Raw genomic sequence first — 190,876 nt, 5'->3', positions numbered from 1 at the left:
GCGCTGGGCGAAGCCGGACCTAGTCGCCGGTCGCGACCGGCCTGGCAGGGTCGCGAATCCACTCGCTCCAGGAACCCACGTAGAGCCGCGGCAGCGGCAATCCCGCAACGGCGTAGGCCAGGATGTTGTGGCAGGCGGTCACACCGGAGCCGCAGTAGGCCGTCAGCGCTTCGGCCCGGGGCAGCTCCTCCGCCAACCGCTGTGGCGATTTGAAGTGACCGTTTCCATCGAGGTTGTCGCTGCAGGGCCGACATGTCGCCCCCGGAATATGGCCCGCGACGGGATCGAGCGGTTCTTCGACCCCACGAAAGCGGGACAAGGCTCTGGCATCCACCAGTTGCCCGCCTCGTTCCAAAAGCGCGCCCACCGGGATCAGCGCCTGGTCATCGAACGCTGGGCACCACTGGCTCCGCCCGCCCGGTTCGGCGGCGGTCTCCACGAGTTCGCCCGCTGCCAGCGTCCATGCGGTCATGCCCCCGTCAAGGACACGAACGGCGGGATGGCCCGCCCAGCGAGCGATCATCCACCACGCCCGTGCTGCCGCCAGTTGCCCCCCGTTGTCGTCGTAAACCACGATGGATCGTTCGGGAGTGACGCCCATGGCTTGAAGGGTGGTGGTGAACGCGTCGTGTGAGGGCAGCGGATGGCGGCCACCCTCGCCCGGCGGTGCCGAAAGATCTCGTTCGAGATCCAGTACGAGGCTGTCGGGAAGATAGCGACGGGCAGGCAGCGATTCGTCGCCCCGGGACGCGCGACAATCGAATATCAGCGGCGGTTGATCGCCGCCAAGAGTGCGCTGCAACTCTTCCACCGTCACCAGCACGGATGCGTTCATCACTTCCTCCCCAAGCGTCGTCGATCGAAAGACAGTCTGGCCCATCACGAGCGTTTCGTCAGCGGCGCGCGTGCGGCGATCAGGCGGCGGCGACCGGCCGAGGCGAAGCGCACGTCGATCACCGGGTTGGCGGCATTGCCCTCGACCACCAGCACCTCGCCATCACCGAAGCTGGCATGTCGCACCCGATCTCCGACCTGCCACGGCGCCACGCTGACCTCGGCAGCCGGCGCTGATGGCACCGGCTGGCGGGCGTGCAGCGTGAGCGACCGTCCCAGGTGTTCCAGATCCGCGCTCGCCTGGCCAATGCGCGCCAGATAGGTGCCGATCATTTCCGGCTCGCGAACCGCGACGCCGGTCTCGCTGCCGCTGCGGATCGCCCGGTCGATTCGACCGCAGTCCTCCACCGCGGTCTCCTCGAGGAACCGGCTCGGCCGGTGATCACCGCCGTCCTGAACCAGCAGCAGACGCTCCCTGGCTCGGGTGATGGCCACGTAGTAGAGCCGTCGCTCCTCCTCCAGCCGCTCCGGCGAGAGTGGGTTGTCGCGGCTGAAATGGGGGAAATCCTCCTCGTTGAGCCCCCACACCGCAACCAACGGCCACTCCAGTCCTTTGGCGCCGTGCACCGTGCTGATCAACACGCCGTCCGGGCGATTCTCGACCGGATTGCGCAGCAGTTCGATGAACGCCGCGGGATCGCTGGCCAGCTCCCCCGCCTGCTCGATCAGTACGTCGAGCAGGCGCACGTCGTCATCGCCCTTCTCGCGACGCGCCGCTGAACGACGCAGAATTTTTTCGGCATCGATGGCGTCGACCACGTGCTCGAGCAGCTTGGCCGGCGGCCACGATGCCAGCTTGGGAAGCTCGCACAGCAGTTGCCACCGCTTCTTGAGGTGCCGGCGCTGACCGGGTTTGAGGCCCGCCAGAACCGAAGATTCGCGAGCCGGCCACTGCTGGGTGCGGACGAGTTCGTCGACCAGCCGGCGTACGCGCTCCTGGGCCACGAAGGTCGTCGGCTGCGAGAACAGCAGCGCCAGATGGGCGGGATCCTGCAGCCGCTGCGGCTGGCGGGCCAGCTGAAGATAGCCCGCCAAGGCCTGAACCAGCGGCAACCGGAACACGAAGCGCTCTTCCTGCGCCAGCCGAAACGACACGCCGGCCCGCAGCAGCTGCAATTGTACCGAGACCGACAACGACCAACTGCGCACCAGCACGCAGGCTTCGTCGCTGTGTCGACCCGCCGCGTGCCAGCGCTGCAGCGTCTCCAGCAGCGCGCTGGCACCGACGCCGGTCTGGACCTCGGTCAGGGGGTTGCCGGGGGCCGCCAGACAGAGCTGGTCCCAGCGCTGACGGTTGTGTCGGATCGCGTGATTGGCGGCCAGGGCCAGAGCATGGCCGTGCCGGAAGGTGTAGGAGAGCGGGTACTCGCTGGCATGGCCGAACAACCCGTCGAAGCGTGACAGCATCGCGTCGGGCCGCGCACCGCGCCACTCGTAGATGCACTGATTGGCATCGCCCACCGCCATGACCTGGGCCTGTTGGCCGGCGAGGATCTTGAGCAGCCGTAGCTGGGCCTCATTGATGTCCTGATACTCGTCGACGATCACATGCCCCAGAAAACCTTCGACCCGTCGGCGCGCGTCCGTGTGCTCTTCGAGACACCGCAACGGACGATGGAGGAGGTCCGCGTAGGTCATCTGCCCGGCGGCTTCGAGCAGCGACTCCACCACCTCGAAGGCATCGATGAAGTGCCGCTCGCCGGCGGCATAGTCGAGCTTCTCGAACAGTTCGGCCGGCGTGACGACCTCCGCCTTGACCAGATCGCAGAACTGGCCGAACGCCTCCAGCCGATCCGCGTCCAGGGCCGCCTCGCGAGTCTCGCCATCGGCCGATGCCAGGCTCTGCATCACCGCCTGCCGCAGCAGCCGTTCCCGCTGCCAGTCGGCCTGCAGCAACTGGCGCGGCGGCAGGTATCCCCAGCGCGTCAGGCTCTGGGTCAGGCGATGACCGATCGAGTGGAAGGTTCGTACCTCCGGCAGCGCCACGTTCGGCGGCGCCTCCCGGGTCAGCTTGGCGCGGAAGTCGTCCCTCGCCGCGCGATTGAACATCAGCACCAGAATGCGCCGCGGATTCTCGCCGTTGGCGAGCAGGTGCAGTACCCGCTTCACCAGCGTGGTGGTCTTGCCGGCGCCGGCTACCGCCGCAACTCGCGCGTGGCCGTGACGATGGCCGACCACGGCGCGCTGTTCGGCGGTCAACCCATCGGCGGGCGCCTGATCCGACAGCATCGAGGGATCCCGATCGCTCATGGCGCCCCGTCGTCGAACCGGCCCAGCACATGCCATACGCCGCCACTCCACAACCCCATCTCGTCGTCACGCCGCTCGGCCAGTTCGACCCAGCGGTAGAACAGGTTGCGGTGCAGCCGCGCCCGCAGACCGTGGCGAACGGGCAGTGCCGGCAGGAGATCGCCCCCCGGGCCGCTGAGCAGTGTCAGACGATGGGTCGCATCCAGCGGCACCCGGTCGCCACCGGCGGTGACCGCGATCCAATCGGCATCGACCCGATCGGCGTCGGTGATCAGCAGCGGCAGATCCTCGACGACGATACGGAGTTTCTCCGCGGGGGTGACCAGATAGTAGTCGCCATCGGCTTCCCGACGGAGCACCCGGCTCAATAGCTCGACCAGCGCGGGCCGCCGTATCGGCGAACCCTCGTGGATCCAATCGCCATTGGCCGAGATGGTCAGGTCCATGTCGCCGCAAAAAGGCGGATCCCACTGCGCCAACGGGGGGATCGACTGCGGATCGAACTGCTGGAACAGCGTGTCGAGTTTCATCGTGCCCTCCTCGACGGCGCGCCGGCGCCGTTGCCTGCATTGTCGCCGGTGAACGCGCTCACACGAACGGGTTGTCGGCCTTCCCCTCGGGGGCGCAGCCGGGGAACAGCCGATAGAAGTTGGCTCGGGTCTGCATCGCTACCTCATCGACGGTGATACCTCGTTCGTGGGCAATGCACTCGGCAACCTCGACCACCCACCGTGGCTCATTGGGGTGGCCGCGATGGGGGACCGGCGCGAGGAACGGACTATCCGTCTCGATCAGCAGACGATCCAGCGGCACCTGTCGAGCCACGCCGCGCAACGCCTCGGCGCTGGCGAACGTGACGATACCCGACAGTGAAATATAGAAACCCAGCCTCAAGGCCTCCCGGGCCATCTCCAGGTCCTCGGTAAAGCAGTGAAGCACCCCGCCCACCTTCGGATCGACATGCTCGCGGATCAGGGCCAGCGTCTCGTCACGCGCCTCACGGGTATGGATCACCACCGGCAGCTCGAGCTCCCGGGACGCGCGGAGATGGGCGACGAAGCGCTGGCGCTGGGTCTCTCGCGGTACGCTGTCGTAGTGAAAATCGAGGCCCGTTTCGCCGATGGCCACCGCCCCGTAGCGGTCGGCACAGGCCTGGATCGCCTCGCTGTCGGGCTCTTGGGCCACCTCGTGGAGCGGATGCAGGCCGACGCTGATGTCGACATCGTCATGGCGCCGCGCAATCCCGGCCAGGTTGGGCGCCCCTTCCAGCGACGTCGAGATCGCCAGGAAACGCCGGACACCCCGGTCCCTGGCGGCTTCCAGGGCCGCGTCGAGATCGCCGCCGTAGGGCGTCAGATCGAGGCGATCGAGATGACAGTGAGAGTCGACGAACATGAAGATTTCCAGGGTAGAGAGTAGATAGACACGAACACTCCGCGTCGACGCCACCATCGGCAACGTCGACGCGCTCAGGATCGCAGCAGCGCCGACCAGCGAACCAGCCAGGCCTCGAGCACCAGCTGCGGATTCGGGTTGCCACCCGCCGCCAGCAGTCGACGCTGCTCGCGGGCATAATCCAGCAGCCGGAACCAGTCGCGCACACGGGCGTTCTTGACCGCCTGGCGATACAGCGGCAGCAGATCGCCGTTGCGCACCCTGCCGGGGTCTCCCGACAGGCCGAGCCGGATCAGATCCTCCAGCCAGGCGATGCCATACCATAGTATGCGGTCGAGCGACTGCGCATCGAGCCTGGCCGCTTCCCCCACCGGCTCGCCGCCGCGCACCAGCGCATCGAACAGTTCGCGTAGATCCTGGCGCAACTGTCGCGCCTCCGCGCCGGCCAGCTCCTCGGCCAGCAGCGGCAGCCCGCCGGCCACGCTCAACCAGAAACGCGCCTCGTCGCCATTGCCCAGGCGTTCGCGCAGCCAGGGTTCGGCCACCTCAAGCGGGGGCACGGCAAGGCTCCAGTGCTGGCAACGGGAGCGAATGGTCGCCAGCAGCCGCGACGGCGTATCGGATACCAGGATGAACAGCGTCCGATCGCCCGGCTCCTCGAGACTCTTCAGCAAGGCGTTCGAGGCAGCGACGTTCATCGCCTCGCCCGGCTCGATGCGGATGACCCGGTAGCCGCCCTGCTGGGCAGTCTGGGCGACGAAACCATTGACCTGGCGGATCGCGTCCACGCGGATCTGGCGGGATTTCTCGGCTGGCATCACCGTCAGCAGGTCGGGGTGGTAACCGGCCGCCAGCATGCGACAGCTATGGCAATCGCCACAGGCCAGCTCGCCGGGGTTACGGCACAGCGTCCGCGCGATCAGCGCCTCGGCCAGCGGCTGCTTGCCGATGCCGCTGGGTCCGGAGAGCAGCAAGGCATGAGGCAGGCGACCGCCATCCTGCAGTTCGACCAGTTGCCGCCATCGGTCGGTCTGCCACGGCAGCGGGCTTACACCCATGCCGACACCCGCTGGTCGAGGCAGCGTTCGATTTCGCTCTGGACCGCATCCAGCGCGGGACTCGCATCGATGATGGCGAACCGCTCGTTGTCACGGGCCCGTTCGAGATAGGCTGATCTGACCGACTCGAAGAACGCTTCCCGCTCGCGCTCGAACCGGTCGAGCTGGGCGCCGCGGCTGACGACCCGCTGCGCCGCGACACCAACAGGCATGTCCAGAAGCAGCGTGAGATCGGGCTGCAACCCGTCCTGGACCAGGGTTTCCAGGGTTCGAATGCGCTGGCGATCCAGCCCGCGCCCCCCGCCCTGATAGGCGAAGGTGGCATCGGTGAACCGATCGCAGACGACCCACGCGCCCCGGGCCAACGCAGGACGGATACGCTGGGCGAGGTGCTGGGCCCTGGCGGCGAAGACCAGCAGCAATTCGGCGTCGTCGCTCCAGGCCTCTTCCCGCGTGGGATCCAGCAGGAGTTCCCTGATCGCCTCGGCACCCGGGGTGCCGCCGGGCTCACGGGTGCGCACGACTTCGATGCCCTTCGCCGCCAGCCAGTCGCAGACGAAGGTGACATTGGTCGTCTTGCCCACCCCCTCGCCACCTTCCAGCGTGATGAATCGGCCGCGCCGCTGTTCGGTATCACCTGCGTTCATGCGGTGTCGTCTCGTCGGTGAGTGGACCGCGAACTCAATCGCGATTCAGGATGTAGCGTCGGACGGCGGCGTTATGCTCCTGCAGCGTCCGCGAAAACTGATGCGACCCATCCCCCTTGGCCACGAAATAGAGGGTGTCGCCTGCGGCGGGATGGACGGCGGCCTCGAGCGACCCGAGTCCGGGCATCGCGATCGGCGTCGGCGGCAGCCCTTCGATGACATAGGTATTGTAGGCAGTCTGCCGCTGGAGATCGGCCCGAGTGATATTGCCGACATAGCTGTCGCCCATGCCGTAGATCACGGTCGGGTCGGTCTGCAGGCGCATGCCTTTCTGCAAGCGACGGACGAAGACGCCCGCGATCTCGCCACGTTCCGCCGGCACCCCGGTCTCCCGCTCGATCAGCGATGCCAGGATCAACGCCTGATACGGCGTATCGATCGGCAGGTCGTCGTCGCGCTCGTCCCAGACGCTCGCCAGCGTCTGCTGCATCCGGTCGAAGGCGCGGCGCAGGATCTCGAGGTCCGTCACGCCCTTGTGATAGCGGTAGGTATCGGGAAAGAACTGCCCCTCGGGGAAGGTGTCCTCGTGTCCCAGCGCGGCCATGATTTCCTCGTCGCTCATCGCCGCCGTTCGATGGTCGAGCTTGGCGGCCTTGTCCAACTGGGCGCGCATCTGCCGAAATGTCCACCCCTCGGGAATGGTAAGCCGATAGGTGACGACCTGATCGCTGGAAAGGTGCGCGATCAGTTGACGGCCACTCATGCCCGGATCGAGCTCGAACTCCCCCGCACGCAGGCCTTGGGTCGCCTCGGGTGCAACGCGGGCCAGCAGCCGATAGGGCCAGGCCGCGTCGATGACGCCGCGCTTCTCGAGATCGTCGATGACGCGGGTGAACGCGGCCCCCCGCGGCACTTCGTAGATCGTCTGCTCATCGAGCGCTATCGGCCCGTCGAGCTGTTTTTGCCAATAGTGGAATCCGCCGAAGACCACGATCGTGGCAAGCAGCAGTATCCCGATCAGAATTTTGAGGAGACGCATGTCCATCCTTAATCGCCGGGAGCCGTGCATCGGCTCCCGGGCATGATACGAAGGGTCAGTCGCCGCGGTTCAGCGGATACCCCAACTGTTCATGGGCGGCCTGCCGGAAAGCATCGCTCGTCGCGAGCGGCCACTGCCTGAGACAGTTGCCGGTGCTGTCATCCAGCCGCCGAATGGGCCACGCGCCCTGAACGCTGTTGATCAGCCAGGCGGCATCCGCGGCCAGCAAGGTGTCGAGCCCGACGCGGACCCGATCGATGTCGACGACGGCCTCCAGCGCGTTCAGCAGCGTCCCGTCGACGCCGCAACGATCGAGCAAGGGTGTTTCGAGGCGCCCCTCTCGACGCCAGACCAGATTCATCGCCGTCGCCTCCACCAGACACTCTTCCGAATCGAGCAGCACTCCCTCGGCAATGGCGTCGTCCTGCCACTCCTGCCGGGCAAGGACGTTCTCGAGTCGTGCCAGATGCTTGATCCCGGCCAGGCGGGGTTGCCGACCCAGCCGAAGCTCGCAGCAACGAACGTTCACGCCTTCGAACCAGCGTTCGGCAATGGGCTGGAAGGCGGAGACCGTCCACCGCCACCGCGGCTCGGCCAACGCCGGCGGACGATATCCCCGTCCACCGCTGCCCCGGGTGACGATCAGCTTCAGCACCTTGAGGCCAGGCCCGCACTGCGCAGGCAGGGCCTCGAAAGCTGCGAGGTCCGGCCGGGGAAGCGCCAGCCGCTCGATCCCCGCCTGCAGGCGCGCCATGTGCTGCTTCCAGAGCTGCGGGCGACCATCGCGAACCAGGATGGTCTCGAACACGCCGTCACCGTAGGCGAGCCCGCGATCGTCCATCGGAAGCGCTGTATCGCGCATGCGCTAGACCTGGGTGAAGATCAGGGACCCGTTGGTGCCACCGAATCCGAACGAATTCGACAGCGTCGTCCGGATCGGCATTTCCCGAGCGTTGTTGGGCACGTAATCGAGCGTGCAACCCTCGTCGGGATTGTCGAGGTTGATCGTCGGCGGCGCGACCTGATCGCGAATGGCCAGCACGCAGAAAATCGCCTCGACCGCCCCGGCCGCGCCCAGCAGATGGCCCACCATGGACTTGGTCGAACTGACCGCGACCTGACGCGCGGCGTCGCCCATCACCCGCTCCACCGCTCGACTTTCCGCCACGTCACCGGCCGATGTGGAGGTGCCGTGAGCGTTGATGTAATGGATGTCGGCGGGGTCGATCCCGGCATCCCGGATGGCGTTGGCCATCGAGGCCGCCGCACCGCTGCCATCTTCGGGAGGCGACGTCATGTGGAACGCATCGTCGCTCATCCCGAAACCGGTCAGTTCCGCATAGATGGTAGCCCCCCGGCGCTTGGCGTGTTCGTACTCCTCCAGCACCATGACGCCGGCACCGTCCGAGAGCACGAAGCCATCGCGGTCGCGATCCCAGGGCCGGCTGGCCGCCTGTGGGTCGTCATTGCGGGTGGACAGCGCTCTCGCCGCGGAAAATCCGCCCAGGCCCAGGGGCGTGGTCGCCATCTCGGCGCCGCCGCAAAACATCACGTCGGCATCACCGTACGCGATGGTTCGCGCGCTGTAGCCGATATTGTGCGTACCGGTCGTGCAGGCAGTGGTGATCGCGATGTTGGGACCCTTGAAGCCGTGCTGGATCGCCAGGCTGCCGGAGATCATGTTGATGATCGACCCCGGAACGAAGAACGGCGATATGCGACGCGGTCCACCCTTGTGAAGCGAGTCGTGGTTGCGCTCGATCATGGGCAGGCCGCCGATGCCCGAACCGATGGCGACACCGATACGGTGTGCGTTTTCCTCGGTGCATTCGATACCGGAGTTGCGCATCGCCTGTGTCGCCGCCGCAACCCCATACTGGATGAACAGATCCATCTTGCGAGCATCCTTGGGATTGAGATACTCGCCGATATCGAAGTCCTTGACCGCACCACCGAACCGGGTGTTGAAGCCGGTCGTATCGAAATGCTCGATCGGCGCGATGCCACTCTTCCCTGACAGGAGGCTCTTCCAGCTCTCCTCGACCGTGTTACCGACTGGCGTTACCAGCCCCATCCCGGTCACCACCACTCTTCTGCGCGGCATCGAATCTCCTCCGAACTTCCTGATGGCCCTGAAGGCACGATCCGTGAAGCCATCATCGCCTCACGAGACCGAGGACTTCGCCTGGGCCCGACTGGCGCGAATTATACCTGAACAACCCTGGAGATGGGCGTTGCGAACGGTGACTTTGCCCCACCAGTCGCCTCCATGTCCACGCCACCTCGCTCGCCGTGCCCGGGCGCCGTGGCGCAAGCGCTTGTCCCGCCCTCTCGAGAAAAGGCTTTCAAAACGCAGAAAGCCGCTCTCGTGGAGAGCGGCTTTCTGAACATCGGCACGTCCTGCCCGGTGGCATTCTCCGTATCAACGGAGAATACCGGGCTTACTGATGAGCGACGATGTAGTCGATCGCTTCCTGAACGGTCGTGATCTTTTCAGCTTCTTCGTCGGGAATTTCGGTGTCGAATTCCTCTTCGAGCGCCATCACCAGTTCGACGGTATCCAGCGAATCCGCGCCGAGGTCTTCGGTGAAGGATGAGGTGTTCTGGATATCCTCTTCCTTGACGTTCAGGCGTTCGGCAACAACCTTCTTCACGCGCTCTTCGATGGTGCTCATTATGTCGTTACTCCTAGTGGTACGAATCCGCCAGCTAAAAAGCTGCGGGTAGTTTATAGACCGCCCCCAGACGACGCAACCCGCGTCGCGGGAGGATTACCGCATGTTCATGCCGCCATTAACCTGCAGCGTTTCGCCGGTAATATAACCGGCTGCATCGCTTGCGAGAAACCCGATAGCGGCGGCGATTTCCTCCGGCTGCCCCAGACGGGCCAGCGGAATCTGCCCCAGAAGCGCATCCCGCTGAGCTTCCGGCAAAGATTGGGTCATGTCAGTGTTGATGAAACCCGGCGCCACGGCGTTGACCGTAATCGCACGCGAGGCAACCTCTCTCGCCAATGCCCGGGTAAAGCCTTCCATGCCGGCCTTGGCCGCAGCATAGTTGGCCTGCCCCAGGTTGCCCATCATCGCCACGACGGAACTGACGTTGATGATGCGACCGAAGCGCGCCCGCGTCATCCCCCGGAGACTGGCCTTGGAGACACGATAGACCGACTTGAGATTGGTATCGAGGACCGCATCCCACTCGTCCTCCTTCATTCGCATCAACAGATTGTCACGCGTGATACCGGCGTTGTTGACCAGGATGGTCGGCGCCTCGAAGGTCTCGGTGATGCGCTTGAAAAGCGCATCGACACTGGCCTGGTCGGTGACGTCCAGCGCCAGCCCCAGGCCTTCGATGCCCTGAGCCTTGAGATCGTCGTCGATCCTGGTGGCGCCGGCTTCGCTGGTGGCGGTGGCAATCACGATGCGCCCCTGCCGACCCAGCTCATGCGCGACGGCGCGCCCAATCCCACGACTCGCGCCGGTGACCAGCGCAACTCTACGTTCGGTCATGTCATTCATCCTTAAGGCTCTTGTACGTCCAGCGTTTCACGCGCCAGCTCGAGCGCAGCCGTCAGCGTGTCGGGATCATTGACCGCCAGCCCCTTGGCCTGTCGCTGGATACGCTTGCTCAAGCCAGTCAAGACCTTGCCCGGGCCACACTCGATGAACACGGCAGCACCATCGTCGAACATGGCGTTCACGCACGCTGTCCAGCGCACCGGACGATAGAGCTGTTCGACCAGCCGATGGCGAAGCGCCTCCGTCGTCTCGGGCACCCGAGCATCGACGTTCTGATAGACAGCATAACGCGGCAGCTTGAACTCCATCGCCCCCATCGCCTGCTCGACCTTCTCGGCGGCGGGCTGCATCAATGCGCAGTGGGAGGGCACCGACACGGGCAGCGGCAGCGCGCGCTTTGCCCCGGCTTCCTGACACAGCGCGATGGCCCGGTCGACGGCGCCGCGGTGGCCCGCAATGACGACCTGGCCCGGAGAATTGTAGTTGACGGCAGCGACCACCTCCGACTGGGCGGCTTCGCGGCAGGCCGTCTCGACCGCCGCGTCCTCCAGCCCCAGAATCGCGGCCATTGCACCTTCGCCCGCGGGCACCGCCTGCTGCATCGCCTCGCCACGCAGGCGCACCAGCCGGATCCCCTCCGCGAAGCCGAGGGCACCGGAACAGACCATGGCACTGTACTCGCCCAGGCTGTGGCCGGCCATCATGCAGGGTCTCGGCCCCTCCAGCTCCTGCCACACACGCCAGATCGCCACGCTCGACGCCAGCAGCGCGGGCTGGGTACAAGCCGTCGCGTTGAGTTTCTCTTCGGGACCTTCCTGGACGACATGCCAGAGATCGTAGCCAAGCGCTTCCGATGCCTCGTCGAATGTCGTGCGAACTACGCTGTAACGTTCGGCCAGTTCACGCAGCATGCCGACCTGCTGCGAGCCCTGCCCGGGAAAGACCAAAGCCAGTGATTGCGTCATCGCGCTCACCCTTGAAATGGTGGACCGTCGGATCTCGTCGTGTCGCAAGACCCGCTATCCTCTCGATCGTCGGTGACGATCGACGAGATAACAGGCGTCGCCGAGTCGTGAGACCATGCCGCGCGAAGATGGTCCGGCAATCCGACCTCGACTTCACGTACAGCCCGGTCGATGGCGAAGGCGAAGGCCTGGGCACTGGCATTGCCATGACTCTTCACCACGATACGGTTGAGCCCGAGCAGACTGGCACCGTTGTGCCGCACCGGGTCCAACTGCGCCTTGAACCGCATCAGCGCGGGTCGCGCCAGCAGGGTCACCAAGCGTGTCGACCAGTGGGATTCGAAGGTTTCCTGTAGCCGCTTCAGCAGCATCTGGGCCACGCCCTCGCTCGCCTTGAGCACGGCGTTGCCCACGAAACCATCGCAGACCACGACGTCGACCGAACCGGAAAAGATCGCATCGCCCTCGATATACCCGACGTAGTCGAAGTCGCTGCCGCCGCGGGCCTTCAGGAGCGCATCGGCCTCGCGCACGCGGGCCACGCCCTTGCTCGCCTCGATACCGACATTCAACAACGCCACCCTGGGTAGCGCCACGCCATCGACGACCCGCGCCATCAAGGCTCCCATGTGGGCGAAGTCAACGAGATGTCGGGCATGTACATCGACGCTGGCCCCCAGATCGAGCAGATAACACCGCCCTCCCTTGCGGGTCGGGACCGCGGTACTGATTGCCGGCCGCGAGATACCGGGAACGCTTCCCAACTCCCGCCGCGCCAACGCCACCAGCGCGCCCGTATTGCCACAAGTGATGCCGGCATCGGCCTCGCCGTCCCGCACCGCCGCCAGCATACCGAACATGCTGGTCGAAGACGGATCCTCAAGAGCCTCCATCGGCGGAGTGGACTGGAGCACGACTCGCGGCGCATCCACCAGCTCCAGGCGCTCGGCCTGCGGTGCCTCTATCGCGTCGCCGGCCAACTCCGCCACCAGCGCACGAAGCTCGACCTTCGGACCGAATACGGCGGGCTCGAGTTCCGGATGGCGTTTCAACGCCAGCAGCAGGCCACCAATAGTCGCGCGGGGACCGAAGTCCCCGCCCATGGCATCGATGGCGATGCGCACTGCTCTTCTACCAAACGCCCGACGTCTGTTTAAACGTCGACGACCTTGCGACCACGATAGTAGCCATCGGGGGCCACGTGGTGACGGCGATGCGTGGTACCGGTTTCCTGATCCTGGGACAGGGCCGGGGAGGTCAGTGCATCGTGTGCGCGACGCATGCCGCGCTTGGAACGGGTCTTACGGTTTTGTTGAACGGCCATGATATGACTCCAACGTCAATGTCTTCGGGTTCAGAGTTTTCCCTTCAACGACTTCAACACGTCGAAGGGGTTGTCAGGGCGGGCGGCCTCTTCTACCGAGGCCTCACCGCTGCTCAATTGCTCACGGGAGACGGCACACTCTGCCTCGTCGTGATAGACCACCTGGGGCAGACTGAGGATCAGCTCGTCCTCGATCGCCTCCAGCAGGTCCAGCTGTTCATTGTCGACCAGCACCGGTTCATAGTCGCTGGGCACCGTCGCCGCCAGCGCATCATCGCTGACGACAGCCAACTTGAAGTGACTGGCGACCGATACCGCCATGGGCTGCAGGCAACGCCGGCACGGAATCATGAGATCCGCTTCCAGCTCCCCATCGATCAGATGGCGACGCTGCGTATCGATGTCGAATTGCAGCTTGACGACGGCATCACCCTGCTGCGGCCCGATCTCGATCTTGAGGCGTGCCAGTTTCTCGAGGTCGACAAGCCCCTCGATCGTTTCTTGGTTAGCCGCTGCCCGATAGGGCTCGACGGTCGGGGGAAGTCGTCTGGTCAACATAGGCGCGATATAATAGGGATTTGCCGGGGCCCTGTCAAAGCAGTCGGAACGCGCTATCCTGTTGCCCGACAAGGCATCCCCGCACGGGCCAACGACCCTGCCGCTACCGCGATGCCGCCTACCCGATTATCAAGGAGCAGCCCGATGTCTCGCCTGGTACTCGCCTCCAGCTCCCGTTATCGCCGTCAACTGCTGGACCGGCTGGGACTCCCTTACGTCTGGTCCTCACCCGACATCGATGAAACCCGGCGACCAGGGGAAGACGCCGAGAGCCTGGCCCATCGACTGGCGCTCTCCAAGGCCCAGGCGGTTTCCGTCGACTACCCCGGCCACTTGATCATCGGCTCCGACCAATTGGCACTGTTCGACGGAGACATACTGGGGAAGCCCGGCGATTTCGACACGGCCTGCGCCAATCTCCGCCGCTTCTCGGGGCACAAGGTCAGCTTCATGACCGGCCTTGCCCTGATCGACACCCGCAGCGGGCGCCACCGAGTCGTTCACGACACCTACCACGTCTGGTTCCGAGCGCTGAGTGACGAGGAGATAGAGGACTATGTCTCCCGCGACCAACCCTACGACAGCTCGGGGAGCTTCCGGATGGAGGGGCTTGGCATCGCGCTATTCGAACGCTTCGAAGGTAACGATCCCAATACCTTGATCGGGCTCCCCCTCATCAGGCTGTGCGAACTGCTGAGAGAGGCTGGCGTCAACCCACTCGGTCAGGGTAGCTGATAGCGCACTGGCGATGCGGCGCTGTCCAGACCCAGCCAGTGGGCCGCCGCGCTGGTGAGCTTGTTGGAGACCAGCGACCAAGGATCGAGGGATGGGGTGTAATCCTCGAGACTCACCTCCCCAAGACGCGCCCGCGACAGTTGTTCGAGGTTGGCGATCTCATCGACCAGCCCCAGCGACTTGGCCTGCTCGCCGGTCCAGACCAAGCCGGAAAACAGCTCCGGATCGTCGCTCAGGCGGTCACCACGCCCGGCCTTGACGGCCTCGATGAACTGCCGGTGCGTGGTATCCAGCACCGACTGCCAGAACTCGCGCTGCCCCGGTGATATCTGCGAGAACGGATCCATGAAGGCCTTGTTCTCTCCTGCCGTGAAGACACGACGTTCGACACCGATCTTGTCGATCGCGCGCTCGAGGCCGAACCCCGCGCTGATGACGCCGATAGAGCCGACCAGGCTTGCCGGCGAGGCGTAGATACGATCCGCCGCCGAGGCCATGTAGTAGGCGCCACTGGCACCAATGTCCTCGATGACGGCCAGAATCGGCTTGCCGCCCTGGGCCTGGAGATAGCGAATTTCGTCATAGACGCGCTGCGACTGGACCGGGCTCCCGCCGGGACTGTTGACATGCAGCACCACGGCATCGGCATTGGGATCCCGCCATGCCCGCTGCAGCCCCTTGATGATGCGCTCGGCGTTGGCCTGGCCATTGGCGTCGATGGGTCCGCTGACCTCGACGACGCCAAGATGCCGGCGACTGGAGGACCCGCCGTCGCCTTGGGCCAGGAACATGGCATAGGCACTCAGGCACAGGCCCGCGATCAGGATCAGCGCGAACAGCAGCCGAAAGAAGATCTTCCAGCGCCGCGACCGCCGCTGCTCGGCGAGCACGCCGCCGACCCACCGATCCATCATCTGCACTTCGGCCAGCCGCACCGTATCGGCGTTGGCCGGTTCGCCATCGCGAGGCGCGCCCGCCGCCTTGCGCCGCTCGGCCTCCGAGCGGCTCAACTCCGGCCCTTGTGTCCAGTCATCCCGTCGATCGTCGCTCATCTTCGTCTCCTTGCTGAATTTCCGCGCCCAGAGCATCTAAAAGGTCGGCAGACGACGACGTCAGACCAGCAACCACTCGATGACCGACGGAAAGTCATCGGCGACGAATCTGGGATCGCTGCGCTGCAGACGCTGGCGTTCGTGCACGCCGTAGGTCACCGCGATGCGATCCATGCCGATGGCCCTGGCCATCTCCAGGTCATATTCGGTGTCGCCGATCATGACGGCCTCGGCGATGGGTACATCGCACTCGGCCAGCAGCTCCTCGAGCATCTGAGGGTGCGGTTTCGAACGAGTGAGATCGGCGGTACGACTCGCCGCGAACCAGTCGCCGCAGGCTTCGTGACCGAAGACACGATCCAGCCCGCGCCGACTCTTGCCGGTCGCGACCGCCAGCCGACACCGGGCATCGCGGCGCAGGCAGCCGATGCCTTCCACTACGCCGGGGAAGAACGGGGTCGGTATCCGGTCGGCGACCCGGAACTGATGGCCGTAGGCTTCCCGCAACCGATCCTGGTCGAGGGCCGTCACCCCCGGAAAAAGCATGGCGACGGCTTCCGGCAAGCCCAGCCCGATGATATTGCGCACATCGGCATCGCTCGGCACCGGCCACTGCAACTCGCGCGCGGCGGCCTGCATGCAAGCCACGATACGCGCCGCCGAATCCATCAGCGTGCCGTCCCAGTCGAAGATCACCAGCGAGTAGCGACAACGCCGCGACACGCGCTCGCCGGCGAGCGCCTCAACCACCATGACGGGCACGCTCCAGCACCTTCTCCAAACCCGGTTCCAGCGGGGCTCTCGCCTGCACCGGCCGTCCGGTCTTGGGATCGGGGAAGGTCAGGGTCAAGGCGTGCAGGAACAGGCGATCCAGGCGCAGGGATCGCGCGAGGCGCGCACCCTCGGCGCTACCGTACTTGTCGTCCCCCAGCAGCGCGTATCCGGCATGCGCGGCATGGACACGGATCTGATGGGTGCGCCCAGTCACCGGCTCCGCTTCGATCAACGTCACCTTGGGGAAGGTTTCACGCACCGCGAAGCGGGTTCGCGACACCTTGCCATTGTCGTCCACCCGCACCCGACGCTCGCCGTTGCCGGCGTCGTAACGCTCCAGCCGGGCGCTGACGTAGTCGCGCCGCGCCGGCCAGCGCCCCTGCACCAGCGCCAGGTAACCCTTCTCCATCCGGCGCTCGCGCAGCGCAGTATTGAGCGACAGCAACGATTCCCGATTCTTGGCCAGCAGCAGGCAACCCGAAGTGTCGCGATCGAGACGGTGAACGAGCTCGAGGAAATCCAGGTCCTCGCGCACCTGGCGCAGCGCCTCGATCAAGCCGATCTTGACGCCACTGCCGCCGTGCACGGCCAGCCCCGACGGCTTGTTGATGACCAGCCAGTCCGGGCCTTCGATGACGACGCTACCGGCCAGCAGGTTACGCAGGCCCTCGCTGGCCTCCTTCACCGCACTCTCCGGCGCCAGCCTCAGCGGCGGCACGCGAACCACGTCGCCGGTCTGAACGCGGTAATCCGCCTTGATACGCTTCTTGTTGACACGCACCTCGCCCTTGCGAACGATGCGGTAGATCAACGACTTCGGCGCGCCCTTCAGGCGCGTCCGCAAGAAATTGTCGATCCGCTGTCCCTGCTGGGACTCGCTGACCTCGATAAACTGCACTTCCTGGCCTTCGGCCATGCTCGACTCCCTCGACGGCGCTGCGCGGCGACACCAGCGCGCCGCCGGCCGCCATTCTAACGCACGCAGCCGGTAGCGCGAGCTCAATTGCCGCTACCTCGGCATTACTGTTATATTGCGAACTCACTCGGTGGGTTTATCACCCATTCAGGCGTCAGCAACTGCATAGCTGACCGAAGTGAAAAAATGTCTCGATCCTCCAGAGAGTTAACGAAGCCAACCGCTCACGGCTGCTGGAGTGATCAAAACACGTTTGGAACGCCAGGCCCCGACTCGACCGTGCGACTGACCTCAGCTCGCCATGCTCGCGGGAAATCCACAGGTACCAGTGGAAGGCGTCGCCGAACCGAACAATGCCAAGTGATATAGACGGCAGTCTGCAGGACCGGATGCGTCGACGAAAAACGCACCGTGACATGTCCTGCCACCGTTTCGTACTCAACCCATGTTCGTGTAGCGCCCCTAGCAAGCAGGTAATGAAAGCAAAGATGTAATGGTAATGAGCAAGCACGCCACTGGGCTCGACGAGCGTCGACCCGAATTCGCACCGATGGCCGCATCGCGCCGTTCGACCTGCGTTTTTCGGACATTCCCCTCGAGTTCCTGACGCGGGTCTTCAGCGTATTGCACGCTGAGCTCGTTCTGGCACACCCTCTGCGCCTGCTTGCCCTGCCGGGTCGCTTCACCAATGTGCGCGAGCACAGCACGACCGCTTGCGGTTCGTCGTCGCCGATTGCAGCACGCCTTCCACCGGCACGCTCAATTAGCGAGACCGTATGAAAAGAATGCTCATCAATGCGACACAGCCGGAAGAGCTGCGCGTCGCACTCGTGGATGGACAACGCCTTTACGACCTGGACATCGAATCCGGTGCCCGGGAACAGAAGAAAGCCAACATCTACCGGGGCAAGATCACCCGCCTCGAACCCAGCCTCGAAGCGGCCTTCGTCGACTTCGGCGCCGATCGCCACGGCTTTCTGCCGCTCAAGGAAATTTCCCGCGAGTACTTCTCCAAGGACCCCTCGGGCCGACCCAACATCAAGGAAGTCCTGAAAGAGGGTCAGGAAGTCATCGTCCAGGTCGACAAGGAAGAGCGCGGCAACAAGGGCGCGGCACTGACGACCTTCATCAGCCTGGCGGGACGCTTTCTGGTCCTGATGCCCAACAACCCTCGCGCCGGTGGCATCTCTCGCCGGATCGAGGGCGAGGAGCGCAGCCAGCTCAAGGATGCCATGGGTCAACTGACCCTGCCGGACAAGATGGGCGTGATCGTGCGCACGGCGGGTATCGGCCGCTCCCCCGAGGAGCTGCAGTGGGATCTCGACTACCTGGTTCAGGTGTGGGATGCGATCACCACCGAAGCGGTCAAGCGCCCTGCCCCGTTCCTGATCTACCGCGAATCGAACGTGATCATCCGCGCCATGCGCGACTACCTGCGCCAGGACATCGGCGAGGTGCTGATCGACAGCGCGGACGTGCACGAGGAGGCGCTCAGCTTCATCCGTCAGGTGATGCCGTCCTACCAGCAGAAGATCAAGCTCTACACCGATGACGTACCGCTGTTCTCGCGCTTCCAGATCGAGTCCCAGATCGAGACCGCCTATCAGCGTGAGGTCAAGCTGCCCTCAGGTGGTTCGGTCGTCATCGACCATACCGAGGCGCTGGTCTCGATCGATATCAACTCGGCACGCGCCACCCGTGGCGCCGACATCGAGGAGACCGCGCTCCAGACCAACCTGGAAGCCTCCGACGAGATCGCCCGCCAGCTGCGGCTTCGCGATATCGGCGGCCTCGTGGTCATCGACTTCATCGACATGTCGCCGGCGCGCAACCAGCGCGAGGTCGAGAATCGGGTTCGCGACGCCCTCAAGCTCGACCGCGCCCGCGTCCAGATCGGCCGTATCTCGCGCTTCGGACTGATGGAGATGTCGCGCCAGCGGCTTCGCCCTTCGCTGGGCGAGACCAGCGGCGTCGTCTGCCCCCGCTGCGATGGCCAGGGCACCATTCGCGACGTCCGCTCCATGGCACTGTCGATCCTTCGCCTGATCGAAGAAGAGGCGATGAAAGAGCGCAGCGCCCAGATTCGCGCCATTCTGCCGGTGCCGGTGGCGACCTACCTGCTCAACGAGAAGCGTAACGTTCTCTCCGACGTCGAGCGTCGCCAGAACGTCAAGGTTCTGCTGCTGCCGAATCCGGAGATGGACACGCCACACTACGACGTCCAGCGCCTGCGTGACGACCATGTCTCCGAAGATGGCGACGAGACCAAGTCCAGCTTCGAGCTCTCCGTCGACAGCGACCTGCTCAAGGAGCCGGAAACGACGCTCTCCAAGCCGATCCAGCGCACCCAGGCCGCCGTGCAGACGGTCCAGCACACGGCCCCGGCTCCGGACTCGCTGCACCAGGAACCCGAGAAGAAGGTCGCCCCCCAACCCGCCGCCGAGAGCACGGCCACGCCAACAGCGACGCCGACTCCGCAGGCCCAGGCGGCCAACGGCGGCCTGATGCAGCTCTTCAGGGGCCTGTTCGGCCGCCGCCGTGCCGACGAGGAAGCAGCGGGCTCCAGCGATGCCTCCGGCCAGCGTGACCAGGGCAGCCAGGGTGGCAACCGCTCGGCGGGCGCTTCCCGCAGCAGTAATGCAGACAACGGCTCGGCCAACTCCCGCCCTTCCCGGCCGACGGGCCAGAAGAGCGATCAGCGCAGCGATCGCGATAACAGCGGAAAGCGCAGCGATAGCGCCTCCCGCAGCAACGACGGCAACGCGCGTGGCGACAACAACGCCCGTGGTGGCGACTCCAATCGCCAGGGCAACAACCGTCGCCGTCGCGGCCAGGATGATCGTCAGGGCGGCAGCGACAGCCGTAATGACAATCGCCAGAGCCAGGGTCGTCAGCCGCGTCAGGACAACCGGCAGGACGGTCGCGGCAAGACGGACAAGATCGGCAACGAGGCAAAGGGCGACACCGCAAAGGCCGATACCACCAGCCCTTCCGGCAACGTCAAAACCCCGCGCACCGACAACCGCGACGCCTCGCCCGCGCCCAGCGCTCCCAAGGAGACTGGCGAGAGCAAGCCGAAGCGGACACGCAACAATCCGCGCAACCGCTCGCGCAAGCACGCCCTGAACCCGGCAGCCGCCGAGGAGCAACAGAAGCTGCAGGCGGCAGCGGCGGCCGATACCGGTGACGACGCCAAGCCAGCCGAGTCGGTCGAAGCCGAATCGCTCCAGGATCAGACGGCCTCTTCCGAGCGCCATGCCCCGGTGGCCGAGACCAAGAGCGTGAAAAGCGAACACTCGCGCGCCGAACAGGACGAACCAACCGCGACCACGAGCGAGCCGAAAGAGCCCCGTTCCAGGGCCAAGCCCGCCGAGTCTGGAAAGGCCGCTAATCCGCGGAAGCCGGAACGGACCAAGCCGGCATCCGAGTCGGTCTCGGCGGACGGCGCCCCTGAGACCTCCGTCTCGGAAGAGGATCAGGTAGTCAAGGCGCAATCCGAGGCATCGACCGAAGCGGACCAGAAGGTCACGCCGACGGAGACCGTTTCGGAAACCAGCCAGCGGGCGGACGATACCAACGTCGCCGCCGATGCCACGGCCGAGTCTTCCAAGCGGCCTGTCGAAGTGCCGGCGACCCCGGCGTCTGCCGAGGCCAGTGCGACCGACGCCGCCACACCGTCGGCGACCTCTTCGGCAAGCGATGATGCCGCCAGCCAATCGGCGCCTGGCGAAGAGACGTCGCATGCGGAACGTGTCGAGACCTCACCGGCTCACGAGGCGATCGCCCACTCGACGGCATCGACCGAGGAGAACCCGGGGTCGGCTGCTCCCGCCGGACCGATCGCGGACGAGACGGCAGACCAGCCTGTCCAGGACGTGACCAAGGCCGACGACGTCGAGCCCGAGGAAAACGCACCGCGTGACACCACACCGGTAGCGCCGGTATCCGAAGCGTCGGCAACGCCCGCCTCAACGGAGGATGACACCAAGGCAGCGGCTCCGACCCAGGATCAGGCGCGTCAAGCCGAGGCCAGTGCAACCCCGGCCAATGAGCGTCCGCTCAAGGCCGCGGAAAGCCAGTCTGGTGACGAGAGCGAACCCCGACGACCACGTCGCCGGCGGGCGCATAACGATCCGCGTGAAAAGCGGCGTCGCGAGACCGGCCAGGGCGACAACTGAGTCGCCCCCAGCCACGAAAAAGCCCAGACAGCGATGTCTGGGCTTTTTTGATGCCCGGGGTCCGCACCCCGATCCATTCCAACGCCCAAACCGGCCCAGGGGCCGTACGAAAAGCCGGCGAGCGAAGGTCAGACCAGGATGCGGAACCAAGGCAAAATCGGCCAAGACGGACCAGGCTGGCGCATCAGTTTACGGGGTGGAAATGCGTATCTTGACGGGGCGCCGAGCTCGGGCTGGCGTTCCGGCCGATTTCTAACGCCGCATTGTCGAGCGCAAGCAGTTTTCGAGGGAGCCCAGCACTCGGTGGCGCGCCTACCCGCTCAGAGGGCCGCGGTCTGGATGCCACGAGGCTCGCGTTCGAGCACCACCCCGAACGCCGCCCGCACGGCGCCGACGATTCTCTCGGAGAACGAGAGCAGCTCTTCCAGCGACCCTCCGCCAAAATGGACCAGCACCAGGGCCTGGCGATCGTGGATGCCGAACGCCCCTTCGCGAAAGCCCCGCAGCCCGCACTGGTCGATCAGCCAGCCGGCAGCCAGCTTGACCCGGCCATCCGGCTGCGGGTAATGCGGCATCGAAGGCGCCGCCGACAGCAACCGATCGGCCAGAGACCGCGAGACCAGTGGATTCTTGAAAAAACTGCCGGCGTTGGGCGTGACGAGCGGGTCGGGCAGTTTCTCCCGGCGAATGGCGCAGATCGCCTCGAAGATCGCCTGCGCGCTCGATGGGTCGGCAACGCGATCACCCAGTGCGCCGTACCCCAGCTTGGGCGACGGCCGTGTGGAGAGCGTCAGCCCCAACCGGGTGATCACGACCTGGTTGGCCAGTTCGCGCTTGAACACGCTGTCACGATAGCCCAGCTCACACGCCTCCCGGCGCAATCGGCGACGCTGACCGTCTCTTCGATCGACCAGTTCGACCCAATCCAGCACGTCGCCAATCTCGACACCATAGGCACCAATATTCTGTATCGGTGCCGCGCCGGCCAGTCCCGGTATCAAGGCGAGGTTCTCGATTCCCCACAGTTCGCGCGCCACGCAGCGTTGGACCAGCGCATGCCAATTGACGCCAGCGCCTACCTCGACATGCACGGCGCCGCCTTCACCCGCCATGAACGACACGTCATCGAGTTCCGCGCGCAACGTGAGCCCCCCCACCACCGGCGGCAGCAACACATTGCTCCCTCCACCGAGCACCGTGAGGTCCCAGTCGTGGCGATTGGCCAGTTCCACGCCTCGCACGACGTCGCACTCGCGACGGGCGAGCCAGAAACGCTCGGCCCGGCTCGGTAGCGCCAGGGTGTTGGCGTGACCTAGATCGTGATCGACCTGCAGCTCGGGGATCGAATCCGGCATCAGGCGCCGCCCACACGCTGGCGAAGCGACGCCGTCAGCCCCTCGACGGCAAGCTCGAGTTGATCCAGCACCCGGAGGAACCCCGCCTCGCCGCCGAAATACGGGTCCGGCACATCCGTGTCCGGCTGGTTGGCGTATTGGAGCAGGCGGGAAACCCGTGCGCGACTACCTTCAGGTCGCCGCGCCAGCACCTGATCGAGATTGTCGGTATCCATCACCAGAATCTCGTCGAACTGCGCGAAGTCCTGCTGCGCCAACTGGCGCCCACGCAAGCCACTCAGGTCGACGCCGCGCTCCGACGCCGCCTGGACGGCGCGAGGATCCGGGGCCTGGCCGACATGCCAGGCCCCGGTGCCGCAGGAGTCGATCTCGATTCTAGCGTCGAGGCCCTCGTCCTGAAGGCGCTTTCTGAGCATGCCCTCCGCCGTCGGCGAGCGACAGATGTTGCCCATGCAGACGAACAGGACCCGCCATACGGGACGCGACTCGCTCATGCCTTCTCCCGCTGAGAAAAATGCTGACGCACCCGCTCCAGGTCCTCCAGGGTGTCGACGCCGCCGGGAAGGGACGAAGAGACCGTCGCCACCTGAATGAGATGACCGTGCTGCAGCGCCCGCAACTGTTCGAGCTGCTCGAGCTGCTCCAACGGTGCCGGCTGCCAGTTGACGTAATCGCCCAGAAATCCGGCACGATAGGCGTAGAGGCCGACGTGACGCAGCCAGGAATCCGTCTCGAGCCGTGTCGGCGGCTGGGTCTTCCAGGCATTGCGATCCCAGGGGATCGGCGCCCTGGAGAAATAGAGCGCCCGCCCGCTCAAGTCGGTCACGACCTTGACCACGTTGGGATTGAACAGCGTATCGACATCGTGAATCGGCTCGGCCAGCGTCGATACCGACGCCCGCGCGTCGGACGCGAGACGCGTCGCGACGAGATCGATCGCCGAGGCCGGCAGCAGCGGCTCATCGCCCTGAACGTTGACCACGATGGTCTCGTCCGGCAACGCCAGCTTGGCGCTGACCTCGGCCAGACGGTCGGTGCCGGAGTGGTGATCGTCTCGCGTCATGACGACCTCGGCACCGAACCCCCGGGCCGCCTGTTCGATACGCGCATCATCGGTGGCAATCACGATCCGCGACGCGCTGCTCTCCCTGGCCCGCAACCACACGTGCTGGACCATGGGCAGCCCGTCGATATCCATCAGGGGCTTGCCCGGGAGGCGGCTGGAGCCGAAGCGGGCCGGAATCACGACAACAAAATCGCTCATGACGTCGGGGCCGCCTTGCCGAGCTTTTCCTCGGTCGACATGACACGCGCCTCGCTCTCCAGCATCACTGGGATCCCGTCTCGGACCGGATAGGCCAGCCCGCTGACCGAGCTCTTGAGCTCCTGACGTTCGCGATCGAAGGTCAGCTCGCTATGGCTGACCGGACAGATCAACATCGTCATCAATTCCTTATCCATGATCATTCCTTATCGGAGATTCCGAGTACGTCGGCGTGTTCGCCAAACCAGCGCCGAGACATGTCACCATGATCGCGCCATCGTCGCTGATACGCCAGAGAGGAGCGAGCGGAATCCAGGCTCCATAAGACAAGCAAGACGGCGTTAAACTCCGTCTGGAGCGCAGGCCCGGTCCGTTCTTCGCCAATGTTTGCCTAGCGACGCGCTACGGCCTGGTCCTCGCTCACAGACTTTTCGCGCTAACCCCGGTCACGCTTCCAACCCTCGACCCGCTCGGCCCACCAGGTGACGAAAGCCGGCTCCGGTTTCGCCTCCACATCCAGCGCCCAGCAGCGCTCGTCGACGAAATCCGTACATTTCACGGCATCCTTGGCCGTCATGACCACCACCGAGGCCTCCTTGGGCAGGTCCGCCGCCGAGAATCGATGATGGTCGCCGAAAGCGTGCTTCTCATGGGCGATCCCCAGGGCTTCCAGCGTGTCGAAAAACCGCTGCGGATGGCCGATACCCGCCAGTGCCGCCACCGATTCGCCCGGACCGAATGGCGGATGCTCGACGGGATGGCACTCGCCGCTCGTCAGATGTCGCCATGCCACGGGAGAGAGCGTCAGCGAAAAACGGGGCGCTGCGCCCTCTTCATCGTCGGCTAGCGGAACCTTCCCGCCGTTGCCGATCAGTGCATCGACGTCGCGCAAGCGCTCGAGAGGCTCCCGGAGCGGCCCTCGCGGCAGGCAGCGCCGGTTGCCAAAGCCGCGCCGGGCATCGACGACGACCAGTTCCAGCGTACGGCCCAGGGCGTAATGCTGGAGACCGTCGTCGGCGACCACGATGTCGCACTGGGCATGTTCGATTAGCCAGCGCGCCGCTTGGGGACGATCGGGGTCGACGACCAGCGGGACCCCGGTCTGTCGAGCGAGCATCAGCGGCTCGTCGCCGCTCTGCGCCACCGACGTCTCCGCGGTCACCGCCAGTGGGTAGCGTTCGGCCTTGCCGCCGTACCCCCTGGAGACGATCCCCGGCCGCCAGCCGTTGTCGCCCAGCCAGCGCACCAGCCAGGCGACCAGCGGCGACTTGCCGGTCCCGCCCACGGAGAGATTGCCCACCACGACCACCGGTACCGGCGGCTGCCATACCGCCCGGCGCCCCGTCCGATAGGCCTCTCGCCGGCGCGCGACGATGGCGCGATAGAGCCACTCCAGCGGCGCCAGCAGGCCGAGCCAGGCTGAACCGCGATACCAGGCGCGCTCGAGCGGGGTCACGCCTCCTCCTGAAACTGGAGCTGATATAACGAGGCGTAGGCACCGCCCTTCTCCAGCAGTTCGGCGTGAGTCCCGCTCTCGATCAGGCAGCCCTGATCCATGACGGCGATTCGATCGGCGCGCTCGATGGTCGACAGTCGGTGGGCGATGACGAATGTCGTTCGACCCTGGCAGACCACCTCCAACGCACGCTGGATATAGCGTTCGGACTCGGTATCCAGCGCCGACGTCGCCTCGTCGAGTATCAACACCGGGGCGTCCTTGAAGATGGCCCGGGCGATTGCCAGGCGCTGGCGCTGGCCGCCGGAGAGCATGACGCCGTTGTCACCGACCAGGGTGTCGTAGCCTTTCGGCAACTGTTCGATGAACTCGTGGGCATAGGCCGCCTTGGCTGCCGCCTCGATCTGCTCGCGGCCGGCATCGGGCACGCCGTAGGCGATGTTGTCGGCGATCGTGGTGTTGAACAGCGTCACCTGCTGGGAGACCAGGGCGATCTGCTGGCGAAGCGGCGACAGCCGATACTCCTGGATATCGACGTCGTCGATCAGGATGCGACCGTCGGTGGGCCGATAGAATCTCGGCAACAGCGACATCAGCGTCGACTTGCCGCTCCCGGAGCGCCCGACGATGGCGACCATCTGGCCAGCGGGCACGTCGAGATCGATGCCCTTGAGCACCTCCGGCTGGTCTTCGTCATAGGCGAATCGCACCCCTTCGAAGCGGACGTCGCCCTTCAGTCGCTGCGGCATCCGGCTGCCCTCGTCGTGTTCCGTCGGGCGGCTCAACAGGCCGAACAGCTCCTGGGACGCCGACAGGCCCTTCTGGATGATGCTGTTGACGTCGGTCAGCGAGCGGATCGGCTTGGCCATCAGCGAGGCTGCCGTGATGAAGGCGACGAATTCGCCCGGCGTCATGGCGTTCATCAACTCCGGCGCCATCGCCAGCCACACCAGCCCCGCCAGTGCCAGCGCCACCAGTAGCTGGATGACCGGCGTACTGGTCGCCTTGGTCATCGCCTCCTTGATGCTCTGCTCGCGGTTGTAGTTGCTGGCGGCCTCGAAGCGGCGCTTTTCATACTCCTCCGCGCCGTGGGTGCGCACGACCCGATAACCGGTCAGCGCCTCGGAGGCGACGTGGGTCACGTCCCCCATCGAGTTCTGGATACGCCGGGAGATCTTGCGGAAGCGCTTGCTGGTGTAGCGCACCACTAGCCCGATCAACGGCGTCACGCACATGAAAATCAGCGTCAGCATCCAGTTGGTCCAGAACAGATAGCCGATCAGGCCGATCACGAACAGGCCCTCCCGCAGGATGATCGTGATCGCATTGGTGGCGGCGCCCGTCACCTGCTCGACGTGATAGGTGACCCGGGAGATGAGATGGCCACTGGAGTGCATGTCGAAGAAGCGGCCCGGCAGGTGCAGCATGTGGTTGAAGACGTTGCAGCGCAGCCGATGCACTACGTTGCGCGCCACGTTGCTCATGAAGTAGGTGCCGAGAAAGGTTCCGACCCCCCGGGCGGCAAACATGCCGATCACGAATAGCGGCAGGAAGTAGCGAAACGCGGCGTCGGGATGCTGTATCCCGTCGATCAGCCGTTTCATCATTTCCGCCAGAGCCGTGCTCGAGGCGGCGTAGATGGCATAGCCGACCACCGCCAGGGCGAACGAACGCCACTCTACGCGGACGTATTCTAGAAGGCGTCGATAGAGTGCCAAACTGGAAGCTTGCGACACGGTAACTCCGTTCGACTGGAAAAAGGTCTGGCCTGCGGCGCTGCGCACACCGTTCAGCCAGGACACCGAGGGGACGAGCGGCGGCGAAGCCCCGCTCCGCCGTTGTGCGCCCCCGGGCGCCCATCAGGGGCTGGATTCTACCCCAACATCCCCCACGTCGACAGCCGAGCGCCTAGACCATCCCGGATGGCGCTGGGTGGAGACCTCGAGCTCGGATGGCGTCAACACGATACGTACCGCGCCATCGTAGGCTGTGTTCCAGACCCGGCTCCCGGCATCGACGAAGCGCTGCACGACCGCCGGCGCCGGGTGGCCGAACGGATTGCCGCGTCCGCTGCTGAAGATCACCTCGCGCGGGCGCGTCGCCGCGACCAGAGTCGGTGACGAGCTGGTGGCGCTGCCATGATGGCCTGCCACCAGCACATCCAGGCGGCGGCGCCCCAGCGGGCCGCGTTCGAGCGCATCGACGAACTCACGCTCCCGACCCGCCCCGGCGTCGCCGGTGATCAGCACCCTGCGCGTGCCCAGCGTCACCAGCAGGACACAGGAGCGGTCGTTGGCGTTGGCGGCGATATCGCCAGCCGGCGGCGAGAGAAAACGCCACGAGGCCTCCCCATCCCGCCAGCCGCCGCCAGCCTCGCAGGGCCGCGACGGCAAGCCCAGTTCGTTGCCGCGAGGCGCCCACCAGTGCTCCACCCGATGCTCCCGGCGCAGCGCTGCGACCCCTCCCGAGTGATCGGTATCGCTGTGGGTGACGACGACATCGTCGAATCGCTGGCCCGGCGGCCACAGCAGGGAAGCCGGCATGAAACCCGAGCCGAAGCGGGGACCGGTATCGACCAGCACGCGTCGCTCCCGCGTTTTCAGCTCGACCATCTGCCCCTGGCCGACGTCGTAGACGGTGACGACCAACTGGTTCCGTTCCGGGCCAGGCGCTCGCAGCAGCGCGACGAGTATCAGCAACGATGGACAAGCCCACGCCCGCGTCGCCCGTTCTACACCGGGCAGCAGCCATAGCAGCCCCCACAGCATCAAGGCCGAGGCGATCGGCCAGCGCCACCAGGGCGCGGGGCTCCACAACGGCCAGCTGCCGGCGGCGCTGGCGAGAACGGCGGCCAGCGCCACCGCCAACTGATCGAAGGGCCACCAAACCCAGCTCGCCACCGTCGGCCAGCCGCTGAAAAGCCAGCCCACGAACCCGAGCGGCACCATCACACTACCGACCAGCGGTACGGCAAACAGATTGACCAGCGGCGCCACTGGCGACAGGCGTCCAAAGGCGAGAAGTACCGCTGCCGCCATGAACGGCGCCAGCAACCACTGACTGCGCAGCAACGCGATTACCCACCCTCTCCAACCGGTGGGACGAGGTCGCCCCGACCACGCCATGATCAACACGGCAACGGCCAGAAAAGAGAGCCATAGACCCGGCCGCCAGGGCGCGAGAGGATCACTGATCACGGTCAGCGCCAGGGCCAGCCACCAGGCCTGCCACCAGCCGGGAGCGTGACGCCCGCTGGCCGCCCAGAGCCCGACCGCGGTCATGATCGCGGCCCGGGTGGCGGGGGGCTCGAAGCCGGCCAGGCCGGCATAGGCGAACGCCGCTGCCCCCGCCCCGATCCACGGCCAGACCGTCATCCGCCAGGAGAGTGGCTGAAACCAGCGCGACAGTCGCCGGAGAAGCCACAGCACGAGCGTCGCGACGAGGCCGACGTGCAAACCCGAGATCACCATCAGATGCGTCGTGCCCGTGGCATTGAGCAGCCGCCAGTCGTCATCGTCGAGCCGGTCTCCCGCGCCGAGCGTCAATGCCGCCAGCCAGCGCTTGCCTCTGGGTGACAACGCCATCTCCTCCAACTGGCCGAGCGCCAGCCGGCGCAGGGAGAAAGCGGCCCCGGCGAGGCGTCGTGGCGACTCGTCGCGAACGTAACCGAGCGCCTGAATCCCCTCCCGCCAGAGCCAGGCGCCGTAATCGAAGGTATCCGGGTTGGCGAACCCCAGCGGCTCGCGCAGGCGGGTATTGAACGACCAGCGCTCCCCGGTCTGCAGCTCGGGGCCGCCGTACCAGGACAACCTGACCCGCGTGGCCACGGGGCAGGCGTCATCCGGCTCGGCGGGACTGCAGCCATCGATATCGAAAAGGAAGCGGGAACGGCGCTGATCGGCATCCAGGGACAGAATGCGCCCGGTCAGCACGAACTCGTGTCCCGCCAAGGACGGAGGCAGCACGCCCTGGCGCTGCTGACCGACATCATGGGCACAGGCCAGGAATGCCAGCATCGCCAGGCCTCCCCACAGCGACCGTCTCCAGAGCGCCAACGCCAGACCGACACCGGCGATGACCCACGGCACGCCCCAGAGCGGGCCTTCCACGCCGCCGATGCGCTGGCCGACGAGCGCGCCGGTGATCGCGGCCAGCGCCAATGGCATGGCCCAGCCGGCACGACGGACCCATGCCCAGGTCCGTCTTTTCGCTTCAACGGCCGGCAAGGCCAAGGCTTCTCGATGAAGGACTTAACATGGCGAGCCCTTGGGGTTGTATGGATAATGGGCCTTCTTCGTCCAGCGAGCGGCCTCATGTCTCGTCGATGGTTACAACGCTACATCCCCAGCCAGGAGAGGCTGCAGCGCACTCGTTCGCTGCGATTCATGCACCACATGCTGGGCGATCCGGCGATGTGGGTACTCTCTCGCCGTAGTGTCGCCAACGCCTGCATGGTCGGCCTGTTCGCGGCGATGCTGCCCATTCCCGGCCAGATGCTGCTGGCGGCATTCGGTGCCTACTGCCTGCGCGCCAACCTGCCGCTTTCCGTCAGTCTGGTCTGGCTGACCAACCCCCTGACCATGCCGGTGGTGTTCTACTTCAACTATCGGGTCGGCGCCTGGGTCATGAACTATCCCGCGCGTCAGGTACCGGATCACATCACCACCATGTGGATCGCCGAGCAGATGGCTCACATCATCCTGCCGCTGGCGGTCGGCTCGGTCATCGTCGGACTGGTGCTGGCCACCGCCGGCAACGTGCTGGTGCGATTGATCTGGCGGTTCCAGATCTACCGTAGCTGGCGCAAACGCGCCAGACGGCGACAGCGCCGGCAGCGGCAGTGAGCGCCGACGCGACGAAGCCATCGATACCGTGCCCGGCGAGCGCGCGGGCGCACAAAAAAAGCCGCCCTGGACTATTGATCGTCCAGGACGGCTTCGGCTTTAGCCAACGATGTCAGACGGCGCTCAATTGGCCTCGGTCCAGGCGCATCGTGCGGTCCTGATGCGCCGCCAGCGACATGTCATGGGTAACCACCACGAACGCACAATCGGTGGTCGCCGCCAGTTCGTCCATCATGGCGAGGATATTGCCCGCCGTATCCTGATCCAGATTGCCGGTGGGCTCGTCCATCAGCACCAGGCTGGGATCGGTGACCAGCGCCCGGGCAATGGCCACGCGCTGGCGTTCACCGCCCGACAGCTCGCCCGGCTTGTGCGCGCCTCGCGGCGCCATCCCGACCCGATCCAGCAGCTTCTGCGCCTTGTCGACCGCGACCTTGCGCGTCTGGCCGCGAATGATCAACGGCAGCGCGACATTTTCGGCCGCGGTGAACTCCGCCAGCAGGTGGTGGAACTGGTAGACGAAGCCGATATAGCGATTGCGGAAACTGCCCAGCGCCGCCTCACCCAGCCCCGCCAACGACTGGCCACCGATGATGACCTCGCCGCCGCTCGGCCGATCCAGGCCGCCAAGGAGATTGAGCAGCGTGGTCTTGCCAGAGCCCGAACTGCCGACGACGGCCACCCGCTCGCCGGCTCGCACCTGCAGGTCCAGGTGGTCCAGAACGGTGATATCCTGCGGCCCCTCGCTGTAAACCCGCGTGAGCTGGCGGCAGTCGAGCATGATGTTGTCTCCGCTGGCGGATGATCGAGAGTCGAGTTCACTCATAGCGCAGCACCTCCGCTGGCTGAATTCGCGCCGCTCGCCAGGCCGGATAGAGCGTCGACAGGAAGGTCAGGCCGAAGGCGCTGGAGACGATCACGACGAGATCGCTCATTTCGAGCCGCGACGGCAGATAGCTGATGAAATAGACATTGGGATCGAGGAACTGAATACCGGTGGCAGCCTGGAACCAGGCGATGATATCGGACACCGTCAACGCCAGAATGACGCCCGCGATGACGCCGATCACGATACCGATGATCCCGATCGCCAGGCCCTGCACCACAAAGATGCCCATGATCGATTTCGGCTTGGCGCCGATGGTGCGCAGAATCGCGATGTCCGCGTGCTTGTCGGTAACCACCATGACCAGCGTCGAGACGATGTTGAACGCCGCCACCGCGACAATCACCATCAGCAGCAAGCCGATCATGTGCTTTTCCATCTGGATCGCCTGGAACAGGTTGCCGTGGGTGTAGGTCCAGTCGAGGCCGCGATAGCCGGCGCCCAGATTCGAGACGATGTCCCGCGTCACCGGACCCGCCTTGAACAGGTCGTCAAGCTCGAGACGCAGCCCATCGACCTTGTCGCCAAGCCGAGCCAGTGTCTGCATGTCCTCGATATTGGCATAGGCCAGATTGGCGTCCAGGTCGGCTCCCACCTTGAAGATGCCGCTGACCGTGAAGCGCTTGAGCCGCGGAAAGACACCACCTGGCGTGATCGACGCCTCGGGCACCAGCAGCGTGACCCGGTCTCCCACGCCGACGCCGAGATTGCGCGCCAACAGCGAGCCGAGCACCACGTGCCAACTGCCGGGTGAAAGATCGTCCAGCGAACCGGCCTGCATGTGCTGGCCGATGATCGAGACCTTGCGCTCATATTCCGGCTGCACCCCGGTGACCATCGCCCCCTGGGTGCGGCCACTGGCCGAGAACATGCCCTGCTGCTGCACGTAGGGCGCGGAGGCGATCACATCCTTGTGCTGGTCGACCTTCTCGGCCAATGCCTTCCAGTCCTGCATGCCGCCCTGCTGCTCGATGCGAGTATGCGGCACCATGCCCAGCACGCGAGTGCGGAGCTCATGATCGAAGCCGTTCATGACCGACAGCACCAGGATCAGAACCGCGACCCCGAGCGCCAGCCCGAGCATGGAGGTGAGTGAAATGAAGGAGATGAAGTGGTTACGTCGTTTGGCCCGAACATATCTCAGGCCCACCAGAAAGGGTAAGCGGTCAAGCATCAGGTAGGGTTCCTTGTCAGCAGCGGCTCATGTTACGGGTTTTGACGGTTGCGGCAAACGCTCGTCTGCCAAGCGATTTGTCGCTTGCCAGCCATGTCCCCCACGCTAGACTGTCATTCCGTCGGCGATTGGGCGGCGGATACCGTGGAACGGCGGCGATATTCTCGGTCGAATGCCCTTCGGCAAGTGTCGGTCGACCTCTTGCAGCGCCACGCTCAAACTCTACAATGCCGCGTCCTCGACATCGGCTCTGACGCACACTGGCCCTTATGCGCAATGGAGACACCATGACCCTGCGTCTGTTCCCCGAATGGTACCCGCAAGATGCGATCCAATTGACCTGGCCGACGCCGACCAGCGACTGGGCGCCGCTGCTCGAGCATATCGAGGCGACGCTGGAGGCGATGGTGGTCGCGATCACGCGTTACCAGCCGGTACTGATCGTCGTCCACGACGATCGCCAGCGGGCCCGCCTGGGCGGCCGATTCGCGGCGCTAGGGGTCGATGCCGCCCGTTACCATCTCGCAGTGGCGCCCAGCGACGATACCTGGGCACGAGATCACGGCCCGATCGCCATCGAACGCGACGGCACTCTCGAGCTGCTCGACTACGTCTTCACCGGCTGGGGCGGCAAGTTTGCGGCCGAACGCGACGATGCGCTGACCCGGACGCTGGCCGACCAGCAGCTGTTCGCGGCCGCCGTGGTATCGCAAGCGCTGATCCTCGAGGGCGGCGCCATCGATACCGATGGCGAAGGCACCCTGCTGACGACTTGCGCCTGCCTGCTCAACCCCAATCGCAATCCGGGGCTGGATCGCGACGCGGTCGAAAACCAGCTTGCGGAACAGCTTGGCGCTTCTCGCGTGCTGTGGCTCGAGCACGGCCATCTCGAGGGCGACGATACCGACAGCCATGTCGATACGCTGGCGCGTTTCTGCGATCCCGCAACGATCGCCTACGTACGCTGCGATGACCCCGACGATGTGCACCATGAAGCGCTGATGGCCATGGAAGAGGAACTCAAGGCCCTGCGGCGCGAAGATGGCTCGCCCTATCGCCTGCTGCCGCTGCCGTGGCCCAAGCCATGTCTCGACCCGGAAGACGGGCATCGCCTGCCGGCGACTTATGCCAATTTCCTGATCATCAACGGCGCGGTGCTGGTGCCGACCTACGGTGACGCTGCCGATTACCGCGCGCTCAAGGTGCTCGACGAGGCCTTTCCCGGTCGCGACGTGATACCGATCGACTGCCGTGCCGTCATTCGCCAGCATGGCAGTCTCCACTGTCTAACCATGCAGCTGCCGCGAGGTTCGCTGAACCCCGCACTCTTCCCAGGTTAAGGAGAGACAATGTCCAAGACACTCAAGATCGGTCTGGTGCAGCAGCAGGCCTGGCCGGAAAAACAGCGCAGCCTCGATGCGAGCGAAGCCGGCATCCGCGAGCTCGCCGCCCAGGGCGCCGAACTGATCCTGCTGCAGGAACTGCACGCGACCCACTACTTCTGCCAGTCCGAGGACACCGCGCTCTTCGATCTCGCCGAGCCGCTGGACGGACCGACCGGGCAGAAATTGGCCGAGCTGGCTAGAGAGCTGGACATCGTCATCGTCGGCTCGATCTTCGAGCGCCGCGCCGCCGGCCTCTATCACAACACGGCGATCGTGCTGGATCGCGCCCGAGGCCGCGTCGGACACTATCGCAAGATGCACATTCCCGACGATCCCGGCTTCTACGAGAAGTTCTACTTCACCCCGGGCGACGAAGACGAGAGCCAGGGGTTCGAGCCGATCGACACCTCCGTCGGCCGCCTCGGCGTACTGGTTTGCTGGGATCAGTGGTATCCGGAAGCCGCCCGTCTCATGGCCCTGGCGGGCGCCGACCTGCTGCTCTACCCCACGGCGATCGGCTGGACGCCCTCGGACGACGCCGCGGAGAAGCAGCGCCAGAAAGAGGCGTGGACCTTGATCCAGCGCTCTCATGGCGTCGCCAACGGCCTGCCGGTCCTCGTCGCCAACCGCGTCGGCCATGAAGCCGATCTATCGCAGGTTGGCGAAGGCATCGATTTCTGGGGTGGCAGTTTCGTCTGTGGTCCTCAGGGCGAATTGCTGGCCCATGCCGGCGAAGCGAGCGAGAACCTGCTGGTCGATGTCGATCTGTCACGCAGCGAGGACGTTCGCCGGATCTGGCCCTACCTGCGCGACCGCCGCGTCGATGCCTACGCCGACCTGACCCGTCGCTATCGCGACCGCTGACCCGCTCTCGTCGTGTCGCTGCCGCCGGACACGGCGGCAGCGCTGTCGGCCAAGTTCCGGTGTGGGCACCGATCCACCGCTTCCCGCTACTTGTAACGACAGTTAAGATAACGGTATAAACCGAAAGCCACCTCTCGGGACCCGTCAATGGAACTGCAGTATCGCTTGCTGGCCGAGCTCGAATCCGACTTCGATCACCTGATCGATGCAGTCGAGCACCTGGCAACGGCCTACGCCGACAACCCGACACCCGCCTGGGCACTGGGCGATTCGGACGTCGACGCCAGCTGGCTCCGCCGCGCCTTGACCGACTTCTGGTATCAGGATGGGCAGGATGGTCGTGAAACGCGCAACTACATCGGTGTGATCGTCGCCGGACCGGCGATCATGGAAGCGGTCGAAGCGGTCAACCACGCCAAGGCACGATTTGCCGCGACACTGAAACGCATCCGTCACTCCGCGCCGAGATTGATCCCCGAGATCAAGGCCGTCCTGCCCTTCCGACATCCGGTGCTGCACGACCACCTGCGGGGCCAGGGGCTGGCCCGCCTGCATCTCAAGCAGTGCTGGCGCCAGTTGCCGGTCGCCGACGCGCCGCTCTCGCGCATCAGGCTTGCCTGGTACACCAGCGGCCGCTCGATCAAGCGCCTCAGCGTCGCGGATGCAGAAGCCCGATTGAAGCAGATGGACCTGGCGGCGCCGCACATTCAAATTCAACTGCGCAAGCTCGCCGACATCCCCAGCGACGAACCCCTGGCACAGATCCAGCAGCAGGCGCCGGTGATGCGAGCCAACCTGTTCTTCCGCGAGGCTTTGGAGGATGGACGCATGCGTCGGGCCATGAACCTGCCGCTGCCGCTGTTCATCCCGGACCCCGTACTGAAGCTACCGCATCTCAATGACCCACCGGCACATCCACCGAAGACGCGAACCCGCGCCCGTCGATCCGATCAGCGGCTGGAAGACGATGTGTTTCTGAAGAGTCTGCGTGTCTATCGCTATCGTAACCCGGCGCTGCAGATCGCTATCGAACGTCAGCAAACGACAGAGAAGCCGTGATTCGACTCGCCTGACCTTAGTCAGCGTGGGCGCGCCCGACTGACCGGGCGCGCTGGCTGGCCGGATTCAGAACAGCCGGTTCAGGCCGTTCTGGGCCGCGATGCGATAGGCCTCGGCCATGGTGGGGTAGTTGAAAGTGGTATTGATGAAGTAGCGCAGCGTGTTCGCCTCGCCCTTCTGCTGCATGATCGCCTGACCGATATGGACGATCTCCGAGGCCTGGTCGCCAAAACAGTGGATCCCCAGAATCTCCAGCGTCTCGCGGTGGAACAGGATCTTGAGCATGCCGGCGGTATCGCCGGTGATCTGCGCACGGGCCGTATCCTTGAAGAATGCCTGAGCCACTTCGTAGGGCACCTTGGCTTCGGTCAGTTCCCGCTCGGTCTTGCCCACCGAACTGATCTCGGGAATCGTGTAGATCCCGGTGGGTATATCGTCGACGAAACGAAAATCCTCGCCGAGGAACTCGTCGCTGGCACTGCGGCCCTGGTCGTAGGCCGCACTCGCCAGGCTCGGCCAGCCGATCACGTCCCCCACCGCATAGATGTGCGGGATCGCCGTACGATAGTGGTCGTCCACCTGCAACTGGCCGCGACCGTTGGCTTCCAGCCCAATGTTCTCCAGCCCCAGCTCGTCGGTATTGCCGGTGCGTCCGTTGGCCCACAGGAAGGCATCGGCGCGCAGGCGCTTGCCGGACTCCAGATTGACCACCACGCCGGCCTCATCCCCTTCGACACTGCGATACTCTTCGTTGTGCCGAATCAACACGCCGTAGTTGCGCAGCTCATAGGAGAGCGCGTCACTGATCTCGTCGTCGAGGAACGACAACAGCCGCTCACGAGTGTCGATCAGGTCGACCTTGACGCCCAGGCCGGAGAAGATGGAGGCGTACTCGGACCCGATCACACCGGCACCGTAGATGATCAGGGTGCGCGGCGTATGCGACAAGCCGAGAATGGTGTCCGAACAGTAGATCCGCGGGTGACGGAAGTTGACGTCCGCGGGCCGGTAAGGGCGCGACCCGGTGGCGATCACGAACTGCGGCGCACTGAGCTCTTCCGCGCCTTCGTGATTGTCGCGAACCACGACGGTGTGTTCGTCGCGGAAACGGGCCACGCCGAAGAACAGATCGATACGGTTGCGGGAGTAGAACTTGGTGCGGAGTTCGACCTGCTGATCGATCGTCACCCGGGAGCGTTCCAGAACCTTCGGAAACGAGAACCAGCGGGGCTCGCCAATATCGCGAAACATGCGGTTGGTGTTGAACTGCATGATCTGCTTGACCTGGTGCCGTAGCGCCTTGGAGGGGATGGTCCCCCAGTGCGTGCAGTTGCCACCGACCGAGGACTGCCGCTCGACAATGGCGACACGCTTGCCATGCTTCGCCGCATTGATTGCCGCGCTCTCTCCCGCGGGCCCCGAGCCGATGACCACGAGGTCGTAATTGTGAACTGCCATGTGCTTCGCCTACTCCTTACCCGATGGCTTCCGATTCGATTGGCTCGTGGCGACGCCGTTGCCCCGCATGTCGCTCAACGCTTGACGGCGTTGTAACCCAGGTCCGCGCCGCGATTCTCGTCGCTGCGCCGACGCGCTCCGGCCAGGTTCTTGCGACTCTCCTCCTCGCAGACCTCATCGTTGCCGCCACAGATTTCGCACCCGTTCTTCAGGCCCAGCGTGTTGAGACCGCCGCAGGAGCCGGCGAGGGGCTTGCGCCCGAGGATGACGCCGATCGCCATGCCGCCGACCAGCAGCAGCATGATGGCAAAGGCCAGAATCCAGATCGTCATGACTGATCCTCCTAATCCGAGTCTTTCAGGTAGCGCTGAAACGCGGTCGAGGCCCGAGTTTCAAAGCCATCCGGGGTTTTGACAACGAGATAGACCGCCAGGTTTTCCCGCTCGGCCATGGCATAGCCCGCGTCCGGCCCCATGACCTCCACCGCCGTGGCCAGCGCATCGGCCGTCATGCAGTCGGACGTGATCACCGTCACCGAGACCAGGTGATGCTGTATGGGCCGGCCGGTGCGGGGATCGATGGTGTGCGAGTATCGCTTGCCGTCGCTTTCGAAATAGTTACGGTAGTCGCCCGATGTCGCCACGGCCGAATCGTCCAGCTCTATGATACGCTGCACGCTGCGCTCGTTCGAGATCGGTTTTTCCACCGCGATCCGCCACGGCTCGTCGCCGGGCTTGCTGCCTCGCGTGCAGATCTCGCCACCCACCTCGACCAGGTAGCGCTGGACGCCCAGGGCATCCAGGGCCCGCGCCACGGCGTCAACGCCATACCCCTTGGCAATGCCCGACAGATCGACATAGACCGGCTTGGTCTTGGTCAGGGTATTGCCATCGAGCTTCAGCGCCTGGTAATCGACCTCTTGCAGCGCCTTGGCGATGGCGTCGTCGCCGGGTACGCGATCCGGATGCTTGTCCGGCCCGAACCCCCACAAGTTCACCGCCGCACCGACCGTGACATCGAAGGCACCGTCGGAGATGTCACCGATCCGAATGGCCTCGCGGACCACTTCCGCGGTCTGCGGCGAGAGCTGGAACGGCTCCCCGACCGGCGCCTGATTGAACCTGGAGAGCTCGGAGTCCGGCTTGTAGGTCGACATCAGGTGATCGACCCGGTCCAGCGCCGCCTTGACCGAGCGCTCGATGTCGGCGAGCTGGTCGTCGTCATAGTCGCCGTAGAAGGTGATATGGAACCCGGTACCGAAGATCGGCCCTTCCAGCCGGTAGGACTGAGGGTCACGCTCGCACCCGGCCAGCAGTGCGAATAGCAACAGGGCCAACCCCAGAAGGATCGGCCCTGTCGCTCGGCGCCGTTGCGATCCGATCATCCGCCGAAGTCATCCAGCATGATGTTCTCCGGCTCGACGCCGAGATCGGTCAGCATCTTGATCACCGAGGCATTCATCATCGGCGGCCCGCACATGTAGTACTCGCAATCCTCCGGTGCCGGGTGATCCTTGAGGTAGTTCTCGTAGAGCACGTTGTGAATGAACCCGGTGGGCCCTTCCCAGTTGTCTTCCGGCTGGGGATCGGAGAGCGCCAGGTGCCACTCGAAGTTGTCGAACTCTTCGGCCAGCTGGTCGTACTCTTCGTTGTAGAACGTCTCCCGCCAGGAACGCGCACCGTACCAGAACGACATCTTGCGCGACGACTTCAGCCGCTTGAGCTGATCGAAGATATGGCTGCGCATCGGTGCCATCCCCGCGCCGCCGCCGATGAAGACCATCTCGGCGTCGGTATCCTTGGCGAAGAATTCGCCGAACGGTCCCATCACGGTCACCTTGTCGCCCGGCTTCATCGCGAAGACGTAGGTCGACATCAGGCCCGGCGGATGGTTCGATTTGGGCGGCGGCGTCGCGATACGGATGTTGAACTTGAGAAGCCCCTTCTCTTCCGGGTAGTTCGCCATCGAGTAGGCGCGAATCACCTCCTCGTCGCTCTTGTGCGAGATGTCGAACAGGCCGAATTTCTCCCAGTCTCCGCGGTACTCCTCCTCGATATCGAAGTCCGAGAACTTGATGTCGTAGGGCGGCGCCACCAGCTGCACGTAGCCGCCGGCCCGGAATGCGACTTCCTCGCCTTCCGGCAACTTGAGGTTGAGCTCCTTGATGAAGGTCGCGACGTTGGGGTTCTGCGTCACCTCGCATTCCCACTTCTTGACCCCGAACACCTCGTCGGGGACACGGATCTTCATGTCCTGCTTGACCGGCACCTGACAGGAGAGGCGCCAGCCCTCTTTCTTCTCGCGCAACGTGAAGTGAGACTCTTCGGTCGGCAGGATCGAACCGCCGCCGTCACTCACCTGGCACTTGCACTGGGCGCAGGAGCCGCCGCCGCCACACGCCGAGGAGAGAAAGATACCGTTGGCGGCGAGCGTCTGCAGCAGCTTCCCCCCGGCCTGTGTGGTCACGGTGTTGTCAGGGTCGCCATTGATCTCGATCGCCACGTCGCCGCTGCTCACCAACCGGCTGCGCGCCGCCAGAATGATGGCCACCAATCCCAGCACGATCACGGTGAACATGACGACGCCGAGCACGATGATGGATGTATCAACCATGTCGGATTCCTATATTCCTGTTTGCGGCGGCGCCGCTGTCACGACGCCACCCGGTCATGTTGGTGTCAGAGCTGAATGCCGGAGAAGGACATGAAGCCCAGCGACATCAACCCTGCCGTGATGAAGGTGATGCCGAGACCCTGCAGGCTGCCCGGTACATCGCTGTACTTGAGCTTCTCGCGGATACCCGCCAGCGCCATGATGGCCAGGGCCCAGCCAGCGCCGGCGCCAGCGCCGTAAATCACTGACTCGCCGAAGGTATAGTCGCGCTGCACCATGAACAGCGATGCCCCCATGATGGCGCAGTTGACCGTGATCAACGGCAGGAACACACCCAGGGCGTTGTAGAGCGCCGGCACGAACTTGTCGAGGAACATCTCCAGAATCTGGACGATGGCGGCGATGACGCCGATGTAGCTCAACAGTCCCAGGAAGCTGAGGTCGATGTTCTCGGCGCCTTCCAGACCGGTCCAGCTCAGCGCGCCCGCCTTGAGCAGGTAGTTCAGGATCAGGTTGTTGACCGGCACGGTGATCGTCAGGACCACGATCACGGCGATGCCCAGGCCGATGGCCGAGGAGATCTTCTTGGACACGGCCAGGAAGGTACACATGCCGAGGAAGAAGGCCAGCGCCATGTTCTCGACGAAGACCGCCTTCACGAACAGGCTGAGATAGTGCTCAAACATTGGCGGTCTCCTTGATCTTGGCCTTGCTGTTGGCAACGATGCGATATTCGGTCTTCTCGATCTGCTCCGGGTTGAACCAGCGCAGTACCCAGATCATCAGCCCGATGACGAAGAACGCGGACGGCGGCAGCAGCATCAGGCCGTTCGGGACGTACCAGCCGCCGCTCTGGACGGTCGGCAGGATCGTCAGGCCGAACACGCTGCCGGAGCCCAGCAGTTCACGCACGAAACCGACGATCAGCAGGATCACCGCATACCCCAGGCCGTTGCCGACGCCGTCGAGAAAGCTCATCACCGGCCCGTTCTGCATGGCATAGGCTTCGGCACGCCCCATGACGATACAGTTGGTGATGATCAGGCCGACGAACACCGACAACTGCTTGGACATGTCGTAGGCATAGGCGCGCAGCACCTGGTCGACCACGATCACCAGCGACGCGATGATCGTCATCTGCACGATGATGCGGATCGACGATGGAATGTGATTGCGGATCAACGATACGAACATGCTGGAGAAGGCCGTGACGACAATCACCGCCAGACCCATGACCAGCGAGACGCTCATGGAGTTGGTCACCGCCAGCGCCGAACAGATCCCGAGTACCTGCAAGGCAATCGGGTTGTTCTTGAACACCGGCGACAGGACGACGTCTTTCACGGAGTCGGTAGCCATCTTCACGCACCTCCTTGGGAATCGTCGTGGAATCGGGCCAGGTACGGGGCGTAGCCCTCGTCACTCAGCCAGAACCGCAACATGTTGGTGACGCCCCGACTGGTGAGCGAGGCCCCCGACAGCGCATCGACTTCGTATTCGCCGCTGGCACCGCCTTTCACGAGTTGAATCTGAGGATCCTGGAAATCATCGCCCTCGTAGATCTTCTTGCCGTCCCACTTGGCCTTCCAGCGCGGGTTGTCGACCTCGCCACCAAGGCCCGGCGTCTCCGACTGGTCATAGTAGGATAGCCCCACGATGGTATTGCCGTCGCCACGCACGGACAAGAAACCTTCCATCAGGCCCCACAACCCCTGGCCCCGGATCGGCATGACGATCTGCTCCGGATCGTCGGGATCGCCGACCAGATAGACCGTGGAGTAGTTCTCCTGACGCCCGATGCCGGCGATATCGTCCTCACCCGACAGCGTGCGAGAGGTGGCCGGGTCCCTGGCGGCATCGAACTGGTCGTAGCTGTCCGGATCCAGGTCGTCGGAATATTCGCCGGTCTTGAGATCGACCACCCGCGGGGTGATCAGCTCGGCGTACTTCTCCTCGACATCGTCGCCCGGCTTGTAGAGCTGGGTCACCTGGAGGATGTTGCTCTTACGATCCAGCTCCTGGTTCTGAACCTGCTTCGGCTTGAGAACCACGGCTGCGGAAGAGACGACCACCGAGCAGACGACGCAAAGTGAGAATGCGACGATCAGCGTCTTCTTGATCGAGTTGTTGCTCGCCATCAGACAGCCTCCTTCTCGGTGGGCGTGGGCGCCGGCGCCAGGCTCGCGAGCCGCTTCTGGCGTCGCCGGATGTTAGCCTGCACGAAATAGTGGTCGATGAGGGGCGCGAACAGGTTGGCGAACAGGATCGCCAGCATGATGCCCTCGGGGAATGCAGGGTTGACCACGCGGATCAGCACCGTCATGACCCCGATCAGCGCACCGAAGATCAGCTTGCCGCGATCGGTCATGGACGCCGACACCGGATCGGTGGCCATGAACACCATGCCGAAGGCGAACCCGCCCAGCACCAGATGCCAGTACCACGGCATCGCGAACATCGGATTGGTGTCGGAGCCGACGAAGTTGAACAGCGTGGAGGTCAGGATCATGCCGAGCATGACACCGGCCATGATGCGCCAGGAGGCGATACGCGTCAGCAGCAGCACCGCCGCGCCGATCAGAATCGCCAGGGTCGAGGTCTCTCCCACCGACCCCTGGATGAAGCCGAAGAAGGCATCCCACCAGCTGTACTGCTGATGCAGGCCTTCCATGCCGTTGAGCGACGCATTGGAGAGCGCCGTGGCGCCGGTATAGCCGTCAGCCGGCACCCAGACGCTGTCACCGGAGATCTGGGCCGGATAGGCGAAGTAGAGAAAGGCACGCCCGGTCAGGGCCGGGTTGAGGAAGTTCTTGCCGGTACCGCCGAAGATCTCCTTGCCGATCACCACGCCGAAGGTGATGCCGAGTGCCACCTGCCACAGCGGAATGGTCGCCGGCAGCGTCAGCGCGAACAGCACGGAGGTCACGAAGAAGCCTTCGTTGACCTCGTGGCCACGCTTGACCGCGAACAGCACTTCCCAGAAACCGCCCACCACGAACGTGACCAGGTAGATGGGAAGGAAGTAGGTGGCGCCAAGGACGAAGTTGGCCCAGATACTCGCCGGATCGTGGCTACCCGCCAGCGCCATGGTCAGCGTCTCGCGCCAGCCACCGATCGCGCTGAAGCCATCGGCAATCGCCATGTTGGCCTGATAGCCGGCGTTGTACATGCCAAAGAACATGGCCGGGAAAGTACAGGCCCAGACCGTGATCATGATGCGTTTCAGGTCGATCCCGTCGCGCACGTGCGTCATGCTCTTGGTGACGCTGGGCGGCGAATAGAAAATGGTGTCGACCGCCTCGTAGAGGGCGTAGAACTTCTCGTACTTGCCGCCCTTCTCGAAATGAGGCTCCAGCTTGTCGAGCGTGTTGCGAATCCCCATCGTCAGGCCTCTTTCTCGATCATGGTCAGGTTGTCGCGCAGGATGGGACCATACTCGTACTTGCCGGGGCACACGTAGGTGCACAGCGAGAGGTCTTCCTCGTCCAGTTCCAGGCAGCCGAGCTGCATCGCCGATTCGATGTCGCCGACGATCAGCGAGCGCAGCAACTGGGTCGGCATGATGTCCAACGGCATCACTTTCTCGTAAGCGCCGATCGGCACCATGGCGCGCTCGGAGCCGTTGGTCGAGGTATTGGGCGCGTAGTTGGGCAGCCCCAGGAACTGGGAGACGTAGATCCCCATCACCGAATGGCGATTGCGACCGGGCGACAGCCAGCCCATGAAGGCGCGCTTGTTGCCCTCTTCCAGCAGCGAGAACTGACGATGGAAGCGTCCCAGGAACTGGCGGCTCCCCTCGCACTGCGTGCCACCGAAGATCGATCCCGAGATGACCCGCGTCCCCTCCGGCTGCTCGATTTCGCCCTCGAGCAACTCGTCGCTGCTCGCGCCCAGCCGCGTCCGGACCAGGCGGGGGTTCTTGGCCCGCGGACCGCCGATGGCGACGACGCGGGTCGGATCGAGATGGCCATCGACGAACAGCTTGCCGATGGCGATCACGTCCTGGTAGTCGAGATGCCACACCTGGCGCTGCAGTCCCACCGGCGAAAGGTAATGAATATGCGTCCCCACCAAGCCGGCGGGATGTAGGCCGTCGAAGCCCTGGGCATCGACGCCTTCGAGGTCATCTCCCGGCAAGGGACTGTCGCCACGGCGACACACGAACAGCTTTCCGGGGGTCAGATGCCGGATCACCTCCAGCCCCTGACGGAAGGCATCGCTGTCCGCATCGATGACCACCCTGGGATCTGCCGCCAGCGGATGGGTGTCGATGGCCGTCACGAAAATGTCCGCCGGCACTGCATCGAGCGCCGGAACCCGGGAGAACGGCCGCGTGCGCAACGCCGTCCACAAGCCGGACGCGACCAGTTGATCGACCACCTGCTGGCGTGAGAGCGACGCCAACCCGTCCACCCCATACGCCGTGAACGTTTCGCTCTGTTCTTCTTCATCAAGCTTGATGACGACCGACAACAGGCGACGCTTCTCACCCCGATTGATGGCAACCACTTCGCCGGCCCCGGGCGCGGTATAGCGCACCCCCGGCACCTTCTTGTCGGTGAACAACACCTGGCCCCGCTTCACGCGATCGCCTTCACGGACCTCCATGGTCGGCTTCATGCCGACATAGTCGGACCCGAGCAGCGCGACGTGACGCACGGCGCGCCCCTCGTCGAGACGCTGCTCCGGCGCCCCCGCGACGGGGAGATCCAGGCCTCGTTTGACTTCGATCATAGTCTCGCCCAGTTGTCGAATCTGATATTCGTAAGGAAAGAGCCGACGGACGTCAGGCAGCTTGATTATCCACCGGCAGCGTCGCAGGCGGGAAAGATGACGTCACGGAATTCGATGCTTTGCTTACCAGAAATGAAAGTGGCTTCCGCGGACCGTTGCCTAGGGACCGCACCTAAAAAACGGGCACCAGTATAATGATGCGGGCCTCGGAAGACTACTCGCCGGCATGCCGACCCGGCCGTCGCAACACGAAAAAGTCCCGGCAGGACCGGGACTTTGGACAGCGAAAGCCAATATCTTAGACCAAAGTCGAACCAACGACTCAGGGGGTGGCAGGTAGATAGCGGTGACAGACTCGCGACATGTACTGAAGAATTCGCACCACCTGACAGCTGTAACCGAATTCATTGTCGTACCAGACGTAGAGCACCGCCTGTCGATCGTTGGCGATGGTGGCCTTGGCATCCAGCACGCCGGCGTGACGGTTGCCGACGAAGTCCGATGACACCACTTCCGGCGAGTCGACATAGTCGATCTGCTTGTGCATCGGCGAGTGCAGCGCCATCTGGCGCAGATACTCGTTGAGCGCCTCGCGGTCGGTCGCCTTGCCGAGGGAGAGGTTCAGGATCGCCATCGAGACATTGGGCGTCGGCACCCGAATCGCGTTGCCGGTCAACTTGCCCGATAGCGCCGGCAGCGCCTTGGCCACCGCCTTGGCTGCACCCGTTTCCGTCAGCACCATATTGAGTGGTGCACTACGACCCCGGCGATCCCCCTTGTGGTAGTTGTCGATCAGGTTCTGGTCGTTGGTATAGGAGTGAACGGTCTCGACATGGCCGTGGACGATGCCGAACTCGTCGTCGATCGCCTTCAACACTGGAACGATGGCGTTGGTGGTACAGGAAGCCGCCGAGACGATGCGATCGTCGTCGCCAATGGTCTGGTGATTGATGCCATGGACGATGTTCTTGAGATCGCCCTTGCCCGGCGCCGTCAGCAGAACCTTGGAGACGCCTCGAGATTCCAGATGCTGGGCCAGCCCCTCACGGTCACGCCACTTGCCGGTATTGTCGACCACGATGGCGTTGTCGATGCCGTAGGCGGTGTAGTCGATCTCGGCCGGAGAGTCGGCGTAGATGATTCGGATGTAATGGCCGTTGGCGATCAGCGCGTGATTGTCGTAGTCGACGTCGATCGACCCGGAGAAGGGGCCGTGCACGGAGTCGCGACGCAGCAGGCTGGCCCGTTTCTCGAGATCGTCGCCACTGCCGCGCACGACGATGGCGCGCAGGCGCAGCAGATTGCCGCCCCCCGCCTTCTCGATCATGATCCGGGCGAGAATGCGCCCGATCCGCCCGAAACCGTAGAGCACCACGTCCTGGGGCTCGCCACCCATGCCGCTGCTGTCGTGACAGCCCACGATGTCGGCCAGTTCACGCTTGAGAAACGCCACGACGTCGGTCTCGCCTGCGTTCTTGAACGCCACGCCAAGGCGGCCGATATCGATGTGCGCGGGCCCCAGCCCGAGCTCGGTCATCGCCCGCACCATCGGCAGCGTATCGGCGATCGACAGTTCGGTGCCCTCGACCTTGCGGACGTAGCGGTGGTTCTTGAGAATTCGCGTGACGGAGCGATTGATCAGCGAGCGGCCGAACAGCGACGGAATCACGTTGTACTGGCGATAGAGCTTGCCCAGCAGGGGAATCATCTCCTCGGCGCGAGCTTCGTTGTCCTGCCACTGCTGGAAGACGGTATCGAGCTGATCCTGACTCACAAGCTTGTCTCTCTCTGGTCGAATTGGCGGTCGAACGGGCTCGTCGAGCCGGTCGTTCCATCGGATGGTGGGGGGTGTCGCTCGAGCAAGGATCCAGCCGCGCTGGGCGATATCGAGTCGACTCAAAAACCCCATTATTATCCTCACCCTACGAAACGGGCCGCAATCATTGCGTGGTCGCAACTGTTGTAGTTTCACTACAAAGGTCGTAGCCGGCAGCTCCCCCACCGAAGACAAGAAATACGACTCGGCGCCCCCGGCCTCGCCACGGCCTGCTATCATCCCTCAACGCAAATTCGTCGCTCGAAAGGCCCATGTCGCACTTCACACCGCTCGCCCCGCCGCTGCCGACCGGCAAGCGCGAAACCACCTATTGCCAACTGCCCCAGGGAAGCGCGGCCGCGCTGGCCCTGGCGCGGATCGCCGATGATGCGCCGCTGCTGGTCGTCACCCCCGACACCGCCAGCGCGCAGCGTCTCGAGAGTGACCTGCGCTTCTATGCCTCGGTCCCGGTCATGCCGTTCCCCGACTGGGAAACGCTGCCCTACGACAGCTTCTCGCCGCACCAGGACATCGTCTCCGCACGACTTCGCACGCTGCGCGAGCTCCAGGAGGGCACGCAAGGGATCGTGCTGGTCTCGGTCAATACCCTGATGCAGAGGCTGCCGCCACGCGACTACGTGGCAGGCCGAGTGTTGACGCTGGCGACCGGAGAGCGGCTCGACCGGGAAAGCTTCCGCGAGCGCCTCTCCCGGGCCGGCTACCGGGCCGTGGAGACGGTCTACGAACCCGGCGAATACGCCATGCGCGGCTCGCTGATCGACCTGTTCCCAATGGGCGTCGACGCGCCGCTGCGCATCGATCTGTTCGACGATGAAATCGACACCCTTCGTCGCTTCGATCCCGATACCCAGCGCACCCGGGACAGGATCGAGCGTATCGATCTGCTGCCAGCGCACGAATACTCGCTTTCGCGCTCGGCCATCGCCTGTTTCCGCGAGGGCTTCGAGACGCTGTTCGATGTCGACCCGCGCCAGTGCCCGCTCTACGTCGATGCGATCAAGGGCATTCCCTCGCCGGGACTCGAACAGTACCTGCCACTGTTCTTCGAGGAGACGGCCACCCTTTTCGAGCATCTCGCGGACCAGACTCGGGTCGCGCTGCTACCCGACGTCTTCGATGCCGCCGAGCACCACTGGCGCTCGATCGAGGGTCGTTTCGACAACCTCGGCGTCGATCCCACCCGCCCGCTGCTGCCGCCGGCAAAAGCCTTCGTGCCCGCCGCCGAAGTATTCGCGGCGATCAAGCAGCACCCGCGGCTCGAGTTCGTGACCGACCCGGAAGCGCCTCATGTCGCCGCCAGCGCGACGCAATCACCGCCGGCGGTCGCGATCAACGCCCGGGCCCAGCGCCCGCTGGCAACACTGGAAGCGTTCCTCGACTCGCATCGCGATCTGCGCGTCCTGTTCGTCGCCGAGTCCCGCGGCCGACGCGAGGCGCTGGACGAAGCCCTGGCCCCGTTGCATCGCGATATTCCGCATATCGAGAACTGGCAAGATTTTCTCGAAGCCGGCCAGCCCCTGGCGATCACCGAAGGCGCACTGGGAGAAGGGCTGTGGCTGGGCGATCCCGCCATCGCGATCATCACCGAGACCGAGCTCTACGGTGAAGTCGTGCGCCAGACCCGGCGCCGCGCCAAGGCCACCGACGACAACGAACTGGCCGTTCGCCATCTCTCCGAATTGCGCCCAGGGTCGCCGGTGGTCCATCAGCACCATGGCGTGGGCCGCTACCAGGGGCTGGAGATGCTCATCGCGGGTGGCCAGGCAGCAGAATTCCTGGCCCTGGAGTACGCCGGCGGCGCCAAGCTCTACGTGCCGGTCGACAACCTGCAGTTGATCTCCCGCTACGCCGGTGCCAGCGACGAACTTGCCCCGCTGCACAAGCTGGGGTCGGATAGCTGGGACAAGGCCAAGCGCAAGGCGGCCGAGAAAGTTCGCGACACCGCCGCCGAGCTGCTCGACATCTACGCCCGGCGGGAAGCCAGGGAGGGGTTTGCCAGCGACGCGCCCGGCGACGAGTACCTCCGGTTCGCGGCCAGCTTCCCGTTCGAGGAAACGCCCGACCAGCACGCGGCCATCGAGGCCGTGATCGGGGACATGACCGCCCCTCGCCCGATGGATCGCGTCGTCTGCGGCGACGTCGGCTTCGGCAAGACCGAAGTCGCCATGCGCGCCGCCTTCCTGGCCGTCAATTCGGGTCGCCAGGTGGTGGTGCTGGTACCGACCACCCTGCTCGCCCAGCAGCACTACGACAACTTCCGCGATCGCTTCGCCGACACCGCGGTACAGATCGAGATGCTCTCGCGCTTCACCGGCGGCAAAGGGGAAAGCGACGCTTTGGAGCGCATCGGAGAGGGACGTGCCGATATCGTCATCGGCACCCACAAACTGCTCTCCCGGTCGGTCAAGTTCTCCAACCTGGGGCTGATGATCATCGACGAGGAGCACCGTTTCGGAGTCGCGCAGAAGGAGCGCCTCAAGCAGATGCGCGCCGAAGTGGACATCCTCACCCTGACGGCCACGCCCATCCCACGCACGCTCAACATGGCCATGAACGGGATACGGGACCTGTCGATCATCGCCACGCCGCCGGCGCGACGCCTTTCGGTCAAGACCTTCGTGCAGCAGCGCAACGAGCCGGTGGTCAAGGAAGCGATCCTCCGGGAAGTGCTGCGCGGCGGCCAGGTCTACTTCCTGCACAACGAAGTCAAGACGATCGAATCCAGCGCCGAGAAGATCCGTGAACTGGTACCGGAGGCACGGGTCGGCGTGGCCCACGGCCAACTCCCGGAGCGGGCGCTGGAGCGGGTCATGTCGGATTTCTACCACAAGCGCTTCAACGTGCTGGTCTGCTCGACCATCATCGAGACCGGCATCGACGTGCCCAGCGCCAACACCATCATCATCGAACGGGCCGACAAGTTCGGACTGGCCCAGCTGCACCAGTTGCGCGGCCGCGTCGGTCGAAGCCACCACCAGGCCTACGCCTACCTGCTGACGCCGCCACCCAAGGCGATGACCAAGGACGCGATCAAGCGACTCGAGGCCATCACCCAGAGCGACGACCTCGGGGCCGGCTTCACCCTCGCCAGCCACGACATGGAGATCCGTGGCGCCGGCGAGCTGCTCGGCGACGAACAGAGCGGTCAGATGGAAACCGTCGGCTACAGCCTCTACATGCAGATGCTGGATCGCGCGGTCAAGGCCATCCGAGCCGGCAAGACGCCCAACATCGAAGCGCCGCTAGACGACGGCACCGAAATCAGCCTCAACCTGCCGGCCCTGATTCCCGACGACTATCTGCCGGACATTCAGCAGCGCCTGATCATGTACAAGCGGATCAGCAGCGCGGCCGACGAGGCGGCACTCAAGGAACTCCAGGTAGAGATGATCGACCGCTTCGGGCTGCTGCCGGCGCCGCTCAAGACCTTGTTCCGCCAGACCGGGCTGCGTCAGCGGGCGGAACGACTCGGGATCGCCAAGCTGGAAGCCGGCGCCGAGCGCGGACGCGTGACCTTCGGCCCGGACCCGCGGGTCGACCCGATGACACTGGTCGAGCTGATTCAGCGCCACCCCGCCGAGTACAAGCTCGACGGTGCCGATACCCTGCGCTTCTACGGTGACATGGAGAAGGAGGAGGATCGCTTTCAGCGTATCGACCAGCTGCTGGAGACGTTCAACCGCAAGGCAAAGGCGGCATGAACCGTCGGGGGCCGGCGCTCAGACGGCCCCGCCGATCGCCGTGCCGACGATGCTCGGGACCACCGGGAACAGCGCGGCGGAGCGGCCGGTCAGGTTATCGTCCGCACAGGGCTTCGTCGGTCGATAGCAGTGCGCCGCGTAGCTGATCAGCAACAGCAAGCAGACCGCGACGACGACACCGAGAGTCCAGCGCTGCGTGAATCGAACACGGCCCCGTCCCTTGTCGTTGTGGTCGGATTCAGCCTAGCCGCCCCTCACCGGAAGACGAGGCGGTTCAGCCCGCTTCCGGCCCGCGGGTCAATCGGATTCGGGTAATCTCCGACGGCGCGCCAAACCGCATCGGCGGCCCCCAGTAGCCAGTACCCCGACTGGTGTAGACCCACATCCGCCCCTGCTTCCCCAGCCCAGCCAGGAACCGGTTGGCTCGGCGTGCCAGCAAGTTCCAGGGCCACATCTGGCCACCGTGGGTGTGCCCGGAGAGCTGGAGATCGAATCCGGCCTCCGCTGCCTCGGGCGCGGAGTTGGGCTGGTGGGCGAGCAGCAGCCTGGTGGCACCCTCCGGAATCCCTTTCGCAGCGGCCAGAGGGTCGCTGCGATGCGCCGCAACGTAGTAGCCCCCCGTCAGATCGGTGATGCCGGCCACCGCCAGCACGCTGCCGTCGTGTTCGAGGCACTCGAACTCATTGACCAGCACTCGCAGGCCCAGGCGGCGAAGCGCAGCCACCCATGCTTCGGCTTCACTGTAATATTCATGGTTACCGGTGACGCAGAAGGTGCCGTACCGGGAGCTCAGATCGGCCAGCGGCGCGACCTCCCCTTCCAGCTCGGCGACACGGCCATCGGTCAGATCCCCGGTGATCGCGACCATGTCCGGCGTCAGGGCATTGCAACGCTCGACGATACGCCGGAGGTGGCCTCGCTTGATCGTCGGACCGACGTGGAGATCGCTCAGTTGCAGGATGACGAACCCCGCCAGCCCCGGGGGGAGCTCGGACACGGCAACGGACACCTCGACGACGCGAGGCACCCGCCGCGCCTGCCAGACGGCGTAAGCCGACAGCAGCACGGTCGCCGCCAGCACGCCCCAGGCAGTGAGGAAGATCGCGGTGTTCGACGGCGCGGCGACAAGCCACCATCCCGCCAGCAGCAAGTCACGGGCGAGCGTGAGCTGGAGCAGGAACGAAAAGATGCCGGTCATCAAGGCGATAGGCCATGCCACCCAGCGCCCGTTGAGCCAGGTCACCCGGATCACCTGGGGGATCGCCAGCGCGCTGCAGAGCAGGTAACCGGCCACGATGATGCTGACCCAGGTGCCCGCCGACAGTCCCGGCAGTAGACGCCAGCCGACGTAACCGTGGAGGATCAGCAGGATCAGTCGCAGACGCAGGAACGATCGATGATGTCGCAAGTGCGGCATTCCTTGCATTGAGTGCGAAAAGGTCCGACGTATCGGAATTCGAAAGGTCGATGGGGTACCGCAGCGGCCATCGAATCAGGGTCGCGAAGCGTCCGGAACGGTGTCTCAAAATAGCGTCGAGTGGCGTTGGCCGCAACGCCGGGGGTTGCGCTATTCTTGACCGCGGCGACGCCCGGTGTCGCCGTTATTTCACCTGCCCGGAGCCGATGTCCGCATGAGCCAAGCCACTGGCCTCTCGCGTCTGCCACTACGCAACGCCGCCTTCATTGCCAGCCTATGCCTGCTGGCCGTTTCCCTGCTCGGCCTCACCTCATCCTCCCACTGGTGGTGGGGCGTTGCGATCTTCGGCGGGCTGTCATGGCTCGGGTTTCACGATACTCGCCAGAAGCGTCGTACCATCAGCCGCAACTATCCGATCCTGGCCCACTGCCGCTATATCCTCGAGTCGATCGGCCCCGAGATCCGGCAGTACTTCATCCAGTCCGATCTCGATGAGCGCCCGTTCTCCCGCGAACAGCGCGCCGTGGTCTATCAGCGGGCCAAGAACGAAAGCGACAAGAAGCCTTTCGGCTCCCTGATCGACATGTATGCGCCAGGACACGAATGGATCAACCACTCGCTTCGACCGACCCACATCGAGGACAGCGACTTCCGGGTCCAGGTCGGCGGCAGCCTCTGCAGCCGGCCCTATGCCGCCAGTGTGTTCAACGTCTCGGCGATGAGTTTCGGCTCCCTCTCCGGCAATGCCATCGAAGCGCTCAACGCCGGTGCCCGCAAGGGCGGGTTCTATCATGATACCGGCGAGGGCTCCATCTCCCGCTACCACCGGATTCACGGCGGGGATCTGGTCTGGGAGATCGGTTCCGGCTACTTCGGTTGCCGCCACGACGACGGAAGCTTCAACGAGGAGCGGTTCGCCGCCAACGCGCGCGACGAGCAGGTCAAGATGATCGAGATCAAGCTGTCTCAAGGCGCCAAGCCGGGCCACGGCGGCATCCTGCCGGCGGCCAAGGTCACCGCCGAGATCGCCGAGGCTCGCGAGGTACCCGTGGGCGAGGACGTGGTTTCGCCGGCCGGCCACAGCGCCTTCTCCACGCCGCTGGAGCTGATGGCGTTCATCGGCCGGTTGCGTGAACTCTCCGGTGGCAAACCGGTCGGTTTCAAGCTCGCCATCGGTCATCCCTGGGAGTGGTTCGCGATGGTCAAGGCGATGCGGGAGACCGGTCAGCGCCCCGACTTCATCGTCGTCGACGGTGGCGAGGGCGGCACCGGTGCCGCGCCGCTGGAGTTCATCAACCGTCTCGGCGTGCCGCTGACCGAAGCCCTGATGCTGGTCCACAACAGCCTAGTCGGCGCCGGACTGCGCGAGGAGATAAAGATCGGTGCCGCCGGCAAGATCACCTCGGGATTCGATATCGCCCGGACCCTGGCGCTGGGTGCCGACTGGTGCAACGCGGCGCGCGGCTTCATGTTCTCGCTGGGCTGTATCCAGGCGCTCAACTGCCACTCCGACAAGTGCCCCAGCGGCGTGGCGACCCAGGACCCGAAACGCAGCCGCCATCTGGACGTCGCCGACAAATCCGAGCGGGTCTACAACTTCCACCGCAACACGCTCGAGGGCCTGGCCGAAATGCTGGCCGCGGCCGGGCTGCAGCACCCCGCGGAACTGGGACCGGAGCACATCATCCGGCGCGTCTCCGCCGACGAGATCCAGTCTTACGACAAGCTGTTCACTTTCCTGAGGCCGGACGAGCTGCTAGACGGCAACAGCCGGCACGTCGTCTTCCAGAACTACTGGGAGGAAGCGCGCTCGGACTCCTTCCTGCCCCCCGCCCAGATCGCCGAACTGCGACTGACCAAACTGCGCTGACACCTCGGACCCGACGGACGGCAGGCTACCGGCCGTCGTCCCGTTCGGCACCGCCTTCAGGCCCTGTCGCTTCCGCGTCCACAGGATCGACCCCCGCGCTGGGAGCGGCCCAGCGCCGGGCGCCGGTGAACAGCGTCTCGACCAGCACCGGTGTCGATATCTGGCGCACACAGGTATCGAGCGTCGCTCGCCAGCGATCCGCCTCGGCGATCGAGAGCGGATGTCCTTGCTCGAGCACGACATGCACGGTGACGTACAGCAGCCGGCCCGGCCGGACCATCCGGATGTAGATAGCCTCGGTGGGAAGCGATGCCAGTGCCGACGTCAGCGCAGCGCGGACAGGTTCGGCGATGGCGGGCTGCGGCGAACGGTTCAGCAGTTCCAGGATCGCACGCCTGGCAACGCGGATGGGAACCCCCAGACAGAGCAGCACGACGGCGATCACCAGCCACGAGTCGACATAGGGCACGATGGCGTACCAGCCGAGGGCCTGGGCCAAGGGAATCAGGCAGAACGCCAGCAGCACCGCAGCCGAGATCAGCGCATTGACCCGCCAGTTTTCGATATCGGCCTCGAGCAAGGGGCTGCTGACATGCCGGCTGATTCGTTTCAGCGCGAATGCCGTCGCCACGCAGGACGCGGTGGCCACGCCCGCGTAGACGATCGAGATGCCGGCCGCGATCGCGTTGCCGCCGGTCAGCAACGCCGTGACGGCATTGAACAGGGCCAGTGCCGAGACGCCCAGCATCAGCAGGCCCTTGCAGGCGTTGACCATCGACTCGAAGTAGCCGTAACCGAACGGATAGGTATCGTCGTCGGGGGAGAGGGCCAGACGCCCTACCCGTAGCGTGAAAAGACCGACCACGGCGTAGATCGCGTTGAATAGCCCATCGAGCAGAATCGCCTGGGAACCGGACAGCACCGAGACCGTCAGCGCCAGGACGCCGATGAACGCGGCCACGGCCGTCGAGAGGCGAAGCGCACCGCTTTCGGTGACTGACCGGCCTGTCGCCATTGCACACCCTCCCCCGAATACGCTCTGGATATCATTGGGTCACCACGCCGCCGGACGACGCAGCAGCCTTCACGATCTGTATAATGCGCCGTCAATGAAACGCCACACTATCGACTCAGGAGCCGCCAGCTCGATGGCCAACTACGCTTGGGTAATCTCCATGATCGCGATGACCGTCGCGTTCCCCACCTTCTTCCTCTTCAGCGCCACACGACGGCGCAGCCTGCTGGTGATCGCGCTGGTCTCCGTGGTGACCGCCGTCGTCACGGCGCTGATTGCAGGGCTGACCCAGTAGTATCGGGCGCGTCATTCGGCATAATCGGGTGCCGAACGCGCGAGCCGCCGGCGTACGCTCAACAGATGCAGCCTGGCGCTCTCCGAATCCTCCGCACGCATCTGAGCTGCGGTCCGGGCGGCGATCTCCGGCGGCACCGGCAGCACTTCCCTGCCGGATGCCATCGCCTTGAGCTGCACCTGTGCGGCGCGCTCCAGGAAGTAGAGATCGTCCCAGGCCTCGGCAATCGTCGGCGCGGTCACGATCACGCCGTGATGACGCAGAAAGGCCACATCGGCGTCCCCCATGGCGGCCGCGATCCGATCCCCTTCCGTATCGTCCAGTGCCAGGCCGTTGTAACACTCGTCGACACAGGTCCGGCCATAGAACTTCAGTGCGGTCTGCCCCGCCCACAACAGCGGTTCGCCCGCGATCATGGTCAGCGCGGTGGCGTTGGGCATGTGCGTGTGAAAAGCGGCCCGAGCGCCGGGCTTGTGTCGGTGCAGACGCGCGTGGATGTAGAACGCGGTCGCCTCAGGCACGCCATCACCGGCCAAGACCCGGCCGTGGAAGTCGCAGATGAGCAGACTCGAGGCGGTAATCTCCTCGAAAGCCCAGCCATAGGGATTGACCAGAAACAGATCGTCTCGCCCGGGCACCAGCGCCGAGAAGTGATTGCAGATGCCTTCCCCCATCCCCAGCGCCGCCGCCATCCGGAAACAGGCCGCGAGATCTCTCCGCGCTTCCCGAATCGCCTCGCTGTCGAGCGTCTCGGTCACGCCGCCGACCGAAGCGGCAGCCGTTAACTGCTGAGCCATTGCCTAGACTCCTGTGGTGGTTTGCCGAGAAGCAGCAGGAAATAGCGTGAACATCGAGGGAACCCAGGGAGTGGCACTAGTGCACGGTGGCGGGTGCTTCCTCGGCAGCGTCTTCTTCATCGCCTTCCCAGAGATGGGTGCGGGTGATCGCATGGTCGAGCATTTCGCGCGCCACATCGAAGCGGCTGCGGCGCAGCAGTTCGACCGCTTCCTCGGAAAAACGGATCGAGACCAGCGGCTCGCCCGTCGCCTCCGCTGGACGCAGCACCACCTCGCCATCGGCGAGTTCGACGATTTCCAGAATCGCGGTATCGGACACGGCTAACCTCTCTTGTCGTGGCGGTGACGACACAAGTCAAAGATGAGACCAATAAAAAACGACCAGAGCCTGGGCCCCGGTCGTTGATGTCTCTTTCCAGCCTAACATGGCCAACCAGCGCCAGTCACCATTCAAGGCTGCCTTCACGCAGGTCCGGCAGCAGCGTCTTGAACTCGACCACGCACCAGCGCAGGGCATCCCCCAGCGCGGGTTCGCCGCCACTGGCGATCAATCCGACGCGAGTATCGCGACGGGCTGCGCCATCGTCGCCATGGAGCGCCGCCAGGCGTGACAGCAACAGCGAAAGCCAGCTCTCGGGGTCGCCGGCCAGCGCCCGCAGGCGCTCCAGTTCGGCGACGCTGAACGAAGTTGCCCCCAGCCAGGCGCGCCAGTCATCATGAGCCAGGTCGGTATGCTCGGTGACCTCACGCAGCAGCGCATTCAGCGCCAGCTCCAGTTGCCCCAGCGCGGCCTCCTCCAGCGCCATGCGACGTGCCATCGCCTGTTCGTCGTCGCCCGGCTCGATCGCCAGCAGCAGCTCGGCCTGATAGAGCAGCTGGTTGGTACGGGCCGGCGACGTCATTTGCGCTTGTCCTCCACCTGCCAGCGCCCGTCCTCATAGACCGCTCGCCAGCCGGTTGCCTTGCCGTCTTCGTCGGTCATCACGAACTGGCTCTTGGCCTTGCGCGAGAAGCGGATCTGCGCGGGCCGGCCATCCGGATCCTCGCTCGGCGCCTCGAGCAGGAAGTGATACTTCTCCGGCAGAGCATCGGCATGCGCCTTGAGCTCCTTGACCAGCGGCGGGCGTGTCTCCCGGTTCTTGGGAAACTGGCTGGCTGCAAGGAACAGGCCGCTGGCACCGTCACGCAGCACGTAGTGGTCGTCGACCTTCTGGCAGGCCAGTTCCGGCATCGGGATCGGGTCCATCTTGGGGGGCGCGACCTCGCCGCTTTTCAACAGCTTGCGAGTGTTGCCGCAAGCCTCGTTGGTGCAGGCGAAGTACTTGCCGAAACGCCCGCTCTTGAGCTGCATCTCGGAACCGCACTTGTCGCACTCGATCACCGGGCCGTCGTAACCCTTGATCCGGAAGCGACCCTGCTCGATCTCGTAGTAACCGTCATCGTCGTTGCTGATGTAGAGCTTGCGCCCCTCGTCGATGAGATAGCTGTCCATCGCCGTACCGGTGTTCGGATTACGCCGCTTGGCACGCAAGGCCTCCGTTTCGGCGGCCTCGTCCGCCTCGGCTGGCACCGCCTCCTCTCCCGGGATCAGGTCGATGGTGGTCTTGCAGCGCTCCTTGGGAGGCAGGTTGTAGCCGGAACACCCCAGGAACACGCCGGTCGACGCGATCCGAATCTGCATCGGTCGACCGCAGGTCGGGCAGGTGATATCGGTCTCGATCGGCTCGTTGGGCCGCATGCCCTCCTCGCCCTCGGCACGCTCCAGCTTGCGCTTGAAATCGGCGTAGAAAGCGTCGAGAAGCTGCTGCCACTGCTCGTGCCCCTCGGCAACCTCGTCAAGACGGTCTTCCATCCTCGCCGTGAATCCGTAGTCCAGCAGGTCGTTGAACGACTCCACCAGGCGATCGGTCACGATCTCGCCCAGCTTCTCGGCGTAGAAGCGTCGGTTGTCGAGCTTGGCGTAGCCCCTGTCCTGTATGGTCGAGATGATCGCGGCGTAGGTCGAAGGCCGCCCGATCCCACGTTTCTCGAGCTCCTTGACCAGGCTGGCCTCGGTATAGCGCGCGGGGGGCTTGGTGAAGTGCTGCTGCGGGTCGATCCGGTCGACCGTAAGGCTCGCGCCCTCGCCGATATCCGGCAACTGGGTCTGCTCGTCCTTCTTGGCGACCGGCTTCATCACCCGGGTATAGCCGTCGAACTTGAGCACGCGGCCACGGGCCTTGAGCTCGAAGCCCGAGGTCTCGATCGTGAGGGTGGTGGCGAGATACTCCGCCGGCACCATCTGACAAGCCACGAACTGGCGCCAGATCAGCTCGTAGAGCCGCTGGGCGTCGCGTTCGACGGGCAGGTCGTCGGCCCGCTGGCTGACATTGGAGGGACGAATCGCCTCGTGGGCCTCCTGGGCATTCTGCTTGCTCGAGTAGCGATTCGGCGCATCCGGCAGGTAACGCACGCCGAACGACGACTGGATGTAATCGCGCACACCGGCGACCGCATCCTGGGACAGGTTGGTCGAATCGGTACGCATGTAAGTGATGTAGCCGCCCTCGTAGAGCCGCTGGGCCAGCGTCATGGTCTTCTTGACCGAGAATCCGAGACGGCCACTCGCGGCCTGCTGCAGGGTCGAGGTGATGAACGGCGCGTTGGGCTTGGAACTGGTCGGCCGCGTTTCACGACTGGTGATTTCCAGGCTGTCCTGGCGCAGCGGGGCGATCCGCTCCAGAGTCTCCTGCTCGGAAGTCGGCCGGAACGCCTCACCGTTCTGACGCACGACCTCGAACCTTACGGGCTCGCCATCGGCGGTCACGGTATCCGCATGCACGTCCCAGAACTCTTCCGGCACGAACGCCCGGATATCGCGCTCCCGATCGACGATCAGACGCACCGCCACCGACTGGACACGCCCCGCCGAAAGCCCTCGAGCGACCTTGCTCCAGAGCAGCGGAGAGATCATGAAGCCGACCACGCGATCCAGGAAGCGCCGGCTCTGCTGGGCCTCGACCCGGGCGATATTGAGGGTGCCGGGCTGCTTGAAAGCCTCCTGGATGGCGTTCTTGGTGATCTCGTTGAAGACCACCCGCTTGTAGCGGGAGTCGTCGCCACCAATGGTCTCCTTCAGGTGCCAGGCGATCGCTTCCCCCTCGCGGTCCAGATCGGTCGCGAGATAGATGGTGTCGCTCTTGTCGGCGAGCTTCTTGAGCTCGTCGACCACCTTCTCCTTGCCCGGCAGGATCTCGTAGTTGGCCCGCCAGCCATGTTCGGGATCGATACCCATACGGCGGATCAACTGGTCCCACTGCTTCTGCTTCTTGTAGCTCGCCTTCTCGTCCGGCGACATCTTGCGTGTGATCGCCGCCTGCTTGGCGCGCTCCTTGGGATCGCTGGCCTGCTTGGAGGAACCACTGGTCGGCAGATCACGAATATGCCCGACGCTGGATTTCACCACGAAATCGTTGCCGAGATACTTGTTGATGGTCTTGGCCTTGGCCGGTGACTCGACGATAACCAGTGACTTGCCCATAGCGCTCCTGCTTCTTTATATATCGTGCGGCGATTTGATATCGTGCGGCGACCGATGACGTGCTCGACGGCCGCCTGGCTACCAGGGCCGGCCGGAAAATCCGCCTACCCTACCCTAGCCTTTCTCGAGGCGCCAGCCGTAGCTCGACTTTGGGCAGCAACGCCAGCACCATGTCAATGGCCTTTCATCATGGGGCTGACAGGATGAATTCCAAGCGGCGGATGAAGATTGCCCATGCGTTCTCTCAACCTTCCGTTGCTCTCCTGCCCTCTTCGGCACGGCACACTCGGGCAGAGGTCGTCATCACCCTGTCGCACAGCCGTGATGCGATGCCAGCGGCTGTCGTCGGAACGCGCGCCCTCTCGCGGCGGCACGACGTTCGTCGATGGTGCAGCACTGTCGACGATGGACCTGTCTATGATGAAATAGCGTATCGATGGGCGCCGGACAGGATGGCCCGCTTGTTGTAAAATAACCACATGCCATCGCCGCGTTTCGATTCCCGATTTCCCAGCGCGGCGAGACGATTTCACCCAGTTGCCAGGAGAATTTCCATGCTGCACGCGTTTCACGGCCCGATTCGCCGCACCAAGATCGTCGCCACCCTGGGACCCGCCACGGATCGCGAGGGAGTATTGGATGCGATCATCGAAGCCGGGGTCGACGTCGTTCGCTTGAACTTCTCCCACGGCAATCCCGAGGATCACCGGCGCCGTCTCAAGGCCGTGCGCGAAGCGGCGGATCGTCACGGCCGCGCCGTGGCGGCACTCGGCGACCTGCAGGGCCCCAAGATCCGGATCGCCCGTTTTGCCGCTGAGGGCGGCGTGAAACTGGAGAAGGGACAGTCCTTCATACTCGACGTCTCGCTGGATCGCAACGCCGGCGACAGCGAGCGCGTCGGCTGCGACTACGAGGAGCTGGCGGACGACGTCGAGACTGGCGACAAGCTGCTGCTCGATGACGGCCGACTGGTACTCGAGGTCGATCGCATCGACGGTCCCCGGATCCACACCAAGGTCATCGTTGGTGGCAAGCTGACCAACAACAAGGGCATCAACAAGCAAGGTGGCGGCTTGTCCGCGGCGGCCCTGACCGACAAGGACAAGGAAGACCTCAAGACCGCGATCGACATCGGTGTCGATTATCTCGCGGTCTCGTTCCCGCGCAGTGGCGCCGACATGCAGTACGCCCGCGAGCTGCTCGGCGAGGCCGGCCAGGAGATCGGCCTGGTCGCGAAAATCGAACGCGCCGAGGCGGTCGCCGACCCGGAAACCCTGGACGATATCATCCGCGCCTCAGAGGCCGTCATGGTTGCCCGCGGCGATCTTGGCGTCGAGATTGGCGACGCCCAGTTGATCGGGGTCCAGAAACGGATCATCGCGCGTGCCCGGACCCTCAACAAGGTGGTGATCACCGCCACCCAGATGATGGAGTCGATGATCGAGTCGCCCCTGCCGACCCGGGCTGAGGTCTTCGATGTCGCCAACGCGGTTCTCGACGGCACGGACGCGGTCATGCTGTCGGCGGAGACCGCCGCCGGCGACTATCCGGTGGAAACCATTCGCGCCATGAACCGGCTCTGCCTGGGGGCGGAGCGGGAACGCGCTGCACAGCAGTCTCAGCACCGCATCCACGAGGGTTTCACCCGCATCGACGAAACCCTGGCCCTGTCCGCCATGTACGCCGCCAACCACCTCTCCGGCGTGGTGGCGATCGCCTGCTTGACCGCCTCCGGCTACACGCCGCTGATCGCTTCGCGCATCCGCTCCGGACTGCCGATCGTGGCGCTGGCCGAGACGCCCATGGTTCAGCGTCGCATGGCCCTATACCGGGGTGTGGTGTCGCTGGTCTTCGACAGCTCGCGCTTCCCGTTGACCGAGATCAATGCCGGCGCGATCAAGGAGCTGGTGGATCGCGGGCTCGCCGACAAGGGCGATCACGTCATTCTGACCCGGGGCGATCACATGAACGCCCATGGCGGCACCAACACCATGAAGATCATCCAGGTCGAGGAGTAGGCCGCACGTCAACCGGCGCGCTGCCGATCCACGTAACCCGAAAACGCGGAGCCTGGGCTCCGCGTTTTTCGTCTTACCGTCAGTGACGCCGCAGCGCCCCCGGGGCCCCTACTCGATCTCGACCAGGACCTCACCAGGCGTCACCCGATCCCCCTTGGCCACGTGAACGGCCTTGACCGTGCCGCCGACTCTCGCCTGGACCTCGGTCTCCATCTTCATCGCCTCGGTGATCAGCACGGCCTGCCCCTCCTTGACGCTATCCCCCTCGGCAACCAGCACGTCGACGATATTCCCCGGCATCGACGTGGTGACGTGCCCCGGAGAGCTGGCCTTGGCCCGCCCACCGCTCTTGCCTTCCTGGACGAACTCGTCCTTGGCCTCGAACACGACCTCTTCAGGCATGCCATCCAGCGTCAGATAGACCCGGCGCTTGCGACCACTGTCGCTACCGACGCCGGTGATCTGCACCTCGTAGGACTCGCCATGGACGTCGATGACGAACTCGGTCGGCACGCCCTCGGACACCGGCCGGCCGCCCCCGGAAGCCTCGGCCGCCGGAATCGGTTCGGGCACCAGGGTGCCGTCGCGCCGCCCCTGCAGGTACTCCCGGCCGAGATCGGGGAACATGGCGAAGGTCAGCACGTCCTCCTCGCTGTTGGCGAGATCGCCGATCTCCTGCTCGAGCCTGGCCATCTCGGGCTTGATGTGGTCGGCGGGCCGGCCCTCGTCGACCGACTCGTTGCCGATCGCCTTGCGACGAACATCTGCATTCACTTCCGCGGGCGGCTGACCGTAGCCGCCCAGCAGGTACCGCTTCACTTCATTGGTGATCGACTTGTAACGCTCGCCGGTCAGCACGTTCATGGCGGCCTGGGTACCGACGATCTGCGAGGTCGGCGTCACCAGCGGCGGATAACCCAGATCGGCACGGACCTTGGGGATCTCGTCGAATACGTCCTGGATCCGCCCCAGGGCGTTCTGCTCCTTCATCTGATTGGCGAGATTCGACATCATCCCGCCCGGCACCTGCCAGATCTGGACACTGACGTCCTCGCGGGTGTACTCGCTCTCGAAAGCCGCGTATTTTTTGCGAACCTCACGGAAGTAGTCGCCGATCTCCTTCAACGCCACCAGGTCCAGGCCGGTGTCGTAGGGCGTGTCCTGGAACGCCGCCACCATCGCCTCGGTCGACGGATGGCTGGTGCCACCGGCAAAGGCGGAGATGCAGGTATCGATATGCCGACACCCCGCCTCGATCGCCTTCATCTGGCTCAGGGACGCCAGCCCGGACGTAGCGTGGGCGTGGAGATGGACCGGAATGTCTACCGCTTCGACCAGCGCCTCCACCAGCTCGCCGGTCGCGTACGGCGTCAGCAGGCCCGCCATGTCCTTGATCGCGATGGAGTCGGCTCCCATGTCGACGAGTCGCTTGGCCTGCTCGACGTACATGTCACGGGTATGCACCGGGCTGACCGTATAGCAGATCGTCCCTTGGGCATGCTTGCCGCTGGCCTTGACGGCCTTCATGGCGGTCTCGAGATTGCGCAGGTCGTTCAACGCATCGAAGACCCGGAAGATGTCGATTCCGTTGTCGGCCGAGCGCGCAACGAACCGTTCGACGACATCGTCCGCGTAGTGACGATAGCCAAGCAGGTTCTGGCCACGCAGCAGCATCTGCAGCGGCGTGTCGGGCAGCGCCTCGCGGAGCGACTGCAGGCGTTCCCACGGATCCTCCTTGAGGAATCGTACGCAGGCGTCGAAGGTGGCACCGCCCCACACCTCCAGGGAGTGGAACCCGATCGCGTCGAGCTTGGCGCAGATCGGCAGCATGTCCTCGGTGCGCATGCGCGTGGCAAGCAGCGATTGATGCCCGTCCCGCAGAACGACATCGCTGATCTTGACGGATGACGGCTCGGCTTCGTTCATTCTTGTCTCCTGATTCTGGTCCCGATCGGTTCGTCGTGTTACGAGTTGGCCCCGCTCAGAGCCCGGCATAGGCTGCAATGGCCGCCGATATCGCCAGGGCGATCTCCTCCGGATTGCGCTTGACGGAGTAGTTGAGCAATTCCGGGTGCGCGGGAACGAACCCGGTATCGAACTGGGCAGCGCGGAACGCAGGGTGGCGAAGGATTTCCTGGTAGTACGGCGCAGTGGTCTTTACCCCCTGGAGGCGCATGTCGTTCAGCGCCCTGATGCCCCGGTTGAGCGTCTCCTCCCAGGTCATTCCCCAGACGATCAGCTTGAGGCACATCGAGTCGAAGTACGGCGGGATGGTGTAACCGGTATAGATCGCGGTATCGGTGCGGACGCCGGGGCCGCCGGGTGCGTAGTAGCGCGTGATGCGGCCGAAGCTGGGCAGGAAGTCGTTCTTGGGGTCCTCGGCGTTGATACGGAACTGGATCGCGTAGCCTTGGTGACGAATGTCCTCCTGGCGGTAAGCCAGCCTCTCCCCCGCAGCGATGCGCAACTGCTCGCGAACGATGTCGACCCCAGTGATCGCCTCGGTGATGGTGTGCTCGACCTGGACCCGGGTATTCATCTCCATGAAGTAGACTTCGTTGTCCTTGACCAGGAACTCCACGGTACCGGCGTTCTCGTAGTTCACCGCACTGGCGGCGCGGACCGCCATCTTGCCGACGTAGCTGCGTTGCTCCGGAGTCAACTGGGGACTGGGAGCGATCTCGATCAGCTTCTGGTTGCGGCGCTGGATCGAGCAGTCGCGCTCGAACAGATGGATGACGCCGCCATGGCCGTCCGCCAGCACCTGAACTTCGATGTGCAGCGGATCGACGACGCACTTCTCCATGAACACCTCGGCGCTGCCGAACGCCTTGGTCGCCTCGGAGATCACCCGGTCCCAGGCCTGGGTCAGCTGGTCGGGCGTATCGCAGCGACGAATACCCCGCCCACCGCCACCGGAGGTCGCCTTGAGCATGATCGGATACCCGATCTCCTCCGCCACCGTCAGCGCTTCCTCGCGGTTGGCGAGATTGCCTTCGGATCCCGGGGTAATGGGGACACCGGCTTCCCGCATGGCCGCTCGCGCCGCCGTCTTGTCGCCCATCTTGGCGATGACCTCGGCACTCGGGCCGACGAAAGCGATGCCGGCCTCGCTGCAGATCCGGGCGAACTCGGCACTCTCGGACAGAAACCCGTAGCCGGGGTGGATGGCGTCGCAGCCAGTTTCCCGAGCCAGATTGACGACGCGCCTCGGGTCCAGATAACCCGCCAGCGGCTCTTCTCCGACGAAATGCGCCTCGTCGGCCCCTTTGACGTGCAGCGAGAAACGGTCAGGCTCGGTATAGATCGCGACCGAACGGATGCCCATCTCGGCACAGGCCCGTACAATACGCACGGCGATCTCGCCACGGTTGGCAATCAGCAGCTTCTTGAACACCGTAAGCTCTCCCGGTAGGCGGATGAACGTTGGTTACCGTTTCCTCTACGCTAGCCACCCGGGACCCAATAGAAAAATTGATATTTTTTTGCCAACCTATAAGCTCTACCTTATACCTGACCGCGAGAGCGTAACGAATGTCGAGACCCAATCTGCTCAATCGCCTGACATTCCGTCAGCTCCAGGTCTTTCAGGCAGTCCACCGGCAGCAGTCCTATTCACGCGCGGCGGAGCAACTGGGTCTGACGCAGCCCGCCGTCAGCGCCCAGATCCGGCAGCTCGAGCAGGCCCTCACCCAGCCGCTGTTCAAGTATGCCGGCAAGACGCTTCACATCCTGCCGGCCGCCGATGCCCTGGCCGCCTCGGTGCAGTCGATCTTCGGTCAGGTCTCCAGCCTTCAGATGGAGCTGTCCGAACTGGCCGGCACCATTCGCGGCGAACTCAACCTGGCTGCTGTCTCGACCGCGCAATACGTGGTCCCGCACATTCTGGCCCGCTTTCGCGCCCGCTACCCCGAGGTTCAGATTCGATTGCGCGTCTGCAACAGGGGACAGGCACTCGAGCGGCTGGCGGAAAGGCGGGATGATCTCGTGATCATGGGCATGGTGCCGGACGACCCCAATCTCGTTTTCATGCCCATTCTGGACAACGAACTGATTCCCGTGGTGTGGCCGGGCCACCCGTTGGTGACCGCCGAGAAGGCCACCCTCGAGGATTTCGCGAGGCACTACCTGCTGATGAGAGAGCCGGGCTCGGGCGCCAGAACGGCTTTCGAGGATTTCGCGGCGCGGGAACGCATCTCACTCCCCCATGCCATCGAACTCGGCACCAACGAGGCCATCAAGCAGGGGGTCATGGCGCATCTCGGAGTCGCCGTACTACCGAGACTGGCGGTGCAACTGGAGCTCGCGTCGGGCCTACTGGCGAGTCCGGCGATACCGGGCTTCCCGCTGCGGCGCTCCTGGTGCACGGTCTACCCCAAGGATCGCTACCCGACACCGGTGACGGAGCTCTTCCTGCGTTTCGTGCGCGAGCTGCTGCCGGAGCTGAACGCCCATTTCCGGGCGCCCATGACGCCGATCGAGACGCCGACGCTACTGTGTCTCCCTGCCAACGATGGCTAGGATCGATCAGGCCTGAACCTGCACCTCGCGCAGATTGGCACGAACGCGCAGCACGTGCAGGTGAATCAGCTCCTCGGCCTGGGCGGCGAGCAACTTCATGCGCTGCATGCTGGTCTCTTCGAACGTACGCGGGAGCGTGTCGATCAGACAGAGGGTACCGATGCAGATGTCCGGCGCCACGAACAACGGATAGCCCGCATAGAAGCGTATGAAGGGCGCCCCAGTCACCAGCGGGTTGTCCGAAAACCTGGGATCTCGCAACGCATTGTTGATCACCATCGGCTGACCATCGGCCACGACGTGGCCACAGAAGGAGATCCGCCTCGGTGTCTCGCAAACACTCAACCCCTGACGTGACTTGAACCACTGCCGGTCTTCATCGATCAGCGTGATCAACGACATCGGCACGTCGAAAATCTGCGTCGCCAACTCCGTCAACCGGTCGAAGCCTTCATCCGCCTTGGAATCGAGCAGTTGCAGGTCTTGCAGGGCGCTCAAGCGCTCCTTCTCCCGCCCAGGCATGCTAGGTGCGATCATAGTTTAACTCTTCAGTACGGACACATCGTCGGGGCTTATGTGGATATCATCGTAGTCGCGTTCGATGAGATGGCCACGGCACGGCCGCGCTCATCGAGCCGATTGATTAGAAATCTTGGCTCGCGCGGGACGAACCACTACCGCAATACGCCTCTAATTCGAAGTCAGATGCATCGACACCCAAAAAAACGATCGCCGCCAACGCCAGCGCTGCGGAAACCGGGCACCAGACACGGCACGGGCCCACCGATGGAAGCGGTGGGCCCGGTCGATAATCGCTTAAGCGGAGACGTTATTTCACTTCGACCCCATGGGCCTGCTTGTCGGCATGATACGAGGAACGCACCAGCGGCCCGGACGCGACATGGGTGAATCCCATGCTTCTGCCCTGCTCGGCAAACCAGTCGAACGTCGTGGGATGCACCCAGCGATCGACGGGCAGATGGTTGCGGGACGGCTGCATGTACTGCCCGAGAGTCAACATGTCGACATCGTGGGCACGCAGGTCACGCATGACCTCTATGACCTGTTCGTCGGTCTCGCCCACCCCGAGCATCAGCCCTGACTTGGTCATGACTTCCGGGCGGCGCGCCTTGTAACCCTTCAACAGGTCCAGCGACCACTGGTAGTCCGCACCGGGCCTCACCTTGCGATACAGCGACGGCACCGTCTCCAGGTTGTGGTTGAAAACGTCGGGCGCCTCGCCTTCCAGAATGTCTAGCGCCACCTGCATCCGACCGCGAAAATCGGGTACCAGAACCTCGATCTCGATCTCCGGGCTGTCACGCCGGATTTCGCGAATGCAGTTGGCGAAGTGCTGCGCACCGCCGTCGCGCAGATCGTCCCGATCCACCGAGGTGACGACGACATAATTGAGCCGCATTTCGGCAATGGCTTCGGCCAGCTCGCGCGGCTCCTTCTCGTTGAGCGCATTGGGTCGGCCGTGCGCGACATCGCAGAACGGGCAACGCCGGGTGCAGATGTCACCCATGATCATGAACGTCGCCGTACCGCCGCTGAAGCACTCGCCCAGATTGGGACAGGATGCCTCTTCGCAGACGGTGTGCAGTCCATGCTTTCGCAGCGTCTGCTTGATATGCGTCACCTGCGGGGACACCGGCATTCTGACCCTCAGCCAATCCGGCTTCTTCGGCAGCGTTTCGGTCGGGATGACCTTGACGGGAATCCGCGACACCTTGTCGGCACCACGCAGTTTGACACCCCGCTCGGCGCGAGCAGGTTTCTTGGCCGCGGGCGTTTGTATCACTGTCGTCTCGGTCATAGGTCCCTTCCTGATAGGTCTTGGAACGCCGATAGCTACACGGTCGCTACCGGTTCAAAAGCTTGTGGCCACCGTGGTTTCGCTTCGAGCTCCGCTGCCAGCCGCTGCGCAAGGCAGTCGGCCAACCTGGTGGCTTCACGGTCAAACGAGATTGGCCCGGGTAGATGATCACGCAGTTGAGTCATCCTCAGGTCCGAATAGCCGCACGGATTGATGCGCGAAAATGGAGAAAGATCCATATCGACATTGAGAGCGACCCCATGAAAGCTGCACCCCCGCCGAATCCGTAGACCCAGCGAGGCAATCTTGTCGTCACCGACATAGACTCCCGGAGCATCCGGGCGCGCCCGCGCCGAAATGCCATGGCAGGCCAGCAGATCGACGACAGCGCCCTCGAGCAACGTCACCAGCTCGCGCACACCCAGTCCACGGCGACGGACGTCCAGCAGCGGATACAGCACGATCTGGCCCGGCCCATGATAGGTCACCTGCCCGCCTCGATCACTGGCCACCACCGGGATATCACCCGGCATCAGCAGATGCTCCGGCTTGCCCGCCCGTCCCTGCGTGAACACGGGTTCGTGTTCGACCAGCCATAGCTGATCCGGCTCCTGGCTATCGCGGCCATCGGTAAAGCGCGACATCGCCTGCCAGACCGGCAGGTAGGGTTGGCGCCCGAGGCGGTAGAGTGACAGCGCGGACATCGGCGTCATAGCACCATGTGAACCCGACCGGTCGCTTTCAGATCCTGGAACAGCGCATTCAACTGCTCCTCTCCGGTGGCATGAATCACCACGCGGAGTGACTGGAATCGGCCATTGCGGCTGTCCGACAGTTTGATCGACGCCGTATCGAATCCCGGCGCATGACGCTCGATCACGCTGCTGACGACCGCCACGAAGTCATCGGAGGCGTCGCCAACCACCCGTATCGGGTAATCGCAGGGGAACTCGACCTTGGGTCGGGGAAGATCAACATCGCTGGGAGTCTGGGTCATGGCATCTGAGCATGGAAGACATTTCCGAGCATTCTACTCAACATTACCCGACTCACCAACCGAAGCCGACCCAGCACGCCGGGGGAATTCTCCCGGAGCGCTGGGTGAGGCACCGCCCGAGCGGCGCCTCGGCAGGGCTCAGTTGAACAGCCCGGTCACGAACAGCACGATGGAGTCCCAGACGCGCTTGAAGATGCTGCCCTCTTCGACGCTTTCCAGCGCGACCAGCGGCTCCTGACCCAGCACCTCGTCACCGGACTTGATCTCCAGCGTGCCGACCTGCTGCCCGGCCTGGATCGGCGCATGCAGCGTCTCCGGCAGATTGAGGCGTGCGGTCAGGTTGTCGGCACTACCCCGGGGCACGGTCATGCTGACCGCATCCTTGACGCCGAGGCGCACGGTGTCGCTGTCGCCGCCCCAGACCCGTGCCTCATTGAGCACGGAACCGGCGTCGTAGAGCTTGCGGGTCTGGAAGAAACGGAAACCGTAGTTGAGCAGGCGTTGGGTTTCCGCCGCCCGCGCCTCATCGGAATTGGTACCCATGACCACGGCGATCAGGCGCGTGTCCTGCTTCTTGGCGGAAGCGACCAGACAGTAGCCGGCGGCTTCCGTGTGTCCGGTCTTCAGGCCGTCGACGTCCGGATCACGCCATAGCAGGCGGTTACGGTTGGGCTGGCGAATATCGTTATAGGTGAAATATTTCTCGGAGTAGACCTGATAGTGATCGGGAAAGTCCTTGATGATATGGCGCGCGAGAATCGCCAGATCGTGGGCGGACGAATAGTGCTCTTCGTGCGGCAGCCCCGTGGGGTTCATGAAGTGGCTGTTCTTCATGCCCATGCGCTGGGCCTGCTGGTTCATCAGGTCGGCGAAGGCCGACTCGCTTCCGGCGACGTACTCCGACAGCGCCACGCTGGCGTCGTTGCCAGACTGCACGACCACGCCGCGCAGCAGGTTCTCCACGCTGACCTGAGTCCCCTCCTGGATGAACATGCGCGAACCGCCAGTGCGCCAGGCGTTCTCGCTCACGCTGACCATGTCGGTGTCGGAGATGCTGCCACCGTCGATCTCTTGCTCGACGATGTATGCCGTCATCATCTTGGTCAGACTGGCTGGCGGTAGCCGCTGATCGCCGTTGTGATTCACCAGCAACTGGCCCGTGGAAGCATCCATCAACACCCAGGAAGAAGCTGCCAGATCCGGCGGCGACGGAATCAACTGACCGGGCTCAGGATTGGTCGCGGACATCTGGCTATCGGGGGTCGGCTGCTGGGCGCTGACCGGCGATGAAAGCAGTCCCAGACACAATGACGCCGAGATGACCAGACGTGAAACAGACGAAGTGAACAACGCTTTCATGACAATCGGGTTCTCACTGAAAGAGGTTACTGAGTGGGCGCCACCAGCAACACCTGGCCGTAGCCGGCGTCTCGCAAGGTAGCTCTGATGGAGTCGAGCGACGCCAGGTCTTCGATGGGGCCGACCTGGACACGATAGAGAGGGGACGCATTGTCAATGCGAACCGGCCGCGACAGCAAGCCCTGGAGGCGGCTTTTCAGCGCCTCTGCCCCGGCCAGCGAGCCCAGCGCGGCAACTTGAACGTAGCGCTGCCCGGCGGACGAACTCGCAGCACCGCCGGAGGAGGACGTGGCACGGCCGGGCCGCGCAGAGACCGCGCTTGCGGTTCCACCGTCGCCGGCCGCCGCGAGAAGAGGGTCGATCGCCGCCTCGTAATCCGTCGCCGTGCCGACGCCCGACTTCGAATCGGCTGACCGGTTCGGTGCGGTCGGCTTCGAAACCGGAGCCCCCGACACAGGCCGGGGCGATCCCGACCGCGATGCCAACTCGGCCTGCTCGGCACGCCCCCCCGCCGGGCTGGACCGACCATGAGTGCGCGCCCAGGCCACGGGGTCGATCGCCTCCACCTTCACCCGCCCCGTTCCGCCCTTCAGGATTCCCAGCCGGGCTGCGGCCGCGTAGGAGAGGTCGATCAGGCGATCGCTGTGAAACGGGCCACGATCGTTGACGCGCACGATGACCTTGCGACCGTTGTCGAGGTTGGTGACGCGGGCGTAGGTCGGCAGCGGAAGCGAGCGATGCGCCGCCGACATCTTGTACATGTCGTAGGTTTCGCCATTGGCGGTGTCGTAGCCCTGGAACTTGACCCCGTACCACGACGCGCGACCTTCCGCCGAGTAGCCGGTCGGGTCGTCGAGCACATGATAGGTCTTTCCCCATACGCTATACGTCGAGCGGTTGCCACTTCTGGATCGGGGCTCGACCCTGGGCACCGCGTCCGGCACGTTGGCGACATCCTCGGGAGAGTCGGGATAGGCGTCCTGGTCCATCGCGTAACGACCGCCACCCTGCTGGGAGCCGCCACCGCCGGCACACCCCGCCAGTATCGATACCAGCAGGATCGCCGGCAATCCGCGCCGAGCCAGGCCACGCCCCCTCATATCCCCTCATCCATGGCCGTCTGAATGCGCTGGGCCAGCGTCGCCACCGCCATGGCGTAGAGATGGCTGTGGTTGTAACGTGTGATGACGTAGAAATTGTCGAGCCCCATGACGTAGCGGACGTGGCCGTCGGCGAAATCCAGCGCCAGCGGCACGACCTTGTCCTGCGGCTGCAGGTTGCCCGCCGTCGGCTGGATACCCGCGCGCGCAAGCGCCTCGACCGTAGTATCCGGCGGCTCGGTACGGTTGAACCTCACATCCGGAGGCATCGCCTCGGGGCCACTGGCCTCGACCAGCACCGCCTGGTGGCGCTGCCAGCCATGCTCGCTGAAGTAATTGGCGATACTGCCGATGGCGTCGACCGGATTGTTCCACAGGTCCTTCAGACCATCGCCGTCGAAATCGACTGCATAGGCCTGGTAGCTCGTTGGAATGAACTGGGGATATCCCATGGCGCCAGCGTAGGAGCCGTAGAGCGTCCCGGGGTCGACACCCTGCCCCAGCGTGATCTCGAGAAAGGCCTCGAGCTCGCCACGGAAGAATTCGCCCCTCGCGGGATGGTGAAACGCCAGCGTCGACAGGGAATCGAGCACACGGTGGGTTCCCTTGTGCCGGCCGTACTGAGTCTCGACGCCCAGAATCGCCACGACGACTTCCGGCGGTACGCCGTAGCGCCGTTCGGCGCGTTCCAGGGCTTCCCGGTTGGCCTCGAGAAAAGCGACCCCCTGCCTTATCCGCTCGGGCTGAATGAAGATGTCGCGATACTCGTCCCAGCGAAGCCGGCGCTCGGCCGCATGGCTCATCGCCTCCAGCACCTGGGGCCGATACTTCGCCGCCCGCATGGCGGCATCGAGCTCATCCTGCGACATCCCCTGGCGAGCCAGCGAATCGAGCATCGCCTTCACTTCGGGATGAGTAGCGGGATCGAAGTTCTCGTCGCCCTGCGCGACTGCATTCGCCATGCTCAGCAGCCCCGCCAGCAGCAGAGTGAGGCTGAATCGAAATTCTCGTCTCCAACGCAGCGGCATGCGTGACTTGCTCCCTGATTGCGGCTTGCCCAGCGTCAGTGTGTCAACAGCCGCCGGTGCGTATGAATCGACATGAGAATACCGAACCCGGCCATCAAGGTCACGCTGGAGGTCCCGCCGTAGCTGACCAGCGGCAGCGGCACCCCGACCACCGGCAGGATGCCGCTGACCATGCCGATATTGACGAACACATAGATGAAGAACGTCAGCACGATGCTGCCGGCCAGCAAGCGTCCATAGGTATCCTGGGCATTGTTGGCCATCACCAGGCCTCGCGAGACCAGCAGAAGGTAGAGGATCAGGATGGTGCACATGCCGATCAGCCCGAACTCCTCCCCGAGTACGGCGACGATGAAGTCGGTATGGCGCTCGGGCAGAAACTCGAGCTGAGACTGCGTCCCCAGCCCCCAGCCTTTCCCTTCCAGTCCCCCGCTGCCGATCGCCGTCTTGGACTGGATGATGTTCCAGCCGGCGCCCAGTGGATCGCTCTCCGGGTTGAGAAAGGTCAACACCCGCTGCCGCTGGTAGTCATGCATGTTGATCCACAGTAGCGGCATCGCGCCCCCGGCCATGGCCACCAGCGTCAGGATGAACTTCCAGGAAAGCCCCGCCAGCAGGATCACGAAGACGGCAGCACAGGTGACCAGCAACGAGGTCCCCAGATCGGGCTGGCGCGCGATCAGCAGCACCGGGACACCGACGATCACCCCGCAGACCAGAAGATCGCGCCATGTCGGCGGCAGAGGTCGCCGATGGAGGTAGGCGGCCAGCATCATCGGCATGGCGATCTTCATCAATTCCGAGGGCTGGAAGCGCAAGGGGCCGACCTCCAGCCAGCGCTGGGCTCCCATGCCGATATCCCCCATGATCTCGACGGCGACCAGCATCAACAGCCCCGCGCCATAGGCGACCGGCGTCCACCGAAACAGCGTGACGGGCGAAAACTGGGCGATGGCGATCGCCCCGAGCAGCGCGACTCCCATGCGCGAAGCCTGGGCCATCGTCGTCGAAAACGACATGCCGCTGGCGCTGTAGAGTACTACCAGACCAAAAGAGATCAGCAGCACCAGAATCGACAGCAGCCAGGGATCGAGATGAATGCGCAACCATATCGAGCGCTTGCGCCCGACTCGGGCGCGTTGCGTTCGCGGTGCCACGCGCTGGAAATCAATCGCCATCGATACTCTCGACTTCTTCGTTGACCGTGGTGTCGGGCCAGTCTTTCAGCTGTCCATCCGGCAACAGCCAGGCGTCGGTCAATTCACGGCCCAGGCCGGAGACACCGCCACCGGCGTTCTCGACGATGACCGCGATCGCGATCTGCGGGTCCTCCACCGGCGCAAAGCCGATGAACAGCGCGTGATCGCGGAGTCGCTCCGTCAATTCATCGGCGTCGTACTTCTGATTCTGCCCCAACGAGAATACCTGAGCGGTGCCGGTCTTGGCCGCCATCTGGTACTTCAGGCCGGCTCCCGCCTTGCGAGCCGTGCCCTCGGACCCGTGGAGTACCGCTTCCATGCCCTTGTAGACGTCCTGCCACCAGCGGGCCTGGTCGACCTGGACATCCGGCTTGGTGCCGGCGAAAGGCGGCTGGATGGCTTGGTCACCGATCTCCTTGGCCAGATGCGGCCGGACCCAGTGGCCATGGTTGGCCAGCGTCGCAGTGGCCGCGGCCAGTTGAAGCGGCGTGGCCATGAAATACCCCTGGCCGATGCCCGCGGAGAGCGTCTCGCCGGGATACCAGACCTGGTTGTATTTCTCGCGTTTCCATTCGCGGGATGGCATCAGCCCTGCTGACGCGCCCTGCACATCCAGCGATGTTATCTCGCCGAAGCCGAACTGGTGCATGAACGCGGAGAGGCGATCGATGCCCAGCCGGTAAGCCATGGTGTAGAAGTAGGTGTTGTTGGAGACCTCCAGCGCCCGCTCGAGATCGACACGCCCATGACCCCAGCGCAGCCAGTTATGATAGCGCCGCGTATCGTTGGGCAACTGGAAATAGCCCGGGTCGTAGATGACGTCATTGGGCTTGACCACTCCATCCTGCAACGCCGCCAGGGCCTCGAAAGGCTTGACCGTGGAGCCGGGGGGATACTGGCCCCGAACCGCCCGGTTATACAGGGGCAGATCGAGATTCTCCTGCAGCGCCCGGTAGTCGTCGTAGGAGATGCCGGTGACGAACTTGTTGATATCGAAACCCGGTGCGGAAACCATCGCCAGGATGTCGCCGGTCTTGGGCTGAATCGCAACGATGGCGCCACGTCGACCATCCAGCAGGTCGTACGCCATATGCTGAAGACGGCTGTCGATGGTCAGCGTGATGTCCTTCCCGGGTACCGGCGGGTCCCGATCCAGCTCCCGCAGAACTCTTCCCCGGGCGTTGGTCTCGACCTTGCGAAGACCCGCCTTGCCGTGAAGCTGATCCTCGTAGGTGTACTCGACACCGGTCTTGCCGATGAAGTGGGTGCCGGCGTAATTTCCCGAGTCCAGGTCGGCCAGCTCCTCCTCGTTGATTCTCCCGACATAGCCCAGCACATGCGACATCACGATGGGATCGGGGTAGTAGCGCATCAGCTGAGCCTCGACCTCGACGCCGGTAAGCAGGTACCGGTTTACCGCCAGGCGCGCGATCTGGTCCTCGGTGAGGTCGCTCATCAGGAGCGCCGGCTGGTAAGGCCGCTGACGCTGCCGGGAGCGTTCGCGAAAGGTTGCCACCTCGTCCTCGGGCAGATCGAGAATATCGATCAGCCGCTGCAGCGTGGTATCGAGATCATCGACACGTTCGCGCACGATGGTGAGGTTGTAGGTTGGCCGGTTTTCCGCCAGCAACTTGCCGTTCCGGTCGTAGATCAGACCGCGTCGGGGAGGCAGCGGCTCGACCCGCATGCGGTTGTTGTCGGAGCGGGTGATGAAGACGTCGTGCTCGATGACCTGCAGGTAGAACAGGCGGGAAACCAGTGCCCCGGCCATCAGCACGATGACCAGCGCGGCGACCAGCGAGCGGTTGCGGAAGACACGAACTTCCTGCTCGTGATTCTTGACGTTCGCGCGGCGCTTACGCATGACGAGAATGGCGGCTCAGGGCAAGGTAAGCCCCGGCGCGGGCAAGGCGTCCAACGGCGTCGCTGTCGGCGGTATCGAATGGAAACAAGCGACTGACTCTCTGACTCAACGGTGGTACGGGTGCCCTGTGAGCAATGTCCAGGCGCGATAGAGCTGCTCTGCCAGCACGACCCGCACCAGCGGATGCGGTAACGTCAGTGCGGACAGCGACCAGGAGTGTCGAGCGCGGGTCACGACCCTTGGATCGAGACCATCCGGGCCGCCGACCACCAGGGCGATGTCCTGCCCTTCCAGGCGCCAGGCATCCAACTGTCGGGAAAGCTGCTCTGTGGTCCAGGCCGCTCCTTTGACCTCGAGCGCCACGATACGTTCCTGATCTCTCAGCTTTTCCAGCATCCGGTCGCCTTCGGTCTGGATGGCCCGCGCCACGTCGGCGTTCTTGCCACGGGAACCGGCTGGAATCTCGACGATCTCGAACGGCATCTCCCGCGGCATTCGCTTGCGGTACTCATCGACACCGGCCTCGACCCATGCCGGCATGCGCGAGCCGACCGCCAACAGCCGGATTTTCATCCCCGCAACTCTTGTCGGTCCGAATCACCGGTGGCTCGCCGGGAGTCGGCGGGCAGGTCGGCCCAGAGACGCTCGAGATCGTAGAGCTGCCGGGTCTCGGGCATCATCACATGTGCGATCACATCACCCAGGTCCACCAGCACCCACTCTCCGCTCTGTTGTCCCTCCACGCCCAACGGGCGAAGGCCGGCCTCCTTGGCTTTCTCGATCACGTTGTCCGCCAGCGCGGAAACGTGCCGCGAGGACGTGCCGCTGGCGACGACCATGACATCGGTGACGCTGGTCAATTCAGCCACGTCCAGCTCGACGACATCGCGCGCCTTCAGCTCCTCGAGCGCGTCCACCACCAATGATTTAAGCGTATCTGTCTGCATAGCTCCTCGTCATATAACCCCTTCCGGAGAAAGGAATCGCGACCCCCGGGATCCGGGAGTCGCGCATTTTACGCGGATAGGCCATTAACGCCAGTCCCCTCCTCTCGATATCGCTCATGAATGGCGATAGAGGGCATGACTGGCGATATAGCGCTCCACCGCTTCGGGAATCAGATAGCGCACGCTGAGCCCCTGCTGCAGACGCCACCGTACCTCGGTGGCGGCAATGGCCATGCGGCTCGGCAGCCGCAGCCGCAGCAGGTGCCCGCCGGGGGCGGCCATCATCGACTCCACCGTCGAGACCTCTCGACCCTCGATCAGCGACGCCAATGCCGGTTCCAGCGGAGCTTCGTAGTCGGGCCGGTCGATCACCACGATGTGCGCCAGTGACAACAACCGATCCCGTTGGTGCCATTCCGGGAGCCCTAGAAACGCATCGTGACCCACAGCCATGATCAGTCGCGCCTGCTCGCCCCACTCCTCGCGCAGCGACATCAGCGTATCGATGGAGTAGGAGTGCCCCGGACGCCGCACTTCCCGATCGTCGGCCACCAGTCCCGGCGTGTCGCCGATACCGGCTTTCAGCATCGCCAGGCGGTGCTCGGCGGAAATACCCGGTGCCTTGCGATGCGGGGGGACATGGGCCGGAATCATGTGCACCGCATCCAGCGCCAGCGCCTCTCCCAGCTCGACGGCACTACGTAGATGCCCTACGTGAACCGGGTCGAACGTCCCGCCCAGCATCGCGATTCGCGGAATCGAGGAGCCCGGCATGTCAGCTCCGCACATGGCCGTCACCGAAGACGACGTATTTTCGCGTGGTCAGGCCTTCGAGACCGACAGGACCTCGGGCATGAAGCTTGTTGGTGGAAATGCCGATCTCCGCTCCCAGCCCGTATTCGAAGCCGTCGGCGAAGCGCGTCGAGGCATTGACGATCACCGAACTCGAGTCCACCTCGCCGAGGAACCGCCTGGCGAGGGTCAGGTTCTCGGTCACGATGGCGTCGGTATGCTGGGATCCATGGGTGTTGATGTGATCGACGGCCTGATCGAAATCGTCCACCACCCGGATGGAGATGATCGGTGCCAGATACTCCGTCGCCCAGTCCTCGGGGGTTGCCGCCAAGGCATCGCCGACCCACTCCTGGGTGCGCGGGCAACCACGCATTTCCACGTTCTTGTCGCGATAGATGGCCGCCACCCGCGGTAGCACCTGACCCGCGATATCGGCGTGGACGAGCAGCGTCTCCATGGTGTTGCAGGGAGAGTAGCGCTGGGTCTTGGCGTTGTCCGCGATCGCCACCGCCTTGTCCAGGTCCGCGCTGGCATCGATATAGACGTGGCAGACGCCATCGAGGTGCTTGATGACCGGCACCGTCGCCTCGCCGGCAACGCGAGCGATCAACGACTTGCCTCCACGCGGCACGATGACGTCCACGAACTGGGGCATGGTGATCAGCTCTCCCACTGCCGCGCGATCCGTCGTCGCGACGACCTGCACGGTGGCGGCGGGCAGGCCGGCATCCGCCAGGCCATCGCTTATGCACTCGGCGATGGTCGCATTGCTGGACGCCGCTTCGGAGCCGCCGCGGAGAATGCAGGCATTCCCCGACTTCAGGCACAGGCTCGCCGCCTCTACGGTCACATTGGGACGGGACTCGTAGATGATGCCGACCACGCCCAGCGGGACTCGCATCTGCCCGACTTGGATTCCGCTCGGCCGATAGCTCAAGCCATCTATCTGACCCACCGGGTCGGCAAGCGCAGCGACCTGACGGACGCCGAGGATCATGGCATCGATCCGGTCGGGGGTCAGTGCCAGACGATCGAGCAGCGCATCGCTCAAACCGTTCTCGCGACCACGGGCCAAGTCATCCCGGTTGGCCGCCGCCAACGCCGGCCTGGCGCCATCCAGGCGCGCCGCAATGGCCTCGAGCGCGGCGTTTTTCCGACCGCTGTCGACACGCCTCAATGCGGCACTCGCAATGCGAGCCTGCCGCCCCAGGTCCTGCATATATTGGGCGATATCCTCGACCCGATGGGTCGTAGTCTGCTGCATGGTGTACTATCTCTTGTCAGTGGTAGCCCGCAACGAACGACGCTCGGCGTCGCATCGAGAGCGTCTCGACCGGCCGCGAAGCTTGGCATCGAACGGACGATAAGGCTTTGTCCTTGATCGCAATTGACGCTATACGGCTGTTCTCGGCACGTGCGATAGTGAGAGACGAATCGAGCAAGCCATTCGCAATCGGTCCAATATAAGCCACCATGCAAAGCAAGTACAAAAGCCTCGGCTCACGAATCCTACTGTCGCTTCTGTTGCTGCTCGCTCTGCTCACGGGCTGGCTGGCGGAAGGCGCCATAACGGTGGCGGCCTGGGGCAGCAGCATCGCGTTTGCGGTGCTGATGATTGGCCCCTCTCGCCTCTCTCGCTGGGTTCCCGTTGCAATCGTCGTGTCGAGCGTCGCCATGCTTGCCACCCTCCAGCCCAGCAGTCACATCTGGTTGTGGATACTGCCGCTGTGCCTGCTGGGGATGTCAGGCAAGCCTGGGCCCGCGCTCAGCGGGCTGATCTATGGCTTGAGCCTCGTCTACATCGGATGGACCCTGCCGCTACCCACCGCCATCGTTGCCGGCCTGTCGCTGGCCATCGCCTGGCTGCACTGCCTGGAGCGTCGGACGAGCCCCACGGCGACACCGGCGCACGCCACGTCGAGCTGGCTGCTCCCGGTTGCCCAGCTGGATGGCGACATTCAGCGAGAACTGAAGCGAGCCGAGCGCGAGGCGTTACAAGCGGAAGTGGTGGTTTTCGGCTGTGCTCGCTCGACGGCGGCTGACATGGCGACCCTGTCCCGCCGCCTTCAGGAAACACTGGCGCTCTACGAACGCGCCTACCGACTCAATGACTACGGTATTGCCGTCATTCTGGTAGCCTCCGATCCGGAATCGGCTCGCCAGCGACGTCAGCAGTTGCGATATGCGATTGCACCGCACAAAGAGGTGTGGTCGACGCCCTTGACGGAGATCGGGGATCGCTTCGCGAGTTACCATGGCAAACGATCCGCTGCGGTTCCGGAGGTGCAGCCTTGGCATTGAGCCGATACAAGTTGATCGCCCATCTTCTCACGCTGGCGCTATTGCTGGGTCTTGCCGTGTGGGAACATTTGATGCGCCACTACGATCTGATACTCCCGCCCACATTGATGGCCATCGCGCTGCTGATCTCTGTGCCGCTGCAATACCTGGGCCGTCTGCGTCCTGCTGTCACCGACCATATCCTGCTGGTCGGCGGCTTGATTCTTTGCGCTCTGGAGGCCCCGGGCAGCCATAACCCCATGTTGTGGCTGGGACTATCGATCACGCTCGGCTATCTGCTGCTGCCCCCCTTGCCGGCCCTGCTCCTGACGCTGCTTCTGGTACCACTATGGCTGTTGCTGCTCGGCGATGCGCACATGACGGCCATCAATCTGATGTTCGGCTGGTGGTTCTCTCTTGCGGCGGCGGCCCTGACGCTGCTGCCTGGCGGTACGCGCGCCCTGCGGTTCACGCTGAGGCCATGGCGAGATGACACGCAGCCCGCTGGAGAGTTCATCTCCAGGAGTCTCGATATGGAGGTGGCAAGGGCGTCCGCGCTCGACCGACCACTGAGCGTGCTGGTGCTCTACATTCCACAACTGGACCAGGCCGGCGACCAGTTCGGTGGCCACATGCGCGAGATACTGTCGGCGAGTTTCAGCGAAGTGATTTCCGACAACAGCCGCCAGAGCGATCTGCTCGGTGAACATCATGCCAATGTCTTCTGGCTCATTTTGCCCAACGCTGGCGAGGCGGGGGCCGTGGCAGCCGCCAAGCGGCTCTCGAATGCCGTGACGTCGGTCGCACATCCGGAGATCGGATCCCTGGAAAGTTTCAGCCGTGTCTGCACACTGCGCGCTCAGGAGAGCGCCGACCGCTTTTCGCAACGCCTGGAAACTGCCGCCAACAAACTGCTGGAGCCGCAAGCTTGAACTTTACTCACTGGCTCTACTCTCTCGCCCCCCCACCGGAACTGCTGCTGCTCATCATCTTCGTAGTGGCCTTGGTCGAGTCACTCGCGGTCGTCGGTATCGTCGTCCCTGGCGTGGTACTGCTGGGTGCGGCAGCCTCGATCGCCGGGCATGACGACGTTCCGCTGTGGTCGGTTCTGATCGTCGGTATCCTGGGCGCGTTCGCCGGCGACAACCTGAGTTTCTGGCTGGGCCGTACGCAGCGCGACCGTATTCCGTACTGGTGGCCGCTATCGAGCCATCCCCAGTGGCTGGCACGAGGCCACGAATTCTTTCAGCGCTACGGCATCCTGTCAGTCATCGTTGGCCGTTTTCTCGGGCCGGTCCGCCCTTTCATTCCCATGATCGCCGGCATGCTGGCGATGCCGACGAAACGCTTCACCCTCGTCAACCTGGTCTCCGCGATAGCGTGGGCGCCGGTCTACCTGCTACCCGGCTACCTGCTCGGCCGCTCGTGGGAGGAGTTGATGCAGTTGCCTCCCGGTGCCGAACGGTGGCTGCTGACGCTGTCCGTTTCGCTGCTGGTGCTGGCGCTGCTGTTCTCGTGGATTCGATATCAGCTCAGTGGGGAGGGCCGTCTGCACGGCTGGCTGGAGAAACGCATGGCGCGCAGCCCACGACTCTCCAGAGGCTGGCATGCGCTGTGCTCGCCATCCCCAGCCAACGAGTTTCCGCTGGCCTCGTTGTCGTTACTCGCGACCAGCCTGATCGCCTTGATCGTCTGGACCACCTGGGTCCTGATGCACAGTGGCCCGCTGCCGATGGACCAGCAGATTCATTCCCTGGCCAGCCTGCTGCAGCGCAACTGGCTCGTCGGAACCAGCGAGGTCCTGGCCAAGGTGGGCGATGCACTGGGCATCGGGGTCCTGATGGCGCCCTGGCTCTTGTGGCTACTGCTGGCAAGGCGCTTCGCCGCGTTGCTGCATATCGCCGGTGCCCTGATTCTCGTCGCCACCGTCAACACGGTGTTCAAATCCCTGGCGGGGCGAGCCCGCCCGGATACACCGGATTACCTGACGGGATCGATGTCCTACCCCAGCGCCCACACCTCGACGATCGTGGTCGTGGTGGGACTGACGGCCGCTTTTGCGGCCCAGGTGATACCGCAGCGCTATCGCGGGTATGCCTATTGGCTGGGTATTGTCGCGTGCGTCCCCATGGCCCTGTCCCGGCTGGTGATTGGTGTTCACTGGGCCAGCGACTTGATCGGCGGCGCCCTGCTGGGGCTGATCGTCTGCGCCCTGACGCGCATCAGCTATCAGCATTTTCAGCGGCCAGACCGCGACATGCCTCCCTGGCCCTGGCTCTGTGCGGCCTCGCTGACACTGGAGGTCCTTCGCGTCGTCCTCTTCGCCCCCGTCTAACGCCTTTCGTGCTTGCTCAATCGCCCCAGCGCGGCATCAGCGTCTGGGGCACACCCAACTGGTTGAGAATGCGTGCCACGACGAAATCGATCATCGCCTGGACGCTGTCCGGGCGATGATAGAAACCGGGAGCGGCCGGCAGTATCACGCCACCCATGTTGGTCAGCTTCAGCATGTTGTCGAGATGGACGGCCGATAGCGGCGTTTCTCTGGGAACCAGGATCAGCTTTCGCCGCTCCTTCAGCGCCACATCGGCGGCACGTTCGATCAGATTGTTGCTGGCGCCACAGGCCACCGCGGACAGGGTGCCGGTCGAACAAGGGCAGACGACCAGTGCCTGCCACTCTCCGGAACCGGACGCCACCGGCGCCATCCAGTCCTCGCGACCGAAGCAGCGCACCTGCCCCTCCCCGGCACCGAATCTCGTGGTCAGGTCCCGCGCCAGCCGGTCCGGCTGGGCCGGCAGTTCGATCTCGGTCTCGACGGCGATCACACGATGAGCGGCCTTGGAGACCATCACGTAGACCTCATGCTCGGCGGCGATGAGGCACTCGATCAGGCGTAGCCCATACTGGACGCCGGACGCACCGGTGAGCGCGACAGCGATCGGTGCCCGATACGGCTTCACGGAAATCGCCTCATCGCGAACGGCCATGGCGTACCTCCAATGCCTGCAACAACTTGTCGTGGATGCCACCGAATCCACCGTTCGACATGACCACGATCCGATCACCGGATACCGCCTGTGCGACGACGTCGGCGACGAGCGCATCGAGATCGGTCTCGACGCGACTGGCTCCCTGCCCGGCCACCACTTCCGCCAGCGACCAGTCGAGCCCGGGGGGCTGATACCACCAGACGCTGTCGGCCCGCGATACGCTATCGGCCAGACGTGCTTTCATGCCCCCCAGACGCATGGTGTTGGAGCGTGGCTCGATCACTGCCAGCAACCGGCCCCCATGCCGGTCCTGGTCCAACCCCTCGAGCGTCAACGCGATGGCCGAGGGATGGTGGGCGAAGTCATCGAGAACCTGGATTCCGCCCGCCTCGCCGCGGATCTCCTGACGTCGGCGGGGCGCGGCGAATGTCGCCAGCGCTCGACAGCCATCGGCCAGGGTGACGCCCAGGCAACTGGCTGCGGCCAGGGCGGCCACGGCGTTGGCGGCATTGTGCCGGCCACTAATTCCCCAGCGGACGACATGACTTTCGCCTCCCGAAACCACGGTGAAGACGCGGCTGTCGTCCGGATCCGGCAGCAGTCGCCACTCGCTCGCGGGCAGTCGGCCGAAGCGTTGAACCGGTGTCCAGCATCCCTGGCTCAATACTCGCTCCAGGGCGGGTTCGTCATCGGCGACCAGTAGCGAGCCGTTACCCGGCACAGTGCGTACGAAGTGGTGGAACTGTCGCTCGATGGCTGCCAGGTCGGGGAAGATATCGGCATGGTCGAACTCCAGATTGTTGAGAATGGCGACATCCGGCCGGTAGTGGACGAACTTCGAGCGCTTGTCGAAAAAGGCCGTGTCGTACTCGTCCGCTTCGACGATGAACGGTGCACCGGCCCCGCCGAGACGAGCGGAGAGGCCGAAGTTGCGAAGTACGCCTCCAATCAGAAAGCCTGGCTCGAGGCCGGCGCATTCCAGTATCCAGGCCAGCAGGCTGGCAGTCGTCGTCTTGCCATGCGTCCCGGCCACTGCCAGGACCCGACGCCCCGGCAGGACTTGCTCCGCCAGCCACTGCGGCCCGGAGACATAGGGCAGCTTGGCGTTCAGCAGCGCCTCGATCTCCGGATTGCCCCGGGAGAGCGCGTTACCGACGATGACCAGGTCAGGTGCCGGCTGCAGGTTCTCGGCATCATAGCCTTCCGTCAGTTCGACGCCCATTTCCTGAAGCTGGAGGCTCATCGGCGGATAGACGTTGGCGTCCGACCCCGTTACCCGATGCCCCAGCATCTTGGCCAGGCGTGCCAGACTCCCCATGAAAGTCCCGCAGACCCCTACTACATGAATGTGCATTCGAACTCTCCCTCACATTAACCGGCGAGCCTAGCATGGCCTCCCGGGGCGGACCACTGGACGCCCTCCGGCGACGCGGCCGTCACTGCCTGCCCGGCCCAGCCGGCAAGTCAACTCGGTCGATCAGCCAAACTGGTCCCCCACTCATCCCTCAGTCGCAGAAAATTGATCGTGTCCCTCAATCTCGCCTCGTATTAACAGGCATTCGCCTTTCGGCTATGCTGGGCCCGCTTTCGTGCCCCCGGCCCTCGACAGGGAGGTGTCATTCGATTGGCCCGCCAGTTTCATCCTCTCGTGATGATTCGAGGTCGATCATTGCCAGCGCGAGACCGTCATCGAAGTCCGCACGGGGATGCGACCGAGCAAACCGGGCCGACGACGTGAGATCAGCACAACCGAACCTCAGGAGATGAGAGCCGATATGGCCAAGCACAATGCGTTCTACGCCCAGTCCGGTGGCGTCACTGCCGTCATCAACGCCAGCGCCTGCGGGGTGATCGAAGCCTGCCGTCGTCACTCGGATCGCATCGGTCATCTCTACGCGGGGCACAACGGCATCATCGGCGCGCTTCTGGAAGACCTGATCGATACCAACCAGGAGAGCGAGGAAGCGATCTCGGCACTACGCCACACGCCCGGCGGCGCGTTCGGCTCCTGTCGCTACAAGCTCAAGTCCATCGAGACGCACCGCGCCGAGTACGAGCGCCTGATCGAGGTCTTCAAGGCCCACGACATCCGCTACTTCTTCTACAACGGCGGGGGCGACAGCGCCGATACCTGTCTCAAGGTCTCCCAGCTCTCGGAGACGATGGGCTACCCGTTGACGGCTATCCACGTTCCCAAGACCGTCGACAATGATCTCCCCATCACCGACAACTCCCCCGGCTTCGGCAGTGTCGCCAAGTACGTCGCCACTTCGACGCGCGAAGCGGCACTCGACATCGAGTCGATGTGCTCGACGTCCACCAAGGTCTTCATCCTCGAGGTGATGGGACGACATGCCGGCTGGATCGCTGCCGCCGGCGCCCTCTCCGGAGAGTCCCCGCAGCAAGCGCCGCACCTGATCATCTTTCCGGAAATAGCGTTCGACCGGGAGAAGGTCATGGCGCGCATCGACGAAGCGGTCAAGTCTCACGGCTTTTGCGTGCTCGTGGTGTCCGAAGGCGCCCAGTACGCCGACGGAACCTTCCTTACCGACTCGGGCAGCACCGATGCCTTCGGCCACAAGCAGCTCGGCGGAGTCGCCCCCACCCTGGCCTCGATGGTCAAGGAAGATCTCGGCCACAAGTACCACTGGGCGGTGGCCGATTACCTGCAGCGGGCCGCGCGCCACATCGCCTCCAAGACCGATGTCGACCAGGCTTACGCCGTGGGCGAAGCCGCCGTCGAACTCGCGCTGGCAGGCCAGAACTCGATGATGCCCGCCATCAAGCGTGTCTCCGATACCCCCTACGAATGGAAGATCGAACCGGCCCCGCTGGCGGAGATCGCCAATCACGAGAAGTTCATGCCGCGGGAATACATCAGCGAGGATGGCCTCTATATCAGCGAAGCTGGCCGCCGCTATCTCGCGCCGCTGATTCTGGGCGAGGACTTTCCCCCGTTCGAGAATGGTCTACCCAAGGTCGCCAAACTCAAGAAGGCCAGAGTCGACCGCAAACTGGACCAGTTCGAACTGTAAACCCTATCGGTATCCAGATCGGCGCCGGCACCGGCGCCGACGGATTCCCCCTTTCCTCCCTGCCTCTTGTCCCGCCCTCTTCAACCCTCGCGAAAAAATCGCCTCGCACCTTCAGCCGCTTGACCTGACGCTCGCCACCCGGGATTGTCCCCATTTGGCGACACCCCATCGCCAAAATGAAAACAGTGTTCAAAAACCCTTCGATCCGGCGATCTTCGTATGTTTCGAGACTATAATCATCCGATCTACGGAAGCGGTCATGGAGTGGCGCTCTCCGAAGATCATGCCAATCGGCAAACGATAGGGACATCACAAGAGTTGCGTAGACTGCCGCATCGAACGCCTAACAGTTCGGCACTGCGGAGAGCACAGAGAGGAGCAAGGTCATGAACAAACCGATCATCATTGGTGGCGTCATTGCCGCACTGGGTATTGCCGGAGGGATCGCCGTCGGCTCCTATCAATCCTCGGAAAGCGGGCCTCGGTACGCTGAGATCGTCAGCGTCGAACCGATCGTACAGACCACCGATACACCACGCGAAGTGTGCAAGAACGTCACGGTGACCCACCAGCGTCCGGCGAAAGACGAAAACCGCATCGCCGGTACCGCTATCGGTGCCATCGTTGGTGGCGTCGTGGGTAATCAGTTCGGGGGCGGTAGTGGCAAGAAGATCATGACCGCGGCGGGTGCCGTCGGTGGCGGCGTGGCCGGAAACCAGGTCCAGCAGCAGATGCAACAGGGCGACACCTATCAGACCACCGAACAGCGCTGTAGTACTGTCAATGATAGCAAGGACGAGACCGTGGGCTACGATGTCCGGTATCGCTATGATGGCGAGGTGCATGAAGCCAAGCTGGACGACAAGCCCGATGGAGACCGGGTCCTGATGCGTGACGGCAATCCGCAATGGAATGATGACGCTCGATCCTCGTAACGAGCCAATCATCACCGTCTCTCGCTTTCGCCTTGAAGCCCCTGATGACGCCTCGGGGGCTTTCGCCATTTCACCGTGCCCCGCGCGATCAGTCAGGCGAGCAATGGGTCTAGCGGTGCGTGGGGTTTCTCGGTCGCCCCTGGGGCCCGATGGGCTGACTTAGCGCGATCTCGATGGCACGCTCTCTGTCGACGCCCCTGTCGACGAGCTTCTTGACCCGAGTTTTCAATGTCCCCAACGGTATCCCGGAAATCTGAGCGTGGTAAGCCAGGGTACCCTTGCGCGGCGCATTTTTTGCCCGTTGCTGAACGTGCTGAAGATCCCTCATCGTCAATTTCATGGCCTTACCGAATATCCGCCTATGATACAGCCCGGCAACCTCAATGCGGCTGAGCAGTGTTCGACCGTAGATTAATTAAAGTTAGTTTGCCCCACATTACGCTTTGGATTAATTAACCCAGATTAAGAAAAGTGCTTAAAAAGTGCTACTTCCTGATGGTTACATAAGTGCCGACTGGCTAAAAAAAGCCGCACTGAATCTGGATATCGGCATAGATATCAAAATCTTGAGATCGACCTGGAGCGGAAATCGTAAAGCGGGGGAAGAGGGAAATGATCAGCGGGCGTTTTATCGCACTAATGGACAAAAAAATGCCCCGCCGGCTCGATCGCTACGATGGAGCCGGCGGGGCCAAAGATCGCGGTATCGCGACCATGAACCTCCGGGCACGCACACCAGGTGCGCTTGCCTCAATTCACCAAATCATGATGCTGGTTTTTGCACGCCGGAAATCAACATATGGTAGACATAACCCCCGGTCAACTACTATGGATATTAGGTTATCAGGATATCATGGGAGAGAGAAGACGGATTTTTCGTCGACTTTAGTGTTGCCGTGCAGGCGTCCCGACCCTATCCGCACCCGGTTGAATGCGCGGCACAGTCATCAAGGTTCACGTCGTTGGCAAAGGCCGACTCATCTCGCCGCTGCCTATCGCCGGCAGGTCACCGTGAACCATCGCCGCCCCTTCGCAATGCCAGGTATATCTAGCGGTTGCCGCACACCGGACAGGCAGGATCTCTGGGCAGCGCGAAATGACGCCACTCGCCTTCCAGCGCGTTGAATGTGGACAGCCCCTGGTGAGGCCGCCCCGCCCCCGTGATCAATTTCATCGCCTCCAGTGCCTGGAAGCTGCCGATCAAGCCGACCAGTGGTGAAATCACCCCGCTCTCGGCACAGGTGAGCGCCTCATCGTCGCCTTGCTCACCGTAGAGGCAGGCGTAGCACGGCGATTGGCGCTGCCGAGGATCAAAGACAGCCAACTGGCCGGAAAAGCGAATGGCCGCACCGCTCACCAGCGGCGTCCCGCTCTCGACGCAGGCACGATTGATGTCGAAGCGACTGGAGAATCGGTCGGTGCAGTCCAGCACGACATCGGCCAGGGCGACTTCCGCCATCAACGCCTCTCCGACGAGACGTGCTTCCAGAGCTCGTACGTCACATGCCGAGTTCAGGCCCCGCGCCGCTTCCGCCGCCGAGCACGCCTTGGACTGCCCCAGGCGCCCTTCCGTGTGGGCAACCTGACGCTGCAGGTTGGACAGCTCGACGATGTCGTCATCGGCAATGCTCAGACAACCCACGCCAGCTCCCGCCAGGTAGAGGGCCGCGGGAGATCCCAATCCACCGGCACCGATGATCAACACGCGGGAGGTCAGCAAACGCTCCTGCCCCACGATGTCGATCTCGTCGAGCATGATGTGACGGCTGTAGCGTAATAGTGCTTCGTCGTTCATGAACTTTCCTGGTCACGAAAGCTGCCGTTATCGGCCAGCCCTAGCCACGCATCATCGGTCGTCTTCCGGCAGGCAGTCGGGAATCGGCAACGCCAACTCCTCCTTGACCTCTTCCATGACCACGTAGCTCTTGGACTCCTTGACGCCGGGCAACGTCAGCACCACGTCGCCCAGCAGTTGTCGATAGGCAGACATTTCGGGAATACGGCATTTGAGAATGTAGTCGAACTGTCCGGAGACCAGATGGCACTCCTGGATCTGCGGCAGCTTGGCGACCGCCTTGCGAAACTCGTCGAATACCGATGGAGACTGCGTGTTGAGGCTGATCTCGACGAATACCAGCAGGTTGGCACGCAGGGCCCGAGGATCGAGAATGGCCTTGTACCCCCGGATGATACCGGAACGCTCGAGGCGCTTGACCCGCTCCAGGCAGGGTGTGGTCGACAGACCCACCTGCGACGCCAGATCCACGTAGGAAATACGGGCATTGTCCTGCAGGCAACGCAGTATGTTGAGATCGATCCGATCGAGAGTTCGAGATTTGGCTTTCATTGGTGTAATTGTTCCAAGCCGATGGATGAGAAGGGTTCCCTGAAAACACGCGGTCGACAGCGAAGCGCCACATCACGACTCGCGGTCTCGCTGCCGCTCACGGGGGCGTTATTACTATCACAGAGGCGTTACAAACCTCCAGCGAGCCCGGTCACCCTCGTTCAACGCTGACGGCCAACGCCGGCACTTCGAGTCAACCCCACTGGCCGCCGCTCACCCGCTCGTGGCCGGCCAGGTCGCGCCGCGACGCGACACCGCGGAAACCGCGATCAAGCAGCGCCTTTCGCACCGTGCCCGCCTGGCGATGACCATGCTCGACCCACAGCCACCCCGCCGGGCGCAAGTAGTCCGGCGCATGCTCGACCAGCCAGGCCAGATCCGACATCCCCGCAGCCTCCGCTACCAGTGCCGAGCGTGGCTCGAAACGGACGTCATCGAGCTGCAGATGCGGATCGTCTTCCGCGATATAAGGCGGGTTGGAGAGAATCAGGTCGAAGCGATGTCCCGAAAGCGCGGAAAACCAGTCGCTCTGGAGAAAGCGGGCGTTGGCTATCGCTAGCCGTTGGCCATTGCGCCGCGCCAGCGTCACCGCATCGGCCGAGAGATCGACGCCGGTCACCTGCCAGTCACGCCGTTCACTGGCAAAGGCCAGTGCGATGGCGCCGGTACCGGTGCCCAGATCGAGCAGCTCGCCGGCGGGCGTCGATGCCGCCTCGAGCGCCACCTCGACGAGACACTCGGTATCCGGCCTGGGGATCAGCGTCGCCGGCGACGTCTCGAGACTCAGCCCCCAGAACTCGCGCGATCCGACCAGATAGGCCACCGGCTCCCCCTCCTCCCGCCGGGCGATCAGGGCCTGGAACGCTTCCCGCTGCGCCGACGTCAGCTCACGATCGCCCCAGGTATAGAGCCAGGTCCGGTTGGCGGCGCAGACATGGGCCAGCAGCACCTCGGCGTCGAGCCGCGCCGTGGGTGATACCACCAGTTGCGCCGCCGCCTCGCGCAGGGCCTCGTCGATCGTCATCACTCGCCCTGCAGGGCCGCCAGTTGATCGGCCTGGTACTCGTTGACCAGCGGTCTGATCACTTCGTCGAGATCGCCGGCAACGACTTCACCCAGCTTGTAGATCGTCAGGTTGATCCGGTGGTCGGTGAGCCGCCCCTGGGGAAAGTTGTAGGTTCGGATCCGCTCGCTGCGATCGCCCGACCCCACCAGCGAGCGTCGGGTATCGGCCTGCTGCTGGCGCTGCGAGTCCACCGCGGCCTGCTTGAGTCGCGCCGCCAGTAGCGACATCGCCTTGGCCCGGTTCTTGTGCTGGCTGCGCTCCTCCTGACACTCGACCACCAGCCCGGTCGGCAGATGGGTGATGCGGATGGCGGAGTCCGTGGTGTTGACGTGCTGGCCGCCGGCACCGCTGGAGCGGAACGTATCGACGCGGAGATCGTTGGTGTTGATATCGACATCACCGACCTCGCTCGCCTCGGGCATGACCGCGACGGTACAAGCGGAGGTGTGGATACGCCCCTGGGATTCCGTGGCCGGGACGCGCTGTACCCGGTGCGCACCGGACTCGAACTTCAAGGACGCGTAGACGTTATCGCCCTTGACCCGCGCGATGATCTCCTTGTAGCCGCCCTGCTCGCCATGGCTGGCACTGACCACCTCGACCTTCCAGCCCTGGCGCTCGGCATAACGGGAATACATCCGAAACAGATCGCCGGCAAACAGCGCGGCTTCGTCGCCACCGGTGCCCGCGCGAACTTCCAGGAAGACGTTGCTGTCGTCATCCGGGTCCTTGGGCACCAGCAGGCGCTTGACCTCCTCCTCCAGCTCCTCGAGTTCCGCTCGGGACGAACGCCACTCCTCCTCGGCCATCTCGCGCATCTCCGGATCGCTGTCCTGGCGCATCTGGTCGGCCGCCTCGATGTCACCTTCCGTGCGGCGATAGGCGAGCCAGGCCCCGACCAGTGGCTCGAGCTCGGCATACTCGCGAGAGTAGTCCCGGAAGCGCGGTTGATCGGCGATCACCTCGGGCTCGGAAAGCAGCGCGGACAGCTCCTCGAAGCGGTCCTGGAAGGCGTCGAGTCGTTCGCGCAAAGACGCTTTCATGCCCATTCCTGTATTGTCATACCGAGTCCTGTGTCTTGGCGGGCCCCTCGATGAGCAGGTTATCGGCCGCCTGGATGATATCGTGACGTGACTGACCCGATGCTTCGCGCAGGCGCAGCGTCGGGCCATGCATCAATTTGTTGGCCAACTGGTGCGAGAGTCGCTTGATCACCGTTTCGGGATCCTCGCCGCGCGCCAGTTGCGCCAGCGCCTCCGCTTCGGAGTCGCGCCTGAGCGCCTCGCCGTGCTGACGATAACGCCGAATCAGGTCCCCGGCGCCGCGAACCCGGCGCTGATGCAGCCAGTGCTCGACGCCACTGTCGATCAGTGCCTCGGCCTGACGCGCGGCGACCTCGCGATGACGGCGATTTTCGGCGATCACCTGCTGCAGATCGTCGACGCTATAAAGGAAGACATCGTCGAGATCGCCTACCTCGGGTTCGATGTCCCGCGGAACCGCGATGTCGACCATGAAGATAGGCCGGTGACGGCGCACCTTGAGCGCGCGCTCGACCATGCCCTTGCCGAGGATCGGCAGTTCGCTGGCCGTGGATGCGATCACGATGTCCGCCTGCTCCAGCGCCTGCGGGATGGCACTGAGCTCGATCGCCCGTCCACCGCAGTCGTCGGCCAGCGCCTGGGCTCGTGCCAGGGTGCGATTGGCGACGGTCAGCCCCATGATGCCCGCCTCGCGAAGATGGCGCGCGACCAACTCGACCGTCTCCCCGGCGCCGATCAACAGAGCGCGGGCGCGACTGAAATCGTCGAAGATCCGGCTGGCCAGGCTGACCGCCGCGTAAGCGACCGAAACCGGGTTTTCGCCGATCGAAGTCTCGCTTCGGACCTGCTTGGCGATGGAGAACGTATGCTGGAAAAGACGCTCCAGCTCGCTGCCGAGTCCCGCATGCTGACGCGCGATCTGATAGGCATCCTTGAGCTGGCCGAGAATCTGCGGCTCGCCCAGCACCATCGAGTCTAGCCCGGCCGCCACCCGCATCAGATGTTTCGCGGCCTCGCCCTCGTGATAGTGATAGGCGCAGTTCAGCAACTCCTCGGCCGGCATGCCGTGGAATGCCCCCAACCACTCCAGCAATTGACGCTCACCTTCGGCTACGGTGATGCAGTACAACTCGGTCCGGTTGCAGGTGGAGAGCACTGCCGCCTCGCGCACGTCGGGCAGAGCCCGCAGCTGCGCCAGCGCGGACTCGAGCTGTGCCGGCGAGAAGGCGACACGCTCGCGCATGTCGACCGCGGCCGTCCTATGATTGATACCCAGTGCTAGCAGCGTCATGAAATCACGGTCACTTTCTTGCGTGGACCCGGCCCTCGCCCCTTCGTACATCATGCGGCGCGCCGGGATGGAACGCGACGGATGTCAGGTCGTCAGACGCCCCACCAATGTTCGCGACCGGCCAGTGGCCAAGACGCCGAGACATGCCAGCCGACGGCGGGCCCCCACCGGGGACCGTTCACACTATAGGCCGCGAGGCGCGTTGCTGCGTCGAGTGCGTTCAGGCAAGGCGCGGGACGCCGATAAGAGTCGCTTCCTTATCCCGTCACCCAACGAAGCCTGGGCGGACGCGACGCGCAGCCCCAAGGGGCAGGCCTATGTGTCACCCGTCGAGCGAAGCGGCGCCATTTTAGCACAACCGGAAGACGCTTAGCAGGCAATGAATCAGGCCCGCGTTGGCTCTCTCCGCGATTGACCCCGGCCCGCCAGCCGCTATGCTGGACCGACTGATCGATCTCGAGGACCGCATGCCTAAAAGTCTGTTATCCGCCGCTATCTGTGCGGTTCTGCTGGCTGGCTGCGAGAGCCTGTCGGGCGGTTCCGTGTCGCCGCCTGTCGATGACCCGTTAGCGACGGCACCGCCGGTCTCCAGCGGCTTCGATGCCGAAGGTCTCTCCCAGGTGCTGCTCTCCGAGATGGCTGGCCAACGCGGCGATTTTCATCGTGCCGCGGTGGGTTACCTGGCGGCTGCCGAGCGCTACCGCTCCGCCCCCCTGGCCGAGCGTGCCACCCTGGCCGCGCGCTATACCGACGACACGGCGCTGCTGAATGCCACGGCGGAGCGCTGGCAGCAACTGGCGCCTGAGGATACGGCCCCGGAAAAGCTGCTGTCGGGGATCGCGATAGATCGCGGCAACTGGCCGGCGGCCCTGCAGCACAGGCTGGAACTCGCCCGGGCGGGGGAAGACGCCCAACTGCTCGATCTGGCCGACCTGATGGTGGAGTCCCAAGCGGAATTGCCGCCGCTGATTGCGCAGTTGCGCGACTTCACCACCAACTTCCCGGACGATGCCGATGCCCAGATGGCAACGGCCCGGCTGGAGGCCGCCGACGGCCGGGTGGACGAGGCCCAGCAGCGTCTGAAACGCCTGACACGGCAACACGCCGAGCTACCCGAGCTCTGGCTGGCCCGATCCCAGATCGCCCTCGAAGCCGGCGACTACGCCCAGGCCGCAGCGACCGCAAGGCGTGGCCAGGAGCTCTCCCCCGATGACGACCGGTTCCTGCTGGCATTGGCCCAGGCCCAGATCGCCAGTGGCGACATCGCCGCCGCCGAAGGTCAGATCGATCAACTGTTGGCGCGGCACAACGCAACCCCGTCGCTGCGTATCGGCCTCGCCCAGCTCTATCTCGACGCGGGAGCGATCGAACCCGCCCGCCGGTTGCTGCTGCCGCTGCTCGACCGCGATGACACGCCACCGGCCACCTATCTGGTGCTGGGCAGCATTGCCGAGACCCAGGGCGAGATCGAAAACGCCCTTCTTTACTACCGCCAGGTACCCGTGGGCCCGGGTTTCCTCGATTCGCGTGCGCTGGCCACCCGTATGCTCACCGCCAACGGTCGCGCCGACGAGGCCCAGCAGTTCTTGCGTATCGAGATTCTGCGCCACCCCGGTCAACGCGTCGCGCTGACTCAGATCGGCCTGCAGGCTCTCGACAATGTCGATCGGACAGCGGCGGCAGATGCCCTGCTTGCCAGCAGCCTCGAGCAGGCCCCAGACGACGCCGACCTCCTCTACACTCGCGCCATGCGCGAGTTCGAACGCGGCAACGTCGAGACGATGATGAGCCAGATGCGTCAACTCATTGCCAGGCACCCGGACAACGCCGCTGCGCTCAACGCCCTGGGCTATACCCTGGCGACGACCACCGAGAACTACGACGAGGCGCAGGAACTCATCGAAAGGGCTCACGCCCTCGAGCCGCAGAGCCCCGCGATCCTCGACAGTCTGGGGTGGGTATATTTCAAACGCGGGGAGACCCGCAAGGCGCTGGGCTATCTGCGCCGCGCCTACGCCGGGCAACCCGATCAGGAGGTCGCCGCGCATCTCGCCGAAGTGCTGGTCGTACTCGACCATCAGCAAGAGGCCCGTGCCTTGGTGAAATCTGCGCTCGCCGACAGCGAAGTCCATCCGGATATCGACGCCCTGTTGACCCGCTATCCCCAGCTGGCCCCGCAGCCATAGGCCCCGGGGGGCGAGGTGGACGAACTCGCAGTTCGTGACGACCTGGCGCCCCTGTTATCGTATGCGCCCCGATATGCACGCCGGAATCATCCGCACCCGACAGGAATTTGCCATGTCTCCACGTCTTTTCGCCAATGCTCAGCCACGCTACCTGTCGCTCCCGTCTCGACGCTGGTGGCAGCCACTAGGGGTACTGCTTCTGCTAGCCTGGCTGGCCGGCTGCGCCGGACAGGCCCCGGCCCCGGACGTGCCGCGGCAGCCTGACGACTGGCAGCGGCAACAACAGGATCTGGCAGCGCTGGATACCTGGAAGGTCGTCGGCAAGGTCGGGCTACGTACCGCCGAAGAGAGCCGCAGTGCCAACCTGGACTGGTCCCAGGCGCCCGATCACTACCGCATGCTGATCAGCGGCCCCTTCGGTGCCGGGCGCAGCGTCCTCGAAGGCCGCCGGGGTGCCGTCACCCTGACCACCGGCGATGGTCGCTTCGAGGCGTCCTCGCCGGAAGCGCTGATGCAGCAACAGCTGGGTTGGTCGCTGCCGATATCGGCGCTGGACTACTGGGTGCGAGGACTCCCCGCGCCAGGCCGGCCCCATCAGCAGAGCGATGATGAACTCGGTTTCCCCAAGACCTTGAGCCAGGATGGCTGGACCATTCACTACCGGGACTGGACCTATGCCGATTCGCTGTGGCTGCCGAGCCGCCTGATCATGACCTACGATGACATCCGCGCCACGCTGGTGGTCAACCAGTGGCAACCGGGGAGCGGCAGCGACCAAGCGCCCGAACCGGCGGCGGACGGGTCGCCATGAGATCGCTGACGCTGCCCGCGCCGGCCAAGCTCAATCGGTTGCTGCGGATCACCGGGCGTCGCGAGGATGGCTATCACTCGCTGCAGACGCTGTTCCAGATCCTGGATCGCGGCGACACGCTGCGGTTCGAGACGCAGCCCCGGGGAACCGATATCGTCTTGTCGCCGGCACTCGCCGGCGTCGCCGAAGCGGACAACCTGATCGTTCGCGCCGCCCGCCGGCTTCAGCGCGAGACCGGCTGTCGGCAGGGCGCGGCCATCACCCTGGAGAAGCGCCTACCGATGGGTGGCGGACTGGGAGGCGGCAGCTCCAACGCCGCCACCACGCTACTGGCGCTCGACCGCCTCTGGGGTCTCGGGCTCGGGCTCGAGCGGCTGGCGACGCTGGGGCTGGAGCTGGGCGCCGATGTTCCGGTGTTCGTGCGGGGCCGCACCGCCTGGGCGGAGGGCGTTGGCGAGCGTTTGAGTGCCGTGGATCTCGAGCCCGCCTGGTTCGTCATCCTCCATCCTGGCGTGGAAATTTCCACGGCGGCGATTTTCGGCCACCCCGGTTTGACACGCGATAGCACGGTCATTAGTATGCGTCGCGCACTCGACGGGGCTGGCCCCGAAGCGGTGTGGCGCAACGACTGCGAGAGCATCGTGCGAGCGCTTCATCCCGAGGTCGATCGCGCGCTGGACTGGCTTGGCCAGTACGGCAACGCGATGCTGACGGGGACCGGCGCCTGCGTCTTCTGTCCGCTGGACGGCGAAACGCAGGCCGATCAGGTACTGCAGCAGGTCCCGGATGAATGGCAAGCCTTCAAGGCCCGCGGTTGCAATCCGTCGCCGCTGCACCAGGCGTTGGATCTTGCCGAAGGTTTGGGTCAGGCCCAAGCGTGACGTCTTCGCTCTGGAAACCGGTGACCTACGCGGTTTTCACCAGTCTTTTCAGACGAATGACGACTTCACGACTGGTTTTGCCCTCAAACCTAGCCAACGGTTTGCGCTTTTGCGCATAATGAGCGCGACCGATGATTGCTGGGGTATCGCCAAGTGGTAAGGCACTGGTTTCTGGTACCAGCATTCCCAGGTTCGAATCCTGGTACCCCAGCCACTTCCTGAATTTCGACAAGCCTGCAAACGGAAACCGGGACGCGATGGCCGCTCAGCCCACACGATTTCCCCACCGACGTTGCGGTTCTTTTCCCTGCCGTCTCGACGCGCGACTTCGACGCCGCCCCGCATCGCAAGCGGGCTGGCATGGTGTTTCGGCAACCTCTCGTCTCGTACGCTACCGGCAGTCTTGTCCCCCGTCCTGGCTTGAACCGAATGTCCCCTACTGACCTTCAACAGCTCCCAAAGGTGGCCGCGCGTGTCTAAATTGATGGTTTTTACCGGTAACGCCAATGTCGGACTCGCCTCCAAGGTAGCCGAGAGTCTCGATAACCGGCTCGGCCATGCCACGGTCGGCCAGTTCAGCGATGGCGAAATCGCTGTCGAGATCAACGAAAACGTGCGCGGTAAAGACGTCTTTATTCTCCAGTCGACCTGCGCGCCGACCAACGACAACCTGATGGAACTGATCCTGATGGTCGATGCGCTGCGCCGCGCCTCGGCAACGCGGATCACCGCGGTGGTGCCCTACTTCGGCTACGCCCGCCAGGATCGCCGCGTGCGCTCCGCTCGCGTGCCGATCTCGGCCAAGGTCGTGGCGGACATGATGGTCAAGGCCGGCGTCGACCGGGTCATGACCATGGACCTCCACGCCGACCAGATCCAGGGTTTCTTCGACGTGCCGGTGGACAACGTCTACGGCTCGCCGATCCTGCTCGACGACATCGAGCGCCAGAACTACGACGATCTGGTGGTGGTCTCCCCCGACGTGGGCGGTGTGGTGCGTGCTCGCGCCATCGCCAAGCAGCTCAACGTCGACCTGGCGATCATCGACAAGCGCCGCCCGCAGGCCAACCAGGCCCAGGTGATGCACATCATCGGCGACATTCAGGACCGCACCTGCGTGGTGGTCGACGACATGGTCGATACCGCCGGCACCCTGTGCAAGGCCGCCGAGGCGCTGAAGGCTCACGGCGCCCGTCGTGTGGTCGCGTACGCCACGCATCCGATCCTTTCCGGACCCGCCGTGGACAATATTAGTGGCTCGGTGCTTGACGAACTCGTCGTTGCCGATACCATACCGCTCTCCGAACCTGCACGTCGCAGCGGCAAGATCCGTCAACTGACGGTCGCCGGCCTGATTGCCGAAGCCATCCGGCGTGTCAGTAACGAAGAATCCGTCAGCGCGATGTTTCACTGATACTTCCCGACACCGGAAACGGGACGGAAACGAACAGCGAGGCACGCGTGGATACGTGGGCCACTGCCGTGATGGCGATGGTCCCTGCTGGAACGGCATCGTCTGGTCGCGGGCGATGCCGATTCCTTTACTTGACCACTAGAGGTGACAATCAATGTCCCATTACACCCTGACCGCCAATGTTCGTAAGGAGCTGGGGAAAGGTGCGAGCCGCCGCCTGCGCCGCAAGAACGAACAGGTCGCCGCCATCATCTACGGTGGCGAAGCCGCCCCGCAGCCGATCACCATCGACAAGCCGGCCTTCTACAAGGCGATCGAAGACGAAGCGTTCTTCTCCTCGGTCATCGACATGAAGGTCGACGGCAAGAGCGAGCAGGTCGTCATCCGTGACCTCCAGCGCCATCCGTACAAGGCACTGATCACTCATGCCGACTTCATGCGCGTCGATGCGACCCACGAGCTGACCCTGAACGTCCCGCTGCACTTCCTCAACGAAGAGAGCTGCAAGGGCGTCAAGGACGAAGGCGGCGTGATCCACGTGCTCAACAACGACGTCCAGATCAGCTGCCTGCCGTCCAAGCTGCCGGAGTACCTCGAAGTCGACGTCGCCAACCTGGGCCTCGGCGAGACCATCCACCTCTCCGACCTCAAGCTGCCGGAAGGTGTGACCCTGGTCGAGCTGACCCATGGCGAAGAGCACGATGCCGGCGTCGTCAGCGTGACGCACCCGACCGTGTCGCGCGACGACGAAGTCGCCGGTGAAGGCGTCGACGAAGATGGCGAGCCGAAAGGCGACGCATAATCTTGCGTCAAAGACCGGATAACAGGCAGTCGGCATGGTAGTGAAAGCGATCATTGGTCTCGGTAACCCGGGGCCGGAATACGAAGACACTCGCCACAATGCCGGCGCCTGGCTGGTCGAGCAACTCGCGAGGGACGCAGCGCAGACGCTGCGTCCCGAGCGCAAGTTTCTGGGTCTGTACGCCAAGATCCGTCTGAGCGGACATGACCTACATCTGCTCAACCCCACCACTTTCATGAATCGCAGCGGCGCCTCCGTGGCCGCGCTGTGCCAGTTCTTCAAGATCGCCCCTGACGAGCTTCTCGTCGCCCATGACGAACTCGATATCGCTCCCGGCTGCGCTCGTTACAAGACGGGTGGCGGACACGGCGGGCACAACGGTCTGCGCGACATCGTCAGCGCGCTGGGCAATACCAACGGTTTTCACCGCCTCCGTATCGGCATCGGCCATCCCGGCAGCGCCAAGCTGGTCACCAACTACGTGCTCGGGCGTCCCGGCAAGGCAGAGCGCCAGGCCATCGACGATGCGCTTCTCGAAACCGTGTACACCCTCCCCGACGCCCTCGACGGCCAATGGGCCAAGGCGATGAATCGCCTGCACAGCTTCAAGAGCTGAGCGATGAGAAAGAGAACGAAATAGGGCTGCCTCGGCATTCGAGAGCGTTGCTTCCGGGCGCGCAGCGCCGTTCTTTCCTCTTCCTTCTGCTGCGGCGTGCCGTAGAATAGCGAGCCTCTCTTTCAGCTTTCCTGCACATCAACTCGGATACATCCTATGGGTTTCAATTGCGGCATCGTCGGCCTACCCAACGTCGGCAAGTCGACGCTCTTCAACGCCTTGACGCGTTCCGGCATCGACGCCGAGAACTTCCCCTTCTGCACCATCGAGCCCAATACCGGTATCGTGCCGATGCCCGACCCGCGGCTCGACAAGCTGGCCGAGATCGTCAAGCCGGAAAAAGTGGTGCCGACCACCATGGAGTTCGTCGATATCGCCGGCCTGGTCGAGGGTGCCTCCAAGGGCGAGGGCCTGGGCAACCAGTTCCTGGCCAACATCCGCGAGACCGACGCCATCGCCCATGTGGTGCGCTGCTTCGATGACGACAACGTCATCCACGTCGCCAACCAGGTCGACCCCACCGCCGACATCGAGACCATCAACCTCGAGCTCGCGCTGGCCGATCTCGACGCGGTGGAGCGCTCGATCCAGCGTCTGGCCCGGGTGGTCAAGGGCGGCGACAAGGAGGCGATCGCCACCAAGGCGATCCTCGACCGCATCCAGCCCCATCTCGCCGAGGGTCAACCGCTACGCAGCTTCGGCCTGGACGAGGATGAACAGCGCCAGCTTCGCAGCTTCGGTTTCCTGACGCTCAAGCCGACCATGTACATCGCCAACGTCAACGAAGACGGCTTCGAGAACAACCCCCATCTCGATACGGTGCGCCGCATCGCCGCCAGCGAGAACGCCGTCGTGGTGCCGGTCTGCAACAAGCTGGAAGCGGAGATCGCCGAGCTCGAGGACGAGGAGCGCGCCATGTTCCTCGACGAGATGGGCATGGAGGAGCCCGGGCTCGATCGCGTCATTCGGGCCGGCTATGGCCTGCTGGGCCTGCAGACCTACTTCACCGCGGGCGTGAAGGAAGTTCGGGCGTGGACGGTCAAGGTCGGCGCCACCGCACCCCAGGCGGCGGGCGTGATCCACACCGACTTCGAGAAGGGTTTCATCCGCGCCGAAGTGGTCAGCTATGACGACTTCGTCGCCCTCGGCGGCGAGAACGGCGCCAAGGAAGCCGGCAAGTGGCGCCTGGAAGGCAAGGCCTACGTGGTCCAGGACGGCGACGTCATGCACTTCCGCTTCAACGTCTAGCCGGGGCCGCCCCCGAACTGGATATGGATTTCGAAAAGCGTTGACGTTTCATCGGGTTATGGTAGTATTCGCAACCGTTGTCGGGCGACTCGATTTGCCCTTCAGGCTACGTAGCTCAGCTGGTTAGAGCACATCACTCATAATGATGGGGTCCCCTGTTCGAATCAGGGCGTAGCCACCAGATATCACGACAAGGCCCGCCGTTCTCGCGATCGGCGGGCCTTGTCGTTTCCGGCTGGGCCGCGATCGGCCGACTCGTTCGAGCCGGCCGACGATGGCTTAGAGGGCGCGACGGCGACTCTCCTCGATATACGCCGCTCGCAGGCGCCGGGCCACCTCGCCGGGGCTTCCGTCGCCGACCGGGACCCCATCGATCGCGATGACCGGTGTCACGAACGAGGAGGCCGAGGTAACGAAGCACTCCCTGGCCTGCTGTGCCTCCTCGACGCTGAACGCCCGCTCCTCGAGCTGCAGCGACAGCGCCTCGGCGAGCGTCATGACGGCGGCCCGGGTAATGCCCGGCAAAATGGCGGATGAGAGCTCGCGGGTCACCAGGGTGGCGTCGTGCGTCAGCATCCACACATTGTTGGAAGCCCCTTCGGTCACCATGCCGTCCTCGACCAACCAGGCATCATCGGCCCCGGCCGCCTTCGCCGCCATCTTGGCCATGGCGGGATAGAGCAGTTGCACCGTCTTGATATCACGCCGTGCCCAGCGCCAGTCCGGCTGCGTGGCGACGCGGATACCCTCTCGGCCACTGCGGGCGTCGACCAGCGACTTGGCCTGGGTGAACAGCACCAGCGTGGGCTGGGTATCGGCGTCGGGGTAGTGAAAATCCCGGTCGCCGGCGCTGCCTCGGGTCAACTGGAGGTAGACCATCCCCTCGTCCAGCGCGTTGCGCCGGATCAACTCGCGGTGGATCGCCAGCAGCACCTCATCATCCCAAGGAAGCGCTATCTCGAGCGCGGCGGCCGAGCGTTTCAGGCGCCCCATGTGGCCGGGGAAGTCGATCAACTTGCCGCCCAGCACCGAAGAGACCTCGTAGACGCCATCGGCGAGCAGGAATCCCCGGTCGAAGATCGATACCCTGGCATCCCGCTCCGCGACGTACTCGCCATTCACGTACACCGTGCGCTGTGTCATCTCATCCATTCTCTTGTCTCGATCCTCGCGCGAAACGCCCCTTCAGCCCCACAGGCGCGGCGAAGCCGGGTGGATGCCCGCGACGTCGAAACGCATGCCAGGCTCGCGATCCCGGGCCAGCAGCAGCGGCCCGTCGAGATCGACCACGGCCGCCCCCTGGGCCACCAGCAATGCCGGTGCCATCGACAGCGACGACCCCACCATGCACCCCACCATCACCTCGAATCCCAGGGCCCGCGCCTCGCGCTTGAGCGCCAGAGCTTCGGTCAAACCACCGGTCTTGTCGAGCTTGATATTGATCATGTCGTAGCGCCCCATCAGCGCCGCCAGGGAGCTGCGGTCGTGACAGGCCTCGTCGGCACACACCGGCAACGGCCGCTCGATATCCGCCAGTGCCGCGTCATCCGCGGCAGGCAGCGGCTGCTCCACCATGTCGATTCCCAGCTCGAGCAGGGCCGGCGCCAGACGTTGGTAGGCCTCGCGATCCCAGCCCTCGTTGGCGTCGACGATGATCCGCGCATCCGGCGCTCCCTCGCGCACCGCTCGCAGCCGCTCGATATCGCCCTCCCCGCCCAGCTTCAGCTTCAACAGGGGGCGCGCGGCATGACGCCTCGCCTTGTCGCGCATCACCGCCGGGCTATCGAGCGAGAGCGTGAATGCCGTGATCTCGGCCACGGGTGCCGACAGCCCGGCGAGTTGCCAGACCGGCGTCCCGCTGCGCTTGGCCTCGAGATCCCAGAACGCGCAATCCACCGCATTGCGCGCCGCCCCGGCCGGCAGCCGGGCCTGCAGCGCCTCGCGATTCAGCCCGTTGGTCAGATCGTCCTGCAGCGATTCGATCTGCGCGATGACGCTCGCCACCGACTCGCCATAGTGCGCATAGGGTACGCACTCGCCGCGCCCGACATGAACGCCGTCGCTCAGGGTCGCCACCACGACCCGCGCGTCGGTGCGCGAGCCGCGGGAGATGGTGAACACCTCGGCGAGCGGGAAGACCTGCTCCTCGACGCTCAGTCTCAACATGCCGCCACCGCCTCCGCCAGTCGTTCGGCGCCCTGACGATAGGGGTCGACGCACGGCAGCCCCAGCCGCGACTCGAGCGTTTCGAGATAGCGATCCGCCTCGTCGGCCGGCATGGCGGCGGTGTTGACCGACACGCCGACGACCTGGCAAGCGGGATTCACCACCTGGGCCAGCGGCAGTGCGGTATCGCGCAGCTGTTCGAGCGTCGGCAGCGAATAATGGGGCAGGCCGCGCATGTGCGTGCGGGTGGGCTCGTGACACAGGATCAACGCATCGGGCTGGCCGCCGTGGATCAGCGCCAGCGTCACGCCGGAGTAGGAGGGATGAAACAGGCTGCCCTGCCCTTCGATGATGTCCCAGTGGTCTTCGTCGTTGTCCGGCGTCAGCCACTCGATCGAACCGGCCATGAAGTCGGCGACGACGGCATCCAGCGGCACGCCCTCGCCGGTGATCAGGATCCCGGTCTGGCCGGTGGCGCGGAAGCTCGACTTCACGCCGCGTTCGCGCAACGCGATATCCAGCGCCAGCGCCGTGTACATCTTGCCGATGGAGCAGTCCGTTCCCACCGCCAGGCAACGCTTGCCACGACGCGGCTTGCCGTCGCCGATCGGGTACTGGACCTGGGGCACGCGCACGTCGACGAGGCGCCCGCCATGCTCGCGCGCGGCCTCGACCAGCACCGGCTCGTCACGCAGCAGATTGTGCAGACCGGAAGCGATGTCCATCCCGGCGGCCAGCGCCTCCTCGAGCACCGCGATCCAGCTGCGGGAGATCACCCCGCCACGATTGGCCGCACCGATCACCAGCGTCTGGGCGCCCTGCGCCACCGCTTCTTCGATCGTCAGGTCGGGAAGTTTCATGTCCGCCTGGCAGCCCGGCAACCGATACTGACCCAACGCATATTCCGGACGCCAGTCACGGATGCCCTGCGCCACCTTGGCGGACAACGGGTCGGGCACATCGCCCAGAAAAAGCAGGTAAGGGGTCTTGAGCATGAGGGTTATCTCTATCCAATGTCTCGGGTGGTGCAACGTCTCGGGTGGTGGCACCGCGATCATGACGACGCCATTACATCATGGTTTCCGGCAAGAACAGGGAAATGGCGGGAAATGCCAACAGCAGTGCCAGCACGATCAGGTCACACAGCACGAATGGCCAGACCCCGGCAAACACCTCGTTGATCTTGACGCCCTTGCCGGCCGCGCCCGCCAGCGCGAAGGCGTTGAGTCCCACGGGCGGGGTCACGCCGGCGATCTCGCACATTTTCATCGCGATAACGCAGAACCATACCGGGTGATAGCCCAGCTCCACAACGATCGGAAACACGATCGGCAGCGTCAGCGCAAAGGCGGCGGCCGGCACCACGACCATTCCCATCAGAAACCAGATGAGCAGGATCAGGCCCAGCACCATCCACGAGGGCACGTCCCAGGAGACCATGAAACTGGATATCTCGAACGGGATGCGTGTCAGGCCCAGGAAGCGACTGAAGAACAGCGCCGCGATGATGATGAAGAACAGCGTCGTGGTGATGCCCGCCGACTCGCGCAGCGCCCCGCGCAGTTTCGGCATCGAGCGCAACGGGCCGCCGGCCAGGCCGAGCAGCAGCGCCCCGAGCGCGCCAATGGCACCCGCTTCGGTCGCCGTGAACAGGCCGCTGTACATGCCGCCAATGACCACACCGCCGAGCGCGAGTATCTGCCACAGGTCCCGCACGCCACGTACTCGGTCACGCACCGTCACCTCGCGCTCCTCGGCATCGATCGGCGCCAGCTGCGGATGGCGTTTGGCGCGCCACACGATCGAGAGCGTATAGACGACCGCGGTCAGAATGCCCGGGAGAATGCCCGCCATGAACAGCTGGCCGACCGAGACGCCGGTAAAGATCGAGAACAAGATGAACATGCCGCTGGGCGGGATCATCGCCGCCAACGATCCGGAACAGGCGATACTGCCCAGCGCGAAGCGCTTGTCGTAGCCGTAACGTCGCATCTCGGGATAGGCGATACGACCGAACACGCTGGCGGTGGCCAGCGAAGAGCCGCAGACCGTGGAAAAGGCCGCGCTACCGAACGCCGTGGCCACCGCCAGCGACCCCGGCACCCTCGCCGCCAGCCGGTGGATCCCCTTGTAGGCCTGCTCGGCAAAACCACTGGCCGCCGCCAGCGCCCCCATCAGCACGAACAGCGGCAAGACGGTAAAGGTCGGTGAGGCGATCGCCGTATACATGGTGTCGCCCAGCAACGATGACGCGCTGGACGGCGTCAGCAGCGTGGCGATACCGATGAAACCGACCAGCAGGAAGTTGATGGCCAGCGGCACACCCATGACCAACAGCAGCAGCAACACCGCAATGCCGCCGATACCTATCAGCGTGAAATCCATGATCATATCCGTATTCAGAATAAGACTGTCGAGAGACCGTCCGGCGATGCCGGTCGAATCGTCACGCCCCGCCCGGCAAGGCCCGGATACCGCTCACTCGTCGTGCGCTGCTCGCCTGAACTGGCGCGACAAGCTGCGGCAGAGTTGGAGGCCATACAGGGCCAACGCGGCGAACATCACGAACTTGATCGGGTAGACGAGGATCGGACGCGGCCCGGCAATCGCCTGGCGGCTGTCGAACGCACCGATGGCGTTATGCCATACCGCCCAGCCGACGATCACGATCGTGACCAGCGACACCAGGGTGACGAAGCCGTTGAGACAGCGTCCGGCCACACCCTGCAGCCGTTCCGGCAACCATTCGACGCGGATGTGGGCGTCCTGCTCCTCGGCGTGAGAGAGCCCGAGATAGACGATCGCGATCATGGTGAACATGGCCAGCTCGGAGACGCCGTAGAGGGGGCGGGAGAATCCCCGCGCCACCAGATCGACGACCATGAACAGCACCACCACGATCAACAGCCAGCCGCACAGTTCGGCCAGGCCGCGATTGAGCAGGGTCAGCAGGCGCGGCCTCCGCGACCGTCGAGCCTCCGTCCCCGCTCGAGGCTCATGCTGCGCCCGCTCAGTCATGGGCCGCGCCGCCCGAGCCGGCGTCGATGATCGCCTTCATTCGCTCGATGATCTGCGCGGGCTTCTCGGCGCCGGCCTTCTCGGCACTCTGAATCCAGGTCTGGCGGTTGGATTCCACCGCCGGCAATGACACGAACTTCTCGATATCCTCGTCCGACGCGGCCGTCACCGTATAGCCGGCTTCCTGCTGCGCCTTGACGATGCGATCGAACTCGCTGTCGTAGTATTCGCCAAAGGTCTTCTCCGCCTGCGCCGCGGCCTGTTCGAACCAGCCCTGCATCTCCGGGGACATGGCGTCCCACTTGCGCTGATTGATGGTCAGGATCATGGGGACCGCGAGCCACAGTCGGCGCGAGGTCAGGATGTTCGGCGCGACCTCGTCCATGCCGGTCCGGTTGAGACTGTCGTAATTGGTGAAGACACCATCGATGGCACCCGACTGCAGCGACTGGTAGGTATCGCTCCACGGCACCGACACCGGCGTTGCCCCCAGATCCCCCAACAGGTTGAGCATCCACTGGCTGGAAGCGCGCACACGCTTGCCGCGGAAATCGTCGAACGACGTCACCGGCTCGCGAAAGACCCCGGCATATGGCAGATAGGGGTAGATGTAGATGATGTGCTGTCCCTGCTGGGTGAACTCCTCTCGCAGTTGGGGCACCTGGTCATAGACTTCGTGATAGACCGACATGATGTCGGCGTAATTTTCCGGTCCTTCGGGGAAGAGCTGGAAGGCCCCGTTCAGCAACAATCGGTTGGGATAGTAGTTGATGTTGATGTACCCCATGTCGGCGACACCGTTGCTGACACCGCCGAGAATCTCGTCGCCCTGCATGACCGACGCGCCCCAATAAGGGACCACTTCTATCTCGCCGCCGGAGACCTCGTTGAGCGCATCGAGAAAGCCTTTCTCGGCGGCGCCACGCAGGCCGTTCGGTGCGGTATTGGTCGCGTAGGTCAGCGTTTCCGCGGCAGCGGGAGCGGGTGCCATGGCGACTGTCGCGCCCACGGCCAGGCTGACGGCGGCGGCGGATAGCAGACGGCGCCAGCGGCGGGATTCAGGATGGGTCATAGACATGGGATAACCTCGTTTTCGTTGTCATTGTCGTCGAGCTCGTCACCGAGCCCGCCAAAAAAGTGTCGGCGATCCGACACGCAGCTGTCTCATGCTTTTTCGTCGACAGCCCATAACCCGGTGTTAACGGGTCGACGGCCTCACGGTCCCTCGCGCCGGAGAAGCCGACCGGCACGCCGGCGCACGTCGCCATCGACCCAGGTCTCGTTGCCGTTGACCATGACCCAATCGATACCCACCGCCGGCGTGGTCGGCTCGACGAAGCTCGCGCCATCGAGAATGGTGTCGAAGGAGAACAGGGTCAGGTCGGCGAATGCCCCCTCGCGAATCACGCCGCGATCGGTCAGGCCGAAACGGGCCGCCGACATCGACGTCATCTTGCGGATCGCTTCGGGCAGCGAGAAGAGCCCCTCGTCGCGACAGTAGTGGCCGATCACCCGGGGAAAACTGCCCCAGAGTCGAGGATGCGGGTTGGGATCGCTCGGCAGGCCATCGGAGCCGATCATGGTCAACGGATGCGCCAGTACGCGGCGCACGTCGCGCTCGTCCATGTTGTGGTAGATCGCCCCGGCCGGCATCAGTCGGCGTGCCGCCTCGGTCAGATCCACGCCCCACTCCTCGGCGATGGCGGACAGCAGTCGCCGGCCCTGTTCGGGGTGTGGCTTCGACCAGGTGACCAGGATGTCGAACTGGTCCGACACCCGCCACAGATCGAGCGTGGTGGAACAGGCAGCGTACGGGTAGCAGTCGCAATGGCAGGGCTGGCGTTGCGCAGCCTGCTCGAGCTTCTCGATCGCGTGCTCGCTCTTGCCCCAGTTGTCGATGTCGGCGCACTTCAGGTGGGAGATCACCAGCGGCACTTGCCCATGCCGGGCCGTCTCGAAGGCCTCGTCCATCGCCTCGAACAGGGCTTCGCGCTCGTTGCGCATGTGGGTGGTGTAGATCCCGCCCGCTTCGCCGACGACCTCGACCAGCGCCTTGACCTCTTGAGTGGGCGCCTGACGCGCGTTGGTGTAGGCGAGCCCCGTGCTCAGGCCGATCGCCCCCGCCCGCAGTGCCGTGCGCAGCGTCTCGCGCATGGCCTCGATCTCGACGTCGCTGGCAGGCCGATCGAAGCGATCCATCACGCCCGCTCGCAGCGTGGTATGACCAATCAGCGCCGCCACGTTGACGGCGGGCATGGCGGCGTCCACGGCCGTGGCGAAGTCCTCGAAGGTCTCGAAGAAGTCGTCAGCCTCGCCCAGCAGGTTCATCGGGTCCGGGACCTCATCGTCGACCTTGACCGGAGAGGCACTGATGCCACAGTTGCCGACGATGACCGTGGTGATGCCCTGGCTGATCTTGGGCCGCATTTCCGGTTGGCGAATCGCGCAACTATCATCGTGGGTATGCACGTCGATGAAGCCCGGGGAGAGATGTCGTCCCGCTGCTTCGACCACTTGCGCGGCCTGCGTCGCATCCAGATCGCCGATCGCCGCGATTCGCTCGCCCTTGATGCCGACATCGGCAACGAATGGCTCGCGCCCCGTCCCGTCGACGACCTGGGCACGACGAATGATCACATCGAATGTCATGTTGCTCTCCTGATGACGAGGCACGGCCAACGTCTTGTCATTGAGGGCTTTTCAGCATCGTGCCCGGCTGAACGATCAATGCGTCCAGTCCGGCGGCACGCACCGCCGCCTCGCCCATGGGCGTCGTGATCAGGCGCCCACCGCGGCCGACCACCTCCTCGCCGTCGAGCAGTCGTTGTCCATGGGCATAGGTCAACACCGGACGACGGCGTTCGAGATCGAGCACGCTGATATCCGCATCGGCACCCACCCCCAGATGCCCCTTGTCGCGCAGTCCGAGGATCCGTGCCGGATGTAGACTCGCCTTGCGCACGAAGCCATCCAGGCTCAAGGCATCGAGATGCACCAGCGCGAGGCCGCGTGCCACGATGTCGTTGCGCGGGATGCCACCGCCGTCGGTGGCCAGGGCATCCACCGCGAAGCGGCCATCGGGCCGCGTGGCCGTCACCAGCCGCAGGCGCGGCTCGGGAGGGTTGGCACGGAAACTGATACCGATGAGCGACCCGCAGGCTCGCCAGGCGGCCAGCCCCGCTGACCCGCCCACCAGTTCGATGACGCCGTCGCGCTCCAGATTGACCAGCGCCCAGCCGGCCAGAATCGCCTCGGCCATCCCCTCGGCAGTGGCCGGATATCCACCACGTTCGAGTCCGAAGGCGGCCAGCCGACTGCCGGGGACGCCGTCGATACACTCGCCGCTGACACCATTGAACGGCGCGAGATAGGATTCCGAACGGATATGCGGATGGGCCGCTAGCAGCCGCAACGCCTCTTCGCCCTCGGCGACGGCATCATGGATCTGGCCGCGGCAGTAACTGTTGATATGCGCCAGGTGAAGCGGATGTCCGGCGCTCAGTTCGCACGCCTCCCGCATGCCCTCGATATTGGAGCCGGCCGACTGCGTGCCGGCATGAAAGGCCGCGTAAGCCCCCTGCCCCGCAGCCGCTGCGATGGCCTGCGCCGTCGCGTCGGCGGTCAACGGATAGTGCCCACCCAATAGCTTCAGGCCGATCGCACCCTGGCGCAGGGCATGACTCAAAGCCTCATCGATATCGCCCCGGCCGGGGTCGGCGGAGGCGATGGTATGTCCCGGGCGCAGATAGTTGACGCAGGCGATGCTCAGGCCGCAACCGTGACTCGCCGCCAGATCGACGACGCCCTCGATGGGTCCGGCCATATCCAGCGCCGTGGTCACGCCTGCCAGCGCCAGCATGCGATGGCCGCAGCCTCCACCCAGGAAGGGCGAGAGATGCACGTGCATGTCGACGATACCCGGCATGACCAGCAACCCCGTCAGGTCGTGCTCGCGTCTTGCCCCACCGGCAATGGTCGGCGCCACCTCGACGATCTTTCCATCGCGCAGGGCAATGTCCCGGATCTCGTGCACCCCGTTGGCAGGGTCGACGACGGTGCCATTACGCAGCAGGGTGTCATAGCCCTCTATCATCTCCACACCTCGGCGATCAGCGTGATTGTCATGCTCGGCATAGCGATCTTCTCCGCGGCGACTATTGCTGGCGCTGGACACCCGTCTGCGAGGTAATGCGCCCATAGTGTTCGATGCGACGATGACGCGCGAAATCGAAGATGGTTTTCTTGCCGAACTGGCAGCGCTCCATGTCGCAGGTCGCCGTGATCAGCTCGTCTTCCTCGGTCTGCGCCCGGGCGACGACGAATCCGTCGGGATCGACGATGATCGAGCCACCCATCAGCGGAAACCCATCCTCGACGCCCGCCTTGGCCACGGCCACCGCCCAGGTCGCGTTCTGGTAGGCCCCCGCCGTGACGGAGAGCTCGGAGTGATAGAGGCGCTGCTCCAGCCCCTCCCCCCGGTTCTGGGAGTTCACCGACGGCGTGTTGTAGCCCAGCATCACCAGCTCGACCCCCTGCAATCCCATGACGCGCCAGGTTTCCGGCCAGCGTCGATCGTTGCAGATGCACATGCCCATCAGCGTGCCTTCGTTGTCGAAGGTCTCGAAGCCCAGGTCACCGGGTTCGAAATAGCGCTTCTCGAGATGCTGGAAGTCCCGCTCGGTGTCGTACTCGACATGCCCCGGCAGATGTACCTTGCGATACTTGCCGACGATCTCGCCCTCACGGTCGGTCACGATGGAAGTATTGAAATGGCGCCCTTCCGGCGTCAGCTCGGCATAACCGAACGAGATGGCGATACGGTGCTCTCGAGCGCGGTCGAACAGCGGCTGCGTGGCAGCGTTCGGCATCTCGCGCTCGAACCAGGTATCGACCTCGGCCTGATCCTCCATGTACCAGCGCGGGAAGAATGTCGTGAGCGCCAGTTCCGGAAAGACCACCAGATCGCACCCGCTGGCCGCGGCCCGGTCCAGCAGCGCGATCATTCTCGCCACTACCGCTTCACGCGTGTCGCTCTTCTGAATGGCTCCCATCTGAGCCGCGCCGATTACCCATTCACGCATTGCCGATCCACCTGCTGATGTCTTGTTGGTCGGCTCAGTGTCTGAATTCCGGGCGATGATGTCGTATACCGATTCATCGCCAGCCCATAACTTTTGATTAAGGCCGGGAAGCCGGGCCTTCGACAGCGGCGCTGAAACGAACGAACGCCGCTTCGAGATGGGTGATGAAGAGACGAGCCAGTTGCGACAGCGGTTCGGTCCGCGGATAGGCCAGACTCACCACCAGGCGCTGCTCGACCGGCAGGGGGACGGCAGTCAGGTGCCGGCTACGCCAGCCGTGCCAGCTAAACTCATCGATCAGGGCGATACCGGCACCGGCGTCCGCCATGGCGCAGGCGTAATGGGGGGAGTCGACTTCGGTGGCTGGACGCCACGGCTCGCCGGCCGCTTCGAAAGCGGAGCGAATATGCTGGCCGAACGGGGTCTCCGCACCGTAACCGATCAGGTCGTATTGGCGGAGTTCGGGCAGCGAGACCGTGTCGCGCGCCGCCAGCGGATGGTCGATCGGACAGACGCAGACCATGCCCGCCCGGTGCAGCGGGTTGGCCTCCAGGTTGGGGTGATTCACCGGAAACAGCGAGATGCCCAGATCGGCCTGACGGTCGAGCAGTTGGTCGCGCAACTGCGTATGACGCTGGCAATCCAGACTGACCCGGACATCATGCTCTTCCCGGAAGCTGGTGATCGCCCAAGGCACGATCTGATGACCGAGACTCGAACTGGCGGCGATGCGCACCACCCCATGGCGCCGCTGGGTCAGGTCATGAAGCGTATTGTTGACCCGCTGGACGTCGCGGTAGACGTTCTCCACGTCGCGGAACAGCCGACGCGCTTCCGGCGATGGGTAGAGCCGCCCCTTGATACGCTCGAACAGCGGAAAGCCGATGCGCTGCTCGGTATGGGAGAGCATCCGACTCACGGCCGGCTGGGAAATCATCAGGACGCGTGACGCGCCGCTGATACTGCCGGTGGTCATGATTGCCCGGAAAACCTCGATCTGCCGCAGATTCAGCGCCATGCTCCCCCTCCTCCCGATGGTCGGGCGCGGCCTCGTGCCGACGATCACCTCGGCCACGCCTCCTCTGGAGTCCGCCACGCTGACATGTGCCGCCCTATCCGGATATCACTCGATCGAGAGCGAATCGCGATTGAAGAATACCGTCAGCGCCCGGATCAGATACGCCGGATCGCGGGTACCGGCGGTCTCGCGGATCGAGTGCATGCCGAACTGCGGCACGCCCACGTCGATGGTCGGCACGCCCAGCTCGGTGGCGGTGATCGGGCCGATGGTGCTGCCGCACCCCATGTCGGCACGGGTCACGAACTGCTGCACGGGCACGTCCGCTTCCCGGCACATGTCATGGAACAGCGCTGCCGTCGTGCTGTTGGTCGCGTAGCGCTGGCTGGCATTGACCTTGATCACCGGGCCGGCGTTGAGCGCCGGGCCGTGGTTGGCATCGTGCTTGTCGGCGAAGTTGGGATGCACGGCATGGGCATTGTCGCAGGAGATCATCAGCGAACGCTGGATCAGCCTGACGAAGCCCTCGTCGCCCTCCTCGCCCAGCGCCGCGTTGAGTCGGCGCAGCACATCGGCCAGGAATGGCCCCTGGGCACCGCAGGCGCTGGCACTGCCAACCTCTTCATGGTCGTTGGCGACGAACAGCGCGCCCTGTCGGCCATCGGAGGCCAACAGGGCCTCGACGCCGATGAAACAGGAGAGCAGGTTGTCCAGTCTCGCACTGGCGAGCATCTCGCCGCCGACGCCGACCCGTGAGGGCGGCTGAACGTCATAGAACCCCAGCTCGAAATCGACGATATCCGCCACCTCGAGGCCGTGTTCGCGCTCGATCCACTGTTTCAGCAGGCGATCCAGGTCGGGCGCGTCGCCGCCCTGCATTAGCAGCGGCGCCATCTGCGTCTGGGCATTGAGGGGCCGGCCGTTGTTGGCCTCGCGATCCATGTGAATCGCCAGGCTGGGTATGATCGCGATCGGCTCTCTCACGTTGAGCAGCACCGCCTGGAGCTTCCCATCGGCACGACGAACATGCACGCGCCCGGCAAGCCCCAGGTCACGGTCGAACCAGGGCGCCAACAGCGCGCCGCCGTAGACCTGGACACCCAGCTGCAGCCAGCCCTTGTTGACGATCGCCGGTTGCGGTTTCAGGTGCAAGGCCGGACTATCGGTGTGGGCACCTACCATGCGCAGGGTCTCGAGAGACGACGCCGGTAGCTGAAACGCGATCAAGGCACTATCGTTGCGCGTCACGTAATATTTTTCGCCGGCTGACAATTTCCAGCTGTCAGTTTCCTTGAGCGGCCGATATCCTGCCGCCTCCAGCCTGGTCACAAGGTTCGCGGTGGCGTGCCAGGGTGAGGGAGAACGCTGGAGAAAATCGATCAAGCGGTCTTCGAGAGCCTTGTCGGCGGCGTGGTCTGACATGGGTTTCCTCGGATGTCGGTCTGTAGTCATGCGGACTGACTGCTACAATAGGTCCCGGACCTGAAAAAGATTCATGGATCCGGTGGTCTTCTAGGGAATAGAGAGTGTACAGGAAACCGGGAGTGCTTCATTGATGACCCTGACTGTCGCCGCTCGGCACGCGGCCATGTGTTTGCTACTGCTGGCATGGAGCGTCACGGCGCTGGCCGGTCCCACCCCAACCGACGATCAGAGCCAGGCGGCGAGCGAAGTCGCCGAGTCTCTGCAGTACGGCTCCTATTCGGGAGTCGATCTGGACGACGAGTGGTCGAAACGCGCCTTCCAGCGTCTGCTCGACGTGCTGGACGACCAGCGCGCCTACCTTCTGCAGCGGGACGTCGATAATTTTAACGATCTGGACACATCGCTCGATGACGCCGTCAAGTCGGGCGACCTGGACCGCGTCTATGCATTCTATTCACGCTATCAGGATCGCGTGGAAGCAAGGCTTCAGTGGCTGGTGGACAAGGTCGACAGTGGCATCGACTACGACTACACCAGCGACGAGCGACTGGCGCTGGATCGCAAGGACTATCCCTGGGCAGGCAGTGAAAGCGCGCTGGACGACCTCTGGAGCAAGCGGCTGGAAAATGCGGCGCTGACGCTGTCGCTGAGCGACCAGACGCCGGAAGAGATCCAGAAGACACTCCACGACCGCTACACCAACCAGCTCAACCGGGTACGCCAGACCAATGCCGAGGACGTGCTGGTGCTGCTGATGTCGGCGGTGACCGGCACGGTGGATCCGCACACCGAATACTTCTCGCCCCAGCAGAGCGAGTCCTTCGATATTCAGATGCGGCTCTCGCTGGAGGGGATCGGCGCGCTGCTGCAGAGCGATGGCGAGTACGTCAAGGTGTCGAGCCTGGTCCCCGGCGGTCCAGCGGACAAGGCCGGCGTCCTGCAGCCGGCGGATCGTATCGTCGCGGTGGGTCAGAACGAGGACGGCGACATGGTCAACGTCGTCGGCATGCGCCTCGATGAAGTGGTCGACCTGATTCGCGGGCCGAAAGGCTCGACGGTAAGGCTGGAGATCATTCCCGCCAAGGCCGTCGACGTGACCCGGACCCACACCGTCAGGATCACCCGGGATACGGTCAAGCTCGAGGATCAGGCCGCGCACAGCCGGGTCGAGGAGATCCAGCGCGACGGCGAGACCCACAAGATCGGGATCATCACCGTGCCGGCCTTCTACGTCGACTTCGACGCCTGGCAGGCCGGGGAGTCCGACTACCGCAGCACCACCCGCGACGTGGCCAAGGAGATCGACAAGCTCAAGGCCCAACAGGTCGAAGGCATCGTCCTCGACCTGCGCAACGACGGCGGTGGCGCCCTGCAGGAGGCCAACTCGATGATCGGGCTGTTCATCGATCGCGGTCCGACCGTTCAGGTACGCGATGCCCGTGGGCGGATCAATCTCTATGGCGATACCGATGCCGGCGTCGCCTATGACGGCCCCCTCGCCGTGCTGGTCAACCGACTCTCCGCCTCGGCCTCCGAGATCTTCGCTGGCGCGATCCAGGATTACGGTCGTGGACTGGTAATCGGCAGCCGGACCTTTGGCAAGGGCACCGTGCAGACGCTCACCGATCTCAGCCACGGTCAGCTCAAGCTGACCCGGGCCAAGTTCTATCGCATCTCGGGCGAGAGCACCCAGCACCGCGGCGTCGAACCGGACATCATCTACCCGAGCCTGATCGACCCGGATCAGATCGGCGAAAGCGCCCTCGACAACGCCCTGCCCTGGGATCGTGTGAGGCCGGTGCAATATCGTCTCTATGGCGAGCCGTGGCGCTATCTCGAGGCACTGCAGGACCGTCACGAGCAGCGTATCGCCAATGACCCCGATTTCGTCTATCTGGAAAAGCAGGCTCAGCTGAGCAAGCGACTACGCGAGCAGCAGACCAGCATCAGTCTCAACAAGGAGCAGCGCCAGCGCGAAATGGATGCTCAGGAAACCGAGCAACTGGCGCTGGAGAATCAGCGGCGGCGCTCGCTGGGCATGGAACCGCTCGATGACTGGACCGATGCCAGGGGCCAGAGCGATGGCTCGGACCAGGAGAGCGCGGACGCCAAGAACAGCGATGGAGAGGCCAGCGGTGAAGACGAGATTCCCGATTCGGACGACGCCAAGCCCATCGATCGCGCCGAACTGCAGGAAACGTCCCAGATCCTGCTGGACTACGTGAAACTGACCGCCAAGAGTTGAACGCCACGTGCCGGCCCGATTCAGAGCCGGCACGTCCAACCTTGCGCCCTCTACGATGCAGCCCCGCGACAGGAACCCACTCGTTGAAGTCGGTTCGTGTCGCGGGGCTGTTTCGTCGAGTCTCGCCCCGGCCGTCGTCCCTCCCCTCTCGCGGGTCAAGAAAGTCGCCGAATGGTCGTTGAAGGATTCAAAGACCCGGGAGCGACGATATGAAGGCGAGAGCAATCCGGTGCGTGATCCTGGCCTGGCTGTGCGTGGCCGGAGCCCCCCATTCCCATGGGGCCAACGCGGGCGCGGCGTGCCCGCCAGGCACGGACCAGGCATCACGGCAGCAGAGCTACGGCGCGCTGACCCGCCAACTCCAGACCTGGGACGAGGCCTACTACCAGCGTGGCGAGCGTCTGGTCGATGACGGTGTCTACGACGAGGCCAAGCGCCGCTGGCGGCGATGGCGTCGCTGCCTGGAACCGGATGCCCCAACGCCGCCCCAGTCCACGCCTGTCTCGGCTCGGGACGAACTCGCGCATCCTTTCGCCCAGACCGGGCTCGACAAGCTCCCCGATCGCCAGGCCGTCGGCGAGTGGCTCTCCCGACAACCGGATCGCCCCCTCTGGATCCAGCCCAAGATCGACGGCGTCGCCGTGACCCTGGTCTACCGAAAGGGCCGCCTCCAGCGCGCCATCAGCCGGGGCGATGGAGACAAGGGACAGGACTGGACCGCTGCGGTCAGACAAATCGAAAGCATCCCGGCGGCGCTGGCGACCGAGGACCCGGTGACGCTACAGGGCGAACTCTATCTGCGGCTGACCGATCACGTGCAAGCTCGGGATGGCGGCGCTTCGGCGCGTTCCCGTGTCGCGGGGCTACTGAATCGGCGCCAGTTGACCGCGTCGGAGGCCCGGGAGATCGGCTTCTTTGCCTGGGCCTGGCCGGACGGCCCCCGAGCCGGTGAAGAGCGCCTCCAGCGGTTGACGCAGCTCGGCTTTCCCGATACGGCCAGCTATACCCGGCCGGTCAGCCGGCTCTCGCAGGTGGCGCATTGGCGTGACCACTGGTACCACGCCGCGCTGCCCTTCGCCTCCGATGGCGTCGTCATCAAGCGCCCCGAGCGACCTTCGGGCGCTGGCTGGCGGGCGGAGCCGCCCCGTTGGTCCATCGCCTGGAAATACCCGGCGGCGAGAACGCTCGCCGTGGTCGAGGCGATCGATATCTCGGTAGGCCGCACCGGGCGCCTGACGCCCATCGCCCGGCTGGAGCCGGTGCTGCTCGACGACCGCGAGATCGGCTCGGTAAGTCTGGGATCGCTGTCCCACTGGGAAGCGCTGGACGTTCGTCCCGGCGATGAGGTGGAGGTCGCCCTCGCCGGCGCCACCATTCCCCGAATCGAGCGAGTCGTCATTCCCGCCACGCCTCGCGCCGACTTGACGCTGCCGGACGAGGCACGCTACGACGCCCTCTCCTGTCTCACCCCATCAGCGGGCTGCCGCGAACAGTTCCTCGCGCGCCTGGCCTGGCTCGGCGGCAAGCAGGGACTGGACATGGCCGGTGTCGGACCCGCCACCTGGAGCACCCTGGTGGACGCCGGACTGATCGACGGCCTCCTCTCCTGGCGGTCGCTGGATATCGGTCGACTGCAGTCGCTGCCCGGGGTCGGGGAGGCAAGGGCCCGGCAGTGGATCGAAGCTTTCCAGGCCGCGGAAGCCAGGGGCCGGAGGCGCTGGCTGGTGGCACTGGGCATGCCGCCGGTGCCCAAGGCCGGGCGTCAAGCCGCGCTCGCGGCACCACTGCCGGTCCTCCGGGCGCGTTCCGCCACCGCCTGGCAGGCATTCCCCGGCATCGGCCCGACCCGGGGCGAACAGCTGGTGCGCTTCTTCCAGGACGCCACCATCGACGAACTGCTCACCGCCCTGCCCACGCGGGACACCTTGCCGACCCAGGATAGCGAGACTGACGAGCCTCATCCCTCCAAGACGATTTAAACCACCGTCAGAATCACCAAAACGCGTCATGGCAGGCCGGCTGTGCCGCGTTACAGTCAGCTCGAGCCTACCCATGCCCGGTAGCGCGATTGGAGTGCCATTATCCGCCTCGCCGACCCCGTCCGCTGACGAAGCCTGGCGATGGTCTCCGTCGATCACGCCTCCCGGGAAAGATCACTGGTGGCCCGCTTGCGTCGCGGCGCTCCTCGCCGACGATGCTTACCTGCACAGAGGGATCGAGCCGATGTTCCCCGCAAGGCGAGCTTTTCTATTCCTGCAAGGCCCCCGCTCCCCGTTCTTCAGTCAGCTCGGAGAGCGGCTGACCGACGACGGGCACAAGGTCATCAAGGTCAATTTCACGCTCGCCGACCAGGCAGCCTGGCAAGGTCCTCACGTCGAGACCTTTCGGGACCCTTGGCCAATGCTGGCGGCATTCGTCACCGATCTCTGGCAGCGCCACGGTATCACCGACCAGGTGGCCTTCGATGACAGTCGAACGGCCCACCGGGAAGTCGTCCGCGCCGCACGCAGGCGTGGCATCCGCAGTCACATCCTGGCGCCGGGCTACTTCCAGCCCCACTGGATCACCCTGGAGCGTGAGGGCATCGATGGCCACTCGCTGCTGCCCCGAGATCCCGAGTGGTATCACATGATCGGCCCGACGCTTCCCCGCCAGCTACCCCCGAGGCCGTTCGAAGCGGCATTCGCCACCGCTGCCGTCCGGGAACTGGCGTACCGCGTGGCAAATCTCGCCACGCCGCTTCTGTTTCGACATGGCCACGCTCAGGCCGGGTTCCCGGCGGGAATCCGCTACCGCTCGGCGATCGCGGGACTCGCCGGTCTGCAGCGACGTCGTGCCAACAGCCTGCAGCACGCGCTGATCTCCAGCGGGAAGCCCTACTACCTGTTTCCCACCCAGCCCGCTGCCGATCCCCGAATCCGGCTCCATTCTCCCTACACCGACCTGCGGGCGGCCTTGACCCAGGTGGTCGAGTCATTTTCCCGATTCGCCCCGGGCCACACCCGCCTGGCCATCGTCGACCCCACGTGCCACGTCGACGCAGCCTATACGCGGCACCTGCGGGATCTGGCGGCGAAGACCGGACTTGGCGAGCGATTGGTGCTGATGCCTCCGGGGGATCTGCCAGCCCTGATCGAGCACGCTTCGGGCCTGGTCACGATCAATGGCAACGAGGGCTTGATATCGTTGGAGGGCGAATGCCCGACCCTGGCGCTGGGCGACGCCATCTACCGCATGCCCGGACTCACCGCCCCCAGCTCGCTGGACGATTTCTGGTGCCATCCGATCGGCCCGGACCGCCGACTATTCCGGAGCTTCGCCCGCACGGTCATTCATGCCACCCAGATCAACGGCGACTTCTACAGCCAACCGGGCATCGATCTCGCCGTCGTCAACGCCGCCTCGCACTTGACGGCCAACGTCTCGCCCATCGAACGCCTGCTCTGGGACTCTCGCCTGCCGGTCGCCTCCTGACGTCTCGCGCCCACGCCTTCCTGACCCAGACCCGTGGTGCCATACGGCAAGCGGCCAGGTGATCGCCACCCGGCCGCTAGCATTCACAGCTTGTACTCCCGCGTCTCTCGTCTCGATCCGCGTCCTCAGTGGCTCGCCGGCGACAGTGCCCGGCCTATGTCGATCCGGGGTTTCACCATCAGTTTGGTGAACGCCATCAACACCATCTCCTCGATTGCCGGCCCCATCTCCTGCTTGAGCGCTTCGTAACTGGGGTAGCTCGGCTCCGGCGCGATGCACATCTCGAAGAAGTGCTGGCGGTTGATGTGCGGGTTGTCGATGAAGAACTGACTCAAACGGTTGTGCTTTTCCTGCTTGGCGGCGCTGGAGACGTAATTGCCGATCCGGGCGAAGAACTGCTCGACGCTGCGTAACGGCAGATGGTAGATGCACGCTTCCCACTCCCGGGCAAAATCCATGATCTCCGCCTCGGGTTCCAGGACGGCGCCATCCTGCTTGGCCATGAGCCAGTGGTAGCCCATGTGCAGCCGGTGGGACTGACGGTAGATGAACAGCGCCTTGGTGTCGGAGGCCTGCTCGCCCAGCGACCAGTACTCCGCTTCCAGTAGCTGGCCCTCGAGGTCCTGCTGGTACTCGATGCTTTCCTTGCAGATCACGTTGATCCAGGGCAACCGGAAGTAGAAACGCTTGAGGTTCTCCTCCCCCGGGAAGCGTTGGGCGAAGGCCGCGTAGAACTCCTTGATCGTGAGCCCCTTCTTGAAGGTCAGGAACTCATCGGCATCGAAGCCGTAGACGACATTGTAGCAATCCTTTTTCAGGTAGAGCTCCAGTGCCCCATTGATGTAATCGGCCTTGCGCTTCGAAAAGCCCTGCTCGTCCTCGATCTCGACGAATGCGATCTCCTTCTCCGGATAGCGATCCCGCAATTCGGCAACGCACTCCCGAAGGAAGTCGTGCTCGATATGACTCAGCACGACGAGCCGGTCGAATCCCAGTCGCAGGTGGTGCAGGAACGAAGCGAAGACGACGTCCTCCTCTCCCCTGACCATTGTGATAGCGGTGAACTCGAGTTTCATGGTGGGATTTCCTGTCATTGTTGAGAATGCTTGCCGCCATGACGACGACACGAACTGGGAATACGGTTGCCGCTCAGCGCCTTACCCACCAGAAGGCCCGGGCCTTTTCCGGGTTGCCGATATCGAGCGCCTTGCGAGCGGCGTTTTGTGCCATGAGTCGGGCAGTTGCCGGATCATCGATCAACTGCTGCATCGCCGAGCGCCAGGCCTCGGGAGTGTCCTCCACCAGCAGCCCGTCCTCGCCGTCGGAGACGATTTCCCGGTACGGCGAGCGCGCGCTGTAGAGCCCCACGCTGCCCATGGCGGCGTTGTCCAGAAACTTGATGTACGTCTTGCCGGCGTTGAACGGGGTGTCACGCATCGGCGTGAGGCTGATGTGCATGCGCTGGCGGTCGCGATAGCGCTGGAATGCCCGCCACCCCAGCGGTTTCGGCGTGCGAACGCGCTGCAGCCCGCGCAGCGAGACCGGAGAGTACCCCCCCAGCATGATCTCGAAGGTCAACGCCGCGTTGCGCTCGTGAATGTCGACCAGCGCTGGCGTGATGTTCTCGAGATCGGCCAGATGCGCCCGGGAGCCGTGAAATCCGACCCGTGGCGCCAGCATGGAGAAATGGTCATGGGTCGGCATCGGCGAGATCAGCGAAGGCGCCAGCAGCGAGACCGAGTCGTGGCGGCGACTGAAGTGTCTCGCCAAAGGCTCGCAGCATGCGATCACCTCGTCGGCGATCGCCAGCAGACGCGGCTGCAGGTGCGAGGAGACATGGGCCATCCGCCGCCGATAGGTCTCGGGCAGCTGCGGGTCGAGGGCAGCGGCCGAGATATCGTCATCGATCAGATAGCGGATGGTCGCCAGCCGATGACGGTTGTCCTCCAGCCACGAGATCCAGGCGGCGTTGAGCGAGCGGCAGACGAGAATGTGAGCGTTACGCAACTCGCCTACCAGCCAGGGCATGCACATGACCGGCAACCGCCAGTAGCTGGTGTCGATGCGCTTGACCTCGATGCCACGTGATTGCAGCCACGGCGCCACCGATTTCAGGAAGTAGATATCTTCAGTCGGGCAGGTTCCATCACTCAAAACCACCCAGCGCGGATAGCTCATGATCAGTCCCCTCGTAGGCTGGATTGGCGTTCCCCTCGCGCACTCATCGCAGCGAGAAGTCTTCGTAAGTCAGTGTCAGGTTGGGGTGGTAGGCCGGGTCGTCGAACAGGCGGTGGCGCCAGCGACGACGCATGTACTCCGCTTCCCGGGACGCCCGTAGCCGTTTGGCCTGGGTGTCGTCGGCCCCGCGGGAAACCGATTCGTGGTGATAGAGTTCGGCGAACGGTGTAAACAGATTGCGATACCCTGCCTCGCCGACCTTGAGGCAGAAATCCACGTCATTGAACGCGACCGCCAGGTTGGCCTCGTCCAGGCCGCCGACGGCCTCGAACACCGACTTGCGCACCACCAGGCATGCTGCGGTGACGGCGGAAAAGTTCTGGGCGAGATGGAGTCGACTGAAATAGCCGGGCTCGTGGCGCGAGAAGAACTTGTGGGCATGCCCCGCGACACCGCCGACACCCAGCAGGACGCCGGCGTGCTGGACCGTGCCGTTGGGATAGTAGAGCTTGGCACCGACACAGCCGATCTCCTCGCGGCAGGCCTGGCTGACCATCTCCTCCAGCCAGTCTTCGTTGATCGGCTCGACATCGTTGTTGATCAGCCCCAGCAGCTCCCCACGCGCATGGCGGGCGCCGAAGTTGTTGATGGCCGAATAGTTGAAGGGGTGCGGCCAATGAAGCACCCGAACCCGGGGATGCTCGGCGAGCTCGCCCAGAAAGTTCAGGGTTTCCGGGCAGGTCGAGCCATTGTCAAGAATCAGCACCTCGAGCCGGGGATACCGTGTCCGCTCTAGCAGCGCTTCGACGCAGGGCCGCAGTATCTCCACTCGATCCCGGGTCGGGATGAGCAGGCTCACCAGCGGCGCCGGATCGGGAAGCGGCCAGCGCACGCGATAGGTATTGGGAAAACGGCCGGGTTCGGCAGTCGCCCCCCGGACATGTCGGGACAGGTGGTCCTGAACCGCGTGGAGACCAGCCTCGCCGGTATAGCGTTTGGTCGCGGCGGCCGATGCCGTCGACCCCTGCCCGGCGTGCCAGTGGTAGAGCACGTGCGGGATTCTGACGATACGATCCGAATCGAGTCCGGCCGTGAAGCGCAGAGCCAGGTCGTGATCCTGGCTCCCCTCGTAACCCTCGCGGAAGCCCCCGACCGCCTTCACCCTCTCCGTTCGATACACCCCGAGGTGCGACAGGTAGTTCTGCCCAAGCAGCAGGTCGGGATTCCAGGCTGGCTTGAAGTGCGGGTCGAACCGTTCCCCGTGGTCATCGATCTTGTCTTCGTCGCTGTACAGCAGCTCCGCGCGGGGCCGCTGCTGCAACGCATCGACGACACGGAAGAGCGCATCGGGTACCAGCTGATCGTCATGGTCCAGAAGCGCCACATACTCACCCCGCGCCAGGGACAGCGCACTGTTGCTCGCCGCGCAGATATGCCCATTGACCGGACGGAACGTCACGTCGATACGGGAATCCTGCTCGGCGTAGCGCCGCAGCCGCTCGACGATACGGCGATCGGTGGAGGCATCGTCGGCGATGCATAGCTGCCATTGGGTATAACGCTGTGCCAGCACCGATTCGATACAGCGGTCGAGAGCTTCCGGGGTCGGATCGTAGGTTGGCAACAGAATCGAGATCGTGGGGCGATAGGCGAACGCCGCCAGCCGGCTCGAGAGCCACGCCTGCGAGGCCACCGGCTGCTGCGCCAACCACTCGGAGTAGCTCTTGCGGGGGCAGAGGCGAACGAAGGTCTCCTCGTACTGCTTGAGCGCCATCTCCCGCCAGGGCGTGTTCTGCTCCCTGGCGAGCCGCTTGAGCCGGGACAGGACATTGGCCTTGGGCGTCTCGAGCCACTGCCCATGCAGATTGGCCAGCCGCTGGGCAAGACGATCGCAGGCAAACCAGGGGGTCAACCACACCAGTCGCAGGTGGTCGATGGAGAAGCACCCCTCCGTCTCCAGCGGATCGAAACGAATTCCCCGGATGCCCGGACCGATGTAGCAGAGCCGCTTGGCGATGCGTCCCGGCTTCAAGGCGAGATAGAAGCTTTCCGCCTCGTTGAAGCCCTGTCCCGTGTCGACGTACATCCGCACCGAGCCGCTCGGCTGATCGTGACGGATCGCGACCTCCAGCATGTTCCAGCCCGGCAGGGGCATCCGGCGTCGCCAGGCGAACTGCGGGTCGTTGCCCATCGAGCGCCAGCCAAAGGAGGAACTCTCGTCGGTCCCGTCCGGCATCAGCCGCTCCAACTGGTAGAGCGGCTTCAATCGGGGGCGACAGACGAACCGGGTGGAGCGCTTCACGCCGCGCCAGAACATCCAGGATCGCACTTCCGGTACGGGGGACGAGGAGGTCTGCATCACATATCCCTCACGATTCCAGCACGGGCTGAAGCGCGGCGGTGCGATGCACGCGATGCCGCCCCAGCGACTGCTGGGTCAGCGTCACGCGGCAGTCGACGATATCGCCGTGCACGGCTTCGATCGGCAGATGAAAACCGACGTAGGCGCCACGTGGCGCGCCCCAGCGCAGCATGCCGGGCCGCAGCGCATTGGCCAGCGTCCGCCCCACCTTGCGGTCGTTGATCCAGACCTCGATCTCGACCGGACTATCGTCCGTGGCCCACCAGGCCCAACCCACCACCTTGTCGGCAACGCACTGCTGGATCGCACCGTGCACGAACGGCTGGCCCTGACGGAAAAGCGCCAGGCGTGACTCGAACAGGCGCTCGCAGTCGCGATAGAGCTGGAAATCCTCGGCGTTCAAGGCCCGCAGCGCGCTCTCGTCGGCGGGATCGATCTCGTAGACGTGATCGACGCTGGCGTGGCCCAGATTCTCGGCCATGCCCGGTATCTGCCAGCCGTACAGGTCGTTGAGGATCGCCAGCGACTCCGCGTAGCGCTCGGTCAACCCGATGAACCCCAGCGCCTCGAGGCGAGTCGCCTCGAGAAACCGGCTCTGGCGATTGATCATGTCGTGGCGTCGATAGAACGCCGAGAACGAATCCTGATAGCCGTGATGACGGACGAAGTGGTGGTACTCCGACGCCAGCCGCTGCAAGGGGTCCCGCACGAACGAGAAGCAGTGCCGCATGCCGGCCAGGTGGGCGTACTTCTCCAACTTGACGTGGCCGCCAAGCAGTTTCACGTCCTGGGCGGAGACGATCTGCCAGAGTCGCCACAAATCGCGACGTTCGTAAGCCCAGCGCACCACCATCGGCGCCGTCTCGCGCTGAGTCTCGCCGTAGTCGTGCCAGACCTTCGCTTCGCCGAGATGGGCCTTGGCCCCGAGTCGGAAGCTGGTCCCCGCCGTCTTGGGAATATGCACGAAGAAACACGGTTTACGGGGGGGCGCGGCCAGCTCCGGTGCCAGCTCGCGACAGGCATCGTCGACCCGGCTCAACAGCTCCGACGAGAAACCCAACCTCACCTCGTTCATGTCATGCTTGTGGAAGTACTCCAGGTCCCGGGAGTGCATCGGCCCCATGTTGGCCCGCCCCCGCGTCATCTTGGTATCGACGAACTCCTCCTGGGATTTGATGTTGTAGTGGTAGACCCGCATCGGGGTATCGATGACCCGCTCGGTGCGCCCGGACTTCGTCTTGCCGTCCAGGAAGGTTACCGCTTGTCCGTCGGCGCCCAGATAACGGCTGCCCGGTTTCAGCTCCGCGGTATGGGCGGTCATCGACAGCACCCGCGACGGCTTGACGATCGACTTGACGTGGCAATTGACGACCCGCTCGCTTTCGCTGGCCATGGTGAACCGCTCCAGCACGCCGCCGGGCTGCCGAAAGCGCATGCCGGACGACCCGAATATCCGCCAGTTGATCGCGACGCCACCGACATCCTCGGGCGCCAGGGTCGGCTCCAGCCAATCCAACGGTCGATCGCAATGGGGATGGACCAGGAACTCGTCGACGTCCAGGAACGCCATGTAGGTGGCTTCATGGCCATGCTGCTCGAGCACATGCTGATACCAAAGCACCTGTGCTCGCTCCTCTTGCTCCCACCGGCGTGCGGTCACCAGTCCCTGACGTTGCCACTTCGCCAGCAGCAGATCGGAGTCGTCGGTACTGCCATGGTCGGCAATGTAGAAATGCTCGAAACCAATCAGGCGGTGATAGGCGATCCACTCGGCAAGATACGGTCGCTCGTTCTTGACGATGGCGACGATGGCGTATCGGTACCGGGGTCGATTGGCAGTGCGTGAAATCATCGGCGTAAATTCCCAGTCAACTCGAGCGCCGCGACTATTTCGCGGAGCCCAGAACCGGGCCGACGTCCACTCGGTGGCGGTAAATGAACCGAGTGATGGCCCGAATCTTTCTATCGGTAATGGCTTCACCGAAGACATCAGCGGCTTCGGCAAGACTGTTGAATCGTGGCTGGCTGGCGGTACAGGCCGAGAACAGCTCATCGGCGACATCGCTGGACAGCGCCGCGTGAGCCGCGGACGCTCCCTGTTCGGACTGTGTCATGACGCGCCGCAGCGGCCCTTCCAGGCGATGGCGAAACTGGCCCGGGCTCCGCAGCGGCACGTGATAGACACAGGCCCCACTCTTCTCGACGAACGCCAGCGTTTCGGGGTCCGGCATCACCGGCACGTCCTTCTCGCCCACGAAGGCCTGGTGGTAAGCCATGTGAACCCGGGTACCGGGACGCTTGCGGAACAGCACCTTGTGCCGGCTGTTGTGCCGGGTGTCGACACAAAGGTAATCGCCCTCGAGAAACTGGCCGCTCAGGTCCCGCTCCTGGTAGTGGCGGCGTTTGGGGATCAGGTTCAACCAGGGCAGCTGGAAGCACTCCCCCACGCCTGCCGCCCCGTCGCTTCGCTGCAACCCGGCATTGAATGCGGCATAGAATTCGCCGATCGAGCCATAGGCACCCAGCGACAGAAATTCGTCGGCATCGAAGCAGTAGACGTAATTGTCCAGCTTGGGGTCGATGAACATCGACAGCGCTCGATTGACGTAAAACGCCTTTCGCCTGCCGAAATGTCCGCGACTCTCCAACTCGACGAGATCGACTTCCAGCGCGGGGAAGTCGGTCCTGAGCCTGTCGGTGCACTGACGCAGGAAGTCATGCTCCAGATAGCTGATGACGACAAGACGCTGAAATCCCAGCCGCGCGTGATGCAACAAGGAAGACCAGACGATATCGCTCTCGCCACGCACCATCGTCAGGGCGGTAAAACAGATGTTCGACATGGCGCGGGTATTCGCGCGCTGTAAATCGGTCGTCACGCATCCCCCTCGACCCCTAAGCACATCGCTGGAATGGCGCTGGCGATCGGTAGCGGATCGCCTCGGCGCCGGTAAGCTGGCTCGACTTCCGAACCTGGCGGATGCCGACAGCGTCGTGTCGACCGAGGTCCCAAGCGCCCCGGATCGCCACGATGTGGCGGAGGGCTTCGTCACTCTCCGATGAACGGGTTTCTTCCCACCTCGTTGATCAGCCGCCCCCACTTGAGTATTTCCACCTCGTCCAGCCCATCCGCGCCGTGCAGCACTGCCGGGAATCCCAGCGCAGCCCACTTGTCCATGGGGTGCAGGATATGGAAGGTCGTCAGCCCGAGGTCGCCCGGCATCTGCGCGTCCGCCACCACGTTGTCACCGATATGCAGGTGACGATCGATGCCCTCGTTGACCAGGTCCTGTTTCACCTTGACCCACATCGAACCGTTGTCCTTGCGCGCCTGCTCCTCACTGGAGACCATCAGGCGGTAAGCCGCCGCGACGCCGGCCTTGCGCAGCATCAGCCCAACCTGCTCGCGGTTGTAATAGCTGTCGGAGATCACCCACAGGATGTGGCCCTGCGCGGCGAGATGATTGAACAGCTCGACCATCTCGTCCTTGGGCTGGATCATCTCCAGGTCGAGTTCGTACTCGAGCTCCATCCACTCCTGGGCGATGTCCGGAGAGACGTCCAGTTGATCGGCCAGCTCGTCGTAGACCGCCTCGATACGGACGTCGCCCTTGAAGTTGGCGCGCTGGCGAAGCGTCGACTCCGCCTCGTTACGCAGCTTGACGAAGGCCTGGGCCGACGGAACGAAGCCCTGCTCGGCCAGCACCTTGCCCAACTTCAGCTTGGCGTAGTCCGGCACCGTGTACTCGCGACGCACGAGGGTGTCGAAGACATCGAAGCTGATGCAGGCGTGCGCCTGGATGCTGGCGATATGCTGTTCCAGGCGGCCGTGGTAACTCGCCGTGATATAGCCATTGTCGGTGGTGAACTGGCCGGTGGGCGGATAGAAGAACAGCTGGCGAAAGCCGTGGTGCTCGGCCAACGGCCCCAGTACGCGCTCGAGGGCATGCAGCATCGAGTTGTCGTTGGGCAACGGCTCCTCGGGGAAGTCCTCGTAGGTCCAGGACTGATCCAGGACGCCCTGCATTGCCTGCGGACGCGACCAGAACATGCCGCCGGCGGGATAGCTCAGGAACTCGGGGATATGCCCGAGGCCGAGCTTCTGCTGCCACTCGCGCATGAAGCCCTTGTTCATGGTCTGGTGATTGACCCATGAAGGCATCATCCAGAATGTGGTCGGGTAGTAGAGCCCCAGCGAATCGTCGGCGGCGAACGCATTCAGCAGACGGGTCACCACGGAGACGTCGCGCAGCAGGTACTCGATCAGATACTCCGCCCACTGCGTCTGTTCCTTGCCGGAGTAGAGCGACTTCTTCGAATGCAGATGGCAGAAGAGGTCGTACTCCTGCAGGGCCTGGCCATACTCCACCAGCACCGGCCCGAAGTTCCGGCCACGGTTGGGGACGATTCGCGTCTCCAGCTTGTTCACCCGCGCATGCTCGCCGAAGAGTTGCCGCGCCCGCGTCTCGAAACTGGCATCCGCCAGCGTCAGGTAGACGTCCACGGTCACCGGGAACCGCTCGATGGCCTTGGCGAAACGGTCCAGGAAATCGACGTAGAAGACATGCAGGCAGAGCGCGACCTTCAGTTTGCCGGCGGCCGGGGTCAGCGTCTTGCGGGGCGCGACGATCTCTCTGGGATACCACCGCACCGTCGCGGGCACGTGCTGTCGCCCCTCGCTTCGCCCATGCAGCAGGTAGTGTTGCAGCGGGCTCTGCTGAGCATGAAAGACGTCGATGTACATCCGGTGGTAGGTTTCGCTGTCGAATTTCGGCGACGGATTCACCGGCGCAAAGCGCGACTTGCGGACGTAGTCGTCGAACGCCTCCCGCTGGGTCGCGAAGCGCAAGCCGTAGGTGGCCTGATACCACTTGGGATCGAACAGGCCCGTATTCAGCCCGTCCATGAAGGCCTGACTCATCATTGCGGCATGACCGCCGCCTTTGTTGGCGGTGTTGCCCAGCGGGAGATCGGCGACCTCGGGCTCGGCGGATTCCGANNAGTCGGAATCCGCCGCTGTCGTCGGGGCCTCTTCGTCGACGGGGGAGAGATCGTCGTTGACCGCATCGCCTTCGGTGACGACGAAGGTCTCCGTCACGGTCACCAGGTTCTTGTCGTCGAGAACCGGTTCCTTGCGCGGCTGATCCTCGACACCGCCCTCGGGTACGACGATATTATCGTCCATCCCCACCACTTCTTCCGCCGCCAGACGCCGCTTGCGCGCCTGACTCGCGAACTGGGTCTGAAATAGCCAAGGTAGCAGCGATATCATCTTGCCCGTCGGTTTCATGTGTCCCCCGCCTCTCATTTATATTGCGAACATTTGCATCGGATTGACGATGCCATTGCCGGTAATATCATCGTCGACACTGAAAAGGTGCCAGACGTCGTGCGGAATACAGTTGGGTCGGGTCGCGAAAACTTCGTAAAGCGTCTGAACGTCCAACTTCGTGTAATTCACACCATGGCGCCGACACATCACGACGTGATCGATTGCCCCATCGAACACCGTCTTGAGGTCCTGGAAATGGCGCTGCGTCGCAGCCTGTCTACCGTAGAAATACTCGAACTCCCCGTTGCTTTTCTGCCGGATATCGACCATCTGGCCATGCGGAGCTGTTAGCAGACACTCGAATAACAGCGAGCGATCGAGCATGGTGCAGCCGTTTCGCCATCCCACGCCCTCGTGGAAAACGCCTTTCAACAGCGCATGATGCCGGCTGACTTCCGCATCGCCCGGCTTGGTGGCAATGAAATAGAGGCCGGTCGTGTCTCGCTCCAGGATGTGGGTCAGAATTTTCTGGATAGTCCCCGAATATCCCAGATCCAGCATCAATGGCCGTTTTTCCGGGTCCGTCAATCCGGATCTCCGCAGATAGGCGATCAGCGCCTTTCGGGTCGGAGACACCACCTTTTTCAACGCTTCGAGATGAGGGGACAGCCACTGGAAGACCAGGTCCTTGTCCTTGGGGAGCTCGCAGTTGAACCGAAGCAGTTCGAATGGCAACGCCGCGAATATTTCGTGTAGCTGGAGACCGAACCGCTTGCGCATCAGATCCAGCACGCTGCCCGAGAAATCGTTGCCCAGCGCCATCGGGGTGATCGTTTCCGATCCCAGCATGGCGCGGAATAGCAACGTTCTGGAAACCCGAAGATAGATAGGGTCGTTGGCCAGCTCTATCGAGGATTCCTGCTGCAACCGGGTCAGCAGACGATGAAAGCACCATCCCTCTCGCGCCAGGCAAACCGGCAGATGGCCATCGGCCTCGGCTTCTATGGACTCGGCGTAGACGTGCAGCGCGGGACCGAGGAAGGTCGCCCCGAATTCATATAATGCTCGGCTCTTGGCTTGCATGATGGTGCCTCATCTCACATTTGATTTGTCACGTTAAGTGACATTTATCGTCTTCTTCGCGATCATCCGACACCGCCGGACTTAATGACATCGACATGCCTTGGTATGTAATCCGCCGATCGACAACCTGATCGGCCATATTTTTTGCCATCCCCACACTGACTAGGCGGGCGATTTTTCTATGATTTTCTGGCAATAACTCGCACTCGGAGACGACGCCTCATTAAAACTAAGCCGTCTCTATAGAACCGTTATTTAAATGGCAACACTGTCGCCATATGACGACGAAACAACAGATAAATGACAAGATCGTTTTATTATCGTGACGTTGTCGCTCGCTATTGCTCCGACAACCACCGTTAAGACTTTAGTCAGGGTAATCTCGACTCAGCTTCCGGTGAAGATGATTTTACTCATCGATATTCACCACCCTGCGCCCCATGATTCCACCGCCTCGGTAAAAACATGAAAAGCTTAATCACATCGGGTATTAGCCTTAATTAATATCGATATTGAGTATTTTCATGCCATGCCGGGAGCGGGCCCATCCACCTGGTGCCATCGCTCGAAGGCTTCCTTGCCCAGCGATCTCCAAGCGTCATTGGCCCACCGAGTACGGTGGGGATCGGTGTCAGGCAGTGACAGGGGATTGACTGTTCTTGCCACGCCCCACGGCGTAATAGTCGATACCGGCCGCCGACATCGTCTCCGGGTCGAACAGGTTGCGACCATCGATGACTACCGGCTGGGCCAACTGGCCCCGAATCCAATCGCCATCCAGCGTGCGGAACTCCTTCCACTCGGTGCAGATCACTAACGCGTCGGCCCGCTTGACCGCCTGGACGCGATCGGCCACCAGCACCAGGTCGTCCCGCTCGCCGTAGAGACGACGGCACTCCTTCATCGCTTCGGGATCGTAGGCCTGTACCGTCGCACCGTGGGCCCACAAGGTCTCCATCAGCTCCCGGCTCGGCGCATCGCGCATGTCATCGGTCTCGGGCTTGAACGCCAACCCCCACACCGCGATCGTCTTGCCTTGCAGCTCGCCGCCAAGGGCGTGGGAGAGTTTCTCGAACAACGTCGACTTCTGGCGCTTGTTGACCGCCTCGACCGCCTTGAGCAACTCGGCCTCGTAGCCGACCTTGCTGGCGGTTCGCGCCAGCGCCTGGACGTCCTTCGGAAAACAGGAGCCGCCGTAGCCGCAGCCGGGGTAGATGAAGTGGTAGCCGATACGCGGGTCGGAGCCGATACCTCGCCGGACATCCTCGATATCCGCTCCGAGACGTTCTGCCAGGTTGGCCATCTCATTCATGAAGCTGATCTTGGTCGCCAGCATTGCGTTGGCCGCGTACTTGGTCAGCTCGGCCGCGCGCACGCTCATCAGCATCAGCTTCTCGCGGTTGCGGTTGTAGGGGGCATAGCACTCCCGCATCAGGTCGCTCACGCGGTCGGAGTCGGTACCGACGACGATGCGCGCACCGCGTGTGAAGTCCTCGAGCGCCGATCCCTCCTTGAGAAACTCGGGGTTGGAGCAGACATCGAACGCCAGCTCGACGGCGCGTTCCTGGAGAATGCCGGCGATACGATCGCGAACCTTGTCAGCCGTGCCGACCGGCACCGTCGACTTGTCGATGACGACCTTGTAGCCGTTCATGTACTGACCAATGGTGGAAGCCACCGCCAGCACGTACTGGAGATCGGCACTACCATCCTCGTCGGGCGGGGTGCCGACGGCGATGAACTGCAGCACCCCGTGCTCGACCGCCATGCACGCGTCCGTGGTGAACCGTAGGCGCTGCCCCTCGACGTTGCGAAGGACCATCGACTCCAGGCCTGGTTCGTAGATGGGGATCTCCCCCTGAACCAGGCGTTCGATTCGGCTCTGATCGATATCGACACAGACCACGTCGTGGCCCACATCCGCCAGACAGGCGCCGGTCACCAGGCCAACATAGCCGGTGCCAAAAACGGTGATTTTCATACGAGCAATCCCCAAGAATGATCGAAGCCGCCCCCCGCGGGCAGCTCGGTTGAATCCAAATGATCTCGGCGCCCTGTCCAGCAACCCGCCGAGGTGACAGGCGCTAGGCCGGATCGGGGCGCGTAGCCGAGGCAAGAATTGGCGACAGATCGTCAGGAGTGACGATCTGGACAGCGCTGCTGCGTGAAGTGCGAACAAGGATGTCGCGAGTCGACAACGGACCGGGCTGGCTCACCGGTTTACGAGGTGTCAGTGAGCCTGTGACTCGCTCCGCTCGCGCCTCAAACCGCCCGGCGGACGTGCTGAACGAGGTTCAGCGAGCCAATGTCCAACGCCGCATCGGCATGCCCAGTACTTTCAGACGTGTCCTAGGCGAAAACGGCCGCGTCGGCCAGCGCACTACCCGCTTCGTCCTTCTCGGATGTCACCGGCCTTTCATTCACCAGCGGCCATTCGATGGCCAGTTCCGGATCGTTCCAGTGCAGGCTGTACTCGTCGCCCGGCGCGTAGTAATCCGTGCACTTGTACTGGAACTCGGCCACGTCGGTAGTGACGTAGAAGCCGTGGGCGAACCCCGGCGGAACCCATAGCATCCGTCGGTTCTCCTCGCTCAGCAGCGCGCCGACCCAGCGGCCGAAGGTGGGCGAGCTGCGGCGCAGATCGACCGCCACGTCGTACACCTCGCCCCGCGTGACCCGGACGAGCTTTCCCTGGGGCTGCTGCAACTGATAGTGGAGGCCGCGCAGGATGCCCTGACCGGACTTGCTGTGGTTGTCCTGCACGAACCGGTAGTCGCCGCAGTGTTCGACGAATTCGCTGTGTCGGAAGGTCTCGAGGAAGAATCCCCGCTCGTCGCCGAAGACCTTCGGCGTCATCAACACGACATCGGGGATGGCGAGCTTTTCGTAGTTCATGTCGTCCGTCTCTCGGGCTGCGATGGTTGTCTTCGGAAGGTCAGCGGTTGCTGCGGAGGCCGGCCACGGCAGCCTCGCCAACGGCCACGCCACGCTGGGTGTCCTCGAGACGCTTCAGCAGATATTGGCCATAGCCGGTCTTTTTCAACGCGCTGCCGCGTTCGGCCAGCGTCGCGTCGTCGATCCAGCCCTGGTTCCAGGCGATCTCTTCCAGGCAGGCGACCTTGAGACCCTGGCGGTGCTCGATCGTCTGCACGTACTGGCCCGCTTCCAGCAGGCTGTCGTGGGTGCCGGTATCCAGCCATGCGAAACCGCGTCCCAGACGCTCCACGTGCAGGTCGCCCCGCTCCAGGTAGGCGTTGTTGATACTGGTGATCTCCAGCTCGCCGCGTTCGGAGGGCTTGACCTGATGGGCGATCTCCACGACGTCGTTGTCGTAGAAATAGAGTCCGGTAACCGCATAGGGCGACTTGGGCTTGATCGGTTTCTCCTCGATCGACAGCGCCTTGCCGGAGGCATCGAATTCCACCACGCCGAACCGCTCCGGATCCTTGACCAGATAGCCGAACACCGTTGCGCCCTTCTGGACGTCCGACGCTCGCATCAGCTGCTCGGAGAAGTGTTGCCCGTGGAAGACGTTGTCTCCCAGCACCAGGCAGACCGAATCGTCGCCAATGAATGACTCGCCGATCAAAAACGCCTGGGCCAGTCCATCCGGTGACGGCTGCTCGGCATACTCGAAGCGCAGGCCGAACTGCGCGCCATCACCCAGCAGATACTGATACTGCGGCAGATCGGACGGCGTCGAGATGATCAGGATCTCGCGAATCCCGGCCAGCATCAGCACCGAGATCGGGTAGTAGATCATCGGCTTGTCGTACACCGGCAGCAGTTGCTTGGAGATGCCCTGAGTGATCGGATGCAGCCGGGTGCCGGAACCGCCGGCCAGAATGATGCCTTTACGTGCCATGGTGAAACTCCTTTTCGATCTCAAGATCGAGTCAGACATTCAAGATAACGGTATAAAAGCGGCCTCTCTCGGGACTCGCTCTTACGGGAGGACGCCTTCGCGCCTTGCAGCCTGCTATGCAGCCTCGAGCCACTCCGCCAGCGTCAGCCGTAACTGGGATTCCCAATCCGGCAGCGTGACGCCGAGCGCATGCTCGATTTTCTCCAGCGACAGTCGTGAATTGAGCGGTCGGCGGGCGGGCGTGGGGTAGCTGGCGGTGGGAATCGACGCCACTTCCTCCGGTCCCAGCCGCAGGGGCTGTCCGAGCGCGGCCGCATGCCGGAATATCGCCTGGGCGAAACCGTGCCAGCTGGTTTCGCCACGCGGCGCGAGGTGATAGATACCCGGGTCCAGACGCCCTTCGCTCTGCTGCCTCACGGCCAGCAGGGTCACGTCGGCAATCAGCCGGGCTGGCGTCGGCGCGCCGATCTGGTCGCCGACGACACTCAGGGCGTCGCGCTCCTTGGCCAGGCGCAGCATGGTCTTCATGAAATTGTTGCCGCGTGCGCTGTAGACCCAGCTGGTTCGGAAGATCAAGGCGTCCGCCCCGCTGGCCAGTACCGCGTCGTCACCGGCAAGCTTGCTCTCGCCGTAGGCCGAGAGCGGGCCTGTCTCGCTGGACTCTTGCCAGGCGGCGTCGCCGCCACCGGGATAGACGTAGTCCGAGGAGTAGTGAACGAGCCTTGCCGAGTGCGTGGCGCAGTAATCGGCCAGTTGAGCCGGCAGTTCGGCATTGAGCCGGAAGGCTTCCCCGCGCGCCGTCTCCGCCGCGTCCACCGCGGTCCATGCCGCCGCGTTGGCGATCAGCTTAGGTCGGGTCTGGTCGAGCAGGCGGGCGACCGCATCGGCATCCAGCAGGTCGAGGGAACGACGTGCCGGGGCGGCGCACTCGCCAAGCGGCGACAACGCGCGCTGCAACTCGAACCCGACCTGGCCGTTTCCGCCGAGAATCAGCGTACTCATGCGGTCACTCCCAGTCGCTCGCCCTGATAGCTGCCGTTCTGGACCCTGCGCCACCAGGTGTCGTTCTCGAGGAACCACTGCACGGTCTTTCGCATGCCGCTATCGAAGGTCTCGCGGGGGGTCCAGCCCAGTTCTCGCTGGATCTTGGAAGCGTCGATGGCGTAGCGCTGGTCATGGCCCGGCCGGTCGACCACGAAGGTGATCAGATCGCGATAGCGAACGACGCCCTCGGGCTTGTTCGGCGCAAGCTCCTCGAGCAGTTCACAGATCGTCTCGACGACCTGGAGATTCTGCTTCTCGTTGTGGCCACCGATATTGTAGGTCTCGCCGATCGCCCCTTCGCTGGCGACCTGAACCAGCGCTCGCGCGTGATCCTCGACGAACAGCCAGTCCCGGATCTGCTTGCCGTCGCCGTAGACCGGCAGCGGCTGTCCCGCCAGCGCGTTGAGAATCGTCAGCGGGATCAGCTTCTCCGGAAAATGGAACGGGCCGTAGTTGTTGGAGCAGTTGGTGACCACGGTCGGCAGGCCGAAGGTCCGGTGCCAGGCGCGGACCAGGTGATCGGAGCTGGCCTTGCTGGCCGAATAGGGCGAGCTCGGCGCGTAGGGCGTGGTTTCCATGAACAGATCGTCCACGCCATGAAGATCGCCATACACCTCGTCGGTGGAGATGTGGTGAAAGCGGAAAGCCGCGGCCTTGGCCGGGTCGCCCTCCTGCAGCCCTTTGAAGTAGCCGCGGGCCGCCTCCAGCAGCACGTACGTCCCCACGATATTGGTCTCGATGAAGTCGGCCGGTCCGTCGATGGAGCGATCCACGTGGCTCTCCGCCGCCAGATGCATGATCACGTCCGGCTGGTATTCGTTGAAGATCCTGGCCATGGCCGCGCTGTCACAGATGTCGGCGAGGCGAAACTCGTAGCGTTCGTCGCTGTCCACCCGTGCCAGCGACTCCGGATTGCCGGCATAGGTCAGTTTGTCGACATTGATGACGCGATGCGGCGTGTGCTCTATCAGTTCTCGCACCACCGCCGAGCCGATGAATCCGGCGCCACCGGTTACCAGAAATGTCTTGCTCATGGTGATTCCCCCGTCGAGCCTGTTACGCCCTGCCTGAATACGCTCGTGTCTCGCCGAGCGGGGTTCAGACAGCGCTGGGTGGATCGATCGTGCGATCCATGGTTGGTCGTTGTTTGCTTCGGACGGCATGGTCCGGGTCGCGGCGACAGCCGGCCCCGGCCATGCCGGTCCGGTCAGTCGCGGTGATCCTTCACGATCAGGATCAGCATGTTGAGGATCAGGGTGATGAACAGCGCGATGACCGCGAATACCACCGAGTTGTAGAGCCGCTCGGGCTGTTCGGGGTATTCCGGCATTGTCGGCGTCTGGAGAACGGAGACCTGCTTCAGCTTGCGCGCCGCCTCGATCCGGGTGTTCTCGAGCGCCCCCAGCGCCCCGGAATAGCTGTCCTGGGCGAACTGTGCCCGCAGCATCAGGGTCTGGTACTCCGAGGAGATGCTGTTGAGCGCGTTGCCGGACTGCCTGGCCAGGCGAGCCTGCTCCTGCGCGATCTGATCGGTCAGCGCCTTGATCTCGCTGTTGATGCGCACGATCTCCGGCGAGCGAACGCTCTGGTAGCTGGCCAGCGCACTCTTGCGCGCCTTGGCGATGGCGAGTTGACCTTCCAGGCTCGACACCACCGAACTGAGGCTCTCCACCGTACCCGTCGGCGAGACCAAGCCGTTGGCGTTCTGGTAGTCGAGCAGCGCATCCCGCGTCTGCTGGAACTTGTCTTCCAGCAACGCGACCTGCTGCTCGAGAAACCGTACCTGCTCCTCGGCCAGGCGCTGGCCCATCAGGTTCATGTGCCGCTCCCCCTCCTCCAGCAGCAGCCGGTTTATCTTGTTGGCTTCTTCGGGAGTAAAGGCTTCGACATCGACCCGCAGCACGCCGGCATAGTCGTCCAGCTCCACCGATACCCGGGAGAGGTAGTAGTCGTGCAGCTCCTCCAGCGGTGCGTTCTCGTCGCCCAGGGCGCTGAAGAAATCGGCACCGGAGTTGGCGTAGTGGTTGCGGAAATCCGCTTCCTCGATGAGCAGCTTCAGCATGTCCACGGAGCGCATGTAGTCCCGCAGCAGCAGCATGTCCGCGAGATTGCTGGTGGCGCCGCCGCTGAGCAGTGAGCTGACGCTCAGGGTCGGCGCCGCGAGCTGCGGGCTCTCGAGCACCACGTTGGCGTGGGAGACATAACGGTCACTGGCCCACAGCGCCCAGTAGAGCGACACCACCACGATCGCGATCAGGCACACGATCCAGTGGAGCGACTTGCGCAAGCGTGACTTCTTGTTGAGAGACGATGAGTTGTTCATGGCCGACCTGTCTTTTTCGTAGTCTTTGTCGTTCGTTTACGAGGCTTGGCTTTCGCCTGCGACTGGAACTGCTGAACGTAACGGCGCGCCTCGTGCATCCGCTCGCGGGACTCCTCCACGCGCCAGCGCAGCGCGTCATCGGGATCGTTTCGGGCGGGGTCATCACTGGCTATCTGGTAATCGAGGCGAGCCTGTTCGAACTCGAGATTCGCCTGCATCAACTGCTGCTTCGCCTCGGAGAGCGAGGTCGGCACCTTGGGCGGCTCGACCTTCTTGCCGTCGGTTGCCTGGTGATAGACGCCGATGGCCTCCTCGATATCGTCGAACCACTGCGCCCGGCCCTTCTCCAGCACGATGCCGGCCTCGCAGAACTCCCGCAGGACACCCTCGCCATGGGAGACCATGATCAGGCTGGCCTTGCCGACACGCGCCTTGAACGCTTCCTTGGCCTTGGCCTTGAACGCGCGATCGCCGACGGCGGTCGCCTCGTCCGACAGGTAGACGTCGAAGTCGAACGCCAGCGAAAGCCCGAACGCCAGCCGCGAGCGCATCCCCGACGAGTAGGTCTTGACCGGCTCGTCGAAGGCGTTGCCGATCTCGGCGAAGGCCTCGACCTCCCGAACCACGCGCTCGATCTCCTCCTCGGCGCCATGGATCCGGGCCACGAACTTGACGTTCTGACGGCCGGTCATCGAGCCCTGGAAGCCTCCCGCCAGGCCGATCGGCCAGGAGACCCGGCTGTTGCGGACGATATCGCCGCGGTCGGGGGAGTCCATGCCACCGATCAGCCTCAGCAAGGTGGACTTCCCGGCGCCATTGCGCCCCAGCAGGCCGACGCTGACCCCGCTGGGGATCGTCAGGTTGATGTCCTTGAGCACCCACTGGCTGTCATGGTGGTTGTGATAGCGCTTGTAGAGATTGCGAATCTCGATCATGGGGGCCGTCCTCCTAATGCGCTTTCAGTTGATCGCGAAAACGCGTGTGCAGGATCAGCCCCAGCGATATCAGCGCCAGCGCCCAGAACCACAGGTAGGTCATGTCGATGCCATCGATCGTGTGGTAGCCGCTGAAGAAGTTCATCCGCATGCTCTCCAGGCCATGCACGATCGGGTTCATCAGCAGGTATTCCCGGTACTGATGCGGCACATAGAGAACCGGGAAGATAACGCCGGAGAGCAACAGCAGAGGCAGGTTGAGGATGCGCGTCACCTTGCCGATCTCGGGCACCAGATCGCCAAGCACCGACAGCGTCAGCCCCATGCCCCAACCCAGCGCCCACAGCGACAGCCAGTCCATCATCGCGCCGAACGGATAGTCCGGCATCAGCTCGAACTTGAGCAGGCTGCCGATGGTGATGAACAGGATGAAGATCAGCGACTTGAGCATGCCTTCGAGAAAACAGCGCACCAGAACCGGATCGACCGGCTTGACCTGGCGGTAAGCGAACAGGCCACGATTGGCCTCGATCGCACCGATCGAGCGCATCATGTTCTCGCGGAACAGCATGAAGCCCATCAGCCCGACCACCATCCAGGCGACATAGTCGGCGCCGGCGATGTGGCGGCCGGACATGAACAGCCCCCGCACGGAGACCATCACGCCGATGATCGCCAGGGGTTCGAAGATCATCCAGAACCAGCCCATGCGGTCGGCCATGGTGCGCGAGATCGTCTCGCGCATGAACAGGGCAAACCAGACGCTCCTGGCCACTCTCCACGAGGAGCGGGCTCGTCCTCCGGACGGTCCTGCGAAGTTCGGTTGCGATGAATCCGATCGTGAAACTTCCATAGCCATGGCGGATTACCCTCGAGAATGCGCGCGCGACGAGTGGATCAGGTCAACGAGCCGACGATCGGATACGTTCACAGATCGAGCGCCACGCGAGTCGCCACGGCGACCTGGAACAGGATCTGGGTGATCGCGGAAGCCAGTTCGATGTTGCTGGTGGGTGCGGCAGGCAGCACGATGATCTCGTCGCCGGCGCGCATGCGGGTCTGCCCCGCCTGGATCACCGCCCCGTTGCGATGCACCACCAGCACCTGGTCCTCGTCGGCCCTGGGCGTGAAGCCGCCGGCCTGACGGATGTAGTCCAGCGCGCTCATGCCCGGCGTGTAGACCATCGCCTGGGGAATGATGATTTCGCCGCTCAGCAGGATGGAATCGGTATCCTCGGGGATCGTGACGATATCGCCGTCCTGCAGCCGGATATCGGCGACGTTGCCGTCCCTGGCAACGACCAGCCGGCCTGTCGGCTTGACCTGCGAGGCTTTCTTCACGAACCGTTCGATCAACTCCGCCTGGCGAACCTGGATCTCGCCCTCCTTGGCGGTGCGAGCGGGATAGCCGAGGTAGGTCGTCTCGAGCCGGCGCAGGCTGTCCTTCAGCGACGACGCCTGCTGCTCCGCCACGCTGATCCGGCGAATGGAGACGTCCTGATAGCTGGTCATCTCCTGGGGCACGCTGATCGCGTTCAGGAACTCGCCCAACCGGGCATCCCGCGGAAGCGCATAGCGCGATGGGCCGTAATAGCTGCCCTCGACCTGGACCACGATGGTCTCGTCGCGCTGGTCGGCGCTGAACAGCACCTCATCGCCACGGCGGACCTCGGCGCCACGAAATTCCGCCAGCGGCAGATAGCGCGAGATCGGCCCCGACGGGCGGCTGCCGCGCAACAGCACATGGGACACGCCCGACTTGAGGCGGGCCAGGTTGATCACGTCCTGCCCGGTCAGCGCCTCGCCGACCAGCTCGTAGCGGTAGTTCTTCTGGACGTCGCCGACGACGCTGATGGCGGGTCCGCGCTCCTCGACCACGATGGTGTCGCCATCCCGGAACTGCGGCCGTGCGATATCGCCGTTGATCAGGAAGTTGTAGAGATCGACGACATTGATGACCTGGTTGCCGCGCTTGATCACGACCTGGCGATAACTCCCCAGCGCCTGATCGATGCCACCCGCCTGATCGAGGAAGTAGAGCACCGAGTCGTTCGGCGTCCCGGAGTAGCGCCCGGGATTCATGACGTAACCGGTGACGAAGACGCCCACCGGCTGCACGCCCTGGAGATTGGTGTAGACGCTGACGTTCTCGGGATAGACGGACTGGATCGCGCCACGTACCCGGGCGTTGAGCTGGGCGTTGGAGATCCCCTGGACCTGCAGCGGACCGATCCGCGGCAGGAAGATATTGCCCTGGGCGTCCACCGCCAGTACCCGGTCGATCTCGACCCCGCCCCAGACCCGGATCGTGATCTGGTCACCCGGCTTGATTAGATAGTCCGGGTTGAGACCGTCGGCCATCATGCCCCGGAAGCCGCCGGAGAACAGGTTCTCGCCGAACGGTGGCAACGTGTCGGGGTCGACCATGGCCTGGGCCCGGGGATCGACCGGCCCGTAGGTGCCGCTGTCCCAATCCGCCCGCGGCGATGTCTCGATCGAATTCGTCTCGTCGGACTGCGAGGTCATCGCCTGTGCCGGCTGGTCACTGCCCAGCAGGCCACCGCTGCTCAGCCCGATGTCCTGGCCGTGAGCAAAGTTAGCGTTGAGGCACGCTACCGCCACCAGGCACATGGCCCGGAAAGTCACTGATAACCGCTTCATGTTGTTTCCCTTCCCTCACGTGTTTTTCAGGCCATCGAGTGCCGGCATTTGCTCATGAGAGCACCGGCGAAATGCCTTGAGGGCACTTGTCGATTCGGTGGCGATCAGGCCGTTCCGGCATGAGGAACGACGGGTTTCGACGGCGCCGCCGAGATGGCTTTCGGAAGTTTCCCGAACACCATCTAGCGAATGATTTCCGTCACCAGGCGCTGGGCATACCAGCCTTTCCCCGGTACCAGGCAGCTCACCTGGCCCACCGGGACACCGGCCGGCGCCACGTTGCGGGTCACGTCGAGGCGAATACACCGCCGGCCGCTGGCCGAGAAGTAGCGCTCACGGGCATGAATGGAGACATTCGGCCCCCAGGGCGTGGTCGCCAGATTCGCCACGCTGCCCGTGGCTGCGCTATCGAGAAACGTTGCCAACGGACCATTGACTGGCGTGGCATCGTTCATGGGCATCACCGCCCCATCGCCGAAGCGTTGCTGGGATGAGGTTGCGCACCCCGACATGGCGGCAACTACCAGCGCCAGCGCCAGCCATCGGGACGCACCATCGACCCTTCTGCGTTTTCTGATTTCGTTTTTCATCGTGCCCACCCTTCCCTCCATTTCCCGCGCGTTATCGCCGGGAGCCTTGCTGCCTTTCGCCGCCTGCCCGCCAACGCGGGCGCCGTTCGACGAATCGATGCGAACTGTTGTCAGATGATCCGGTGACGCCGCAGGGCGGCGATGAGCTGGCCCACCGTCTCCTCGAGGTCATGGATCGACGTGTCGATCTCGACTTCCGGTGATTCCGGAGCCTCGTAAGGAGAAGTGATGCCAGTAAACTGACCGATCTCGCCGCTACGGGCCTTGCGGTAGAGACCCTTGGGATCGCGTCTTTCACAGACCGCAAGCGGTGTGTTGACGAAGACCTCGATGAACTCGTCGGCCTCGACCATGTCGCGGACGATGCGTCGATCCTCACGGAACGGCGAGATGAACGAGACCAGGGTGATCACGCCCACATCGACCATCAGCTTCGCCACTTCGCCGACCCGGCGAATGTTTTCCTGACGGTCGCGGTCGCTGAAGCCGAGATCGCGGCACAGTCCATGGCGAACGTTGTCCCCATCCAGCACGTAGGTGTTGTAGCCCATGCCGAAGAGCTGTCTTTCCAGGGCATCCGCCACGGTGGACTTGCCAGCGCCGGACAGCCCCGTGAACCAGATGATGCTGGGCTTCTGGCGGTTGCGTTCGGCGCGTCTCCGCTTGTCGACGGCCATGTCGTGCCAGACCACATGGCCGATGTTCAGGGCGTCGACGACCATGCCGGCCCCCACGGTCAGGTTGCTCAGTTTGTCGATGAAGATGAAATTTCCCGTCTCCGGGGAGCGCTGGTAGCTGTCCAGCACCAGCGGCTGCGTCACTTCGATCTGGCATCGGGCGATGCCATTGAGAGGCACTCTGTCGGAGGCGTTGCGCGACAGGGTATTGATGTCGATCTGATAGACGATTCGCGTCACGCGGCCGGAAACGGTTCGGGTACCGGCCTTGAACTCGTAATCCTGTCCCGGTGCCAGTGGGGTCTCGTGCATCCACACCACGTCGGCGGTAAACACCGAACTGGGTTCGATATCGCTGTTCGCCGCCACCAGCATGTCGCCACGGGAAATATCGAGTTCGTCGCGAAGCGTGAGCGTTATCGACTGGCCGGGATAGGCAACGCTCAGGTCACCGTCGTTGGTGACGATGCGCTCGATCGTCGAGCGCCTGCCGGAGGGCTCCACCCGGATCTCGCTGCCCACTTCGACCGCGCCGGCGGCCAGCATGCCGCTATATCCACGGAAATTGAGATTGGGCCGATTGACGTACTGAACCGGAAAGCGCAGTTCATGCAGGCTCGGCGCCGACAGGATCTCGACCTGCTCGAGCTGGGCCAGCAACGGGGCGCCTTCGTACCAGCGCATCTCGCTACCGGGATTGACGACGTTGGCACCGGTCAATGCCGAAATGGGCAAGAAGCGCACGTCGTTGACATTCAGCTTGTCGGCGAAATCACGGTAGTCCGCGACGATCTCCTGGAATCGCGCTTCGGAGTAACCGACCAGGTCCATCTTGTTGATCGCGATCACGAAGTGGCGGATCCCGAGCAGATCGCAGATGAAACTGTGCCGCCGGGCCTGCAACTGCACGCCGTAACGCGCGTCGATCAGGATGATCGCCAGATCCGCCGTGGAGGCGCCGGTGGCCATGTTGCGGGTGTACTGCTCGTGCCCCGGCGCGTCGGCGACGATGAACTTGCGCTTGTCGGTGTAGAAGAACCGATAGGCGACATCGACGGCCGTGCCCTGCTCGCGTTCCGACTGCTGGCCATCGACCAGCAGCGCCAGATCGACCTGGCCACTGCGGCTGCCGCCTGTCCCCGGCCCGCGCACCAACGCCGCCAGCTGCTCCTCCTGGATCGTCAGGGAGTCGTGCAGCAACCGGCTTATCAGCGTCGACTTGCCGTCGTCGGCCCCACCGCAGATCAGAAATCGCAGCAGCCCCTTGCTCGCATTCAGCTTGAGGTAGCGCTCGATGTCGTCGGCGATGCGCATCATCTGGAGAGGCATCAGAAGTACCCCTCGTGTTTCTTCTTCTCCATCGAGCCGACGCCATCGCGATCGATGGCGCGGCCTAGCCGCTCGCTGGTGCGAGTCAGCAGCATCTCCTGGATGATCGCGGGCAAGGTGGTAGCGCGTGACTCGATGGCGCCGGTCAACGGGAAGCACCCCAGTGTCCGGAAGCGGATCCAGCGCTCCTGGGGCACTTCTCCCGCCGCCAGCGGCAGCCGCTCGTCGTCCACCACCAGCAACTGGCCGGAACGGAACACGGTCGGTCGCGGGGCCGCGTAGTAGAGCGGCACGATGGGGATCGACTCGAGATGGATGTACTGCCAGATATCCAGCTCGGTCCAGTTGGAGAGCGGGAAGACGCGGATCGACTCGCCCGGATTGACCTTGCCGTTATAGAGACGCCACAGTTCGGGGCGCTGCCGCTTGGGGTCCCAGCGATGATGCCGGTCACGAAACGAGTAGACGTGCTCCCTGGCGCGGGAACTCTCTTCATCCCGACGTGCCCCCCCGAACGCGGCGTCGAAGCCGTGCTTGTCGAGTGCCTGCTTGAGGGCCTGGGTCTTCATGATCTCGGTGTAGGTGGCGCTACCGTGATCGAAGGGATTGATGCCCGCCGCTCGCCCCTCTTCGTTGACGTACTCGATCAGCTCCATACCGACCTGCGCCGCGGTACGATCGCGAAATTCGATCATCTCGCGGAACTTCCAGGTGGTATTGACGTGCAACAAGGGAAATGGCGGCGTTCCGGGATAGAACGCCTTGCGCGCCAGATGCAGCATCACTGACGAGTCCTTGCCAACCGAATAGAGCATCACCGGATTGCGAAACTCCGCCGCCACCTCCCGGATGATCTGAATCGACTCCGCCTCGAGTTGCCTGAGGTGAGTGTGAGCCGTGACTGTCAGTTCTCGCATAACGTTCCCGTGCACCCGATCGAGAGTAACGAAACAAAAGGTTTCCAATGGCGGAGATCAACTGGAGACCTGTGCAACGTCGCTTCCAGTTATTGTTTTCGAGACTCTTTTTCGATCAGTTACGGGGTCGAAGTCAAACCTTTAAAAGGTGGCAGGTAAAATCCTGTAAAGGACAAAATCGGGGTTTAGAAAGGATGCTAAATAAAGTTACAAACCAGAGATTCACACAAAAATACGAACGACTAATACTTAAGTCAATCGACTGTTTTTGAAAGAAAAAAATGGTATCCCGAAGTCAAGTTCAGTCGCCAATGGCGCCACCGCCGCCTCGACTCGACGAGAGCTTTTTACTTTCTTGAACGCGAAATGCATCATCCCACTCATCTTTCGACTCGAAAACTTCTGAAGTAAATACCTCGGGCACAGAACCGAAAGTGTGATTTTATTAATACCTCAACCATCCACTTTTCCCGCAGAAAAGTTCGTTTACATTTGCCATATTTCCACGTCGATCTTCGCTTACGCAAAATCCCGGCGCTTAGCAATTCGATACAGCCGAAAAGCGCCCCCGACTCGCGGGATGCGTTACACTGCGCCTCGGACTGCCTTGCACGCCCCGGACTCGGGCCAGTGGTGTCGGACCAGCGCCCAGGGCAGTGACATGACATTTCTTCGACGGACCGCACCCGCTCTCTGTGACCCATGCCTAACGATTCGACAGTCCTGCGACCGTCCTCCCATCGCGTAGCCGGTTATCTTTCCAAGGGCCTGGCCCGCTGGAACATCATCCGCTGCCTGCTGCCGGAGTATTCTCGCCAGATCCGCCTCAAGCCCGGTAGCCGTCAGCCCGTCGACGCCATTCTTGGCTGGGGTTTGAAGCCGACGTCGAAACAGGCGCGTCGCCTGGCCACCCGCCGGGGGCTGCCCTACATCGCGATCGAAGACGGATTCCTGCGCTCGTTGGGGCTGGGGGTCAACTACTCCCAGCCCCACAGCCTGGTCGTGGACTACAGCGGCATCTACTACGATGCGACCCGGCCATCGGACCTGGAGACACTTCTCGCCGAGGCCACCTTCGGCTCGGATGAGCTGGCGCGCGCGGACCAGGCCATGCAGCGCCTGCGACGATTGCGCCTATCGAAGTACAACCACGCCCCGGACCGACCGCTCGCGCCCGCCGACCGCCCTCGCGTTCTGGTCATCGACCAGACCCGCGATGACGCCTCGATCACCCATGGCATGGCCGACGCCAGCTCGTTCCAGCGTATGCTGGAGAGCGCGATTTCCGACCACCCCGATGCCGAGATCCTGATCAAGACCCACCCGGACGTCATCGCCGGACGCAAGCAGGGCTACCTGACCAAGGCCTCGTCACATCCGCGCTGCCGGCTGATCGGCGACGATATCAACCCGTGGTCGTTGATCGACGCCGTCGACGCGGTCTACGTGGTCACCAGCCAACTGGGATTCGAGGCATTGATGGCGGAAAAGCCGGTCCACTGCTTTGGCATGCCGTTCTATGCCGGCTGGGGGCTGACCCGGGACGCGCTGCAGTGCGAACGCCGCCAGCGCCCACGCACGCTGCTGGAACTGTTCGCCGCGGCCTACCTGCGCTACTGCCGCTACGCCAATCCCTACACCGGGAAGACATCGACACTCGAAGCCACCATCGACCTGATCGCCGACCAGAAACGTCAGCGGGACCGCCTGGCCGGGCGCTGGGTGGCCGTGGGCTTCTCGAGCTGGAAGCGCGCCTTCATCACCGACTTCCTGGGTCCGGCCTCCAGCGTGCGCTTCATCCAGAGCGACCTCCCGCAGCCGCATGAGCTGGAGGACCGTGACAGTCTCGTCGTGTGGGGACAGAAGGCTACCGATGAGCTCAAGGCCCGCTGTCGTCAGCACGGCCTCGACCTGTGGCGGATGGAGGACGGTTTCGTCCGTTCGGTCGGGCTGGGGGTCGACCTGATCCGGCCACTGTCGTTGGCGTTCGACTCCCGGGGGCTCTATTACGATGCCCATCACGAGAGCGATCTGGAGCGACTGCTCGTCGAGACGGACTTCGAACCGGAGCTGCTGGCGCGCGCCGATCGTCTGCGCCGGCGCCTCATCGAGCTCAAGCTCTCGAAATACAACGTCCAGGGCAAGAAGCGGCCTTCACTGCCGACGGAGGCGGTCGGCGCGCGCCCGGTGGTGCTGGTACCCGGCCAGGTCGAGAGCGACGCCTCCATTGCCCATGGCTCTCCCGAGATCAAGACCAACCAGGCGCTACTCGAAGCGGTCAGGCAGAACCGTCCCGATGCCTTCGTCATCTACAAGCCACACCCCGACGTGGTCTCGGGGGCCCGGGTCGGTCTGCTCGACAAGACGGCGCGGGCGCTCTACGACCTCGAACTGGTCGACTGCGACATCATCGACCTGATCGAGCTGGCCGACGAGATCCACACCATGTGCTCGTTGACCGGCTTCGAAGGTCTGATGCGCGGCGTGGAGGTGCATACCTACGGCCTGCCTTTCTATGCCGGTTGGGGACTGACCCACGATCGGTTATCCTCCCCGCGGCGTCAGCGTCGGCTAACGCTCGACGCCCTGATTGCCGGCGCGCTGCTGCTGTATCCGACCTATGTCGACCCGGATACCGGCGAGTTCTGCAATGCCGATACCGCCGTCGAACTGATGCAGCAGCAGCGTGACCAACGCTCGGGATTGCCCCTTCGAGTCCGCTTCTACCGGCTATACCGCAATCTGTTTTCCAAAAGGCAATGACTTGAGCACGACACGCAAACACTTTCTTCTGTTACAGGGTGTCTGCTCACCTTTTTTCGACCGGCTCGGCGCGCGATTGCAGGACGCCGGGCACTCGGTGGTCAAGGTCAACTTCACCGTCGGCGACAGCGTCTACTGGAGTCAGAAGCACACCTACGCCTATCGCGGGCAGGCCAAGGACATTCCCGAATACCTCTCCGGTATCTGGGACCGCCACGAGATCACCGATCAGGTCGTCTTCGGCGACCGCCGCCCCGTTCACCGTCGCGCCATCCTCGCCGCCAGGCGCCGAGGCATTCGCAACCACGTGTTCGAGGAGGGCTACTTTCGGCCCTACTGGGTGACGCTGGAGCGCGAGGGCGTGAATGCGCACTCCCTGTTGCCCCGGGACCCCGACTGGTATCGCGAGGCCGGCAAGCGCTTGCCCAGCGCCGGCCGCCCCCAGTCCTTCCCCAACCAGTTCCACATGCGGGCACGCCACGACGTGCTCTACCACCTGGCCGGCGTCGCCAACCCGTTCCTGCATCCCCACTACCGTAACCACGCCCTGGTGACCGCCCCGGTGGAGTACGCCGGCTTCCTGCTGCGCAAGGTCCGCATGCCCTACCTGAAGCGTCGGGACGAGCAGCGCGTCAACGCGCTGATGGCCTCTGGGCGCCCGTTCTATCTGCTGCCGCTGCAATTGAAGAGCGATGCCCAGATCCGCTACCACTCGGACTACAAGAACATGCAGGAGGTGATCGGGAAGGTCGCCGCCTCCTTTGCCTACCATGCGCCGCGAGATGCCCTGCTGGTGATCAAGAACCATCCGCTCGACATGGGCCTCGCCCAGTACGCGCGGCTGATCAAGGTGCTGTCCCACGAGTACGACCTGGCCGACCGCCTGGTCTATCTCGAGGGAGGAAGCCTCGAGGCACTGCTCAAGCACGCCAGCGGCCTGGTCACGGTCAACAGTACTGCCGGCAACGTCTCGCTGGGCTTCGGCTGTCCGACCCACACCCTGGCCTCGCCGATCTACGACATGGCGGGGTTGACGCATCAGGGCACGCTGGACGATTTCTGGCACAATACGCCCGCCCCGGAAGCGGAGCTCTTTCGGGCCTATCGACGAACCGTCGCCCAGACGGTCCAGATCAATGGCGGGTTTTACTGCCGCCCAGGGATCGAGCTAGCCTCGGAGAACGCCCTGCACGCGCTGCAGCGAGAACGCTCTCCGCTGCAACAACTCATGGATGAGATCGCATCATGACCCGAATCGTCATTACCGGTGCCACCGGCGCCATCGGCCAGGCGCTCGCCACCGGCTATGCCAGGCCCGGCAACCGGCTGGTGCTGCATGGCCGCCAGCACGAGGTGCTCGAGTCGCTGGCCGCCGACTGTCGCGGCGCCGGGGCCGAGGTCGAATGCAGTAGCGTCGACCTGGGCGACGACGAGGCACTGTTCGCGTGGCTGGCGTCGCTGTGCGATCCCTCGCCGCCGGAGATCGTCATCATCAACGCCGGCATCAACATCAACATCGGCGAAGACGGTAGCGGCGAGCAGTGGGAAGACGCCAGTCGCCTGCTGGAGATCAACCTGCGCGTACCGATGGCGATGGGCAACTTCCTCGGCAAGCGCATGCGTGCGGCCGGCCGCGGCCAGCTGGTACTGATGAGTTCGCTCGCCGCCTATCACGGCCTGCCGGTCACTCCGAGCTACAGCGCCAGCAAGGCCGGGGTGAAAGCCTACGGGGAGGCGCTTCGCGGCTGGCTGGCACCTCACGGCGTCGGCGTCACCGTCGTCATGCCCGGCTATGTCAGCTCGAAGATGTGCCACGAGATGCCCGGTCCCAAGCCGTTCTTGTGGCAACCCGAGCGTGCCGCCCGGGTCATCTCCCGGGGCATCGAGAAGGATCGCGCCCGAATCAGCTTCCCGTTTCCGCTCGACTTCGGCTGCTGGTGGCTGGCCGTGCTGCCGGCCGCGATCTCGCAGCGCCTGGTCAAGTGGTTCGGCTACCACATCGACCCGGACCACGGAGCCAAGCGATGAATCATGGATTCTGGAACGGGTTCTGGGCCGTGGTGGCGTCGCTGATCGTCACCAGCCTGTTCGAACTGCTGCTCAAACCGCGTCCGCAGCTGTTGTGGCAACGGGCACCGGCGGCAGTGGCCGTCCACCTGGCCACTGCCACGCTCCATTTCGCGTTCTGGCTGCTGGTGGTACAGCGCCCCTGGTTCGCGCTGGTGATCGCCGCCTCGCTGCAGATGGTGATCATCCAGGTCAACAACACCAAGTCGACCTCCCTCCGCGAGCCTTTCCTGTGCCAGGACTTCGAATACTTCGTCGATGCGGTTCGTCACCCCCGGCTCTACATTCCGTTCTTCGGCATCGGCCTGACCATTGCGGCCAGCCTGGCCGGCGCCATCGCCATCGCCATCGGCTTCTGGCTGGAGCCTTCGCTCTACGGCCATGCCGACGCTCCGTGGTCGCTGCTGGGCACGCTGGTGCTGGTCGCCGCAGCCACGGCCACGCTGGTCTGGCAGTTGCCCCGGCTACCCGCCTGCACGCTGGAGCCCAACGACGACCTGGTCCGGCTCGGCCTCTACCCCTATCTATGGGCCTATGGCCGCCTGACCCGGCTGCCCATCGATCGCCAGGAGAACGATGGCGCCTTCGCCCTACCGGCCGATCTCGACCCGGGAGAGCTCGATCCCGCCACGATGCCGAACGTGGTGCTGGTCCAGAGCGAATCGTTCTTCGACCCCCGCGACTGGCACCCGGCCATTCGCCGCGAGCTGCTCGGCAGCTACGACGCGCTCGTGGCCGAGGCGGTGCAGGCCGGCCGTTTCGACGTGCCCGCCTGGGGCGCCAACACCGTCCGCACCGAGTGCGCGGTACTGACGGGATTCACGCCGTCCCGGCTGGGTGTCCATCGCTTCAATCCCTACCACCAGCTATCGAAGCTGCCGGTCAACAACCTGGCCGGCGCGCTCAGGCGCCTGGGCTACCGGACGGTCTGCATCCACCCCTACCCCGCCAGCTTCTATCTGCGTGACCGGGTCTATCCCACCCTGGGCTTCGATACCTTCGTGGATATCGCCGACTTCGACATCGCCGAGCGCGACGGCCAGTACACCGGCGATCTGGCACTGGCGGAACGGGTGCGAACGCGGCTGGCGGAGGCCGATGAGAAACCGCTGTTCATTTTCGTGATCAGCATGGAGAATCACGGCCCGCTCCACCTGGAGACCGCGGATCCGGCCGTCGCCGAACGCTGGGTCGAGGGCGGCGTTACCGACGGTTGCGAAGAGCTGACGGTTTATCTGAGGCATCTACGCAACACCGATAGTATGCTGGAGCGACTCAGGGACTCTCTCGACCAGGGCGGACGACCCGGGATTCTGGGTTTCTACGGAGATCACGTGCCGATCATGCCGAAAGTCTACGCACGGCACGGCGAGCCGGATGGTTTCACGAACTATTTCATCTGGCGGACCGCGCCCCGTTCGGGGGATAACGTGCGGATGACGCTCCCAGCCGATAAGCTGGGAACAACAATCTACGACAGGATTATCGACCACGCTGGAAAGCGCGGTGCGAATTGAGAAAGGCGTAGCCCGTGCTACGAAGCAAGGAGTCCCAATGACCAAACGCGTTGCCATCATCGGCGCGGCTCACCGGTTCCCGAGCGCACCGACATCACAACGTTTCTGGCAAGCGCTCAAGACCGGCGAAGACCTCGTCACCACGGTCGCAGACGACCGTTGGGGCCTGGAAGCCTATCGCCACCCGGACAAGCAGCACCCCGGCACCAGCTACACCTTCGCCGCCGGCAGTCTCGGCGACATCTCCGGCTTCGACGCCGCCTTCTTCGGCATCTCGCCGCGGGAAGCCGCCCAGATGGACCCGCAGCAGCGGATCCTGCTGGAGATGACCTGGGAAGCCATGGAAGACGCCGGCATTCCGCCGCAGACACTGCGCGGCAGCCAGTGTGGCGTGTTCCTCGGCATCGCCAGCCTCGACTACTCCTACCGCATGGCCGACGACATGTCGGCAATCGACACCTCGACGGCGACCGGCAATACCTCGAGCATCGCCTCGAACCGCATCTCCTACGTGTTCGACCTGCATGGCCCGAGCATGTCGATGGATACCGCCTGCTCCTCTTCGCTGGTCGCCTTCCACCAGGCGTGCCAGTCGATCCGCAGCGGCGAGACCGATATCGCGCTGGCCGGCGGCATCAGTCTCCACCTGCACCCGTTCGGCTTCATCATCTTCTCCAAGGCGAGCATGCTCTCGCCCACCGGACGCTGCCAGGTGTTCGACGAGTCCGGCGACGGTTACGTGCGCTCCGAGGGTGGCGGGGTCTTCCTGCTCAAGGATTACGACAAGGCGGTCGAGGATGGCGATCGCATCCTGGCCGTCGTCGCCGGCAGTGGCGTCAACACCGACGGTTTCAAGAAGGGCCTGACGGTGCCCAACCCCGACGCCCAGGTCGCGTTGATGACCCAGACCCTGGATCGGGCCGGCCTCACCCCGGACGACCTCGACTACCTCGAGGCCCACGGTACCGGTACCGCCGTCGGTGACCCGCTGGAGACCCGCGCCATCGGCGCGGCGATCGGTCAGCTGCGCCAGACGCCGCTGCCGATCGGCTCCGTCAAGAGCAACCTCGGCCACCTGGAAACCGCTTCCGGCATCGCCGGGCTGGCCAAGGCGCTCTATGCGCTGCGCGAGCGCGAGGTGCCTGCCACCATCGGCATTCGCAAGGTCAATCCGCGCATCGACCTGAAGGGCTGGAACCTCGACATCGTCGACCAGCCGCGCAAGCTGAAGGCCGAGGGTCAACTCACCATCGGTATCAACTCCTTCGGTTTCGGCGGCGCCAACGCCCACGTCATCCTGCAGTCGCCGCTGGCAACGCCTCCGGCAGAAAGCGTCGAGACGCCCACGCGGCGACTGCCGCTCTGCCTGAGCGCGCGTAGCCCGGAAGCGCTGCGCGAGTTCGCCGCACGCCTCAGCGATAACCTCACGGCTGGCGACGTCTCGCTCTATGACGCCGCTTACAGCCTGGTCTTCCGCCGCGAGCGACATCATCACGCCGCGGTGCTGCTGAGCGACAGCGCCGCCGACGCGATCACCCGCCTGGACGCCCTGGCCGCCGCCGAAAGCGTGCCCGGCGCCGCCCTCGGCGAGCGCGTCGATACCGGCTACGGGCCGGTGTTCGTCTACGACGGCAACGGCTGCCAGTGGACGGCGATGGGTCGTACCCTGCTGCAGGAGTCCCCGGTCTTCGCCGCCGCCGTCGACGAGGTCGACGCCCTGTTCGCGAAGCACGCCGACTTCTCGCTGCGGGCCGAGCTCGATGGCACCAACCAGCAGGCAGCCGCGGAAGGGATCGATCGCCTGGCCCTCACCGAGATCGCCCAGCCCGCGCTGTTCGCGCTGCAGGTCGGCGTGACCCGGCTGCTCGCATCCGAGGGCGTGCGCCCCGCCGCCGTCACCGGCCACAGCGTGGGTGAAGTCGCCGCGGCCTGGGCCTGCGGGGCGCTCAGCCTGGCCGATGCCGTCAGCGTCATCTACTACCGCAGTGCCGGTCAGGGCCGTACCCGTGGCAGTGGCGAAATGACCGCTGTCGGTCTCGGTGCCGAAGCCATGCAGCGCTGGCTGGAGGACCCGGCTCACGCGGAGATCGTCATCGCCGGCGTCAACGGTCCCAAGGGCGTCACCCTGGCCGGCCCGGCGGCGGCGCTGGAACGCCTGGAAGCGGCGCTTTCCGCCGAGCGGATCTTCGCCAAGCGCCTGGCGCTGGACTACGCCTTCCACAGCCCGGCCATGGACCCGATCCGCGAAGAGGTCATCGATGCCCTCTCGCACCTGACGCCTTCCGCCGCCCGAATACCGTTCATCTCGACCGTGGCCGGCAAGTCGCTGGACGGCCGTGAACTGGGCGCCGAGTACTGGTGGCTCAACATCCGCGAACCGGTACAGTTCGCGCCGGCGGTGGATGCCTTGATCGAAGCGGGCGCGCGCGCCTTCGTCGAGATCGGCGCCCAGCCGATCCTGCGCCGCTACCTGAGCGACGCCCTCTCCGCACAGTCGGTCACTGGCAGCGTCATCGGCACGTTGAGTCGCGATCACGACGACGCCACCGCCATGGAAGCCAGCCTCGCGGCGTTGCTGGTCAGCGGTGCCGTCTCCGCCGAGACGTGGTTCCCGGTGAGCGGCCGCTTCGTCGACCTGCCACGCTATCCGTGGCAGCGCGAGCGGTACTGGGTCAAGACCACCGGCGACTCCCAGGGCCTGATGGGACGCCACTACGAACACCCGCTGCTGGGCTATCGCCTGGCCCGCCAGGGGATGGCGTGGGAGAGCCAGCTCGATACCCGCCGCCTGCCCTGGCTGGCCGATCACCGCGTCGGCGACGCCACCGTCTTTCCGGGGGCGGGCTTTGCCGAACTGGCGCTGGCCGCCGCGGCGGCGGCCAAGGCATCGCCGGTACTCGATATCGAGGCGCTGGAAATTCTCGGTCCGCTGCTGCTCGACGCCACCCACGGCAAGAAGCTGCAGCTGGAGATCCAGGATGCCGACGGCACCTTGACCATGAAGAGTCGCGAGCCGGCCAGCGAAGACGCCTGGACGCTCAACGCCCGCGCCCGGATCACCGCGCAGACCCGCGGCCTGCTGCTGACGCGGCGTGGCTCGCCGCTGCCCGACCGGGCGGCGGACTTCACTCGCGAGCAGCATCTGGCGATGGCTGCTCATGTCGGGCTCGAGTACGGGCCGGGCTTCCAGGCGATCAGCGAAGTCTGGATCGAAGACGACCGGGCGCTGGGTCGCATCGACCTGCCCGCCGCCATTGCCGAGGATCAGCGCGATTGCCTGCTGGCCCCGGGCATCCTCGACAGCGCCTTCCAGCTGTTCATTCCGCTGTTGGCCGACGAGCTCGCCAAGGCGGGCGGACTGGCCTTCGTGCCGGTGCGCCTCGAACGGCTGCAGCTACAGGTCGATGCCGCGCCGCCGGCCTGGATGGAAGTACGCCTTACCAGCCGCGCACCGCATTCACTTTGCGCCGACGTGGCCCTGTTCGATGCCAACGGCAACGCCGTGGCCGTGGTCGAAGGCGCTCGCTTCAAGGCCGCCCGCCTGCGCCACGCGGTGCAGCACCGACTCAGCTATCTCGACCACCGCCTGGTGCCGGCACCCCGCGAAGCGGCCATGCTGCCGCTGGACGAGACCACCGCCGAGCTGGCCCTGGCGCAACTGGTCGACAACTATCGCAGCGTCACCGACAGCCGCTACGGTGATGAAGTAGAGCCGCTGCTGGAAACCCTGGTCTCGGCGTTTCTCGACGAGACACTGCGCGGCCACGCCGACAGCGACGGGCAGCTGCTGGCAGGTCACTTCGACGCCGGCGCGAACGACGTCCGCCAGCGCCGCCAGGCGCTGGTCGAACTGGCGCTTGCCATCGGCATCGTGACCGAGACACCGGCCGGCTGGCAGCTACAGGAAGCGCCGGAGATCGACGCGGCGACGGTCTGGAACCTGCTGATACGGGACTATCCGGACTACGCCGCGCTGACCCACAGCATCGGTCGCTTCGGCCTGCACCTGACGGACTGGCTCGAAGCGCGTCTCGACGTCGCCTCGCTGGGCCTGGATGCCCCCCGTCTGACGCGGCTGGTCCAGACCGCCGTCGGCGAGCGCGGCTGGCACGCCCTGGCAGATACCTGGCTGGCCCAGTACGCCATGTCGCTCGAGCTGCTGCCGCCCCACCAGCGGCTGGTGATGCTCGAAGCCTCGGCGCTGCGCCCGCAGCTCGGCGAGCGACTGATGGGCGGATTGAGCGGCGATCGCGCCGAATATCGCTTCGTCGCCCTGCGCGACAGCGCCCTGAATGAAGCCGAGTCGCTGGCGGAACACGACCCCCGGGTCGAGCTGCTGACGGTTGACGCCGCTATCCCCGCGATCGGTGCCAATGTCGCGCTGGTCACGCTGGATGGTACCCAGGACGAGATCGATGCGCTGCTGCAGTGGTTGCCGGGACAACTGGCGGACGACGCCCAGATCGCGCTGCTGGCGCTGGGCGACACCGACTGGCAGTCGTTCCTGTCACTGGCGGTGACGACCGAGTCACGCCCCGCCGATCTCGAGACGACCCGCCAACGCCTGGAGACACTGGGCTACCGTCAGCTCGAGCGCCACACGCTGGAGAACGACCAGGGCGGCCTGCAGTTGCTGACCGCCCAGGCCCCGCTGCCCTCCACCACTGCAGCGGCGGAGTCCGGCGGCGACCGCGACGACTCGGCTGATGATGAGGCCCAGTGGCTGGTGATCAGCGACGACAGCGCCCAGTGGCTGGCCGCGAAGCTCGTCAGCCGCTTCCAGACCCTGGGCCAGGCCGTCCATCACCTGGCCGGCAGCGAGCTGGCGCCCCGGGAACTGCTGCCGCTGGCGCTGGAATCCTTCACACCGACCCAGATCGTCGACCTGCGCGGCCTGGCCAGCGCGGCCGAGGATCGCTGCGTGCTGGCCGCCCAATGGCTTCAGACGCTGGAGTCGGCGGAATGCGACGCCGCCCTGTGGTGGCTCACACTCGGCGTGGGCGCGCATTTCTCTACACTGCCCGGGGCCGCAGTCAATTCGTTCTCACTGCCCGGGGCCGCTACCGACCCGGCCTCGCGATCTGACGCGTCCGGGCAGTCCAGGCTGCCCGAGGACGCAGCGCTTTGGGGCTTCGGCCGGTCGCTGCAGAACGAGGCCGGTAGCCGCCAGGTCCGGCTGCTGGACCTGCCGCTGTCGAGCCGCGACTCGCTGTCGAGCGAGCTGCTGGATGCGCTGCTGTTCGAGCTGAGCGTGCCGGATGCGGAAACCGAGATCGTGCTCGATGCCGACGGCCAGCGCTGGGTTCCCCGTCTCGGCCTGGCGCCGGCACCGGGTACCGGCACCAGCGAGACGCAGCCCGAGCATGATCGCGCCGTCAGCCTGGGCTTCGAGCTGCCGGGGCAACTGCGTCATCTGCGCTGGCAGCCCCACGACCTTCCCGCGCCGCAGCCCGGCCAGGTCGAGATCGCGGTCAAGGCCACCGGCCTCAACTTCCGCGACGTGATGTATGCGCTCGGCCTGCTCTCCGACGAGGCGATCGAGAACGGCTTCGCCGGACCGACGCTGGGCCTGGAGTTTGCCGGGGAAGTCGTCAGCGTCGGCGATCCGAACGGGTCGCTGCGTCCGGGCGATGCCGTGGTCGGCTTCGGCCCGGCGAGCTTCAGCGATCGGCTGATCGCCGACGTCAACGCGGTGGCGCCGATCCCCGCCGAGATCGGCTACGCCGCCGCGGCAACGATCCCGACCACCTTCTTCACCGTCTACTACTCGCTCAAGCACCTGGCCCGCGTGCAGCCCGGCGAGCGGCTGCTGATCCACGGCGCCGCCGGCGGCGTCGGCCTGGCGGCGATCCAGGTCGGTCGCTGGCTGGGCGCGGAGATCTACGCCACCGTCGGCTCGCCGGAGAAGCAGGACTTCCTGCACCTGATGGGCGTCGACCGCATCTACGACTCGCGCAGCCTGACCTTCGCCGAGGAGATCCTTCATGACAATGCCGCCGAACGTCAGGCCTCAGGGGATGGCAGCGACGGACAGCGACTCGGCATCGACGGTGTCGACGTGGTCCTCAACTCGCTGGCCGGCGAGGCGATCAACCAGAACCTGCGGGTACTCAAGCCGTTCGGCCGCTTCATCGAACTCGGCAAGCGCGACTTCTACGAGAACACCAAGGTCGGCCTGCGCCCGTTCCGTAACAACCTGAGCTACTTCGGGGTCGACTCCGACCAGCTCATGAGCGAACTGCCCGACCTCACCGGCGAGCTGTTCAGCGAAATGATGACGCTGTTCGCCGACGGCACGCTCGCGCCGCTGCCCTACATCGCGTTCGGCAGCGATCGCGTGGTCGAGGCTTTCCGCTACATGCAGCAGGCCCGCCAGATCGGCAAGGTCGTCGTCACCTACGAACGACCGCCGACCATGGCGCCCGCGCCCGCCAGGGACGTTCCGTTGACCCTGGACGCAACGGGCAGCTACGTGGTGACCGGCGGGCTCGGCGGCTTCGGCCTCGCCACCGCCGAGTGGCTGTCCGCCAAGGGCGCGCGCCAGTTGCTGCTGCTGAGCCGTCGCGGTGCGGTCACCGAGGAGGCCAAGGCCGGCATCGAGCGGCTGGAAGCGCTCGGCGTCACGGTCGCCGCCCGCGCCTGCGACGTGACCGACAGTGCGGCGCTCGAGAAGGTGCTGGAGGAAGCGCGGCAGGAGCTCGGCCCGATCCGCGGCATCGTCCATGCCGCCACGGTCATCGACGACGGCCTGATCCGTAACCTCGACGAATCGCGCATCCGCCAGGCGATGGCGCCGAAGCTCGAGGGCGCCCGGCACCTGGACTCGCTGACGGCGAACGACCCGCTCGACTTCTTCGTCGTCTACTCCTCGGCCACCACCCTGTTCGGCAATCCCGGGCAGGCCAGCTACGTGGCCGCCAATCACTGGCTGGAGGCCTTCACCGCCAACCGCCGCGCCAACGGGCGACCGGCGACGGTGGTCCGCTGGGGCGCGATCGAGGATGTCGGCTTCCTGGCGCGCAACACCCAGACCCGCGACAGCCTGCAGGAGCGCCTCGGCGGTCAGGCATTGACCTCCAGCGACGCGCTGGCGGTGCTCGAGCGAATGCTGGTGGCCGACGTGGCATCCCTCGGCGTGCTGGAACTGGACTGGCGAGCGCTGGCCCGTTTCCTGCCTACGGCGGAAGCGCCGCGCTATCGGGAAATCGCTCGTACCGCCGAGGACGACGGCGGCCAGGAAGGCGACGATGACCTCCAGCAGCTGCTGGCCAGCCTGTCCCCGGAAGCGCTCTATACGACCCTGATCGAAGTCCTCAGCAAGGAGCTCGCCAAGATCCTGCTGATCGACGAGGAGAAGATCGATATCCACAAATCCGTCTACGACATGGGGTTCGACTCGCTGATGGGTGTCGAGCTCGTCACCGCCCTGGAAGCTCGCCTGGGCATCCAGGTACCGGTGATGGTGCTCAGCGAGGCCGGCACGCTGGCCAAGCTCTGCGACTACCTGATGCTCAAGCTGCGTGGTGACGATACCGAGACCGACAGCGACGAAGACGCGCTCAGCGGCCTTGCCGCCCAGCACGGCGTCGATGCGTTGCAGAACGGTGGCGGATCCCGGGGCGAAGGCGACGGGGGCCGATCATGAGCCAACCCCGCGACGCCCTCAAGCAGCGCCTGCTGCAGGAAGCGCGCCAGCGCCGCCAGCAGCGCCCGGAGGGGGACACCGCCCCCAGGCCCGCCGCCACCAGCGTCGACGAGCGCTTTACCCGCTTCGACCGTCACCCGGGCTACCAGCAGCTCAAGATGATGCGCGAGGGCGGCAAGCGGCTGGGCATCCCCGACCCGTTCTTCAAGGTCCACGAGAGCACCGCCGGCGCGACCACGGTGATCGGCGGGCGGGAGTGCATCAATTTCGCCAGCTACAACTACCTGGGGCTGGCACACCACCCCCGGGTGATCCAGGCCGGTATCGACGCCCTGGAGCGCTACGGCAGCTCGGTCTCCGCCAGCCGTCCGGTCTCCGGCGAGCGCCCGATCCACCATGAACTGGAGCAAGCGATCGCCGAGACCTACGAAGTCGAGGCCGCCGTGGCCTTCGTCAGCGGCCACGCCACCAACGTCTCGACGCTGGGCTACCTGCTCGGCCCCAAGGATCTCCTCCTCCACGACGAGTACATCCACAACAGCACCGTGGTCGGCGCCCAGCTTTCCGGCGCGCGGCGGATGAGCTTCGCGCACAACGATCCGGTGGCGCTAGAGACCCTGCTGGCACGTCATCGTCGCCAGTTCGAGCGTGTGATCGTGGTGATCGAAGGGCTCTACAGCATGGATGGCGATGCCCCTGACCTGAAGCGCTTCGTCGAGATCAAGCAGCGTCACCAGGCCTGGCTGATGGTGGACGAGGCCCACTCCTTCGCGGTGATGGGCGACCGGGGGCTGGGGCTGCGGGAGTACTGCGACGTGGCACCCACCGATGTGGACATCTGGATGGGCACGCTCTCCAAGACCCTCTCAGGCTGCGGTGGCTACATCGCCGGCTGCCGGGAGCTGGTGGAGATGCTGCGCTACTTCGCGCCGGGTTTCCTCTACAGCGTGGGGATGCCGGCGCAGGTGGCCGGGCCATCCCTCGCCGCGCTCCAGGTGATGAAGGACGAACCCGAACGGCTGAAACGCCTGCACGACATCTCGCGCTACTTCCTCGAGCAGGCCAGGCTCAAGGGCTTCGACATCGGCGAGAGCATCGGCGTCGCCGTCGTACCGATCATCGTCGGCAGCTCCGTGCTCGCCGCCGGCCTGTCCGATGCCCTGCTCCAGCACGACATCAACGTGCAGCCGATCCTGCACCCGGCGGTGCCCGAGAAGAGCGCGCGGCTACGGTTCTTCCTCAACTGCGACCATACCCGCGAACAGATCGACCAGACCCTCGACGTACTGGAAACGGAGTGGAAGGCGCGGGCCAACTAGCGTACGTCCCTTCCTGAGGGCGACAAGACACGGCCTTGCCACCTGACGGGTGACAAGGCCGTTTGCGTGTTGGGAGATATCCGGATCCGCGCTACCGTTCAGTCCTGCTGTTGTCCCGCGGCCGTTTGGATGCTGTCGATCAGATCCTCGCCGTATTCATCGATGAAGCCCTGCCAGACTGGCTGTACCGCTTTCTGGAACGCCTCGGTATCGACGTCGCGATTGACCTCCATGCCATCGGCCTCGAGTTGGGAGATCATCTGCTCGGCCTGATCGATGTTCATCTGCCGCTGCATCGCGGTGGCGTCGTCGGCGGCCTTCTGCACGATCTGCTGCTGCTCCGGCGTCAGGCTGTCGAAGCGATTCTTGTTCATCGCCAGCAGCAGCGCCGCATAGGCGTGATTGGTCATCGACAGATACTTCTGCACCTCGTCGAAGTTGAACGACACCACGATACCCAGCGGGTGGTCCTGGGCGTCGACTACCCCGGTCTCCATGGCGGTGTAGAGTTCATTGACCTGGATCTGCTGCGGGTTGGCGCCGAGCAGCTCGAACATGTTGTTGAGCACGATGGAGTTGTTGACCCGCATGCGCAGCCCTTGCAGATCCTCGGGCTCGCGGATCGGCCCCCGGTTGTTGGTCATCTCCCGGAAACCGTTCTCGGGAAACGCCAGGCCCTTGAGGCCGGCGCTCTCGAGTTCGCTCATGACACGATCCCCCGGTTCGCCATCGAGGGCGTTGAAGGCGGCCTGGTGATCGGAGAACATGAATGGCAACGTGAAGGCGGCAGCCTCGGGCACCAGCCCGGTGAAGTTGTTGAGCCCCGAAAGCGTGATGTCGATGATGCCCGAGCGAGTGCCATCGATCATCTGCGAGTCGTTGCCCAACTGGCCGTTGGGGAAAATCTGCACCTTCAGCTCGCCATTGCTGGCGCTCTCCACCTCCTCCTTGAACTTCTCCGCCAGGGTCTGCTGCAGATCGCTCTGCGGCGCCGGATGCGCGAAACGCAGCGTCGTCGCGGCCATGGCGGAACTCGACACGAGCGCCAGCCCGAACAGCGTGGCGGTGGTTGCCTTGATGATCTTGTTCATGACACCTCTCCTTGCCTTGTTTTGCGCTTTCACGCCTTCAGGCGCTAGACGATCAGCCAATGCATCGGCACCGTGATGATCTGAGGCACCAGCACGAACAGCGCCAGCAGACCGATATAGACCAGAACGAAGGGATAGACGCCGCGCACGGCGTTGGTCATGGTCGTGTTACCCACGCCGCACACCACGTTGAGTACCGTGCCCACCGGCGGCGTGATCAACCCGATGCAGCAGTTGATGACGAACATCAGGCCGAAGTAGATCGGATCGATGCCCGCCGCCTTCACCAGCGGCATGAACAGCGGCACCAGGATCAGGATGGCGGGCGCCAGATCCATCACCATGCCCACCAGCAGCACCACCACCATGATCGCCGCCATCAGCAGCTTCGGATCGTCCGCCAGCGGCCCCAGCAGGCCGGCGAGCTGCTGCGGCAACTGGGCGATGGTGATCACCCAGGAGGCGACCATCGCCGCGCCGACCAGGAACATCACCAGGGCGGTCGAGCGCCCGGCACGAATCAGCACCGCCAGCAGCTTGCGCGCGTCCAGCTCGCGATAGACCACGGCGGAGACGGCAATGGCGTAGACCGCCGCCACCACGGCCGCCTCGGTGGGCGTGAAAACTCCGAAACGAATCCCGACAATGATGATCACCGGCAGCAGCAGCGCCCAGACACTATCGCGCAGCGCCTTCAACCGCTCGCTGCGGGAGGCCTTCGGCTGCGGCTCGAGGTCCGATTTACGCATCATGAAGCGCCAGGTGATCATCAGCGCCAGGCCCATGAAGAGCCCCGGCACGATCCCGCCGATGAACAGCTTGGCGATGGACAGGTTGCCCGCCACCCCCAGGATGATCAGCGGCAACGAGGGCGGAATCACCGGCGCGATGATGCCGCCGGCGGCGAGTAGCCCCACCGAGCGGGAGGCGGGATAGCCGCTCTTGCGCATCATCGGATAGAGGATGCTGACCAGCGCCGCTGCGTCCGCCACCGCCGAACCGGAAAGCCCGGCCAGCAGCAGCGAGGTAATGATGGCCACGTAGCCCAGTCCGCCGCGCCAGTGCCCCACCAGCGCCATCGCCAGGCGCACGATACGATCCGACAGACCACCCACGGCCATCACTTCGCCGGCCACCATGAAGAACGGAATGGCCAGCAAGGCAAAATTGTCGACGCCATTGACCAGCGACTGGGAGACGATGTCGGCGCTGAACATGCCCATCTGCAGCATCAGCGCCCCTGCCGCCGCCAACAGGGCGAAGGCCACCGGCAGGCGCAGCAGGATGGCGCCGATCAGCACCGCCAGAAACAGCGCAAGGGTCATGGCCTGGTCTCCTGGTCACGGCTGCGCGGCGACGCTTCGCTCGAGATCGCGCTTGGCGCGTCCTCGATACCCGGCGCTATCGCACCGGCAGCGCCGACGCCGGGCGCCTCCGAGTACCCCGGGCGCAGCAGCCCGAGCGTCGCGGTCACGCTCATCAGCGCGCCGGAGACGACGCCAGCGAGATAGAAGAGCCCGGTGGGCAGGCCGGTGAGCGGCGAGATGTTGTGCCAGTTGGCCAGCGTCTGGCGCCAGCAACCGATCAGCAGCATGAGCGAGGCGATCAGGATCACCAGCCACAGCAGCCGGCCCAGGACCAGGCGTACGGGGCGCGGCAGGCGATCGAACAGCTCGCCGACCGCCAGGTGCTCACCCTCCTTCAGGCAGAGCGACGCTCCCAGCATGACGATCCAGACGAACCCCAGCCGCGACAGCTCGATGCCGGGGCGCAGCCCGGAAGCGAACCCGTAGCGCAACACCACGTTGACGAACACCAGGATCATCATTGCCGCCATCAGCGCGGCGATGGCCCACTCGATTCCACGCCAGAAAGTCCGAACCGCCGTCATGGTTGCCTCCCGCCCTCTCGGGTCAGCCTGTCATCGCGCCTGCCCGCCATCGGGCAGACGATCGAGCTCGGCGATATAGCGCTGTGTCACGGTAATATCCTCGTCGCCGAAGCCGCGCCGGCCCAGATCCTCGTAGAGCGCCGCCAGGGTGGTCAGCTGAGGCGCCACCACCCCACCCCGTACCGCCTCGTCGGTCGCGAAGCCGAGATCCTTGATCATGTAGCGGGCCAGGCCGGATGGGGTGTAATCCTTGTCGATCAGGCGCTGGCGTCGCGACGCCAGAAAGCGTCCACCGGCATAGCCACCCCCGAGGCAGTCGAGCAGCTTGGCCAGATCGAGCCCGGCGCGCTCGGCGATCACCGTGGCCTCCGCCAGCGCCACCATGGTCGAAGCGACCACCATCTGGTTGCACGCCTTGGCCACTTCGCCGGCCCCCAGCGGACCCAACAGCGTCGGCGTGCCGAAAGTCGCCAGTAGTGGCCGGGCCACCGCGAAGGCCGCTTCGTCGCCCCCGACCATGACCGAGAGCGTGCCCGCCTCGGCACCATCGGCACCGCCCGAGAGCGGCGCATCGAGCAGCCGGACCCGGCCATCGGTACGTGACTCGAGTTCGGCGGCCAGCTCACGGACGCCAGCCGGCGAGGAGGTCGAGCAGATCACCAGCAGCAGCGGCCCGGAGAGCCCCGCCAGCAGGCCCTCCTCGCCTTCGAGCAACGCCCGCAACTGCGGCAGATCGGGCAGCACGGTGATGATCACGTCGCTGGCAGCCGCCAGCTCCCGAGGGCTGTCGCACCATTCGGCGCCGGCATCCAGGGCTGGCCGGGTCCGCTCCCGCGAGCGACCGTGAACGCTGACCTGGGCGGCAACGCCCGCTGCCAGCAGGTTGCGGGCCATCGGCATGCCCATGCTGCCAAGCCCGATCATGCCCACCCGGCACCGGCTGCCGGCGCCAGGATCGGCATCGGATCCGGAAGTCTCCTCGAACGTCGCCATGGCATCGTTCTCCTAATCGCGACCGCCGCCATCGGCGGCAAGGTTCATGGGATTGGCAATACGCTCCGCCATCGCCTGGAGCGCTTCCACCGCCCGCATCTCGATGTCGTCGTCGCAGCGCTCCTGCATCAGCGACGTCCCCAGGGCGTAGGCCTGTTCGCCGCTGTACTGGGGCGCGACCGTCACCGCCAGCCCGCGCACGCCCGGGAAGACCTCGCCCACGTCGCGACCATAGCCACGGCTGCGCACCGCGCGGATCTTCTCCACCAGGGCGTCGAGATCGGTCACCGAGCGGTCGGTCCAGCCGGGACGTGTGGCGGGATCGTGAAAGCGGCGGCGAAGCTCGTCGTCGTCGAGTCTTGCCAGCAGCGCGTTGCCCACCGCCGTGATCGAGGCGGGAAAGCGACTGCCGATACTGGCGGTCATGCGCAGCGGCATGCGCCCGGCGTGAGCGGCAAGGTAAAGCACCTCGGTCCCGTCGAGCACCGCCAGCTGACAGATCTCGTCATGCAGCAGCGGGGTCTCGTTGCAGGCCTGGTAGAACGCCTGGACCGGGTCGTCGGTGCGCAGATAGGCGCCGCCCAGTTCCACCAGCCGCCGCCCCAACCGGTAGCCATTGCCGCTACGGGCGATCAGCCCGTCGGCTTCCAGCGTCAGGCAGATATTGAACAGCGACGAACGGGCGACCGAGAGCTGGCGCGCCATCTCGCTGACGCCCTGCGGGTTGCCACCGGACTTCTCCAGCAGCGCCAGCACCCGAATCGCCCGGCTCACCGCCGGCGTTCGCTCGCCCTCGCCCGCCATCAGTAGAACTCCACGGTATCGACACGATTGACCATCGGCTCACCATCGAGATAGCGACGCGCGTTGTCGACGAACAGCTCGGCGATGAGGCGGTCCTCCGCCTCGCTCAGCGCCGCGGTATGCGGCGTCAGCAGGACATTGGGCAGATCCCACAGCGGCGAATCGGACGCTAGCGGCTCCACGGCGGTGACGTCGAGCACCGCCAGCCCCACCTGGCCGCGCTCCAGCGCGCGGATCAGCGCCGGTTCGTCGATCACCGTGCCGCGCCCCACGTTGACGAGGGTCACGCCGGGCTTCATCGCCGCCAGCAAGGCATCGTCCACCATGCCCAGCGTGGCGGCCGTGCCGGGCAGCGAACTCACCACCGCGTCGGCACGGGCCGCCGCCTCGTGCAGCCGGTCGGGAGAGATGATCTCGTCGACATGCTCGACTGGGCGCTGGTGGCGCGAGACGCCCATCACGTGCGCGCCGAGCAGCGACAGCTTGCGTGCCACTTCGCGACCGATACCGCCCAGCCCCAGCAGCAGCACGCGCTGTTCGCTGACCTGCCCCATCATCCAGCGTCCGCTCCAGTGGTGGGCGCGCTGCTGGTCAAGAATCCGCGGCAGTTGCTTGGCGCCGGCCAGCACCCCGAACACGGCGTACTCCGCCAACGGCCCGCCGTGGACCCCGGCGGACGTGGTAAAGCAGACCCGTGCCAACTGCTCGGTGGACAGATTTGCAGCCTTCACCTGGCCGCCACCGCCAGCCGCCATGACGTGCACCCAGCGCAGCGCCGGGTTGGCCTCGACGACACGGGCCAACCGGGCTGGATCGACATCGGGTATGCCGTAGAGCACCTCGGCATCGGCGAGCAGCGCGTCGAAGCGGGCTTCCTGCTCCGGGGTACGCCGGAAGGCAGGATCGCCGCCAAAGTCCGCCGGATGGCGCATGGGCGGCAGTAGCGACTGATCCCGCATGAGCGCGAGGCGAGGCTCGCGGGCCCCGATCCATTCGCACAGTTCCTCGCTCAGCGGTGTCGCGACCGCTACCCGCAGCTTGCCCTCGTTCATGAACCGTCCGCCTCTCCAGAGCCCCACTATCGTCCAATGAGCTGAACGTCGTTCAGCAGAATGTACAGTGGTATTCTGGGATCGTAAGCACGTCTTTGGTCGCGAGTAGACGCCGGGCAACTGGTACATTGGTCTGAAGCATCGATGGAGGTAGCGTCATGAAAGCCCTGGTCATCCATGGGAAGCAGGACCTGCGCAGTCAGGAGTGGGAAACGCCCCAGCCACGCCAAGATGAGGTGCGCGTGCGCATCGCCTGGGGCGGGATCTGCGGTTCGGACCTGCACTACTACCATGAAGGCGCCAACGGGGCGTTCGTGGTGCGCGAACCGCTGATCCCCGGCCATGAACTGTCGGGCACCGTCGATCTCGATCCCTCGGGGGAGCTGGCGCCGGGTACGCCGGTCACCTTCCATCCCGCCACCTTCGGCGAGTGCCGGCCGGGGCTCGAGGGGCAACCGCACCTGTGGCCGAACGGCGGCTACCTGGGTTCCGCCTCCACCACCCCGCACACCCAGGGCGGCATGAGCGAATACCTGGTGATGAAACGGGAGATGATCCGGCTACTGCCGGCGGGCCTGCCGCTCAGGCGTGCCGCGCTGGCCGAACCGCTGGCGGTGGCCCTGCACGGCATCAACGTGGCCGGTGGGGTCGAGGGCAAGCGCGTGCTGGTCTGCGGCGCCGGGCCGATCGGGCTGCTGGTCGCGGCTGCGACGCTGGCCAAGGGGGCACGGGAAGTGACCGCGACCGACCTCCATGAGGGGCCGCTGGAGCGGGCGCGAGCGCTGGGAGTGCATCACACGCTGCGGGTCGGCGAGCAGACGCCGGAGCCTGAGTCCTTCGATGTGGCGCTGGAGTGCTCCGGCGCGCCGGCCTCGATCGACACCGCCATCCGGGCGGTACGCCGCGCCGGGGTGATCGCGCAGATCGGGATGATGGGCGCCGGCCCGCAACCGCTGGAGCTGGCACTGCTGATCTCCAAGGAGATCCAGCTGCGGGGCTGCTTCCGGTTCAACGACGAGGTCGACGACGCCATCGCCCTGCTCGCCAGCGACGCGCGTTTCGACCAGGTCATCACCCACGAGATGCAAGCCGACGACGCCGTCGAGGCGTTCAACATCGCCAAGGACGCCCAGGCCTCGGGCAAGGTCATGATCCGGCTCTGGCCGCAGGATTAATGCCTCTTTCGAGCTTATAAAAAGAGAAAGGCAACCAGATGGTTGCCTATAACCCCTTACCAGTTGCTCATCCTATATCAGCAAAAACTTGTCTTTGGCGCCTCGTTCCTTAAGCTGAAATCTCGTGACACTAGAATCGCGAAAGCCCGCGGACGACAAGGAAAACCATGAACAATGCCAAAGGATGGCTGCTGGGTAGCGCCATCGGTCTGATCTGCCAAACCGCCCAGGCCGATGGCTTCGATTTCGCCGACCTGATCCAGATAGGACAGGCCCTGCCGGACATCGAGACCGGGGGCGCAGCGGCCTCCAATACCCAGGCGACGCTGACATTGAGCGACGGCCGGGAAGTCACCGTGACCTCGCCGGACGGCACCACTCCGCTCTCGAAGCTGGTCGGCACCGACGACGCCACCTTCGTCGTCGACGGTAACCCGGTGAACTTCTCGACGGCGTCGACCAGCCTCGAGGACGCCTACGACGACAGCGGCGAGCCAACCACGTTCTCCATCTCCAGCGTGGTCGAGACCCGGCCGGTCACCCTGAGCTGGCAAGGCGCGCTGGATGACGCCGACGACGGCAACACCTTCGACGCCACGCTCAACGGCCAGCCGATCACGCTGACACTGCCGGAAGGGACGACGCTTTCCAACTTCAAGGGCTCCACCCCGATCACGCTGACCGATGCGAAAGGCAACGTGCTGGTGGACGGCGCCTCCTTCAACAGCCTGTCCAGTTCGGCACTGCTCAAGATCGCCTCCCAAGTGGGCATGCTCGATACCGACATGGCCCTGCGCGGCGCGCAGAAACAGGCCATGGCGCAGAATTTCGGCCTGATCGCCAGCCAGATCGATGCCGCGATGCAGCCCGGATTCGCGAGCGGGAGTCGCGTTGCCGTAGACGGCCACGGCGCGGAGGCCAACGGCGTCAGTCTATGGGTCGCATCCGAAGCCAGCGACCTGGCCGGCCATGCCGATACCACCGGCTACGATGGCCACGGCAAGGCCGCTTTCGTCGGTGTCGACAAGCGCTTCCGCCATACCTACGGCAGGGGGTTGATCGGCCTGGCGGCCGGGCACAGCGAGATCGATATCACCACCCACGGCAACGCTGCCAAGGTGGATCTGGGCGGGAATGTCATCGCGCCCTACGCCGCCATCTCGTTCGACAGCCGCGACTGGGGCAGCCTGACGCTGGATGCGATAGGGCTTTATCAGGATCTCGATGGCAGCAGTCGCAACCGCTATCTGGCGGGGGATCTCGAGCTGGATGGCGAGCGCTGGGGCGCGCGGGGTTCGACGACCTACTTCCTGCCGCCATGGCAGCGGGCGCATCTCGGCATCACCGCTGGCGGCGCCTACCTCAACGACAAGCTGCGCGGCGCCTACCTGGGCACCGAAAGCAACTACGGTATCGAGCTGGGCGAGGTCTTCGGCGGGTTGAAGTTCAGCTACGAGCTGCCCGCCGGCCAGCTTTACGCCAGCGCGATCCGCTACCACAACATCACCGCCGCGGTGGACAGCCAGGTGAACCTGATCGAGGGCGACGACAAGAATCGCAATGAACTGCGCGTCGGCGCCTCTCATTCGCTGGGTCACAACCTGGACTTCGACATCTCCGGGCTGACCGTGGTCGGCGACAGCGACACCGAGTACCGCAAGATCCAGGCGACCCTGGCCTATCGGCTTTGAGCCGTGGGGGCGTGACGCTCACAGCAAGGCGCGTTTCTGCTCCCAGGCCCAGGCGTGCTGGACGATCGTATCGAGGTCCGCGTAGCGGGGGCGCCATCCCAATGTCGCCTTCGCCGCGCCGGCATCGGCCACCAGTCTTGCCGGGTCGCCCGCCCGGCGCGGCGCATCGGTGAACGGCACGCGGCGGCCGGTCACCCGCTCGACACTATCGAGGACTTCCTGGACGCTGAACCCGCTGCCGCTCCCCAGGTTGAATCGCGCCGTCGGCTTGCCCTCGAACAGGTACTCCAGCGCCAGCAAGTGGGCGTCGGCGAGGTCGCAGACGTGGACGTAGTCGCGGATACAGGTGCCATCGCCGGTCGAGTAGTCGCGGCCAAACACCTTCAGCGCCGGCCGCACGCCCATCGCCGTCTGCAGCGCCAACGGCACTAGGTGGGTCTCGGGGTCGTGGCGCTCGCCGATCGTGCCATCCGGGCTCGCGCCCGCCGCATTGAAGTAGCGCAGCGATACCGAGCGCAGGCCGTGTGCCAGCTCGAAATCCGCCAGCACACGTTCGATCATCAACTTGCTGGCGCCATAGGGGTTGAGCGGCTGGGTGGGATGGGACTCGTCGATCAGCGGCCGGCAAGGCTCGCCGAAGACTGCCGCCGTCGAGGAAAACACCAGCACCCCGACACCGTGCTCGATCATCGCCTCGAGCAGGGTCAAGGTCTTGGCGACATTGGTGCGATAGTAGATCGCCGGATTGCTGACCGACTCGCCGACCTCGATCAGCGAGGCGAAATGGAGCACGCCGTCGAGGGCATGCTGGCGAAACAGTTCATCCAGCAGCGCCCGGTCGCCGACATCACCGATGCAGGTCGTCGCCCCGCCACTGCTCTCCCGCCAACCGCTGGAAAGATCGTCCAGCACCACGACATCGTGCCCGGCACGCTGCAGGCTGGCGACCATATGCGACCCGATGTAACCACAACCGCCCGTCACGAGTAGCTTTTTCATCACGAATCTCACCACGGAACGCGCGCCCAGGTGGAGGCCAGAGCCTCCATTGTCATCGACGCGACGCAAAAGCGTCATCTTACCGCACCATGACTCGATCCTCTCAATGACAGCGACAAAAACTAGCCCCGCAACCCCACTTGGCGGCAAAGCGTGGGCGACCTGCTGCCGAGCCGACTCGACCTCAGGGCATTCGATGTCGCCGCGATAGCCCGAACCAGCCGGCCAGGATCGACAGCCAGGATCGCGGCCTCGGGGCCTCGCGACCGGGCACTGCATGATCCCGGGGTGTCACGCTCGCGGGCGAGGGCTCGCTCGCCGCTTTATCCTCCTCCGGGACCACGACCACTTCATGCCGAGTCCCCTTCAGGAACGCCACCGCCCTGTCCCGCTCTGGGGTATCGAGCTTTTCCTTGATCAATACCGTCGCCCGTTCGGCCCGATCCAGAATGGCCAGCTTGTCGGCCGCGATGAGCGTTTCGATATCGAGCTCTGACAGAAAGCGCTCTCGATCACGGTCATAGGCCCGGAACTCTTCCTCGGGCCAGAAGAAGCGACGATGCACGGTCACGTTGCGATGAGAGCGATAGCCGGGCCGATTCATTTTCAGCAGGCTTCTCTGGGAAGGGCGGCCTCTCAACGACAGCGACAGGTACTCCGCCTCCGAGCGATACATCCGATGGATGATATAGGCGCTTTTGGGCTTCATCACACTCTGGGCTGCCAGCTCCGACTGCTGCTCGTCGAAGGTCATGGGCGCGCCATCGGCATCCAGCGGCGTCACCTGTGCCCCGAAGATGGGATGGTGGACTCGCACGTGCCTGATATCGATGCCGTCGAGGGGGAACAGGGTCTTCAAATGGGAGGAGAGCTCGTAGCCTGCGCCACGCTGTAGCGGCGTGAATGGGGCGCGCTGGCCCAGTTCGCAGTGCCATAGATGACAGATAGGCTGAGGCTGGCCATCGCCGCTGATGGCGGCCACGAAACGATCGACGGGCGTGGCGAAATCGTTGGGCACCCAGAACTCATCGACATCCAGGAACAGCAGCCAGCCGAAACCTTCCTGACGCGAGCGATCCAGCTCCTTGGCGTAGGCGATGGTCTGGAGCTTGGCGCCGACACCGGGGTCGCAGAGATCGACCCAGTCGATGAATTCGTAGCTGACCTGCGGATAGGTGCCACGGATTCGCTCCAGCACGGCGGCCGAAGCGTCAGAGGTGCGATTGATATAAACGTGAATCGCGTCGAAGCCGAAATGAAGATGGTGAAAAACCCATTCCGCCAGGTAAGGCCCCTCATCCTTGGCGACAGCGCAAAGCTTGAACGTAGGCTTCATGAACTCTTCCCTTGGAGCGCTATCGCCCCTTGTTATCGTTGGCGCGTGCAATTTAGGCGTCGCGGTCGTATGCGCGAGAGCCACGGCAGTCCGGCAGGACACGGATATCTTTCGGCCTGCGACAAACAGCGCCCACCAGCATCGGTAGTCGTCACCGTCACGGCAAGATGGTTTATCTAACACTCATTTTTTGACATACGATCAGGCTGCTAACGGCCTAATTTTAATGAGCGGCGATGCCACGCAATGACGCTGGAGCTCAGAGAAATCCCGCGCCCAGAAACGCAGAAAGCAACCCGAAGGTTGCTTTCCATTAAAACAAAACGCTATATAACAGCAAACCTATCATTATGAATAGCACTTTTTATCACCCGCACCCAGCAAAGCTTTAATATACAATCAATGCATCCTGACACCATAAAAGTAATAAAACTGCATGACACAAGGAAAAGATTACAAAATTAAAAACTCAAACTCAGAGGTTGGCTTTCATCTTTAAGCTTTTCTTTCGAAATCGAACCACGCAACACCTTCAACCGAGTATTCTTTGGCCATTTGTTGACTGCGACGTCGAGAATGGTTTCCGCTTCCTCCAACCTCCCCAAGTAATAGCATGAAACTGTCAACTCAATATGGCTCATCACATTAGGAGATAGATTAAATGCCATGTTGGCAGCATCATATGCTAGAATATAATCTCCTAATTCTCTATGAATCCTAGAAAGAACACGATGGCAAACAGATTTATTGGGGTAACGAGTGATGCAGCGAGAGGCCATTACTTTAGCTTGCTGAAGCTCCCCTAAAACACAGAGAGATTCAGCTGCAACCAAAAAGACCCTCGATGAAGGGTCAGCCCGCATTGTGTAAGACTCACACAGCTTCAATGCTTCAAGGGGAAAGCCACTATCCAGCGCCTTTTTTGCAATTGCTGTCACCCTATCTTCACCAAGCATTACAACCATGGAGTAAACGTCGGAGTTTCTTAGGATGTACCACAAATTTTTTGAAGCCAGCAAACGTTCAAATTCATCATGGTAGTTATTTCGAAGAGTAAGCCCCAAAGACAGCATCGATTTAGCACAATACTCTGCCAAAGTAAGCGATCTGGACCTATTCGCCAAATTATAATAATAATGAGACAGCGTACGCCTATACTTTGATAAAGCGTAAATATCTGTCGCGGTTAGGTCGTTTGAAAGGCAGGACGTAACGAACTCGTCCAATATGCCAGCGTCACGCATCCATTGACTTACGACGTGTCCAACGAAGGGCATTTGAAATCTAATTACATTTTGGCCATCTAATCGTTCTACGTGTTTGCGATCCAACTCAAAAAAAGGATCGTAAACAACATACACTTTTTTGGCCAGCACTAACCCTTCTTTAGCATCATAAAAATCACCACCCCAGTCTTGGGCTCTCCCCTCTTCATAGCGTGTTTCCCAAGGCACTAGTTCAGGATGCAATGTTGACTGAGGATTGAATGCAATCACAGTCGATTCAGGGCAAACTCTTGAAAACGCTAGAGCTGCATACCCACCCATCGAAGAACCGTAAAAGAAAACCTTATGAAAGTTAGAAAGAAAAGATTTTAGCGAATATGAACGGAAAAAGGCATGAAGAGAAGCCCCACGATACCAATCCACTTTTTTAGGCTTTATCGCTAGCACGGCATAGCCTTTATTATTGAGGTATTTTGCCCCCCAAGCCTCTCGTTCCTTATTAAGCCGGGGTTTATGCGGATTATTCGCATTCTCAAAAGTAACAACCAATGCGCTAAGATCGCCTGCTATATAGTCAATATAATAGCCTTCAATCTCTTTTGACTCGACCTTGATCCCGGATGAGTAAGTGTAGTTGTAATCAAACATAGCTTCGCGACACACCGCTCAAACCAATATTAATTTAATCAGGATAAAGCTGATTATACATCAACCTCTTCCCAACGAGCAACTATTAACAATCAAAACTATCTGTTCTAAACGATTGATATAAGCGCAACCCATTTAGTCACCACCAAATAGGTCACGCGTATAGGTTTTATACACAACGTCCATTAGTTCTTCCGCCATGCGATTGGCAAGAATTATATCGCAACGCGCCTTGAATTCGGCTAGATCAGCGATTACTTCAGAATTAAAAAACTTAGAATCATTGATCACTGGCTCATAGACAACCACTTCAATACCCTTGGCCTTGATACGTTTCATGACGCCTTGCATCGCACTTGCGCGGAAGTTGTCTGATCCCGATTTCATAATGAGGCGGTAGACGCCAACAACCCTCGGTTGACGATCGATAATCGTTTGGGCGATGAAATCTTTGCGCGTGCGATTGGCCTCTACAATAGCGGAAATAAGATTATTTGGGACGTTTTCGTAGTTGGCTAGGAGTTGCTTGGTATCTTTTGGCAGGCAGTATCCACCGTAACCAAAACTTGGGTTATTGTAATGCTGGCCAATGCGAGGATCGAGGCCGATTCCCTCGATTATTTGTTTCGCGTCCAGACCATGGGTTTCGGCATAAGTATCCAACTCGTTAAAATAAGCCACCCGCATGGCAAGATAGGTATTAGCAAATAACTTGATTGCCTCGGCCTCGGTGCTATTTGTCAACAAGACATCGATATCAGTCTTGGCTGCTCCCTGCCTAAGCAGTTCCGAAAATTTCTCAGCACGCTCTGACCGCTCTCCAACAATGATTCGCGAGGGGTACAAATTATCATAAAGAGCCTTACCTTCACGTAAAAACTCCGGAGAGAAAATTAAATTCTCCGTGCCGAACCGAACTGAAGCCTCCCTAGTATATCCCACTGGCACCGTCGACTTGATCACCATCACAGCTCGAGGATTGACGGCCATGACCTGCTCGATAACCATCTCGACACTCGAAGTGTCGAAATAATTACTGATAGGATCGTAGTCGGTAGGAGTGGCAATAATAACGAATTCAGCGTCAGCATAGGCTATGTCGGCATTCAAAGTAGCCGAAAAACGTAGATCTGCACGAGATAAAAAAACTGATATTTCAGCATCCTCAATCGTGGAAACACCACTATTCAGCATCTCCACCTTCTCTGACACAATATCAACAGCGACGACATCATGGTGTTGGGCAAGTAGCATCGCATTGGAAAGCCCTACGTACCCTGTCCCTGCAACTGCGATTTTCAATTGCCAGTCCTTCACGATTTACAAAATTTATGACTCGATGGCTCCACTTTTGGCTGCCACTCAAGTCGTTGCCACCGCCCCAATCATATGTGTTTTGATCTATTGAACACGGTCGCAAGCTTTCATAGCCGCCGCTGCTTAATCACATGCCAGGAGGACTGCCCGCCCTTGGCGGCGGCTTTCGCGTCTTCCTGGCGACGCATGCGTTGAAGCACCCGGTACTGAAGCCGATTGAAGTAATCGAATCCCAGCCCCGGCAACGGCAGGAAGGGGTTGGTCCGGCTCATGCCCCACAGTGCCAGGCGTGAACTACCCGGCTCGGCGTTGCCCCGGGCATGGACGCCGAAGGTATTGGCGATGAGCAGCGTATTGGCCTTGACCCGGAACGGCCGAGGGCCGCCCTCGCCCAACCTTTCGGCCTCTTCCTGGCTGACCCGGAACGAGCCCCGCGCCGTGTAGCGATCCGCGTGCTCTTTCGCACGCAGGCTCATCTCATACTCCCACTTCAAACGTGCGCGGTGGGGTCGGTTGGAGCCCGGCACGAATACGAATGGGCCATTCTCGTCGGTCACGTCCTCGAGGTAGAGCCAGAACTTCATGGTGGGCTGGAAGGTATCGACGTGCAGGTTCTTCTGCGGGTCGCGCTCGGTGACGCTATCCAGGCAACCGTTGTGCACGTTCTCGATATGACAGATCGGCAAACGGGCATGTCCGGCGCAGTAGCGGAACAGCCGCTTCAACGCCGAATCTCCCAGCACTGCCTTGACCGTCGGCAACTGCTCGACGACTGCCGGTGCCAGCAGAATACGGTGGGTCTTGGTATCGCCCTGGCAGCACTCGCGAATCTCGCCTTCGTAGGCACCGATCTCCTGGATCAACGCCTGGAACTGTTGATCGGAGAGATAGTTCTCCTTGAGCACGTAGCCGAAACGCTGAAACTGCCGCCTGTCGGCCTTGTTCACCCCAGGCGCCAGCATCGCCATGCGAAGCCTAGACATCCAGTACGCCGAACATACACGAACCGCATGCAAACCATACCTATTTAGATAGTCATTACCAATAATAGGATTGGCAACGAAAGACTTGGCACCAGAAAAAAGCTCAGCAACCCAAACCGAGTAGCGCAACCAGAGTTTCATAATCAAATCCGTGCCAGACAAAAAAACTAAATATTTAAAGCCATTTTATGCTAGGGTCGGTCTTGTGGTGACTTGGACTGGAATTTCGCTTCACACACTAACCCCTCACTCTATACGCTAGATTTTATTAAATGCTATCTTCAATGCAAGAAAAAGCAATTTTGTATATTTCGTCCTCTAAAACAAAATCAGACTTGATAACGCTTAAATCCTGGCTAAAGCTCAACTCCTCCACATCCCCAAAATAAAATCTTACCTTTTCTTCTATATCTAATTTGTTATCAATAATACCCGCATATTCCTTCAACTTCTCGTACTTCTCTCCTTGATAGATCAAAGCTTGTTCAAAAAGAGAGGGAAGAGCATTTTCATGTCGGTCTTTTAACGCAGAAAAGAAAAGATCTAAATTTAGCCTTTTCCATCTAGGAACTCCGGAAAGTCTTCTAGGATGCAGTCTACGAACATGCTTCGCCAGCCAGTCGAGATAGCCCAATGAATAAAAATGCAACAGTTTTATATCTACTTCCATTTCATCATGCGATGAGAATGGCTTAGCCATGTGGATATTCAGTTTGAAACGGCCATTATTTCTTACGAAAACTTTACCATACGTGTGGCCTTGTAAGCCCGACACACAAGAAAAACACCATTCGCCAATTTCTTTTCGCTCTTGACGGCCCTTTCTATATTTAGGAAAAGGAAGATGGAATGAACTTGTAAAAAGATCTCTTAGTGACGTCGGGTGACTTGTGAAAAAATTTTCGGCCGGACGAACTCTACAAATATCTTTACTTGATCCAGCCAGAACATCGGAAATTTTATTTGAACATTCAAGCCATAAAAATTCATCGACATCTATATGGGTGAGCCACTCTGATTCACATTGCTTTATAGCATGATTAGCATTAAAAACCTGCCTGATCCGATGATCTACTGGTCGCACTCCACCATTGAACCTTTCCCAATAATCTCTATCACATCGGTAGACGTGCACTTTCGGAATGCTTGAAAAAAAATCATATTGATTTTCATCGGCATCATCCAAATAAAGATAAATGAAATCAGCCCCGACACTAAAATGGTAAGAAACAAAACTAGCGATTAGCGCAGAATGTGCTTTAACTGTACTTACAATGGACCAACTAGAGGTCATACAAAAACTCTCCAACCTATAAGATGACTGGAATAAGTTAAAAACGCTGTTCCCATTTCCATGCATGCTCTATAATCGAAACTAAGTCAGTATAGCTTGGCTGCCAATCTAAAATGTTTTTAGCTAAGCTAGAATCCGCTACCAGAACAGCGGGATCTCCTACTCGGCGATCTCCCTCTACTACGGAAATTTTTTTTCCATCCTTAGCGACAATCGATTGGGCAGCATCAATAACTTGCTGAACAGAAAAACCATTACCGTTACCTAAATTATAAGCCCTAGCTCCTAGAGCTTGGTTCTTAGTTAGCGATTTTAACGCAAGCGCATGTGCTTCACATAAATCTTCAACATGAATATAATCACGAACACAAGTTCCATCTTCCGTAGGGTAATCGCGTCCAAAAACAGTGATATTCTCTCGTCGTCCAGAAGCGGCCTGTAGTATCAAAGGAATGAGGTGGGTTTCCGGATCATGGCATTCACCCAATTCACCCTCAGGATCAGCACCGCAGGCGTTAAAATATCGAAGAGAAACTGAGTTAAGCCCATAGGCCACAGCATAATCCCGTAACACCTGCTCAATTACTAATTTGCTTGCACCGTATGGATTAATTGGTTTTTGGGGGTGTGATTCATCTATCGGCGTATATTCCGGCTCACCAAAAGTCGCGGCAGTAGAGGAAAAGATAAAATATCTCACATTACAAGACACCATCTTATCCAATAAATTTAAAGTGTTAACAACGTTGTTACGATAATACATAGATGGATGAGTCACCGACTCACCAACCAAACTATTGGCAGCAAAATGCATGACAGCATCGAAGGAGTTTTCTTGAAACAAACTATCGAGTAAAGCTATATCGCCTAGATCCCCCACCACTAACCGGCCATAGCGTGCAAGCTCACGATAGCCGGTACTAAGATTATCTAAAACTACTACATAATGTCCGGACCGTACCAATTGCTTAACCATGTGAGAGCCAACGTAACCAGCGCCGCCTGCCACTAAGATATTCATATAAAGGCCTTTACAGATCTTTCTCGAAAAAATTGGAATGAGTCACAATGGGGGTAATGGCGTCAGAACCTATAAGCTTAGCAACTTTCAACCAACTGTATCCCCTCTACAGCCTAAGAAGAATGATCTACCACTCGACGCTTTCAAAACCGCCTCGCATATTTGAATAATCCATCAATAATCAAGTAAACCCAACGCTTTTTTATCTCTGCGATAGTTGCTCTTTAACTTATCCGACAAACCAACGCTGAATGGTTTTATAGGAGTTGGCTTTGTAATCTGAGGATTTCGCCCCGTCATATCCATGAATCGCCGAACCACATTCATTGGATAATGAAGTGCCATCTCGGAAACAATGCTATACGCCTCATCAGAAATCTTGGATCTTTTCAATCCAGGATTAACACTGGGAGGTTCAAACTCGATCTCTGCTCCACTAAGCATCTGTAAGTAGCGATTTTCATCCTTGAAAATATCTTCGAAAATCGTAACAACAGGCTCTTTTCCTATTGCTTCCTTAATATCTTTTATTAAAGGCAACCATGAAAACTCCCTGACATACATTTCATCAAAGTATTCGTTAATAGAAAGGTAGGGGTAATGACGTAAATATTCACAATACCGAGAAATCAAGTAATCTTCAGGATTTCGAATGGTCAAATACGGTTCAATTTCATCCGCACACACAAGCTTTGAAAATTGCTTCAGCCTACCTAAAGCATTTTTATATGCACTCTTACCTCTAGGTTTATCAGTACCACCAAGAATGTTTTCATCTGAAAGTAACACTACTTTCTTCCATGACAAAAACTCTTTAGCCTCTTGCGAAAGTTCTTTTCCGCCACTTAAAATGGATGTAAAATATTCTCTTGTTTTATCTAGATCAAGATAGGCAATACCCGCTTCTGCGAGTTTATGCTGACTATTAAAAAGTCTTGACTGGAAGTGAGTGGTCGCCGTTTTATGGACCCCCAGATGAAGACGTAGGGTATTCACTCTATTCATTTAATTTGACCTAAAAACTCTGCTCCGAAACGCTCTTCTAAGTATAAAAGTTGCACTTCAGACTCTTTTATCAACTCCTCTTTCACCCACACTGGGAGTTCTAGACTTTTAGTTTTGTGCACAGATTTATTTAGATCATGGTAGTCATTCTCAGAAAGACCAAGAAAGCTTTCAAGTCTATTCATGACATCCCTTGGTTTTTCTCTAATATCGCCATAAGGTATATAAATTATATCACCACCGAAAATCTCATCCCATATTGGCACGTTCTTTTTGTAATTTGCCCGATTTTTATAACGAACTGCTGAGAACGCTTTTCGCCACTCACTTTCCGTTTGCGGAGCAGTCTTCCAAGCCCTATTAATCACCATTTTAACTTGACTAGCAGCTCTTTCATAAGGGTCGCGAATTATCCAAGCAACTTTCAAATCCGGCAGGTAATCTCGTAACCACTGAACACCATCTCGATGCATGGCACAATACTCGGGAGTTACCTCGCACACCACGCGAGCAGCCCCCGCATCCTCATGGTCAAAGATAGCTTCATACCAAGAGCGCGTAAAAGGTTCAAGACAAGTAATTTTCTCAACGTATTCTTTTTGGCGTTCTGTTCTAGCGTTCTTTCGAATTCTCTCTAACGCATTACGCACATGCCCCGCACCCCAAACTTTTGTACCAGTACCCTCACCAAAATGGTAATCAAAGTAATGTATTTCTTTTATATCAGGCAACCAAACTTGGGGATGCTGCTTCAATCCTTCATAAAGCCAGCTCGTCCCAGCTTTTTGAGAGCCAATACAAATAAAATTAGGTTTAACTTTCTTCACCAGCTTTCCTTAAATTAACTTTCTGACAAAAAAATGAGTCAAACCATCAGCCAAAGAGTCTGTGTCAAAAAACTCTATAGGCCGACCACTATCGTCGAATTCATAGTGTGTTAATGGCTTTGATATTTTTTCTTGGTCAACCAAAGCAGCTACTCTTGTCTGGATAGCACATTCATCGGGTATCCAAGAATATTTAAAAAAATATAGATCTTCGTTGTCTACCAAAAGATTATAAGAAGAAAAACGAGTCAGGCACCACCACTGGCTCCCAAAATGGACATTCAGGTCACGAGGTGTTCTTTTTTTCAAGCCCACTTTTTTTTGACACTTATACATCCAGCGATGAAGCCTTGGATGCTTTCTTTTATCAAAAAGATGCACAAATAAATAACGATCCTCACGTATCCCCGCTTTTATCCAATCTTTGTCTTTACATTCAATAAATTCCATTCCTGCGTTACGCGTGAGGTACTCGCGCAAAGACACTAACGGTTTAGTTGGGTAACAGTACTCGCTTATCAAATAAAAATAGTCGCTCATGAAACCATTTTTAAATGCATAGCGGAGCGCGCGAAGAGGAGCCTCAACTAGACCCCACTGCCCCCATCCACATCGCACGCGGTTACGCATAACGTGACAACGAGGATGAGAGTCGAGCTGATAACAGATGGTTTGGAACACTTTAAGGGAGGCTTTCTTGTCAAAATGGACAATAAGTCTGCAAGTAGAGTCATTGTCAAGAATCAACCGCGCTCGATTAACTATTCGCTCCACACTATCATGGCAGAGCATGATGAATGTCACTGTTAACAGACCATCTTCAGCAACTAGTAACTGGCTATCAGCTACCATTTCGGGCTGTCTGCTCGCTTGGATTGGTAACATACGGAGTTTCTTCTGCCCCACTTGGCCAAAGCATTTCCGGACTGATTTGCAAACGTTTACCTTGTGTCAGACGCTTTTGTGATTGACACCAGCGCCTCCAACCTCGCAACAATTGATCAGATTGCAATATCTTTTGCAGCTTTTTAAAATTTTGCTTGTGACGGTAATATCCCTTTTCCTTTCGTTTGGGATGCCAAAGATGTACTAACGTGCAGCCTTTTCGTCTAGCTTGTTCACCATAAAGCGCAAAATAAGCACGAAAGCCTCGGTACTCGCTAATATTTCCGCTACCCATGTTTCGGCTGTATTCGGGAGGGCGTGTAGCGATTGGAAAACGTGTGCTCAAACGGTGTAATAGCTCGAAATCTTCGGCACCGTGACCGCTAAATCCTTGATCATGCCCTCCCATATCAAGCAAATCCCGCCGATTAAGAACCATGCAAGAGCTGCCTTGAACCAAAAAATTGATGCAATCGAAAGGCCAAGATTTTCTCGTTCGAAAACACCAAGCTTCTTGTTCTCGATTCAGCGAAGTCATGAAATCCTGCGTTCCCATTTCATTGAGAAACGCTACAGGAATACAAAAGAAATTTTCTGGCCGGTTTACTAAATCGACCTCTCGGATATACTTAAATATACGTTCGTATACGCTCGCGGCACCTATGAAATCGACATCATGAAAGATGACTACCGGAGCTTTCGCATACTTGGCCCCATGATTACGGGCACGAGCTAATGAAAACCTCCGGTGCCCAGTTCGTATACGACGTAGCTGCAAGGCCTGACGATAGTTTTTCCAGTCTGACAATCTAGACCACAAATAGCGACCAACCGCATGAGAGCTTCCATCATCGACTACGACGATTTCGTAAGATGATGGTATCGTCACCATCAAGCGCTCGAGGCGCTCAATCTCTCGTTGATTGGGCTCAAGCGCTCGTATAGGAAGGATTATAGATGCAATTGGGTTCTGTTCAATCACGATGATCCTTGATGATCAGAATTAACATATTGATGATCAAGGCGATGAACAGCGCAATGACGGCGAAAACGACGATGTTATAAAGGCGTTCCGGCTGTTCCGGGTATTGCGGCATCGTCGGTGACTGAAGCGTGGAAAGCTGCTTGAGCTTACGCGCCGCCTCGACCTGGGTACTTTGTAGTGCAGATAGCGCTCCGGAGTAACTCTCTTCGGCAAACTTGGCCTGCAATTGCAGGCGTTGGTACTCGGAAGATACCGAGTTCAACGCATTACCGGACTGGGCCGCCAGCCGCTGCTTCTCTTTCTCAATCTGATCTTCCAGCGCGTTGATCTGACTCTTGACTCGTACGACTTCCGGTGAATTGGAACTCTGGAAACTGCTTAGCGCCGTTTTTTGAGCCTTGAGACTGGCCAGTTGCCCCTCCAGCGTGGAGACGACCCCGCTCAGGCTTTCGACCGTACCGGTCGGCGATACCAATCCGTTCTCATTCTGGTAATCCACCAAAGCTTGGCGGGTCTTCTCAAAAGTCGTCTGGAGCTGATCGACCTGCTGCTGTAGGAACTTGACTTGTTCTTCTGCCAAACGCCGTCCCATATCGTTCATATGTTGTTCGCCACGTTCTAGCAGAAGGTTGGCGATTAGATGCGCTTCTTTCGGATTGAACGCCTCGACATCAATACGCAACACGCCAGCATATTCGTCGAGCTCCACCGAGACGCGCTTGAGATAATAATCGTGTAGCTCCTCCAACGGGGCGTTCTCATTGCTAAGCCGGGTGAAGAAGTCGCCGCCACCGTGCGCGTAGTGTCCACGAAAGTTGGCATTTTCTACTAGGTATTGCAACATGTCTACCGAACGCAGGTAATCCCTGAGTAGCAACATATCGGCATTGTTGGCGCCCCCTCCGCCGGAGAGCAGGTTGCTGAAGCTCAGCTCCGGGGAGGATAGCTGAGGGCTTTCTAACACCACATGCGCATGAGAAACATAGCGATCACTAGCCCAGACCGCCCAATAGAAACTCACAAGAAAAATAGTCACCAGACAAATGATCCAATGAAGATGACGTGTCAATTTTTGCTTGATTGAAGATTTCATCAAATTCGCTTCTTTAATTCCGATCTAAGGGCCGGCTTCCTTTAAGCAGACGCTTGCTTGTGCCGCCTTAACTCTTTAAACCGCTTTTTCGCCCGCTGATGCCTGCGACGTAGGCTCTGCTTTTCTTCCTGCAGATTGGTTGCCTCCGCCTCATCTGTAGTCGTCTCGAGCCGGTACTGCGCGATAATTTGCTGCTTATGGAGTTCGTTTATCTCCCGTTTCAGCAAGTTGAGCTGGGCTTTCAGGCTATCGACATCGAGCTGTTCGGCCGGAGTTTGTTCATCATCATCTTCATCCGCAACGTCGGTAATTAGTCCACTCGAGCGATGGTAAGCTTCGATCGCATCGTCGATGCGATCAAACCAATACGCCTTTCCTTCATGGATGAAAATACCAGCTTCACACATCTGTTTCAGAGTGCCTTCACCATGAGAAACCATGATCAGGCTGGCGTGGTCCACCCGTTGTTTGAAAGCTTCCCTAGCCTTGGCCTTGAAGGCTCGGTCACCAACGGCAGTTGCCTCATCCGAAATATAGATATCGAAGTCGAACGCAAGCGATAGGCCGAACGCCAAGCGGGCTCGCATACCGGAGGAATAAGTATTGACCGGATCGTCAAAGGCTTTACCGATCTCGGCGAAATCCTGGACCTCCTCGATCAACTGGTGAAGACTTTTCTTGATGCCATGCACTCGGGCGACGAACTTGACGTTCTGGCGCCCGGTCATGGTGCCCTTGAAGCCTCCCGCCAAGCCTATCGGCCAGGAGACACGCCCTTTACGGATCACCCTGCCACGATCTGGGGTATCCATCCCACCAATAAGGCGTAATAGGGTCGACTTCCCCGCGCCGTTACGGCCCACTACCCCGACGCTTACACCATTGGGAATGGTGAGGTTGATATCCTTCAATACCCAGTCGCCACCATGAGGCCCGTGGTAGCGCTTGTAAAGATTCTGGATTTCAATCATCAATCACCTTGCCTTTAAGCGTGACGCAAAGCGGACATGCATCACCAAACCGAGAGTAAGAGTAGACAGGGCCCAGAACCATAGATATGTCATGTCGATACCAGCAATCGAATGATAACTATCGAAGAAGCTTAACCGCATACTTTCGATGCCATGTACGATTGGGTTCCACAGCAGATACTGTTGATACTGTGCTGGCACGTAGGTGACCGGAAAGATAACGCCTGAAATGAGCAACAAGGGTAGAGTAATAATCTTGACCACTCGTCCGACCTCAGGGACGAGTCCCGAAGCTACTGAGAGCAGTACACCAAGTCCAACGCCCAGCATCCAAAGTGAGAGCCAATCCATCATCACGCCAAAGGCATGATCAGGTATCAAGTCAATTTTTAAAAGTGAGCCGATGAGTATAAAAAGCAGAAAGATAAAACTGCGGATCATCCCCTCCACAAAGCAGCGGATCAATACCGGATCGATTGGTAGTATTTGGCGGTAGGTAAAGAGGCCGCGGTTAGCTTCCACCGCGCTCATGGGGCGTAACATGGCCTCCCTAAAGAGGTAGAAGCCCATCAACCCGACGATCATCCAAGGGATGAACTCCGCCCCAGTGATGTTTCTACCGCCCCGTATGTAGGCTCGAATAAAGATCATCACCGCGATGGTGGCAATGGGTTCGAAGATCATCCAGAACCAGGCCATGCGATCCGCCATGGTTCTGGCAATCATCTCGCGCAGATACATTGCGGACCAGACATCCCAGGTGACGCGCATAGGGTGACGTGGAGAATCCGGAACTTGTTCCGTATTGGTTACCATTTAACGTTCCTGCGCCCGCCGACATGTTGTCGCACGGGCGATCATACAGTGCTTGAAGAGAGGTTTAGAGATCCAGTGCAACCTTGGTCGCCACGGCCACTTGATAGAGGATCTGCGTGATGCTGCTGGCCAGCTCGATATTGCTGGTCGGCGCAGCCGGCAGCACGAGAATTTCGTCGCCAGCGCGAACCTTGGTATCCCCCGCATGCACAACGGCACCGTTCTTGTGCACGACGAGCACCTGGTCGTCATCCGCGCGGGGCGTGAAGCCGCCGGCCTGCTGGATGTAATCCTCGGCGCTCATGCCCGGCGTGAAGACCATAGCCTGCGGAATCGTCACTTCGCCGCTCAGCAACACGGAATCAGAGCTTTCCGGAATGGTGACCACGTCGCCGTCCTGCAAGCGCACATCCGCGATGCTGTCGCCGCGGGCTACCACGAGACGCCCGGTGGGTTGAGTTTGGCGCGCCTTCTGCACGAATTGCTGAATCAGTTCGGCCTGGCGAACCTGGATCTCACCCTCTTTCGCAGTGCGGGAAGGATAACCCAGGTAGGTCTGCTCGAGCCGGTCCAGGCTTTCGTTGAGTGATTCCTTCTGCTGCTCGGCGACACTCTCGCGGCGAATGGAGACATCCCGATAGCTGGTCATGCTCTTGGGCACGCTGATCGCGTTGAGGAACTCGCCCAGGTGGGCGTCCCGAGGCAGCACGTAGCGTGAAGGGCCGTAGTAGCTGCCCTCGACCTGCACCACGATACTCTCGCTGCGCTGGTCAGCACTGAACAAGACCTCATCACCCCTCCGTACATTGGCGGTGCGGAACTCGTTGAGCGTGAGATAGCGCGCCAGCGGGCCATCCGGGCGGTCACCGCGCAGCAACACGTGGGTCACGCCGGAACGCAGGCGCGCCAGGTTGATCACGTCGGCACCGGTGAGGGTCTCCCCTGCCAGCTCGTAGCGAAACGGTCGTTCGACGTCGCCCACCACCGCCACGGCCGGGCCGCGCGCTTCGACCACGACAGTGTCGCCATCGCGAAACTGGATCTGCGGCATATTGCCGTTGATCAGGAAATCGTAGAGATCGATGGTATCGACGGTACGGCCACCGCGCTTGATCGCGATCTGGCGATAGCTGCCCAAAGCCTGGTCGATGCCACCAGCCTGGTCGAGGAAGTAGAGCATCGAATCGCTGGGTGTACCGGAGTAGCGGCCCGGATTCTTGACATAGCCGGTCACGAACACCCCCACCGGCTGAACGCCCTGCAGGTTGGTGTAGACCTCGACGTTTTCCGGGTAGACCGATTTGATCGCCGCGGTGACGCGGGAGTTGAGTCCACTGTTCGAGGTGCCCTGGACGTTGAGTGGCCCGATCCCCGGCAGGAAGATATTGCCCTGGGAATCCACCGTCAGCACGCTCTGCATCTCGGTGCCGCCCCAGACGCGCAGGTTGATCTGGTCACCCGGCTTGATGGTGTAGCCGGGGTTCAGGCCATCCGCCATTACGCCCCGGAACCCGCCGGTAAACAGGTTGGCGCCGAACGGCGGTAGCGTGTTGGGGTCGACCTTCTCCTGCCGACTCGGATCGACGGGACCGTAGTTGGAGCTACTCCAGTTGGCACGGGGTTGGTCGTCGACTGATTGCTGCTGGCCATTGGCCCCGGGGGCCTGGGAGGTCATCGACTGGGCCTGCTGATCCTGCGGCACGATACTGCCGGACCCGAAGGATTGCGCGTGCGCCAGACCGACGTTCAGGCACGCTACCGCCACCAGGCACCCGGCCCGGAAAAACGATGCTGCATGTTTCATGCAAGACTTCCTGTTGTGTTCACACGGCTCGAGGCCTGCTTTCAAACGCTTCGAAGCACGATCAGGCGGTCCGACAAACAACCCGGCTGATCGAAAAACGATACACGCGGAGGCAGGCACCAAAGCAGGGAATTTTTGTTACCGAGTGCTGGGGCCTGTCAACACCTGCGTGACCAGACGCTGGGCGTACCAGCCGTTGTCCTTCACGAGACACGCCACTTGCGCCCGCTGGGCAGTCTGGGGCGCGCCCTGCCTGGCAACGTCCAGATGCGCGCAGAGTCGGCCGCTGGCGGCAAAGTAGCGCTCCTGGACGATAACGGAGACATTGGAGCCCCACGGGCTCTTGGGAAAGGCAGAGATGCTGCCTGGCGTGGCGTTGTCGAGAAAACTGGAGATCTCGGGGCTCAGGGCTGCGGCGCCCTGCATGGTGCCGACATTGTTGCCACCGTAGTGGCCCTGCGATGCGCAGCCCGAAACAGCACCGAGTAACGCAGCGACTAAGACAACGCCTCGCGCCATAGCCCAGCCACGCTTCAGATAATGCTTCTGTACTTTTGACATACCTAAAACTCGAATGAAATAACAGTGGGAATCAAACCATGTAAAGCTAATGGCCCCGCCAAGACGGCATCAACAGCGCTGGCACCGGCACACCTGCACCCCCCCACGATACCAGAGAGGATCAGCTAAACTAAGCGTATCAGCTAGCATCTTTCAGTACCGGAAACGCGCCCTCCGCAAGCCGTTGTCCTCGGTGAACGACTAGCCATGGCTTGCATCAACCGTACTTTTTACACCCAGAGAGGCGCAGACATCTCTTTTTAGTCTCTTGAGCTCGTCTGAGCGATACACAAGGTAGGGACCCTCTCTATCTCTCATATATGTCGCCAATAGTTCTTTGTCCGCTTGAAGTTCATCCAGCTGCTCTAGCTGAGACCCCATACCCATGGGCGTTAGCTGCAGCTTGTCAACCGCATTGTCGTCCTCCACCAAATGTATGATGATCGTTTCTTGGTCATGTTTCAAAAACTCTAATTTGGGAACGTCTCCAAACCCCATACTGACAACGATCCCGTTCCCCGAATAACATCTTTTTTGAATCTGCACTAATTGAAGCAGGTAAAAATGCGCATCGAAAGTGGAATACCTTTTTAAGGTCACCGGAAAAGGCCGCCATAATCCGGAAAACCCAAGCTCATCAACAAGCATATCGTGGCAACTCTTCGCAGCATCCTCGTTATCGGATATCAATATAATATTGCCATTGACGGGAATAGCCGACTCTACACCGCTATTTGGCTCCCGGCATCCGACGATACTTAAAGAGGGCAACGACCTGGCTACAGCTTTCTTATTCAAGCTTTGAAGGGAAAACTGCCAAGAGTGATTATTGTTTGACCATTGATTCAGCACGCTGCTAAAAAAGTCAGCAGACCCTACTAGCAGCTGACAATAGCGCTGATGAAGTTGGTGGTATGACTGACTCACTACACGAAGATTATGGGAGTCTACATCCGCAAATTCCCTGCAAGCACTTTCATCTAGAAGAAAAACATTAACGTTAGACTTCCACTTCAATACTTCCAAGAAACGTTGAGCATTGCTACCGAGAGAAAATGCAATCGTCTTACCTTGGTAAAAATGTGAAACATTACCTAACACCTGGTGCCAAGTATGCTGTGCAAGCCTTACTGCATCTTGACTCAACCCTATGAAATTTTGTCTTTCAAACTCCGAGAACACCTCTCTTCCACCGAACAAGTCGGCATAGACTACGGTTTCATCAAAGGCATCTAAAGCATGCAGCACTGACTGACGCTCAAAATCATCCCCACCGACAACCACGACCATTTCATTGGGAATAGATTTTACGAAATCATATTTATTTTCTTGCTGATGAATAAGACTGTGCCATTGGTTATCCAAACAGCTGTTACGCAACATTAGATCGGACTTAATATTATCAAGATGTCGCTGCCCCTCGACTTTGATATAACCCTCATATTCTTCGACGCTCATTGCAGCTATCTTACTCAGCTCGCCACGCAACGAACCCGCAGAATGTGAAACTTTCCGAACGAAAAACTTGTCTTCAGCCAAGAGCTTCGACAATGCATCATCATAGTAGACTTTAGGCACGCCCAGCTCATTAAAACGATAGCGAGTTATAAGCTCGTCAGATATTTCACTGGCCGGAACAGTATTGGCGACAAGTGTTTGGAAAAACAACTCGTCCGGAACCCATGTTTTTTTATAAAAGCTCTCCAACTCTTTATGGTCGTCAACCATTGATGCAATGGATATGATTGTACTGCGGCGAAGACACCACCACTGAGACCCCATATGGGCCCGGTGACCCAATGGCAAGGTTCTTTTAACACCGATTTTATTCTGCACTTTCAGCGAAAAATCAAAAAGGGACCGTTGATATCGCCAGTTAAAAAAGTGGTACTGTTGCCAGCGTTCTTTTTGAATACCCGCCGTAATCCAGCGAAATTTTTCTGCATCAACCGCCTCAATATAATCTTTGCCTTTTGTTAAAAGATACTTTTCCAGCAGCTTAATGGGTTTGACTGGCATGCATGAACCAGATAGCAAAGCAAAATAATCGCTATCAAGATCATATTTCTTTATTAAATTGATGCAGTTAAGTGTCGCCCTTACGATTGACCACTCACCCCAAACCACATTTACCGACTCGGCAAGATATAGCTTACCCGGCAAATTCTGGAGCTCCCATTCTGCAGAGGAAGCTTCAATATCACCTTTCGTTCCGGCATCATGATGAAGATATACATCGCTACCCGCGCTCAACAGGGAAACTATTAGAGGGCGCAATTTTTCAGGAGACTCATGCGCTAACACAATGAATGAAATTTTCATCGGTTACCACCCCCCCAAATTTGCCAACCCACGTCTCACGATGTCTTTCCAGCCTGTGTATTTGACAGATACACCCTCTTCATAAAGAAGCTCTTTTTTATCTATGACAGCACCATACTGTTTATATTCTGCCGAGTTGTTATAATGTTGTTTCGCGAGCAATTCATGTTTGACTTTATCATTCAGCTGCCCAATAAACTTGAAATGCAACAGAGCCCCTGTAGTTTTCTTTTCATCCACGCATCTATTCAATCGTCGAGGCAGCATCATGTGCATAGAAGAAACGTACACGTAATTCCAAGCCCATTTCACCAAAGGCACTTTATTAAGAGCCGGAGCCGCCTCCGGGTGATCTTTAGCAAAAACTCTACGCCGCACACCACCTTGCACGAACAGATTTCGATAACTGTGGTTATACTGTTTTGAATACCCAACGCTATCGTAGAAAGGGCAAGTCAATAATGGGTCACTTCCTGCTGCATAGTGAGACTCGCTCACTGGCTTACTGCTATACATATCCAGCATGACAGTAAAAAATGAGTCTTGATCCAGACTATCAAGATGACTGGTCAAATCTTGCAACGAGCGAGTATCCATATACGGATAAACAAGAAACTCATCCGGATCACATGTCAGGCACCAGTGTCCTCTACCATATTTAAATAAAAGGTAGTTCAGCCAATGCATTCCGAAGTTAGAGTCTTTGTAACTATCCTCGGTATAGAAACTAGTTACATCTTCTTGCTTAGCCAAGAACTCTGCCGTACCGTCATCGGAACCATTATCCACCACAAAAAAATGCTTGACACCCAGTTCGCGATAATATTTAAAAAAATACTCAAGACGATGCACTTCATTTTTCATTGTGACAAATAAAAGCACATCGTTCGATGAAATCCGTGCGGCGTTGTCAGTCTTCTTCCTCATCGCCTTACCGAATCGATAGGCATCAAACATGATGGGCAATAATTCTGAAAGCCACCTCTTTTGATGCTTCAAAAACTTGATCACTTAACCTCCTTATCGCCATCGAGCATCAAATGAACCGTTACCGCAGAAGACAGGCTTTAGCAACAAGCCGCATCTCGACTGCAGCCCCCTTGCTCAAACTTTGGGGAGCTAGTTAGGGCCTCTTTACTCCGAGGCCCCTTCTTGGCGTAAGCGTTCAGGAAATAACATTCAGCCGCTTCAGGTGGCTGATCAGCGTTTTCGCGACCTCTTCGATGGAGAGCTCGCCCGCATCGATGACGATATCCGGGTTCTTCGGCGCTTCATAGGGAGAGCTGATGCCAGTGAAGTCGTCGATCTCGCCGGCCCGCGCTTTTCGATAGAGCCCCTTGGGGTCACGCCCCTCGCACACATCCAGCGAGGTATTGACGAAGACTTCGATGAACTCATCACTATCGACCATATCGCGTACCAGGTCACGGTCGCGCTGGAACGGCGAGATGAACGAGACCAGAGAGATCATGCCGGCATCGACCATCAGCTTGGCCACCTCGCCCACGCGGCGAATGTTCTCCTGACGGTGATCGTCACTGAAGCCCAGGTCGCCGCACAGCCCATGGCGAACATTGTCGCCATCCAGCAGATAGGTGCTGTAGCCCATGCCGAACAGTTGGCGCTCGAGCGCGTTGGCGGAAGTCGATTTCCCCGCGCCGGAGAGCCCGGTGAACCAGATGATGCACGGCTTCTGGTGGTTGCGCTCGGCCCGGCGCTGCTTGGTCACCGCCATGTCGTGCCAGACGATGTTGCTGGCGCTTAACGTGTCGACCACCATGCCGGCACCGACCGTCACGTTGGTCATGCGGTCGATGATGATGAAGTTGCCGGAGTGCGGCGAGCGCACGTAGGGGTCCAGCGCCAGCGGCTGCTTGACCTCGATCTGGCAGCGCGCAATACCGTTGAGCGGAAGATTCTCGGCCTGATGCCGTTCCAGCGTATTGACGTCGGTCTGGTGGATGATCCGTGCCACGCGACCGCTGACGACGCTGGTGCCCGCCTTGAGCTCGTACTCGCGCCCGACTTCCAGCGGCGTATCGTGCATCCAGACGATGTCCGCCGTGAACGCCGTGGTCGGCTCCAGCTTGCTATCCGCTGTCACCAGCATGTCGCCACGGGAGATATCGATTTCGTCTTTCAGGGTGACGGTGATCGCCTGGCCGGGGTAAGCGGCTTCCAGTTCGCCATCGTAGGTGATCAGGCTCTCCACGCTGGAACTCTTGCCGGAGCCGAGCACGCGAATGACATCGCCCGGGCGGAGAATGCCGGCGGCCAGCGTGCCGCAGTAGCCACGGAAGTTGAGGTTGGGCCGGTTGACGTACTGCACCGGAAAGCGCAGATCCTCGAGGTTGCTGTCGTGCTTGACGTCGACACGCTCCAGCAGCGGCAGCAGCGCCTCGCCACCGCTCTTCGCATACCAGCTCATGTTCTCGCTGGGATTGACGACGTTGTCGCCCTCCAGCGCCGAGATGGGGACGAAGTGCAGGTTGGCATCGTTGAGATTGGTCGAGAACCGCTGATAGTCGGCGACGATCTCGTCATAGCGCGTCTGAGAGTAGTCGACCAGGTCCATCTTGTTGATGGCGACGATCAGGTGGCGGATGCCCAGCAGCGAACAGATATAGCTGTGGCGCCGGGTCTGGGTCTGTATGCCGTAACGCGCATCGATCAGGATGATCGCCAGGCTCGCGGTGGAGGCACCGGTGGCCATGTTGCGGGTGTACTGCTCGTGGCCCGGGGTATCGGCGATGATGAACTTGCGCTTGTCGGTAGAGAAGAAACGGTAGGCGACATCGATGGTGATGCCCTGCTCCCGCTCCGACTGCAGGCCATCCACCAACAGTGCCAGATCGACCTTGTCGCCGGTCGTCCCGCTGGTCTTCGACGCCTGGGTGATCGCCGCCAGTTGGTCTTCGTAGATCATCTTGGAGTCGTGCAGCAACCGCCCGATCAGGGTCGACTTGCCGTCGTCGACGCTGCCGCAGGTGATGAAGCGCAGCAGGTCTTTCTGCTCGTGCTCTTTCAGATACTCGCTGATGTTGTCGGCGATCAGATTCGATGTGTGTGACATTGGGCAAACCCCGCTAGCTGTAAGCTGTAAGCTGTAAGCTGTAAGTTCCCCCACAGCCCGCCGCTTCCAGCTCTAGATTCATTCGTTATCCAGAGTGACTATCAACCCATTGAGCATCGAAGATATCTCTCGGGTTTCCTGTAACCATCGCTGGCCTTGCTGATGTTCGATATAGCCGATTTCCATGCCGATATAGACCTGAGTACGCAACTCGGCACAAGAACCTCTGGCAACGACCAGGAAGTGACGTTTGTCCTTGCTCGTATACCGGCTCATGCCCTCGGCAATGTTGCTAGGAATGGAAAGTCCTGAACGTGTGACCTGGTCTCGAAAGCCAAAATCACGCAGGGCGGAAAAGCTCTTATAGAGCTCAGCTGACAAGCGTGCCGAGCGTTTCCAAACCTGCAATCTCTCAAAATTCATGCTTCCACTCCCAGCCGTAAGCTAACGAACAAGCGCTTTTACCTGCAGAATCAAAAGGTTTTGGCTTTTGATTTTTCTTACAGCTTAAAGCTTACGGCTTCCAGCTTTCCGGCCCGCTAGAAGTACCCCTCCCGCTTCTTCTTCTCCATCGAGCCCACCTGGTCCCGGTCG

156 protein-coding genes and 2 tRNA genes are annotated in these 190,876 nt (G+C 62.7%); 36 read left to right on the top strand and 122 right to left on the bottom strand.

Going from position 1 to position 190,876, the window contains the following annotated elements:
• Window positions 1-19: 19 nt before the first annotated feature.
• From DOM56_RS17895 to DOM56_RS17825, 15 genes are all read right to left on the bottom strand, one after another.
• Window positions 20-835 (bottom strand): sulfurtransferase, encoded by an 816-nt coding sequence (locus DOM56_RS17895; protein ID WP_110710372.1) that lies wholly within the window; start codon window positions 833-835, stop codon window positions 20-22.
• 44 nt (window positions 836-879) lie between these two features.
• Window positions 880-3,144, bottom strand: a complete 2,265-nt coding sequence (locus DOM56_RS17890; protein WP_232822355.1) for an ATP-dependent helicase — start codon at window positions 3,142-3,144, stop codon at window positions 880-882.
• Window positions 3,141-3,674: a DUF1285 domain-containing protein gene (locus DOM56_RS17885; RefSeq protein WP_110710371.1), complete on the bottom strand. Its 534-nt coding sequence runs from the start codon at window positions 3,672-3,674 to the stop codon at window positions 3,141-3,143. The genes DOM56_RS17890 and DOM56_RS17885 overlap by 4 nt, the downstream gene beginning before the upstream one ends.
• Window positions 3,675-3,732: 58 nt before the next feature.
• Window positions 3,733-4,539 (bottom strand): TatD family hydrolase, encoded by an 807-nt coding sequence (locus DOM56_RS17880; protein ID WP_110710370.1) that lies wholly within the window; start codon window positions 4,537-4,539, stop codon window positions 3,733-3,735.
• Window positions 4,540-4,613: 74 nt separating this feature from the next.
• Complete coding sequence (locus tag DOM56_RS17875; RefSeq protein ID WP_110710369.1) at window positions 4,614-5,597, bottom strand: DNA polymerase III subunit delta'; 984 nt, start codon at window positions 5,595-5,597, stop codon at window positions 4,614-4,616.
• Window positions 5,588-6,244, bottom strand: a complete 657-nt coding sequence (gene tmk, locus DOM56_RS17870) for a dTMP kinase (protein WP_110710368.1) — start codon at window positions 6,242-6,244, stop codon at window positions 5,588-5,590. Before tmk ends, DOM56_RS17875 begins: the two co-directional genes overlap by 10 nt.
• 34 nt (window positions 6,245-6,278) lie before the next feature.
• Window positions 6,279-7,289: an endolytic transglycosylase MltG gene (gene mltG / locus DOM56_RS17865; protein ID WP_110710367.1), complete on the bottom strand. Its 1,011-nt coding sequence runs from the start codon at window positions 7,287-7,289 to the stop codon at window positions 6,279-6,281.
• Between the two features lie 49 nt (window positions 7,290-7,338).
• Entirely contained in the window at window positions 7,339-8,145 is an 807-nt protein-coding gene (gene pabC / locus DOM56_RS17860) for an aminodeoxychorismate lyase (RefSeq protein WP_110710366.1), read from the bottom strand.
• 3 nt (window positions 8,146-8,148) lie between these two features.
• The gene (gene fabF / locus DOM56_RS17855) at window positions 8,149-9,387 is read right to left on the bottom strand and encodes a beta-ketoacyl-ACP synthase II (protein ID WP_110710365.1); all 1,239 of its coding nucleotides are present in this window, start codon (window positions 9,385-9,387) and stop codon (window positions 8,149-8,151) included.
• Between the two features lie 337 nt (window positions 9,388-9,724).
• Window positions 9,725-9,958, bottom strand: a complete 234-nt coding sequence (acpP, locus tag DOM56_RS17850) for an acyl carrier protein (RefSeq protein WP_110600108.1) — start codon at window positions 9,956-9,958, stop codon at window positions 9,725-9,727.
• 96 nt (window positions 9,959-10,054) lie between these two features.
• Window positions 10,055-10,795, bottom strand: a complete 741-nt coding sequence (fabG, locus tag DOM56_RS17845) for a 3-oxoacyl-ACP reductase FabG (protein ID WP_110600480.1) — start codon at window positions 10,793-10,795, stop codon at window positions 10,055-10,057.
• A gap of 11 nt (window positions 10,796-10,806) precedes the next feature.
• A complete protein-coding gene (gene fabD / locus DOM56_RS17840) occupies window positions 10,807-11,769 on the bottom strand; it encodes an ACP S-malonyltransferase (RefSeq protein WP_110600110.1) in 963 nt (320 codons plus the stop codon).
• A 5-nt stretch (window positions 11,770-11,774) separates the two neighbouring features.
• A complete protein-coding gene (gene plsX, locus DOM56_RS17835; protein WP_110710364.1) occupies window positions 11,775-12,893 on the bottom strand; it encodes a phosphate acyltransferase PlsX in 1,119 nt (372 codons plus the stop codon).
• Between the two features lie 29 nt (window positions 12,894-12,922).
• Window positions 12,923-13,093: a 50S ribosomal protein L32 gene (gene rpmF, locus DOM56_RS17830; protein ID WP_087719813.1), complete on the bottom strand. Its 171-nt coding sequence runs from the start codon at window positions 13,091-13,093 to the stop codon at window positions 12,923-12,925.
• Window positions 13,094-13,123: 30 nt separating this feature from the next.
• Window positions 13,124-13,651: a YceD family protein gene (locus DOM56_RS17825; protein ID WP_110710363.1), complete on the bottom strand. Its 528-nt coding sequence runs from the start codon at window positions 13,649-13,651 to the stop codon at window positions 13,124-13,126.
• A gap of 144 nt (window positions 13,652-13,795) precedes the next feature.
• Between DOM56_RS17825 and DOM56_RS17820 the strand changes: the two genes are divergently transcribed.
• The gene (locus DOM56_RS17820; protein ID WP_110710362.1) at window positions 13,796-14,386 is read left to right on the top strand and encodes a Maf family protein; all 591 of its coding nucleotides are present in this window, start codon (window positions 13,796-13,798) and stop codon (window positions 14,384-14,386) included.
• On the opposite strand, the gene sppA is transcribed toward DOM56_RS17820, so the two are convergent.
• From sppA to DOM56_RS17805, 3 genes are read right to left on the bottom strand one after another with little or no spacing between them, the layout of a single operon-like run.
• Entirely contained in the window at window positions 14,374-15,438 is a 1,065-nt protein-coding gene (sppA, locus tag DOM56_RS17815) for a signal peptide peptidase SppA (RefSeq protein WP_110710361.1), read from the bottom strand. The genes DOM56_RS17820 and sppA overlap by 13 nt on opposite strands.
• Window positions 15,439-15,498: 60 nt before the next feature.
• A complete protein-coding gene (locus DOM56_RS17810) occupies window positions 15,499-16,191 on the bottom strand; it encodes an HAD-IA family hydrolase (RefSeq protein ID WP_110710360.1) in 693 nt (230 codons plus the stop codon).
• Window positions 16,181-17,128, bottom strand: coding sequence for an RluA family pseudouridine synthase (locus tag DOM56_RS17805; protein WP_110710359.1), 948 nt, complete (start codon window positions 17,126-17,128; stop codon window positions 16,181-16,183). Before DOM56_RS17805 ends, DOM56_RS17810 begins: the two co-directional genes overlap by 11 nt.
• 776 nt (window positions 17,129-17,904) lie before the next feature.
• Here DOM56_RS17805 and rne point away from each other — a divergent pair.
• Complete coding sequence (gene rne, locus DOM56_RS17800; RefSeq protein WP_110710358.1) at window positions 17,905-21,306, top strand: ribonuclease E; 3,402 nt, start codon at window positions 17,905-17,907, stop codon at window positions 21,304-21,306.
• A 320-nt stretch (window positions 21,307-21,626) separates the two neighbouring features.
• On the opposite strand, the gene murB is transcribed toward rne, so the two are convergent.
• The 7 genes from murB to DOM56_RS17765 all read right to left on the bottom strand — a co-directional run bounded on the left by murB (window position 21,627) and on the right by DOM56_RS17765 (window position 29,547).
• Complete coding sequence (murB, locus tag DOM56_RS17795; protein ID WP_110600126.1) at window positions 21,627-22,661, bottom strand: UDP-N-acetylmuramate dehydrogenase; 1,035 nt, start codon at window positions 22,659-22,661, stop codon at window positions 21,627-21,629.
• Complete coding sequence (locus tag DOM56_RS17790) at window positions 22,661-23,155, bottom strand: low molecular weight protein-tyrosine-phosphatase (protein WP_110710357.1); 495 nt, start codon at window positions 23,153-23,155, stop codon at window positions 22,661-22,663. The genes murB and DOM56_RS17790 overlap by 1 nt, the downstream gene beginning before the upstream one ends.
• Window positions 23,152-23,925, bottom strand: a complete 774-nt coding sequence (gene kdsB / locus DOM56_RS17785) for a 3-deoxy-manno-octulosonate cytidylyltransferase (protein WP_110710356.1) — start codon at window positions 23,923-23,925, stop codon at window positions 23,152-23,154. The genes DOM56_RS17790 and kdsB overlap by 4 nt, the downstream gene beginning before the upstream one ends.
• Window positions 23,922-24,122 (bottom strand): Trm112 family protein, encoded by a 201-nt coding sequence (locus tag DOM56_RS17780; protein WP_187775931.1) that lies wholly within the window; start codon window positions 24,120-24,122, stop codon window positions 23,922-23,924. The genes kdsB and DOM56_RS17780 overlap by 4 nt, the downstream gene beginning before the upstream one ends.
• A gap of 239 nt (window positions 24,123-24,361) precedes the next feature.
• Window positions 24,362-25,381: a tetraacyldisaccharide 4'-kinase gene (gene lpxK / locus DOM56_RS17775; RefSeq protein WP_110710355.1), complete on the bottom strand. Its 1,020-nt coding sequence runs from the start codon at window positions 25,379-25,381 to the stop codon at window positions 24,362-24,364.
• Window positions 25,378-27,117 (bottom strand): lipid A export permease/ATP-binding protein MsbA, encoded by a 1,740-nt coding sequence (msbA, locus tag DOM56_RS17770; RefSeq protein WP_110600134.1) that lies wholly within the window; start codon window positions 27,115-27,117, stop codon window positions 25,378-25,380. The genes lpxK and msbA overlap by 4 nt, the downstream gene beginning before the upstream one ends.
• A gap of 123 nt (window positions 27,118-27,240) precedes the next feature.
• Window positions 27,241-29,547 (bottom strand): DNA internalization-related competence protein ComEC/Rec2, encoded by a 2,307-nt coding sequence (locus DOM56_RS17765; protein ID WP_110710354.1) that lies wholly within the window; start codon window positions 29,545-29,547, stop codon window positions 27,241-27,243.
• A 147-nt stretch (window positions 29,548-29,694) separates the two neighbouring features.
• On the opposite strand from DOM56_RS17765, the gene DOM56_RS17760 reads away from it, so the two are divergent.
• Window positions 29,695-30,225 carry a DUF2062 domain-containing protein gene (locus DOM56_RS17760; RefSeq protein WP_110600138.1) on the top strand — a complete coding sequence of 177 codons (531 nt, stop codon included), beginning with the start codon at window positions 29,695-29,697 and terminating at the stop codon, window positions 30,223-30,225.
• 112 nt (window positions 30,226-30,337) lie between these two features.
• On the opposite strand, the gene DOM56_RS17755 is transcribed toward DOM56_RS17760, so the two are convergent.
• Both DOM56_RS17755 and DOM56_RS17750 read right to left on the bottom strand, forming a co-directional pair.
• The gene (locus tag DOM56_RS17755; RefSeq protein WP_110600140.1) at window positions 30,338-31,051 is read right to left on the bottom strand and encodes an ATP-binding cassette domain-containing protein; all 714 of its coding nucleotides are present in this window, start codon (window positions 31,049-31,051) and stop codon (window positions 30,338-30,340) included.
• Complete coding sequence (locus DOM56_RS17750; protein ID WP_110600142.1) at window positions 31,044-32,285, bottom strand: lipoprotein-releasing ABC transporter permease subunit; 1,242 nt, start codon at window positions 32,283-32,285, stop codon at window positions 31,044-31,046. Before DOM56_RS17750 ends, DOM56_RS17755 begins: the two co-directional genes overlap by 8 nt.
• Before the next feature lie 287 nt (window positions 32,286-32,572).
• Here DOM56_RS17750 and DOM56_RS17745 point away from each other — a divergent pair, with 287 nt between their 5' ends.
• The 3 genes from DOM56_RS17745 to DOM56_RS17735 all read left to right on the top strand — a co-directional run bounded on the left by DOM56_RS17745 (window position 32,573) and on the right by DOM56_RS17735 (window position 35,593).
• On the top strand, window positions 32,573-33,625 hold the full coding sequence (locus tag DOM56_RS17745) for an agmatine deiminase family protein (protein ID WP_110710353.1): 1,053 nt from the start codon (window positions 32,573-32,575) through the stop codon (window positions 33,623-33,625).
• Window positions 33,626-33,634: 9 nt separating this feature from the next.
• Window positions 33,635-34,534, top strand: a complete 900-nt coding sequence (locus DOM56_RS17740; protein ID WP_110710352.1) for a carbon-nitrogen hydrolase — start codon at window positions 33,635-33,637, stop codon at window positions 34,532-34,534.
• A gap of 147 nt (window positions 34,535-34,681) precedes the next feature.
• A complete protein-coding gene (locus DOM56_RS17735; RefSeq protein WP_110710351.1) occupies window positions 34,682-35,593 on the top strand; it encodes a DNA replication terminus site-binding protein in 912 nt (303 codons plus the stop codon).
• 66 nt (window positions 35,594-35,659) lie between these two features.
• Here the strand turns inward: DOM56_RS17735 and sthA are convergent, their stop codons facing one another.
• From sthA to DOM56_RS17685, 10 genes are all read right to left on the bottom strand, one after another.
• Window positions 35,660-37,051 carry a Si-specific NAD(P)(+) transhydrogenase gene (sthA, locus tag DOM56_RS17730; RefSeq protein ID WP_110600150.1) on the bottom strand — a complete coding sequence of 464 codons (1,392 nt, stop codon included), beginning with the start codon at window positions 37,049-37,051 and terminating at the stop codon, window positions 35,660-35,662.
• A gap of 74 nt (window positions 37,052-37,125) precedes the next feature.
• The gene (gene nqrM / locus DOM56_RS17725; RefSeq protein ID WP_110600152.1) at window positions 37,126-37,383 is read right to left on the bottom strand and encodes a (Na+)-NQR maturation NqrM; all 258 of its coding nucleotides are present in this window, start codon (window positions 37,381-37,383) and stop codon (window positions 37,126-37,128) included.
• 11 nt (window positions 37,384-37,394) lie between these two features.
• Entirely contained in the window at window positions 37,395-38,435 is a 1,041-nt protein-coding gene (locus tag DOM56_RS17720) for an FAD:protein FMN transferase (RefSeq protein ID WP_110710350.1), read from the bottom strand.
• The gene (nqrF, locus tag DOM56_RS17715; protein ID WP_110600156.1) at window positions 38,432-39,664 is read right to left on the bottom strand and encodes an NADH:ubiquinone reductase (Na(+)-transporting) subunit F; all 1,233 of its coding nucleotides are present in this window, start codon (window positions 39,662-39,664) and stop codon (window positions 38,432-38,434) included. Before nqrF ends, DOM56_RS17720 begins: the two co-directional genes overlap by 4 nt.
• 65 nt (window positions 39,665-39,729) lie before the next feature.
• Window positions 39,730-40,350, bottom strand: a complete 621-nt coding sequence (nqrE, locus tag DOM56_RS17710; RefSeq protein WP_110600158.1) for an NADH:ubiquinone reductase (Na(+)-transporting) subunit E — start codon at window positions 40,348-40,350, stop codon at window positions 39,730-39,732.
• Window positions 40,343-41,023, bottom strand: coding sequence for an NADH:ubiquinone reductase (Na(+)-transporting) subunit D (locus DOM56_RS17705; RefSeq protein ID WP_110600160.1), 681 nt, complete (start codon window positions 41,021-41,023; stop codon window positions 40,343-40,345). The genes nqrE and DOM56_RS17705 overlap by 8 nt, the downstream gene beginning before the upstream one ends.
• A 2-nt stretch (window positions 41,024-41,025) precedes the next feature.
• Complete coding sequence (locus DOM56_RS17700; protein WP_110600162.1) at window positions 41,026-41,805, bottom strand: Na(+)-translocating NADH-quinone reductase subunit C; 780 nt, start codon at window positions 41,803-41,805, stop codon at window positions 41,026-41,028.
• The gene (locus DOM56_RS17695; protein WP_110710349.1) at window positions 41,802-43,046 is read right to left on the bottom strand and encodes an NADH:ubiquinone reductase (Na(+)-transporting) subunit B; all 1,245 of its coding nucleotides are present in this window, start codon (window positions 43,044-43,046) and stop codon (window positions 41,802-41,804) included. The genes DOM56_RS17700 and DOM56_RS17695 overlap by 4 nt, the downstream gene beginning before the upstream one ends.
• Before the next feature lie 2 nt (window positions 43,047-43,048).
• Window positions 43,049-44,398, bottom strand: coding sequence for a Na(+)-translocating NADH-quinone reductase subunit A (locus DOM56_RS17690; protein WP_110710348.1), 1,350 nt, complete (start codon window positions 44,396-44,398; stop codon window positions 43,049-43,051).
• Between the two features lie 322 nt (window positions 44,399-44,720).
• The gene (locus DOM56_RS17685; protein ID WP_110710347.1) at window positions 44,721-46,172 is read right to left on the bottom strand and encodes a glyceraldehyde-3-phosphate dehydrogenase; all 1,452 of its coding nucleotides are present in this window, start codon (window positions 46,170-46,172) and stop codon (window positions 44,721-44,723) included.
• Window positions 46,173-46,486: 314 nt separating this feature from the next.
• Here DOM56_RS17685 and mfd point away from each other — a divergent pair, with 314 nt between their 5' ends.
• On the top strand, window positions 46,487-49,936 hold the full coding sequence (mfd, locus tag DOM56_RS17680; protein WP_110710346.1) for a transcription-repair coupling factor: 3,450 nt from the start codon (window positions 46,487-46,489) through the stop codon (window positions 49,934-49,936).
• Window positions 49,937-49,954: 18 nt separating this feature from the next.
• Here the strand turns inward: mfd and DOM56_RS19790 are convergent, their stop codons facing one another.
• Both DOM56_RS19790 and DOM56_RS17675 read right to left on the bottom strand, forming a co-directional pair.
• On the bottom strand, window positions 49,955-50,095 hold the full coding sequence (locus tag DOM56_RS19790) for a hypothetical protein (protein ID WP_157958278.1): 141 nt from the start codon (window positions 50,093-50,095) through the stop codon (window positions 49,955-49,957).
• A gap of 115 nt (window positions 50,096-50,210) precedes the next feature.
• Window positions 50,211-51,344: a metallophosphoesterase gene (locus DOM56_RS17675; RefSeq protein ID WP_198655832.1), complete on the bottom strand. Its 1,134-nt coding sequence runs from the start codon at window positions 51,342-51,344 to the stop codon at window positions 50,211-50,213.
• A 223-nt stretch (window positions 51,345-51,567) separates the two neighbouring features.
• Between DOM56_RS17675 and DOM56_RS17670 the strand changes: the two genes are divergently transcribed.
• Complete coding sequence (locus DOM56_RS17670; protein WP_110710344.1) at window positions 51,568-53,223, top strand: FMN-binding glutamate synthase family protein; 1,656 nt, start codon at window positions 51,568-51,570, stop codon at window positions 53,221-53,223.
• 25 nt (window positions 53,224-53,248) lie between these two features.
• On the opposite strand, the gene DOM56_RS17665 is transcribed toward DOM56_RS17670, so the two are convergent.
• The gene (locus DOM56_RS17665; protein WP_110710343.1) at window positions 53,249-54,238 is read right to left on the bottom strand and encodes a cation diffusion facilitator family transporter; all 990 of its coding nucleotides are present in this window, start codon (window positions 54,236-54,238) and stop codon (window positions 53,249-53,251) included.
• 133 nt (window positions 54,239-54,371) lie between these two features.
• On the opposite strand from DOM56_RS17665, the gene DOM56_RS19785 reads away from it, so the two are divergent.
• A complete protein-coding gene (locus DOM56_RS19785; RefSeq protein WP_157958277.1) occupies window positions 54,372-54,533 on the top strand; it encodes a hypothetical protein in 162 nt (53 codons plus the stop codon).
• Window positions 54,534-54,544: 11 nt separating this feature from the next.
• Here the strand turns inward: DOM56_RS19785 and DOM56_RS17660 are convergent, their stop codons facing one another.
• The 4 genes from DOM56_RS17660 to topA all read right to left on the bottom strand — a co-directional run bounded on the left by DOM56_RS17660 (window position 54,545) and on the right by topA (window position 58,850).
• A complete protein-coding gene (locus tag DOM56_RS17660; protein WP_110710342.1) occupies window positions 54,545-55,330 on the bottom strand; it encodes an aldolase in 786 nt (261 codons plus the stop codon).
• Window positions 55,331-55,406: 76 nt separating this feature from the next.
• Window positions 55,407-55,649, bottom strand: a complete 243-nt coding sequence (locus tag DOM56_RS17655; RefSeq protein ID WP_110600182.1) for a hypothetical protein — start codon at window positions 55,647-55,649, stop codon at window positions 55,407-55,409.
• A gap of 124 nt (window positions 55,650-55,773) precedes the next feature.
• The gene (locus DOM56_RS17650; protein ID WP_110710341.1) at window positions 55,774-56,232 is read right to left on the bottom strand and encodes a DUF6586 family protein; all 459 of its coding nucleotides are present in this window, start codon (window positions 56,230-56,232) and stop codon (window positions 55,774-55,776) included.
• Complete coding sequence (gene topA / locus DOM56_RS17645) at window positions 56,229-58,850, bottom strand: type I DNA topoisomerase (protein ID WP_110710340.1); 2,622 nt, start codon at window positions 58,848-58,850, stop codon at window positions 56,229-56,231. Before topA ends, DOM56_RS17650 begins: the two co-directional genes overlap by 4 nt.
• 554 nt (window positions 58,851-59,404) lie before the next feature.
• On the opposite strand from topA, the gene pyk reads away from it, so the two are divergent.
• Entirely contained in the window at window positions 59,405-60,868 is a 1,464-nt protein-coding gene (pyk, locus tag DOM56_RS17640) for a pyruvate kinase (protein ID WP_110710339.1), read from the top strand.
• 108 nt (window positions 60,869-60,976) lie between these two features.
• On the opposite strand, the gene oadA is transcribed toward pyk, so the two are convergent.
• Both oadA and DOM56_RS17630 read right to left on the bottom strand, forming a co-directional pair.
• Window positions 60,977-62,794 carry a sodium-extruding oxaloacetate decarboxylase subunit alpha gene (oadA, locus tag DOM56_RS17635; RefSeq protein ID WP_110710338.1) on the bottom strand — a complete coding sequence of 606 codons (1,818 nt, stop codon included), beginning with the start codon at window positions 62,792-62,794 and terminating at the stop codon, window positions 60,977-60,979.
• 55 nt (window positions 62,795-62,849) lie between these two features.
• The gene (locus DOM56_RS17630) at window positions 62,850-64,265 is read right to left on the bottom strand and encodes an acetyl-CoA carboxylase biotin carboxylase subunit (protein ID WP_110710337.1); all 1,416 of its coding nucleotides are present in this window, start codon (window positions 64,263-64,265) and stop codon (window positions 62,850-62,852) included.
• 137 nt (window positions 64,266-64,402) lie between these two features.
• On the opposite strand from DOM56_RS17630, the gene DOM56_RS17625 reads away from it, so the two are divergent.
• Window positions 64,403-65,389 (top strand): LysR family transcriptional regulator, encoded by a 987-nt coding sequence (locus DOM56_RS17625; protein WP_110710336.1) that lies wholly within the window; start codon window positions 64,403-64,405, stop codon window positions 65,387-65,389.
• Window positions 65,390-65,395: 6 nt separating this feature from the next.
• On the opposite strand, the gene DOM56_RS17620 is transcribed toward DOM56_RS17625, so the two are convergent.
• The 13 genes from DOM56_RS17620 to DOM56_RS17560 form a co-directional block, all read right to left on the bottom strand.
• Window positions 65,396-65,926, bottom strand: a complete 531-nt coding sequence (locus tag DOM56_RS17620; protein WP_110710335.1) for a GAF domain-containing protein — start codon at window positions 65,924-65,926, stop codon at window positions 65,396-65,398.
• Between the two features lie 292 nt (window positions 65,927-66,218).
• Window positions 66,219-67,208, bottom strand: coding sequence for a lipoyl synthase (gene lipA / locus DOM56_RS17615; RefSeq protein WP_110710334.1), 990 nt, complete (start codon window positions 67,206-67,208; stop codon window positions 66,219-66,221).
• Window positions 67,209-67,243: 35 nt separating this feature from the next.
• Window positions 67,244-67,912: a lipoyl(octanoyl) transferase LipB gene (lipB, locus tag DOM56_RS17610; RefSeq protein ID WP_110710380.1), complete on the bottom strand. Its 669-nt coding sequence runs from the start codon at window positions 67,910-67,912 to the stop codon at window positions 67,244-67,246.
• A gap of 5 nt (window positions 67,913-67,917) precedes the next feature.
• Window positions 67,918-68,205 carry a DUF493 domain-containing protein gene (locus tag DOM56_RS17605; protein ID WP_110710333.1) on the bottom strand — a complete coding sequence of 96 codons (288 nt, stop codon included), beginning with the start codon at window positions 68,203-68,205 and terminating at the stop codon, window positions 67,918-67,920.
• Window positions 68,206-68,343: 138 nt separating this feature from the next.
• Window positions 68,344-69,564 (bottom strand): D-alanyl-D-alanine carboxypeptidase family protein, encoded by a 1,221-nt coding sequence (locus DOM56_RS17600; protein WP_110710332.1) that lies wholly within the window; start codon window positions 69,562-69,564, stop codon window positions 68,344-68,346.
• Between the two features lie 26 nt (window positions 69,565-69,590).
• The gene (locus DOM56_RS17595) at window positions 69,591-70,664 is read right to left on the bottom strand and encodes a septal ring lytic transglycosylase RlpA family protein (RefSeq protein ID WP_110710331.1); all 1,074 of its coding nucleotides are present in this window, start codon (window positions 70,662-70,664) and stop codon (window positions 69,591-69,593) included.
• Entirely contained in the window at window positions 70,661-71,692 is a 1,032-nt protein-coding gene (gene mltB / locus DOM56_RS17590) for a lytic murein transglycosylase B (protein WP_110710330.1), read from the bottom strand. The genes DOM56_RS17595 and mltB overlap by 4 nt, the downstream gene beginning before the upstream one ends.
• Before the next feature lie 35 nt (window positions 71,693-71,727).
• Window positions 71,728-72,870: a rod shape-determining protein RodA gene (rodA, locus tag DOM56_RS17585; RefSeq protein ID WP_110710329.1), complete on the bottom strand. Its 1,143-nt coding sequence runs from the start codon at window positions 72,868-72,870 to the stop codon at window positions 71,728-71,730.
• Complete coding sequence (mrdA, locus tag DOM56_RS17580; protein WP_110710328.1) at window positions 72,860-74,755, bottom strand: penicillin-binding protein 2; 1,896 nt, start codon at window positions 74,753-74,755, stop codon at window positions 72,860-72,862. Before mrdA ends, rodA begins: the two co-directional genes overlap by 11 nt.
• Before the next feature lie 105 nt (window positions 74,756-74,860).
• Entirely contained in the window at window positions 74,861-75,328 is a 468-nt protein-coding gene (gene rlmH / locus DOM56_RS17575; RefSeq protein WP_110710327.1) for a 23S rRNA (pseudouridine(1915)-N(3))-methyltransferase RlmH, read from the bottom strand.
• Window positions 75,325-75,702, bottom strand: a complete 378-nt coding sequence (gene rsfS / locus DOM56_RS17570) for a ribosome silencing factor (RefSeq protein ID WP_110600214.1) — start codon at window positions 75,700-75,702, stop codon at window positions 75,325-75,327. The genes rlmH and rsfS overlap by 4 nt, the downstream gene beginning before the upstream one ends.
• Window positions 75,703-75,816: 114 nt before the next feature.
• The gene (gene nadD / locus DOM56_RS17565) at window positions 75,817-76,476 is read right to left on the bottom strand and encodes a nicotinate-nucleotide adenylyltransferase (RefSeq protein WP_232822354.1); all 660 of its coding nucleotides are present in this window, start codon (window positions 76,474-76,476) and stop codon (window positions 75,817-75,819) included.
• Window position 76,477: 1 nt separating this feature from the next.
• The gene (locus DOM56_RS17560) at window positions 76,478-77,761 is read right to left on the bottom strand and encodes a glutamate-5-semialdehyde dehydrogenase (RefSeq protein WP_110710325.1); all 1,284 of its coding nucleotides are present in this window, start codon (window positions 77,759-77,761) and stop codon (window positions 76,478-76,480) included.
• Window positions 77,762-78,171: 410 nt separating this feature from the next.
• Here DOM56_RS17560 and DOM56_RS17555 point away from each other — a divergent pair, with 410 nt between their 5' ends.
• From DOM56_RS17555 to DOM56_RS17545, 3 genes are all read left to right on the top strand, one after another.
• The gene (locus DOM56_RS17555) at window positions 78,172-78,798 is read left to right on the top strand and encodes a hypothetical protein (RefSeq protein WP_198655831.1); all 627 of its coding nucleotides are present in this window, start codon (window positions 78,172-78,174) and stop codon (window positions 78,796-78,798) included.
• Window positions 78,799-78,869: 71 nt separating this feature from the next.
• The gene (locus DOM56_RS17550) at window positions 78,870-79,709 is read left to right on the top strand and encodes a diguanylate cyclase (protein ID WP_232822353.1); all 840 of its coding nucleotides are present in this window, start codon (window positions 78,870-78,872) and stop codon (window positions 79,707-79,709) included.
• Complete coding sequence (locus DOM56_RS17545) at window positions 79,706-81,112, top strand: bifunctional DedA family/phosphatase PAP2 family protein (protein ID WP_110710322.1); 1,407 nt, start codon at window positions 79,706-79,708, stop codon at window positions 81,110-81,112. Before DOM56_RS17550 ends, DOM56_RS17545 begins: the two co-directional genes overlap by 4 nt.
• A gap of 16 nt (window positions 81,113-81,128) precedes the next feature.
• On the opposite strand, the gene DOM56_RS17540 is transcribed toward DOM56_RS17545, so the two are convergent.
• Window positions 81,129-81,767 (bottom strand): flavin prenyltransferase UbiX, encoded by a 639-nt coding sequence (locus tag DOM56_RS17540; protein ID WP_110710321.1) that lies wholly within the window; start codon window positions 81,765-81,767, stop codon window positions 81,129-81,131.
• Window positions 81,751-83,124: a UDP-N-acetylmuramate:L-alanyl-gamma-D-glutamyl-meso-diaminopimelate ligase gene (mpl, locus tag DOM56_RS17535; protein ID WP_110710320.1), complete on the bottom strand. Its 1,374-nt coding sequence runs from the start codon at window positions 83,122-83,124 to the stop codon at window positions 81,751-81,753. The genes DOM56_RS17540 and mpl overlap by 17 nt, the downstream gene beginning before the upstream one ends.
• A gap of 421 nt (window positions 83,125-83,545) precedes the next feature.
• Between mpl and DOM56_RS17530 the strand changes: the two genes are divergently transcribed.
• Window positions 83,546-84,805, top strand: coding sequence for a 6-phosphofructokinase (locus tag DOM56_RS17530; protein WP_110710319.1), 1,260 nt, complete (start codon window positions 83,546-83,548; stop codon window positions 84,803-84,805).
• A 386-nt stretch (window positions 84,806-85,191) separates the two neighbouring features.
• Complete coding sequence (locus DOM56_RS17525) at window positions 85,192-85,740, top strand: glycine zipper 2TM domain-containing protein (RefSeq protein WP_110710318.1); 549 nt, start codon at window positions 85,192-85,194, stop codon at window positions 85,738-85,740.
• A 1,048-nt stretch (window positions 85,741-86,788) separates the two neighbouring features.
• Here the strand turns inward: DOM56_RS17525 and DOM56_RS17515 are convergent.
• The 5 genes from DOM56_RS17515 to hemA form a co-directional block, all read right to left on the bottom strand.
• Complete coding sequence (locus DOM56_RS17515) at window positions 86,789-87,535, bottom strand: HesA/MoeB/ThiF family protein (protein ID WP_110710316.1); 747 nt, start codon at window positions 87,533-87,535, stop codon at window positions 86,789-86,791.
• Between the two features lie 51 nt (window positions 87,536-87,586).
• Complete coding sequence (locus DOM56_RS17510; RefSeq protein WP_110710315.1) at window positions 87,587-88,087, bottom strand: Lrp/AsnC ligand binding domain-containing protein; 501 nt, start codon at window positions 88,085-88,087, stop codon at window positions 87,587-87,589.
• 193 nt (window positions 88,088-88,280) lie between these two features.
• The gene (gene prmC / locus DOM56_RS17505; protein ID WP_110710314.1) at window positions 88,281-89,111 is read right to left on the bottom strand and encodes a peptide chain release factor N(5)-glutamine methyltransferase; all 831 of its coding nucleotides are present in this window, start codon (window positions 89,109-89,111) and stop codon (window positions 88,281-88,283) included.
• On the bottom strand, window positions 89,111-90,196 hold the full coding sequence (gene prfA, locus DOM56_RS17500) for a peptide chain release factor 1 (protein WP_110710313.1): 1,086 nt from the start codon (window positions 90,194-90,196) through the stop codon (window positions 89,111-89,113). The genes prmC and prfA overlap by 1 nt, the downstream gene beginning before the upstream one ends.
• A 16-nt stretch (window positions 90,197-90,212) precedes the next feature.
• Window positions 90,213-91,487: a glutamyl-tRNA reductase gene (gene hemA / locus DOM56_RS17495; protein ID WP_110600244.1), complete on the bottom strand. Its 1,275-nt coding sequence runs from the start codon at window positions 91,485-91,487 to the stop codon at window positions 90,213-90,215.
• Between the two features lie 467 nt (window positions 91,488-91,954).
• Between hemA and DOM56_RS17490 the strand changes: the two genes are divergently transcribed.
• From DOM56_RS17490 to DOM56_RS17450, 9 genes are all read left to right on the top strand, one after another.
• Window positions 91,955-93,673: a tetratricopeptide repeat protein gene (locus DOM56_RS17490; protein WP_110710379.1), complete on the top strand. Its 1,719-nt coding sequence runs from the start codon at window positions 91,955-91,957 to the stop codon at window positions 93,671-93,673.
• A gap of 112 nt (window positions 93,674-93,785) precedes the next feature.
• Window positions 93,786-94,484, top strand: coding sequence for a lipoprotein insertase outer membrane protein LolB (gene lolB / locus DOM56_RS17485; RefSeq protein WP_110710312.1), 699 nt, complete (start codon window positions 93,786-93,788; stop codon window positions 94,482-94,484).
• The gene (ispE, locus tag DOM56_RS17480) at window positions 94,481-95,365 is read left to right on the top strand and encodes a 4-(cytidine 5'-diphospho)-2-C-methyl-D-erythritol kinase (RefSeq protein ID WP_110710311.1); all 885 of its coding nucleotides are present in this window, start codon (window positions 94,481-94,483) and stop codon (window positions 95,363-95,365) included. Before lolB ends, ispE begins: the two co-directional genes overlap by 4 nt.
• A gap of 139 nt (window positions 95,366-95,504) precedes the next feature.
• A tRNA-Gln gene (locus DOM56_RS17475) sits at window positions 95,505-95,579 on the top strand.
• 258 nt (window positions 95,580-95,837) lie between these two features.
• A complete protein-coding gene (locus DOM56_RS17470; protein WP_198655830.1) occupies window positions 95,838-96,779 on the top strand; it encodes a ribose-phosphate pyrophosphokinase in 942 nt (313 codons plus the stop codon).
• 154 nt (window positions 96,780-96,933) lie between these two features.
• Complete coding sequence (locus DOM56_RS17465) at window positions 96,934-97,581, top strand: 50S ribosomal protein L25/general stress protein Ctc (RefSeq protein WP_110710310.1); 648 nt, start codon at window positions 96,934-96,936, stop codon at window positions 97,579-97,581.
• A 34-nt stretch (window positions 97,582-97,615) separates the two neighbouring features.
• The gene (pth, locus tag DOM56_RS17460) at window positions 97,616-98,197 is read left to right on the top strand and encodes an aminoacyl-tRNA hydrolase (RefSeq protein ID WP_110710309.1); all 582 of its coding nucleotides are present in this window, start codon (window positions 97,616-97,618) and stop codon (window positions 98,195-98,197) included.
• A gap of 156 nt (window positions 98,198-98,353) precedes the next feature.
• Window positions 98,354-99,445 carry a redox-regulated ATPase YchF gene (gene ychF, locus DOM56_RS17455; RefSeq protein ID WP_110710308.1) on the top strand — a complete coding sequence of 364 codons (1,092 nt, stop codon included), beginning with the start codon at window positions 98,354-98,356 and terminating at the stop codon, window positions 99,443-99,445.
• A gap of 104 nt (window positions 99,446-99,549) precedes the next feature.
• Window positions 99,550-99,626: transfer RNA gene (locus DOM56_RS17450), tRNA-Met, on the top strand.
• A 98-nt stretch (window positions 99,627-99,724) separates the two neighbouring features.
• Here the strand turns inward: DOM56_RS17450 and DOM56_RS17445 are convergent.
• The 11 genes from DOM56_RS17445 to DOM56_RS17395 all read right to left on the bottom strand — a co-directional run bounded on the left by DOM56_RS17445 (window position 99,725) and on the right by DOM56_RS17395 (window position 112,150).
• On the bottom strand, window positions 99,725-100,597 hold the full coding sequence (locus DOM56_RS17445; protein ID WP_232822352.1) for a D-amino-acid transaminase: 873 nt from the start codon (window positions 100,595-100,597) through the stop codon (window positions 99,725-99,727).
• A gap of 33 nt (window positions 100,598-100,630) precedes the next feature.
• Window positions 100,631-101,611, bottom strand: a complete 981-nt coding sequence (gene dgcA / locus DOM56_RS17440; RefSeq protein ID WP_198655829.1) for an N-acetyl-D-Glu racemase DgcA — start codon at window positions 101,609-101,611, stop codon at window positions 100,631-100,633.
• Window positions 101,605-102,606, bottom strand: a complete 1,002-nt coding sequence (gene dgcN, locus DOM56_RS17435; RefSeq protein WP_110710307.1) for an N-acetyltransferase DgcN — start codon at window positions 102,604-102,606, stop codon at window positions 101,605-101,607. The genes dgcA and dgcN overlap by 7 nt, the downstream gene beginning before the upstream one ends.
• Before the next feature lie 73 nt (window positions 102,607-102,679).
• The gene (locus DOM56_RS17430) at window positions 102,680-103,996 is read right to left on the bottom strand and encodes a TRAP transporter large permease (RefSeq protein ID WP_157958275.1); all 1,317 of its coding nucleotides are present in this window, start codon (window positions 103,994-103,996) and stop codon (window positions 102,680-102,682) included.
• Between the two features lie 93 nt (window positions 103,997-104,089).
• Complete coding sequence (locus DOM56_RS17425; RefSeq protein WP_110710305.1) at window positions 104,090-104,629, bottom strand: TRAP transporter small permease; 540 nt, start codon at window positions 104,627-104,629, stop codon at window positions 104,090-104,092.
• Window positions 104,622-105,707, bottom strand: a complete 1,086-nt coding sequence (dctP, locus tag DOM56_RS17420; protein ID WP_110710304.1) for a TRAP transporter substrate-binding protein DctP — start codon at window positions 105,705-105,707, stop codon at window positions 104,622-104,624. Before dctP ends, DOM56_RS17425 begins: the two co-directional genes overlap by 8 nt.
• Window positions 105,708-105,844: 137 nt before the next feature.
• Window positions 105,845-107,278, bottom strand: a complete 1,434-nt coding sequence (locus tag DOM56_RS17415) for a D-aminoacylase (RefSeq protein ID WP_110710303.1) — start codon at window positions 107,276-107,278, stop codon at window positions 105,845-105,847.
• A 37-nt stretch (window positions 107,279-107,315) separates the two neighbouring features.
• The gene (locus tag DOM56_RS17410) at window positions 107,316-108,722 is read right to left on the bottom strand and encodes an amidohydrolase family protein (RefSeq protein ID WP_157958274.1); all 1,407 of its coding nucleotides are present in this window, start codon (window positions 108,720-108,722) and stop codon (window positions 107,316-107,318) included.
• A gap of 61 nt (window positions 108,723-108,783) precedes the next feature.
• Entirely contained in the window at window positions 108,784-109,710 is a 927-nt protein-coding gene (locus tag DOM56_RS17405; protein WP_110710301.1) for an N-carbamoyl-D-amino-acid hydrolase, read from the bottom strand.
• A 97-nt stretch (window positions 109,711-109,807) separates the two neighbouring features.
• Window positions 109,808-110,728, bottom strand: coding sequence for a LysR substrate-binding domain-containing protein (locus DOM56_RS17400; protein ID WP_110710300.1), 921 nt, complete (start codon window positions 110,726-110,728; stop codon window positions 109,808-109,810).
• A 105-nt stretch (window positions 110,729-110,833) separates the two neighbouring features.
• Window positions 110,834-112,150: a M18 family aminopeptidase gene (locus DOM56_RS17395; RefSeq protein ID WP_110710299.1), complete on the bottom strand. Its 1,317-nt coding sequence runs from the start codon at window positions 112,148-112,150 to the stop codon at window positions 110,834-110,836.
• Window positions 112,151-112,283: 133 nt separating this feature from the next.
• Here DOM56_RS17395 and DOM56_RS17390 point away from each other — a divergent pair, with 133 nt between their 5' ends.
• The 3 genes from DOM56_RS17390 (at window position 112,284) to DOM56_RS17380 (ending at window position 117,872) form a co-directional block, all read left to right on the top strand.
• Window positions 112,284-114,398, top strand: a complete 2,115-nt coding sequence (locus tag DOM56_RS17390; RefSeq protein ID WP_110710298.1) for a carboxy terminal-processing peptidase — start codon at window positions 112,284-112,286, stop codon at window positions 114,396-114,398.
• Window positions 114,399-114,607: 209 nt separating this feature from the next.
• Window positions 114,608-116,377 (top strand): NAD-dependent DNA ligase LigB, encoded by a 1,770-nt coding sequence (gene ligB / locus DOM56_RS17385; RefSeq protein WP_110710297.1) that lies wholly within the window; start codon window positions 114,608-114,610, stop codon window positions 116,375-116,377.
• Between the two features lie 244 nt (window positions 116,378-116,621).
• Window positions 116,622-117,872, top strand: coding sequence for a capsule biosynthesis protein CapA (locus tag DOM56_RS17380; protein ID WP_157958273.1), 1,251 nt, complete (start codon window positions 116,622-116,624; stop codon window positions 117,870-117,872).
• 125 nt (window positions 117,873-117,997) lie between these two features.
• On the opposite strand, the gene DOM56_RS17375 is transcribed toward DOM56_RS17380, so the two are convergent.
• The 19 genes from DOM56_RS17375 to cysD all read right to left on the bottom strand — a co-directional run bounded on the left by DOM56_RS17375 (window position 117,998) and on the right by cysD (window position 143,108).
• Window positions 117,998-118,948, bottom strand: a complete 951-nt coding sequence (locus tag DOM56_RS17375; RefSeq protein ID WP_157958272.1) for a glycosyltransferase family 2 protein — start codon at window positions 118,946-118,948, stop codon at window positions 117,998-118,000.
• Window positions 118,949-119,021: 73 nt separating this feature from the next.
• Window positions 119,022-120,050 carry a glycosyltransferase gene (locus DOM56_RS17370; RefSeq protein WP_232822351.1) on the bottom strand — a complete coding sequence of 343 codons (1,029 nt, stop codon included), beginning with the start codon at window positions 120,048-120,050 and terminating at the stop codon, window positions 119,022-119,024.
• Window positions 120,051-120,093: 43 nt separating this feature from the next.
• Window positions 120,094-122,409 (bottom strand): glycosyltransferase family 2 protein, encoded by a 2,316-nt coding sequence (locus DOM56_RS17365; RefSeq protein WP_110710294.1) that lies wholly within the window; start codon window positions 122,407-122,409, stop codon window positions 120,094-120,096.
• Between the two features lie 10 nt (window positions 122,410-122,419).
• Window positions 122,420-124,264: a glycosyltransferase family 2 protein gene (locus DOM56_RS17360; protein ID WP_198655828.1), complete on the bottom strand. Its 1,845-nt coding sequence runs from the start codon at window positions 124,262-124,264 to the stop codon at window positions 122,420-122,422.
• Window positions 124,265-124,298: 34 nt separating this feature from the next.
• A complete protein-coding gene (locus DOM56_RS19880; protein WP_198655827.1) occupies window positions 124,299-125,291 on the bottom strand; it encodes a hypothetical protein in 993 nt (330 codons plus the stop codon).
• 170 nt (window positions 125,292-125,461) lie between these two features.
• Complete coding sequence (locus tag DOM56_RS17350) at window positions 125,462-127,702, bottom strand: rhamnan synthesis F family protein (protein WP_198655826.1); 2,241 nt, start codon at window positions 127,700-127,702, stop codon at window positions 125,462-125,464.
• A gap of 18 nt (window positions 127,703-127,720) precedes the next feature.
• The gene (locus DOM56_RS17345) at window positions 127,721-128,611 is read right to left on the bottom strand and encodes a hypothetical protein (RefSeq protein WP_198655825.1); all 891 of its coding nucleotides are present in this window, start codon (window positions 128,609-128,611) and stop codon (window positions 127,721-127,723) included.
• Window positions 128,612-129,398: 787 nt separating this feature from the next.
• The gene (locus DOM56_RS17340) at window positions 129,399-130,748 is read right to left on the bottom strand and encodes a UDP-glucose/GDP-mannose dehydrogenase family protein (protein WP_110600291.1); all 1,350 of its coding nucleotides are present in this window, start codon (window positions 130,746-130,748) and stop codon (window positions 129,399-129,401) included.
• Between the two features lie 368 nt (window positions 130,749-131,116).
• Window positions 131,117-131,662 carry a dTDP-4-dehydrorhamnose 3,5-epimerase gene (gene rfbC, locus DOM56_RS17335; protein ID WP_110710290.1) on the bottom strand — a complete coding sequence of 182 codons (546 nt, stop codon included), beginning with the start codon at window positions 131,660-131,662 and terminating at the stop codon, window positions 131,117-131,119.
• A 40-nt stretch (window positions 131,663-131,702) separates the two neighbouring features.
• Entirely contained in the window at window positions 131,703-132,632 is a 930-nt protein-coding gene (gene rfbA / locus DOM56_RS17330; protein ID WP_110710289.1) for a glucose-1-phosphate thymidylyltransferase RfbA, read from the bottom strand.
• A 114-nt stretch (window positions 132,633-132,746) separates the two neighbouring features.
• Window positions 132,747-133,634, bottom strand: coding sequence for a dTDP-4-dehydrorhamnose reductase (rfbD, locus tag DOM56_RS17325; protein ID WP_110710288.1), 888 nt, complete (start codon window positions 133,632-133,634; stop codon window positions 132,747-132,749).
• Window positions 133,631-134,710: a dTDP-glucose 4,6-dehydratase gene (gene rfbB, locus DOM56_RS17320; RefSeq protein ID WP_110710287.1), complete on the bottom strand. Its 1,080-nt coding sequence runs from the start codon at window positions 134,708-134,710 to the stop codon at window positions 133,631-133,633. The genes rfbD and rfbB overlap by 4 nt, the downstream gene beginning before the upstream one ends.
• 173 nt (window positions 134,711-134,883) lie before the next feature.
• Window positions 134,884-135,999, bottom strand: coding sequence for a chain-length determining protein (locus DOM56_RS17315; protein WP_110710286.1), 1,116 nt, complete (start codon window positions 135,997-135,999; stop codon window positions 134,884-134,886).
• Window positions 135,996-136,934, bottom strand: a complete 939-nt coding sequence (locus DOM56_RS17310) for an ABC transporter ATP-binding protein (protein WP_110710285.1) — start codon at window positions 136,932-136,934, stop codon at window positions 135,996-135,998. Before DOM56_RS17310 ends, DOM56_RS17315 begins: the two co-directional genes overlap by 4 nt.
• Before the next feature lie 13 nt (window positions 136,935-136,947).
• Window positions 136,948-137,787 (bottom strand): ABC transporter permease, encoded by an 840-nt coding sequence (locus DOM56_RS17305; protein ID WP_110710284.1) that lies wholly within the window; start codon window positions 137,785-137,787, stop codon window positions 136,948-136,950.
• Window positions 137,788-137,861: 74 nt separating this feature from the next.
• Complete coding sequence (locus DOM56_RS17300) at window positions 137,862-139,595, bottom strand: polysaccharide biosynthesis/export family protein (RefSeq protein WP_110710283.1); 1,734 nt, start codon at window positions 139,593-139,595, stop codon at window positions 137,862-137,864.
• A 182-nt stretch (window positions 139,596-139,777) separates the two neighbouring features.
• Window positions 139,778-140,185, bottom strand: a complete 408-nt coding sequence (locus DOM56_RS17295; protein WP_157958271.1) for a DVU3141 family protein — start codon at window positions 140,183-140,185, stop codon at window positions 139,778-139,780.
• Window positions 140,186-140,295: 110 nt separating this feature from the next.
• Window positions 140,296-142,191 (bottom strand): sulfate adenylyltransferase subunit CysN, encoded by a 1,896-nt coding sequence (gene cysN, locus DOM56_RS17290; RefSeq protein ID WP_110710281.1) that lies wholly within the window; start codon window positions 142,189-142,191, stop codon window positions 140,296-140,298.
• Window positions 142,191-143,108 (bottom strand): sulfate adenylyltransferase subunit CysD, encoded by a 918-nt coding sequence (cysD, locus tag DOM56_RS17285; protein ID WP_110710280.1) that lies wholly within the window; start codon window positions 143,106-143,108, stop codon window positions 142,191-142,193. Before cysD ends, cysN (DOM56_RS17290) begins: the two co-directional genes overlap by 1 nt.
• Before the next feature lie 702 nt (window positions 143,109-143,810).
• Between cysD and DOM56_RS17280 the strand changes: the two genes are divergently transcribed.
• Genes DOM56_RS17280 through DOM56_RS17255 form a run of 6 tightly spaced genes read left to right on the top strand, consistent with a single transcriptional unit; the run spans window position 143,811 to window position 158,419 of the window.
• Window positions 143,811-145,871 (top strand): capsular polysaccharide biosynthesis protein, encoded by a 2,061-nt coding sequence (locus tag DOM56_RS17280; protein WP_110710279.1) that lies wholly within the window; start codon window positions 143,811-143,813, stop codon window positions 145,869-145,871.
• Between the two features lies 1 nt (window position 145,872).
• Window positions 145,873-147,120: a capsular biosynthesis protein gene (locus tag DOM56_RS17275; protein ID WP_110710278.1), complete on the top strand. Its 1,248-nt coding sequence runs from the start codon at window positions 145,873-145,875 to the stop codon at window positions 147,118-147,120.
• Complete coding sequence (locus tag DOM56_RS17270; protein WP_110710277.1) at window positions 147,117-147,899, top strand: SDR family NAD(P)-dependent oxidoreductase; 783 nt, start codon at window positions 147,117-147,119, stop codon at window positions 147,897-147,899. The genes DOM56_RS17275 and DOM56_RS17270 overlap by 4 nt, the downstream gene beginning before the upstream one ends.
• The gene (locus tag DOM56_RS17265; protein ID WP_110710276.1) at window positions 147,896-149,455 is read left to right on the top strand and encodes an LTA synthase family protein; all 1,560 of its coding nucleotides are present in this window, start codon (window positions 147,896-147,898) and stop codon (window positions 149,453-149,455) included. The genes DOM56_RS17270 and DOM56_RS17265 overlap by 4 nt, the downstream gene beginning before the upstream one ends.
• A gap of 37 nt (window positions 149,456-149,492) precedes the next feature.
• Window positions 149,493-157,100, top strand: coding sequence for a type I polyketide synthase (locus DOM56_RS17260; protein ID WP_110710275.1), 7,608 nt, complete (start codon window positions 149,493-149,495; stop codon window positions 157,098-157,100).
• The gene (locus tag DOM56_RS17255; protein WP_110710274.1) at window positions 157,097-158,419 is read left to right on the top strand and encodes an aminotransferase class I/II-fold pyridoxal phosphate-dependent enzyme; all 1,323 of its coding nucleotides are present in this window, start codon (window positions 157,097-157,099) and stop codon (window positions 158,417-158,419) included. The genes DOM56_RS17260 and DOM56_RS17255 overlap by 4 nt, the downstream gene beginning before the upstream one ends.
• Window positions 158,420-158,517: 98 nt before the next feature.
• Here DOM56_RS17255 and DOM56_RS17250 read toward each other — a convergent pair whose 3' ends face one another.
• Genes DOM56_RS17250 through DOM56_RS17225 form a run of 6 tightly spaced genes read right to left on the bottom strand, consistent with a single transcriptional unit; the run spans window position 158,518 to window position 164,250 of the window.
• Window positions 158,518-159,510: a DctP family TRAP transporter solute-binding subunit gene (locus DOM56_RS17250; RefSeq protein ID WP_110710273.1), complete on the bottom strand. Its 993-nt coding sequence runs from the start codon at window positions 159,508-159,510 to the stop codon at window positions 158,518-158,520.
• A 44-nt stretch (window positions 159,511-159,554) separates the two neighbouring features.
• Window positions 159,555-160,835, bottom strand: coding sequence for a TRAP transporter large permease subunit (locus DOM56_RS17245; protein ID WP_110710272.1), 1,281 nt, complete (start codon window positions 160,833-160,835; stop codon window positions 159,555-159,557).
• Complete coding sequence (locus tag DOM56_RS17240; protein WP_110710271.1) at window positions 160,832-161,401, bottom strand: TRAP transporter small permease; 570 nt, start codon at window positions 161,399-161,401, stop codon at window positions 160,832-160,834. The genes DOM56_RS17245 and DOM56_RS17240 overlap by 4 nt, the downstream gene beginning before the upstream one ends.
• Before the next feature lie 30 nt (window positions 161,402-161,431).
• Entirely contained in the window at window positions 161,432-162,394 is a 963-nt protein-coding gene (locus DOM56_RS17235; protein ID WP_110710270.1) for an NAD(P)-dependent oxidoreductase, read from the bottom strand.
• Between the two features lie 12 nt (window positions 162,395-162,406).
• Entirely contained in the window at window positions 162,407-163,198 is a 792-nt protein-coding gene (locus tag DOM56_RS17230; RefSeq protein WP_110600331.1) for an IclR family transcriptional regulator, read from the bottom strand.
• The gene (locus tag DOM56_RS17225) at window positions 163,198-164,250 is read right to left on the bottom strand and encodes a D-2-hydroxyacid dehydrogenase (RefSeq protein WP_110710269.1); all 1,053 of its coding nucleotides are present in this window, start codon (window positions 164,248-164,250) and stop codon (window positions 163,198-163,200) included. Before DOM56_RS17225 ends, DOM56_RS17230 begins: the two co-directional genes overlap by 1 nt.
• 158 nt (window positions 164,251-164,408) lie before the next feature.
• Between DOM56_RS17225 and DOM56_RS17220 the strand changes: the two genes are divergently transcribed.
• Window positions 164,409-165,425 carry an L-idonate 5-dehydrogenase gene (locus DOM56_RS17220; RefSeq protein ID WP_110710268.1) on the top strand — a complete coding sequence of 339 codons (1,017 nt, stop codon included), beginning with the start codon at window positions 164,409-164,411 and terminating at the stop codon, window positions 165,423-165,425.
• A gap of 167 nt (window positions 165,426-165,592) precedes the next feature.
• Entirely contained in the window at window positions 165,593-167,116 is a 1,524-nt protein-coding gene (locus tag DOM56_RS17215) for an autotransporter outer membrane beta-barrel domain-containing protein (RefSeq protein ID WP_110710267.1), read from the top strand.
• A gap of 18 nt (window positions 167,117-167,134) precedes the next feature.
• On the opposite strand, the gene galE (DOM56_RS17210) is transcribed toward DOM56_RS17215, so the two are convergent.
• From galE (DOM56_RS17210) to DOM56_RS17125, 20 genes are all read right to left on the bottom strand, one after another.
• Window positions 167,135-168,115 (bottom strand): UDP-glucose 4-epimerase GalE, encoded by a 981-nt coding sequence (gene galE, locus DOM56_RS17210; protein ID WP_110710375.1) that lies wholly within the window; start codon window positions 168,113-168,115, stop codon window positions 167,135-167,137.
• Between the two features lie 184 nt (window positions 168,116-168,299).
• Complete coding sequence (locus DOM56_RS17205) at window positions 168,300-169,451, bottom strand: glycosyltransferase family 2 protein (RefSeq protein WP_110710266.1); 1,152 nt, start codon at window positions 169,449-169,451, stop codon at window positions 168,300-168,302.
• A 461-nt stretch (window positions 169,452-169,912) separates the two neighbouring features.
• Window positions 169,913-171,325, bottom strand: a complete 1,413-nt coding sequence (locus DOM56_RS19780) for a hypothetical protein (RefSeq protein ID WP_157958270.1) — start codon at window positions 171,323-171,325, stop codon at window positions 169,913-169,915.
• A 135-nt stretch (window positions 171,326-171,460) separates the two neighbouring features.
• Window positions 171,461-172,627, bottom strand: a complete 1,167-nt coding sequence (locus DOM56_RS17200; RefSeq protein ID WP_110710265.1) for a nucleotide sugar dehydrogenase — start codon at window positions 172,625-172,627, stop codon at window positions 171,461-171,463.
• Window positions 172,628-172,749: 122 nt separating this feature from the next.
• On the bottom strand, window positions 172,750-173,625 hold the full coding sequence (locus DOM56_RS17195) for a phytanoyl-CoA dioxygenase family protein (protein WP_157958269.1): 876 nt from the start codon (window positions 173,623-173,625) through the stop codon (window positions 172,750-172,752).
• A gap of 268 nt (window positions 173,626-173,893) precedes the next feature.
• The gene (locus DOM56_RS17190; RefSeq protein WP_157958268.1) at window positions 173,894-174,919 is read right to left on the bottom strand and encodes a glycosyltransferase family 2 protein; all 1,026 of its coding nucleotides are present in this window, start codon (window positions 174,917-174,919) and stop codon (window positions 173,894-173,896) included.
• Window positions 174,920-174,956: 37 nt separating this feature from the next.
• Window positions 174,957-175,940, bottom strand: a complete 984-nt coding sequence (gene galE / locus DOM56_RS17185) for a UDP-glucose 4-epimerase GalE (RefSeq protein WP_110710262.1) — start codon at window positions 175,938-175,940, stop codon at window positions 174,957-174,959.
• Window positions 175,941-176,114: 174 nt separating this feature from the next.
• Window positions 176,115-176,945, bottom strand: a complete 831-nt coding sequence (locus DOM56_RS19775) for a hypothetical protein (protein WP_157958267.1) — start codon at window positions 176,943-176,945, stop codon at window positions 176,115-176,117.
• The gene (locus DOM56_RS17180; protein ID WP_157958266.1) at window positions 176,942-177,772 is read right to left on the bottom strand and encodes a sulfotransferase; all 831 of its coding nucleotides are present in this window, start codon (window positions 177,770-177,772) and stop codon (window positions 176,942-176,944) included. The genes DOM56_RS19775 and DOM56_RS17180 overlap by 4 nt, the downstream gene beginning before the upstream one ends.
• A gap of 9 nt (window positions 177,773-177,781) precedes the next feature.
• Window positions 177,782-178,657, bottom strand: a complete 876-nt coding sequence (locus DOM56_RS17175) for a beta-1,6-N-acetylglucosaminyltransferase (RefSeq protein ID WP_110710260.1) — start codon at window positions 178,655-178,657, stop codon at window positions 177,782-177,784.
• Entirely contained in the window at window positions 178,614-179,639 is a 1,026-nt protein-coding gene (locus tag DOM56_RS17170; RefSeq protein WP_157958264.1) for a glycosyltransferase, read from the bottom strand. Before DOM56_RS17170 ends, DOM56_RS17175 begins: the two co-directional genes overlap by 44 nt.
• Complete coding sequence (locus DOM56_RS17165) at window positions 179,632-180,735, bottom strand: chain-length determining protein (RefSeq protein WP_110710258.1); 1,104 nt, start codon at window positions 180,733-180,735, stop codon at window positions 179,632-179,634. Before DOM56_RS17165 ends, DOM56_RS17170 begins: the two co-directional genes overlap by 8 nt.
• Window positions 180,736-180,776: 41 nt before the next feature.
• Window positions 180,777-181,706: an ABC transporter ATP-binding protein gene (locus tag DOM56_RS17160; RefSeq protein ID WP_110710374.1), complete on the bottom strand. Its 930-nt coding sequence runs from the start codon at window positions 181,704-181,706 to the stop codon at window positions 180,777-180,779.
• A gap of 3 nt (window positions 181,707-181,709) precedes the next feature.
• Window positions 181,710-182,522 carry an ABC transporter permease gene (locus DOM56_RS17155; RefSeq protein WP_198655824.1) on the bottom strand — a complete coding sequence of 271 codons (813 nt, stop codon included), beginning with the start codon at window positions 182,520-182,522 and terminating at the stop codon, window positions 181,710-181,712.
• Window positions 182,523-182,586: 64 nt separating this feature from the next.
• Window positions 182,587-184,326: a polysaccharide biosynthesis/export family protein gene (locus DOM56_RS17150; protein ID WP_110710257.1), complete on the bottom strand. Its 1,740-nt coding sequence runs from the start codon at window positions 184,324-184,326 to the stop codon at window positions 182,587-182,589.
• Window positions 184,327-184,464: 138 nt separating this feature from the next.
• Complete coding sequence (locus DOM56_RS17145; protein WP_110710256.1) at window positions 184,465-184,887, bottom strand: DVU3141 family protein; 423 nt, start codon at window positions 184,885-184,887, stop codon at window positions 184,465-184,467.
• A 201-nt stretch (window positions 184,888-185,088) separates the two neighbouring features.
• Window positions 185,089-187,209, bottom strand: a complete 2,121-nt coding sequence (locus tag DOM56_RS17140; RefSeq protein ID WP_110710255.1) for a beta-1,6-N-acetylglucosaminyltransferase — start codon at window positions 187,207-187,209, stop codon at window positions 185,089-185,091.
• A gap of 3 nt (window positions 187,210-187,212) precedes the next feature.
• Entirely contained in the window at window positions 187,213-188,220 is a 1,008-nt protein-coding gene (locus DOM56_RS17135; protein ID WP_110710254.1) for a glycosyltransferase family 2 protein, read from the bottom strand.
• A gap of 154 nt (window positions 188,221-188,374) precedes the next feature.
• Window positions 188,375-190,282 (bottom strand): sulfate adenylyltransferase subunit CysN, encoded by a 1,908-nt coding sequence (gene cysN, locus DOM56_RS17130; protein ID WP_110710253.1) that lies wholly within the window; start codon window positions 190,280-190,282, stop codon window positions 188,375-188,377.
• A gap of 78 nt (window positions 190,283-190,360) precedes the next feature.
• Window positions 190,361-190,705 carry a four helix bundle protein gene (locus DOM56_RS17125; protein ID WP_110710252.1) on the bottom strand — a complete coding sequence of 115 codons (345 nt, stop codon included), beginning with the start codon at window positions 190,703-190,705 and terminating at the stop codon, window positions 190,361-190,363.
• Between the last annotated feature and the right edge of the window lie 171 nt (window positions 190,706-190,876).

The sequence above is a fragment of the Salinicola sp. CR57 genome, from assembly GCF_003206585.1.
GTDB classification, from domain to species: domain Bacteria; phylum Pseudomonadota; class Gammaproteobacteria; order Pseudomonadales; family Halomonadaceae; genus Salinicola; species Salinicola lusitanus.
The sequence above is the reverse complement of the archived record's forward strand: the minus strand, read 5'-3'. Positions and strand labels throughout refer to the sequence as shown.

What these genes read in the sequence shown, in the direction of transcription:
- DOM56_RS17405 (WP_110710301.1), bottom strand. Translation starts at nt 109,710, where the DNA reads ATGCGTGAATGGGTAATCGGCGCGGCTCAGATGGGAGCCATTCAGAAG.
- DOM56_RS17370 (WP_232822351.1), bottom strand. Translation starts at nt 120,050, where the DNA reads ATGAGCTATCCGCGCTGGGTGGTTTTGAGTGATGGAACCTGCCCGACT.
- DOM56_RS17245 (WP_110710272.1), bottom strand. Translation starts at nt 160,835, where the DNA reads ATGACCCTTGCGCTGTTTCTGGCGGTGCTGATCGGCGCCATCCTGCTG.
- mltB (WP_110710330.1), bottom strand. Translation starts at nt 71,692, where the DNA reads ATGCCGCTGCGTTGGAGACGAGAATTTCGATTCAGCCTCACTCTGCTG.
- DOM56_RS17430 (WP_157958275.1), bottom strand. Translation starts at nt 103,996, where the DNA reads ATGGATTTCACGCTGATAGGTATCGGCGGCATTGCGGTGTTGCTGCTG.
- DOM56_RS17875 (WP_110710369.1), bottom strand. Translation starts at nt 5,597, where the DNA reads ATGGGTGTAAGCCCGCTGCCGTGGCAGACCGACCGATGGCGGCAACTG.
- fabF (WP_110710365.1), bottom strand. Translation starts at nt 9,387, where the DNA reads ATGCCGCGCAGAAGAGTGGTGGTGACCGGGATGGGGCTGGTAACGCCA.
- DOM56_RS17415 (WP_110710303.1), bottom strand. Translation starts at nt 107,278, where the DNA reads ATGACATTCGATGTGATCATTCGTCGTGCCCAGGTCGTCGACGGGACG.
- DOM56_RS17825 (WP_110710363.1), bottom strand. Translation starts at nt 13,651, where the DNA reads ATGTTGACCAGACGACTTCCCCCGACCGTCGAGCCCTATCGGGCAGCG.
- kdsB (WP_110710356.1), bottom strand. Translation starts at nt 23,925, where the DNA reads ATGAGCGATTTTGTTGTCGTGATTCCGGCCCGCTTCGGCTCCAGCCGC.
- mpl (WP_110710320.1), bottom strand. Translation starts at nt 83,124, where the DNA reads ATGCACATTCATGTAGTAGGGGTCTGCGGGACTTTCATGGGGAGTCTG.
- DOM56_RS17310 (WP_110710285.1), bottom strand. Translation starts at nt 136,934, where the DNA reads ATGATCGAGATTCGCAATCTCTACAAGCGCTATCACAACCACCATGAC.
- rsfS (WP_110600214.1), bottom strand. Translation starts at nt 75,702, where the DNA reads ATGCAGACAGATACGCTTAAATCATTGGTGGTGGACGCGCTCGAGGAG.
- DOM56_RS17805 (WP_110710359.1), bottom strand. Translation starts at nt 17,128, where the DNA reads ATGGCCGAAGGCCAGGAAGTGCAGTTTATCGAGGTCAGCGAGTCCCAG.
- lipB (WP_110710380.1), bottom strand. Translation starts at nt 67,912, where the DNA reads ATGTCCGCGCTGTCACTCTACCGCCTCGGGCGCCAACCCTACCTGCCG.
- nadD (WP_232822354.1), bottom strand. Translation starts at nt 76,476, where the DNA reads ATGCCGGGCTCCTCGATTCCGCGAATCGCGATGCTGGGCGGGACGTTC.
- DOM56_RS17215 (WP_110710267.1), top strand. Translation starts at nt 165,593, where the DNA reads ATGAACAATGCCAAAGGATGGCTGCTGGGTAGCGCCATCGGTCTGATC.
- DOM56_RS17625 (WP_110710336.1), top strand. Translation starts at nt 64,403, where the DNA reads ATGTCGAGACCCAATCTGCTCAATCGCCTGACATTCCGTCAGCTCCAG.
- hemA (WP_110600244.1), bottom strand. Translation starts at nt 91,487, where the DNA reads ATGACGCTGCTAGCACTGGGTATCAATCATAGGACGGCCGCGGTCGAC.
- DOM56_RS17230 (WP_110600331.1), bottom strand. Translation starts at nt 163,198, where the DNA reads ATGGCGGGCGAGGGCGAGCGAACGCCGGCGGTGAGCCGGGCGATTCGG.
- DOM56_RS17445 (WP_232822352.1), bottom strand. Translation starts at nt 100,597, where the DNA reads ATGGATGAGATGACACAGCGCACGGTGTACGTGAATGGCGAGTACGTC.
- DOM56_RS17425 (WP_110710305.1), bottom strand. Translation starts at nt 104,629, where the DNA reads ATGACTGAGCGGGCGCAGCATGAGCCTCGAGCGGGGACGGAGGCTCGA.
- DOM56_RS17820 (WP_110710362.1), top strand. Translation starts at nt 13,796, where the DNA reads ATGTCTCGCCTGGTACTCGCCTCCAGCTCCCGTTATCGCCGTCAACTG.
- DOM56_RS17600 (WP_110710332.1), bottom strand. Translation starts at nt 69,564, where the DNA reads ATGAAAGCGTTGTTCACTTCGTCTGTTTCACGTCTGGTCATCTCGGCG.
- lipA (WP_110710334.1), bottom strand. Translation starts at nt 67,208, where the DNA reads ATGACCGAGACGACAGTGATACAAACGCCCGCGGCCAAGAAACCTGCT.
- DOM56_RS17755 (WP_110600140.1), bottom strand. Translation starts at nt 31,051, where the DNA reads ATGAGTGAACTCGACTCTCGATCATCCGCCAGCGGAGACAACATCATG.
- DOM56_RS17140 (WP_110710255.1), bottom strand. Translation starts at nt 187,209, where the DNA reads ATGAAAATTTCATTCATTGTGTTAGCGCATGAGTCTCCTGAAAAATTG.
- galE (WP_110710262.1), bottom strand. Translation starts at nt 175,940, where the DNA reads ATGAATATCTTAGTGGCAGGCGGCGCTGGTTACGTTGGCTCTCACATG.
- DOM56_RS17400 (WP_110710300.1), bottom strand. Translation starts at nt 110,728, where the DNA reads ATGGCGCTGAATCTGCGGCAGATCGAGGTTTTCCGGGCAATCATGACC.
- DOM56_RS19780 (WP_157958270.1), bottom strand. Translation starts at nt 171,325, where the DNA reads ATGTTTGATTACAACTACACTTACTCATCCGGGATCAAGGTCGAGTCA.
- DOM56_RS17665 (WP_110710343.1), bottom strand. Translation starts at nt 54,238, where the DNA reads ATGGCGACAGGCCGGTCAGTCACCGAAAGCGGTGCGCTTCGCCTCTCG.
- DOM56_RS17240 (WP_110710271.1), bottom strand. Translation starts at nt 161,401, where the DNA reads ATGACGGCGGTTCGGACTTTCTGGCGTGGAATCGAGTGGGCCATCGCC.
- DOM56_RS17365 (WP_110710294.1), bottom strand. Translation starts at nt 122,409, where the DNA reads ATGCAGACCTCCTCGTCCCCCGTACCGGAAGTGCGATCCTGGATGTTC.
- DOM56_RS17735 (WP_110710351.1), top strand. Translation starts at nt 34,682, where the DNA reads ATGGAACTGCAGTATCGCTTGCTGGCCGAGCTCGAATCCGACTTCGAT.
- DOM56_RS17395 (WP_110710299.1), bottom strand. Translation starts at nt 112,150, where the DNA reads ATGTCAGACCACGCCGCCGACAAGGCTCTCGAAGACCGCTTGATCGAT.
- DOM56_RS17765 (WP_110710354.1), bottom strand. Translation starts at nt 29,547, where the DNA reads ATGCCATTGGCGCTGGCCGCGATCACCGGCGCGCTCGTCGGCCAGCGC.
- sthA (WP_110600150.1), bottom strand. Translation starts at nt 37,051, where the DNA reads ATGGCAGTTCACAATTACGACCTCGTGGTCATCGGCTCGGGGCCCGCG.
- DOM56_RS17885 (WP_110710371.1), bottom strand. Translation starts at nt 3,674, where the DNA reads ATGAAACTCGACACGCTGTTCCAGCAGTTCGATCCGCAGTCGATCCCC.
- DOM56_RS17690 (WP_110710348.1), bottom strand. Translation starts at nt 44,398, where the DNA reads ATGATCGAAGTCAAACGAGGCCTGGATCTCCCCGTCGCGGGGGCGCCG.
- DOM56_RS17555 (WP_198655831.1), top strand. Translation starts at nt 78,172, where the DNA reads ATGCTTGCCACCCTCCAGCCCAGCAGTCACATCTGGTTGTGGATACTG.
- DOM56_RS17660 (WP_110710342.1), bottom strand. Translation starts at nt 55,330, where the DNA reads ATGGCTCAGCAGTTAACGGCTGCCGCTTCGGTCGGCGGCGTGACCGAG.
- ligB (WP_110710297.1), top strand. Translation starts at nt 114,608, where the DNA reads ATGAAGGCGAGAGCAATCCGGTGCGTGATCCTGGCCTGGCTGTGCGTG.
- prmC (WP_110710314.1), bottom strand. Translation starts at nt 89,111, where the DNA reads ATGACGATCGACGAGGCCCTGCGCGAGGCGGCGGCGCAACTGGTGGTA.
- DOM56_RS17190 (WP_157958268.1), bottom strand. Translation starts at nt 174,919, where the DNA reads ATGACCTCTAGTTGGTCCATTGTAAGTACAGTTAAAGCACATTCTGCG.
- cysN (WP_110710281.1), bottom strand. Translation starts at nt 142,191, where the DNA reads ATGCCTCTCCAGATGATGCGCATCGCCGACGACATCGAGCGCTACCTC.
- dgcA (WP_198655829.1), bottom strand. Translation starts at nt 101,611, where the DNA reads ATGTTGAGACTGAGCGTCGAGGAGCAGGTCTTCCCGCTCGCCGAGGTG.
- acpP (WP_110600108.1), bottom strand. Translation starts at nt 9,958, where the DNA reads ATGAGCACCATCGAAGAGCGCGTGAAGAAGGTTGTTGCCGAACGCCTG.
- DOM56_RS17605 (WP_110710333.1), bottom strand. Translation starts at nt 68,205, where the DNA reads ATGACCCAGACTCCCAGCGATGTTGATCTTCCCCGACCCAAGGTCGAG.
- mrdA (WP_110710328.1), bottom strand. Translation starts at nt 74,755, where the DNA reads ATGCGTAAGCGCCGCGCGAACGTCAAGAATCACGAGCAGGAAGTTCGT.
- DOM56_RS17205 (WP_110710266.1), bottom strand. Translation starts at nt 169,451, where the DNA reads ATGAAGCCTACGTTCAAGCTTTGCGCTGTCGCCAAGGATGAGGGGCCT.
- DOM56_RS17670 (WP_110710344.1), top strand. Translation starts at nt 51,568, where the DNA reads ATGAGCCAAGCCACTGGCCTCTCGCGTCTGCCACTACGCAACGCCGCC.
- DOM56_RS17260 (WP_110710275.1), top strand. Translation starts at nt 149,493, where the DNA reads ATGACCAAACGCGTTGCCATCATCGGCGCGGCTCACCGGTTCCCGAGC.
- DOM56_RS17300 (WP_110710283.1), bottom strand. Translation starts at nt 139,595, where the DNA reads ATGAAGCGGTTATCAGTGACTTTCCGGGCCATGTGCCTGGTGGCGGTA.
- galE (WP_110710375.1), bottom strand. Translation starts at nt 168,115, where the DNA reads ATGAAAAAGCTACTCGTGACGGGCGGTTGTGGTTACATCGGGTCGCAT.
- DOM56_RS17760 (WP_110600138.1), top strand. Translation starts at nt 29,695, where the DNA reads ATGTCTCGTCGATGGTTACAACGCTACATCCCCAGCCAGGAGAGGCTG.
- DOM56_RS17595 (WP_110710331.1), bottom strand. Translation starts at nt 70,664, where the DNA reads ATGAGGGGGCGTGGCCTGGCTCGGCGCGGATTGCCGGCGATCCTGCTG.
- DOM56_RS17740 (WP_110710352.1), top strand. Translation starts at nt 33,635, where the DNA reads ATGTCCAAGACACTCAAGATCGGTCTGGTGCAGCAGCAGGCCTGGCCG.
- DOM56_RS17530 (WP_110710319.1), top strand. Translation starts at nt 83,546, where the DNA reads ATGGCCAAGCACAATGCGTTCTACGCCCAGTCCGGTGGCGTCACTGCC.
- mltG (WP_110710367.1), bottom strand. Translation starts at nt 7,289, where the DNA reads ATGGACATGCGTCTCCTCAAAATTCTGATCGGGATACTGCTGCTTGCC.
- murB (WP_110600126.1), bottom strand. Translation starts at nt 22,661, where the DNA reads ATGCCGGATTCGATCCCCGAGCTGCAGGTCGATCACGATCTAGGTCAC.
- pyk (WP_110710339.1), top strand. Translation starts at nt 59,405, where the DNA reads ATGCTGCACGCGTTTCACGGCCCGATTCGCCGCACCAAGATCGTCGCC.
- tmk (WP_110710368.1), bottom strand. Translation starts at nt 6,244, where the DNA reads ATGAACGCAGGTGATACCGAACAGCGGCGCGGCCGATTCATCACGCTG.
- DOM56_RS17620 (WP_110710335.1), bottom strand. Translation starts at nt 65,926, where the DNA reads ATGATCGCACCTAGCATGCCTGGGCGGGAGAAGGAGCGCTTGAGCGCC.
- DOM56_RS17155 (WP_198655824.1), bottom strand. Translation starts at nt 182,522, where the DNA reads ATGGTAACCAATACGGAACAAGTTCCGGATTCTCCACGTCACCCTATG.
- rfbD (WP_110710288.1), bottom strand. Translation starts at nt 133,634, where the DNA reads ATGAGTACGCTGATTCTCGGCGGAAACGGCCAGGTCGGGTTCGAGTTG.
- DOM56_RS17550 (WP_232822353.1), top strand. Translation starts at nt 78,870, where the DNA reads ATGCGCCACTACGATCTGATACTCCCGCCCACATTGATGGCCATCGCG.
- DOM56_RS17750 (WP_110600142.1), bottom strand. Translation starts at nt 32,285, where the DNA reads ATGCTTGACCGCTTACCCTTTCTGGTGGGCCTGAGATATGTTCGGGCC.
- DOM56_RS17255 (WP_110710274.1), top strand. Translation starts at nt 157,097, where the DNA reads ATGAGCCAACCCCGCGACGCCCTCAAGCAGCGCCTGCTGCAGGAAGCG.
- rlmH (WP_110710327.1), bottom strand. Translation starts at nt 75,328, where the DNA reads ATGAAAATCCGGCTGTTGGCGGTCGGCTCGCGCATGCCGGCATGGGTC.
- DOM56_RS17160 (WP_110710374.1), bottom strand. Translation starts at nt 181,706, where the DNA reads ATGATTGAAATCCAGAATCTTTACAAGCGCTACCACGGGCCTCATGGT.
- DOM56_RS17225 (WP_110710269.1), bottom strand. Translation starts at nt 164,250, where the DNA reads ATGAACGAGGGCAAGCTGCGGGTAGCGGTCGCGACACCGCTGAGCGAG.
- DOM56_RS17250 (WP_110710273.1), bottom strand. Translation starts at nt 159,510, where the DNA reads ATGAACAAGATCATCAAGGCAACCACCGCCACGCTGTTCGGGCTGGCG.
- DOM56_RS17705 (WP_110600160.1), bottom strand. Translation starts at nt 41,023, where the DNA reads ATGGCTACCGACTCCGTGAAAGACGTCGTCCTGTCGCCGGTGTTCAAG.
- DOM56_RS17540 (WP_110710321.1), bottom strand. Translation starts at nt 81,767, where the DNA reads ATGGCCGTTCGCGATGAGGCGATTTCCGTGAAGCCGTATCGGGCACCG.
- DOM56_RS17515 (WP_110710316.1), bottom strand. Translation starts at nt 87,535, where the DNA reads ATGAACGACGAAGCACTATTACGCTACAGCCGTCACATCATGCTCGAC.
- DOM56_RS19785 (WP_157958277.1), top strand. Translation starts at nt 54,372, where the DNA reads ATGGCCAACTACGCTTGGGTAATCTCCATGATCGCGATGACCGTCGCG.
- DOM56_RS17340 (WP_110600291.1), bottom strand. Translation starts at nt 130,748, where the DNA reads ATGAAAATCACCGTTTTTGGCACCGGCTATGTTGGCCTGGTGACCGGC.
- DOM56_RS17525 (WP_110710318.1), top strand. Translation starts at nt 85,192, where the DNA reads ATGAACAAACCGATCATCATTGGTGGCGTCATTGCCGCACTGGGTATT.
- DOM56_RS17165 (WP_110710258.1), bottom strand. Translation starts at nt 180,735, where the DNA reads ATGAAATCTTCAATCAAGCAAAAATTGACACGTCATCTTCATTGGATC.
- DOM56_RS17305 (WP_110710284.1), bottom strand. Translation starts at nt 137,787, where the DNA reads ATGGAAGTTTCACGATCGGATTCATCGCAACCGAACTTCGCAGGACCG.
- nqrM (WP_110600152.1), bottom strand. Translation starts at nt 37,383, where the DNA reads ATGACGATCTGGATTCTGGCCTTTGCCATCATGCTGCTGCTGGTCGGC.
- DOM56_RS17745 (WP_110710353.1), top strand. Translation starts at nt 32,573, where the DNA reads ATGACCCTGCGTCTGTTCCCCGAATGGTACCCGCAAGATGCGATCCAA.
- DOM56_RS17695 (WP_110710349.1), bottom strand. Translation starts at nt 43,046, where the DNA reads ATGGGGATTCGCAACACGCTCGACAAGCTGGAGCCTCATTTCGAGAAG.
- pabC (WP_110710366.1), bottom strand. Translation starts at nt 8,145, where the DNA reads ATGCGCGATACAGCGCTTCCGATGGACGATCGCGGGCTCGCCTACGGT.
- DOM56_RS17195 (WP_157958269.1), bottom strand. Translation starts at nt 173,625, where the DNA reads ATGTCTAGGCTTCGCATGGCGATGCTGGCGCCTGGGGTGAACAAGGCC.
- DOM56_RS17150 (WP_110710257.1), bottom strand. Translation starts at nt 184,326, where the DNA reads ATGAAACATGCAGCATCGTTTTTCCGGGCCGGGTGCCTGGTGGCGGTA.
- DOM56_RS17125 (WP_110710252.1), bottom strand. Translation starts at nt 190,705, where the DNA reads ATGAATTTTGAGAGATTGCAGGTTTGGAAACGCTCGGCACGCTTGTCA.
- DOM56_RS17315 (WP_110710286.1), bottom strand. Translation starts at nt 135,999, where the DNA reads ATGAACAACTCATCGTCTCTCAACAAGAAGTCACGCTTGCGCAAGTCG.
- DOM56_RS17490 (WP_110710379.1), top strand. Translation starts at nt 91,955, where the DNA reads ATGCCTAAAAGTCTGTTATCCGCCGCTATCTGTGCGGTTCTGCTGGCT.
- cysN (WP_110710253.1), bottom strand. Translation starts at nt 190,282, where the DNA reads ATGTCACACACATCGAATCTGATCGCCGACAACATCAGCGAGTATCTG.
- rne (WP_110710358.1), top strand. Translation starts at nt 17,905, where the DNA reads ATGAAAAGAATGCTCATCAATGCGACACAGCCGGAAGAGCTGCGCGTC.
- topA (WP_110710340.1), bottom strand. Translation starts at nt 58,850, where the DNA reads ATGGGCAAGTCACTGGTTATCGTCGAGTCACCGGCCAAGGCCAAGACC.
- DOM56_RS17510 (WP_110710315.1), bottom strand. Translation starts at nt 88,087, where the DNA reads ATGAAAGCCAAATCTCGAACTCTCGATCGGATCGATCTCAACATACTG.
- nqrF (WP_110600156.1), bottom strand. Translation starts at nt 39,664, where the DNA reads ATGGTTGATACATCCATCATCGTGCTCGGCGTCGTCATGTTCACCGTG.
- DOM56_RS17880 (WP_110710370.1), bottom strand. Translation starts at nt 4,539, where the DNA reads ATGTTCGTCGACTCTCACTGTCATCTCGATCGCCTCGATCTGACGCCC.
- rodA (WP_110710329.1), bottom strand. Translation starts at nt 72,870, where the DNA reads ATGGCGATTGATTTCCAGCGCGTGGCACCGCGAACGCAACGCGCCCGA.
- DOM56_RS17810 (WP_110710360.1), bottom strand. Translation starts at nt 16,191, where the DNA reads ATGGTGGTTGAGGCGCTCGCCGGCGAGCGCGTGTCGCGGCGTTGTCGC.
- lolB (WP_110710312.1), top strand. Translation starts at nt 93,786, where the DNA reads ATGTCTCCACGTCTTTTCGCCAATGCTCAGCCACGCTACCTGTCGCTC.
- DOM56_RS17145 (WP_110710256.1), bottom strand. Translation starts at nt 184,887, where the DNA reads ATGTCAAAAGTACAGAAGCATTATCTGAAGCGTGGCTGGGCTATGGCG.
- DOM56_RS17895 (WP_110710372.1), bottom strand. Translation starts at nt 835, where the DNA reads ATGAACGCATCCGTGCTGGTGACGGTGGAAGAGTTGCAGCGCACTCTT.
- DOM56_RS17890 (WP_232822355.1), bottom strand. Translation starts at nt 3,144, where the DNA reads ATGAGCGATCGGGATCCCTCGATGCTGTCGGATCAGGCGCCCGCCGAT.
- mfd (WP_110710346.1), top strand. Translation starts at nt 46,487, where the DNA reads ATGTCGCACTTCACACCGCTCGCCCCGCCGCTGCCGACCGGCAAGCGC.
- DOM56_RS17780 (WP_187775931.1), bottom strand. Translation starts at nt 24,122, where the DNA reads ATGGATAAGGAATTGATGACGATGTTGATCTGTCCGGTCAGCCATAGC.
- rfbC (WP_110710290.1), bottom strand. Translation starts at nt 131,662, where the DNA reads ATGAACTACGAAAAGCTCGCCATCCCCGATGTCGTGTTGATGACGCCG.
- pth (WP_110710309.1), top strand. Translation starts at nt 97,616, where the DNA reads ATGGTAGTGAAAGCGATCATTGGTCTCGGTAACCCGGGGCCGGAATAC.
- DOM56_RS17790 (WP_110710357.1), bottom strand. Translation starts at nt 23,155, where the DNA reads ATGAGCGAGTCGCGTCCCGTATGGCGGGTCCTGTTCGTCTGCATGGGC.
- nqrE (WP_110600158.1), bottom strand. Translation starts at nt 40,350, where the DNA reads ATGTTTGAGCACTATCTCAGCCTGTTCGTGAAGGCGGTCTTCGTCGAG.
- DOM56_RS17650 (WP_110710341.1), bottom strand. Translation starts at nt 56,232, where the DNA reads ATGACGTCGCCGGCCCGTACCAACCAGCTGCTCTATCAGGCCGAGCTG.
- DOM56_RS17390 (WP_110710298.1), top strand. Translation starts at nt 112,284, where the DNA reads ATGACCCTGACTGTCGCCGCTCGGCACGCGGCCATGTGTTTGCTACTG.
- DOM56_RS17265 (WP_110710276.1), top strand. Translation starts at nt 147,896, where the DNA reads ATGAATCATGGATTCTGGAACGGGTTCTGGGCCGTGGTGGCGTCGCTG.
- prfA (WP_110710313.1), bottom strand. Translation starts at nt 90,196, where the DNA reads ATGAAAGCGTCTTTGCGCGAACGACTCGACGCCTTCCAGGACCGCTTC.
- DOM56_RS17360 (WP_198655828.1), bottom strand. Translation starts at nt 124,264, where the DNA reads ATGATTTCACGCACTGCCAATCGACCCCGGTACCGATACGCCATCGTC.
- sppA (WP_110710361.1), bottom strand. Translation starts at nt 15,438, where the DNA reads ATGAGCGACGATCGACGGGATGACTGGACACAAGGGCCGGAGTTGAGC.
- DOM56_RS17270 (WP_110710277.1), top strand. Translation starts at nt 147,117, where the DNA reads ATGACCCGAATCGTCATTACCGGTGCCACCGGCGCCATCGGCCAGGCG.
- DOM56_RS17380 (WP_157958273.1), top strand. Translation starts at nt 116,622, where the DNA reads ATGTTCCCCGCAAGGCGAGCTTTTCTATTCCTGCAAGGCCCCCGCTCC.
- DOM56_RS17295 (WP_157958271.1), bottom strand. Translation starts at nt 140,185, where the DNA reads ATGAAAAACGAAATCAGAAAACGCAGAAGGGTCGATGGTGCGTCCCGA.
- DOM56_RS17560 (WP_110710325.1), bottom strand. Translation starts at nt 77,761, where the DNA reads ATGCAGCAGACTACGACCCATCGGGTCGAGGATATCGCCCAATATATG.
- rfbA (WP_110710289.1), bottom strand. Translation starts at nt 132,632, where the DNA reads ATGGCACGTAAAGGCATCATTCTGGCCGGCGGTTCCGGCACCCGGCTG.
- fabD (WP_110600110.1), bottom strand. Translation starts at nt 11,769, where the DNA reads ATGACGCAATCACTGGCTTTGGTCTTTCCCGGGCAGGGCTCGCAGCAG.
- rfbB (WP_110710287.1), bottom strand. Translation starts at nt 134,710, where the DNA reads ATGAGCAAGACATTTCTGGTAACCGGTGGCGCCGGATTCATCGGCTCG.
- dgcN (WP_110710307.1), bottom strand. Translation starts at nt 102,606, where the DNA reads ATGCTCAAGACCCCTTACCTGCTTTTTCTGGGCGATGTGCCCGACCCG.
- oadA (WP_110710338.1), bottom strand. Translation starts at nt 62,794, where the DNA reads ATGAACGAAGCCGAGCCGTCATCCGTCAAGATCAGCGATGTCGTTCTG.
- DOM56_RS17465 (WP_110710310.1), top strand. Translation starts at nt 96,934, where the DNA reads ATGTCCCATTACACCCTGACCGCCAATGTTCGTAAGGAGCTGGGGAAA.
- dctP (WP_110710304.1), bottom strand. Translation starts at nt 105,707, where the DNA reads ATGTCTATGACCCATCCTGAATCCCGCCGCTGGCGCCGTCTGCTATCC.
- fabG (WP_110600480.1), bottom strand. Translation starts at nt 10,795, where the DNA reads ATGACCGAACGTAGAGTTGCGCTGGTCACCGGCGCGAGTCGTGGGATT.
- DOM56_RS17175 (WP_110710260.1), bottom strand. Translation starts at nt 178,657, where the DNA reads ATGTTACCAATCCAAGCGAGCAGACAGCCCGAAATGGTAGCTGATAGC.
- DOM56_RS19775 (WP_157958267.1), bottom strand. Translation starts at nt 176,945, where the DNA reads ATGAATAGAGTGAATACCCTACGTCTTCATCTGGGGGTCCATAAAACG.
- rpmF (WP_087719813.1), bottom strand. Translation starts at nt 13,093, where the DNA reads ATGGCCGTTCAACAAAACCGTAAGACCCGTTCCAAGCGCGGCATGCGT.
- DOM56_RS17410 (WP_157958274.1), bottom strand. Translation starts at nt 108,722, where the DNA reads ATGATAGAGGGCTATGACACCCTGCTGCGTAATGGCACCGTCGTCGAC.
- DOM56_RS17375 (WP_157958272.1), bottom strand. Translation starts at nt 118,948, where the DNA reads ATGAAACTCGAGTTCACCGCTATCACAATGGTCAGGGGAGAGGAGGAC.
- ychF (WP_110710308.1), top strand. Translation starts at nt 98,354, where the DNA reads ATGGGTTTCAATTGCGGCATCGTCGGCCTACCCAACGTCGGCAAGTCG.
- DOM56_RS17720 (WP_110710350.1), bottom strand. Translation starts at nt 38,435, where the DNA reads ATGATCGGATCGCAACGGCGCCGAGCGACAGGGCCGATCCTTCTGGGG.
- cysD (WP_110710280.1), bottom strand. Translation starts at nt 143,108, where the DNA reads ATGCGAGAACTGACAGTCACGGCTCACACTCACCTCAGGCAACTCGAG.
- DOM56_RS17235 (WP_110710270.1), bottom strand. Translation starts at nt 162,394, where the DNA reads ATGGCGACGTTCGAGGAGACTTCCGGATCCGATGCCGATCCTGGCGCC.
- DOM56_RS17220 (WP_110710268.1), top strand. Translation starts at nt 164,409, where the DNA reads ATGAAAGCCCTGGTCATCCATGGGAAGCAGGACCTGCGCAGTCAGGAG.
- DOM56_RS17280 (WP_110710279.1), top strand. Translation starts at nt 143,811, where the DNA reads ATGCCTAACGATTCGACAGTCCTGCGACCGTCCTCCCATCGCGTAGCC.
- ispE (WP_110710311.1), top strand. Translation starts at nt 94,481, where the DNA reads ATGAGATCGCTGACGCTGCCCGCGCCGGCCAAGCTCAATCGGTTGCTG.